The following is a 226,950-nucleotide window of genomic DNA, read 5'->3' on the forward strand; positions in this document are numbered from 1 at the left end:
TCGGCGGCGTCCTACTCTCCCACAGGGTCCCCCTGCAGTACCATCGGCGCTGAAAGGCTTAGCTTCCGGGTTCGGAATGTAACCGGGCGTTTCCCTAACGCTATGACCACCGAAACTCTATGAAGTTAACCAACCGGATATCGGCACGGTTCGTTACTTCAGAACTAACACAGTGGACGCGAGCAACTGAGGACAAGCCCTCGGCCTATTAGTACCGGTCAGCTCCACCCATTACTGGGCTTCCACATCCGGCCTATCAACCCAGTCGTCTACTGGGAGCCTTACCCTCTCAAGGAGGTGGGAATACTCATCTCGAAGCAGGCTTCCCGCTTAGATGCTTTCAGCGGTTATCCCTCCCGAACGTAGCCAACCAGCCATGCCCTTGGCAGGACAACTGGCACACCAGAGGTTCGTCCGTCCCGGTCCTCTCGTACTAGGGACAGCCCTTCTCAATATTCCTACGCGCGCAGCGGATAGGGACCGAACTGTCTCACGACGTTCTAAACCCAGCTCGCGTACCGCTTTAATGGGCGAACAGCCCAACCCTTGGGACCGACTCCAGCCCCAGGATGCGACGAGCCGACATCGAGGTGCCAAACCATCCCGTCGATATGGACTCTTGGGGAAGATCAGCCTGTTATCCCCGGGGTACCTTTTATCCGTTGAGCGACGGCGCTTCCACAAGCCACCGCCGGATCACTAGTCCCGACTTTCGTCCCTGCTCGACCCGTCGGTCTCACAGTCAAGCTCCCTTGTGCACTTACACTCAACACCTGATTGCCAACCAGGCTGAGGGAACCTTTGGGCGCCTCCGTTACCCTTTGGGAGGCAACCGCCCCAGTTAAACTACCCATCAGACACTGTCCCTGATCCGGATCACGGACCGAGGTTAGACATCCAGCACGACCAGAGTGGTATTTCAACGGCGACTCCACCATGACTGGCGTCACGGCTTCAAAGTCTCCCACCTATCCTACACAAGCCGAACCGAACACCAATATCAAACTGTAGTAAAGGTCCCGGGGTCTTTCCGTCCTGCTGCGCGAAACGAGCATCTTTACTCGTAGTGCAATTTCACCGGGCCTATGGTTGAGACAGTCGAGAAGTCGTTACGCCATTCGTGCAGGTCGGAACTTACCCGACAAGGAATTTCGCTACCTTAGGATGGTTATAGTTACCACCGCCGTTTACTGGCGCTTAAGTTCTCAGCTTCGCCCTGTCGAAACAGAGCTAACCGGTCCCCTTAACGTTCCAGCACCGGGCAGGCGTCAGTCCGTATACATCGCCTTACGGCTTCGCACGGACCTGTGTTTTTAGTAAACAGTCGCTTCTCGCTGGTCTCTGCGGCCACCCCCAGCTCACGGAGTAGATCCGATCACCAGACGTGGCCCCCCTTCTCCCGAAGTTACGGGGGCATTTTGCCGAGTTCCTTAACCATAGTTCACCCGAACGCCTCGGTATTCTCTACCTGACCACCTGAGTCGGTTTAGGGTACGGGCCGCCATGAAACTCGCTAGAGGCTTTTCTCGACAGCATAGGATCATCCACTTCACCACAATCGGCTCGGCATCAGGTCTCAGGCTATGTGCTGTCCGGATTTACCTGGACAACGCCCTACACCCTTACCCCGGGACTACCACCGCCCGGGTTGGACTACCTTCCTGCGTCACCCCATCGCTTACCTACTACCACCTTGGGTCAGCGGCTCCACCACTTTCCTTTCCCCGAAGGGTCCGGAACGGCTTCACGGCCTTAGCATTAATGGGCTCGATATTGGGCGTTTCAAAGCGGGTACCGGAATATCAACCGGTTGTCCATCGACTACGCCTGTCGGCCTCGCCTTAGGTCCCGACTTACCCTGGGCAGATCAGCTTGACCCAGGAACCCTTAGTCAATCGGCGCACACGTTTCTCACGTGTGTATCGCTACTCATGCCTGCATTCTCACTCGTGAACCGTCCACAACTCGCTTCCGCGGCTGCTTCACCCGGCACACGACGCTCCCCTACCCATCACAGCGGGCGTTGGCCCTATTGCTGCAATGACACGACTTCGGCGGTACGCTTGAGCCCCGCTACATTGTCGGCGCGGAATCACTTGACCAGTGAGCTATTACGCACTCTTTCAAGGGTGGCTGCTTCTAAGCCAACCTCCTGGTTGTCTCTGCGACTCCACATCCTTTCCCACTTAGCGTACGCTTAGGGGCCTTAGTCGATGCTCTGGGCTGTTTCCCTCTCGACCATGGAGCTTATCCCCCACAGTCTCACTGCCGTGCTCTCACTTACCGGCATTCGGAGTTTGGCTAAGGTCAGTAACCCGGTAGGGCCCATCGCCTATCCAGTGCTCTACCTCCGGCAAGAAACACACGACGCTGCACCTAAATGCATTTCGGGGAGAACCAGCTATCACGGAGTTTGATTGGCCTTTCACCCCTAACCACAGGTCATCCCCCAGGTTTTCAACCCTGGTGGGTTCGGTCCTCCACGAAGTCTTACCTCCGCTTCAACCTGCCCATGGCTAGATCACTCCGCTTCGGGTCTTGAGCGCGCTACTGAATCGCCCTATTCGGACTCGCTTTCGCTACGGCTTCCCCACACGGGTTAACCTCGCAACGCACCGCAAACTCGCAGGCTCATTCTTCAAAAGGCACGCAGTCACGAGATACAGCAAGCTGTATCCGACGCTCCCACGGCTTGTAGGCACACGGTTTCAGGTACTATTTCACTCCGCTCCCGCGGTACTTTTCACCATTCCCTCACGGTACTATCCGCTATCGGTCACCAGGGAATATTTAGGCTTAGCGGGTGGTCCCGCCAGATTCACACGGGATTTCTCGGGCCCCGTGCTACTTGGGTGTCTCTCAAACGAGCCGTTAATGTTTCAGCTACGGGGGTCTTACCCTCTACGCCGGACCTTTCGCATGTCCTTCGCCTACATCAACGGTTTCTGACTCGTCTCACAGCCGGCAGACTGTGAAAGAGAGATCCCACAACCCCGCATGCGCAACCCCTGCCGGGTATCACACGCATACGGTTTGGCCTCATCCGGTTTCGCTCGCCACTACTCCCGGAATCACGGTTGTTTTCTCTTCCTGAGGGTACTGAGATGTTTCACTTCCCCTCGTTCCCTCCACATGCCCTATGTGTTCAGGCATGGGTGACAGCCCATGACGACTGCCGGGTTTCCCCATTCGGAAACCCCCGGATCAAAGCCTGGTTGACGGCTCCCCGGGGACTATCGTGGCCTCCCACGTCCTTCATCGGTTCCTGGTGCCAAGGCATCCACCGTGCGCCCTTAAAAACTTGGCCACAGATGCTCGCGTCCACTGTGTAGTTCTCAAGCAACGACCAGCCACCCATCACCCCGCCACATAAGCAGCGAGTTCACTGGGGCCGGCATCGCGAAGATACAAACCTTACGGCCGTACCCTCAGATACCCAACAACGTGCCAAGCACGACCCGTCGCATCATCATCACGTTCCACGCCGAAGCAGTACTTGTGAAGTGATCCTCAAGATCGTGCCAACTAATCAACGTTCCACCCATGAGCTGACCGTGCAGAACATTTGCCTGCAATCGGTACTGTGCTCCTTAGAAAGGAGGTGATCCAGCCGCACCTTCCGGTACGGCTACCTTGTTACGACTTCGTCCCAATCGCCAGTCCCACCTTCGACAGCTCCCTCCCACAAGGGGTTGGGCCACCGGCTTCGGGTGTTACCGACTTTCGTGACGTGACGGGCGGTGTGTACAAGGCCCGGGAACGTATTCACCGCAGCAATGCTGATCTGCGATTACTAGCAACTCCGACTTCATGGGGTCGAGTTGCAGACCCCAATCCGAACTGAGACCGGCTTTTTGAGATTCGCTCCGCCTCGCGGCATCGCAGCTCTTTGTACCGGCCATTGTAGCACGTGTGCAGCCCAAGACATAAGGGGCATGATGACTTGACGTCGTCCCCACCTTCCTCCGAGTTGACCCCGGCGGTCTCCTGTGAGTCCCCATCACCCCGAAGGGCATGCTGGCAACACAGGACAAGGGTTGCGCTCGTTGCGGGACTTAACCCAACATCTCACGACACGAGCTGACGACAGCCATGCACCACCTGTATACCGACCACAAGGGGGGCACTATCTCTAATGCTTTCCGGTATATGTCAAGCCTTGGTAAGGTTCTTCGCGTTGCGTCGAATTAAGCCACATGCTCCGCTGCTTGTGCGGGCCCCCGTCAATTCCTTTGAGTTTTAGCCTTGCGGCCGTACTCCCCAGGCGGGGAACTTAATGCGTTAGCTGCGGCACCGACGACGTGGAATGTCGCCAACACCTAGTTCCCAACGTTTACGGCGTGGACTACCAGGGTATCTAATCCTGTTCGCTCCCCACGCTTTCGCTCCTCAGCGTCAGTAATGGCCCAGAGATCCGCCTTCGCCACCGGTGTTCCTCCTGATATCTGCGCATTTCACCGCTACACCAGGAATTCCGATCTCCCCTACCACACTCTAGCCTGCCCGTATCGGATGCAGACCCGGGGTTAAGCCCCGGGCTTTCACACCCGACGTGACAAGCCGCCTACGAGCTCTTTACGCCCAATAATTCCGGACAACGCTTGCGCCCTACGTATTACCGCGGCTGCTGGCACGTAGTTAGCCGGCGCTTCTTCTGCAGGTACCGTCACTTTCGCTTCTTCCCTGCTGAAAGAGGTTTACAACCCGAAGGCCGTCATCCCTCACGCGGCGTCGCTGCATCAGGCTTTCGCCCATTGTGCAATATTCCCCACTGCTGCCTCCCGTAGGAGTCTGGGCCGTGTCTCAGTCCCAGTGTGGCCGGTCGCCCTCTCAGGCCGGCTACCCGTCGTCGCCTTGGTAGGCCATTACCCCACCAACAAGCTGATAGGCCGCGGGCTCATCCTTCACCGCCGGAGCTTTCAACCAGCTCCCATGCGGAAGCCGGTGTTATCCGGTATTAGACCCCGTTTCCAGGGCTTGTCCCAGAGTGAAGGGCAGATTGCCCACGTGTTACTCACCCGTTCGCCACTAATCCACCCCGAAGGGCTTCATCGTTCGACTTGCATGTGTTAAGCACGCCGCCAGCGTTCGTCCTGAGCCAGGATCAAACTCTCCGTGAATGTTTACCCGTAATCGGGTGACACTCGCGTTGAGCGGGACAGTCAGGCCGGAATAAGGCCGACTGTCCACAGCGTCCTCGCTGTGTATGTTGCCTACCCGCCACAAGGGCCGGCAGGACTTTCAAAGGAACCTCGCCATCCGAAGATGGACGGGGTATCAACTAATCTGGCGTTGATTTTTGGCACGCTGTTGAGTTCTCAAGGAACGGACGCTTCCTTTGTACTCACCCTCTCGGGCTTTCCTCCGGGCTTCCCTTCGGTATTTCGTGTTTCCAGCTTAGCAGATCCGATTTCCGTTTCTGCCACCCGCTGGAGCGGGCTGCCGGGATTGGAATTTGCTTGCGCTTTTCCGTTCCTGGCGGGTTCAAACACTACCAGGCTTTCTCGGTCCCCCTGACCACATCCCCTGCGAACATGCAGAGGTGTAGACCACTGGGGTTAGGATCTGGCTTGATAGGTGCTGCCGACCCGCGACTCAAGGCCGCGTTGGGGTCAGGCAGGAGTACGACAGTACATCCCACCGTCAGTCGAGGCAAATCGTTTGCGGTAGTCCCTAGCTCCGTCCAACCGGTACCAACTAGTACGTCCCGGGCGGAACTAGGACTTCTTATGACTTACGCTTCAGAACAGTACGCCGTCCAGGACAGGTAGTGACGGCGCCTACACAATCTCCGCCCCTGGGAGGCTTCCCATGACAACCGTGACGTCGCCGCTTGCTGGACGCGCCATCGGTCTCGCCGCAGTTCCCGACCCGGTCTTCTCCGGTGCGATGGTCGGTCCCGGTACCGCCATCGATCCCGTACGTGAGCCCTCGGAGGCCGTCTCCCCCATCGACGGGGTCATCGTCTCCATGCACCCGCACGCGTTCGTCGTCGTCGACGACGAGGGCCACGGTGTGCTGACGCACCTCGGCATCGACACCGTTCAGCTCAACGGGGAGGGCTTCGAGCTCCTCGTGAAGAAGGGTGACACCGTGGCGCGCGGCCAGGCGGTCGTGCGCTGGGACCCCGCTGCGGTCGAGGCCGCCGGCAAGTCCCCCATCTGTCCCATCGTGGCCCTGGAGGCCACTGCGGACTCGCTCTCCTCTCTCGTCGAAGACGGCGAAGTGAAGGCCGGCGACGAGCTCTTCGGCTGGAGCTGAGCCGGTTCGTCCCCGTGACGACCGCGAGTTCGACATTCAACGCGGCGGCAGGTGCCGCCGCTCTATCGGAGACGGGTGAGATGGAGACAACGCTGCGAGGCGTCGGCGTCAGCCACGGTGTGGCGATCGGCGAGGTCCGGCACATGGGCACGGCGGTTCTCGAACCGCCGGCCAAGCAGATCCCGGCGGACGAGGCGGAGCGCGAACAGGGGCGCGCCCGTCAGGCCGTCGAGGCTGTCGCCGCCGACCTCAATGCGCGCGGCAACCTGGCCGGCGGTGAGGCTCAGCACGTGCTGGAGGCCCAGGCGATGATCGCCCAGGACCCGGAGCTCATCGCCGATGTGGACCGCAGGATCGCCGTGGGCAGCACGGCGGAGCGCGGTATCTACGACGCCTTCTCGCACTATCGCGAGCTGCTCGCCGGTGCCGGTGAGTACATGGCCGGGCGGGTCGCCGACCTCGACGACGTGCGGAACCGGATCGTGGCGCGCCTGCTCGGTGTGCCGATGCCGGGCGTTCCGGACAGTGACGAGCCGTACGTGCTGATCGCGCGGGACCTGGCGCCGGCCGACACGGCGCTGCTTGACCCGACGCTCGTGCTCGGGTTCGTGACCGAGGAGGGTGGGCCGACCAGCCACAGCGCGATTCTGGCGCGGGCGCTGGGAGTGCCGGCCATCGTCGCGCTGCCGGGCGCGGGTGAGATCGCCGAGGGGACGCTCATCGCGGTCGACGGTTCGACCGGTGAGCTCTTCGTGGACCCGAGCGAGGAGAAGAAGGCGGAGCTGACCAAGGCCGCCGCCGCTCGTAAGGCCGCGCTGGCGACGTCCAGCGGTCCGGGTGCCACGTCGGACGGTCACAAGGTGCCGCTGCTCGCCAACGTCGGTGGTCCGGCGGACGTGCCGGCCGCGGTGGAGGCCGGTGCCGAGGGTGTCGGTCTGTTCCGTACGGAGTTCCTCTTCCTGGACGACAGCAAGAAGGCTCCGTCCGAGGAGAAGCAGGTCGAGGCCTACCGCGCGGTGCTGGAGGCCTTCCCCGAGGGCCGGGTGGTCGTGCGGGTGCTGGACGCCGGTGCCGACAAGCCGCTGGACTTCCTGACGCCGGTGGACGAGCCGAACCCGGCGCTCGGTGTGCGGGGTCTGCGGTCGCTGCTCGACCATCCCGAGGTGCTGCGGACGCAGCTGACCGCGCTGGCGAAGGCCGTCGAGGGTCTGCCGGTGTACCTCGAGGTCATGGCGCCGATGGTGGCCGACCGTACGGACGCGAAGGCCTTCGCCGACGCGTGCCGTGAGGCGGGGCTGCGGGCGAAGTTCGGTGCGATGGTCGAGATTCCCTCGGCCGCGCTGCGGGCGCGCTCGATCCTCCAGGAGGTCGAGTTCCTGTCGCTGGGCACCAACGACCTGGCGCAGTACACCTTCGCGGCCGACCGTCAGGTCGGTGCGGTGTCGCGGCTGCAGGACCCGTGGCAGCCGGCGCTGCTCGACCTGGTGGCGCTGTCCGCCGAGGCGGCCAAGGCCGAGGGCAAGAGCTGTGGTGTCTGTGGTGAGGCTGCCGCCGACCCGCTGCTCGCCTGTGTGCTGACGGGTCTGGGTGTCACCTCCCTTTCCATGGGTGCTGCCTCGATTCCGTATGTGCGGGCGACGCTGGCCAAGTACACGCTGGCTCAGTGCGAGCGGGCCGCTGCCGCGGCGCGTGCGGCGGACACGGCGCACGAAGCGCGTGTGGCCGCTCAGGCGGTGCTGTCCGGGGAGTGATCCCGGGCGTTCGCTGACGTACGAAGGGGCTTTCCGTCATCCAGGTGACGGGGAGCCCCTTCGTCGTGTCCGGGGTCAGTGGTGGGTGGTCCAGTCGTCGTCCGGGTCGGGGGCGAGGGGGAAGCCGGCGCGGTGGTCCACGCCCGGTTCCGGGGAGAGGGGTTCTCCGGTGCGGGCGTCGGTGCAGTAGGCGGCGAAGACTTCCGCCTCGGTGAGCGAGGTGAGGGTGCCGCCGGTGAGGCGCCAGCCGTGGAGCCGGTCGCGGTCGCCGGGGGTGCTGGTGCGCAGGACGAGTCCGCCGGGGGCGCCGAGGACGATGCCTGCGGCGAGGACGGCGGTGAACTCGGCGGCCGGTGCGTCGTCGACGCCCACCGGTTGTGTGGTGCCGTCGGCATGGAGGACGGCGAGGAGTTGGTCGTCGGCCGCCGGGACGCTGCAGACGAGGTGGTGGGTGCCGCCGCCTGCGGCATCGAGGAGCCGCGCGAGGAGCCGGGCGGCCCGCTCGAAGGCGGCCCTGCCGATGTCCTTGCCGCAGGTGGCGCAGTCGCCCGCGGCGGCGAGGACGGTCGTGGCGTACTCCCAGGTGGCGTGGCGGACGGCGGAGTCGACGAGCTCGGGGAGGAGGGTACTGAGGGGCTGCCCGGTATAGGTGACGTGGGCGCCGGTGGCGGCGAGGTGGGCGGTGAAGCGGCTGCGGCTGGTGGGGTGGTCCGGGTCGATGGCGGTCTCGGCGCAGTAGGCCGCGTACTCCTCGGGGTCGAAGAGGGTGACGGTGGTGTGGCCGCCCTGGGTGGCGAGGGTCCTGAGGAGGGCCTCGACCTGGCGGAGGTAGGTGGTGTGGTCGTCGAAGGCGAAGGTCCTGTACTGCCGCATGGCCGTGAAGTCGTGCTCGTCGGCGAGCAGGCCGACGGTGCTGGGAACTTCGCGGCGCAGTGCGCGGCGGAGGCTGGTGCCGGTCCGTGTCATGTCTCCCCCTGGTGATGGTCCGATCAGTGCTCACTCACCGTAACCTTCGCCACTGACAGTGACGCTTCGGGGAGACGTCGGCGGACGATGCGGTTCTGGGCGGCGGTGGTGCCGACGAGGGCGGCGCCGAGGACGGGCCAGGCCAGGGGGCCCGCGGAGACGAGGCCGGTCATGAGGAGGGGGCCGACGAAGCGCTGGGTGGACTGGGCGAGGCCGTGGACTCCGAGGTAGGCGCCCTGGGCGTCGTCGGGGGCGAGGGCGACGGAGATCTCCCAGGACGCGATGGTGTGGATCATCTCGGCGAAGGTGAGGGCGACGGCAGCGGTGATCAGGGCGGCGATGGAGAGGGTCCGGCCGCTGAGTGCCGAGACGGCGAGGGCGAGCGTGCCGACGGCGAAGAGCCCCGCGAGGGGGGCGAGCAGGCGGCGGGCGGCTTCGGTGGAGGAGCCGAAGCGCGAGAGCGGGACCTGGAAGATCACGACGAGGGCGCTGTTGGCGACCATCAGGAGCGGGGCGAGGCCCACGGGGGCCTCGGTGGCGTGGACGATCCAGAGCGGCAGGGCGACCTGGAGGATCGAGTCGTGGAGGTAGAAGACCGAGTCCGCGGCGGTGAAGCCGAGGAAGCCCCTGTCGCGCCAGGGGTTGGAGGGCTTCGTCGTCGGAGTGGCGTCGGTGGAGGTGGCGGCGATGCGGGAGGCGGCGGGGGCCGGGGGTTCGGCGCAGCGGAGGGTGAGCACCGCCATCACGAGGTAGGAGAGGGCGTCTCCGACGAGGAGGAGGTGGAAGGCGGTGGTGCTGCCGACGGCGAGGGCCGCCGCGGCGCCGAGGCCGCCGAGGGTCCAGCCGATGTTGGAGGTGGTGCGGTTGATGGCCTGGTAGCGGATGCGGTCGGGGCCGGCGACCCGGGCGGCGTAGAGCTTGGTGAGGACGTTGGTGGCGCGGTCGGGCAGTGCGCCGACGGCCGAGAAGAGGACGAGCAGCAGGTAGTCGTCGGTGGTGAGGAGGGCCAGGAGGGCCGCGGCGCGCAGCAGTTGGGTGCAGATGATGACGCGGACGAGGGGGAAGCGGTCGGCGAGGCGGCCGCCGAGGGGGGCGCCCGCGATGCCGGCGGCACCCGAGACGGCGATGAGGAGGCCGACTTCACCGAGGCCGAGGCCGGTGACGTAGGTGAAGTAGAGGGCCATGGCCGTGGACCAGAGTCCGGTGCCGCACTTGTCGATGAAGCCGATGACGAGCATGCGGCGGCCGTCCCGGCCGCCGGGGATGCGGTCCTTGAGGCCTGTTCGGGTGGAATGGGTGGAGCGGCTCAACGGGTCCCCCTTGCGAACTGCTTTGTATTGATACATACTTGACTACGTGGCAGCACAATATGCGATCGAAGGTACGACGGCCAAGGGGATTGCCGCGTCCGTGGAGCGGGGAGTCGCCGAGGGCGGGCTCTCCCCCGGCGACTCCCTGCCGCCCGTGCGGCGGCTCGCCGACACCCTGGGGGTGAGCCCGGGAACGGTCGCGACGGCCTACAAGGAGCTGCGGCAGCGGGGGCTGATCGTCACGCGGGGCCGGGGCGGGACGGTCGTCGCCGACGTACCGTCCGTGGCCTCACGGCGTCCGCCGCGGGTACCGCAGGGCCTGGTGGACCTGGCCGGCGGGCATCCCGACCCGGCCTTCCTTCCCGTACTGCGTCCTCCGTCGACGGTCACCCCGGTGTACGGGTCCCATCGCGCCGCGCCTCGGCTCGCGGCGCTCGAAGAGGTGACCCGGCAGTGGTTCGCGCGGGACGAGGTGCCGGCGCGGCACGTGACGTTCGCGCACGGGGCCCTCGACTGCATCGCGCGGCTCCTCTCGACGGAGCTGCGGCCCGGTGACGCGGTGGCCGTGGAGGATCCCGGCTTCCACCATCTGCTCGATCTGGTGCCCGCGTTGGGGCTGCGGATGGTCCCGGTGGCCGTGGACGGTGAGGGGCTCGTACCGGAGTCGCTGCGGACGGCGCTCCGGGGCGGGGTGCGCGCGGTGGTGTGCAGTCCTCGGGGGCAGTGTCCGACCGGGGCGTTCTTCACCCGGTCGCGGCGGGACGAACTGGTGTCGGTGCTCCGGGAGTTCCCGGAGGTGCTCGTCGTCGAGGACGACCACAACGCGGAGGTCGGCGGGGCGGCGGCGTACACGCTCGCGGCGGCGGGGCTCGAACGATGGGCGCAGGTGCGCACCGTGTCGAAGCATCTCGGGATCGACCTGCGGTGGGCCGGGGTCGCGTGCGACGCGGTGACGCTCGCGCGGCACGACGGGCGGATGCTGATGACCTCCGGCTGGGTCAGTCACGTCCTCCAGGAGTCGGTGTCCGGCCTGTTCCGCGACGGGGCGGTACGCGCGCTCGTGGCGGACGGCGAGACGGCGTACGCGGAGCGGCGCGCGGCCCTGATCGGCGCGCTGGGGGCGCACCGGATCCGGGCCGTCGGGGCGAGCGGGCTGAACGTGTGGGTGCCGGTGCGGGACGAGTCGGCGGTCGTCAACGGGTTGCGGACGCAGGGCTGGTGGGTGGCCGCGGGAGCGCGGTTCCGGATCGCCGCCCCGCCGGCCGTACGGATCACGACGTCGACGCTCTCGCCCGAGGACGCGCCGCGCCTGGCGGCGGACTTCGCCGAGGTGCTGGCGGACGCGCAGGCGACGTACGGCGGGTGACGCCCGTAGGGGGTAGGTGGCGGCGTGCGTGCGTGAGCGCTCCGGGGAGGGTGGTCCCATCCCGGAGCGCTCGGCTGCGGTCTCGTCAGGTCATCGGGTCCGGTAGGCGTTCGTCAGGGTCTGGGTGAGGGTGTTGCCCTGGGTGTCGGTGAGTTCGGCGCGGAGCGAGACGGATCGGCCGGGGCCGGGGGTGCGGAAGCCCGCCTGGTCGTCGACGACGGGGACGCGGGTCCAGGTGGTGCCGTTGTCGGTCGACATCGACACGGTGAGGGAACGGATTCCGGTCTCGGTGGCCGCGCCCTGGACGGTGACCGGTACGCGGACCAGGGCACCCGCCGGCGCGGTGCCGTCGAGGTCGAGGGCCGGGGCGAAGCGGACGGTGCTGAGCGGCAGCGCGGCGGGGCGGGACGCGGCGGCCGAGGTGAACGTCCAGGCGGCGGTGACGCGTCCGCTCGCCGGGGTGCCGTCGCCCCGGGTCGCGGTGGCGGTCAGGCGGTACGAGGCCCGGCCGGGAGTGGTGGTGAAGGTGGCGCGGCCGGGGTCGCCCTGACCGGTGCCGATCAGGACGCCGTCCCGGTGGAGCGTGGTGGTGGCGCCGTGGAAGCGCGGGGCGGTGGGCACGTGACCGTCGCCGTCGGCGAGGAGCGGGATGTCGAGTGCGAGGGTGTCGCCGTCGCGCACGCCCGCGGGGCGGGCGCCGGGTGCCGTGTCGAGGGCGGGGCCGAAGACGGCGTTGTCGAAGGTGTGGGTGGTGGTGGCACCCGCGCGTACCGCGATTCCGTCGGCGGCATAGCGGTTGGGCGGGGTGTCGGGGGCCGCGGGTCCGGCGTAACCGAGGTCCCAGAGGCCGCGTTCCGGGGTGACCAGGAAGCTCGCGGTACCGGGCAGCGGGAGGGGCCGGACGAGGCCGACGGTGGGGCCGGCGCTGGGCTGGATGTCGACGAACCCGGTTCCGGTCGCGCCCTCCGGTGCGGCTCCGCGGACCTTGACGGTGGCCAGGGAGGCGGCCGACGGATGGCGGACGAGGCCGGTCAGGGCGCGTGCGGAGGTGAAGACGTAGCCGAGCGCGTAGTCGGCGCGTGCGCCGGACCAGTAGGTGTCGATCCACTCCTTGACCGAGCCGGACTCGGCGGCGGGGCCCAGGTGGGCCACGCGCAGGTCCCCGCTCGACATCATGATGTTCGCCGAGCGGGTCGTGCCCGCGTGGGTGGCCTCGACGTACGCCATGCTGTGCAGGTAGCGGGCGCCGGACTCCGGCGGGCGGACGTCCACGGGGGCGGTCGTACGGGCGTCGACGGTGACCGTCGTGTCGTGGTCGAGGTCCAGGCGGGGCTGGACGATCCAGTCGGTTCCGGCGGCCTGCTCGGCACCGGTCAGGGTGGAGTCGAGCAGGTAGCGGCCCTTGGGCAGGCGGACGGTGACGGTGCCGGACGGGTCGTGGGGCGAGGCGGAGGCGTCGGCGCCGGGGCCCGAGAGGCCGGTGACGTTCGTCCGGTAGTCGCCGGTGGCGGCGCCCGCGCGGTCGAGGTGACGGATGGTCAGCGCGTACGTCTCCGGGGCCGCGGCCGAGGCGGTCGCCGTCGGGGGCAGGGCGGAGAGGGTCGTGCCTGCCAGTACGGCGGCCACGGCCAGGGTGCGCAGGGCCGTGCGGCGGGTCGCGCCCCGCGGCGTACGACCGGGTGTCGAGGAATCGTTCATGACCAGCACTGCGCGTTGCGGGTCCTGCGTTCCCGTGACCTGGGCCACATCGGCGCATGCCCTGGGCGACGGTGGCGCGAGGTGTGGCGCGGGTCACGGGAACCCGGACGAACCACCGCCCAGTGCCTTGTGTGGAATCACCTATGAGAGATCGTTTCCGCGCCGGGGATCCCTCCGCGCTCGGCGAGGCGTACGACGAGCACGCACGCGTGCTGTACCACTACGCCTTCCGGGTGTGCGGGGACCGGGCGGCGGCCGAGGATGTCGTCTCCGCCGCGTTCCTGGAGGCCTGGCGCTGTCGCGGGAAGGTGCACGCCGAGGGCGGCAGTCTGCGCCCGTGGCTGCTCGGCATCGCGACCAACATCATGCGGGGTGCCGCCCGCGAGGCGCGGCGGCGGGACGCGGCGCTCGCCCGGATGCCGGAGCGCGGGGTGCTGCCGGACTTCGCCGACGACGTCCTCGCCCGGATGACCGACGGGGAGCAGATTCGGGCCGCGCGCGCCGCTCTCGGCAAGCTCAGGCGGCGTGAGCGGGAGGTCTTCACGCTGGTCGTGTGGGCCGGGCTCGACTACGCGGCTGCCGGGGAGGCGTTGGGGATCCCGGTCGGGACGGTTCGTTCGCGGCTGTCCCGGGCGCGTGAACGGCTCCGGAAGCTCGCCGATGCCGAACTGCGGGCGGCCCGCCGGGAGGAGCGGGCCGCGGCTGTCGCCGTTCGGTCCCGTACCAGCGCCGGAACCGCCCCGGAACCCGTGAGCGGAGCCGTTTCCGCCCCGTCCGACGTCCGTCCTGCCCTCGTGCCCCGATCGATCCCGGAGAACCAGGCATGAACGCCTTCGCCCCTCGTACGCCGCGCCACCAGGACCACGGGCACGCGGACGCTCAGCTGCGGGCCGAGCTCGCCGAGCTGCTGCCGCCGCCTCCCGTACCCGAGCTCGCCCCGGAGCGGGATCGCGATCTGCGGCACACCGTCCTGCGGACCGCCCTCGCCTCCGGTGACGGCGCCGGCGCCCGCCCGCCCCGTGTCCGCCGGGCGGGCGCCAAGCTCCGGCTCGGCTGGATCGCGGCGCCGGTGGCCGCCTGCGCGGTCGTGGCCGGTGCGGTCGTGCTCGCGCCCCAGGACCCGCCGGTCGGGTCCCCGGGCCGGGTCTCGGCCGGGCAGCACGCGTCGCCCGGCGCCGTACAGGTGCTGTCCCGTGCGGCGCTCGCCGCCGCCGTCGCTCCCGCGCCGGACGCCCGGCCCGAGGGGTACGTCTACGTCAAGAGCCTCGTCGCCCATGCGGGGCGCAGCGCTACCGGTGGACCCGCGACGCTGCCGCCCGTCCATCGACGCGAGGTCTGGCTGTCGGCCGACGGCAGCCGGCCCGGGCTGCTGCGCGAGCCCGGTTCGGCCGACAGCCGGCTCGGCGCGCCGCTGCCCGTGTACGAGCTGGACCACCGCGGTGCCACGCCCCGGAAGACCACCGCGGGGGCGGAGCCGCCCTCCGTCACCAACCCGACCCACGCGTACGTGGCGACGCTTCCGACGGACCCGGAGGCGTTGCTGAGGCTGATCCGTGACGAGACGCGGGTGAAGGGGGGCGACGGAGGCGATCCGGACCAGCGGGCGTTCACCGCGATCGGGACCCTGCTGGCCGAGACCTGGGCTCCCCCGAAGGTCACCGCCGCGCTGTACGAGGCCGCGGCGCGGATCCCCGGGGTCACCGTGCTGCCGTCCGCGAAGGACGCGGCCGGTCGCGAGGGCGTGGCCGTGGCCCGTACCGCGCACGGCGAGCAGACCCAGTGGATCTTCGACCGTACGTCGTCGGCGTTCCTCGGGGAGCGGACCGTCCTGACCACGACCACGTCGGCGGGCCCGTCGGGCACCGTCCTCGGGGTGTCCGCGGTGCTCGCCAAGGCAGCGGTCGGCGCCCCCGGCGAGCTGCCGGGGGCGCCGAAGGGCCAGGTCGTGTCCGGGAAGTAGCGCCGTCTGCCCGCGCCCGCGGGCTTGTGCGGGACTTTCCGGACACGGCCTCGCGCGTGGGTCAGCCGCGGCGGGTGGCCGCCAGGGTTTCGTAGAAGTGCAGGAGGCCGAGGTCGTCGACCGAGCCGGCGTTGACGGCCTTGGCCAGCGGGGTGCCCTGGAGGAGGCGCTTGACCGGGACCTCGATGCGCTTGCCCGTGAGGGTGTGCGGGACGCCCGGGACCTCGATGATCTCGTCGGGGACGTGGCGCGGCGAGAGTTCGGAGCGGATCGTCCGCTTGATGCGGGCGATCAGCTCCTCGTCGAGGGTGGCGCCCTCGACGAGGTGGACGAAGAGGGGCATCCAGTAGCCGCCGTCCGGCTCCTCCAGGCCGATCACGAGGGATTCGCGGATCTCCGGGAGGCGTTCGACGGCCTCATAGATATCGGCGCTTCCCATCCGTACGCCCTGGCGGTTCAGGGTGGAGTCGGAGCGGCCGTGGATGACGACCGAGCCGTGGTCGGTGATCGTGATCCAGTCGCCATGGCGCCAGACGTTCGGGAACATCTCGAAGTAGCTGTCGCGGTAGCGGCTGCCGTCGGGGTCGTTCCAGAAGTGGATCGGCATGGACGGCATGGGGTTGGTGACGACGAGTTCGCCGACCTCGTCGATCACGGGCTTGCCGGAGGGGTCCCAGGCCTGCAGGTCGGTGCCGAGGCCCGCCGCCTGGAGTTCCCCGATGTGGACGGGGAGGGTGGGGACGGCGCCCGCGAAGCAGGAGCACACGTCGGTGCCGCCGCTGACGGAGGCGATCCAGAGGTTCTCGCGGACCTCGTCGTGGAGCCAGCGGAAGCCGTCGGGGGGCAGCGGGGAGCCGGTGGTGGCCACGCACTTCACCGACGAGAGGTCGAAGTCACGGCCGGGGTGCACGTCCGCCTTGGCGCAGGCCATCACGTACGCGGCTGAGGTGCCGTACAGGGTGGCGCGGGTGCGTTCGGCCACGCGCCACTGGGCGGCGGTGTCGGGGTAGCCGGGGCTGCCGTCGTACAGGACGACGGTGGTGCCGGTGAGCAGGCCGGAGACGAGGAAGTTCCACATCATCCAGCCGGTCGAGGTGTACCAGAAGAACACGTCGTCGGGGCCGAGGTCGCAGTGCAGGCCCAGCTGCTTGACGTGCTCGACGAGGATGCCGCCCTGGGACTGGACGATCGCCTTCGGCAGGCCGGTCGTGCCGGAGGAGTACAGGACCCACAGCGGGTGCGAGAACGAGACCTGCTCGTACACCGGCTCGACGTCGGCCGCGACGAGGTCGTCCCAGGCGAGGGTGCCCTCCGGGGCCGGGGTGCCGAGCAGCGGGATGTGGACGACCGCGCGGAGGGTCGGGAGCTCGGCACGCAGTTCGGCGACGGTGTCGCGGCGGTCGTGCTCCTTGCCGCCGTAGCGGTAGCCGTCGACGGTGAAGAGGACGACGGGCTCGACCTGCTGGAAGCGGTCCAGGACGCTGCGGGCGCCGAAATCGGGGGCACAGGAGGTCCAGACGCCGCCGACGGCGGCGGTGGCGAGGAGCGCCACGACGGACTGCGGGACGTTGGGCAGGTAGCCGCTGATCCGGTCGCCCGGCTGTACGCCGAGGGCGCGGAGTTCGGCGGCGAGGGAGCCGACCTGGCGGCGGAGCTCGCCCCAGGTGGTCGGCGTGGGCTCATGTGTTTCGTCCACATGGAGCAGCGCCGTGTCATGGGGGCGCTCGCCGGCGGCGCGCAGGGCGTGCTCGGCGTAGTTGAGGGTGGCCCCGGGGAACCAGTCGGCGCCGGGCATCGAGCGGTCGCCGAGGACGCGCTCGTACGGGGTGGAGAAACGGATGTCGAACCACTCGACGACCGCCTGCCAGAAGGCTTCGAGCTCGTCGACGGACCAGCGGTGGAGCGCCGGGTACCCGCCCTCGGCCGGGGCGCCGTGGTGCTCGGCGGCCCAGGTCTGGAAGCGGGTGACGGCGGCCGTGGCGATGCGTTCCTCGTCCGGCTGCCAGAGCGGCTCGGTCTGCGCTGATGTCATTGGGGCGGCTCCCTGGCTGTACGCGGGGTCGGCGTGTGTCCCGCGCACGTGCTGGGGTGTGCGCGCGACGCGGCTGACAGGACGATGCCATGTGATCGTCTTTCGCACCAGGGCTGCCCGCCCATGGTCGGGGAGTTGAATATGTGCTCCCACCACGGGTGAACGACAGTTGAACGGACCTTGTTCCGCCCCTGGTGGGTGGCAGGGTGAGCCGCATGGACGGTCGTGAACTGGTGCGTTCGATGAAGGTGTTCGGCTCGGTGCAGGGGTTGCGGACGGTACGGGCGGCGTGGCGGCAGCGCCGTACGGACGCGTGGGGGCTGCCGCCGAGGGGTGCCGAGCGGGCCCGGGTACCGGGGCTCGCGACGGGGGCGGAGGCCGCGCCCGGTGGGGGGACCGTCCGGTTCGCGCGGTCCTCGTTGCGGATCTGTGTGTCGTCGGGCGGCACCGTGTTCTGGGGGTGGGACGGGGCCGAGCCCCTTCCCTCGTACGCCCTGGCCGGCGAGGCGCCCGATCCGGATCCCCGGGCCGCCCTCGAACCGGACACGGACGGCGGCTGGCGGATCGTGTCGGAGCGGGTGACGGTGGCGATCTCCCGGCACGGGGCGGTGGAGATCCGTACCCCGGGCGGGGTGATGCTGCGCCGGGACCTGCCGCCGCGCTGGTGGGAGCCGGTCGCCGAGGAGGGGGCGGGCGGGGCGCGCTGGGTGCAGCGCAGTGAGGTGCCGGCGGACGCGCGGTTCTTCGGGCTCGGTGGGCGGTCTGCGGGGCCACGGCTGCGGGACGGCTCGTACCGGCTGTGGAACACCGATCCCAAGGGGAGCTTCGGCCCCGGGGACGATCCGCTCTACCTCACCATGCCCGTGCAGTTCGTCGTCTCGGACGCCGGGACCCACCTGGCCTTCCACGACAACTCCTGGGACGGCCGGGTCACCCTGGCCGAGGGCGAGGAGGGCGCGGGGTCCGGGCACGACCGGCCGGGGACCAGCGAGGTCCGCATGGGCGGCGGGCCGCTGCGCTGCTGGGTGGTGGTCGGCACCCCCGCGCGCGTGCTCCACGGCTGGGCGGCCCTCACGGGTGCTCCGGCGCTGCCGCCGGACTGGGCGCTCGGAGCGCAGCACGCGCGCTGGGGGTTCGGCAGCGAGCGCGAGGTGCGGCGCGTCGTGGCCGGATATCGGGAGCGGGGGCTGCCGCTGTCCGCCGTCCACCTCGACATCGACCACTACGACGGCCACCGGGTGTTCACCGTCGACCGGGAGCGGTTCCCCGATCTGCCGGGGCTCGCGAAGGAGCTGCGGGAGCAGGGCGTGCGGCTCGTGTCGATCGTGGACCCGGCGGTGAAGGCCGAGCCGGGGAACGCGGTGTACGACAGCGGGCGGGCGGCCGGGGCCTTCGTCCGGGACGCGCGGGGCAACGAGGTCCACGGGGAGGTGTGGCCGGGCGAGTGCGCCTACCCGGACTTCACCGATCCGGCGGTACGGGAGTGGTGGGGCGAGCTGTACGAGGAGCGGCTCCGGCAGGGCTTCGCCGGGGTCTGGCACGACATGAACGAGCCGGTGTCCTTCGCCCCCTTCGGTGACACGACGCTGCCGCGTTCGTCGCGGCACGCCCTGGACGGCCGGGGCGGCGACCATCGCGAGGCGCACAACGTGTACGGGCTCACGATGGCCCGCGCCGGGTACGAGGGGCTGCGGCGGCTGCGGCCCGACGAGCGGCCCTTCCTCTTCTCGCGTTCCGGTTGGGCCGGCATGCAGCGGTACGGGGGCACCTGGTCGGGCGACGTGTCGACGGGGTGGCCGGGGCTGCGGGCCTCGCTCTCGCTGGTCCTGGGGCTCGGCCTGTGCGGGGTGCCGTACTCGGGCCCCGACGTCGGCGGTTTCGACGGCAGCCCGACGCCGGAGCTGTTCCTGCGCTGGTACCAGCTGGGGGCATGGCTGCCGCTGTTCCGCACGCACGCGGCGATCGGCGCGGGGCGGCGCGAACCGTGGGAGTTCGGCCCCGAGGTCCTGGAGCACGCGCGCGTGGCCCTGGCCGAACGGGAGCGGCTGCGGCCGTACTTCACGACGCTGGCCCGGCTCGCCCGGATGACGGGCGCGCCGTATGTGCGCCCGCTGTGGTGGGGGGCGCCCGAGGACCGGGTGCTGCGCGACTGCGAGGACGCGTTCCTGCTCGGCGACGCGCTGGTGGTGGCGCCGGTCCTGACCCGGGGCGCCGACCGGAGGGCGGTGCGGCTGCCGCGCGGACGGTGGTACGACACGGCGACGGGGCAGGCGTACGAGGGTCCCGGGCAGGTGTTGCTCGACGCCCCGCTCTCCCGGGTGCCGGTCCTGGCGCGGGCGGGGGCGGTGCTCCCGGTGCGGGGCGAGGACGGCGGTCTGGCCCTGGAGGTGTGGGCGCCCGCCGCCGGGCGGACGGGCGGCGGGCTCGTCGTACGGGACACGGGGGACGGCTGGGAGTCGGCCGAGATCGAGCGGTACCAGTCACGGCTCGTGGACGGGCGGGTGCTCGTGGAGCGGGTGACGGACGACGGGGTGGAGGAGGCCGGGCTGCCGGTGCGGGTACGGGGGGTGTGACCTCGTGCCGAGGGGGCGGGGCTCGTCCGGCCCTTCGCCCCCTCAGCCGTACGCCCCCGCGAACCACTTCCGTACCGCCTCCGTGTGGAGCGGGAAGGCCAGCTCCGCGGGCGCGTGGAGCACGTGGTGGCCGCTCGTCTCGTTCGTCGGGACCGAGGGCGGGAGAGCGGCGGCCGGGCGGGCCGGGAGGAGGCCGAAGAGGAGGAGGTGGCCGGCCGGGGAGCTCAACGCGTCGGCGAGGCCCACCTCCTCGGCGGAGGCCACGATCCCGGTCTCCTCGCGCAGCTCGCGGGCAACGGCTGCCCGCCAGTCCTCGCCGTGGTCGATGAAGCCTCCGGGCAGGGCGACCCCGCCCCGCGCGGGCTCGATGGTGCGGGTGATGACGACGAGGCCGGTGCCCGCTCCGTCCGTGACGGGGAGCAGGGCGACGGCGACGGGCAGCGGGTTGCGGTAGGCGGTGTGGCCGCAGGCCGCGCAGGTGCGGGGCCAGCCGGCGTCGGCCGAGTGGGCGGCGCCGCAGGCGGTGCAGTGGGAGGCGCTGGTGCGCGCGGCGGTGTGGGAGGTGCCGTGCGCGGTCGCGTGGGAGGTGCCGTGGGTGTCCTTCACGGGCCGACCGTATGCGATCACCCTTTCCCGGCGCTGCCGGAACTGATAGACGGTGCGCATGACAGGACTTGCTTCCGCTCTCCGTACTCTCGCCGTCACGGCCGCGGCCGGACTGCTCGCCGTCACGGGCGCCGTCGCCGCCCCCGCTCCCCCGGCGTCCGCCGCGCCGGAGCCGAAGGCGCCACGGGAGTTCGTGGCCCTCGCTTCCGTGGACCGGACGATCCTTCAGGAGATGCGCTACACGACGGCGCACAACTTCGTGGGCGAGCCGGTGGACGGCTACCGGCAGCCGCTGTGCATCCTGACCCGGCCGGCGGCCGAGGCACTGCACCGGGCGCAGGTCGGGCTGCTGGCTCGGGGTTACACGTTGAAGGTGTACGACTGCTACCGGCCGCAGCGGGCCGTCGACCACTTCGTGCGCTGGGCGAAGGACCTGGCGGACGAGCGGATGAAGGAGGAGTTCTATCCGCTCGTCGACAAGTCGAGGCTGTTCGCCGACGGTTACATCGCGGAGAAGTCCGGGCACAGCCGGGGGTCGACCGTGGACCTGACGATCGTGCGACTGCCGGCGGTACGCACGCGCGCGTACGTGCCGGGCGAGAGGCTGACGGAGTGCTACGGCCCTCGGGCGGAGCGGTTCCCCGACAACTCCGTGGACATGGGGACCGGGTACGACTGCTTCGACACGCTCTCGCACACCGACGATCCCCGGGTCCAGGGCGCGCAGCGGGCCAATCGGCAGTTGCTCAAGGGGGCGCTCGTCGAGCAGGGCTTCGTGAACCTGCCGGAGGAGTGGTGGCACTTCACCTTCAAGCCGGAGCCGTTCCCGAGCACGTTCTTCGACTTCCCGGTGGCGCGGAGGTCGGTGGCCGGTCACTGACGTCTTTCGCCTGCGGGGCTCCCGTGCCACACTTCTGACGGTTCGTCAGATCAGTGGTGATCGTCGTGATCGGTGGTACGGGAGGCCTTGATGGCACGGACGCGCAGACCTGTGGTGGCCGGGTGGTTCACCGACGACACCGTGCCGGAGGCGGAGTTCCGGCTGCTCGGCACCCGCTGCACCGCCTGCGCGTCGGTCTTCTTCCCGCGCGCGGACGACGGGTGCCGCAACCCGGCCTGTCCCGGCGGCGGGGAGCTCGCCGAGTTCCCGCTCTCCCCGCGCGGCCATGTCTGGTCGTACACCGACGGGCGCTACCGTCCGCCCGCCCCGTACGTCTCCGATCCGGACGCGCCCTGGGAGCCGTACACCCTCGTCGCCGTCGAGCTGGCGGCCGAGGCGATGGTGGTCCTCGGGCAGGCCGCTCCGGGGGTGACCACGGCCGATCTGGCGATCGGGACGGAGGTCGAGGTGGTGCCCGGGGTCCTCAACCAGGACGAGGAGCACATCTGGACCACCTGGAACTGGCGGCCCATCGGGTCCGGGACAGAGCAGGAACAGCCCGTCGAGCCTGCACGGGAGGAGCGGTCGTGAACGACATCGCCGTACTCGGGGCCGGGATGCACCCGTGGGGCAAGTGGGGGCGGAGTTTCATCAGTTACGGGACGGCCGCCGCCCGGGCCGCGCTCGCCGACGCGGGCCTGGAGTGGACGGACGTCGGCTCCGTCGTCGGCGCCGACACCATGCGGTGCGGATACCCGGGGTACGTGGCGGGGGCGACGTTCGCGCAGGCCCTCGGGTGGCAGGGCGCGCGGGTCACCAGCGTGTACGCGGCCTGTGCCTCGGGCGCCCAGGCGATCGGGACCGCTCGGGCCCAGATCCTCGCCGGACTCGCGGACGTGGTCCTGGTCGTGGGCGCGGACTCGACCCCCAAGGGGTTCTTCGCGCCGGCCGGCGGCGAGCGGCCCGACGATCCGGACTGGCTGCGGTTCCGGGTGCTCGGGGCCACCAACCCCGCGTACTTCGCGCTCTACGCCCGCCGCAGGATGGCCCTGTACGGGGACACGCCCGAGGACTTCGCCCAGGTGAAGGTGAAGAACGCGACGGCCGGTGCGCTCAATCCGCTCGCCCGCTACCGCGCGCGCGTGAGCGCCGAGCAGGTCGCGGCCTCGGCCGTCGTCGCCGATCCGCTGCGTCTCCTCGACATCTGCGCGACCTCGGACGGGGGCGCCGCGCTGGTGCTGTCCAGCATGGAGTTCGCACGCCGCCACGGACACCCCGACCCGGTGCGGGTCCGGGCCGTGTCGACGGTCTCCCCCACGTACCCCAAGGCGGTGCTCGACCTCCCGGACATCGCGACCGACTCGGCGGTGGCCGTCGCCCCGGCCCCGCACTCCTTCCGCGCCTCCATCGCGCGCGCCGCCTACGAGGAGGCGGGGATCGGGCCCGAGGACCTCTCCCTCGCGGAGGTGTACGACCTCTCCACCGCCCTGGAGCTGGAGTGGTACGAGGACATCGGGCTGTGCGCGGCCGGCGAGGGCGCCAAGCTTCTGCGCGAGGGGGTGACCGCGCTCGGCGGACGTCTGCCCGTCAACACCAGCGGCGGACTGGCCTCCTTCGGGGAGGCGGTGCCCGCCCAGGCGATCGCCCAGGTCTGCGAGCTGACCTGGCAGCTGCGGGGTACGGCCGGCGACCGGCAGGTGCCGGGGGCGCGGGCCGGCATCACCGCGAACCAGGGCCTGTTCGGGCACGGGTCGGCGGTGGTGGCGGTGCGCTGAGGACCGTACGGGCTGCCGCCCGTACGGTTGCCCACGACGAGGGGGCCGGTCCCGCCCTCACGGCCCGCCGCCGTCCCGGGCCCGCTCCTGTCAGGTCGTCGCGGCCGCGTGGCTCCGGTCCGCGAGCACGAGAGCGTGCTCGACGACGGCGACGAGGACGTTCTTCACGGACTCGCGGTCCCGGGCGTCGCACATCAGGAGCTCGACCTCCGGGTCCAGGTCGAGCGCCCCGCGCACGCTCTCGGCGGGGAACCGCCGGGCGCCCTCGAAGCAGTTGACGGCCACCGTGAACGGGATGCCACGCCGCTCGAAGTAGTCGATGGCCGCGAAGCTGTCCTCAAGGCGGCGGGTGTCCGCCAGGACGACCGCGCCGAGCGCGCCCTGCGCCAGCTCGTCCCAGAGGAACCAGAATCGGTCCTGTCCGGGTGTGCCGAACAGGTACAGGACGAGGTCCTCGCGCAGGGTGATCCGGCCGAAGTCCATGGCGACCGTGGTGGTCGTCTTGGCCTCGACGCCGTGCAGGTCGTCGACGGGCCGCCCCGCCTCGCTGAGGATCTCCTCGGTCCGCAGGGGCCGGATCTCGCTGACCGCGCTCACCAGCGTCGTCTTGCCGACCCCGAACCCGCCCGCGACGAGGATCTTGAGGGTCACCGGCTCGACGTACGGCTTCTTGCGGCTAGAGCGCCCGAAGGCCATTGATCACCTCGCGGAGAATGCTCACGTCCGGCAGCTCGGCCGGCGGAACGGGGCGGGTCACATGGACGAGTTCGTCCTCGACGAGGTCGCCGACAAGCACCCGGACCACCCCGACGGGGAGGTCGAGTCCTGCGGCGAGCTCGGCGATCGACTGGGGCTGCTCGGAGCAGCGTTCGACGATCTCCACGTGCTCGGGGGAGAGCGTCTGGTCCCGGCCGGGGTCGTCGGCGGCGGGCTCGGGCACGACCACCGCGATCAGGTCGAGCCGGTGACGGGTGGCGGCGCTCGTCCGGCCGCGGGTCATCGCGTACGGACGGACCACCGGGCCGGCCTCGTCGTCGAACCAGTGGTGGTGGCCCGGGGTCGGGCCCTGGTCCGACGGGTTCGGCACGTCCGGTCGGCCGAACCTGCTCGGCGGGCTCGACTGGTTCAGCTGGTTCCGCTCGGTTGCGTCACTCATGCCGTCCCACTCACCCTCCCGCGGGCAGACCGGTCCGGGGGGCCGTCGCGAGGTGGGCCCCGACCCGCTTCACCATCAGCGTCATCTCGTACGCGACCTGGCCGACGTCGGAGTCCGCGTCGGCGAGCACCGCCAGGCAGCTGCCGTCACCGGCGGCGGTGACGAAGAGGAAGGCGTCCTCCAGCTCGACGACCGTCTGGCGGACCTTGCCCGCCTCGAAGTGGCGGCCGACGCCCTTGGCGAGGCTGTGGAAGCCGGAGGCAACGGCGGCCAGGTGCTCGCCGTCCTCCCGGGTCAGGTCCTGGGACGCACCGGTCGGGAGGCCGTCGCTGGAGAGCACCAGGGCCTTCCGGATGGACGCGACGCGCTGCACGAGCTCGTCGAGGAGCCAGTTCAGCTCGCCGTTTCCGTGCCCGTGACCGGAAGTGGTGCTGGATGCTGCGGCGTTCGGTGCGGTCATCGACCGTCCCCCTCGGGTGTCGTTCCAGGTGCTGTCGGGTCGTCCGGGTCGGCGTTGTGCCGCCGCCCGCGCTGCCAGCCGCGCTGCATGGCGGCCATGCGCGCGCGTACCTCCTCGGCGTCGCGCTCGAAGGACTCGGGGTCCGCGGGCGTGGTGCCGCCGCTCGTACGGGCTTCGGCACGCCCGCCCGTACCGCGCTCGGCCGGGCCGTCGGTCACGCGCAGCTGCGGCGCGAGGCTGGCCTGGCGGACGCGGCGGGGCAGCCCGCCGAACGGCTCGGCGCTCTCCGGCGGCACGGGACCCTCCGGCGGGACGGGGACGAGGGTGGGGCCGGTTCCGCGCGGGGGGATGGGCAGGCCGTGCTGGATGCCGGTTCCGCGCGGGGGCACCGGCAGATCGTCCTGTCGACCGGCTCCACGCGGAGGCACCGGCAGATCGTCCTGCCCGGCTCCGTAGGCGTGGTGGCCCGGGATGCCCAGGCCGTCGGTCGGCCGCCCGGGACCGCCGGTCGCCGGGCCGGGGCCGTCGGTCATCCGGCCGGGGGCGGGGTGCGCCCGGCCGGTGAGCGGCTGGTCGAGGTCGGGGAGGGCGTGGGCCCGGTCCGGACCCGAGTCGGCGCGGTCCGGGAGCGGGTGCGGGCGGTCCGCGAAGTGGCGCCCGCGGCCCGGCACGTCGGTGCCGCGACCGCGGTCCGGCTCGTCGAGGCGGCGGCCGTGGTCGACGACGAGCGTCGGGGTGCGGCGGCGCGGCAACGGTACGGGGCCGAGGACTGCCCCGTCGACGGGCTTCTCCTCCTCGCCCGGGCCGTTCGGCCGGTCCGCGGCCTGCTGGTGCTGGTCTCCGGCCGACGCGAGTCCGGCGCGGCGCCGTCCCCGGGGCAGGAAGAGGCCGCCGCGCTCGCTCTCGGTGTCGAGGAGGTCGGCCGAGCGGTCGAGGAGCCCGTCGAACTCCTCGCTTCCGATCGGCCCTTCGAGTTCCACGGGACCGTCGAGCGTGCCGGGTCCTTCGGTCACGTCGGGGACTCTGGCGAGCGCCGGGCGGCGGCTGGGCAGGACTCCGTCGTCGGCCGTCGCGCCGTCGGCCGGGCCGGTGCGCTCCAGGGTCTTGCGGTCCAGACGGAAGCCGGCGCCCTGGGTCTCGGGCGCGTCGGTGAGCAGCGCGGCCGGGATGAAGACGACCGCCGTGGTGCCCCCGTACGGGGAGGTCTGCAGCGAGACGCGGACGTTCTGGCGCTGGGCGAGCCGGCTGACCACGAAGAGTCCGAGCCGGTCGGTGTCCGAGAGCTCGAACTCGGGGGTCTCGGCGAGCCGGAGGTTGGCGTCGAGCAGGGCGTCGGGGTTCATGCCGAGGCCGCGGTCGTGGATCTCCAGGGTGAAGCCGTTGGCGACCCGCTCGCCGAGTACCTGGACGGCGGTGTGCGGGGGTGAGAACACCGTGGCGTTCTCAAGGAGTTCGGCGATGAGGTGGGTGAGGTCCGCGACGGCGGGGCCGCCCACGCCGAGGCGCGGAAGCCTGCGTACCTCGATGCGCTCGTAGTCCTCGACCTCGGCGACGGCGGCACGGACCACGTCCATGAGCTGGACGGGCTTGCGCCACTGCCGGGACGGCGCGGCGCCGGAGAGGATGACGAGGCCCTCGGCGTGCCGCCGCATACGGGTGGTGAGGTGGTCGAGCCGGAAGAGGTCGGCCAGCTCGTCGGTGTCCTCGGTGCGCCGTTCCATGGTGTCGAGGAGGGTGAGCTGGCGGTGGAGCAGGACCTGGTTGCGGCGGGCGAGGTTGACGAACACCTCGGAGACGCCGCGGCGCAGTTCGGACTGCTTGACGGCGGCCTCGACGGCGGCCCGCTGGAGGGTGTTGAGGGCCTGGCCGACCTGGCCGACCTCGTCCTGCCCGTACGCGAGGTGAGGCACTTCGGTGCCCACGTCGACCTGTTCGCCCGCGGCGAGCCTCCGCATCACGCTGGGCAGCCGGACGCCGGAGACCTCCTGGGACTCCTTCTGGAGGCGGCGCAGGTCGCGGACGAGTTCGCGGCCGATGCGGACGGAGATGATGATCGAGGCGAGCAGGGCGAGGAAGCCGAGGACTCCGGCGACGCCGACCTTGAGGAGGACGCTGTACGCGGCGGGCTGGACCCGGTCCTGGTAGCGGTCGCCGGCCGCGGTGTTCTCGCGGGCCAGGTCGTCGAGGACCGGGCTGGCGTTCTCCTGCCAGTAGACGGGCGTGACGGCGCGCGGGCTGTCGGTGGGGCCCTCTTCGATGATCGCGTTCTCGGCGGTGCGCAGCGGCTGGCTGTCGGGGCTTCGCCAGTACTTCTCGAACTTCTCGCGTTCGGCGGCAGGCAGGAGTTCGAGGTTGACCTCGTAGAACTGCTTCCGGTTGGCCACGAGGTTGGATATCTCGCGGATCTCCTCGGTGGTGACGCGGTCCGCGACGAGCGCGGAGAGGACGAGGGCGTCCTCGCGGGAGAGCAGCTCACGCGCGCGGGTGACGCCGACGAGGGCGCGGCCCTGCTTGTCCATCTCCACGTTCTCGAGGGCGTGGAGGGTGATGAGGAAGCTGTAGCAGGGGTCGACGAGCCGGTTGTAGAAGTCGAGGGCCTGCATCCGGCCGATGTCGCGTTTCTCCACGGAGCGGCGCAGCGAGGCGAGGCCGTCGAGCGCTTCGAGGAGGGAGGTGAGCCGCTGGGCGGTGACGGGCCGCATCTCCTCGCGTACGCCGGGGTCGGCGGCGTTCGCGCGGATGCGGGCGATCTGGCGGTCGGTGGCCCGGCGGGTCTCGTTCAGCGAGCCCAGGGTGTCGGAGCCCCGGGGGTCCGCGAGGTAGATGAGCGACTGGCGGCGTTCGAGCTGGATGACCCTTGCGGTGTCCTCCAAGGGGTAGCCGACCTTGTCGACGATGTAGCCGACGTCGAGGAGTTGGTCCGCCTCGCGTCCGGTGAGGACCGTGGCGAAGCCCCACAGGCCGGTCAGGGAGACGAGCGGTACGAGCAGCAACGCCACGATCTTCCGGCGGATGGACTTCCCGCGAAAGCGCATGGCCTCCCCCAGCTCGGCCTCCGCGGCCACGGAGGTCCTTCACGTTCGTGACGTCCGGCGTCAACACGCGGCGTCAACCTTGAGTTTCAACAAACGGCGGCGTGAGCCTACTACTGCATCGCGGCCATCTCGAAGGCATGTCCGGGCTATTTTCAGCCTGTCGAGTGAGTGTTGATCATGAGATGTCCCAGTATTCGGGGAGTTGGGATTGGTCAATGTGGCGTAGGACACCTGATGACGCGCCATTTCTCCGGCCTGCGGAGATGGCTGGAATTGTTCGTTCCGGTCCTGCGTCGATCACGTTCATCCCGGGACGGGCGAAACCTTTTCCCTCCCTCGTGCGTCAATAAGTACGGGGAGGGTTCTGTCCGCGTATAGGCGCTCAAGACGGGCAGCCACTCCTGAAGTCGTTCGGTGGTGGGGAGTGACAGGACAATGGAACACGAGGCGCGGTCGGCCCGGCAGTTGTGGGTGGATGACGAGCGGGCCCGACGGCGGATGCCCGATCCGGTGCGCAATTCCGCCGTGCGGGCCGTGATGATCACATCGGTGACGCTCATCCAGGGAGTCGTGGCGTTCTTCAGTTCCCTGACGGGCTCGTGGCTGGCGTTCCCGGTGACCGTCAGCGCGGTGGTCTCCACCGTCGTGGCCACCTGGAGTGTCCTCGACATCTGGATCACCCGTCAGGTGTGGCGCCAGCGCAACGGTGTGGTGTCACAGCCGAGCAGCACGGCGCGTCCGCCGATACGGGCCGGCCGCGAAGAGGGGCCGGCGGAGACGGCCTCGCTGTCCGAGGCGGCCTGAGGCAGCTGGGGCCTGTCCGACCCTGATCCGCCGGACAGGCTCCCGGGCCTGTCCGGCGATTCGCGTCGGACAGGCCCAGGAGAACCAATGAGCGGCCCGGCCCCCTGTCGAGGGGGCCGGGCCGCTCACCGTTGCGCTAGAGAGACGCCGCCCGGGTCGGGTCGTCGGACGCATGGCGGCGGAACATCCTCGTCGCCGTGATCTCGCCGTGGATCGCCTCACCCTCCCCGCCGGTCTGCGGCAGACCCGGGCGCAGGTGCTCCTCCACGCTGATGTACTTGAGGCCGGCCCGCAGGTCGGCGTCGTTGCGGAGCCGGATCACCAGCGGGAACTCGGCGAGCGCGGTCGTGTCGAACAGGCCCGTCGTGTACAGGAGCTGGACGCCCAGCGCGTCCGACACGGCCCGCTGGAGCTCCAGGAGGTACGTGGCGTTGGCGCGGCCGATCGGGTTGTCCAGGAACAAGGTGCCCGCGTGGCGGTGCTTGTCGCGGCCCCGGTCGTTGGAGCGGAGCGCCGCCATCGTGCAGTACAGGGCGATGGCCGCGGTGAGCAGCTGGCCGCCGGAGAAGACGTCGCCCATCTGCCCGACGGGCACCCGCTCGGCGCGGAGCACCGCGTCCGGCTTGAGGATCTCGACGGAGACGCCCTTGGGTTCGAGCGCCGCCTGGACTCCCCGGAGCAGCAGGGACATGCCGTCGCGGCGCATGTCGGAGTTCTTCTTGACCGCGGCGCGGGTCGCCTCGTCGACGACCTCGCCGAGCCGCTCCGCGAGGGTGGCCTGATCGGGCTCCTCGAAGCGGATCCGCAGGAACTCCTGCCCCGACCACTCGCCGAGGCCCTCGGGGAGCCGGGAGAGCCGCTGCGCGGAGCGGAGGGTGGCCAGCGAGGACTCCACGAGGCCGCGCAGCCGGTCCACGATCGAGTCGCGGTTGCGCTCCAGCTGCTCCAGTTCGTCGGTGAGGACCCGCAGCCGGGGCGCGAAGGCCTCGGCCCACTTGGCGGCGTGCTCGGGCAGCGCGGACGCGGGCAGTTCGCGGATCTGCTGGCGTGCCGGGGTGCGGACCTGCTCGTATCGGGTGGAGTTGGCGTGCCGAACGAGGATGTCGCTCGCCTCGCGCACGGAGGCGTCGGCCGAGGACAGCTCGGCCGTGCAGCCGCGCAGCGCGCGACGTGCCTCGGTGGCCGTCGTACGGGCCTCCTCCAGGCTGCCGGGGTACGACTCGGACTCCTCCCGCTCCTCGTCCGTGTGGTCGCGGAGCAGGTCCCGCAGCAGGGCCGCGGTCTCGTCGAAGCCGCCCGCCGCGTCCTCGGCGGTCCGGTGGTCGCGGAGGAGTCCGGTGTGGGCGGCGCGCGCCGCCTCCAGGGCGGCGCTGCGGGAGGCCAGTTCGGCGGTGGCGGTGCGGAGCAGGGCCTGGGCCCGCTCGGCGTCGGCGGGCACGACCTCCTCGGGCAGCTCGGTGTGCGCCTCGCCGTCCTCGGGGGCGAGCCGCTCGGCCTCGCCGCGCAGGCGGCCGAGCTTCTCGCTGGCCTCCGACGCCCGGGTCTCCAACATCTGCACGAGGGACTCGGCGCGGGCCGCCGCCGCCTGCCGGGACGGGCCGTCGGCGCCGTCGGTGGACTCCAGGAGCTGCTCGGCGCGGGTGCGGACCTTGTTGGTGAGACGGTCCAGCTCGGCGAGGGCGGCGGACTCGTCGCTCTCGGCGCGGGCCTGCTCGGCACGCAGGTCGGCGCCGACGCCGACCTTCTCGTACAGCTGGGAAGCGGCCCGGTACGCCTCGCGCAGGGTGGGGAGCGCGGCGCGTGGCGCGGTCTCGTCCACCTCGGGGAGGCTGTCGGGGGCGCCGGCGATCTCGGCGCGCTCGGCCCGCAGGGCGCGGGCGGTGCGGTGGGCGTCGTCGGCGGAGCGCTGGGCCGCGCGACGGTCCTCGTCGGCGGCACGGGCGCGTTCCAGACAGGTCTGGGCGCGGGCCTCGGCCTCGGCGGCGTCGTCGGCGAGTTCGCGGAGCTTGGCCTGCCAGGCGGACCGCTCGCGCAGCCGGAACGCGAGGCCCGCGAGGGCGTCGGCGACCCGGCGGGCGCGCTGGGCGGCCTCCTGGCGCTCGTCGCGTACCTGGGCGGCTTCGGCGGCGGCCTCGTCGGCCTCCACGCGCGCGGTGCGGGCCTCGTCGAGGGTCGCGGTGGCGGCTTCCGCGGTCTCGCGGGCGGTCGTGGCGACGGCCGCCAGCTCGGCGAGCATCCCGGGCGGGCAGTCTGCGCGCCAGGAGCCGATCCGGGCCGCGAGGGAGCGGTCGCCGGCGAGGCGGGCGGCGAGGGTGCGGATGTCCTCGTCGCGGGCGGCGGCGCGGGCGCGCAGGGCGTGGCGCTCCTCGTCGGCCGCGTGCTCGTCGTGCATGGCCGGGTTCGGCGGGACGAGGAAGACGCTGTGGACGCTGCTGTCGTCCGCCGTGTCCTGCGCGGGTACGGGGGCGAGCAGGGCGGCGGCCGTACCGACGGCCACGGCGGAGCGGGGCAGCAGGGCGGCGGTGCCGAGGACCTCGCGGGCGCGTCCGTACGAGACGGGGTCGGTGATCACGACGCCGTCGACCAGCTCGGGGCGGGCGGCGAGTACGCGCGCGTGGTCGGCGGGGTCGACGGCCTGGGCGAGGTAGCGCCAGCCGGGGAGGGCGGGGATGCCGTGCTCGCCGAGGTACTCGACGGTGGCGAGGACGTCGGGTCCCGGCGGCAGCAGGCCGCCGTCGCCGAGGGCGCCGAGGATGCGGGAGTCGTCGGCCGCGGCGGTGCGCAGTTCGAAGAGCTGGCGCTCGGCGGAGGTGACGGCCTGGTCGAGCATGCCGCGCAGTTCGTCGGCGTACCGGTCGAACTCGGTGACGGTGAGCGGGCCATGGGGCGCGCTGTCGGTGTCCGTCCCGGGGGCTTCCCCGGGGTCGGCGTCGGGGTGGGCGGCGCGCTGGCCGGGCAGCGGAGAGCCGGTGGCCGGGAGGCTCAGGAGTTCGGCGAGGCGCTCCTCGCCGGCGAGGAACTCGGCGGCCCGGCGCTCGGCGTCGTAGGCGTTCCCGGCGGCCTCGGCCGCGTCCGCGGCGCGGGCGGCGGCGAGTTCGGCACGGGATTCGGCCCCGGCCGCCTCACGCGCGCGGTCCGCCGCCGTACGGGCGGCCTCGCGGGCGGTGTCCCAGGCGGCGACCGTCGTCTTCTCGGCGTCGCTCGCGGCGAGCGCGGCACGGGCGGGGTCGGCGTCGGGCGCGGTGTCGTCGAGCCAGCCGGCGCGTACTGCTTCGGCGGTCTCCTGCTCGACCTCGGCGAGGCGCTGGCGCAGGTGACCGGCCTCGCTGCGGGCCCGCTGGGCTTCCGTCGCGGCGGCCGTGGCGTCGCGGTGGGCGGTCTCGCCCATGTCCTGGAGGCCGGTGGAGCGTTCCTCCTCCTCGGCCGCGTGGCGCTCGCCCTCCTCGGCGGCGGCGGAGAGGGCGCGTACGAGGTCGGCGGCGGCCTCGGCGCGGGCCGCGAGGGCCGGGGCGGCGTCCCGCTCGGCCTCGCGGATGGCGGCGGCCACGCGCGCGGAGCGGTCGCCGGCGGCGCGTTGGCGCAGGACGACCTCGGCCGCCTGCCAGGCGGAGTGCACGGTGCGGGCGTCGGTGAGCTCGCGGCGCTGGGACGCGGCGCCCTTCTCGGCGGCGGTCAGGGCCAGGGAGGCGTGCCGGTAGGCGAGTTCGGCGGCGATGAGGGCGGCGCGCCCGCGTGCCGTCTCGGCCTCGGCTACGGCGTGTCCCGCGGAGGTGACCTGCTGGGCGAGTTCGGCGCCACGCGCGCGCTCCACGGCGGCGCGGGCGGAGAGCCGCCGGGCCAGGGTGCGGGTGCGGCGCTCGGCCGCCGTGTGGATCTCGCGCGCGTGGGACCGGGTCCCGGCGGCCTCCACGATCCGGTTGAGCAGGTCCACCGATCCGGCGGTGAACTCGCGCTCGGCGGTCAGTTCGGCGCGGCGGCCGAGCTTGTTGCCGAAGCCGCCGACGAGGTCGGCGAGGCCGTCGGTGTCCCGGGTGTCGGTGACGGCCCGCAGCAGCAGGTCGGTGAAGTCGGAGTCCTTCTTGACAGCGAAGAGACCGGCCGCCTCACCCTCGTCGGCGTTCATCTCGCGCTGGTAGCGGAAGAGTTCGGGGTCGAGGCCGAGCTCCCCGAGGTGCTCGTTCCAGCGGTCGTGGATCTCCTCCCAGTAGACCTCCAGGTGCGGGTACGCCTTGCCCGCCTCCGTGATCGCGTCACGGAAGCCCTTCATGGTGCGGCGGCGGCCGGTCGCGCCGGAGGCGCCCTCGACGGGCGGGCGGACGGAGGTCGCCTCGGCGACGGGGAGGTTGTCCAGGCTGAGTCCGGGGCCGGGACGGAACGAGTACCAGGCCTCGGCGAACTTCCGCGGGTCGGAGGAGACCTGCCGGCCCCGCCACTCGCTGGCCTTGCCGACGACGACGAGTTCGCCGGTGAGGGTGTGCTGCCACTCCAGGGCGACGTGTCCGCAGTCGTCGGCGAGGAGGAACTTGCGCAGCACGCCGGAGCTGGCGCCGCCCAGGGTGTTGCGGTGGCCGGGGAGCATGACCGAGAAGATCAGCTTGAGGAGGACGGACTTGCCGCCGCCGTTCTCCAGGAAGAGCACGCCCGCGGGGGCGGGACGGCGCGGCGGGCCGACCGGCTCCTCCTCGAAGAACTCGGCCTGGGTGGGGGCGGGGTGGGGCACGGGCGCGCCGACCCCGCGCAGGTCCAGGACGGTGTCGGCATAGCGCGCACCGGCGGGACCGATGGAGTACAGGCGGACCCGGGACAGCTCGTACATGGCGAGGGACTCTCGTGCTCTCGTGCTCGGGAAGATCGGTTACGCGGGCGGTTACGCGTGCGGTGAGGCGTGGAAGGGCAGGCCCGCGTCGGCCGCGAGCTCCAGGTCGTCGCCGTCGGGCGGCGGAAGGAGGGTCGCGGAGCCGTCGCTGACGGGGACGACGCCGAGTTCGAGCAGCTCGGCCATGGCGGCCGAACCGGCCATGTCACGGACCTGGAGCTGGTAGCGGGCGGTCGTGCGGTAGGAGCCGCCGCCCTCGTCGCCGGTGCGCTGGAGGAAGCCGGATTCGGTGAGGAACGCGGCCGCCTTGCCGACGATGCCGGTGGTGGATCCGGCGAGGCGGCGGGCGTCCTTGGTGGCGCCGGTGGCGCTGCGGCGGGCGTAGATCCGCCAGGCGGCCTCCAGGCCGGGGGCGTCGGACGCCGGGTCGGTGTTCTCGCCCAGTTCCTCGGCGCGCTGCTCCAGACGCAGACACGCCTGGCGTACGAAGGCGTCGACGCCGTTGACGGTGAGGCGGCCGATGTACGCGTCGTCCGCGAGGTCCTCGGGACGGGGGAAGGCCATGGCGGCGACGGCGAGATGTGCCAGGCCGTGCAGGAACCGGTCGGCCGAGTCCGTGGAGGCGCGGCGCGCGTAGTCGCCCATCCGGACGGCGAAGACGGAGTCCTCACCGGCGGTGACGGCCATCCCCGCGCGCGGGGAGACCTCCAGGACGATCAGGCCGAGTCCGGTCGCGACGGCGTCGGCGAGGCGCGCGAAGGCGGGGTCCTCGCGGTAGCGGCGGAGCAGCTCCGCGTACTCGGCGTCGCGGGCCGGGAGCAGCTTGGGCTGCAGCCCGAAGGCGACGAGCCGGGCCGCGTCGGAGGCGTCGGCGGGGGTGACGGCGGGCGCGGCGGCGCCGGCCGTGGCGGCGGCGCTCGTGGAGGCGGCCTGGGGCTGCGGGGGCTCCTGCTCGCCCCACGCGTCGGCGTACTCGGCGTGGGTTTCGCTCACGGCTGGGGCTCCTCGGTACGGCTCTCGGTCGATGTCGGTACGGCGGGGGTGACGGATCGGGGCGGGGGCAGCGGCAGCGGGACCGGGGTGACGGCCGCCCGGGAGGTGGCGGGGCGGTCGGTCGACCGGTCGGCGGGATGCGCGGCGGGCCCGTCGGCGGGGCGGTCCGCCGTGCGGTCCGCGCGCGTGGCCGGTTCGTCCGTGAGCCGCACGGCGCGGACGGACGGGACGTCGCGCCGACGCCGGGCGGACGCCGTACGGGTCGGCTCGGGCACGGCCACGACGCCGAGCCGCGGCTTGGGCCGGGGGCCGGACGCCTGTGCGGGCCGGTCCTCGGTGTCACCGCGCGTCGACGCGCCGGCGGGCGGGTCGACGCGGACGGGACGCACGCGGGGACCGGGGGTGGGGACGGGGCGGTGGGTGGCGGTTTCCGTCACGGCCTCGGGCACCGGCGCGGTCTCCGGCTCCGATGCGGGCTCGGGCTCGGATGCGGGCTCGGGCTCGGGCTCGGATGCGGGCGCGGGCTGTGGCGCGCAGCCAGGCTGTGGCTTGGGGCGGGGCTCCTGTTGCCGTTCCGCGTGTTCTGGCTGTGCCGACGAGTCACGCGCGCTGTCTTCGCGTACGCCGATGCCCGCCGGGTCCGAGAGGTCCTGCGCTGCCTCGGACGGATGGGCGGGGCGGGCGGGCGGTACGGCGGCCGCCGTCGGCGGCGGCGGCGGAGGGACGAGGGTCACGAGCCCTCCGTGCGGCCGGCGGCCATGCCCGCCGCGTCGAGCAGCGCCGTACCGACGATGAGGTCGGCGCCGCCGAACTCGGGGTCGTCCAGCGGGGTGCCGTCGTCGACGGCGAAGAGGAGCCGCTCCTCGCCCTGGCGGTAGGCCGTGCCGACCGGGGGGCTCGCCGCGTGGACGGCGAGCAGGGCGACGAGGTACGGCAGGTCGGCGTCGAGCTCGCGGGCCTCGGCGAGCAGGCCGGAGAGCCGCCGCGGAGCGTCGTGCTCCAGGTCGAGCAGGCGCATGGCGTTCGCGAGCTGCTCCTCGCTGAACCGGGAGTCGTCGGGGGTGGCGATGAGGTCGGGCTCGGGCATCTCCGCGCCGAGGTGCTCGCGCTCGACGGGCGGGGTCAGGAGCAGGTCGACGAGATCGCCGAGGCGTACGGAGGCCGGGGTGCGCAGACCGGTGCCGCGCGCGAAGAACGCGTCGGTGACTCTGGCGGCCTGCTCGACGGGGAGCGGCAGGGTCGGCGCCACGAGCTGCCCGTACAGGTCGAGCCCGGTGTACGAGGTGGGGGCGGCGAAGGCCTGCCGGTCCTGCTCGGCGCGGAAGAGCGGCCCGGCGTCCAGGAGACGGGACTGGAGCTGGGTGTGGCGCCGGATGCAGTCCTTCACTATGTCGACGAGCTCGGCGGCGCGGCGCTTGTGCTCGGCCGTCTTGGCGTCGGACGCGGCCTCGGCCTCGTCGCGCGCCTTGCGGATGTTGGTGAGGATCGCGTTCTCGTGGCGGTAGCGGTCGGCGACGTGGTCGAGCGCCTCGGCGATCATGTCGGGCACCGTGTTGAGCCAGTCCACCGCGCGCACGTTGCGCCGGGTGGCCTCCAGGGTCTTGCGGAGGGTCTCGGCGTACTGCACGGTCCGGTAGCGCGCCTGCTCGGCGGCGAGCTGGGCGTCGGCGAGCCGGCCCCGGTTGATGAGGACCTCCAGCTTCACCTCGGCGGCGATCTGGGCGCTGGTGACGTCGGTGTCGAGGGCCCCGACCAGGACGTTGACCGCTTCGTCGGTGGTCCGGAGGTAGACGCCGCCGCCGTACCCCGGGACCTCCTCGATGAGCTTGAAGTCGTAGTCCCTGCGGACGTACACGCCGTCGGTCCCGAAGGTGCCGTAGACGGCGCGGAAGCCCCGGTCGACGCTGCCGACGTTGATCAGGTTCTCCAGGACCCAGCGGGCCACGCGCTCGTGCTCGGCGGCGGGGCGGTTGGGTGCCTGGGCGGCGACGCGGGGCAGCAGCCGGGCCACGATCTGCTCGTGGTCGGCGCCGGTGTCGAAGTCCATGTTCAGTGTGATGAGGTCGATCGCGGAAAGGGCCACCTCGGCCATCGCGTAGACCGTGTACTCACCGGCGAGGTTCGCCTTGCGGGCGTCCAGGTCGTGCAGCGGGGCCGTGCACGCGAGCGCGCGGAGGCGCCGCGCGAGCCCTTCGTCGGCGGCCGGACCCTGCGCGGGCCGCGGCCCCGCGCTGAGCTGGGGCGGAGCGAGGTCCGTCGAGGCAGGCGAAGTCACGGTGGACAGATTAGGTCCTCGAACTGACAACGGTCGAAACGGCGCAGATCGGGGAGGTCAGTCCGCCGGGCTCGGCGGGGTCCCGACGGCCCGTGCGTAGGCGGTCGCGACCCGGGTGCGGGAGTCGTCGAGATAGCCGGCCAGGAGGTCTTCGGCCGTGGTCCGCTCGCCGGCTCGCAGGGCGTCGAGGATCTCCCGGTTCCGTGCCAGGTAGGGCTCGTGCAGCACACGGGGGTCGCCGACGACGTGGAAGGCGAGTCGGAGTTCCGCGAGGACGCCCCGCATCAGCTCGTCGGTGCGGGCGCTGCCGGCGAGGCCGACGAGCTCGCGGTGGAAGTGGATGTTGGCCGTGGAGACGGCCTGCCAGTCCCCTGTCCGCGCGGCCGTCTCGCCTTCCACCACGGCGGCGGCGAGGTCGTCCAGGGCGTACGGCGGCCGTCCGAGGTCGCGCACGACGGCGCATTCGACGAGCCGCCGGGCGCGGTAGATGTCGTCCACGTCGTCGACGGCCAGGACCCGGACGAAGACGCCACGGTTGAGCTCGTGGACCAGGAGCCGTTCGTGGGTGAGGAGCCGGAAGGCCTCGCGCAGGGTGTTGCGGGACACACCGAGCGCGCCGCCGATGCCGTCCTCGGAGAGCCGGGTGCCGGGCGGGAAGTAACCCTCCGCGATGCGGGTGCGCAGGATGTCCGCGACCCGCTCCGCCGTGCTCGTACGCCCGAGCAGCGCACGGTCGTCGGTCAGGTCCCCGGCTTCGCTCGCTGCCACGGCACTCCTCGTCGTCATCTTGTCGGATCGTTCAACAATCCTCTACGTTGACGGCATCGTACGGTCCCCCGTGCCGGCCCGGCACCCCCTTCCTCCCTCCTGCGAGGTACAGATGCGCACGCCCCCGGCCCCGAGCACGGACGAGGCCCTGATCGATCTCAACGCCGATCTCGGCGAGGGCTTCGGCCGCTGGACGCTCACCGACGACGAGGAGCTCCTGTCGGTGGTGACCAGCGCCAACGTGGCCTGCGGTTTCCACGCCGGCGACGCGGCGACCATGCGGCGGGTGTGCGAGCTCGCCGTCGCGCGCGGAGTACGGATCGGGGCCCAGGTGTCGTACCGCGACCTGGCCGGCTTCGGGCGCCGCTCGATGGACGTGCCCGCGGCGGAGCTGGCCGCCGAGGTGGCGTACCAGATCGGCGCCCTGGAGGTCTTCGCGCGGGCGGCAGGCGCGCGCGTGGCGTACGTGAAGCCGCACGGGGCGCTCTACAACCGGGTGGTCCGGGACGAGGAGCAGGCGGCGGCGGTCGTCGAGGGCGTCCTGCTCGCGGACCGCACGCTGCCGGTCCTGGGGCTGCCGGGGTCGCGGCTGCACGAGGCGGCCACGGAGGCCGGCCTTCCGGTCGTCCCCGAGGCCTTCGGCGACCGGGCCTACCGGGCGGACGGCTCCCTGCTGCCCCGCGGACAGGCGGGTGCGGTCGTCAGCGACCCGGACGCGGTGGTGGAACGGTCGGTGGCCATGGCCCGGTTCGGGGTGGTCACGGCGCACTGCGGCAGTTCCGTCGCCGTACGGCCCCGGTCGCTGTGCCTGCACGGCGACACCCCGGGCGCGGTGGACCTCGCCCGACGGGTCCGGAAGCACCTTGAGGGCTCCGGGGTACGGGTGGAGGCCTTCGCGTGAGGTCCACCGCCCCGCGCGCGTTGCGCGTGGGCGAGCGGGCGCTTCTGGTGGAGCTGGCCGGGAGCGAGGAGACGGAGGCGTTCCACGCCGAGCTCCTGCGGCGCCGGGCGGCCGGTGCCCTGCCCGCGATACGGGAGATCGTTCCGGCGGCGCGGACGGTGCTGCTCGACGGGGTGGCGGACCCGGACCGGCTCGCGGCCGAGCTGACCGGCTGGGAGCCGGTGCCGATCTCCGCGCGCGTGGGCGAGGCGATCGAGATACCGGTCCGCTACGACGGGCCCGATCTCGCGGAGGTCGCCGCGCTGTGGGGAGTGTCGGTCGAGGCGGCGGTGCGGATCCACACGGCGGCCGAGTTCCGGGTCGCGTTCTGCGGGTTCGCGCCGGGCTTCGGCTATCTGACGGGGCTCGACGAGCGGTACGGGGTGCCGCGGCGGGCGACGCCGCGCACCGCCGTACCGGCGGGTTCGGTCGCCCTGGCGGGGCCGTACACGGGCGTGTACCCGCGCTCCTCCCCCGGTGGCTGGCAGTTGATCGGCACGACGGACACGGTGCTGTGGGACACCGGCCGTGAACCCGCCGCACTCCTTTCGCCCGGAACCCGCGTCCGCTTCACGGCGGAACATTCCACCGCGGGCGGCTCCAGGGCGGAGGGCGGGCGATGACCGACCGGGCCGTCGCCGTGGTCCGGGCCGGGGCGCTGACCACCGTGCAGGACCTGGGGCGTACCGGGTACGCGCATCTCGGCGTGCCCCGCTCCGGCGCGCTCGACCCGGCGGCCGTCCGACTCGTCAACCGGCTCGTCGGCAACCCGGAGACGGCGGCCGTCCTGGAGACCACCGTCAACGGCTGTGCCCTGCGGCCCCGTTGCGCGGTAACCGTCGCCGTGGGCGGCGCGCCCTGTCCGGTACGGGTGGACGCGCGCCCGGCCGCCTGGGGAACCGCTGTCCGAGTGCCGGCCGGGTCCGTCCTGGAGATCGGCGCGGCCGTGCGCGGGCTGCGCGCGTACGTGGCGGTCGGTGGCGGGATCGATGTCGAGCCGGTGCTCGGCAGCCGCTCCACCGACCTGCTGTCCGGACTGGGTCCGGCGCCGCTGGCGGACGAAGCGGTCCTGCCGCTGGGCCCGGTCACGGGCGTACGGGGCTCGGTCGACGCTCCCCCGTGGCCCGGCCCGCCGGACGAACTCGTGCTGAGGGTCCGGCTCGGGCCGCGCGAGGACTGGTTCACCGCCGCCGCGCTCCGCACCCTCGCCACGCGCGCGTACCGGGTGTCCCCGGCGAGCAACCGGATCGGGCTGCGCCTCGAAGGCCCGGCCCTTGAGCGGGCCCTGCCGGGCGAGCCGGCGAGCGAGGGCATGGTCCTCGGCGCGGTCCAGGTACCGCCGGACGGGCGGCCCGTGGTGTTCCTCGCCGACCATCCGACGACCGGGGGCTACCCGGTGATCGGCGTGGTCCGGGAGGCCGATCTGGGCGCGGTGGCGCAGGCGGTGCCGGGGACGCCGGTTCGGTTCACGGCCGCGCGCTGAGGCCGTCCGACGACGGCGGGACGGTTCGATCTGGGGGCGGCGGATGTCACTTCCCGTCGGGCGGCGGGCCGTAGCCACCGCCGCCGGGGGTGCGCAGGACCAGGACGTCGTCGGGCCCGACCTCTGTGGTGGCGGCGGAGCCGAGGCGCTCGACGGTGCCGTCCGCGCGTTCCACGAGGTTCTCGCCGAGGGCGCCCGGCTCGCCCCCCGCCATGCCGTACGGGGGGACCCTGCGGTGTCCGGTGAGGAGGGCCACCGTCATCGGCTCCAGGAACCGGATGCGGCGCTCCACCCCGCGTCCGCCCCGCCAGCGGCCGCGCCCGCCGCCGTCCTCCCGTACCGCGAAGGCGTCGATCCTGACCGGGTGGCGCCACTCCAGGATCTCGGGGTCGGTGAGCCGGGAGTTGGTCATGTGGGTCTGGACGGCGTCGGCGCCGTCGAAGCCGTCGCCCGCGCCGGAGCCGCTGGCGACCGTCTCGTAGTACTGCACGCGCGCGTTGCCGAAGGTGACGTTGTTCATGGTGCCGGAGCCCTCCGCCTGGACGCCGAGGGCCGCGTAGAGCGCGCCCGTGACGGCCTGGGAGGTCTCGACGTTCCCGGCGACGGTGGCGGCCGGGTGGGCGGGCGCGAGCATGGAGCCGGGCGGGACCCGGATCTCCAGGGGTTCCAGGCAGCCGCTGTTGAGGGGGATGTCCTCGTCGACGAGGGTGCGGAAGACGTACAGGACGGCGGCCATGACGACGGCCGTGGGCGCGTTGGCGTTCCCCGGCAGCTGCGGGGAGGTCCCGGTGAAGTCGAGGACGGCGGACCGCCGTTCGCGGTCGACGCGGACGGCGACCCGGATGACCGCGCCGCCGTCGGTCTCGTAGCGGTATGCGCCGTCGTCCAGACGGGCGACGATGCGGCGGACGGACTCCTCGGCGTTGGCGCGGACGTGCCGCATGTAGGCCTGGACGACACCGAGCCCGAACTCGTCGACGGTCTTGCGGAGTTCCTCGATTCCCTTCTCGTTCGCGGCGATCTGGGCGCGGAGGTCGGCGAGGTTGGTGTCCGGGTCGCGGGAGGGGTGAAGGGCGCCGGTGAGCAGGGCCCGTGTCTCGGCCTCGCGCAGTCGCCCGTCCCGTACGAGCAGCCAGTTGTCGAAGAGGACGCCCTCCTCGTCGACGGTCCGGCTGAAGGCGGGCATGGAGCCGGGGGTGATCCCGCCGATCTCGGCGTGATGGCCGCGTGAGGCGACGAGGAAGCGGAGTTCGGCGCCCGATGCGTCGAAGACCGGCGTCACGACGGTGACATCGGGCAGATGGGTGCCGCCGTGGTACGGGTCGTTGATCGCGTACACGTCTCCGGGGCGCAGGTCGTCGCGGCGGCGCCGCAGGACCTCCTTGATGGATTCGCCCATGGAGCCCAGGTGGACGGGGATGTGGGGCGCGTTGGCGATGAGGTTGCCCTCGGCGTCGAAGAGGGCGCAGGAGAAGTCGAGGCGTTCCTTGATGTTGACGGACTGGGAGGTGTTCTCCAGGCGGACGCCCATCTGCTCGGCGATGGCCATGAAGAGGTTGTTGAAGACCTCCAGGAGGACGGGGTCCACGTCGGTGCCGGCCGCCACGCGTGCGGGGCGGGGGGTGACGCGCTGCAGGAGGAGGTGTCCGGTGCCGGTCGCGGTGGCCCGCCAGCCGCTGTCGACGACGGTCGTGGCGTCGGCCTCGGCGAGGATCGCGGGTCCGTCCACGACGTCGCCCGGCCGCAGGTCCTCCCGCCGGTGGAGGGGAGCCTCGTGCGGCGTACCGGCGCTGAACATCCGGACGGTGGCGTGGGGCGTGGGCGGTGCGGCCCACTCGTCCGGTGCTGCCGGCTCGTCCCGGTCTGCGGGCTCGTCATCCGGGGCTGCGGGCTCATCCGGGGCTGCCGGCTCGGCGTGAACGGGGCCGTGCGGACCTGCCCGGCCGACGGCTTCGACGGAGACCGCCTCGACGACGAGCGGCCGGTCCATGGTGAAGGCGTACCGCGCGCGGTGAACCGCTGTGAACTCCGCTTTCAGGTCCTCGGGCGGCGCGAGGTCGACCTGGAGGTTCGCGTCGGTGCCCGCGTATCGCAGGAGTACGCGCGCGTGCGTCGTGATCGCCTCGTCCGGCAGGCCGTCGGCGCGCAGCTCCGCGCGCGTGCGGTCGGCGAGTTCGGCGCACAGGTCCGTCACGCGCGCGTGCGTGCCGGGGGCGTCGAGTTCTGCCTCGACGGACCGCTCGCGCATGGCGGTGGCGTCGGCAAGCCCGATGCCGTACGCGGAGAGCACCCCGGCCAGCGGGGGTACGAGCACGGTGTCGACGCCCAGGGCGTCGGCGACCGCGCAGGCGTGCTGGCCACCGGCGCCGCCGAAGCTCGTGAGGGCGTACCGGGTGATGTCGTGGCCTCGCTGGACGGAGATCTTCTTGACCGCGTTGGCCATGTTGAGGACGGCGATCTCCAGGAAGCCCGCCGCGACCTCCTCGGGCGTGCGGCCGCCGCCGACCTCCTCCGCGAGGGCGGTGAACCGCTCCCGTACGACGTCGACGTCCAGGGTCAGGTCGCCCGTCTCGCCGAACACGGCGGGAAAGTGGGCGGGCTGGACGCGGCCGAGCATGACGTTGGCGTCGGTGACCGTGAGCGGCCCGCCCCGGCGGTAGCAGGCGGGGCCCGGGACGGCGCCCGCCGAGTCGGGGCCCACCCGGTAGCGGCGCCCGTCGAAGTGCAGGACCGACCCGCCGCCGGCCGCGACGGTGTGGATGCTCATCATCGGTGCCCGCATCCGCACCCCGGCGACCTGTGTACCGAGTTCACGCTCGAAGACGCCGGCGTAGTGCGACACATCGGTGGAGGTGCCGCCCATGTCGAAGCCGATGACGCGGTCGTGGCCCGCCTGTGCCGAGGTGCGGGCCATGCCGACGACGCCGCCGGCGGGTCCGGAGAGTACGGCGTCCTTGCCCCGGAAGTGGGCCGCCTCGCGCAGTCCGCCGTTGGACTGCATGAACATGAGGCGGATTCCGGCGAGTTCGTGGGCGACCTCGTCGACGTACCGGCGCAGGATCGGCGAGAGGTAGGCGTCGACGACGGTGGTGTCCCCGCGGGGGATGAGCTTGATGAGCGGGCTCACCTCGTGCGAGGAACTGACCTGGGTGAAGCCCGCGTCGCGCGCGATCGCCGCGATCCGGGCCTCGTGGGCCGGATGGCGGTAGCCGTGCAGGAGGACGACGGCGGCCGAGCGGAATCCCTCGCCGTGGGCGGCGTCGAGCGCCTCGGCGACGGCGGACTCGTCCAGGGGCCGGACGACGTGGCCGTGGGCGTCGACCCGCTCGGGAACCTCGATCACGCGCGCGTAGACCGCTTCGGGGAGCACGATCCGGCGGTCGAAGAGCCTGGGCCGGTTCTGGTAGGCGATGCGGAGCGCGTCGCGGAAGCCCTCGGTGACGAGGAGCACGGTCGGCTCGCCGCGCCGCTCCAGGAGGGCGTTGGTGGCGACGGTGGTACCCATCTTGATGACGGCGATCCGGTCGGCGGGGACGGGTTCGTCGTGCCCCAGGCCGAGGAGGAGGCGGATTCCGGCGACGGCGGCGTCCTGACGCCGGGTGGGATCGTGCGAGAGCACCTTGCGCGTGACGAGCCGGCCGTCGGGCCGCCTGCCCACGACGTCGGTGAACGTGCCGCCCCGGTCGATCCAGAACTCCCAGCGCCCGTTCATCTCCCCATTGTGGCCGTGAGTGCGGCGGCGAGGGCGGCGTCCGCGCGCGCGTCGAGGGGTGCGGGACCGGTGCCGTCGGCCCAGTGGCGCAGTTCCGCACCGGCGAGCAGCAGGAGCTGCGGCAGCAGGTCGTGGCTGCGCCGGAGGAGCCAGCCGGTACCGGCGGTGGCGAGCCAGAGCACGGTCTCGGCGCGGCTCGGCGGTGGCAGGCCGGGCTCCCGCGCGGGCGGCGCCCCGTGGGCGAGGCACCGGTCGGCGAGGAGCCGGTGGAACCCCTCGGCAACGGCCCGGTGCCCGCGCTCGCCGGGGTGCAGCCGGTCGGCGCTCCACAGGGTGCGGTCCTCGGTCCAGCTGTCGTCGGCGAGGTGCAGGTGGACGGCACCGTAGCGGGCGGAGAGAGCGTGCACGACGGCGTTGACGGACCGCTGGCGGCGGGCGAGCGGGCGCGCCAGCGGGGCCGGCAGGCCGAGCATCCGGCCGGGGTCGGGCAGACAGGCGGTCAGGAGCACGGCTCCGGCGGCGTCGAGGTCGGCACAGACCCGGCCGAGTCGGCGGGCGAGCGCCCCGATGTCGAAGGTGCGGCGCAGGGTGTCGTTGACGCCGACGACGACGGAGGCGAGGTGGGGCCGGAAGGCGAGGGCTTGGGGGGCCTGCCGGTCAGCGACGTCGCCGCTGAGCGCCCCGCTGACGGCGAGGTTCAGGAACGCCGTCTCCTGCCCCTCGGCCGCGAGCCCGTCGGCGAGGAGCGGCGCCCACCCCCGCCAGGTCCCGTCCACCCGGTCCCCGACACCCTCGCTGAGCGAGTCCCCGAGCACGACGAACCGGACGGTGCCGGTGGTCCCCGGACGGGGGCGGGGGCGGGGCGGGGGTACGCGGGCGGGGGCGGGCGCGGGGACCGCGGCGGGAGTGGCGAGCGCGACGGGCACCGGGGCCGTCGCCTTGGGCTCCACCGAGATCGCGAGCGCGACCGGGGCGGACGCCTGGTCCGGTGTCATCGGCGCACCTCCTCGGGGAGTAGCGCCTCCGGGGCCGGGAGGGCGTCGTGTGCCCGGAGGAAGGCCGTGACGGAGCGCTCCCAGGTGAAGACCTCCGCACGCGCGCGTGCGGCCCTGCGGCGGGCGGTCTCCGGGGCCGCGAGGAGTCCCCGTACGGCGGAGGCGAAGGCACCCGGGGTGTCCACGGCCGAGGCACCCGCGGCGCCGACGACCTCGGGGAGTGCGGAGGAGGCGCTGACGACGACGGGGGTCCCGCAGGCGAGGGCCTCCAGGGCGGAGAGACCGAACGTTTCCGCGGGTCCCGGGGCCAGACACACGTCGGCCGCCGCCTGGAGGTCCGCCAGGGCCTCCCGGTCGGCGACGTGCCCGAGGAACCTCACCGGGAGGCGTCGCTCCCGGGCCCGCCGCTCCAGGACGCCCTTCAGCGGCCCGTCGCCCGCGACCACCAGCGCCGCCTCGATGCCCGCGTCCCGCAGCTCCGCGAGGGCGTCCAGGGCCGTACCGGGCCGCTTCTCCACGGAGAGGCGCGAGCAGAGCAGGAGCAGTACCCGCTCCCCGTCCGCGTGCCGGGCCCGCAGCGCGGTGCTGCGGCGGCCGGGCCGGCAGCGCTCCAGGTCCACGCCGAGCGGAGCCCGTACGACGTTGCGTGCCCCGATCCGTACGAACTCGCGCTCCGCCCACTCCGTCGTGCAGACGATCCGCGCGAACGCCCACGCCGTGCGGCGGTTGAGCCGGTCCGCCGCGCGGGCCGCGACCGACGGAGGCACCCCCCAGGTGCGCAGCACCCCGTCCGCGGTCTCGTGGGAGACCATCACCGAGGGCACGCGGGCGCGCCGCGCCCACTCCCCCGTCCACCGCAGGGTCGTGCGGTCCGAGACCTCGATCCGGTCCGGCGCGAGTCCGTCGAGGAGGCGGCGCAGCCGGCGCCGGTCGGCGAGGACCCGGTAGCCGCCGGTGCCGGGCAGTACGGGGCCGGGGAGGGTGATGACCCGGCCCTGCTCGGTATGGACGTCGCTCGCGACGTCGCCGGGGACGATCAGGACGGGTCGGTGCCCTGCCGCGCGGTAGCCCCGGCCGAGCTGGTCGAGGGCGGTACGGAGGCCGCCCGACGTGGGGGTGACGAAGTTGGCGAGCCGTACGATCCGGAGCCCGGCCCCGTCGTGGCCGTGAACCTCTTCGGCGTCGCCGCCGCCGTGAACCCGGTCAACACGGCCGCCTCTCATGCCGCCACCACCGTCCGCGCCCGCAGGACCTCCAGGTAGTGCCCGATCAGCTCGTCGCCGAGGGCCTCCCAGGTGCGGCCCTCGACGGTGGCGCGGCCGGCCAGGCCGAAGGCCGCGCGCAGGTCCGGCGCCGTGGCCAGCGAGGCGACGGCGGCGCGCAGCGCGTCCGGGTCTCCCGGGGGTACGAGGAGTCCGGTGCGGCCGTGGTCGACCAGGTCCAGGGGTCCGCCGGCGGCCGGGGCGATCACCGGGACTCCGCTCGCCATGGCCTCCTGGACCGTCTGGCAGAAGGTCTCGAAGGGGCCGGTGTGGGCGAACACGTCGAGCGAGGCGAAGATCCGGGCGAGGTCGGCGCCCGTGCGGCGGCCGAGGAACCGGGCGCCCGGCAGGGCGGTGCGGAGCGCGGGCCCGCTCGGCCCGTCCCCGACGACCACCAGCCGCACCCCGGGGAGTTCTGCGGCTGCGGCAAGGAGGTCCACGCGCTTCTCGGGGGCGAGGCGGCCCACGTAGCCGATGAGGAGTTCCCCGTTCGGGGCGAGTTCCGCGCGCAGGGCGTCGTCGCGCAGCTCGGGGCGGAAGCGGACGGTGTCCACCCCGCGGCCCCAGAGCCGGATGCGGCCGATGCCGTGGGCCTCCAGGTCGCGGACGGCGGCGGAGGACGGGGCGAGGGTGCGGTCGGCCGCTCCGTGGACGGCGCGGAGGCGGCGCCAGGCGGCGCCCTCGCCTGTTCCCACGTAGGTGCGGGCGTAGCCGGCGAGGTCGGTCTGGTAGACGGCGACGGCGGGGATGCCGAGCCGGGTGGCGGCCGTCATCCCGCGCACCCCGAGGACGAACGGGCCGGCGAGGTGGACGAGGTCGGCGCGGTGGGCGGCGATGGCCGCGGCGACACGGCGGCTGGGCAGGGCGACGCGTACCTGCGGATAGCCGGGGAGGGGGAGGGAGGGCACCCGGACCACGGCGCAGGGTGCGTCGGCGTCCGCGGCCGGGTCGGCGACGGCGGGGGCGATGACGAGCGGGGTGTGACCCCGCCGGACGAGGTGGCGCGCGGTCTGCAGGGCGCAGTGCGCCACACCGTTGACGTCGGGAGGGAAGGATTCGGTGACGATGACGACACGCATACGGGTGTTGTCGTCGCGCTCGGCGTGTCCCCGCCAACGTTGATCTGGACAGGGAGGGAACGTCCCATGAGCGTTTCGCGCGGGGACCGCCGGTGGCTGGAAACGATCAAGCGCCGCCGTGCGGAAGCGTGCCGGGCGCTCCCCCGTGTCCCCGCACTCGGCGTGCCCGGCCGGTTCTCCGGGGCGGGGCCTCGCGCGGCGGGTTCTCCGCCGGGGGCCGCGCCGCCCCGGAGCCGGGTGACGGGGGTGACCGGGTCCGGCCGGTGGGGCCGGAGCTCGGGTCGGGTCCGAGGTCCGGGCCGGACCTCGCCGCGGTCAGACCTGCAGGTCAGGCCCTATCCGGTTGCGTACCGCGGTCTGGACCTCGACCTCTTCGGCCGGGTCCGCCGCGAGGCGGCGCAATCGTTCGGCGACGCGCACGTCCCCGGTCTCGGCGTGCTGGGCCGCGACCTCTCGGGTGGTCTCCTCGCAGTCCCACAGGCATTCGACGGCGAAGCCGTTCGCGAAGGTGGGGTCGGTGGCGGCGAGGGCGCGGGCCACGCGCCCGCGTAGCTGGGAAGAGGCCGTCTCACGGTAGACGTGGCGCAGTACGGGGGCGGCGCAGACGATGCCGAGGCGGCCGGCGCCGTCCACGAGCGCGCCGAGTGCGGGCGCGTCGGGGCCTTCGGAGCGGATGGTGTCGCGCAGCGCGCCGAGGACGGAGGGGGAGTCCTGGGCGGTGCCTCGGGAGGCGAGGACGTCCGCGGCGGCGGCGCCGAGGGCGTCGGTCCGGCGGACCCACGCGCGGGCGCGGGCGACGGCGTCCTCGCCGCACATGCGGCGGTAGGCGGCGATCGCGGCTTCGGCGACCTCGCCTGAGTCGCCGTCCGCGGCGGCCGCGACGAGGTCGAGGACCGCGGGGTCCCGCGATTCGGCGAGGTGGTGGAGGGCGGCGCCCCGGGCTCCCACCGAGCCGTGGCGGGCGGCGGCGAGGAGTTCGGGCCGGTCCTCGGGACCCGCGACGGCGGTGAGGCAGCGGGCGGCGGGGCCGTACAGCACGGCTCCGCGCTCGTAGCCCTCCTGCGCCCAGTCGAGGACGGCGCGCACGCTCCAGCCGGGGCGGGGCCCGGCGGGGCGCATCTGGCGCTGCCAGCGGTCGAAGGAGCCCTGTTCCTGGGCGGCCCTGACCCGGGCGCCGACGGCGTCCCGCTGGTCCTCGGCCCACAGGCGCCAGGGGCGGGGCTCGAAGGCGTCCCGTACGACGCCGGCCAGCTCGGCGTCGCCCTCGGCGTCGGCCGGGAAGCGGGCGAGCACGGGAACGGCGAGCGCGCGGAGTCCGGCGTCGTCGTCGCGGAGCGCCAGCTCGTCGAGGGCCCAGGCCCAGTTCGTGCCGGTCGCCGCGTAGCGACGGAGCAGGACCAGGGCGTCCTGGCGTCCGTAGGAGGCGAGGTGCCCGAGGACGGCGAGCGCCAGCCCGGTCCTGGACTCCTCGGTGTCGAGGTGGTCCTCGGCGCCGAAGAGGTGCGCCTCGATCTCGTCGAGACCGCCGTGGAGGTCCAGGTAGAGACGGGCGTAGTAGAGGGAGCGGTTCTCGACCTGCCAGTCGTGGCGGGGGTCGTCGAGAACGCAGTGGTTGAGGGCCGCGAGGGCCTCGGCGCGTGGCGCGGCGAGCGCGTGCAGGGTGCCGTCGCCGCGGCCCCGCTGCAGCAGGCCGAGCAGGGTGCCGCTCGGCGCTATGACTGGATCGAACATGGGGAGACGCCTCACATCAAGCTGTCGACACGACCGGGGGATACCGGGATGACCCGGGTCGGGCGGTACATCGCCCGTACGCCTAGGCCGTGCGGCAACATGTCGGGCCGCTCGTCGTCCATCGCCTGCCAGTGACCATCTTCCTCAGCCTCTCGTCGGTGGCCCGTTTTGCCGGGCCCGACGTCATGATGACCCACCCATTTCGCCACCGCGACCACATTTACGACGCCGCTCTCACCTGGGGTTCAGCGCCCGTTCACCGGGATCCGAAGAGGTCGAGGAGTTCGGTCTTGCCGAACATCCGGGCGGTGTCGAGCGCGGACGGAGTCCCAGCCTCCGGATTTGCCCCGCCGGCGAGGAGCGCGCGGATCACGGCGTCCTCGCCCTTGAAGACGGCACCGGCGAGCGGGGTCTGGCCGCGGTCGTTGGCACGGTCGACGTCGGCACCGCGCGCGAGGAGGGCGGAAACCGTGGCGGGGTGGCCGTGGTACGCAGCGAGCATGACGAGGGAGTCGCCCTTGTCGTTGGTGAGGTTCGCGGGGACACCCGCGTCGACGTAGGCGGCCAGCGCGTCGGCGTCCCCGGTGCGCGCGAGGTCGAAGACCTTGGACGCCAGCTCGATGACCTCGGGGTCCGGAGTCTCGCTCATCGGGGGGATCCCGCCTCTCTCTCCTGCGTTCGTCGACCGGTGCACGGCAAGCGCGGCCGTACGAGTGAATCGACAGGGTACTGCCCGTTCGGCGACATGACCTCGCCCGACCGAGGCAAAGATCACGACAGCCCGCCCACGGCCGCTCCTCTAGCGCACGCCGGACATTTCGCCACCCGACAGTCCGTTCGATGTCCGCCGGTCAAGTGAAATAGCCCGTTTTTCACTCTAATGCACCTTTAGTCACATAGATACTTGCTGTGAACTTGGAAGGACTCATGGTGACTGTCCCCTCAACCAGGAGAACAACCAATGATCCTGTCCATCTCAGGCGTGGTCCTGCTCGGCATCATCTGCTTCCTGTTCTTCAAGAAGGACGGGATGAAGGCCTCGCACGCCCTCGTCAGCGCGCTGTTCGGCTTCTACCTCGCGGGTACCGCCATCGCACCGAGCATCACGGCGGGCGGGCAGAGCCTCGCCGGCCTCCTGGGCGGGATCAAGTTCTGACGCCCTCCAGTCCCTTCCACCACTTCAGGAGTACTTCGTGGCCCGGCGACCACTCCCCCGCATTCTGAGCAGCGGCAGCGCACAGATCGCTCGTAGTCGAGAGATCGCGCGCACGGCCGCCGACAGCGCCACCGACGTGCTCCATCCACTGATCACGGTCTCCCGTGGTCTGCGGAAGCTGGCCGCGACCGCGCGCGCCAAGTGGGCCGCGACCCCCAAGGAGCGGCGTGGTCCTACGCTGCTCCTGGTCGCGGCCTGCGTCCTGGTCGTCGCCCTGATGCCGTACGGGCCGCTCCTCGCCCTCGTCACGCTCATGGCCGCGGCCGCGTGGAAGGGTCGCGAGCGCCCCGTCGTCAAGACCGGTCCCGACGACGCGGAGCTCGCCCGGCTCAAGGGCCTTTACGAGGCCCTCGTGCCGTACTTCTCCGTCGCCGAGGACCCCGCCCCGCTCTTCGCCCACGGCGGCGACTGGAGCGGCGCCTTCACGGAGTACGCCTTCGACGAGGACGGGCGTCTCACCCGGCTGAGGATCGCGTACCCGCCGTACTTCACCGACGGCGAGCCCGCCGCACGCGCGCGTATCGAGCAGTTGTTGCACGCCAAGTCCGGACGCGGCCGTGAGTACCTCTTCGACTGGGACGAGGAGGGCAACCGGCTCGTCCTGAGCGTGCTGCCCGCCCTGCCCACCACCATCGCCGCCCAGCGCTTCGTCACCGTGCCGGGCGAGACCGTCCTCGGCTTCACCGACGCGGAGGCCGTGCAGCGGACCGTGCCCGTGATCGCGTCGGACGGTACGGAGGACGCGCCGGCCGTGGTCTGGCGCACCGGCCCCCGGTCCACCGAGCCGCATCTGCTGGTCGTCGGCCAGCCCGGCAGCGGCACCACCTCCCTGCTGCGCTCGATCGCGCTCCAGGCCCTCCCCCACGGCGACGTGCTGATCGTCGAGGGCGGTGGCACCGGCGAGTACGCGTGCCTCACCGGCCGCGACGGAGTCCTCGCGGTCGAGTGCGGGCTCTCCGGCGCCCTCGCCACCCTGGAGTGGGCGGCGCACGAGACAGAGCGGCGGCTGATCGCCGCGAACCGGGCCCGGCAGGCCGGACAGCCCGCGCCCGAGGACACCCGCCGCCCCCTGTGGATCCTGCTCGACCGGCCGGGCGTCCTCGGCGACCTGGCCGCCGCCGACGGCCGCCCCGACCCGCAGGAGCTGCTCCAGGTGCCGCTGCGACACGGGCGCGCGGCCCAGGTCACGGTGGTGGTCGCCGAGCAGTTCGACAGCGCGGACACGCTGAGCGAGGCGGTACGGAGCCACACCAGGGCCCGGATCGTGCTCGGCCCCGCCGCACCGGAGCAGATCGCCGCCGTCCTCGGTACCCAGCCGCACACCACGCCGACGTCCCAGGTCCCGGCGGGCCGTGGCTACGCGCGCCTGGGCGCCGGCCCGGTCCTTCGCCTCCAGGTGCCGGCGACTCCCGACCCGTACGACGACGCGACGAGCGAGGCGCACCGCCAGGCGGTCCTCGAACTCCTCCCGGAGCGCCGCACGGCGACGACCATGGAGATCGAGACGGTCACCGTGAAGGGCTCCCCCGAACCGGCCCCGGCACCCCGCGCCGAGCCGGACCCCGGCCCCGCTCCCCTGCACGCCCCCGTCCCCGCGGAGGGCTGAGCACCACGCGCGCGTGAAGAGGCCGGTACGGACCCCAGGTCCGTACCGGCCTCTTCACGTGAGGTGCGAGAACACGTGAGGTGCGAGAACGCGGACGACTACGCCACGAACGACCGCGGCGGTTCGGTCCCCCCGCCGGCGCCCGACTCCACGAGCCGGGCCGCGGCGGCCAGTCGGGCCGCTGCCTCGTCGGCGACCGGCCCGCCGACCGTGAAGGGCAGCCGGACGAAGCCCTCGAAGGCCCCGTCGACGCCGAACCGAGGGCCCGAGGGGACCCGGACGCCGACCCGCTCGCCCGCCTCGGCGAGCCGGGAGCCGGAGAGGCCGCCGGTCCGGACCCAGAGCGTCAGACCGCCGCGCGGCACGGAGAACTCCCACTCCGGGAGTTCCCGGCGGACCGCGGTGACGAGCGCGTCCCGGTTCTCCCGTGCCTGGTCGCGGCGGAGGGTCACGGCCTCCTCCCAGCCGCCCGTCCGCATGAGCCAGTTCACGCCGAGCTGTTCGAGGACGGGGGTGCCGAGGTCGGCGTACGCGCGCGCGGCGACCAGGGAACGGATGACGTCGGGGGCCGCCCGGACCCAGCCGATGCGCATGCCCGCCCAGAAGGCCTTGCTCGCCGAGCCGACGGTGAGGACGGTGGAGCCGGCCGGGTCGAAGGCACAGACCGGCCGGGGCATCTCCAGGTCGTCGTCCAGGTGGAGCTCGGCCATGGTCTCGTCGACGACGAGCACGGTGCCGGCCGAGCGGGCGGCGTCCACGAGCTGCCGCCGCTGGTCCTCGTCCGCCAGGGCGCCGGTCGGGTTGTGGAAGTCGGCCACCACGTACGCGAGGCGGGGTGCCGCGTCGCGCAGCACCTGCCGCCAGCGACCCAGGTCCCAGCTCCCGAGCCCCTCCGACATGGCGACGGGCACGAGGCGGGCCCCGGCCTCCCGCATCAGCTGGAGGATGTTGGCGTACGACGGGGACTCGACGGCGATGCGCTCGCCGCGCCCCGCGAAGAGGTGGCAGATGGCGTCGATGGCACCCATGGCGCCGGTCGTGACCATGATCTGCTCGGGCATGGTGGGGATGCCGCGCGCGGTGTACCGGTCGGCGAGCATCTGCCGCAGCGTGGGCAGTCCCGCCGGGTAGTCGCCGTGCGTGTGGGCGTAGGGGGGCAGTTCCTCCAGGGCGCCCTGGACGCCCCGGGTGAGCCAGGGCTCGGGCGCGGGCAGCGCCGCGCAGCCGAGGTCGATCATCGAGCCGAGCGCCTCGGGAGGCAGCGGTTCGAGTCCTCGCGCGGGCAGCGGGTTGCCGGCCGGTACGGCGGTCCAGCTGCCGGCCCCGCGCCGCGACTCCAGGAAGCCCTCGGCGCGGAGCGCCTCGTAGGCCGCGGCCACCGTCGTACGGCTGACGGTGAGGGCGAGGGCGAGTTCCCGCTCGGCGGGCAGCCGGGCGGCGACCGGGACCCGCCCCTCCAGGACGAGCAGACGGATGCCGTCGGCCAGCGCGCGGTAGGCGGGCGGCTTCCGGGCGCCGGGTCCGGCGGGCCTCGGCTGCTGCGCCTGGAGCTGCCGCGCGAGCTGAGCCGGTCCTACCGCCGAAGTCCACTGGGCCATCGAAATCAGTCCACCTTCCTCGAATTGGCCATGGTTGGCACCCGTTCCCCCGCCACAGAGTGTCATGAGCCAGTCCACTACCACCACTCTGGGGGAAGTCCCTTGTCCATCGCCTCCGGCCTCCACGGCCGGCACCTCACCCGTCGGCTCGTCCAGCTCTACGTGGGGCTGACGCTGTACGGGGTCAGCTCGGCGCTGCTGGTGCGCAGCGGTCTCGGCCTGGAGCCCTGGGGAGTCCTCCACCAGGGCCTCGCCGAGAAGACGGGACTGACCATCGGCGTGGTGTCGATCATCGTGGGGGCCGTGGTGCTGCTGCTGTGGATCCCGATCCGGCAGCGCCCGGGGCTCGGCACGGTCTCCAACGTGTTCGCGATCGGTCTGGCGATGGACGGCACCCTGGCGCTCGTCCCGGACGTCCACGGCCTGGCCGGGCGGATCCCGCTGCTCGCGGTCGGCATCGTCCTCAACGGGGTGGCCACCGGCCTGTACATCGCGGCGCGCTTCGGCCCCGGCCCGCGCGACGGCCTGATGACGGGCCTGCACCGGCTCACCGGCCGGTCGATCAGGCTGGTTCGGACGGCGATCGAGGTGGCGGTGGTCGCCACCGGCTTCCTGCTCGGCGGCTCGGTCGGCGTCGGCACGGTGCTGTACGCGCTGGCCATCGGACCCCTCGCCCAGTTCTTCCTTCGCCGGTTCGCCGTTCCCGAGCCGGACCCCGTAAGCACCGCGGTCTCCACGGCGACACCGGAAGGCGCCATACTGCGGCGGTGACTCGCGTACGCCACCCCTATCTCGACCATCCCTCGCCCCTCCCGTTCGCCCATCGCGGCGGAACGGCGAACGGCCTGGAGAACACCGCGGCCGCCTTCCGCGGAGCCGCCGCGGCGGGCTACCGCTACTTCGAGACCGATGTGCACACGACGTCGGACGGGGCTCTGGTGGCCTTCCACGACGCGACCCTCGACCGGGTCACGGACGCCTCGGGCCGGATCCGCGACCTGCCGTGGGCGGCGGTCCGGGAGGCCCGCGTGGCGGGCAAGGAACCGCTGCCGCTCTTCGCCGACCTCCTGGACGAGTTCCCGGAGGCCCGCTGGAACGTGGACCTCAAGACCGAGTCGGCGCTGTACCCGCTGGTGAACCTGATCCGCAAGAAGCGCGCCTGGGACCGGGTCTGCGTGGGTTCCTTCACCGAGGCGCGGATCGCTCGTGCCCAGCAGATGGCCGGGCCCGAGCTGGCCACCTCGTACGGCGTGCGCGGGGTGATCGGGCTGCGGCTGCGCTCGCTCGGCATCCCGGCGGCGGTACGGGCCGGGGCGATCGCCGCACAGGTCCCCGAGCGTCAGGGCGGCATCCCGGTGGTGGACCGCCGCTTCGTTCGGGAGGCGCACGCGCGCGGGCTCCAGGTCCATGTGTGGACCGTGAACGATCCGGCCCGGATGAACTCTCTCCTCGACCTCGGGGTCGATGGCATCATGACCGATCAACTGGAGACGCTGCGCTCGGTGCTGACCGAGCGGGGTGTGTGGGTCTGAGCGCGCGTCCCGGTGGCTCCGGGCCCGGATCACCAGGCCCGGTCACGGGGACGAACGAGGGGGCGCGGCCTTGACCGCTGGAACCACCGAACCGGAGGAGTACACCTCCGATCCCGCCGAACGCAAGCGGGAACAGCGGGGCTGGTACTTCTACGACTTCGCCTGCAGCGTGTACTCGACCAGCGTGCTCACCGTGTTCCTCGGCCCGTACCTGACCTCGGTGGCACGGGCGGCGGCCGACGCCGAGGGCTATGTGCACCCGCTCGGGATACCCGTGCGGGCCGGCTCGCTCTTCGCGTACGCCGTGTCCGCCTCGATCGTGGTCGCGGTCCTGCTGATGCCGCTGGTCGGCGCGATCGCGGACCGTACCGGCCGGAAGAAGCCGCTGCTCGCGGCCGCGGCCTACGTGGGCGCGACGGCCACGGCGGCGATGTTCTTCCTGGCGGGCGACCGGTATCTGCTGGGCACGTTCCTGCTGATCGTGGCGAACGCCTCGATTTCGGTCTCGATGGTGCTCTACAACGCCTATCTGCCGCAGATCTCGGAGCCGGACGAGCGGGACGCGGTCTCCTCGCGCGGGTGGGCCTTCGGCTACACGTCGGGCGCGCTCGTCCTCGTCCTGAACCTGATCCTCTACTCGGGCCACGACTCCTTCGGCCTCACCGAGGGCGAGGCGGTCCGGATCTGCCTCGCCTCGGCCGGTGTGTGGTGGGGCGCCTTCACCATCGTGCCGCTGCGGCGGCTGCGGGACCGCAGGACCGGCCAGGAGGGGCACGAAGGGGCCGGCGGAGTCGGCAGCGGCTGGCGGCAGCTGAGGGCGACCCTCAAGGACATGCGCCGGCATCCGCTGACGCTCTCCTTCCTGCTCGCCTACCTGGTCTACAACGACGGCGTGCAGACGGTGATCTCGCAGGCCTCCGTGTTCGGCTCGGAGGAGCTGGGCCTCGACCAGACCACGCTCATCACGGCGGTCCTGCTGGTCCAGGTGCTCGCGGTGGCGGGCGCGCTCGGCATGGGGCGACTCGCCCGGTCGTACGGCGCCAAGCGGACGATTCTGGCCTCGCTCGCGGTCTGGACGGCGATCCTGGTGGCGGGCTATCTCCTGCCGCCCGACGCGCCCGTGTTCTTCTACTGTCTCGCCGCCGCGATCGGCCTGGTGCTGGGCGGGAGCCAGGCGTTGTCGCGTTCGCTGTTCTCTCATCTGGTGCCGCGTGGCAAGGAGGCGGAGTACTTCTCGGCCTACGAGATGAGCGATCGGGGGCTCAGTTGGCTGGGTCCGCTCGTGTTCGGTCTCGCGTATCAGCTGACCGGGAGCTACCGGGATGCCATCATCTCCCTGGTGATCTTCTTCGTGGTCGGCTTCGCCCTGCTCGCCCGGGTCCCGGTGCGGCGCGCGGTGGAAGCCGCCGGGAACCCGATACCGGACCGAATTTAGACGTGGCAGTGAAAGGGCGGTAGTGTACGCGTTTGGCCTGCCAGGCGGACCGTTACTGCGTGCTGCTTTGGTGAAGACACCGGGTCACATCTGCCGTCAGATGTGACAAAACGGGCACTGGTGGGTACAACAAGGGGCGGCACGACGGGCGACGCATGACCCGGCACGGGAATCTTTACCGCCGACCGGACGTTGACCGGATAACGACGACAGCGACACCTGTCCTGTGGGCGACAAGCCCGGGAGGCACGATTCATGAGTGAGCGAGCTCTTCGCGGCACGCGCCTCGTGGTGACGAGCTACGAGACCGACCGCGGCATCGATCTGGCCCCGCGCCAGGCCGTGGAGTACGCATGCGAGAAGGGCCATCGTTTTGAGATGCCCTTCTCGGTGGAAGCGGAAATTCCGCCGGAGTGGGAATGCAAGGTCTGCGGAATCCAGGCACTCCTGGTGGACGGGGACGGACCTGAGGAGAAGAAGGGCAAGCCTGCGCGTACGCACTGGGACATGCTCATGGAGCGCCGCACCCGCGAGGAACTGGAGGAGGTCCTTGCCGAAAGGCTGGCCGTCCTGCGTTCCGGCGCCATGAACATTGCGGTGCATCCGCGAGACAGCCGCAAGTCCGCCTAGCGGACCCATCGGACGAACAAACGCCGCGGGGCCCGGTACACGAACTGTGTACCGGGCCCCGCGGCGTTTGTCGTGTCCCGCTCGCTCGCCCACCGCGGATCAGGGCCGCCCGCCACCTCGGCCCGCCACCTCGCAGCGGACCCGTGCCCGCCACCTCGGCCCGCCACCTCGCAGCGGACCCGTGCCCGCCACCTCGGCCCGCCACTTCACAGCAGACCCGTGCCCCGCTCCCTCAGTGCGGAGGGGCGGGGCACGGGCAGTGCGGCGGGGCCGGGGAGCGAATGATCAGGGCATCAGGGGCGGACGGGGCTCGTCGGCCCGGCGCGGGCCCTGCGCGGCGTCCTCGCGGATGACCTCACCCTGCACGACCTTGCCGTCCGGGCGGTGGATACGGGCCTGCTGGAAGGCGTCCTGGAGGCTGCCGGGAGGCGCGGCGGCCATCCGGCGCTCGGCGGCCCGGTCCGCGTACCGCCCGAGGAGGGAGCGGACCGGGGGGATCAGCAGCAGCAGGCCGAGGACGTCCGAGACCAGGCCGGGGATCATCAGGAGCAGACCGCCGAGCATCAGGAAGCCGTTGCGGTCCTCCGCGCCGGTCCGCTCGGGCGCCGAGGGCATCGTGCCCGTCTGCGCCGCGGCCTGGGCCTGCTGGAAGGTCGAGGTGAGGTTGCGGAAGGCACGTCGGCCCGCCCGCTTGACGACGGCGGCACCGAGCACGATGCCGCCGACGAGCAGGACGAAGACGGTGAGTCCGCCCGCCGCGTCCGCCACCACCGTGAGCAGCCAGATCTCGAGGACCAGCCAGGCGGCGACGCCGAGCGGAAGGAACGTACGCGCGCGTGAGCGCTTGGGGGCGAGGGGAGGCGTTGCGCCGGTCGTCATGGTCCCCAGTGTGCCTGGACCCCCGCCGGAACGTCGTAAAGGAGAGATCAGGACGCGGGAGGGCGACGGGTCAGGCCACCGAAGGAAGACCCGAAGGGAAAACCCATGGGAAAACCCGCGGGAAAAGGGTGGGGAAACCGGTCAGGAAGGCTTGCGGCCGAGCAGCTTGCCGACCTTCTCCGCGCGCGCGGAGAGACCCCAGCCGGTGACCCGCCACAGCGCCTCGACGACGATGTTCCGGCTCATCTTCGAGTCGCCGATCTCGCGCTCGACGAAGGTGATCGGGACCTCGACGACGTGGAAACCGGCGGCGACGGCGCGGCGGGCCAGGTCGACCTGGAAGCAGTAGCCGGCCGAGGCCACGTCCTCCAGGCCCAGGCCCTCCAGGGTCTCCTTGCGGAAGGCCCGATAGCCGCCGGTGACGTCGCGGATCGGTACGTCGAGCATCACGCGCGAGTAGAGGCTGCCGCCGCGGGAGATGAACTCGCGGGACTTCGGCCAGTTCACGATGCGGCCGCCCGGCACCCAGCGGGAGCCGAGGACCAGGTCAGCGCCCTTGAGGGCGGTGAGCAGCCGCGGAAGCTCCTCGGGCTGGTGGGAGCCGTCGGCGTCCATCTCGACGAGGACGCCGTACCCGTGCTCGATGCCCCACCGGAAGCCGGCGAGGTAGGCGGCGCCGAGCCCCTCCTTGCCCTTGCGGTGCAAGACGTGCACATGGTCGTCCTCGGACGCGATCTCGTCCGCGAACTTGCCCGTGCCGTCAGGGCTGTTGTCGTCGGCGACGAGAACGTGCGCCTCGGGCACGGCCTCCCGAACCCGCGCGACGATCGGCTTGATGTTCTCCGCCTCGTTGTAGGTCGGAATGATCACCAAGGCCTTGCCGAGCGGGCCGTAACGCCTCTGGCCACCGTCGTTCACTACTGCCCCTTCGGATACATACACAGGCCCCCACCATAGCGAGGTCCTCGGAGTGCTCCGGCGCTGCGGGGTCGGTTGGAAGGGTTGACGCGGCGGTCGGACCGGACGGTTCGCGCGGTGGCGCGGCCGGTCGGGCGGGGGGTCACGGCCGGTCGGAAGGGGCGGTCGGTGCCGGTGACGTGCGGTGCGGGGCCCGACGTCCTTCGGTCCGACCTGGGATCCGCTGGCTGCGGGTCGACCGAGAGCCGTTGTCTACTGAACGTCCGGGCCCCACCCGGGTCGCACCTTCCGCCGGAGAAACCTTCCCCCCTCACGGCCGAGGCGCGGGCGGCGTTCGGCGAAGCGTGGAGGTGCGGACCGGTCGGACGTCCTGTGGTGGACGCGGAGAACCTACCCGCCCCCGCCGGTCGACTGTCAACACCCGCTTGACCTGCGGAGACTTCCCAAAAGCCCAGGCCGGAGGGGAAGATCCGCAGGTCGGGGACAAGCGTGCGGAACGGGTGTCCCAGGTGGGACATATCCCTACATCACTCGTTCGGCCGTACGAACACCGTCCGCCCGTGCACGACCGTCCGCAGGCAGACGGGAAGATCGACACCGGGGGACAGATCGGGCAGACCGGGCGTTCCGGAGCGCGGGTCGGTGGACCAGCGGGCGACCCGGTCGTCGGGCGCCTGGACGACGAGTTCCTCGGTCCGCCAGACCGCGTAGTCGGCGGGGGCGCCGGGCACCAGCGTCCCGGCGTCGTCCCGGCCCACCGCCCGCCAGCCGCCCCGCGTGTGGGCGGTGAACGCGGCCCGCGCGGAGATCCGGTGCTCGGGGGTGCGGTGGAAGGCGGCGGCCCGGACGGTGCCCCAGGGGTCGAGCGGGGTCACCGGGCTGTCCGAGCCGAAGGCCAGCGGCACTCCGGCGCGCAGCAGCGCCGCGTACGGGTTGAGGGTGCGGGCCCGCTCGGCACCGAGCCGGTCGGCGTACATGCCCTCCTCGCCGCCCCAGAGCGCGTCGAAGGCGGGCTGGACCGAAGCGGTGAGGCCGAGTTCGGCGAAGGCGGCGATGGTCTCGGGGGTGAGCATCTCGACGTGCTCGACGCGATGCCGGGCGGCCCGGATGCGGGCCAGGCCGAGTTTCTCGGCAGCGGCCCTGACGCCTTCGACGACGGCGGTCACGGCGGCGTCCCCGATGGCGTGGAAGCCGGCCTGGAGGCCCGCCTCGGTGCAGGCCACGACGTGGAGGGCGATGGTGGCCGCGTCCAGGTGGGCGGCTCCCGTGTGGCCGGCGTCGGTGTGGTCGGCGTACGGCTCGTGGAGGCAGGCCGTGTGGGAGCCGAGGGAGCCGTCGGCGAACAGGTCGCCGGCCGCGCCGAGGGCGCCCAGGGCGCGGGCCCGTTCGACGTCGAGGTCGGCCCAGTAGCCGACGACCCGGGGTCCGGCCTCGTCGCGGGCCAGGTCCAGGAGCCCGGTGAAGTCGTCCTCGGAGGAGATCCGCGGGCCGCCGCACTCGTGCAGGGTGCCGATGCCGAGGGAGGCGGCGCGGCTCCGGGCGGCGCGCTGCGCCTCCGTGCGCTGGCGCGTGGAGACGGCGCCGAAGGCGGCGGCGCGCACGGCGTGGTGGGCGTCGCCGGTGAGCGGCTGCTGTCCGTCGTGGAAGCCGTCCAGGTCACGGACGCCCGGGACGAGGTCGAGGAGGGCGGTGGTGACGACGGCCGAGTGGACGTCGATGCGGGTCAGGTAGAGCGGACGGCCGCCGGTGAGTCCGTCGAGTTCGGCGCGGCCGAGCGGGCGGCGCTCGGGCCAGCGGGAGGCGTCCCAGCCGTGACCGATGAGGATGCGGTCCTCGGGGCGGGCGGCGGCGTGGGCGCGGATCAGCTCCGCGGCCTCGGCGAGCGAGGCCGCGGAGGACAGGTCGAGCCCGGTGAGGGCGAACCCGGTGGCGGTGGTGTGGACGTGGGCGTCGACGAACGCCGGGGTGACGAGCGCGCCCTCCAGGTCGACCACCTCGTCCACGCCGGTGGCGAAGGCGTCGGCCGCGCCCTCCGAGCCCACCCAGGCGACGTGCCCGCGCTCCACCACCATGGCGGTGGCGAAGGGATCGGCCGGGCTGTGGACTTCCCCACCGCGCAGCAGCACGGTGCGGTGTTCGGCGGGAGACGCGGGAGGCATGGACTCACTCATGCGACCAGGCTAGGACCTGCCCGGACCCGGTTTGTCCGGCAGGTCCCCCTTGCCGGCCCCGTTCCGCGGGGCCGGGGCCGTCAGATGCGCGGCGGCCTGGCCTCGTACGGAGTGGAGAGGACGACGGTGGTGCGGCTGGAGACACCGGCCTGGGAGCGGATGCGGCTGAGCAGGTGCTCCAGCTCCAGCGGGGTGGCCACGCGGACCTTGAGGATGTAGTTCTCGTCACCGGCGACGCTGTGGCAGGCCTCGATCTCCGGGATGTCGGCGAGCCGGTCGGGGGTGTCGTCGGGGGCGCTGGGGTCGAAGGGTTTGACCGAGATGAAGGCGGTCAGCGGCAGCCCGACGGCCTCCGGGTCGACCACGGCCGCATAGCCGCGGATGACTCCGCGCTGCTCCAGACGGCGGACGCGCTGATGCACCGCCGACGTGGACAGGCCGGTGGCCTTGCCCAGGTCGGTGTAGCTCATGCGCCCGTCCTTGACGAGCAATTCGACGATCTGACGATCCAGCTCCTCCATGCCGTGACCCTATGGCTCCCGGAGCGGAGCGGCACCGCCGGGGTCGACCGCTATCAGGCGCTATGGGGCATCACGGGGCACCTGCGCCGGGCATGTGACGAACGCCACAGGTTTGCGTCCGCCCTGAGGTACTGCCACACGGTTATGCGGACGGCCGCATGGGAAGTGCTTGCTGTGGTCGAGGCCGTACAGATCCGGCCGACCCACCCGAGGGGGAGATTCTCCATGCAGGAGCCTGTTGATTCGGTCGACACGTCCGACGAGCTCGACGCGTACGACACCTTTGAGATGTTCCGGGTCATCTGCCCGGAGTGCGTGCAGCCCATCGCGCTGCTCGCGGACGAGGACGTGCTGCCGGAGCACGCGCTCTGCCCGACGCCGTGGAACCCCTTCGTCCTGACGGTCTGCCCGGGTACGGGCCTGTCGGCGAGCGAGGCCCGTCCGGCCGACGACACCCTGGAGGTCCAGGAGCAGGACACCGCGTTGCTCCTGACGCTCCCCCAGGGTCTCGACTGGCGCACGCAGCCCTTCTCGCACGTCGGCGGTCCGGGCTCGCGTCCGATGCGGGTGCCGCAGATGCGGCGCGCGGCCTAGGGAATGTCCCGCCGATCAGGCCGGGCTCGCTGAGTTCCCTCCGGGCGGGGCCTCCGGGCCCCTCCGTTCACCAGTAGCTTCCCCGCACCATCGCCGCGAGCGTGGCGTGGTGCAGGATCAGGCCGTCGGGGTCCGCGGGTACCTCGACCTCGCCGAAGTGGGCCTGCCGGTACGCGATCCTGAGCATCACGATGGCGTGCCGCAGCGCCGCGTAGAGGGTGTGGAACTCCATGTCACGCGGGGTGTGTCCGGTCAGTTCCGCGTAGCGCCGTTCGATCGCGTCGCGCCGCAGGAAGTCCGGCAGCCCGGGCTGGCCGAAGCTCACGGTCAGGTCCTGGAAGAAGCGGTGGAGGTAGACCGTCCAGCCCAGGTCGACCTCGCGCGGCACGCAGGCCGCCATCTCCCAGTCGAGGACGGCGGCGGGGGTGAATCCGTCGTAGACGATGTTCCCGATGCGGGCGTCGCCCCAGCCGAGGACGGCCGGGCCCTCGTCGGCCGGCCAGTGCGCCTCCAGCCAGTCGAAGGCCGACTCGATGAGCGGTGAGGGCGCGAGTCCGTCCACCACCCAGGCGTAGTAAGCGCGCTGGGCGTCGACATGGCGGCGCAGCGGGGTCCCCGCACCGTCCGGAAGCAGGAATTCGGCCTCCTTCGCCGGGAACTGGTCGTGGAGCCGGGCGAGTACGGAGACGGATTCGGCTTCGAGCAGGGCGCGTTCGGCGTCGGTGGCGGCGTGCAGCCAGTTCCCCTCGTACGTGTAGGGCATGACGTCCGGCGGGACGCGGCCCTCGGCGCGGGCCATCACGAAGAAGGGCGCACCGAGCGGCTCGGGGTCCTCTTCGAGCCAGAGCACGCGCGGTACGGGAATGTCGGTGCGCTCGCCGACCAGGTGCATGACCCGGTGCTGGCGGGCCATGTCGTAGACGGGGAAGACGGTGTACGCGGCGGGGTCGGCGGCCAGCCGCAGGGCGCAGCCCCGTACCGGGGCGTCCGGGTGGTCGAGGTCGAAGAGCAGGGTCTCGCTGGACATGCCGTTGGAGCCGGGCACGGCGAGGCCGGTGACCCGGGCGCCGGGCAGGTGGCGGTCGAGCCAGGCGGTGAGCCTGCGCCCTAGCTCCTCGGGGTCGCGGGTGGTGGTGCGGGGGCGGGGCGCAGAGGTCAAGGGGAGCTCCTCGGAGTGCCGTTGACAGAAGAGGGTTCGGCGCATGAGGCCGTGGAGGAAGGGGCCCGGCGGTCCGCTCGACGCGGAGGGAGAAGGTTCCTCAGCGGGCCGTGGACGTGTGGTCGGCGAAGCCGCTGGGGTCGTGGCGGCCGAAGGAGCCGTGCTCGAAGATGCCGTAGCCGGTGTGGCCGTCGAGGGTGAAACGGGCCGCGTGGTCGGTGACGCCGTAGGCCGCCATGGGGTGGGCGGCGGGGTCGGAGAGGTCGTACACGCGCCGGTCCGTCCAGCCGCGGCCCTGCCAGGTGCCGTGCTGCCAGTCGGTGGCGGGCGGATAGCCGGCGCCGACGGCGAGCGGGGAGGAGGCGAGGATCTCGACGCCGATCTCCAGGGGCTTGCCGGTCGGGTCGGTGAGGTGGACGACGGCCCGTTCGGGGTGGCGGCTTCCCGTGCGGTACGTGATCTCGGTGCGGGGCCAGCCGAGTTGGGTGTCGCGGTGGCCGTTCCGTACGAGCAGGGCCTCGTTGAGGGTGCGGTAGCCGTCGGCGTCCTCCTGGGCGATGACCATGAGGAAGCGGTCCTCGAAGCGCATCGGGATCCAGAGCCAGTGGAAGCCCTCGGGCCGGAACTCGGCGCCGCGGCCGGGCTCCTCGCCGGGGATCGGGCGGACTCCCCAGCTGCGGTCGCGGGTGCCGGTCCACTCCCCCGGGGCGACGGCGAACTCCTGGCCGGCGGCCCTGATCGTGCCCGCGCAGTGTCCGGCCTGGACGAAGCGGCGGCCTTCCAGGGTGAGCCGGCCGCCGTGGCGCTGGGTGTGGTGGGGTTCCCAGACGGCGGGGAAGTCGCCGGTCCAGGTGAGGTCGTACGAGAGGCCCTCGGGGTCGTCGGGGTCGGCCGCGCAGCGCAGGGAGAGGCGCTTGAGGGGCTCGTCGACGGTGATGGTGAACGGCCCGACGGACAGGTTCATCCGGTCGTCACCGAGGGCGTCGGAGGCCCGGACGGCGTGCAGCCGGTCACCGACCCGCAGGGTGGCGTAGGCGTCGACGACGCCGGTGTTGGGGTAGACACCGAGGCCGGCGATGAGCAGGGCGCGGCCGGTGTGGTCGAAGACATGGAAGATGCACCGGTCATAGGCGTTGCGGTCGCCGCTGACGTGGTGCTTCATCGAGAGCGGGGCCTGGTGCACGGGGTATTCGTCGAGTGCGACGGGCCGGTCGTCGACGTGCCGGTGCACGGACATGGCTGACCTCCTGGTCGGCGAGCGCTTGTTCCGCGAGGGAACCTGACGGTACGTCAGGTCCGCGTCACGGGGCCAGAGTCGTGCACCGGGTACCGGACGAACTGCCTCTCGAATCCGTTCGGGGGTGACCACGGCCGCCGGGGCGCGTTGGTCCGGGCATGACCACGCTGTACACGACACCCAGCGGAATCGGTCGGCACCGGCAGGCCGAATCCAGCGTTGAAGAATCGGTTCACCACGCGATGTCGGCGCCGACGTCGGGACCGGCACCGGCACCGATGTCCGGCGCGCCCGGCTCCGGCCCCGTGCCCCTGCCCGCGCCCGTTCCGGCGCAGGCACCCGCCCCGGCTCCCCTCCCCGCCGACCCGCCCATCTACAAGGCCGTGCTCTCCCTCTGGGCCAGCCAGGGCCGCACCCTCCCGGGCCACCGCGACCAGGAGTGGGCGCGGCTCGCCGCCGGCCCGGTCTGGGCCGACCGCACGGTGCGCGTCAGCGGGATTCTGGTCCGACCAGGTGACGGGCGATGACCACCCGCTGGATCTGATTGGTCCCCTCGACGATCTGGAGCATCTTCGCCTCCCGCATATACCGCTCCACGGGGAAGTCCGCCGTGTAGCCGTACCCGCCGAGCACCTGCACCGCGTCCGTCGTGATCCGCATGGCGGCGTCCGTGCAGAACAGCTTGGCCATCGCGGCGATCCGGCCGAAGGACCGCCCCTCGTCCCGGAGCCGCGCCGCCTCCAGGTACAGCGCCCGGCCCGCCTCGACCCCGGTCGCCATGTCGGCGAGGAGAAAGCGGAGCCCCTGGAAGTCGGCGATCGGCCGGCCGAACTGGCGGCGCTCCTTGGCGTACCCGACGGCCTCGTCCAGGGCCGCCTGGCCGAGCCCGACCGCGCAGGCGGCGATGCCGAGCCGCCCCGAGTCCAGGGCGTCGAGCGCGATCGCGAAGCCCTGCCCCTCGGCACCGAGCCGCCGCTCGTCGGGGACCCTCACCCCGTCGAAGTGGAGCTGCGCGGTGGGAGAGCCCTTCATGCCCATCTTCCGCTCGGACGGGGCCGCGCTCAGCCCCGGCGCGTCCCCCGGCACCAGGAAGGCGGTGATGCCCCGCGCGCCCGCGTCGCCGGTCCGGGCCATCACCGTGCAGAAGTCGGCGATGCCGCCGTGGGTGATCCATGCCTTGGTGCCGTCGATCACCCAGTCGCCGCCCTCCCCGGAGGAGCCGCCCTCCCCGGGAGACCGGACGGCCCGGGTGCGCAGCGCCGCCGCGTCCGATCCGGCGGAGGGTTCGGAGAGGCAGTACGCGCCGAGGAGACCGCCGCCCAGCATCGCGGGCAGATGGGTGGCCCGCTGCTCCTCGGTGCCGTAGCGGGCGAGCGCGTGACAGGAGAGGCTGTGGACGCTGACGCCGAGCCCCACGGTGAGCCGGGCCGCGGCGAGCTCCTCCAGGACCTGGAGGTAGACCTCGTACGGCTGACCGCCCCCGCCGTACGCGGCGTCGTAGGGCAGTCCGAGCAGCCCGGAGCGGGACAGCAGCGCGAAAAGCTCGCGGGGGAAGTGTCCGGCGGCCTCTTCCTCGGCGGCGCGCGGGGCGATCTCCCGCCGGGCGATGTCCCGCGTCAGGGCGAGCAGCTCGCGGGCCTCGTCGGTGGGCAGGCGGCGTTCCACGCCGTCCGGGGTGCTGTCGGCCATGGCCGGGCGCTCCTCCCTGCCGGGCGCGGGCACGACACGGGCGTGCGGGCCGCGCGCGGGGTCGCGGGGAGTATGCCCGTTCGGGGCGCCGGGATCACACGGCCGACCGGGGATCACACGGACGCCGGGGAGGCCCCGGACTCCCGGCTACATGAGGCCGGCCCCTGTGACGAACACGGCCAGGAGGACGACCAGCGTCCAGCCGAGGACCTGCTCCAGGAGCTTGGCGCCCCGATCGCCCTCGGGGCCGCCCGTACGGGCACGGAGGAAGAGGCGGGTGGCGGTGGTGGAGGTCATGGCGACCACCTTGCGGTACGGGCGCGGTCCCGGGGTAGAGACGTCGGTCACGTCCCCCGGGGCCGCGCGGTGGCGCCGGCCGATGACGAGGGCCGCGAGGGCCTTGCGCCGAGCGGGCGAGGGGCGGTCCGGGAGGTACGGGCAGCGGACGCTTCCTGTGCCGGAGACCACTGTCCCGCTCGCGTCGCAGCGCTTCGTGCGGAGCCGGAGATCCCCCGGACGGAAGGGCGTCACCCGTCTGCCACCAAATGGACCGGCCGCGACCGTTCAGAAAAGGCGGATTTCGGCCAGGGGCATAATTCTTCGACCTCGGCAAGTGAATTTTTTCGATTTACGTGCACACGCCAATGAACCTTGACGGGCCAGGATGATCTTTGCCTATCATCCCCTGTCGCTTTCGCGGCACACACAGGGGACCAAGGGGATTCAATGCGCAAGCTCCACATTCTCGGCATAGCCTCCGCCGTGCTCGGTATTGCAGCATTCGCAGCACCGGCCCACGCGGCCTCGTACGACGGTGTCTGCAACTCTTCGAGCGGTGGGGAAATCTGTCTCTACCGCGACAAGGACGCGCAAGGGCCCATCTACGACACGCTCTACAGCAAGCCCTCGTACACGGGCACGTACTACGGAACAGGCATTTCGATCAACGACAGCGTGACGTCGATCAAGAACCTGGACCCCGACACCGACGCCATGGTCTTCACCAACGCCAATTACACGGGCGACGATTCGATGATCTGGTCGGGTGCCACGTTCCATGACATGGGCTACGGTTCGCCGTGGATGGACAACTCGATTTCCTCGCACTGCTTCATAAACAACTCGGCCTGCCCGTACTAGAGCACACTGACGCGGCGGATGCCATGGAAGTCTCTTCCATGGCATCCGCCGACGTTCCGTCCACACTCATCAAAGGGCGAACCACGATGATTCCGCAGCGCCGAGCGGCCGCTTTCAGTTCACTTGCCGTACTGGCAGTGCTCGGAATATCCGGCTGCACCGAAGGTGCCGTTCACGCCGGGGAAAAGAGCGGGGCCGGGACCGCGTCCGCCCCGACGCCGACGGCCTCCACCGCGCACACCTCGCAAACCCTGGAACTGCCGCTCGACTCGTACAAAATGAGCGCCAAGGACCGGACGTCCCTCACGTGGGCGCAGTACGTCCTGGCGGACAAGTGCATGCGGCAGCGCGGGATGAAGTGGCCGGCCCCGCTCACTCCTCGCGGGGAGAATCGCGATCCGAACCAGCGCCGCTACGGCATCAGCGACGCGACCGTCGCAGCCACGTACGGATACCAGTTGCCTCCGCCTCCCGGCGTCTCGCGTGCGGAGGAATTCACGTCGGAGCGGCGCGGCAAAGAGCGTCTCAAGACCGTGGACCGCGCCACGATGAACGCCTACACAGGCGAGGGTGGCAGCGGTCCCGGCTGCCAGGACCGGGCGCGAGAGACACTGCACATGCAGTGGATGTTCACGGCCGATCCGGTGTCGAACGCGTCGCACAACGCTTGGGTCCGCGCGAAGAACGACCGCAGGGTGCGGACGCTGGACACCGAATGGAGCACCTGCATGCGGGCCTCCGGACACACCCAGCCGGATCCTCTTGCCGCGGCCGAATCCTGGGCCGGTTCCGGCACGGACCCGGGAAAGGAGGGACCCCTCCGGGCTCCGAGTGCCGCAGAGGTGTCCATGGCGCGCGCGGATGTGAAGTGCAAGGACAAGGTCGACTACATCGAGCGTCGACAGGCGGTCGAAGCCGGCTATCAGACCGCGGAAATCACCGCCGGTTCGCAGAAACTCAAGACCTACTGGTCCGCCTTGCAGCGCAGCATCCGCACGGCGCGTGAGGTGACCACTCGATGAGTGCGCCGTAGTCGTCGTCGCGCGATTTCACGGTGCCGGCAGCGACCGGGCCGGTCGCGTACGGACGGCTCCCCCGCCGGATTGGCGGGGGCCCGGTCAGGAAGACAAGCCACCTACAGGTTCACAGCACCCCGAGCGTCCGCAGTGCGCGGTGCCGGCTCGACACCGGCTGGGCCGGCCAGAAGACGTAGCAGACGCCGCCCGTACCGCTTCTGACCTTGCCGTTCGCGTCGTACCTCTTCGTACGGAGCCAGATGTTCTCCAAATGGGAGGGCGCTGCTTACCATGCGCGCTCTCCTGCGAAAACATGCAGGTCACAGGCTCGGCCCGAGTGAGACGGATCGAGCGCCGATACGCTCGTGCTGACCTGGTGCTGGCTTCCGTTGCCGTCCGTTCCGGACCGTTCGTGTCCACCGCGCTGGTTCGGTGCTGACCTGCCCCCCCTCGTATCGGGTACGGAGCCGTTTGAACTGGTGCAGCCAGGCGAAGGCACGCTCGACCACCCAGCGCGCCTTGCCCGGTCCGGACCCGTGGGCGACGCCGCGTCATGCGATCAACGGCTTGATGCCGCGTTTCCGCAGTAGGCGGCGGTACTTGTCGAAGTCGTAGCCCCGGTCCGCGTACAGACGCCGGGGCTTGCGGCGGGGACGTCCCCGCCGACCCCGAATCGGCGGAACGGTATCCGACAGCGGCAGGAGCTGGGTGACGTCATGCCGGTTCCCGCCGGTGAGCGTCACGGCGAGCGGGGTTCCGTGGCGGTCCACGATCAGGTGGTGCTTGGAGCCGGAACGGGCGCGGTCGACGGGCGAGGGACCGACGTGATCCCCCCTTTGAGGGCCCGGACGTGCGACCCGTCCACGGAGCAGTCGTCCAGGTCCAAGCAGGTCGGCGCGCCGAAGCTCGGCCGGCAGGGTGGCGTGCGGGCGGGGCCAGACGCCGGCCTCGGTCCAGCCCCGCAGCCGACGCCAGGCCGTCACCCCGGAACAGCCCACGGTCTCTGCGGGGACATCGCGCCACGCGACACCGGTCCGCAGCACGTACATGACGCCGGCGAGTGCTGCCCGGTCGGGATCAGGCAGCCGACCGGGGTAGCGGCGGCGCCGTTCGGGAGCGGGCGGCAGCAGCGGGGCCACCCGCTCCCACAGGTCGTCAGGAACAAGATCAGCACGCACTCCGGACACCCCGCCGACCAAGATCGCCGAGCACAAGACCCGCGACTCGACTCACTGAAGCGATCAGTAAGGGGCCCAAGGCCTCGCACCGTGCTGCTTCCTGCCGCCCACTTGGGATCACTCTCGGACGATATGCCCATCTCGCAACCCGAGAGCCATCAGTTTTCCTGGCCGTGGGGGATGGTCCGTCTGTAGTGCGGCAGACCTACAACACACGCAGGGCCTGGTCGACGTCACGCTCACGCCTGGCGAGCGCATGCAACACGGCTTGGTCGCCGTGCCGGTCCCGGGCGGCGGCAACGAGCACATCCACCGCGATGGCGAGCGCAGCATCGGGCACTCGGCACGGCGCATCGACGCTGAGCGCGAGGTCATCGAGGTGAACCGCCAGCTCGACACAGCGGGTCTGCAGGTATCCGTCGAGCGACATCTCCTCTCCCGGCCGGTGAAGGACAGCCACCCGCCGATCGGCCGACTCCATGCCCAGGCGCTGCGACAGCCGCACCCACGCTGCCCGGGCCTGCTCAGCCACGACAGCGGGGCCGGCTGCGGCAGTTTCCTCGCTGCGGGCACGCACCCCGACGTTCAGCGCGGAGTCCGGCAACGACGTATCTGCGAGCCGCGCGTAGTACCGAACCGGTGACACCGGCTCCGCGCCGACGACCTGACCGTCGAGGAACCACTCGACCTGGAGGACGCTGCGCGCAAGGTGGCCGGCCAGCCCACCCACTGACATCCCCTGGAGCACGGACTCGGTCTCCCAGCATCGGGCTACCTGCTCTGTGGCCAGCAGGTGCACCGCCGTCTCGGCCGCCTGCAGGTATGTCTTCCGGATCTCATCAGTCATTCGGGCATCGTCGCAGCCTCATGATCACAGCCGCTGACAGGTCCACGTTGTGGATCGACCCGCCGCCTCGGCCGCCTGAGGAGCTCGCCCACGTGGGGAGTGTGGTGGCGCGGGAGCGGGAGGGGCCCATCGGCTTGCATCGAAGTCCACCGGGTTCCCCCGGGGCCACGGGCCCGTATCAGGCCGCGGTCTCTTGGTGGGTCCTGGCGGCGGCCAGGTCCGCCGCTCTCCGGACCGAATCGGCGGAGGCGGCCAGCAGCGGCAGCCGGACGGCCGGGCTGGGGATACGGCCCTGGGCGTGCAACACCCCCTTGATCACGGTCGGGTTCGGCTCGGCGAAGAGCGCGGCGGACAGCCGGGCCAGCTCGGCTCCCAGCCTGCGGGCCGGTCCGGTGGCGTCGCGCTGCCACAGCGAGATGAGCTCGGCGTAGTCAGCGGTGCGGACATTGGCCGACGCCAGGATGCCGCCGCGGGCGCCCGCCGCGAGCAGCGGCGAGATGACGGCGTCATCGCCGCCGAGCACCTCGAAGCCCGGGGTCGACGAGCCGAGCAGTTCCATCGCGGCCGCGTCGATCGCACCGGTTGCGTACTTGACCCCGACGACTTGCGGTAGGTGCCTGAGCGCGTTCAGAGTGCTGGTGCTGAGGGGCTGACCGGTGCGGTACGGGATGTCGTAGACGACCAGCGGCAGTCCCCCTTGCTCGGCGAGTGCCGTGAAGTGCGCCAGCGTTCCCGCCTCGCCTGGCCGGGTGTAGGGCGGCGTGGGAACCAGCGCCGCGGCGACGTCACCGCTCTGAGCGAGCTCCCGCAGTGTCGTGATGGCGGCGGCGGTGTCGTTCGTGCCGACGCCGACGATCAGCGGAGCTCCGTGTGCCCGGCAGGCGGCCGAGCAGATACGGACCACGGCCCGCTTCTCCTCGGTGGTCAGCGTGGCCGCCTCCGCGGTGGTGCCCAGGGCAACGAGTCCGCGAGCGCCGCCGGCCGACAGCGCCTCGTCGGCGAGGCGGGCGAGCGCGTCCGGGGCGAGGCGCAGGTCGTCGGTGAACGGGGTCACCAAGGGGACAAACAGGCCGGTGAGGTTCGCTTCGGGCTTCATGCGCCCAGCCTGACCGACACAAACCCAGTAGATCCAGTTCATGTTTCTTCGCTTATGCGTAAGATCGTCTTATGCTTGATGTCCGACGTCTCCACCTGCTGCGCGAACTGGACCGACGCGGCACCATCGCGGCCGTGGCCGAGGCGCTGACCTTCACCGCCTCGGCCGTCTCCCAGCAGCTGAGCGTGCTTGAGCGCGAGGCGGGCGTACCCCTGCTGGAACGAAGTGGCAGACGGGTGGTGCTCACCCCCGCGGGCCGCACCCTCGTCACCCACGCCGACGCCGTCCTCGAACGCCTCGAACTGGCGGTCTCCGAGCTGGCCGGGGCACGCGAGGGCATCGGCGGGCCACTGCGGATCGGGACGTTTCCCTCTGGCGGCCCCGCGATCGTGCCCGCCGCGCTGGCCGAACTGGCCCAGCGGCATCCCGCGCTGGAACCGATGGTGCAGGAGATCGACTCGGCGCGGGTATCCGACGGCCTACGCGCCGGCGAACTCGACGTGGCCCTCGTCCACGACTACGACTTCGTGCCCGCGTCACCGGACACCACGGTCGACCAGGTGCCCCTGCTGGAGGAGCCGATGTACCTGGCCACGGGCGCCGCCACCGGCACCGATCCCGCAAGAGGTCCCGCCGCCCGCGGTGACATGCTGGCGGAGCTGCTCGGACCGTGGGCCACGGCCCCATGGATCACGGCCCGGGACGGCACGACCGGCCACGCGATGGCTGTACGCGCCTGTCTGGCGGCCGGTTTCCAGCCGCGCATCCGCCATCAGGTCAACGATTTCCGTACGGTCCTGGCACTGGCCGCCATCGGGCAAGGCGCCGGATTCGTACCAGAGATGGCCACCGCACACGCCCCCGAGGACGTGGTCCTGACCCGGCTGCCCCTCTTCCGCCGCTCGAAGGTCGCCTTCCGCGCGGGCGGCGGCACCCACCCGGCGATCGCGGCATTCGTGGCGGCGGCGCGAACAGCGGTGGGCGCCACGAGCCGTGCCTCCTTACTGATCGCTTCAGTGAGTTGAGTCGCGGGTCTTGTGCTCGGCGATCTTGGTCGGCGGGGTGTCCGGAGTGCGTGCTGATCTTGTTCCTGACGACCTGCGGGAGCGGGTGGCCCCGCTGCTGCCGCCCGCTCCCGAACGGCGCCGCCGCTACCCCGGTCGGCTGCCTGTTCCCGACCGGGCAGCACTCGCCGGCGTCATGTAGCTGGCGTCGAATGGAGATCTCGACGAAACTACGTCTCCGGCCCGAACGGCCGCGAACACCACAAGCAACGGATCCTCCCGGATATCTCCCGAATGGGTGCGCCGCACATCGAGGGCCTGGGCAAACTCCGCTACGTCGTCGAGCAGACCTTCGCTCTCCTCCACTAGTTCAAGCGCCTGCCCCCTCCCGATCTTCTGCGCAAGTCGTGGAACCATGCCATCAGGCGTCGCGATCTCCCCGCACGTAATCCGCACGACTTGCACCACAAGAGCACCGCCGTGGCCCTTACGGCCACCTCACTCAGGACGGCCAGGAGCGGTGCCGTCAGGTCGTCGAGACGGCCGTGGGGCCGTATGTGCTCACAGCAGGCCGAGCGACCGCAGCACTCGGTGCTGGGTCGGTGCTGGCTCAGTAGGCCAGTAGAGGTAGCAGACACCTCCCGTACCGCTTCTGACCTTGCCGTTCGCGTCGTAGCGCTTCGTGCGGAGCCAGATGTTCTCCCATTCGCGTCGCTGGTAGACCCGGCGGACGGCCCCGTTGCTGGGTGAGGCGGGGTCGTTGGCGATGACGTCGCCGTCCGCCGTGAAGCCGATGACGGTCATGAGGTGGCCGGAGGTGCCGTATCCGGCGCCGGTCAGTTCCTCCTTGCGGAAGGACTGGGACGTTATGGCCGGGATGCCGGCCCGGATCAGGCTCTCCAGTTCGGTGAGGGAGTTGAGTCGGGTGACCACGGCGTTCATGTCGGGGTACGTGGCCGCGTAGGCGGCGTTGAAGGGCCAGTTCCCGCAGCCCTCGTACTGGTGGTCGAAGGTGAAGCGGGCCGCGTGGCAGACCTGGGGGTCGTCGAAGGCCGGGTTCACCCAGGCCAGCTCCTCCGGCGACGGCCGGCGGCCCCAGTACTCGACGATCATCTGGGAGGAGGTCGGGCTGCACCACGCCTCGCCGCCGTTGTCGTACTCGGGGTACTGCCCGACGTGGGTGTTCTGTGAGTAGCGCGGCACGGTCAGCTCGCGGGCGAGGCCCGGCGTGGAGGCCGGGACCGTGAAGCGGTCCGGGACGTCGGAGGCCATCGCGCCGAGCCGCCACACCGTGGGCGTGAGGCCGCTGCCCGGGGTGCGGTACAGCGTCAGACGCAACCGGTACGAGGCCAGCCGCAGCCCGCTCGTCGCGTCGTCGATCGCGAAGGTGTCCGTCCAGACGGTGCTTCTGCCGTCGGTCTGGTCGTCGACCGAGGTGCGCCGGATGTCGTCGTCGCCGGCGGCCCACCGGCCCAGGACGTACCAGGGCGTGGCGGTGGCGTCGGAGTACGTGCCGGACAGCTCGACCTGGAGCCAGGTGCCCGGCGGGGTGTGGGCGTTCCAGGAGGCGATGACCTCGGTGGCGGGCACGGTCGGGGTGTGGACGGGCGAGGTCCAGCTCGCGTACTCCCAGGCGGAGGTCCGCCCGGTGTGCGGGTCGGTGTAGTCGGTGCGCCCGGCGGGGGCGGCGAGGACGAGTCCGGGGCGGTGCCCGGCGACCGCCTTCGTGCCGGCCGCGCTGCCGCACCTCCAGTCCGTGTACGAGGACCAGAAGCGGTTGTCGACGAGGCCGGGCGCGGGGGCGTGGCCCCGCCCGGCGCCGTCGACCGGGGCGGAGCCCGGAGCAGCGGACGGACAGTCGGTGGCGCATTCGGGAACGGCGGCCACGGCGGGAGCGGCGGTTGCGGCGGCCGTTCCGGCGGCCGCGAGCGCCGCCGCGAGAACGGTTCTGCGCGGGGTGGAGCTGGTCATGGACGGTGACCCCCAGTCGAGAACGGTGGGCGTACGGACCTGTGGACGAGCGGGCGGGCGGTACGCGCGCGTACCGACGTGCGGGCGGACGACCCTTCGGGCGTACGAGGAGGACGTACGAGCGGGGGCGCACGCGCAGGGGCGTACGCACCTGCCCGGGCGCACGGACGGGGCTTCGCGGGCCCCACTATCGCGGCTTCCGCCACGCCTCCGCCAGCACTTCGCCCCGCGTCGCCGCATCAATATTGGTCTCGACCACTGACGGCGGTACCTCCCTGACCTGCGACGGTCCCCCGCTCCCCTACCCTGGGCACATGAACGACCTCGACCGCGCGGCCCACGCGCTGCTCCGGCTGCCCCCCTCCTGCGGGCCGGTCCGGCTGATCGCGGTCGACGGCCACGCGGGTTCCGGCAAGTCCACGCTCGCGGCCCGTCTCTCCGCCGTCCTGGGCGACGCCCCCGTCCTCCACCTCGACGACCTCGCCACCCACGAGGAGCTGTTCGAGTGGACCGACCGGCTGCGAGAGCAGGTGCTCGACCCCTTCTCGCGGGGCGAGACCGCGTCCTACCGGCCGTACGACTGGCACCTCCGGCGCTTCGGCGAGGCGCGGGAGCTCCCCGCGGCCCCGGTCGTCCTCGTCGAGGGTGTCGGCGCGGGCCGGGCGGTGGTGCGGCCGTTCCTGGCGTGGCTGCTGTGGATGGAGCGCGGGCCCGAGGAGTCCTGGGCGCGGGGCCGTCACCGGGACGGCCCGGACCAGGCAGCCTTCTGGGACGGCTGGACCGTGGCGGAGACTCGCCATTTCGCCGGGGACCCCTCCCGGCCCTTCGCCGACACCCTGGTACGGGAGTGCCGAGAGGGGTACGACTGGCTCCCCGGGCCGGGTGTGACAGCGGGCGCGCACCAGATCATCACGCACCGTGACGGCTTCATGTCCGTGAACTGAGGGGCCGAAAGTCCGCTTTCGCAAGTGCTTCAACTCCGCTTGACCCAAGGGGCGTACAGGTCTTACGTTCTGAATGTGCGGCTTTTCGGAGCCGCTGCGGACGCGAAGCCCCCGGTTGTTCCCCCGTGATCGGGGGCTTCGTTCTGCCGCTGACAGCCCTCTCCGGACCCCTTCGCGACCCCTGATGCTCACCCAGGGTCACCGCTTCCGGATCATGCGCTTCTCCTTAAGTACGCACCCCCTGCGCAGGTACGATGCCCCCAGGTGCGGTCAAATCCCGTCCATGCGAAGACGGTTGTGGGGGACCCGATGGACATCGGCACGCAGGGCGCGCAGGCCCCGGCCGAGCTCGCCTGGCTGCGCGGAATCGACGCCTACACGATGGGCGCGTATCCGCAGGCGGAGGACGAGTTCCGGACGGCGGTAAGGATCGACCCCGGGATGGCGGACGCCTGGCTCGGGCTGCACGCGCTCCGGGTCGACACCACGACCGCGCTGCTGCGCATGTACCGCAACCGCGACCGCTTCGGCGAACAGCGGACCCGGTACCGGCGCACCCTGAACTCCTGGTACTGGCTGGGCTGGTGGGTGCAGCCGGTCCTGGAGAGCCCGCGCGACCTGCTGCTCGCGCACGCCTCCCACTGGCTCGACGGGCGCCACGTGCCGGAGCTGGACCGGGCCCTCGCGGGGCTCCCCCCGGTCGACACCGACCCCCAGGTGCGCTTTCTGCACGCCTGCCGCGCCTATCTCGTCAAGGACTGGGACCAGTTGGTCCGGCACACCGAGACCCTCGTCGACGACCCGCTGCTCGGCATCGAGGCCGGGCTCTTCGGCGGCATGGCCCGGGTGCGTCTGGAGATGTACGGGCAGGCCGAGCCGCTGCTGTCGGCCTCTCTGATGCGCTGCCGCAGCGAGCAGCCCCAGCGCAAGGAGCTGCGGTACTGGCTGGCCCGCGCCCACGAGGGCACCGGGCGCAGCGCCGCCGCGCTTCCCCTCTACCGGGCCGTGCACCGGATCGACCCCACGTTCATGGACACGGCAGCACGGCTCGCGGCGATCGCCGAGTACGACGGCTTCGAGGGATACGACGGCGTGGACGACCCGGCCGGGCTGGCGACGGTCGCCCTGGGCACCGTCGGCGAGGGCCTCGGCCAGGACGCCGTGGACACCGCGCCGGGCGCCGATCCCGACGCCGGCGGCCCGCTGGGCGACGGACTGCGGCTGGCACCCGAGCCCGTACCGCCGGTCCCGGCCCCGCCGCCGGAGACCGTACGGCAGAAGGCCCCACTGCCCTCCCAGCCCGTGCCACCGCGCTTCCCGGCGGGTCCCACCGATCCGGTCCTGCTCGCGGAGGCGCTCGCCGAACTGGAGGGCATGGTCGGCCTGGAACCGGTGAAGCGGCAGGTCAAGGCGTTGTCGGCGCAGCTGGAGATGGCGCGGCTCCGCGCCGGGCAGGGCCTTCCGGTGCAGCCGCCCAAACGCCACTTCGTCTTCTCCGGCCCCTCGGGCACCGGGAAGACCACCGTCGCCCGGATCCTCGGCCGGGTCTTCTACGCCCTCGGACTGCTCGGCGGCGACCATCTCGTGGAGGCCCAACGGGCCGACCTGGTCGGCGAGTTCCTCGGACAGACCGCGGTCAAGGCGAATGAGCTGATCGATTCGGCGGTCGGCGGGGTGCTCTTCGTGGACGAGGCCTACGCGCTCTCCAACACCGGCTACAGCAAGGGCGACGCCTACGGGGACGAGGCCCTCCAGGTGCTCCTGAAGCGGGCCGAGGACAACCGCGACCATCTCGTGGTGATCCTGGCCGGCTACCCCGAGGGCATGGACCGGCTCCTCAACACCAACCCCGGTCTCTCCTCCCGGTTCACCACCCGCGTCGACTTCCCCTCGTACCGGCCGCTGGAGCTCACCGCCATCGGCGAGGTCCTCGCGGCGGCCAACGGCGACGGCTGGGACGACGAGGCCCGCGAGGAGCTGCGCTCGATCAGCGGGCACGTCGTCGAGCAGGGCTGGATCGACGAGCTGGGCAACGGCCGCTTCCTGCGCACCCTGTACGAGAAGTCCTGCGCCTACCGGGACCTGCGGCTCTCCGGCTACGCCACCACCCCGACCCGGGATGATCTCGCCACCCTCCGGCTCGCCGACCTCATGCAGGCGTACGGCGAGGTCCTGTCGGGCCGCGGTCCGGTCGACCGCGGCCCTCAGCAGGAGCCCCCGGGGTACTAGGGGCTGTCCTGTCGGTCAGGCCCCAGGGGGTGGCTTGCCCTTCAGGCCGGGCTCGCCCTAGCCCTCCCACGCGGCGGCGCCGCGCAGGAGGTGGTGGTCCGCCACGCCCGAGCAGGCGACGGCATCGCCGCGCACCGTCGTGGACCAGTGGTGGCTCAGGAAGATGTAGTCGATCTTCTTGTTCGCCTCGGTGTGCTCCGAGCAGGCCGTGCTGGCGGTGGGTTCACCGCTGCGGCACCGGTCCGCGGTCCGGGGACAGTCCGTGCCGGTGAACCGGTCCTTGTCGTTCTCGTCGACCTCCCGGAACACGCCGGTCGAACCCGTGCCGTGGTCGTAGAGGGGGTCCATGTCCGCGTGCTTGGGGGACTGGTTGAAGTCCCCGGCGAGCACCACGGGCTCCGCGGCGGCGAAACCGCGGGTGATCGCGGCGACCTTGGCGATCTGGTCCGTGGTGTTGTCCCTGTTGAAGTCGATGTGGGTGTTGCAGGCGCGGACGGAGCGCCCGGTCACCAGGGTCTTGACGCAGAGGAGGATGCGGTTCTCGGCGTTGATGGGGCTGGGGGGCTTCGTGGGGTCGGGGCGGTAGTCGGGGTCGTTCGTGGGTTCGGGGAGGAAGGTGACGCTCCGGGTGGACGTGTCGATCGTGCCGGGGCCACCCTTCGCGAAGATGGCGAGACCGAAGCGCAGGTCGGGCGCGACGCCGTCGTTCGGGTCGGGGTCCCACCGGGCGCAGCCGGCGGCGGACGGGAGCGCCGCTCCCCAGACGGTGTCGTACCTGACACCGGAACGAGTCGCCAGGTGGTCACGGAGCAGCTTCCACTGCTCGTAACAGACCTCCTGGAGCATGACCAGATCGGTCTCCCAGTAGTCGACGGCGTGGACGACGGCGTCCCGCCACTCCCGCTTCTCATCGGTGCCCACCCGGTCCTCGCACGTGGAGGAGGCGCCGCACACGTTGTACGTGATGAAGCGCGGCTTGGGCGCGGTCTCCTCGTCGACGACGTCCGCCTGAGCGGGGACGGATACCGCCGCTATCAGGAACCCGACGGAGAAGACCGCGGCGAGCAGCGCTCTGAGTGTTGCGCGCACAACACGCCCTTTCATGATCGATTGCGAGAACGGGCATCGTCCCACAGCCTGTTCGTCCCACAAGCCCGTTCGCCCCACAGCCCGTTCGTCCCGCTGAGCGAGAGCACACGGAGCGAGGGGCACACAGAGCGAGGGGCACATCGACCGACGGGGCGGGCCCCGGAGGGCCCGCCCCGCTGTGCGCGGTTCCTACGCGGTGGGCACCGGGTCCGGCGCGACCCGGTGGGCGGGGTCGCGGACCTCGCCCACCAGCATCTCCAGGACGTCCTCCAGGGCGACCAGGCCGAGAATCCGGCCCGAGCCGTCCGCGACCTGCGCCAGATGCGTCGCGGCGCGGCGCATCACGGTGAGGGCGTCGTCGAGGGGCAGTTCGGCGCGGAGCGTCGCCATCGGCCGCCACAGCCGCTGGGGCACCGCCCGCTCCCGCTCCTCCAGGTCCAGGACGTCCTTCACGTGCACGAAGCCCATGAAGGTGGCGCCCGCCTCGGCGCGGACCGGGAAGCGCGAGTACCCGGTGCGTACGGTCAGCTCCTCGATCTCGCGCGGCGTGACCGTCGGCGGAACGGTGATCAGGGAGGCCGGGCCGATGAGGACATCCGTCACCGGGCGGGTGCCCAGTTCGAGGGCGTCCTCCAGCCGCTCCTGCTCGGCCGGGTCCAGCAGACCCGCCTGCCCGGCGTCCTCGACGAGCCGCCCGAGCTGGGCGCTGGTGAAGACCGCCTCCACCTCGTCCTTGGGCTCGACGTCGAACGCCCGCAGGACCAGCCGGGCACACGCGCCGAGCGCGGCCGTCACCGGCCGGCAGAGCCGGGCGAAGCCGACCAGGCCGGGGGCGAGCCAGAGCGCGGTCCGCTCGGGCGCGGCCATCGCCAGGTTCTTCGGGACCATCTCGCCGATGACGAGGTGGAGGAAGACGACCGCGGCGAGGGCGATGACATAGCCGAGCGGGTGGATCAGCCCCTCCGGGACCCCGACCGTATGGAAGACGGGTTCGAGGAGACGGGCGACGGTCGGCTCGGCGACGGCGCCGAGCGTCAGCGAGCAGATGGTGATGCCGAACTGCGCGGCCGCCATCATCTGCGGCAGGTTCTCCAGACCGTGCAGGACCTGCTTGGCACGGGCGCCGCCGAGCGGTTCGATCTGGCTGCGGCGGACGGAGACGAGCGCGAACTCGGCCCCGACGAAGAAGCCGTTGGCCAGGACGAGGAGGACGGCGAAGAGGAGTTGCAGGGTGCTCATCGGACGGCCTCCGCCGGGACGGGAACCTGGGCGGGAGCCGGAGCCGCGGAGGCCACGATCGGCTCGGGGGACGGGGCGGCGGTGGCCGCCGCGGGGTCCGGGTCCGGGGCGGTACGGACGATCCGGACCCGCTCGGCGCGGTAGCGGTCGACCTGGCGCACCGAGAGCCGCCAGCCGGGGAGTTCGGCCCGGTCACCGGGGGCGGGGATCCGCCCGAGGAGATCGGCGACGAGCCCGGCGACGGTCTCGTACGGCCCGTCGGGCACGTCGAGGCCTATCCGGCGCAGGGTGTGGACCCGGCAGGAGCCGTCGGCCTCCCAGGCGGGACGGCCGTCCTCGGCAGGAGCGGCGGCCAGCTCGGGCCGCCCGTCGGCCACGGTGTCGTGCTCGTCGCGGACCTCGCCGACGAGCTCCTCGACGATGTCCTCCAGGGTGACGACCCCGGCCGTGCCGCCGTACTCGTCGACGACCACCGCGATCGGCTGTTCCCGGCGCAGCCGCTCCAGAAGGGTCTGGGCGGGCAGCGTCTCCGGCACGAGGAGCGGCGGAACCGCGATCCGGCCGACGGGGGTGCGCAGCCGGGCGTGCGGGGCGACGGCGAGCGCGTCCTTGAGGTGGACCATGCCGACGATCTCGTCGATGCGGTCGCGGTAGACGGGGAAGCGCGAGAGACCGGTGGCCCGGGTGAGGTTGAGGACGTCGGCCGCGGTGGCGTCCCATTGGAGGGCGCTCACCTTCACGCGCGGTGTCATGACCTGCTCGGCGGTGAGGCCGCCGAGGGACAGGGTCCGTACGAAGAGGTCGGCGGTGTCCTGTTCGAGCGCACCGGCCAGGGCGGAGTGCCGGGCCAGGGAGACCAGTTCGCCGGGGGTGCGGACCGAGTCCAGCTCCTCGGTGGGCTCGACGCCCAGGAGCCGTACGAGCCGGTTCGCGACCCGGTTGAGCAGGGAGATCACCGGCCGGAAGAGGGCGGAGAAGCGGCGCTGCGGGGTGGCCACGAAGCGGGCCACCTGGAGCGGCCTGGAGACCGCCCAGTTCTTCGGTACGAGCTCGCCGACCACCATCTGGACGGCGGAGGCGAGCAGCATCCCGATCACCACCGAGATCCCGGAGACGGCCCCCGTGGGCAGTCCGGTCGCGGTGAGCGGTCCGTGCAGCAGTCCGGCGAGCGCGGGCTCGGCGAGCATGCCGACGACGAGGGAGGTGATCGTGATGCCCAGCTGGGTGCCGGAGAGCTGGAAGGACAGCTCGCGCAGGGCGGTGACGACGGTGCGGGCGCGCCGGTCGCCGGCGGCCGCGGCCCGCTCGGCCTCGGCGCGCTCGACGGTCACGAGACCGAACTCGGCGGCCACGAAGAAGCCGTTGGCGAGGATCAGGACGAAGGCCGCGAAGAGCAGCAGAAGGGAGATGATCATGCCGCCGCCTCCTGGGAGGGGGCGGCGCAGGTACTACCGGACGATCCGTCCATTGCTGGAGGGAGTCACTCCTCGGGTCGAAGGGTGGCCTCGCGGGCCGCGATTCCGCGGCCCTGCACATGCGAGGCGGTGGTGCCGCTCGGCACCACCGCCTCCAGAGTAGTCACGCGAAGGCCCCGAGGGGCAGGGGGTCGGCCCCGGATGGGGGACGGATCAGGGTCCGTCCGGATCCCGGCCGGGGGTCGACCGCGATTCGGGTGGATCCCGGCCCGGGGTCGGATCGCCCGCGCGTCAAGCCGACCGCCGTTCGACGGTCCCGTTCGTCAGGCCGTCTGCTCCGGGACCGTGCCGTGGCTGTCGGCCAGGGCACGCAGCGCGCGGGCGTCGCGGATGGCCGCCTCCTTGGCGATGCCCGGCTGGATGCCGAGCGCGGGCAGGCTGGTGCCGTCGCTCAGGTCGAGAAAGACCCAGGGGTCACCGGGGCGCAGGTTGACCTTGAGGATCTCCGCCCATGCCAGCCGCCGGGTGCGGGTGATGTTGACGACCGTGACGCCCTCGTCGTCGGCGACGACCTTGGGGCGGCTCAGCATCACGAGGCCACCGGAGATCAGCGCGGCGGTGAGGAAGAAGCTGCTGCGCTCCCCCGGTCCGAGCCGCTCCAGCATCACCGCGACGAGGCTGATGACGACGAAGATCGCGACGCTCATCGTGATCAGGACCGCACGGGTGCGCCCGGGACGGAAGGTGACCGGCAGGACGGGCGACTGCGCTTGGGACATCGGGGGTTCCTCGGGGCCTTTGGTGCGGGCGGTCCGTGCCGTCAGAGGCGGCAGGCGTGGATGGCGGTGGTGAGGATGGCGCGGGCACCGATCTCGTACAGGTCGTCCATGATCCGCTGCGCCTCCTTGGCGGGAACCATCGCGCGGACCGCGACCCAGCCCTCGTTGTGCAGCGGGGAGACGGTCGGCGACTCCAGGCCCGGGGTGAGGGCGACGGCCTGCTCCAGGTGCTCGGCGCGGCAGTCGTAGTCCATCATCACGTACGAGCGGGCGACGAGGACGCCCTGGAGGCGGCGCATGAACTGCTGGACCTGCGGGTTGTCGTCCGTGGCGCCGTGGCGGCGGATCACGACGGCCTCGGAGGTCAGGATCGGCTCGCCGATGACCTCCAGACCGGCGTTGCGCAGGCTGGTGCCGGTCTCGACGACGTCCGCGATGATCTGGGCGACGCCCAGCTGGATCGCGGTCTCGACGGCGCCGTCCAGGTGGACGACGGAGGCGTCGATGCCCTGGTCGGCGAGGTGCTTGGCGACGATGCCCTCGTAGGAGGTGGCGATCGTCATGCCGCCGAAGTCCTCGGGGCCGTTCGCGGTGCCCGGACGCGTGGCGTACCGGAAGGTGGAGCGGCCGAAGTTCAGCGCGAGGATCTCCTCGGCGCTGGCGCCGGAGTCCAGGAGCAGGTCACGGCCGGTGATGCCGATGTCCAGCTTCCCGGAGGCGACGTAGATCGCGATGTCCTTCGGGCGCAGGTAGAAGAACTCGACCTCGTTGTCGGGGTCGATGACCACGAGCTCCTTGGACTCCTTGCGCTGCCGGTAGCCGGCCTCATGGAGCATTGCCGACGCAGGTCCGGAGAGGGAACCCTTGTTGGGAACGGCGATGCGCAGCATGAGGTGAGCTTCCTTTGCCTGGGAGTGGTGGGGAGTCCGGGTCGGTGGGTGCCCGGAGGGGTGTGCTCAGAGGTGGGCGTAGACGTCGTCGAGCGAGATCCCGCGGGCGACCATCATCACCTGGACGTGGTACAGCAGCTGCGAGATCTCCTCGGCGGCCGCTTCCTTGCCCTCGTACTCGGCGGCCATCCAGACCTCGGCGGCCTCTTCGACGACCTTCTTGCCGATGGCATGGACGCCCTTGTCCACCAGCTCCGCGGTGCGGGAGGTGGCAGGGTCGCCGGTCTCGGCCTTGAGCTTGAGCTCGGCGAAGAGCTCTTCGAAGGTTTTGTTCGCCATGATGGTTCCTAAGAGTACGGGGTAAGGGTCGCGTACCTAGCGCCAGGGTTCGCTGACCGTGCGCAGCGTGGTCGCGGTGGCGACGGCGGCGGTGACGGCCTCGTGGCCCTTGTCCTCGGTGGAGCCTTCGAGGCCGGCCCGGTCGAGGGCCTGCTCCTCGGTGTCGACGGTGAGGACACCGAATCCGACGGGTACGCCGGTGTCGATCGAGACCTGGGTGAGGCCGTGGGTGACGCCCTGGCACACGTACTCGAAGTGCGGCGTTCCGCCGCGGATGACGACGCCGAGCGCCACGATGGCATCGTAGCCGCGACCCGCGAGGACCTTCGCCACGACCGGGAGCTCGAAGCTGCCGGGGACGCGGAGGAGGGTCGGCTCGTCGATGCCGAGCTCGCTCAGGGCGCGCAGGGCGCCGTCGACGAGACCGTCCATGATCTTCTCGTGCCACTGCGCCGCGATGACCGCGACCCGCAGGTCGCCGCAGTTCTTCACGCTGAGGACGGGTGCGCCCTTGCCGCTCATGTCTCTCCTTGAACCGTTTTGAACCGTCTTGAACCGTACGAAAGGAAGGATTTACTGGTTGCCGCAGGTGGAGGCCGGGGAGCCGTCCAGCCAGGGCAGGTCGTGCCCCATCCGGTCCCGCTTGGTGGTCAGGTACCGGAGGTTGTGCTCGCCGGCCGTGACCGGCATGGGCTCGCGACCCAGGACCGTGAGGCCGTGCCGGGTCAGGGCGTCGATCTTGTCGGGGTTGTTGGTCATCAGGCGCAGGCTCCGGACGCCGAGGTCGACGAGGATCTGCGCGCCGGCCGCGTAGTCGCGGGCGTCGGCGGGCAGCCCGAGTTCCAGGTTGGCGTCGAGGGTGTCGCGGCCGCGCTCCTGGAGCTCGTACGCGCGGAGCTTGGACAGCAGGCCGATGCCCCGCCCCTCGTGGCCCCGGAGGTAGACGACGACGCCGCGGCCGGCCTCGGTGACGCGGTCCATGGAGGCCTGGAGCTGGGGGCCGCAGTCGCAGCGCAGCGAGTGGAAGATGTCGCCGGTCAGGCACTCGGAGTGGACCCGGACCAGGACGTCCTCGCCGTCGCCGATCTCGCCGTGGACGAGGGCGACGTGCTCGACGCCGTCCACGGTGGAGCGGTAGCCGTACGCGGTGAAGTCGCCGTGCGCGGTGGGGAGCTGGACCTCGGCCTCGCGGCGGACGGTCGGTTCGGCGGAGCGCCGGTAGGCGATCAGGTCCTCGATGGAGATGATCGTGAGGCCGTGCTTGCGGGCGAAGGGGACCAGCTCGGGCAGGCGCAGCATGACGCCGTCCTCGCCGGCGATCTCGACGATCGCACCGGCCGGGCGGAGGCCCGCGAGGCGGGCGAGGTCGACGGCGGCCTCGGTGTGGCCGTTGCGGGCCAGGACGCCGCCGGGCTTGGCGCGGAGCGGGAAGATGTGGCCGGGCCGCACGAAGTCGGAGGGCTCGTGGCTGCCGCTCGCGAGCATCCGCAGGGTGGTGGCGCGGTCGGCGGCGGAGATGCCGGTGGTGACGCCGTGGGCAGGGGACGCGTCGACGGAGACGGTGAAGGCCGTGCGCATCGACTCGGTGTTGTGCGCGACCATCTGCGGGAGTTCGAGGCGCTCCAGCTCCTCGCCCTCCATGGGGGCGCAGATCAGGCCGCGGCACTCGCTCATCATGAAGGCGACGACCTCGGGGGTGGCCTTCTCCGCGGCGATGACGAGGTCGCCCTCGTTCTCGCGGTCCTCGTCGTCGACCACGACGACGGGGCGGCCGGCGGCGATGTCGCGGATGGCCTGCTCGACGGGGTCGAGGGCCAGGTCGGTGGCGTCCCAGAGGGGAAGGGCGGCGCTCATGCGTGGGCTCCTTCCAGAGCAGCGGAGGTCGTACGCGTCCGGAGCCACCAGTCGCGCATGCCCCAGACGACGAGGGCGAAGTAGATGACGTAGACCAGGCCGGAGAAGGCGAGGCCGCTGTTGAAGGCGAGCGGGACGCCGACGAGGTCGACGAGGAGCCAGGCGAACCAGAACTCGACCAGGCCGCGGGCCTGGGCGACCATCGCGACGAGGGTGCCGACGAAGATGTACGCGTCGGCCCACGGGCTCCAGGAGAGCGACGGGTAGAGGGTGAAGAGGCCGCCGACCGCGAGGGTGCCGAGGACCGCGCCGGCGAGGAGCAGGCCGCGCTCCTTCCAGGTGGCGAAGCGGACGGCGATGGTGCCGTCCTGGGCCTGCTGCCTGCCCCGGTTCCACTGCCACCAGCCCCAGGCGGCGACGCCGATGACGAGGAGCTGCTTGCCGACGCCGCCGGAGAGGTTCGCGGAGGCGTAGGCGCCGACGAGGATCAGGCCGGAGAGCAGCTGGGCGGGCCAGGTGAGGATGGAGCGGCGCCAGCCGAGCGCGAGGGCTATGAGTCCGATCGTGTTGCCGATCATGTCGGACCACATGATGTGCTGACCGAAGGCGCTGAACGCCTCGGAGTTGAGCCAGCTCACTTGTCGCTCTCCTTGGCGTTCGGGCCGAGCAGCCGCTCGACGTACTTGGCGATGACGTCCACTTCGAGGTTGACCGGGTCGCCGGACTGCTTGATGCCGAGCGTGGTCAGGTCGAGGGTGGTGGGGATGAGGCTGATGGTGAACCAGTCGTCGGTGACCTCGACGACGGTGAGGCTGACGCCGTCGACCGTGATCGAGCCCTTCTCCACGACGTAACGGGAGAGGTGGGCGGGCAGGCCGACCTTGACGAGTTCCCAGTGCTCGGACGGGGTCCGCTCCAGGATCGTGCCGGTGCCGTCCACATGGCCCTGGACGATGTGACCGCCGAGGCGGCCGCCGACGGCCATGGGCCGCTCCAGGTTGACGCGGGTGCCGACCTCCAGGGCGCCGAGGCTGGACCGCTTGAGGGTCTCGGCCATGACGTCGGCGGTGAACTCGCCGTCGCCGAACTCGACGACCGTGAGACAGACACCGTTGACGGCGATGGAGTCGCCGTGCTGGGCGCCTTCCGTGACCAGGGGGCCGCGCAGTCGGAAGCGGGAGGCGTCCTCCAGCTGCTCGACGGCGACGACCTCGCCCAGTTCTTCGACGATTCCGGTGAACACGGTCAGGCTCCCTTGGGGGTGACGGAGATCTTGGGTGTGGCGGTGATACGGAGGTCGGATCCGATGCGGACGGTCTCGGTGACGTCGAGCCGCAACGCTTCGGTGATGGTGGAGATTCCGGCGTCGGCAAGGGCGTTCGGGCCCGCGCCGAGGAGGACGGGGGCGAGGTAGCCGACGACCTCGTCGACGGCGCCCGCGGCGACGAAGGCGCCCGCGAGGGTGGGGCCGCCTTCGAGGAGGACCGAGCGGACTCCGCGTGTGTGGAGGGCGTCCAGGAGGGCGGGTACGGACAGGCCGCGCTCGGCCCGGGGAAGGCGTACGACCTCGGCGCCGTCGATCGGGTTCTCGGCGTCTTCGGCGATCGCGACGAGGGTCGGGGCGGCATCGTCCAGGACCCGGGCGCCGGGCTTCACGGCGGTCGCCTCGGTGTCGACGACGACCCGGAGCGGCTGGACGGCACCCTCGATGCCGCGTACGGCCAGATGGGGGTCGTCGGCGCGGGCGGTGCCGGAGCCGACCACGACGGCGTCGGCCTCGGCGCGCAGCCGGTGGACGTCGGCGCGGGACTCGGCGGAGGTGATCCAGCGGGAGGTGCCGTCGGCGGCGGCGATGCGGCCGTCGAGGGTGGCGGCGTACTTCCAGCGGACGAAGGGGCGGCCGTGGCGTACGGAGGCGAGCCAGGCGATGTTGACCGCTTCGGCCTCGGCCTCCAGGAGGCCCTGCTCGACCTCCACACCCGCGGCGCGCAGGGTGTCGGCTCCGCCGGTGGCCTGCGGGTTCGGGTCACCGACCGCGTACACGACCCGGCTGACGCCGGCCTCGATGAGGGCCTGGGCGCAGGGGCCGGTACGGCCGGTGTGGTTGCAGGGTTCGAGGGTGACGTAAGCGGTGCCGCCGCGGGCGAGGACGCCTGCCTCGCGCAGGGCGTGGACCTCGGCGTGGGGGCCGCCGGCGCGCTGGTGGAAGCCTTCGCCGACCACGTGTCCGGAGGCGTCGGTGATGACGCACCCGACGACCGGGTTGGGGCTGGTGGCGCCGAGACCGCGTGCGGCGAGCTCGACGGCGCGTCGCATGGCGGTGATGTCGGCCTGCTGTGCCACCGGGTCCTCCTGCCTCTTCGGGCACGGACTCCGGGGCCTGTCGATGACGACAGAGAGCGGAACGACACTCACGCAGGGTGCGCCGAGGCCGCGTCCTCCGGGTACGCCGATCGATGTCGATACGGCGACCAGCGGACGTACGGCCGGCACACCCCTGAAAGGGGTCGCCCGCCGCGCACTGCCTCCCATCCGGACTTTCACCGTCGGTCCAGGAATTTCACCTGGTCAACCGGCCGCTGGCTGCGGACGGGTCGCGGACTATACCGCCGGTTCGGAATTACACCGACCCCGGAGTGCGCTGCTGCTGATACAGGGCCAGTGTGCCACGAGCCGCGCCGGGCGATGTGGCCGAGATCCTGTGGCCTGGCTCACAGACCCCCATAGAACTCTTCGATGGTCCAGACCTATTGACGCACTGGTCTAGTCCTCTTAATCTCCGTGTCACCTCCTAGGAACGGCCCGGCGGCGTGCGCACTCCACGGGCCCAACACGACCCACCCCTTTGTTCGTTGTGTTCCACGACCTCCCCAGGAGGACCCGATCGTGTTGTCCCCCACCGCGAAAAGAGCCTCGCTGCTCTCCTCCGGCGCAGCCGTCGCCGGGCTGCTGCTCAGCTCGCTCTCCGGCGGCGTCTCGTACGCGGCCGACAACGAGTCCTGTCGCCCCGACGGGCTTTACAAGACCCCGGGCGTCGACGTCCCGTACTGCTCGGTCTACGACACCGAGGGCCGCGAGAAGATGGGCGCGGACCACCAGCGCCGGGTCATCGGCTACTTCACCGGCTGGCGCGACGGCAAGAACGGCCAGCCCGCGTACCTGGCCAAGGACATCCCGTGGGAGAAGATCACCCACATCAACTACGCCTTCGGCCACATCGGCGGAGACAACAAGCTCTCCGTCGGCACGGACGGTCCGAACAACGCGGCCACCGGGATGACCTGGCCCGGTGTCGCCGGCGCCGAGATGGACCCCGCATACGCCTACAAGGGCCACTTCAACCTGCTCAACAAGTTCAAGAAGCAGCACCCGAACGTGAAGACCCTGATCTCGGTCGGCGGCTGGGCCGAGACCGGCGGCTACTTCGCGGACAACGGTGACCGGGTCAACTCCGGCGGCTTCTACTCGATGGCGACCAACGCCGACGGTTCGGTCAACCAGGCCGGGATCGACACCTTCGCCGCCTCGTCCGTCGACTTCATCCGCAAGTACGGCTTCAACGGCGTCGACATCGACTACGAGTACCCGACGACCATGAAGGACGCCGGAAACCCGCTCGACTGGCAGCTCGCCAACGCGCGCCGCGCCGGACTCGTGCAGGGCTACGCGGCCCTCATGAAGTCCCTGCGCGAGAAGCTGGACGTGGCCGGCGCCGCCGACGGCAAGCACTACCTGCTGACCGTCGCCGCCCCCTCCTCCGGCTACCTGCTGCGGGGCATGGAGACCTTCCAGATGCAGAAGTATCTGGACTACGTCAACATCATGTCGTACGACCTGCACGGCGCCTGGAACGAGTACGTCGGGCCCAACGCCTCCCTCTTCGACGACGGCAAGGACGGCGAGCTCGCCGCCGCCAACGTCTACGGATCGGCGCAGTACGGCAACATCGGGTACCTCAACACCGACTGGGCGTACCACTACTTCCGCGGCTCGATGCCGGCCGGCCGCATCAACATCGGCCTGCCCTACTACACCCGCGGTCACAAGAACGTGCAGGGCGGCACCGACGGTCTGTGGGGCAAGGCCTCCGCGACCACCTGCCCGGCCGGAGCCGGTCTGACCAAGTGCGGTGACGGCGCCACCGGCATCGACAACCTGTGGCACGACAAGGACACCAACGGTGCCGAGTCGCCCGCCGGCTCCAACCCGATGTGGCACGCCAAGAACCTCGAGAAGGGGATCGTCGGCGACTACGTCACCCAGTACGGCTTCCCGGCGAACACCACCCTGACCGGCACCTACGCCCGCAAGTACGACTCGACCCTGGTCGCGCCGTGGCTGTGGAACGCGCAGAAGAAGGTCTTCCTCTCCACCGAGGACGAGCAGTCGGTGGCCGCCAAGGCCGACTACGTGGTCAGCAAGGGCATCGGCGGCACCATGGTGTGGGAGATGGCCGGCGACTACGGCTGGAACGCCACCAAGGGCCAGTACGAGATCGGCTCCACGCTCACCTCGGTGATGTACGACAAGTTCAAGGCGGCCACCCCGTACGGCGCGAAGAAGTCCAACGCGACCCTGCCGACCCAGGCCGTGAAGATCGACGCGCAGTTCACCGAGTTCAAGCTGGGCGACTCGAACTACCCGATCACCCCGAAGATCAAGATCACCAACAACACGGCGGCCACCCTCCCTGGCGGCACGGAGTTCCAGTTCGACTACGGCACCTCGGCCCCGGCCAACGCCTCCGACCAGTCGGGCTTCGGCACGAAGGTGATCAGCAGCGACCACACGGGCAGCAACGTGGGCGGCCTGAAGGGCGACTTCCACCGCGTCTCCCTGAAGCTCCCGGCCTGGCAGTCGCTGGCCCCGGGCGCCACGGTCGACCTGGCGTTCAACTACTACCTGCCGGTGTCCACCCCGTCCAACTGGACGGTGAACATCAACGGCACGACGTACGCCCTCGCCGGTGACCTGGCGCGCGGCACGACGGTGGTGGAGCCGGGCACGACGACCCCGCCGACCACCCCGCCGACCACGCCTCCCACCACGCCGCCGACCACCCCGCCGACGACTCCCCCGACCACGCCTCCGACGACGCCGCCCACGGGCTGCGGCACGGTCCCGGCGTACGTGGCCGGCAATGTCTACAACGCGGGCAGCGAGGTCTCCCACAACGGCCGCAAGTACAAGGCCCAGTGGTGGACCCAGAACGAGACGCCGGGCACGACCGGCGAGTGGGGCGTCTGGAAGGACCTCGGTCCCTGCTGACCCCACCCCTCTGAAACCCCCGGCGGCGGAACTTCACGGCCCTTGCCGCCGCCGGGCTCCTACAGCGCCGCGCCCCCCTGTCCGGGGCGCGGCGCTCCGCGTGTGCGGAGGACGCCGAGGGCGGTCAGTCTGGAGACATGAGCACGATCCTGGTGACCGGTGGCACGGGGACCCTCGGCCGGCCCGTCTGCGAGCGGCTGCGCGCCGACGGCCACGAGGTACGGGTCCTCAGCAGGCACTCCCCGCCGTACGCGGTCGACCTGCGGCAGGGCGGGCCGCTGCTCGACCGGGCGGTCGACGGGGTGGAGGCGGTCGTCCACTGCAGCAACATCCTGCGCGGCGACAAGGACGCGGCCCGCCTCCTGATCGAGGCGGCGCAGCGCGCCGAGGTGCCGCACCTGCTGTACATCTCGATCATCGGCGTCGACCGGGTGCCGCTCGGCTACTACCGCACCAAGTACGCGGTGGAGCGCATGATCCAGGGCTCGGGCCTCGGCTGGACACTGCTGCGCACCACCCAGTTCCACGACCTGATCCTCCAGCTGCTCCAGGGCCTGGCCAAGCCGCCCGTGATGCTGCTGCCCAAGGACGTGCGGGACCAGCCGCTCGAAGTGACGGAGGCGGCCGCGCGCCTCGCCGAGCTGGCCGCGGGGCCGCCGGCGGGCCGAGTGGAGGACATGGCCGGCCCCGAGATCCGGACCTTCGTCGAGCTGGCCCACTCCTACCTGCGGGCGAGCGGACGCCGGCGCCGCCTCGTCGAGGTGCCGCTGCCGGGCAAGGTCTACCGGGGACTGCGGCGCGGCGAGCACCTGGCGCCGGACCGCGCGGTGGGCCGGGTGACCTTCGACGAGTTCCTGGCGGGGCGGTTCGGCGGACCGGAGCGGTCCGGGGGCGCATAGCGGGTCGCCTGGTCCCTTTCCGAGTATGCGGGTGACGGCAGCCGCCCTCGGCGATCCTCGGCGGGGTGTCGCGGCCGATTCCGGACGGAGCTGGATAGCTTTTCCGCGCCGGTGCCGCGATCTCGGTCGACCGCGTTCGGCTTCCCTCTCCCGTGGCCGGCGCCGTGGAATTACCGGCGCATGCTCGTCGAAGGGTTCTGCGCGATGACCCACACGGGCAGGACAGCGTGCAGGTGACGGTGACGCGACGCTGACCGCCACCCAAGCCATCCAAGGCGCCCGAATGGGTTCCCAGCACCGATGAGAAGCGGCCCGGAACAGTGCGTTCCGGGCCGCTTCCCCTTCGAAGGATCAGGCGGAGCCGATCGACGGACCGGACAGTCCCTGGAGCCCCGTCGTCGGCGGCCCGAAGAGCGCGTCCTGGGCCGCGTCCCGGGCGAGGAGCAGCGCACCGCGCAGGACCGCCGCGTCGCCCAGGGCGGTCGGGCGGACCTCCGTACGGAGGGGGGAGAGGGTGGCGAGTTCGGCCTCCACGCGCGCGGCGAGTCCGGCGCCGCCCTGGTGACCGGTCTCCCCGGCGAGGACCACGCAGCCGGGGTCCAGGACGGAGGCGACCGCGGCCGCGCCGATGGCGAGGCGGCGGGCGAGGGCGTCGAGGAAGGGGGCGTGGTCCGAGGCGAGGGCCTCCGCCGGGGCCAGGCCGTGCGCGGCGGCGAGGGTCTCGACGGCGGCCGCGCAGGCCAGCTCGTGGAAGCCGCCGTCGCAGCCGGTGGCCGAGGGGACCCCCGAGGTGCCGGGTACCGGCAGGAAGCCGATCTCGCCCGCGCCGCCCGAGGCTCCGCGGCGCGGCCGCCCGTCGAGGACGACCGCGGCGCCGACGCCCTGGCCGAGCCAGAGGAGGACGAAGTCCTCGCGGTCGCGGGCCGCGCCCTCGCGCAGTTCGGCGACGGCGGCGAGGTTGGTCTCGTTCTCGACGAGGACGTGGGCGGGGAGCCGTTCCTGGAGGACGCCGACGAGCCGCCGGTGCCAGGCGGGCAGTCCCGAGGAGTCGCGGAGTTCGCCGGTGGCCGGGTCGATGAGGCCGGGGGCGCCGACCGCCACGGTGTGCAGCCGGTCGGCGCCGGCCTCCTTCACGGTGCGCTCCAGGAGCGTGACCGCCTTCTCGACGGCGGGTCCGGTGCCGCTGTCGTCGCCGACGGGTACGGAGGCCTCGGCGAGAGTGGTGCCGAGCAGATCGGCGACGGTGACGGAGACGGAGCTGGTGCGTACGTCGAGGGCGGCGAGGTGTGCCCGATCGGCGACGAGTCCGTACAGCTTGGCGTTGGGGCCCCGGCGCTCGGCTCCGGACTCCCCCACGACATGGACGAGCCCGGAGCTCTGGAGGCGCTCGACGAGGTCGGCGACCGTGGGCCGGGAGAGTCCGGTGAGGGTCTTGAGCTGAGTGGCCGTCAACGGGCCTTCGTCCTGGAGCAGTCGCAGGGCGAACCGGTCGTTGATGGCTCGTGCGGTGCTCGGGGATGCGGCCATGCGGCGATCCTCTCAGACGGGCTCCGGCGCGGGTGCCATCCCGCGATCTATTTATCAGGCAGGGTTCCTGATAGTTTACGCGCCACACCACCCGACAGAGCCACACCACCACCCCAGGGAGGGCCCATGGCGGCGGAGACCGTCTCCAGCATCGATCGCCTGCGGCGCGCGCGTTTCGCCGTCGCCGCCGTCTTCTGCGTCCACGGCGCCGTGACCGGCAGTTTCGCCACCCGTATCCCCTGGATCCAGGAGCACGCGGGCGTGAGTGCCGGACAGCTCGGGCTCGCGCTCGCCTTCCCGGCCCTCGGCGCCTCCGTCGCGATGCCGCTCGCCGGGGCCGTCTCCCACCGCTTCGGTGCCCGCACGGCTCTGCGCGGGCTGCTCGCCCTGTGGACGCTCGCCCTGACGCTGCCCTCACTCGCGCCCAACATCTGGGGCCTGTGTGCCGCGCTGTTCGTGTACGGCGCGACCGCCGGCATGTCCGACGTGGCGATGAACGCGCTCGGGGTCGAGACCGAGAACCGGCTCGGCAGGTCCATCATGTCGAGCCTGCACGGCATGTGGAGCGCGGGCGCCCTCATCGGCTCCGCCGCCGGCACGGTCGCCGCGCACCTCGGCGGCGACGCCCGACTCCACCACCTGATCGCGGCCCTGGTCCTCACCGCCCTCGGCCTGTTCTTCTGCCAGGGCGTCCTCGACATGCGCAGCACTCCGGACGAGGAGCCGCCGCCGCGCTTCTCACTGCCGCCGAAGTCCGCGCTGATCATCGGCGCGATCGGCTTCTGCGCGGTGTTCGCGGAGGGCGCCAGCCTCGACTGGTCGGCGGTCTACCTCCGGGACGAAATGGGCAGCTCCGCGGGGCTCGCGGCCGCCTCCACGACCGCCTTCGCCCTGACGATGACCGTCGCACGGCTGGCCGGCGACCGGATCGTGGACCGGTTCGGCGCGGTCCGTACCGTACGGGTCGGGGGCGCCGTCGCCACCCTCGGCGGTGTCCTGGTCGTCCTCGCCCCGCACGCCGCCGTCGCCATGGCCGGATTCGGTCTCATCGGACTCGGGGTCGCGGTCGTCGTCCCGCTCGCCTTCGCCGCGGCCGGGCGCAGCGGCCCGAACCCCAGCCAGGCCATCGCGGGCGTCGCCACCATCACGTACACCTCGGGACTCATCGCGCCCTCGGCGATCGGCGGCATCGCGGACGCGACCTCCCTGGTCTTCTCGTTCGGCCTGGTCACCCTGCTCGCGCTGGGGCTCGTCCTCGGCGCCGGCGTCCTCAGGTCCGGTGGCGCCGGCGGGCGGGAGCCGGCGACGGCGAAGCCGGCTCCGGAGAAGACCCCGGGCCCGGTCGGCTAAGGCCTGTCCGGCCCTCATCCGCCGTCCGGGCCCTGGCGTGACCAGGGCCCGGACGGACTTCCCCCTCCCGGGCGGCGCATAGCATGTGGCTGATCTTTTGCGGTCGTGACACGGCCGCCGGAACCGGAGAACGGGAGCGACCTCATGAACCTCGGCGTGCGCTGGACCTTGCACGGCGACGGGAAGACACCCGCTCCCGGAGCCGTCGTCCGCCCGGACGAACGGCTCTCCTGGCCCCGTACCCTCGGCCTCGGCGCCCAGCACGTGGTCGCGATGTTCGGCGCGTCCTTCGTCGCTCCGGTGCTCATGGGTCTGGACCCCAACCTCGCGATCATGATGTCCGGTGTCGCGACCGTGATCTTCCTCCTCGCGACCCGCGGCACCATCCCCTCCTACCTGGGCTGCTCGCTCTCCTTCGTCGGCGTCGCCGCCGCCATCCGGGCCTCCGGCGGCACCAGCGCCACCGTGACCGGCGCGGTCCTGGTCGTCGGCGCGGTGCTCTTCCTCGCCGGTCTGGCGGTCCGGAAGTTCGGCGCGCGGATCATCCACGCGGCGATGCCGCCGATCGTGACCGGCGCCGTCGTCATGCTGATCGGCTTCAACCTGGCCCCGGTCACCGCGGCGACGTACTGGCCGCAGGACCAGTGGACGGCCCTCCTCGTGATGCTGTTCACCGGCCTCGCCGTCGTCTGCCTGCGCGGCTTCTGGTCCCGGATCGCGATCTTCCTCGGCCTGATCTTCGGCTACGGCATCTCGTGGATCTTCGACCTGGTCTTCGGCAAGATCCACTCGATGTCCGCGAGCGGCCAGGTCACCGACCACTGGCGGCTCGACCTCTCCGGCGTCTCCAAGGCCGACTGGATCGGCCTGCCCTCGTTCCACGGCCCGAACTTCGAGTGGTCCGCGATCCTGGTCGCGCTGCCCGTCGTCATCGCCCTGATCGCCGAGAACGCCGGGCACGTCAAGGCCGTCGGCGAGATGACCGGCGACTCGCTCGACGACAAGCTCGGCACGGCGATCGCCGCCGACGGCGCCGCCTCGATGCTCTCCACGGCCGTGGGCGGCCCGCCGAACACCACGTACTCCGAGAACATCGGCGTCATGGCCGCCACCCGGGTCTACTCCACGGCCGCCTACTGGGCCGCCGCCGGCTTCGCCCTGCTCTTCGGCCTCTGCCCGAAGTTCGGCGCGGTCGTCGCCGCCATCCCCGGCGGTGTCCTCGGCGGCATCACCGTGATCCTCTACGGCATGATCGGCCTGCTCGGCGCCCAGATCTGGATCAACGCCAAGGTGGACCTGCGCAACCCGCTCAACCTGGTCCCGGCCGCCGCGGGCATCATCATCGGCGTCGGCGGGGTGAAGCTGACCTTCACGGACACCTTCGAGCTGGGCGGCATCGCGCTCGGCACGATCGTCGTCATCACCGGCTACCACGTGCTGCGGGCCTTCGCCCCGGCCCACCTCAAGCAGCAGGAGCCGCTCCTCGACTCCGGCACCAGCTCGTACGAGAGCACGTCCGGCGCGGAGCCACTGTCGAAGAACTGAGTGATTCGCCCGTTCTGGGTAAGCCGGGCCCGAGGAGTTCCCTCGCGGGCCCGGCGACTGGGAGCCTGCCCGCATGGCGCAGACCCAGCAGATCGGGCAGACCCGGCAGAGCGAGCAGACCGGAAGGATCGGGCCGCCGCTCGGCCCGTTCCTCGCGGTCGACCCCGTGGTGGACCGGATGCGGGCGCTCCGCGCGGCCTGGCATCCGGCCGACGGGGTCGCCGTCTTCAACCGGGTCTATCTGACCGTCACCGAGGAGATCGGGCACGCCGTGGAGTCGGGTGGCTTCGCCGACCGGCGGGCCGCCGCGACCCTCGACGTACGGTTCGCCGAGCGGTACCTGGCAGCGGTCGACGCCGTCGCCACCGGCCGTCCCGCCCCCGCCTGCTGGCGGCCCCTCTTCCACTCGCGGCGCCATCCCGGCGTACGGCCGCTGCAGTTCGCGCTGGCCGGGATCAACGCCCACATCGGCCACGACCTCGCCCTCGCGGTGGTCGACGCCTGCCGGATCCTGGAGTGCGCACCCGCCGACCTGGAGGACGAGTTCGACCGGGTCGGCGACATCCTGGTCCTCCTGGAGGAGCGCATCCGGGAGGAACTGATGCCGGGCCCGGACCTCCTGGAGGTCGCGGACCCGCTGACGCATCTGCTGGGCTGCTGGAGCCTGGACCGGGCCCGCGACGGGGCCTGGCTCGCCGCGCGCTCGCTGTGGCAGCTGCGCGGCCTTTCCGAGCTGGCCGAGGAGTTCACCGAACGCCTCGACCGCTCGGTGGGCCTGGTGGGACGGATGCTCCTCACGCCCCTGACCAGGCCCTAGGGGGTGTGATCAGTCCTCCGGCAGCTCGACCGGGGCGATCTCGTCGTACACGTCGCCCGGGCCCGGGTTGGTGGCGTCGCTTCCGCCGCCGAAGTGGTGCATCACGCCCCAGACCGCGTTGAGCGCCGTCTGCACCGCGCCCTCGGCCCAGCCGGCCGTCCAGGAGATGTCGTCGCCCGCGAGGAAGATGCCCCGCTTGTCCTCGGGCAGCCGGTCCTGCATGAAGTGGGTGAACAGGCGGCGCTGGTAGCGGTAGTGGCCCGGCAGGTTCGCCTTGAACGCGCCCATGAAGTAGGGCTCGTTCTCCCAGGAGACCGTCACCGGGTTGCCGATGATGTGCTTCCGGATGTCGACCTTCGGGTAGATCTCGCCGAGCGACTTCAGCATGACCTCCATCCGCTCGTTCGCGGACAGCGGCAGCCACTTCAGGCTGTCGTCGCACCAGGTGTACGAGAGGCAGATGGTGGCCGGCTTGTCCGGGCCGTCGTCCAGGAGGTACGTGCCGCGGGTCATCCGGTCGGTCAGCGTCATCGACATGACGTCCCGGCCGGTCTCCTCGTCCTTGTCCAGCCAGAACGGCCGGTCGACGGGCACGAAGAGCTTCGACGACTCCATGTAGTGGGTGCGCTCGATCGCCGTCCAGTGGTCGATCGGGAAGAGCGAGTCGTCACAGGCGATCTTGGAGAGCAGCATCCAGGACTGGGCGGTGAAGATCGCCGCCTGGAAGGTGCGGATGTCGCCGGAGGCGTCGGTGACGGTGATCCGGTTGCCGGCGGTCCGGTTCAGCCGGGTCACGGCCGGCTTCGGGGTGCCCTCGTGCAGGGAGCTGAGCGAGGTGCCCTGCGCCCAGTGGAGGATCTTCTCCGGCTCGCGCTCCCACAGCCGCACCGGCAGCTGCTGCGAGCCGCCCACGATGCCGCGGTGGTGGTCGTCGGCCTCCGTGTAGACGACGCGGAGGATCTCCAGGATGGAGTTCGGGAAGTCGGTGTCCCAGCCGCCGGTGCCGAAGCCGACCTGGCCGAAGATCTCGCGGTGCCGGAAGGACTTGAAGGACTCGGACTCGCAGAGGAAGCCGTAGAAGGTCTGGTTGTCGAGCTTCTCGACGAGCTTCGCCCAGATCTCGCGGATGCGCGGGACGTCGCGCTCACGCATGGCCTGGTTCATGTCGGAGAAGTCGGCGCCCTCGTCGAGACAGGCGTTCCACGCGTTCATCACGTCGCGGTAGACCTGCGGAAGGTCGTCGACGGTGGTGGCGTAGTGCGACTCGCCCTTGAGGTCGACGACGGTCGACGGGGTCGACTCGGCCAGCGGGTTCGGGAACGGCGTGGTCTCCAGGCCGACCAGGTCGATGTAGTGCTGGAGCGCGGTCGAGGAGGGCGGGAAGCGCATGGCGCCCATCTCGGCGGTGAGGCCCTCGGTGGCGGTGCCCTCGAAGCCGACGGTACGCAGCCGGCCGCCGATCTGGTCGGCCTCGTAGACGACGGGCTTGAGGCCCATCTTCATCAGCTCGTAGGCGGCGATGATGCCGGAGAGCCCGCCGCCGATGACCGCGACCTCGGTGCCGTGCTCGGTCGCCGGTATCTGGCCGAGCCCGGCCGGGTGGGCCAGGAAGTCGTCGTAGGCGTAGGGGAAGTCCGGACCGAACATGGTGATCGGCGGCTGGCCGTCGCTGTGGGGGACGGCGGTCGTGGGCACCGTGGACGTCATGGGGTACGGACTCCTTGCACGGAAAAGGTGAGGCAGGTCGGGGAGGCGGGGAGGCGGCGGCTCAGACGAGGGGACCGTAGAGGCCCGGCCGCCGGTCGCGGAGGTAGGGGTTCTCCGCGCGGGAGGCCGCCAGGAGGTCGGGGTCGACATCGCCGATGACGAGGTCCTCGCCGCGTCCGGCACGGGCGCGGGCGGTGCCGTCGGGGCCGGCCAGGGTGGAGAGGCCGACGAACTCGAACCCGCCCTCGGGGCCGGTCCGGTTGGCGTACGCGATGTAGAGCTGGTTCTCGAAGGCGCGGACCGGCACCACGGACAGGGGCACGATCTCGGCGGGGTGCATGAGCGCGGTCGGTACGAGGAGGAGGTCCGTACCGGCCAGCGCGTGCGCCCGCACGTTCTCGGGGAACTCGACGTCGTAGCAGATCATCATGCCGACGGTGAGGCCGTCGACCTCCGCCTGGACGACGGCCCGGTCACCGGGGGTGAACCACTTCAGCTCGAAGTCGCCGAAGAGGTGGGTCTTGCGGTACCGCGCGAGCTGGACGCCGTCGGCGCCGATGAGCTGCGCGGAGTTGTAGAGGACCCCGTGCCGCTCGGTGTCCCGCTCCGGGTAGCCGTAGCCGACGGCCAGGCCGTGGCGCACGGCGATCGCCGCGACGGCGCGGGAGGAGGGGCCGTCGGCCGGCTCGGCCAGGCGCGCCATGTCGGCGCCGATGGCGTAGCCGGTGAGGAACAGCTCGGGGGCGAGCAGCACGCCCGCTCCGGCGGCCGCGGCGCGGGCGGCGGCCTCGTCGAGGATCTTGAGATTGGCGGCCACGTCACCGAGTTCACCGGAGCTCTGGAGCAGGGCGGTGCGCAGCGCGGGCATGCGTGATCCTCGGGGGTCGGAGTACAAGGGGAAGACGTCAAAAACGGTACGGTTCCGTGCCGCGCGGGGACAAGACGGCAGCGTTGCGGACCGACCGTCGAACCGTTGCGCGATCTGCGGCCACCGCGGCGATTCGTTGCGTACGCCCCCGGCGTGGAGCCGTACACCTCCACCCCGGGGGCGGACGGCTCCGCCCGGGGGCGGACGGCTCCCCCGCCGCGCGGCGGAGACGAGGACCGTCCCACGGCGCGACGTCCCGGCGCGGCCCGCGCGGAAGAGTGGTGGTCGTCCGGAGGAACCCCGGACGACCTGCCGAAAGGACCGAGTAGCCATGAACCGCCGTACGAAGATCGCCGCCGTTGCAGCCGCCGTTCTGCTCACTCTGGGGGCCGGTGGTATCGCCGCCGCCTCGGCGGACGACGCTCCCGCCCCGGCCGCGGCTCCCGCCGCCGTCTCGGAGGCCGCCGCGCTGACCGGCACGGCGAAGCTGTACCGGCCGGCCGGGGACGACATCACGTTCACCTTCGACGCGCATCTGGCGGAGAAGAATCGGCAGGATCCGATGAAGGCCACCGGCACGTTCCGCTTCAGCCACTACAAGGGGGACTGGGGCGGGTACGCGAAGGTGAAGGTCGACTGCCTCACCACGGGCGGCAAGGTGGCGGTCGTGTCGGGTGTCGTCGTCGAGACCGACGTGAAGGAGTTCCGGAAGGCCCGCGTCGGCGTCACGGTGCACGACGACGCGGCCGGCGACCGGCTCGGCTACACGTGGATGACCGCCGACCCGAAGAAGGACAAGGTGCCGCCGTGCATCAGCGGCGCACCGTTCGAGAAGGTCAAGGCGGGTACGGGCGACTTCAAGGTCGTGCCCTGGGAGTTCGTGTACCCGACCGAGTAGTCCGCCCCACGGGGGTGGGCGGGCGAAGGGCGGTGCGGGAACCACGGCCCGCACCGCCCCGGCCCACGCGCCGTCCCTACGCGGGCGAACCCGAGGAGAAGCGCCGCAGCAGCGGCGAGAGCACCAGGACGGACTTGGTGCGCTCCACGAAGGGCTCGCCCGCGATCCGCTCCAGGACGCGCTCGAAGTGGCGCATGTCCGAGGCGAAGACCTGGACGACGGCGTCCGCGTCACCGGTGACGGTCGACGCGGACACCACCTCGGGGTACCGCTCCAGGCCTCGCCGGATGTCGTCCGGCGAGGTGTTGTGGCGGCAGTAGATCTCGACGAAGCCCTCGGTCTCCCAGCCGAGCGCCGCCGGGTCCACCCGTACGGTGAAGCCGGTGATGGCACCTTCGGCCCGCAGTCGGTCCACGCGCCGCTTGACGGCGGGCGCGGAGAGTCCGACGAGGGAGCCGATGTCGGCGTAGGAGCGACGGGCGTCCTCCGCGAGGGCGTGGACGATGCGTTCGTCGAGGTCGTTGAGTCGCACTACGGGTGGATCACTTCTCTGCTGATGCTGCTGACGCTGCGGTGGCCAGTCGGGAGCGGCTCATGCCGTACAGGAAGTAGAACACGAGTCCCGCGGCCATCCAGCAACCGAAGACCACCCAGGTGACGGCGTCGAGGCTGAACATGTTGTACGCGCAGAAGATGAAGCCCAGGACCGGGAAGACCGGGCCGAACGCCACCTTGAAGGTGCGCGGCATGTCGGGGCGCGTGTAGCGGAGCACGATGACGGCGATGTTCACCAGGCCGAAGGCGAAGAGGGTGCCGATGCTGGTGGCATCGACGAGCTTGCCCAGCGGGATGACCGAGGCGAGGGCGCCGCAGAAGACGGAGACGATCACCGTGTTGACGCGCGGGGTGCCGGTCTTGGCGCTGACCTTGCCGAAGGCCTTCGGCACCAGGCCGTCGCGGGACATGGCGAAGAGGATGCGGGTCTGGCCGTAGAGCACGGTCAGGACGACGCTGGCGATGGAGATGACGGCGCCGGCGGCGAGCAGGGTGCCCCAGAAGGTCTGGCCGGTGACGTCGTTCATGATCGCGGCCAGGGTGGCCTCGGAGCCGTCGAACTTCTTCCAGTTCCACGCGCCGACCGCGACCGCGGCGACCAGCACGTAGAGCGCGGTGACGATGATCAGCGAGAGCATGATCGCCCGCGGCAGGTCGCGCTTGGGGTTCTTGGCCTCCTCGCCGGCCGTGGAGGCGGCGTCGAAGCCGATGTACGAGAAGAACAGGCTCGCTCCGGCGGCGCTGACGCCCGCGGTGCCGAGCGGCATGAAGTCCTTGTAGTTGCCGGACTTGAAGCCCATGAAGCCGATGGCGCAGAAGAGGACGAGCGCGGCGATCTTCACCACGACCATGATCGTGTTGACCACGGCGGACTCACGGGCGCCGCCGAGGAGGAACACCATGGCCAGCATCACGACGATCAGACCGGGCAGGTTGACGATCCCGCCCTCGCCGGGGGCCGAGGAGAGCACGTCGGGGATGGTGACCCCGATCGTGCCGTCGAGCAGCTCGTTGAGGTACTCGCCCCAGCCGACCGCCACGGCGGCGACGGAGACGCCGTACTCCAGGACCAGGCACCAGCCGCAGACCCAGGCGACGAGTTCACCCATCGTTGCGTAAGCGTACGAGTACGAGGAGCCCGCGACCGGTATGGAACCGGCCAGCTCGGCATACGAGAGCGCCGAGAACAGAGCCGTGAGGCCGGCGATGACGAAGGCGATGGTGACCGCGGGGCCGGCCTTCGGAACGGCGTCGCCGAGGACGACGAAGATCCCGGTACCGAGCGTGGCACCGATGCTGATCATGGTCAGCTGCCACATGGAGAGCGAGCGGCGGAGACTGCCACCCTCACCCTGTCCACCCTCTGCGACCAGCAGTTCCACCGGCTTGCGCCGGGTCAGTGCGCCGAGGGCGGAGGTCTTGCGGGTGGTCGATTCCTCGACCGGTGGGGCTGCGCCGTGGTCCAGCACTGCGGAGGCTCCTTATCGCTGCCTGTAGGCGGGGCATGGGACCGCGGCGGCACGCGGGCATGACGAGGCAAGCCCGCGAAGGGAGGGAACCGCCGAGCAGGCGGTCCCCGCCACTCCTGGTACGAGGCATGAGCCTAAGGGTCCGGGGTTCGCACTCGTAATGCAGGGTTGTTGCGCACTGCCGGATGATCATTGCGCGCTTGGGGCACAGACGGGGAAACATTGCGCTCCCCCGCATGAATCCACACATTGGGGGTGTGAACCGGTCCCCGCGCGCGCATTGACTCCTCGTGCCCCATGACCCACGCTGCGAGCCCTCGACGACCCGACGATCGGAGATCCAGGTGGGCTGGCTCGACCCGGCACCGTTCCTGCGCGGCACGGCCTGGCTGGACGGGGACCGGCCGGTGCGCGCCGACCCGGACGACCTGGAGCGGCTGCCGTGGGACATCGCCGAGCGGGCCGCGCTGCCCATCGGCGTACGGATCGAGTTCACGGCCGCGCCCGGCACGCGCGCGGTGCGGCTGCGCTACCGGGCGGCCGTCCCCGAGCCGGACGATCCCCTGGCCGAGCTGCGCCACAGCTTCGCCCTCTGGAGCGGTACGCGGCTCGTGGGCGAGGCCTGCGTCGCCCCGGCCCCCGAGGCCACCGTGACGCTCCCGCTGCCCGCGGGCGGCGGTGTCTTCACCGTCCACCTCCCGGAGGGCCAGGCGCCGGTGCCGCTCGCCCTGCGGGCCCTCGGCGGCGCCCTCTCCCCCGCCCCCGCCCGGCCGCGCTGGCTGGTCCACGGCGACTCGATCACCGAGGGCTGGTGGTCGACCCGTCCTGCCCACTCCTGGCCCGCCACGGCGGGCCGGCTCCTCGGCCTCGACCCGGTGAACCTGGGGTACGCGGGCGGGGCACGCGGAGAACTCCCGCTCGCCGAGCACCTGGCGCGGCTCCGGGGCGAGGTGATCACCCTCGCGTTCGGCACCAACTGCTGGTCCACGGTGCCCGCGACGGCCGACTGGCTGTACGCGACCGTCCGGGCCTTCGTGGGCCTGGTCCGCCGGGGCCACCCGGACACCCCGCTGCTGATCGTCTCCCCCGTCCTGCGCCCGGCGGCCGAGCACACCCGCAACGCCCTCGGAGCGACCCTCACGGAGCTGCGCAGGGCCATGGAGCGGGCGGGCCGGGACCTGGCGGCCGAGGGCGACGGGCGGCTCCTGGTCCTCCCGGGACGGCCGCTGCTGGGCCCGGAACACCTGGCGGACGGACTGCATCCGGACGACCGGGGCCACGCCCGGATCGCGGCAGCGGTCGCGGAGGCCCTCAGAGGGGCCCTGGACCTGCCTCTGCCGGTCGGGCGCTCGGCGTCACCAGGTTCCTGACCAGGAAGGTGCAGGCGTCGGCGTACGCGTGCGTGCGGCCCTCCGCGTCCGTCCCGCTCCAGCGGTCCGTGTAGGCCACGACGGGCTGGTAGCCGAGCCGCGCGTACAGCGCCGCCGCTCGCGGGTTGTCCCGCCCCACCCCGAGCCCCAGGACGGTTCCGCCGCGCCCCCGGACCAGCTCCTCGGCCTCGTGGATCAGGGCCGTACCGATGCCCTGGCCGCGGAGCTCCGCCCGTACGTCGAGGCCGTTGAACTCCGGGCACTCCCCGACAGCCGCCCGCACCTCGGGGGCCGCACAGCCGTCCCAGCGGACCTGTCCGTGGCCGACGGGCACCCCGTCCCGCCAGGCGAGGAGGTACGTGCCGGTCCCGGCCTCCTGGCGTGCGAACCGGTCCGCGTGGCGCGTCGGCGCCCCGGGCGCGGGAAGGTGCCGGTCGAGCAGGGGCAGGTCGACAGCGCGGCAGGGCCTGATCTCCGTACGGTCCACACGGTCCATGCGGCGACCGTACGGGACGACAGCGGGCCCCCGGGAAGAATTTCCCGGGGGCCCGCCCATGTCACGAGGTGACGGGACTAGCTCCAGCTGGCGTGCAGCGGCTTGCCCTCGGCGTAACCGGCGGCGGACTGGATGCCGATCACGGCCTTCTCCTCGAACTCGGCGAGCGAGCCGGCACCGGCGTAGGTGCAGGAGGAGCGGACGCCCGCGATGATCGAGTCGATCAGGTCCTCGACGCCCGGGCGGGCCGGGTCGAGGAACATGCGCGACGTGGAGATGCCCTCCTCGAAGAGACCCTTGCGCGCGCGGTCGTACGCCGACTCCTCGCTCGTGCGGTTCTGCACGGCGCGGGCCGAGGCCATGCCGAAGGACTCCTTGTACGGGCGGCCGTCGGCGGTGTGCTGGAGGTCGCCAGGGGACTCGTACGTCCCGGCGAACCAGGAACCGATCATGACGTTGGACGCGCCCGCGGCGAGCGCCATGGCGACATCACGCGGGTGGCGGACGCCACCGTCGGCCCAGACGTTCTTGCCGTACTTCTTGGCCTCGGCGGCGCACTCCAGGACGGCGGAGAACTGCGGGCGGCCGACGCCGGTCATCATGCGGGTGGTGCACATGGCGCCGGGGCCCACGCCGACCTTGATGATGTCCGCGCCGGCCTCGATGAGGTCGCGCACACCCTCGGCGGCGACGATGTTGCCGGCGACGATCGGCACCTGCGGGTCAAGGGCGCGCACGGCCTTGATCGCGGCGATCATCGACTCCTGGTGGCCGTGCGCCGTGTCGATGACGAGCGTGTCGACGCCCGCGTCGAGCAGCTGCTTGGCCTTGCCCACGAAGTCGCCGTTGACACCGACGGCGGCGGCGATGCGCAGCTTGCCGTTCGCGTCGGTGGCCGGGGTGTACAGGGTCGCGCGGAGGGCGCCCTTGCGCGTCAGGATGCCGACCAGGCGGCCGTCCTTGTCCACGGCCGGGGCGTAGCGGCGGTTGGCGTGGTCGAGCGTGTTGAACGCGTCGCGCGGCTCGATGTCGGCGTCGAGGAGCAGCAGGTCCTTCGACATGACCTCGGAGAGCTGCGTGAAGCGGTCCACCCCGGTCAGGTCGGCGTCGGTGACGACACCGACGGGACGGCGGTCCTCGTCGACGACGACAGCGGCGTCGTGCGCCCGCTTGGGCAGCAGCGAGAGAGCGTCGGCGACGGTCTGGTGGGGGGCCAGGACGATCGGGGTGTCGAGCACGTGGTGACGGCTCTTGACCCACGAGATGACGTCGGTGACGACCTCGATCGGAATGTCCTGCGGAATGACGACCAGTCCGCCACGGCGGGCGACGGTCTCGGCCATGCGGCGGCCGGCGATGGCGGTCATGTTGGCCACGACCAGCGGGATCGTGGTCCCGGTTCCGTCCGGCGAGGAGAGGTCCACCGCCTGGCGGGAACCGACGGCCGAGCGGCTCGGCACCATGAACACATCGTCGTACGTCAGGTCGTAGGGCGGCTTGACGTCATTGAGGAAACGCACGTGCTGACATCCCAGTCGTTCGGATCGGCCCCTAGGCATTTCAGCCAGGGGAAAAAGCACGTAGTTCATTGTCCCACGCCAGTACGAATACCAGCCCCGGGCGATTCATCCGAGGCTTGCGGCAGGGCTTTCGTCGGATCCTCCGAAAGCCTCCCCGAGGGAGAGGAGGACCGTGAGGCGGGTGGGGCGCTCGTCGACGGCCGTGGCGAAGACGTCCTGGGCGGTCCCCCACTCGCGGGGGCGGGTCCTGGCGTACTCCCGCCAGCCGGTGACGACGAGGGTGACCGGTTCGGGCAGGTCGGAGAGGCAGTCGGCGAGGGCGTCCCAGTTCCGGCCGAACCAGTCGGGCAGAGCGAGGGCGGTGGCACACCGGTCCATGAGGGCGGCCTTGTCCGTGACGCCGGCCAGATCGAGGACGACGGGGTCGTCAATCCTCATCCGTGATCACCTCCCGGAAGCTGTCGTAGTGGTCGTCGGTCCAGTAGATCTCGCCGTTCCGCCCCGTGACGATCCGGCGTGCCCCGCGGTCGCGTTCTCCGGGGGTCTTCACGGTGTACTCGCGGTAGTAGCCGCGGCCCTCGCGGGGCAGGATCCGCTCGAAGTTCGAGAAGACAGCACCGTCCCTGGCGTACGGGAAAGGGCCGCCGCGCGCGATGAGGTCGAGTGTCCTGCGCGCCTCGGGCGGCAGGTCGGCGGCCCGCACGGTGGGCAGTCCCGAGGTTCCGGTGGGCGCGGCGGCCTCGGCGGTGCCGGTGGTGCGAGCGGGGGCTGCGGGAGCGGCCCCGCCGCTCGCCGAGGAGCACCCGGCCAGGAAGACGCACAGGACGAGCGCGAGGAGCACGCGCAGGGGCCGGAGCAACATGTCCCGAACATACCGTTACGGGATGGCTCCGGCCCCTGGATCGCCCGGGTCGACGGCGGTGTCTCTCAGCTGCCGTCGGGGTCCGTCCGGCTCCGGCCCCTGGATCGCCCGGGTCGGCGGCGGTGTCTCTCAGCTGCCGTCGGGGTCCGTCCGGTCGAGCGCCGGGTGCGTGCCCGGGCTGGACTCGGTGAGCAGGTAGTCCGCCGCCGCGCGGTCGGTGACGAGGCTGGTGACGAGCCCGGAGCGGAGCACCGCACCGATCGCCGCCGCCTTGCGCTGGCCGCCCGCGATGGCCACGACCTCGGGGATCCGGCGCAGCCGGTCCGCCTCGACGGTGATGCAGCGCTCGCCCAGGTCGCGGCCGACCCGGCGCCCCTCGGCGTCGAAGAGGTGCGCGGACATCTCGGCGGCGACGCCGAGCGAGGCGTAGTGGGCGCGCTCCTCGTCCGAGAGCATGTCGTGGACGGTGGAGATGCCCGGCTCCCAGGAGCCGATGGAGACGCAGGCGACGGTCACCTTGTCGAAGTACTCGAAGGCCCGCGCGATACCGGTCTGGCTGCGCAGCGCGGCCGCCGTCGCCGGGTCGGGCAGCAGCATGGGCGCGTAGATCGGGTGCGCCTCGCCGCCGGAGACCTGGGCGGCGCGGCGTACCGCCTCGACGGAGCCGCGCTCGGCGGTCCCGGCGTCGTACACCCCGGTGAGCTGGACGACCGTGCACGGGGGCAGCCGGTCGAGGGCCGCCGCCATGTGGATGGTGGAGCGGCCCCAGGCCAGGCCCAGGACGTCCCCTTCGGTGACCAGCTCGCCGAGCAGGTCGGCCGCCACCTCGCCGAGGTTCTCGGGGTCGGGCGACTCGTCCTCGCCCTCCGCCGGGGACTCGACGACGACGGCGTGGCGGAGCCCGTAGCGGGCGCGGAGCGCGTCGGAGCGCTCGGCGTCCAGCTCGGCCGGTACGCGGATCTCGATCCGTACGAGATCGCGCTCCAGGGCGGTCTCCAGGACCCGGGCCACCTTGAAGCGGCTCACGCCGAACTCCTCGGCGATCTGGATCTTGGACTTGCCCTCGAGGTAGAAGCGGCGGGCCATGGCCGCCGCCTGCACCAGCTCCGCGGGGCCCATCCGCAGGGCTGATCGTCCCGCCGACATACCCGCCACCGCGATCTCCTCACTGCTGTTCACGTACCGCTGTTCACGTACGACGTTCATGTACCGCTGTTCGCGTACCGCTGTCGTTCACACTCTGGACTCGCCGTCCATCCTGTCAGATCCGGCGAGCCTTGATCAGTCCTGTCGGCGGCCCGACGGACCGCGTTCATCAGCCGGAGGCTCAGTGGCCACATGCCCACGGGGCGGTGGCCGTCACGGCGTCGGCGCGGGCTCGCAGCGAGGCGACGGCGGCGGCCGGGTCGGCCGCGCCGTAGACCGCGGAACCCGCCACGAAGACATCGGCGCCGGCCTCGGCACACCGCTCGATCGTGGACTCGGCGACCCCGCCGTCGACCTGGAGCCACAGCTCCAGGCCGTGCTTGGAGATCAGCTCACGCGTGCGGCGGATCTTCGGCAGCATGATGTCGAGGAAGGCCTGCCCGCCGAAGCCGGGCTCGACGGTCATGATCAGCAGCATGTCGAGCTCGGGGAGGAGATCCTCGTACGGCTCGATCGGCGTGGCCGGCTTGAGCGCCATCGAGGCGCGCGCGCCCTTGGCCCGGATCTCCCGCGCGAGCCGCACGGGCGCGGCGGCCGCCTCGACGTGGAAGGTCACCGACCCGGCGCCCGCCTCGACGTACTGGGGCGCCCAGCGGTCGGGGTCCTCGATCATCAGGTGGCAGTCGAGGGGCGTGTCGGTCGCGCGGGCGAGCGACTCCACGATCGGCACACCCAGGGTCAGGTTGGGCACGAAGTGGTTGTCCATCACGTCGACGTGCAGCCAGTCGGCACCGTCGACGGCCTTGGCCTCATCGGCGAGCCGGGCGAAGTCCGCGGACAGGATGCTGGGGTTGATCTGCGCCATGAGGCAAGCCTCCCACGTTCTTGGGTACTTCTTTGCCGCCGAGCGGTTTCGGTTGCGGTCCAGACCATTTTCGGTACGAAGCGACGAGGCCGAGGTCGGTGCAGACCGGGATATTGCGGTCAGGTGATCGAAGGGTCGGGCACGGTCGCCCCCGCGTCGGCCCTCCACTGCCGACCGTGACCACCCGGCGACGGCTTCAGCCACGGCGCGCCCTCGTGGATCACCCGGCGCCCGGCCCGTCCCGCCGGAGCGCCGGACCGCCCGGATGGGGGCGTGCGCCCGCCCCGGCCTCGGCGATGCCGGCTCGGCGGCTTTGCGCCACCACACCGATCTCACCTGACCGCTTCTCAACTTCCTTTCTCTGGAAGCGAATTGTAGGTTGCAGCGCGCGACGTGGCGTCGTGCGACCGAGGGGCGGGGAGACCGGCATGACGGTGCACAACCCTGATCTACGCGTGCCCGAGGACGACGGGCTGACCAAACTCGCCGACGATCTCGACGCCATGCAGCGGCACCTGAACATCCAGGTGCAGCGGATGGACGGGATCGTGGACCTGATCCAGGCGCGCTGGCGTGGTGCCACGGGGAACGCCTATCGCGTGCTGCACACGGAGGCCGCGCAGGACGCCGTACGCATCCGGGAGCAGCTACGTCTCCTTGAGGAGGCCGTCCGGCTCAGCCGGGACGGGTTCACCGACCAGGAACTGGAAGTGCTGGAACGCATGCGGCGGGCACAGAGCCAGGTGGACGTGGCGAGAGAGGCGAACGCCCTCCAGTCCCCGTCCGCGCCGGGCACCGCGGAAACCGGGCCCGTGCCCGGGCCGCGCAGCCGTATCGACGACCTGTAGGGGTAGGGGGAGCAGACGTGGCGGGCGACGAGCACATAGCCGTGGACATCACCGCGTTACAGGCGCTGGCCGGAGAGCTGGAGGAGATCCTCAGAAAGCTGAACGACGAGCTGAGCCTGCTGTACGAACGCACGGAACGGGTGGTGCTCGGTTGGCAGGGCGAGGCCCGCGAGGCCTTCGTGCTCACCCTGGACGGGTGGAGCGCCGAGATGGCCGACCTCAAGGCCAGTCAGGCCTGGCTGCACGCCTCGGTCACCACGGCCCACGCCAACTACTCGGCCGCCCACCAGGCGGTGCTGCGCGGCTGGGGTGCCGCCTGATGGGCATGCCACCGCCGCCGCCCGTCGGAGGAAGCGGGAACGGCCAGCCGAACGTGCCCGCGGTCCCGTCCCCCGCTCCGGGCAAGCTGTACGACCCCCAGGGCAAGGACATCTCCCAGGGCCAGCCGCCACCGGACCCGAACAAGCAGGTCCAGGACCTCAAACCCTCGGTGGACCCGGGAGGGTTCGCCGGCGGCTTCGATGTCGACCCGCCGCACGTCTGGTACACGTCGTACCTCATACGGAACCACCAGACCGGGTTCCACCAGGCCCCGCAGAGACTTCTCGGCACCCTGGACGGCCACCCACGCGTGTGCGGGGTCGGCTCGGGTCCGGAGGCGTTCGCGAAGGCCTACGAGGACGTCTCGGGCCGCTACCTGGACGTGTGGGCCGCCGCGGTGGCCGCCGTCGGCGGGGTCTCGGCCGGCCTGACCATCACGGCGAACAACTACGTCAAGGCCGAGTACGCCTCCAACCCCGCCCTGGGCACCCCGACCAGCCTGAAGCCCGTACCGGACGTCATCCGGACCCCGCCCTCGTACGGGAAGGCGGCGTATCTCGGCTGGCGGACCGGGGGCGGGGGCGGCAACTTCGCCGAGCGGATCATCAACAACGTCCTCGGGCAGATCGGCAACGCCGTCCAGGGGCTGATCCGCGAGGCGATGGACAAGGCCCTCAATCACGGGAAGGTCGGCCAGATCACCCCGGGCGGCGATGATCTCGAACTGCCGAAGGTCAGGGACGCCTGGCGGAAGATCTCGGACGACGCCAAGGAGTCCGGCAAGAACCTGGACGACGCGATCGCCTACCTGCGGAACCCGGACGCGGCGGCGGTGGAATGGCAGTCGGCCATGCATCAGTTCACCGCGAGCCTGTGGGGGACCGCGTCCTGGGGCAAGGGTGGCAACAGCCCGGTCGCGCACGGCTACGACTGGAAGCACCCCCCGTCGGGGCAGCAGGGCCGGAGGCCCGTACTCCAGATCCTGATCGACATCGCATGGAAGATCGCCGACATCCTTCAGCTGTTCACCAAGGAGGTGGAGGACGTCCGCGACGTGATCGAGAAGGAGTACCTCCATGCGGCCAAGGAGTGCATGGAGCTGGACAGTGTCAAGGACTTCCTCAAGGACGTCGGCTCACTGCTGCTCGGCGGGCCTGCGGGACTCGCCAAGCAGTTCCTCGACAACCTGGACGAAGGCAAGCTCAACACGGGCGTGGACAAGTACAACAACAACACCCACCAGCTCGCCGATCAGCTGAACGCCCTCAGACCCGTACTGGACGAGGCCCGCAGGAGCGTCCCCAGCTACCAGGCCGAGGAAGCCCGCGCCCAGACCGTCGGCGCGCGCACCATCGAGGGCTACGAAACCACGCACAACTGGACGGTCCCCGGGGACCTGAAGACGAACCACCGGTACCCCATCGACCTGGCGAACCAGGAGGACATGAAGGTCGGCAACCAGACCGCGCACGCCATCGACCGGCACGTGGGGCTGACCCCGGAGGAGCTGCAGCGGCGCATGCGAGACGCCAGCCCGACCCCTCCTCGCGCCTCCACCTTCTACGATCTCGCCACCGCGCAGCACTACGTTCAGGCAGCCATCGACCGGGAAACGGCCCAGATCGCACAGAAGATCCTGAACGACGAGAACGGCAACCTCTTGTTCACGGTCGACTTCTCTCCGGCCGTCACGGGTGTCACCGTGACCGGCCCCAACGCCCAGCCCGTACCCGTACACAATGTGAAGGTCCGTCTCCAGTTCACCGATGACGGACGGCAGCCACCGTTCATCGTCGTCACCGCCTTCCCGGAAACGCCCTAGCACCGTCAGGAACCCGCCCGTGCATCAGAACCACTTCCGCTACGCGGCCGCGCGCACCCTGCTCGCTCCGTTCCTCTCCCGCGCCACCCGGGGCGTGCCCGTCGACCCGGCGCCGCGGGAGGCCGCGCTCCAGGCTCCGTTGCGGGTCCTGTGGGACCGGTCCGAGCGCGGTGGCCCGACGGTGTACGAAGCCGCCGCGGAGGTACGGGCCCTGGCGGACGCACTCGCCGAGGGCGCGGCGACGACGTCAAGGATCCCCGACGACCTGCGGGAGCTGGCCGCCCGGTCCGGTGCCGGCGGGGAGCCGGCGGTGTTCCTGGACATCGCCGCGTACGTCGACGCGTGGCAGGTCGGCATGAACCCGAAACTCGCCGCCGCCGTCCCGACCGCCTGGGAGCTGGCCCAGCGGTTCCCGCTGCTGCACGGCATGCTCGACGCGTACTTCGGCCAGGACGGCATCGCCATGGAGGAGGAGGAGCTGTCCGACGTCGAACGGATCGGCCTCTACGTCGCGTACTGGCACGGGCGCGGAACCTGCCCGTGGCGGCTGCCCCCCGTCGTCGCCGAGTGCGCCGAAGCCCTCGCCCTGTTCCAGGACGACGACACCCTGCGCCGCTTCTTCGCCGGCGACCTCGGCCTCGGTTCCGCCTCCCACGGCTCCTGGTCCGCCTGGCTGACCCTGATCGCCGACACCCTCACCACCCACCTGCGCCGGGAGCACGGGCCCCTCACCTGGACCGGCGGCCGAGAGGAGCAGTCCCCTTGCTGACACGTTCCGCCACCTACCCCGATCGGGAGACCGCCCAGTGGGCCACTCAGGCGGTGGTCTCGCAGAACGAACAAGCGGTGCACCGGTGGCTGACCCGGTCGGACCGGCAGCGGCTCACGATCGAGGCCTGCTGGCCGTCCCGGCCCGAGCCGGTCGGGCAGGTACTGCCCCAGGCGACGATGCTGGCCGGCCACCCGCCGGTGGACGTGCGGGCCGCTCGGGTGGTGCTGAGGCGGGCCCCGGACACACCGCTCGGGTTCACCGTGCACGCCACCTTCCCGATCCTCCCGTGACAGGAGAACGCCTCCGATGCCGCTGACTCCCCTCCAGCACGACCACCTGTACGGCGAGATGGACCAGGTGCTCCGCGCGTACGCCGGGCAGCCCGCGGACGACACCGAGGAGAAGCCCAGCGAGGCCCTGACGGCCTACCTGCGGCACACCTGGCACACCCGCCCCTGGGCGGTCGGGGTCGCCGAGAGCCAGCTGCGCGAGTACGCCCGCCATCCCCCGGGGCCGTTGCGGCTGCGCCTCGGTGAGGTCTACCCGCTGCCCGACCCGGGACTCGACGGGCCGCTGATCCAGGCGTGGCTGCTCACCGTCGCCGGGCATCTGCGCCGTTGTCTGGCGGAGGGCGACGTGCCGCCGCCGGGGGCGCCCCGGACCCGCTGGGAGTGGCAGGCCCGGTTCCCCGAGCTCGGGCAGCTGCTCGGCGGCTGGTTCTCGCAGGACTTCGGCGAGGAGTTCGAGGACCACGAAGAGGCCCTGCGGGACTATCTGGAGGGCACGGACCGGTCGCTGGTGGCGCGGCTGTGCGGGGAGGTGCACGAGCTGCTGGCCCTGCGGCTGGACGAGGCGGAGTACGCGTACGGGCTGGCGCTGCTGGGTCTTGAGGTGGACCCGCCCGTCCCGTACACGCACGGGGCATGGCTGGGGACGATCGCCGAGGACGTCCTCAGGGGCTGACCGGCTGACCGGCTGACCAGCGGCCGGAGCGCCCCCGGTCGGTCCGGGGGCGAAGGCGGAACGCTCAGGCGGTCCGGCGGATCAGCGCCAGATACATGGCGTCCGTACCGTGCAGATGCGGCCAGAGCTGGACGTCCGGTCCGTCGCCGATCGCCGGTACGCCCGGCAGCAGCGGACGGGCGTCGATCAGCTCGGCGCCGCCGACCTTCTTCAGTACGTCGTCGACGACGACCCGGGTCTCGGCGAGATGCGGCGAGCAGGTCGCGTACCCCACGACACCGCCGACGCGGACGGCGCTCAGCGCCTCCGTGAGGAGGGCGCGCTGGAGCGGGGCGAAGCCGTCCAGGTCCTCGGGGCGGCGACGCCAGCGGGCCTCGGGGCGGCGGCGCAGGGCTCCTAGGCCCGAGCACGGCACGTCCATGAGGACCCGGTCGAAGGAGCCGGGGCGCCACGGCGGGCGGGTGCCGTCGGCGGCGATGACCTGGTACGGGCCCGGGTTGCCGGCGAGGGCGCGCTCGACGAGACGGGCGCGGTGCGGCTGCTTCTCGGAGGCGAGCAGGGCGGCGCCCCGTTCGGCGGCGAGAGCGGCAAGGAGCGCGGCCTTGCCGCCGGGGCCCGCACAGCCGTCGAGCCAGCGGGCGTCGGGGCCGTCGAGCGGGGCGTTGGCCAGGGCGATCGCCACGAGCTGACTGCCCTCGTCCTGGACGCCGGCCCTGCTCTCCTTCACCGCCTCGATGGCACCGGGCTCGCCGCCCTCGGCCATCCGGACGGCGTACGGCGACCAGCGGCCCGGCAGGCTCTCGGTGGCCGCGGCGAGCTCCTCGGTGGTGGAGCGGCCGGGGCGGGCGACGAGGGTGACCTCGGGGCGCTCGTTGTCGGCCTCCAGGAGGTCCTCGATCCCGGCGCGGCCGCCGCCGAGGGAGTCCCAGAGCGCCGAGACGACCCAACGGGGGTGCGAGTGGACGACGGCGAGGTGGTCCTCGGGGTCCTTGTCGTACGGCGGGGCGACCTGCGCCACCCAGGCGTCGAGGTCCTGAGCCGAGATCTTCCGCAGCACGGCGTTCACGAACTTGGCCCGCCCGTCACCGAGCACCACCCGCGCCAGCTCGACGCTGGCGGAGACGGCGGCGTGGGTGGGGATCCGGGTGCCGAGCAGCTGGTGCGCGCCGAGCGCGAGCACGTCGAGCACGGGCGGGTCGACCTCGCGCAGGGGCCGGTCGATGCAGGCGGAGATGATCGCGTCGTACGTGCCCTGGCGGCGCAGCGTCCCGTACACCAGCTCGGTCGCGAGCGCCGCGTCCCGGCCGTCGAAGTTCCCGCCCTCACGGGCCTTCCGCAGCAGCGGCGGCAGCACCAGGTTCGCATAGGCGTCCCGCTCGTCCACCGCCCTCAGGGCCTCGAAGGCGAGCATCCGGACGGGGTCCTTCTGGGGCCGCCGGTAGGGCTTGTGGGGACGGCGACTTGCCTGCTCGCTCAAAGGTGCTCCGCGTGACGAAATGAAAGAGGTCGAACCCCCCAAGCCTACGTCCGCCGCGCCCCCACCCGCTCCCGGGCCCGTGACGGCCGCGTGGAGACCCCTAGGGCCTGTCTTTCGGATCATGCCGGATCAGGGAGCGGGGCCTGGTGCGTGCGATCGCAAGGCGGAGGAGGGAGTCGACGCGGAGCGTCGGCGACCGACGACAACGCGGCGAGCGTGCGTGCCAGGCCCCGCGAGCCCGGCATGATCCGAAAGACAGGCCCTAGGTGCCGAGGAGCTCGCCGGGCGCGATGCGCACGCCGCGGGCCCAGTCGGCGGCCTTCATCGGCTTCTTGCCCTGGGGCTGGACCCAGACGAGTTCGACGGCGTACGAGCCGGTGCCCGCGTACACGTTGTTCTTGCCCGCCGCGAGCTCGCCCGGGGCCAGGTCGGTGCGGTCGGGCAGCGGGGTGACCTGGATGAGCTTGAGGCGCTCGCCGCGGAAGAGCGTCCAGGCGCCGGGGGCCGGGGTGCAGCCGCGGACCACGCGGTCCACCCGGAGGGCGGGGGCCGCGAAGTCGACCTGGGCGTCCTCGACCTGGATCTTCGGGGCGAGGGTGAGGCCCTCGATGGGCTGCGGGACGGCCTTGAGCGTGCCGTCCTCGATGCCGTCCATGGTGGCGGAGAGCAGCCCGGCGCCCGCGAAGGCGAGGCGGGTGAGCAGGTCGCCGCTGGTGTCGGTCGGCCGGATGTCCTCGGTGACGACGCCGTAGACGGGGCCCGAGTCGAGGCCTTCCTCGATCAGGAAGGTGGAGGCGCCCGTCACCTGGTCGCCCGCCATCAGCGAGTGCTGCACGGGCGCCGCGCCCCGCCAGGCCGGCAGCAGCGAGAAGTGCAGGTTGACCCAGCCCCGGGCGGGGATGTCGAGGGCGACCTTGGGCAGCAGCGCGCCGTACGCGACGACCGGGCAGCAGTCGGGGGCGATCTCGCGCAGCCGGGCGAGGAAGTCCTCGTCGCGGGGCCGGTTGGGCTTCAGGACCTCGATCCCGGCCTCTTCGGCCCGCTGGGCCACCGGGCTGGCGACGAGCCGCCGGCCGCGGCCCGCCGGGGCGTCCGGCCGGGTGACGACGGCGGCCACCTCGTGCCGGCCGGAGGCGAGCAGGGCGTCCAGGGCGGGTACGGCGACCTCGGGGGTGCCTGCGAAGACGAGCTTCATGGGTGGCGACTGCCTGTCTGTCCGGGGGCTTTACGGGCAGCGCACCAGTCTAGGTGCCCCGTACGGAGGGGGCGTACGGAAGGACGAGCGCCCCGCGCATATGCGTGTACGCCCCCGATGCGTGACCCAACTCCGGGTGGCGCGTTGGTCAAGAGAGATTGACCGAATCGGGTCGCCGTTCCCCCCTGCGGCCCTTCCCCTTACATGCCGGTTCGAGAGGCTTTCACATGGCCGACCACGCAACCCACGACGCCCAGGCTCGGGCGAGTCTGCACCTTCTGGTGCGGGACATCGAGCGGGTCCGGCGGCAGGTGGACGCACTGCGCACGCTCACGGCCCAGCTGGGCAATGTCTACCGCCCTCGCCGCTCCGGCCCGTCCACGGGCTTCGTCGTCTACGGGCGGGCCCCCGCCCCGACCGTTCGTCTCGCCCAGGAGCTGCGGGACAGTGTCGAGACCCTGGTGACCGCCGCGGTCGACTTCGACCGCTCGCTCGGGTTCTCCTGGGACGCGGTGGGCTCCGCCCTCGGAGTCACCAAGCAGGCCGTCCACCGCCGTTACGGTGCCCGCCGGGCGCCCCAGCCGGGCGTCGGCCTCGACCAGGAACCGATGGTGGAGCCGACGGCGACCCGCACGCTCCCCTCGGTGCCCGCGGCCCGCTCGATGCCTCCGCAGCCGACCTCGGGCAGCGCGGCGCTCCGCGAGGAGCCGCGTACGTCGGCCTTCCCCGGCCCGCGCAACGGCTGACCCGCGAGCGCCCCACGGCCGTCCGCCCCCACCGGGGACGGGCGGCCGTCCCGTGTGCCGGGTCCACGTCCGCCTGCCTCCGCACCCGAGGCGCGCACGCGGGAACACCCGAGTCGCGCGCGGCCACACCCGGGTCGCGCGCGCCGGCCGACCCACCGCGCCGAGTACCGCTCGTCAGCCGATGTCCGGCGGGTCCACCCGGATCCGCACGGGGTCGCCGCCGCCTCGTGCGAGCCGGGCCGCGCGGGCCTGCTTGAGGGCCGCCGCCAGGGCCGCGCCGCTGCCCGGCGGGACCCGGACCAGGGCGCGGTCCCACTGCTCGCCCGGCGGCGGGTCGCCGGGCCTGCGCGGCCCGCCGGGGCGGACCAGCGGCAGCGGCACCGGGCCGAGCACCTCGGCGTCGGCGGGCAGCCCGGCCGCCGCGAGGAAGCCTTCGACGGCCTCCGGGAGACCCGTCACCGCCGCCATCCGGGAGACCGGCGGGAAGCCCAGTTCGGCCCGCTCGGCCAACTCGCGCTGGGCGTGCCCGACCGGGTCCCAGCGGACGAGCGCCTGGACCGGCCGGAGCGTCGGCTCGGCGACCACCACGACCACGCCGCCGGTGCCGCCCTCGCCCTGGCCGCGGACGAGCGAGGCCGCGTCGATCCAGCGGCGCAGGGCCTCCTCACCGGCGCGCAGATCGGGCCGGCCGAGCATGGCCCAGCCGTCGAGGAGCAACGCGGCCGCGTAGCCGCCCTCGGCGACGGGTTCGGCGCCGGGGGTGGAGACGACGAGCGCGGGGCGCCCTGGCACGGTGTCCAGGACGTGGTCCCGTCCCGAGGTCCTCACCGGCACCGCCGGGAACGCCCGGCCGAGCTCCTCCGCCGTCCGCCGTGCGCCGACGACCTGGGCGCGCAGCCTGGTCGAGCCACACTCCACGCAGTGCCAGTCGGCGGCGCCGCGACCGCACCAGGCGCAGTGCAGTTCCCGCTGTTCGGGGGCCTCCAGGGGACCGGCGCAGTGGCGGCAGCGGGCGGGCGTCCGGCACCGCTCGCAGGCCAGCCGGGGTACGTAACCCCGGCGGGGCACCTGGACGAGCACGGGCCCGGTCTTGAGTCCTTCGCGTACGGTCTGCCAGGCCAGCGAGGGCAGCCGGGCCGCCCGCGCGGCCTCGTCGCGGGCCAGTTCGCCGTCGCCGACGGTCCGGATCAGCGGGGCCGCCTTGCGGACCTGTTCGCGTCCGGCGCTCAGCGGCTGGGCCCAGCCGGACTCGATGAGCTGGGCGGCCTCGACGGTGCAGCTGGTGCTGCCGAGGAGGAAGGCGCACCGGTCGTGGGCGGCGCGGAGCAGCAGCACGTCGCGCGCGTGGGGCTGCGGGGCGTGCGGCTCGCTGTGGCTGCCGTCGCCGTCGTCCCAGATGACGACGAGCCCGAGGTCCCGGACGGGGGCGAACATCGCGGCCCGGGTGCCGACCACGGCCCGCACCGCGCCGCGCCGCACGGCGAGCCACTGCGCGTACCGCTTCTCGGGGCCCGCCTCGGCCGTGAGCAGCGCGTGCCGCCCCTCCCCCAGGACGGCGGTCAGGGCCGCGTCGACCCGTCCCGCCGCACGGCCGTCCGGTACGACGACGAGCGCGCCCCGGCCGGAGGCCAGGGTGGCGCCCACGGCGCGGGCGATCTCCTCGGCCCAGAACGGTCCCGGCAGCGCGTTCCACACGGCCCGGGGCGCCCCGCCGCGCGCGAGGGAGTCCAGGAACCCGGGCCCCCGCTCGTACCGCGTCCAGGTACCCGGCTCGGGCGCGGCCGGCGGCGGCAGCGGCTCCGGGGAGGGTCGCCCCTCGGCGCGGGCGCTGCGCGGCGGCACGGCGAGCTGGAGCACGTCCGCGAGGCTTCCCGCGTACCGGTCGGCGACGGCACGGGCGAGCCCGAGCAGCTCGGGGCCGAGGACCGGCTCCGGTGAGACGACGTCGGCGAGCGCGGCCAGCGGCCCGGAGTAGTCCGAGGTGGCCAGCCGCTCGACGAGGAAGCCGTCGATGAGCCGTCCGCCCTCCCTGCGCCCGTTCTTGACCTGGTGCGCCCCCGCGCCGAACCGCACCCGGACCCGCACCCCGGGTCGCGCCGTCTCGTCCAGCTCCTCGGGGACCGCGTAGTCGAAGAACTGGTCGAGATGGAGCGAGCCCTTGTTCACGACGACCCGTGCGACGGGCAGCTCCTTGGCCAGCGCGGCCCCCCGCCAGGTCCGCGGCTTGGCCCGCGGCACCTTCGCCTTCCGGACGGTCTCCCGGATGAGGGCGAGCTGCTCGGGCTCGTCGGCCTTGTCGGGCCTCTCGTTCTCGCTGCTCACAGCCCCATACCTACCAGACGCCACCGACAACCGGGCACGGCCGAAGCCCGGCACCCCCACGGGGTACCGGGCTTCGGTCACATACAGCCTGGGACTACAGGCCGGCGGCCTTCTTCAGGGCGTCGACGCGGTCCGTGCGCTCCCAGGTGAAGTCCGGCAGCTCGCGGCCGAAGTGGCCGTAGGCGGCGGTCTGGGAGTAGATCGGGCGGAGCAGGTCGAGGTCGCGGATGATCGCGGCCGGGCGGAGGTCGAAGACCTCGGCGATGGCGTTCTCGATCTTCTCGTTCTCGACGGTGTTGGTGCCGAAGGTCTCGACGAAGAGACCGACGGGCTCGGCCTTGCCGATCGCGTAGGCGACCTGGACCTCGCAGCGCGCGGCGAGGCCGGCGGCGACGACGTTCTTGGCGACCCAGCGCATGGCGTAGGCGGCCGAGCGGTCGACCTTGGACGGGTCCTTGCCGGAGAAGGCGCCGCCACCGTGGCGGGCCATGCCGCCGTAGGTGTCGATGATGATCTTGCGGCCGGTGAGGCCGGCGTCGCCCATCGGGCCGCCAATCTCGAAGCGGCCGGTCGGGTTCACCAGGAGGCGGTAGCCGTCGGTGTCGAGCTTGATGCCGTCCTCGACGAGCTGCTTGAGCACGTGCTCGACGACGAACTCGCGGATGTCGGGCGCGAGCAGCGACTCGAGGTCGATGTCGGAGGCGTGCTGCGAGGAGACGACGACCGTGTCGAGGCGGACGGCCTTGTCGCCGTCGTACTCGATGGTGACCTGGGTCTTGCCGTCGGGGCGCAGGTACGGGATGGTGCCGTTCTTGCGGACCTCGGTCAGCCGGCGGGAGAGCCGGTGCGCGATGTGGATCGGCAGCGGCATCAGTTCGGGGGTCTCGTCCGACGCGTAGCCGAACATCAGGCCCTGGTCGCCGGCGCCCTGCTTGTCCAGCTCGTCCTCGTCGCCCTCGACCCGCTGCTCGTACGCGGTGTCCACGCCCTGGGCGATGTCCGGGGACTGGGATCCGATGGACACCGACACGCCGCAGGAGGCGCCGTCGAAGCCCTTCTTCGAGGAGTCGTAACCGATCTCGAGGATCTTGTTCCGGACGAGGGTCGGGATGTCCGCCCACGCCTTGGTGGTGACCTCACCGGCGACGTGCACCAGGCCGGTGGTGATCAGCGTCTCGACGGCGACGCGCGAGGTGGGGTCCTCTCGCAGCAGTGCGTCGAGGATGGTGTCGCTGATCTGGTCAGCGATCTTGTCGGGGTGTCCCTCGGTGACGGACTCCGAGGTGAACAGACGACGGGACACAACGCTCCCTGGGGTTGCAGCGGCTGCTGGCTACTCGTGACGCGGACCGGCAGGGGGCTGCGCCCCGCGACGTTCCACGAACAGTCTATCGGTCGTGGTCGCGCTATGGACCAGGTGTCTCGCCTGGCGAATACGCGTGGGCGCGCGAAATCGGCCTCCGGCAAGGCGGAGGCGCCCGCCCCGGTGGGGCGTAAATCACTCGCGATTCGGCGTTTCGCCTTCACCGGGACGTCGTGAGACGCCGAAAATCAGCCGCCTGGCAGCCGGACCACCGAAGGCCGGAAACGCGCCACATGCGTCAGGTCGTGACGCGCAGCCGGGGCAGGACCAGGTCCCAGACCGTCTCGGCGAGCGCTTCCTTCGGACCGTACGGTACGGGAGTCTCGGCGCCGTCCGAGGCGAGCACGACGGCCTCGTTCTCCTCGGAACCGAAGGTCTTGCGCTCCCCCACCTCGTTGACGACGAGGAGGTCGCAACCCTTTCGGCGAAGCTTCTCCCGGCCGTTGGCGAGGACGTCGTCGGTCTCGGCGGCGAAGCCGACCACGACCTGGCCCGGCAGGGCCCGGTCGGCCGAGATCTCGGCGAGGATGTCGGGGTTGCGGACGAGCTCGACGGTGGGGGCTCCGCCGTCGTCCTTCTTCTTGATCTTCCCCGTGGCGTAGACGGCCGGCCGGAAGTCGGCGACGGCGGCCGCCATGACCACCGCGTCGGCGTCGGCGACGGCCTTGAGCACGGCCTCACGGAGCTGGAGGGCGGTGCCGACGTGGACGACGTCGACGCCGGCCGGGTCGGGGATGCCGGTGTTGGCCTCGACGAGGGTGACCCTGGCGCCGCGGGCGGCGGCGGCCCGCGCGAGGGCGTAGCCCTGCTTGCCCGAGGAGCGGTTGCCCAGGTAGCGGACGGGGTCGAGGGGCTCGCGGGTGCCGCCGGCGCTGACCACGACGTGCCGTCCGGCGAGGTCGGGGGCGACGGTGCCGCGGGCGACGACGCGCCGGCAGATCTCGAAGATCTCCGCCGGGTCGGGCAGCCGGCCCTTGCCGGTGTCGACGCCGGTGAGGCGGCCGACGGCCGGTTCGATGACGACGGCGCCGCGGCGGCGCAGGGTCGCCACGTTCTCCTGGGTCGCCGGGTGCTCCCACATCTCGGTGTGCATGGCGGGGGCGAAGACGACGGGACAGCGCGCGGTGAGCAGCGTGTTGGTGAGCAGGTCGTCCGCGAGGCCGTGGGCGGCCTTGGCGAGCATGCCGGCGGTGGCGGGGGCGACGACGACGAGGTCGGCGGCCTGCCCGATCCGGACGTGCGGGACCTCGTGGACGCTCTCCCAGACCTCGGTCGAGACGGGATGGCCGGAGAGCGCGGACCAGGTGGCCGCGCCGACGAAGTGGAGGGCGGAGTCGGTGGGGACGACCCGGACGTCGTGGCCGGACTCGGTGAGCCTGCGCAGCAGCTCGCACGCCTTGTAGGCGGCGATACCGCCGCTGACCCCCAGAACGACCTTCGGCTTGGCTGCTGCGCCCACTGCTGCTCCCCGCGCTCGGATGCGTACGACTCCATGAGACACCACAGGCCCGGCGGATGTTCCGCCGGGCCTGTGGTGACGAACGTTACGTGCTTACGTAGCCGGGCCCTCGATGGCCTCGGACGTCAGCAGACCCGCGTTGATCTCGCGCAGGGCGATCGAGAGCGGCTTCTCGTGGACGTGGGTGTCGACCAGCGGACCCACGTACTCCAGCAGGCCCTCGCCGAGCTGGGAGTAGTACGCGTTGATCTGACGCGCGCGCTTGGCCGCGTAGATCACGAGGCTGTACTTCGAGTCCGTGGCCTCGAGCAGCTCGTCGATCGGCGGGTTGATGATGCCCTCGGGCGCAGTGATGGAAGAGGACACGCTCTACCTTCCGAAGAATGGAAAAAAGATCAGACAGCCGTTGGGTGTCCGGGGATCAGTGGATCATTCCCCAGAAGTCAACAGCATCAACGTTAGCAGCTCGCGTGCCACGTCCTCGACGGAGGTGTTGACGAGGGTGGTGTCGAACTCCGACTCGGCGGCCAGTTCGATCTTCGCGGCGGCGAGACGGCGCTCGATGACCTCGGGCGACTCGGTGCCGCGGCCGGTGAGCCGGCGGACCAGCTCCTCCCAGCTCGGCGGGGCCAGGAAGACCAGCTGGGACTCGGGCATCGAGTCCTTCACCTGACGGGCGCCCTGGAGGTCGATCTCCAGGAGTACGGGCTCTCCCGCGTCGAGGCGGTCGAGGACCGCGCGGCGCGGGGTGCCGTAACGGTTGCCCGCGAACTCGGCCCATTCGAGGAGCTCACCGTTGGCGATCAGCTTGTCGAACTCGTCGTCCGCCACGAAGAAGTAGTGGACGCCGTGCTTCTCGCCGGGGCGGGGCTTCCGTGTCGTCGCCGACACCGAGAGCCAGACCTCGGGGTGGACCTTGCGCATATGAGCGACGACCGTGCTCTTGCCGACCCCTGAGGGGCCGGAGAGCACGGTCAGCCGCGGACGTGCCTCTGCTGCCATGCAGCGATTATTCCAGCTTTAACGGTGTGCCCGGGACGCGTGTCCCGGATCCGAAGCCGGACCGGTCGCCGGATCAGGCGCCGGTGCTGCCGAACTCGCGCTCCAGGGAGGCGATCTGGTTGGAACCGAGACCGCGAACCCGGCGGCTCTCGGAGATGCCGAGGCGCTCCATGATCTGCTTGGCGCGGACCTTGCCCACGCCGGGGAGGGACTCGAGCAGCGCGGAGACCTTCATCTTGCCGATGACGTCGTTCTCCTGGCCGGTCTTGATGACCTCGTGGAGAGATGCGCCGGAGTGCTTGAGTCGATTCTTGACCTCGGCCCGCTCCCGGCGAGCCGCGGCGGCCTTTTCGAGCGCGGCTGCGCGCTGTTCAGGGGTAAGGGGCGGAAGAGCCACGCCTACGTCACCTCGGATGTCGATCTGTCGGATACGGACCGGTGAGGAACCCTGCGCCCCACACCAGTGGAGCAACGCTCAACGGAGTGGTCGTTGAACGCCTGCTCTGCCCCGGAGACTAGCGGCCGAGGCCGCTCCAGTCAGCGAGAACAGCGGAAAAGTCCTGGTCAGCATCGACCGACCGGGACTTTTCCGGCAAAACGACCCGGTTTTGAGCCAAGTTTTCGTCAAGGAGTGAGACGGCCCGGCGGGACGAGTCGTCCCGCCGGGCCGAAACAGCTCGGAATCCGGGGTCGATCCGCTCCGACCTGCGGAGAGACCGTGGAGCTCCGTGGAGCCCGTTACCCGCCGACGGCCGCGCGGATCTCGTCCGCGTACCGGTGAGCCGAGTCCCGCAGGGCGGCCGCGTCCGGGCCGTTCCGCAGGACCCCGCGGCTGACGTTCGGGACGACGTTGCCGACCGCGGCGCCGAAGACGGCCGGGAGGTCGGCCGGGGTCGCGCCCTGGGCGCCGATGCCGGGGGCGAGGAGGGGACCGTTGATGTCCAGGTCGAACGAGGACAGGTCGCCGAGGGTGGCACCGACGACCGCGCCGAAGGAGCCCATCGGGGTCTCCCCCGCGTTCTCCGCGGCGAGGTGGGCCAGCATGGTCGCACCGATGGTGCGGCCGTCCTCACGGACCGCCCGCTGGACCTCGGCGCCCTCCGGGTTGGAGGTCAGGGCCAGCACGAAGAGACCGGCGCCGGACTCGCGGGCCAGGTCGACGGCCGGCTTCAGGGAGCCGTAGCCGAGGTACGGGGAGACCGTGAGCGCGTCGGAGAAGAGCGGGGAGTCCTTGCGCAGGAAGGTCTCCGCGTACGCGGCCATGGTGGACCCGATGTCGCCGCGCTTGGCGTCCATGACGACAAGCCCGCCCGCCGCGCGCAGATCGGCGACGGCGCGCTCCAGGACGGCGACGCCGCGCGAGCCGAAGCGCTCGAAGAAGGCGGACTGCGGCTTGAAGACCGCCACGGTGTCCGCGAGCGCCTCGACGACGGTGAAGGTGAACCGCTCCAGACCGGCGATGTCGTCGGTCAGGCCCCAGGAGTCGAGCAGGGCGGCGTGCGGGTCGATGCCGACGCAGAGCGGGCCGCGCTCGTCCATGGCGGAGCGCAGCCGGGTACCGAAGGAGAGAGTCACTGGGCGGCCTTTCGGGAGTCGGCGCCGACGGCCTCGGCGAGGGTGGCGTACGGGGAGGCCGCGAGGCGCGCGGCGAGGCCCTTGTGGATCGCGCGGGCGTAGAACGGGCCCTCGTAGATGAAGGCGCTGTAGCCCTGGATCAGGGTGGCGCCGGCGAGGATGCGCTGCCAGGCGTCCTCGGCGTTCTCGATGCCGCCGACGCCCACGAGGACCAGACGGTCGCCCACGCGCGTGTGGAGGCGCCTGAGGACCGCGAGGGAGCGCTCCTTGACGGGCGCGCCGGACAGGCCGCCGGTCTCCTTGATCAGCGCGGGGTCGGACTTCAGGCCCAGGCCCTCGCGCGCGATGGTGGTGTTGGTGGCGATGATGCCGTCGAGGCCGAGCTCCAGGGCGAGGTCGGCGACCGCGTCGACGTCCTCGTCGGCCAGGTCGGGGGCGATCTTGACCAGGAGGGGGACCCGGCGGTCGGTGACCGTGCGGTCGGCGGCTTCCCGTACGGCCGTGAGGAGCGGGCGCAGGGACTCGGTGGCCTGGAGGTTGCGCAGGCCGGGGGTGTTGGGCGAGGAGACGTTCACGACGAGGTAGTCGGCGTGCGCGGCGAGGCGCTCGGTGGACTTCACGTAGTCGGCGGCGGCCTCGGCCTCGGGGACGACCTTGGTCTTGCCGATGTTGACGCCGACGACGGTCTTGAAGACCGGCACGCGCGCGTGGAGGCGGGCGGCGACGGCGGCGGAGCCCTCGTTGTTGAAGCCCATGCGGTTGATCAGGGCGCGGTCCGGGATCAGCCGGAAGAGGCGCTTCTTGGGGTTGCCGGGCTGGGCCTCGCCGGTGACCGTACCGATCTCGACGTGGTCGAAGCCGAGCATCGACATGCCGTCGATGGCGACGGCGTTCTTGTCGAAGCCGGCGGCGAGCCCGAAGGGGCCGTGCATCCGCAGGCCGAGGGCCTCGGTGCGCAGCTCCTTGTACCGGGGGGCGAGAACGGCGGCGACGAAGGTCCGCAGGACGGGGACGCGGGCGGCGAGGCGGATCCAGCGGAAGGCCAGGTAGTGGGCCTTCTCGGGGTCCATGCGCTTGAAGACGAGGTCGAAGAAGAACTTGTACATGCGGGGAGTCCAGGTCTGCTCATGACGAGGGGGACACCGCAGGTCCTGCCGGTGTCCCCCTCCTCGTACGGGCTGCTAGTCGCGGGCCGCGGTCAGGTGCTCCGCGTGCTCCTGGAGCGAGCGGACGCCCACGTCGCCCCGGTTGAGCGCGTCGATGCCCTGGACGGCCGCGGCGAGGGCCTGGACCGTGGTGAGGCAGGGGACGCTGCGCGCCACCGCGGCCGTACGGATCTCGTAGCCGTCGAGGCGGCCGCCGGTGCCGTACGGGGTGTTGACGATCAGGTCGACCTGGCCGTCGTGGATGAGCTGGACGATCGTCTTCTCGCCGTTCGGGCCCTCGCCCTCGGACTGCTTGCGGACGATCGTGGCGTTGATGCCGTTGCGCTTGAGCACCTCCGCCGTGCCGGAGGTGGCCATCAGCTCGAAGCCGTGGGCGACCAGCTCGCGGGCCGGGAAGATCATCGAGCGCTTGTCGCGGTTGGCGACCGAGATGAACGCGCGGCCCTTGGTGGGCAGCGGGCCGTAGGCGCCGGCCTGCGACTTGGCGTACGCCGTGCCGAAGACCGCGTCGATGCCCATGACCTCGCCGGTGGAGCGCATCTCCGGGCCGAGGACGGTGTCCACACCGCGGCCGTGCACGTCGCGGAAGCGCGACCACGGCATCACGGCCTCCTTGACGGAGATCGGCGCGTCGAGCGGCAGGGTGCCGCCGTCGCCGGTCTTCGGCAGCAGGCCCTCGGTGCGCAGCTCGGCGATGGTGGCGCCGAGCGAGATGCGGGCGGCGGCCTTCGCGAGCGGGACGGCGGTCGCCTTCGAGGTGAAGGGGACGGTCCGGGAGGCGCGCGGGTTCGCCTCCAGGACGTAGAGGATGTCGCCGGCCATCGCGAACTGGATGTTGATCAGACCGCGCACGCCGACGCCCTTGGCGATGGCCTCGGTGGAGGCGCGCAGGCGCTTGATGTCGAAGCCGCCGAGGGTGATCGGGGGCAGGGCGCAGGCCGAGTCGCCGGAGTGGATGCCGGCTTCCTCGATGTGCTCCATGACGCCGCCGAGGTAGAGCTCCTCGCCGTCGTAGAGGGCGTCGACGTCGATCTCGATGGCGTCGTCGAGGAAGCGGTCGACCAGGACCGGCCGGGTGGGGCTGATCTCGGTGGACTCGGCGATGTACGACTCCAGGCGGGCCTCGTCGTACACGATCTCCATGCCACGGCCGCCGAGCACGTACGAGGGGCGTACGAGGACGGGGTAGCCGATCTCGTCGGCGATGGCCTTGGCTCCGGCGAAGGTGGTCGCGGTGCCGTGCTTGGGGGCCGGGAGGCCGGCCTCGGCGAGGACCTGGCCGAAGGCGCCGCGGTCCTCGGCGGCGTGGATGGCCTCCGGGGAGGTGCCGACGACCGGCACGCCGTTGTCCTTGAGCGCCTGCGAGAGGCCCAGCGGGGTCTGGCCGCCGAGCTGGACGACGACACCGGCGACGGGGCCGGCGAGGGTCTCGGCGTGGACGATCTCCAGCACGTCTTCCAGCGTCAGCGGCTCGAAGTACAGGCGGTCGGAGGTGTCGTAGTCCGTGGAGACGGTCTCGGGGTTGCAGTTGACCATCACGGTCTCGTAGCCGGCGTCGCTGAGGGCGAAGGAGGCGTGGACGCAGGAGTAGTCGAACTCGATGCCCTGGCCGATGCGGTTCGGGCCGGAGCCCAGGATGATCACCGCGGGCTTGGTGCGGGGCGCGACCTCGCTCTCCTCGTCGTACGAGGAGTAGAAGTACGGGGTCTTGGCGGCGAACTCGGCGGCGCAGGTGTCGACCGTCTTGTAGACCGGGCGGACGCCGAGGGCGTGCCGGACCTCGCGGACGACGTCCTCGCGCAGACCGCGGATCTCGGCGATCTGGGCGTCGGAGAAGCCGTGGCGCTTGGCGTCGGCGAGGATCTCGGGCTCGAGCTTCTCGGCGGCGGCCAGCTCGTCGGCGATCTCCTTGATCAGGAAGAGCTGGTCGACGAACCACGGGTCGATCTTCGTGGCGTCGAAGACCTCCTGCGGGGTGGCTCCGGCGCGGATCGCCTGCATGACGGTGTTGATGCGGCCGTCTGTCGGGCGGACCGACTCGCGCAGCAGCTCGGCCTTGTCGCCGGGCTCGCCCACGAAGGTGAACTGCGAGCCCTTCTTCTCCAGGGAACGCAGGGCCTTCTGGAGCGCCTCGGTGAAGTTGCGGCCGATCGCCATGGCCTCGCCGACCGACTTCATGGTCGTGGTCAGCGTGGAGTCGGCGGAGGGGAACTTCTCGAAGGCGAAGCGCGGGGCCTTGACGACGACGTAGTCGAGCGAGGGCTCGAAGGACGCCGGGGTCTTCTCCGTGATGTCGTTCGGGATCTCGTCCAGCGTGTAGCCGACGGCGAGACGGGCCGCGATCTTGGCGATCGGGAAGCCGGTCGCCTTGGAGGCGAGCGCCGAGGAGCGGGAGACGCGCGGGTTCATCTCGATGACGATGATCCGGCCGTCGACCGGGTCGATCGCGAACTGGATGTTGCAGCCGCCGGTGTCGACGCCGACCTCGCGGATGATCGCGATGCCGATGTCGCGGAGCCGCTGGTACTCGCGGTCGGTGAGCGTCATCGCCGGGGCGACGGTGATCGAGTCACCGGTGTGGACGCCCATCGGGTCGAAGTTCTCGATGGAGCAGACGACCACGACGTTGTCGTTCTTGTCGCGCATCAGCTCCAGCTCGTACTCCTTCCAGCCGAGGATGGACTCCTCCAGGAGCACCTCGGTGGTCGGGGAGAGCGTGAGGCCCTGGCCGGCGATGCGGCGCAGCTCCTCCTCGTCGTGGGCGAAGCCGGAGCCGGCGCCGCCCATGGTGAAGGAGGGGCGGACGACGACGGGGTAGCCGCCGAGGGTGTCGACGCCCTTGATGACGTCGTCCATGGTGTGGCAGATGACCGAGCGGGCGGACTCGCCGTAACCGATCTTGGCCTTGACGGCCTCGACGACGCCCTTGAAGAGGTCGCGGTCCTCGCCCTTGTTGATGGCCTCGACGTTGGCGCCGATGAGCTCGACGCCGTACTTCTCCAGGACGCCCTGCTCGTGCATGGAGATCGCGGTGTTGAGCGCGGTCTGGCCGCCGAGGGTGGGCAGGAGCGCGTCGGGGCGCTCCTTGGCGATGATCTTCTCGACGAACTCGGGGGTGATCGGCTCGACGTACGTGGCGTCGGCGATCTCCGGGTCGGTCATGATCGTGGCCGGGTTGGAGTTGACCAGGATCACCCGCAGGCCCTCGGCCTTGAGGATGCGGCAGGCCTGGGTGCCGGAGTAGTCGAACTCGGCGGCCTGTCCGATGACGATCGGGCCGGAGCCGATGACCAGGACGGACTGGATATCGGTGCGCTTAGGCACGCTCGGCCTCCATGAGGGATACGAAGCGGTCGAAGAGGTACGCGGCGTCGTGCGGGCCCGCGGCCGCCTCGGGGTGGTACTGGACGGAGAATGCCGGCTGGTCGAGCAGCTGGAGGCCTTCGACGACCTGGTCGTTCAGACAGACGTGGGAGACCTCGGCGCGCCCGTAGGGCGTGTCGGAGACCTTGTCGAGAGGCGCGTCGACGGCGAAGCCGTGGTTGTGCGCGGTGACCTCGACCTTGCCGGTGGTGCGGTCCTGGACCGGCTGGTTGATGCCCCGGTGGCCGTACTTCAGCTTGTAGGTGCCGAAGCCGAGCGCGCGGCCGAGGATCTGGTTGCCGAAGCAGATGCCGAAGAGCGGGGTCCTGCGCTCCAGGACGGCCTGCATCACGGAGACGGGACCGTCGGCCGTGGCCGGGTCGCCGGGGCCGTTGGAGAAGAAGACGCCGTCCGGGTTCACCGCGTAGATGTCCTCGGCGGTGGCGGTGGCGGGCAGCACGTGGACCTCGATGCCGCGCTCGGCCATCCGGTGCGGGGTCATGCCCTTGATGCCGAGGTCGACGGCGGCGACGGTGAACTTCTTGGTGCCGATCGCGGGGACGACGTACGTCTCCTTGGTGGCGACCTCGGCGGAGAGGTTCGCGCCCTTCATCTGGGGCTGCGCCTTGACCTTGTCGAGCAGGGCCTCGTCGCGGATGCCCGTCCAGGCGTCGCCGGAGAAGATGCCGACGCGCATGGCGCCGCGCTCGCGCAGGTGGCGGGTGAGGGCGCGGGTGTCGATGCCGGAGATGCCGACGACGCCCTGGCGCTCCAGCTCCTCGTCCAGCGAGCGCTGGGCCCGCCAGTTGGAGGAGACGCGGGCGGGGTCGCGTACGACGTAGCCGGAGACCCAGATCTTCGAGGACTCGGGGTCCTCGTCGTTGACGCCGGTGTTGCCGACGTGCGGGGCGGTCATGACGACGACCTGGCGGTGGTACGACGGGTCGGTGAGGGTCTCCTGGTAGCCGGTCATGCCGGTGGAGAAAACGGCCTCGCCGAAGGTCTCCCCCACGGCCCCGTAGGCGCGACCGCGGAAGATGCGGCCGTCCTCCAGGACGAGTACGGCGGGAACCTTGCTGGTTCCCCGGGTGGAGGTCGTCATCGTGCGATGCCTTCCGTCGTGTTGATCATGGAGTTGATGGTCTCGACCCAGGCGGCGTGCTCGGCCGCCCGGTCGGACCGGAAACCGGAGTCGAGCAGCTTGTCGCCGTGCGCCCAGGTGACGACCAGCAGGCCGCCCTCGGCGAGGACCTTGCCGGCGATGCCCTTGTCGAGGCGGGCCTCGCGCAGGGCCTCGGCCGGGACGAAGAAGTCGTTCGCCCCGGGGCGTACGACGGCCATCCCGGCGTCGGTGAGCGTGAGCTCGACGCGGCTGCGGGTGCCGAGCCCGTGGGCGACGATCCGGTCGAGCCACTGCCCGGCGGTCGTGGACCCGTGGTAGCGCCCGCTGAGAGTCAGTTTCGCCGGACCGGCCGTCTCGGGCGCGGTGGGGAGCTCGGGGAGGTCCGACTGGAGGCTGCCACGCCACTTCCAGCCCTGGCGCATCAGCCAGTACACGAAGGCGATGAAGAGCAGCAGTCCGGCGACCCAGCCGAGCCGTCCGGCCCAGTCGGTCACCTCCGCCGACTTCTGATCGGCAGCCTCTGCGGCGATTGCGATGAGTGGTGTCACGCCAGCTTCCCGTCCACGACCGTTGCCCGGCCCCGCAGGAAGGTGTGGGTGACGCGTCCCGGCAGCTCACGGCCCTCGTAGGGGGTGTTTCGGCTGCGGGAGGCGAAGTCCGCGGGGTCCACGACACCACGGTAAGCCGGATCGACCAGCGTCAGGTTCGCGGGCTCACCAGCCGAGACGGGTCGTCCGTGGCCCGTGGCCCGTCCGATGCGGGCGGGCGCGAAGGACATCCGGTCGGCGACGCCGGCCCAGTCGAGGAGGCCCGTCTCGACCATCGTCTGCTGGACGACGGAGAGCGCGGTCTCCAGGCCGACCATGCCCATGGCGGCCGCGGCCCACTCGCAGTCCTTGTCCTCGTGCGGGTGCGGGGCGTGGTCGGTGGCGACGATGTCGATCGTGCCGTCGGCCAGCGCCTCGCGGAGCGCGAGGACGTCCTTCTCGGTGCGCAGCGGCGGGTTGACCTTGTAGACCGGGTTGTAGCTCCGGACCATCTCGTCGGTGAGGAGGAGGTGGTGCGGGGTGACCTCGGCGGTGACGTCGATGCCGCGGGACTTGGCCCAGCGGACGATCTCGACGGAGCCGGCGGTGGAGAGGTGGCAGATGTGGACGCGGGAGCCGACGTGCTCGGCGAGGAGGACGTCGCGGGCGATGATCGACTCCTCGGCGACGGCCGGCCAGCCGCCGAGTCCGAGCTCGGCCGAGACGATGCCCTCGTTCATCTGGGCGCCCTCGGTGAGGCGGGGCTCCTGGGCGTGCTGGGCGACGACGCCGTCGAAGGCCTTCACGTACTCCAGGGCGCGGCGCATGATCACGGCGTCGTCGACGCACTTGCCGTCGTCGGAGAAGACGGTGACGCCGGCGGCGGAGTCGTGCATGGCGCCGAGCTCGGCGAGCTTCTTGCCCTCCAGGCCGACGGTGACGGCGCCGATGGGCTGCACGTCGCAGTAGCCGGACTCCTTGCCGAGCCGGTAGACCTGCTCGACGACGCCCGCGGTGTCGGCGACCGGGTGGGTGTTGGCCATGGCGAAGACGGCCGTGAAGCCGCCGGAGGCGGCGGCGCGGGTGCCGGTGAGGACGGTCTCGGAGTCCTCGCGGCCGGGCTCGCGCAGGTGGGTGTGGAGGTCGACGAGGCCGGGCAGCAGGATCTGGCCGGCGGCCTCGATCACGGTGGCGCCCTCGGCGGACAGACCGGTGCCGACCTCGGCGATGGTCTCGCCGTCGATCAGGACGTCCTGGACCTCGCCGCCCAGCACCTGCGCACCGCGGATAAGGATCTTGCTCATGGTTACTTGTTCTCCTCGGTGCGGGTGTGGGTGACGGCGGAGTCGTTGCCGCCCAGAAGCAGATAGAGGACCGCCATCCGGACGGAGACGCCGTTGGCGACCTGCTCGACGACCGTGCAGCGGTCGGAGTCGGCGACCTCGGCGGTGATCTCCATGCCGCGGACCATGGGGCCGGGGTGCATGACGATGGCGTGCTCGGGCATCTTCGCCATCCGCTCGCCGTCGAGCCCGTACCGGCGCGAGTACTCGCGCTCGGTGGGGAAGAAGGCGGCGTTCATCCGCTCGCGCTGCACACGCAGCATCATGACCGCGTCGGACTTCGGCAGCACGCGGTCGAGGTCGTACGAGATCTCGCAGGGCCAGGTCTCGACGCCGACGGGAACCAGGGTCGGCGGGGCCACCAGGGTGACCTCGGCGCCGAGGGTGTGCAGCAGGTCGACGTTGGAGCGGGCGACCCGGCTGTGCAGGACGTCGCCGACGAGCGTGATCCGCTTGCCTTCGAGGTCGCGGCCGAGCCCGGCGTCCCGGCCGACCAGGCGGCGGCGCATGGTGAAGGCGTCCAGGAGGGCCTGGGTGGGGTGCTGGTGGGTGCCGTCGCCGGCGTTGATGACGGGGGCGTCGATCCAGCCGGAGGTGGCGAGGCGGAACGGGGCTCCGGAGGCGCCGTGGCGGATGACGACCGCGTCGACGCCCATGGCCTCCAGGGTCTGCGCGGTGTCCTTGAGGGACTCGCCCTTGGAGACGCTGGAGCCCTTGGCCGCGAAGTTGATCACGTCGGCGGAGAGGCGCTTCTCGGCGGCCTCGAAGGAGATCCGGGTCCGGGTGGAGTCCTCGAAGAACAGGTTGCAGATGGTCCGGCCGCGCAGGGTCGGCAGCTTGCGGATGGGCCGGTCGGCCACCCGGGCCATCTCCTCGGCGGTGTCGAGGATCAGGACGGCGTCGTCGCGGGTGAGGTCGGCGGCCGAGATGAGGTGACGCATCATCGGTGAGTCTCTCCGTGGTGGGGAGGTGTGAGGGCATGCGGGGGCGCAGGGGGGTGCCCCGGCCCCGCGGGGGAAGCCGGTCCGGCTAGGCGGTGGGCCTGGCACCGAGCAGGACGGTGTCGCGACCGTCCTCCTCGGAGAGCTGGACCTTGACCGTCTCCCGCAACGACGTGGGGAGGTTCTTGCCGACGTAGTCGGCGCGGATCGGAAGCTCGCGGTGGCCGCGGTCGACGAGGACGGCGAGCTGGACCGCGCGGGGGCGGCCGATGTCGCCGAGGGCGTCGAGGGCGGCGCGGATGGTGCGGCCGGAGAAGAGCACGTCGTCGACAAGGACGACCAGGCGGCCGTCGATGCCGTCACCGGGGATCTCGGTGCGGCCGATGGCGCGCGCCGGCTTCATCCGCAGGTCGTCCCGGTACATGGTGATGTCGAGGGATCCGACCGGGACCTTGGTGCCGGTGATCGATTCGAGCTTCTCGGCGAGCCGGCGGGCGAGGAAGACGCCGCGGGTGGGAATGCCGAGGAGAACCACGTCGTCCGCGCCCTTGGCGCGCTCGACGATCTCGTGTGCGATGCGGGTCAGGACCCGCGCGATGTCCGGGGCCTCGAGAACGGGCCGCGCGTCGTCGCCGTACTGCTGCTGGGTGTCCATGAAGAAACGGACCTCCTTCTCCGCCTCACGGGACGGCTCTTAAAGGACGTCGGATTTGCGACGTCAACGATACCAGGGGCGGACGGAAGCCTCCCTCGCACCCCTGCCGCCACTCCGGGCGCCGTCCCCCGGGAGGGGGCGGTACGGACCATTCGGCTTGACGGGAAAGAGTAACGCTGCGTAACCTCACAGTGAGTTACCAGCCGCGCGGCGCAGCCGCATGTCGTCACAGCGTCCGGGAGCGTTATGTCCAGCGAATACGCAAAGCAGCTCGGGGCCAAACTCCGTGCCATCCGCACCCAGCAGGGTCTCTCGCTCCACGGGGTGGAGGAGAAGTCCCAGGGCCGCTGGAAGGCCGTGGTGGTCGGTTCGTACGAGCGCGGGGACCGCGCGGTGACCGTGCAGCGTCTTGCCGAGCTGGCCGACTTCTACGGGGTGCCGGTGCAGGAACTCCTGCCGGGCACCACTCCGGGCGGGGCCGCCGAGCCGCCGCCGAAGCTCGTCCTGGACCTGGAGCGCCTGGCGCACGTCCCCCAGGAGAAGGCGGGCCCCCTCCAGCGCTACGCCGCGACGATCCAGTCGCAGCGCGGCGACTACAACGGCAAGGTGCTGTCGATCCGTCAGGACGACCTGCGCACCCTCGCCGTCATCTACGACCAGTCCCCCTCGGTCCTCACCGAGCAGCTGATCAGCTGGGGCGTCCTCGACGCGGACGCGCGCCGCGCGGTCGCCCACGAGGAGAACTGACCCCTTCCGGGAACCCAGCAGAAACGTACCGCCGGGCCCGTGGACGTCATCCGACGTCCACGGGCCCGGCGCTTTTCTCGCCGTCGCGAACCCCGGTGCGTTTCGCCGTAGCGAACGATGAGCCGGGGATACGCCGAAGGGGCCCGCAGCACGTGTGCTGCGGGCCCCTTCGACTGCCGGTGACGTTCTGGGACTCAGGCGTCCATGTCCCGGCGCAGACGCGGCTTCAAGTCCTTGAAGCGCGCCAGCAGACCGTTGACGAAGGTCGGGGACTCGTCCGTGGAGAACTCCTTGGCGAGCTGGACCGCCTCGTCGATCGCCACCGCGTCCGGCGTGCCGTCCTCCCAGATCAGCTCGTACGCACCGAGGCGCACGATGTTCCGGTCGGCGACGGGCATCCGGTCGAGGTCCCAGTCCACCGCGTAGGTCGCGATGAGCTCGTCGATCCGCGCCACGTGGCCCGCGTACCCCTCGACCAGCTGCATGGTGAAGTCGTTCACCGGCGGCTGGCGGTCGTCGGACCGCGCGTGCCGGACCTGGTCCGCGAGAACCTCCTGGACGGAGGCACCACGCTGGTCCGCCTCGAAGAGGATCTGGAAGGCGCGCTTGCGGGCCTTGCTCCGAGCGGCCACGGTTACTTGTTCACCCGGCCGAGGTAGTCGCTGGTGCGGGTGTCGACCTTGACCTTCTCGCCGGTCGTGATGAAGAGCGGGACCTGGATCTCGTGGCCGGTCTCCAGCGTGGCGGGCTTGGTGCCGCCGGTGGAGCGGTCGCCCTGGACGCCCGGGTCGGTGTGCTTGATGACCAGCTCGACGGCGGCCGGGAGCTCGACGTAGAGCACCTCGCCCTCGTGCTGGGCGACCGAGGCGGTGAAGCCCTCGATCAGGAAGTTGGCCGCGTCGCCGACCGACTTGCGGTCGACCATCAGCTGGTCGTAGGTCTCCTCGTCCATGAAGACGAAGTAGTCGCCGTCCATGTACGAGAACTGCATGTCGCGGCGGTCGATGGTGGCCGTCTCGACCTTGGTGCCGGCGTTGAACGTCTTGTCGACGACCTTGCCGGAGAGCACGCTCTTCAGCTTGGTGCGCACGAAGGCCGGGCCCTTGCCGGGCTTGACGTGCTGGAACTCGACGACGGACCAGAGCTGGCCCCCGTCGAGCTTGAGCACCATGCCGTTCTTGAGGTCGTTCGTGGAAGCCACGGTTGCGAAATCTCCTGGACTGACGTGGGACCGTGGAGGCGTACGCGCCTTACAGCGCGAGCAGCTCCTTGGTCGTAATGGTGAGTAGCTCGGGTCCGCCGTCCGCCTCCTGGCGCACGACGAGCGTGTCATCGATCCGGACCCCGCCCCGGCCCGGGAGGTGGACCCCCGGTTCGACGGTGACCGGCACACAAGCGTCCAGTTTACCCATGGCCGAGGGTGAGAGCTGCGGGTCCTCGTCGATTTCGAGCCCCACCCCGTGCCCGGTGAGGGGTACGGCGGCCTCCCCGTGGCCCGCCGCGTCCAGGATCTGGCGGGCGGCCCGGTCCACGTCCCGGTACTCGGCGCCCGGCGCGAGGGACTCCCGACCGGCCCGCTGAGCGGCGAAGACGAGCTCGTACAGCTCGATCTGCCAGTCGGCCGGAGTGGTGCCGATCACGAAGGTGCGGCCGATCTCGCACCGGTATCCGCGGTAGTCGGCACCCAGGCAGACGGAGAGGAAATCACCCTCCTCGACCCGGCGGTCGGAGGGCCGGTGTCCACGGCGTCCTGAGTGCGGGCCGGTCGCCACCGAGGTGGGGAAGGCCGCTCCGTCGGCGCCGTGGTCGACGAGCCGCCGCTCCAGCTCCAGGGCGAGGTGGCGCTCGGTCCGCCCCACCAGGATGGACTCCAGGAGCTCACCGAGCGCCTGGTCGGCGATCTCGGCGGCGATCCGGAGACAGGCGATCTCGTCCTCGTCCTTGACGATCCTCAGCTGCTCCACGGCGCAGGCGAGGTCGGCGAGCCGCAGTCCGGGCGCGACCGAGCCCATGGCCCGGTGCCGAGCCACGGTCAGGTCGTGCTCCTCGACGGCCAGCGCGTCGGCGCCCGCCCGGCGGGCGAGGTCGACCGCGGCGACGGCCGGATCGCCTCCGCCGGCGGGCAGGACCTGCCTGCGGAGGAGTTCGTCGAGCCGTCCGTCGGCCGGTTCGCCGGTGGGCGCGACCGGGCAGAGCAGCACGTCCGCGTCGGGCTCGGGCCCGACGAGGAGGACGGCGCCCGGGGGCGAGCCGCCCGCGAGATAGCGGACGTTGGCGGGGCGGGAGACCAGGGCCGCCGGGCTGCCCGCGGCCGCGCACCGATCGCGCAGCCGTACACGGCGGTCCGCATACACCTCTGACATGCTCCGAGCCTACGAGCAGCGCGGCGCGGCGGCCTGTTCAGCGCCGCCGACCGGGCAGCGGCCCCCGGGAGGTCACCAGGTGGGCGGGCTGGCGATCGCGCGGGCGAGGATGTCGTCGAGGACCCGGGCGGTGGTCTCGACGTCGTACGTGGAGTTGTCGATGATCGGCAGGCCCGAGCCGTACCAGCCGGCCATCCGGCCGTGGATGGCGGCGACCTCCTCGTCCGAGAGGCGCCGGTTGCCGCTTCGCTCGGCGTTGCGCTCCAGGACGATCTCCAGGCCGGGCAGGAGCACCACGGGCAGCAGGCCCGGACCGACATGGCGCTTCCAGCCGCCGAGGCCGACGACGGGCCGGTCGGGGAAGACCGCGTCGTCGACGATGCAGGAGATGCCGTTGGCGAGGAAGTTGCGCGCGGCGAAGCCGCAGGTGCGGCGGGCGAGCCGGTACTGCGCCTCGGAGTGCTCGTTCCACCCGGACTGCGGGTCGGCGAAGCCGGAGCAGACCCACTCGCGGACGTCGTCGAGGCTGATGTGCGCGGTGGGCACGCGGCGGCGCTGCGCCCAGTGCCGGGCGACGGTCGTCTTGCCGGCCCCGGCGGGGCCGATGAGCAGCACGGCGAGGGTCGCGGCGCCCGTCCCGATGCCGTGCTCCACAGGGGGCGCGAGCGGCGCGCTCACGGGCGGCAGCGGGACGTGGCCGGTGAGGTCGGCCCGCGGGGGCTGCCCGCCGGAGTGCTGCGGTACGGCTCCGGGGCCGTACCGGCCGGGTGCCCCGGGCCCCGCGGGGGGCGCGGAGTGCGGGGGCGGCCCCGCGTGCGGGGGCCGGGAGGCTCCGCTCTGGACGGCCGGGTGCACGCCGAGCCGGGATCCGGCGGGCTGACCCGGGTACGGGGAGCCGGGCGGAGGCGGCGGTATGGGCGGACGCCCGCCTGGCGCGCCACCGCCGGCGGCGGGCACGGGCACGGGTCCGGGGTTGTGGCCCGGCCCGGGAGCGGCTCCGGGGGCGGGCACGGGGCCGGCCACAGGTCCGGCTCCGGGAGCGTGGCCGGATCCGGGAGCGACTCCGGAAGCGGGTCCGGGGCCGGTCCCACTCCCAGGAACAGCCCCGGAAACGGGTCCGGTGCCGGGAACAGGTCCCGGGCCGGTGCCGGGGACGGGCGCCTGGCCCGGTCGCTCGGGCGGTGGCAGCGGACCCCCCACTGCGTGCTGCATCCGGTCCCACTCCGTCTCGTACGCCTGATGTATCTGGTGCGCCGGAACGTTACCGCCCCCGGCCCCCACAAGGGGAACGGCCGGGGGTCCCGCCAGGTGCCCTGTCAGCCCGTCAGTTCCTCGGCGAGCGCCAGCAGGGCCAGCCGGTAGGAACCGATCCCGAACCCGGCGACCGTCCCGGTCGCCACGGCCGCGACGACCGAGGTGTGCCGGAACTCCTCCCTGGCGTACGGGTTCGAGATGTGCACCTCGATCAGCGGAGCGGTCCGCTGGGCGGCCGCGTCGCGCATCCCGTACGAGTAGTGCGTGAACGCCCCCGGGTTGATCACGACGGGGGTCGAGCGGTCCGCGGCCTCGTGGAGCCAGCGGATCATCTCGCCCTCGTCGTTCGTCTCCCGCACCTCGACGTCGAAGCCGAGCTCCGCGCCGAGGGTCTTGCAGGACTCGACGAGCCCCTTGTAGGACGTGGCACCGTAGATGTCGGGCTCGCGGGAGCCGAGCCGGCCCAGGTTGGGGCCGTTGAGCACCAGAACCGGACGGGGCTCGCTCACGCGGACACCTCGCCGTACGCCGCGATCAGGACCGCCGGGTCGGGGCCCTCCAGGACGGTCGGCTTGCCGATCCCGTCGAGGACGATGAAGCGGAGCAGGTCGCCGCGGGACTTCTTGTCGACCCGCATGGTCTCCAGGAGCTTGGGCCACTGGTCACCGCGGTAGGTGAGCGGCAGTCCGACGGACTCCAGGATCGCGCGGTGCCGGTCGGCGGTGGCGTCGTCGAGCCGCCCGGCGAGGCGGCCGAGCTCAGCGGCGAAGACCATGCCGACGGAGACGGCGGCGCCGTGGCGCCACTTGTACCGCTCGTTCTTCTCGATGGCGTGGGCGAGGGTGTGGCCGTAGTTGAGGATCTCGCGGCGGCCGGCCTCCTTGAGGTCGCCGGAGACGACCTCGGCCTTGACCCTGATCGACCGGACGAGCAGCTCGGCGGTGTGCGGACCGGCGGGGGTACGGGCGGCCTGCGGGTCCTCCTCGATGAGGTCGAGGATCACCGGGTCGACGATGAAGCCGGCCTTGATGATCTCCGCGAGACCGCTGACGTAGTCGTGCACCGGCAGCGAGTCGAGCGCCGCGAGGTCGCAGAGGACACCGGCAGGCGGGTGGAAGGCGCCGACGAGGTTCTTGCCCTCGGCGGTGTTGATGCCCGTCTTGCCGCCGACGGCCGCGTCGACCATGGCGAGGACGGTGGTCGGTACGGCGATCCAGCGGACACCCCGCAGCCAGGTCGCGGCGACGAAGCCGGCCAGGTCGGTGGTGGCACCGCCGCCGACGCCCACGATCACGTCGCTGCGGGTGAAGCCGGTCTGCCCGAGCGCCTTCCAGCAGTAGGCGGCGACCTCGACGGTCTTCGCCTCCTCGGCGTTCGGCACCTGGATGGCGACCGTCTCGTAGCCCTGCTCGGCGAGGTCGGCGCGGAGCGCCTCACCCGTGTCGGCGAGCGCCTCGGGGTGGATGACCGCGACCCGCTTGGCCTGGGTGCCGATCAGGGCCGGGAGCTCACCGAGCAGCTGCCGGCCGACCAGCACCTCGTACGGATCCGTGCCGGCAGAGCCCGCGACGTGGATACGGGTGACTTCCTGGTCCGTCGTCATGCGTCCTTCTTCAGATCCAGTGCCCCGAGGACCGCGTCGGCGACCTCTTCGGGGGTGCGGTCGTCGGTGGTGACGACGGCCCGCGCGACTTCGGTGTACAGGTGGCGGCGTGCCTCCATCAGCTCGCGCCACTGGCGGCGCGGGTTGACGGCGAGCAGCGGCCGCGCGGTGTTGAGGCCGACGCGCCGGACCGCTTCGTCGACGTCCATCGAGAGGTAGGCGACGGGCAGTCCGGAGAGCAGGGCGCGGGTGCCGTCGTCGAGGATCGCGCCGCCGCCGAGGGCGAGGACGCCCTCGTGTTCGGCGACGGCCGCGGCGACCGCGTCCCGCTCCAGGGCGCGGAAGTGCTCCTCGCCGTCCTCGACGAAGATGTCGGAGATCTCGCGTCCCTCGGCGGCGACGATGTCGGCGTCGGTGTCCCGGTAGGGCGCGCCGAGCCGTTCGGCCAGGAGCGCGCCCACCGTGGACTTGCCGGAGCCCATGGGCCCGACGAGGACGACCAGGGGACCGGCGGTCACCGGATGGTCAGGTTCTCGAGGTACGACCGCACGTTGCGGCGGGTCTCCGGGACGCTGTCGCCGCCGAACTTCTCGACGACCGCGTCCGCGAGGACGAGCGCGACCATGGCCTCGGCGACGATGCCGGCGGCGGGGACGGCGCACACGTCGGAGCGCTGGTGGTGGGCCTGGGTGGCCTCGCCGGTGGCGACGTCGACGGTGGCGAGGGCGCGCGGCACGGTCGCGATGGGCTTCATCGCGGCACGGACCCGCAGCAGCTCGCCGGTGGTCAGGCCGCCCTCGGTGCCGCCGGAGCGGCCGGAGGTGCGCTTGAGGCCGTCCTCGGTCTTCACGATCTCGTCGTGGGCCTGGGAGCCGGGCACGCGGGCCAGCTCGAAGCCGTCGCCGACCTCGACGCCCTTGATGGCCTGGATGCCCATGAGGGCGGCGGCGAGCCGCGCGTCGAGACGCCGGTCCCAGTGGACGTGGGAGCCGAGGCCGACGGGAACGCCGTACGCCAGCACCTCGACGACGCCGCCGAGGGTGTCGCCGTCCTTGTGGGCCTGGTCGATCTCGGCGACCATCGCCTTCGACGCGTCGGCGTCGAGGCAGCGGACCGGGTCGGCGTCGAGCTTCTCGACGTCGGCGGGGGTCGGGTACACGCCGTACGGCGCCTTGGCGGCGGCCAGCTCGACGACGTGCGAGACGATCTCGATGCCCGCGGTCTCCTTGATGAAGGAGCGGGCGATGGCGCCGAGGGCGACACGGGCGGCGGTCTCCCGGGCGCTGGCGCGCTCCAGGATCGGCCGGGCCTCGTCGAAGCCGTACTTCTGCATGCCGGCGAGGTCGGCGTGTCCGGGACGCGGCCGGGTCAGGGGGGCGTTGCGGCCCGTCTCCTTGAGCTCGGAGGGGTCGACGGGGTCGGCCGCCATGACCTTCTCCCACTTGGGCCACTCGGTGTTGCCGACCATCACGGCGATCGGGGAACCGAGGGAGAGCCCGTGCCGGACTCCGCCCAGGAAGGTGATCTCGTCCTGCTCGAACTTCATCCGGGCGCCACGCCCATAGCCGAGGCGTCGCCGCGCGAGGTGGTCCGCCACCAGCTCAGTGGTGACCGGGACGCCGGCGGGAAGGCCCTCCAACGTCGCGACCAGCGCGGGTCCGTGGGATTCCCCAGCGGTCAGCCAACGCAACCTGCTCAACGATGCTCCTCATGCTCGCGCCTGGGTACTGCGACGGCGCGACCGGGTGCGCGGCCCTGGCCCGCCGTCCCCGATCCTCCCACGTCCGGGGGGCGAACCCGCCCTCCGGTCCAGCTATCGGACGCGGGTCCCGCTGTTCTCGACGATCTCGTCCGTCGTCCCGGACGCGTCCTCCACCGTCCCGCCGGACCCTCCGGGCGTGCCGCCGACCTCGCGCGAGGCCCGGAAGCGGTCGCGCAGCCGGACCACGGCGAGCCATCCGAAGCCCGCGGCGATGACACCGAGGACGGTGTACCGCACCCACGCGGGCAGGTCGTTGAAGATCACCCCGAAGAGAAAGCGCACCACGTCGAAGCCCGCGTCCCACTTCGACGCCAGCACCGTTCCCTCGCCCATGCCCCGTGCTCCCGCTCGCTCCCGTACTCCCCCGCCGGCCCTAGCGAGCCGCCAGGGCCTGCTCCCCCGCCGCTCGCATGGCGGCCAGCGGCGCCCTGGGGACGCCCGTCATCTGTTCGACCTGGAGGACCGCCTGGTGGACGAGGAGGTCGAGGCCGCCGACCACCTTGCCGCCGCGGTCGGACCAGGCCGCGGCGAGTGCCGTCGGCCAGGGGTCGTACAGGACGTCGAACAGGGTGCCGACCGTGTCGGGCACGGCGGTCGCCAGGGCGTTGGTCGTGCCTGCCGGGGTGGTCGCGACGACCAGCGGGGAGGCGAAGGCCTCCGCCGCGTCGTCCCAGTCGGCGGTACGGACGTCCACGCCGAGCCGCTCGCCCCAGCCGCGCATCTCCTCGGCGCGCGCCTCGCTCCGTACGTACGCGGTCACCGGCCCCGCGCAGATCCGGGCGAGCGCGGCGAGCGCGGAGGAGGCGGTGGCGCCGGCGCCGAGGACCGCCGCCGACTCCACCTTGTCGACGCCCCGCTCGCGCAGGGCGGCGAGCATGCCGGGGATGTCGGTGTTGTCACCGACCCGGCGCCCGTCCTCGCGGAGGACGACGGTGTTCACGGCCTCGACCGAGGCCGCCGTGTCGCTGATCTCGTCGAGCAGCGGGATGATCGCCCGCTTGAGCGGCATGGTCAGCGAAAGACCGGCCCAGCTGCCGTCCAGCTCGCCCACGAACCCGGGCAGCCCGGCCTCGTCGACCTCGAAGCGGTCGTACGACCAGTCGTCGAGGCCGAGCTCGGCGTACGCGGCCCGGTGCAGGACCGGGGAGAGCGAGTGGGCGATCGGCGAACCGAGGACGGCCGCGCGGTGTTGCTTGCTCACTGCCCCTGCTTCCGTTCCTTCTCGTACTCCGCGACGTTCTGGTTGTGTTCCTTGAGGGTCACGGAGAAGACGGTCTTGTTCTCGTTGATCGACACGAAGTAGTACCACGGGCCGTCGGCGGGGTTCATCGCCGAGTTCAGCGCCTCGATGCCGGGGTTGCTGATGGGACCGGGGATGAGGCCCTTCACGTCGTACGCGTACGTGTTGTACGGGTCCTTGATCTTGCGCATCTCCTCGACGGTTCCGACGTCGAGGGTGCTCTCGCCCTTGAGGTAGTTCACCGTCGAGTCGAACTCGAGTCGGCCCACGGTCTCCACGTTGTTCGGCTTGAGGCGGTTGTAGACCACCCGCGCCACCTTGTCGAAGTCGTGCTTGTACTTGCCCTCGACCTGCACCAGGCTCGCGACCGTCAGGACTTCCCACGGCCCCTTCAGACCGTGCTCCTTCGCCTTCGCGTCGAGGTCGAGCTTCCCGTACTCCTGGTTCGCGCGGCCGACCATCTTGCGCAGCGCGTCCTCGGGCTTCGTGCCCTTCGCGACCGGGTAGCTCGCCGGGAAGAGGAAGCCTTCCAGCGGGTCCTTGATGTCGGGGTGGTTCTCGGCCCAATCGGGCAGGCCCAGACTCTTCGCCTTCGCGAAGGCGACGTCCTTCGTGGTGCCGGGCTTCAGGTCGAGGCGCTTGTCGAGCTGGTCGTAGACCCAGGCGTTCCGCTTGCCCTCGGGGACGACCAGGTTCGCCTGGCTCGCCGGGTTGAGCATCAGCGTGACCGCGCTCTCCGCCGACATCTCCTTCTTCAGCGTGTAGACGCCGGCCTGGATGGAGATGCCCTTGGGGTTCTTCTGCTGCGCCGAGATGAAGGCGTCGACGCTCTTGACGACGCCCGCCTTCTTCAGGATGTTGCCGATCTCGTTGCCGAGCGCGCCCTTGGGGATCTCGACCTGCACGTCGCCGGAGCCGGAACCCGCGAAGTCCTCCGCCGCGCCGAACTGGCCCTGCCAGAACTGGTAGCCGAAGTAGCCGACGCCGCCGACGCCGCCCGCCATGACGACCGCGACGACGAGGCAGGCCACGCCGTTCTTGCCGTTGCGTTTCTTCGCTTTGCTCCGGCGTTCGCGATCGCCGCCGCGGGAACCGCGGCCGCGGCCCGGCTCCTCGTCGTACTCGTCGTCCGGGTCGGCGTCCTCACCGGTGAAGAAGGGGTGCTTCTCCTCCTCCGGCTCCGGACGCGCCTCTTCCTCCGGCGCCCAGTCGATCACCGGCTCCGGCGGGTTCTGCCGACGGCCGGGAGGCTGGGGCGGGGGGTACGCCTCGGGCGTGCCGTAGAGGTCGGGGTTCTGGCCGCCGTAAGGGTCGGCCGGAGTCCCGGCGTACGGCATCGCCGCCTGGCCCGTCTCCCAGTTGCCGTCGTACTGCTGTCCGAGCTGCCCGGGCGTGTCGTAACCGCCCTGGTACCCCGTCCCGTACTGCTGCTGCTCGTACGGCTGCTGCTGGTCGTACGGCTGCTGCTGGTACTGCTGAGGTTGCTGGTACTGCTGCTGGTGCTGCTGCACGGGCTGCTGGTACTGCTGCGGGTCGACGTACTCCTGCGACTGCTGCTGGTACTGCTGCTGCGCATGCTGCTGCTGCTGGTACGGGTCACCCCCGTACCCCTGACCAGCCTGACCGCCTTGCCCGTACGGGTCCTGGTAGTCGTGACCGCCCTGGCCGTACTCGTTCGCCTGCTGCGGATGCGGGTACTGCTGCTGGCCCTCCCACCCCTGGTCCCCGTAAAGCGGGTCCCCGGGGTGCCACGGTTCGGAGCCGGGGCTCCGGCCATACTCAGTCATCGATCCCCAAAACAGCCGCGAGGCTTCCGGACGATCCGCCTCTACGTAGTGCGGCAGCTGTTCGAACACCGCCGCATCGCGCGGAACGTTACCGTATCGCGATCAGATGACCACTTCGACGCCCTCGCCAGGCGGATTACCTGATACCCGTTCGGACTCAAGAGCGTTCTGAAGGATGATCACAGCGGCGGCCTGATCGATGACGGACCGCCCCTTCTTCGCCTTCACCCCGGAGGCGCGCAGCCCCTGGGTGGCGGTGACCGTGGTCATCCGCTCGTCGACCAGACGGACCGGAACCGGCGCGATGCCCTTCGCCATCTCCCCTGCGAAAGCACGGACCTTGGTCGCGGCCGGACCCTCCCGCCCGCTGAGCGAGCGGGGCAGGCCCACGACGACCTCGATCGGCTCGTACTCCTCGACGATCTGGCGGAGCCGCCGGTGGGCGGCCGGGACGTCACGTCCCGGCACGGTCTCCACCGGCGTGGCCAGGACCCCGTCGGGGTCGCACGAGGCGACCCCGATCCGGGCGTCCCCGACGTCGACCGCGATACGGCGGCCGCGGCGCATCGTCACGCCGTCTCCACCACGAGGCGCTCGACGGCGGCGATGGCCTCGCCGACGGCCTGCGGGTTCGTACCGCCGCCCTGGGCGACGTCCGGCTTGCCGCCGCCACCGCCACCGAGGGTCTTGGCGGCCGTGCGGACCAGCTCGCCGGCCTTGAGACCGCGCTCACGGGCGGCCTCGTTGGTGGCGATGACCGTGAGCGGCTTGCCGTTGGCCGTGGTGAACAGGGCGACGACGGCCGGACGGTCGGACGGGAAGCGGCCACGGACGTCGAGGACCAGCTTGCGCAGGTCGTCGGCGCCGGTGCCGTCCTGGACCTGGCCGGTGACCAGGGCGAGGCCGCGGATGTCCTGGGCGGAGTCGACGAGACCGGCGGCGGCCTGGAGGACCTTCTCCGCGCGGAACTTCTCGATCTCCTTCTCGGCGTCCTTCAGCTTGCCGAGCATGGCGGAGATCTTCTCCGGCAGCTCCTCCGGACGGCCCTTGACGAGCTCCTGGAGCTGGGCGACGACCGTGTGCTCACGGGCGAGGAAGTTGTACGCGTCGACACCTACGAGGGCCTCGATACGGCGCACGCCGGAGCCGATGGAGGACTCGCCGAGCAGCTTCACCAGACCCAGCTGGGCGGTGTTGCCGACGTGCGTACCGCCGCACAGCTCCTTGGAGAAGTCGCCGATGGTGACGACACGGACCTGCTCGCCGTACTTCTCGCCGAACTCGGCGATGGCACCCTGGCGCTTGGCCTCGTTGATCGGCATGACCTCGGCGTGGACCTCGAGCTCGCGCGAGAGAACCTCGTTGATCTTCTGCTCGACGTCGGTGAGGACCGCGCCGGGGACGGCGTTCGGCGAACCGAAGTCGAAGCGGAAGCGGCCGGGCTGGTTCTCGGAACCGGCCTGAGCGGCCGTCGGGCCGAGGGCGTCGCGCAGCGCCTGGTGGGTCAGGTGGGTGGCCGAGTGGGCGCGGGCGATGGCCCGGCGGCGGCGCACGTCGATGGTGGCGTAGGCGGTGGCGCCCACGGTCACCTCGCCGACCTGCACGGAGCCCTTGTGCACGGAGACGCCCGGGACGGGCTGCTGGACGTCACGGATCTCGATGACCGCGCCGCTGTGCAGCTTGATCCGGCCCTGGTCGGCGATCTGGCCGCCGCCCTCGGCGTAGAACGGGGTGCGGTCGAGGACGACCTCGACCTCGTCGCCCTCGGAGGCGGCGGGCGAGGAGACACCGTTGACGAGGAGACCGACGACCGTGCTCTCGCCCTCGGTGTTGGTGTAGCCGGTGAACTCGGTGGCGCCGTTGCTGTCGGCGATCTCCCGGTACGAGGTCATGTCGGCGTGGCCGGTCTTCTTCGCCTTGGCGTCGGCCTTGGCGCGGTCCCGCTGCTCCTTCATCAGGCGGCGGAAGCCGTCCTCGTCCACCGAGAGGCCCTGCTCCGAGGCCATCTCCAGGGTGAGGTCGATCGGGAAGCCCCAGGTGTCGTGGAGCAGGAACGCCTTGTCGCCGGAGAGGATCGTGCCGCCGGCGGCCTTGGTCTCGGTGACGGCGGTGTCGAGGATGTTGGTGCCGCCCTTGAGGGCCTTGAGGAAGGCGGCCTCTTCGGCGAGGGCGACGGTCTCGATCCGCTTGCGGTCGGTGACGAGTTCCGGGTACTGCTCGCCCATCGTGTTGATCACGGTGTCGACGAGGTCCTGGACGACCGGGCCGGTGGCGCCGAGCAGGCGCATGTTGCGGACGGCGCGGCGCATGATGCGGCGCAGGACGTAGCCGCGGCCCTCGTTGCCGGGGGTGACGCCGTCGCCGATGAGCATCACGGAGGTGCGCATGTGGTCGGCGACCACGCGCAGCGAGACGTCGCTGTCGTGGGCCTTGCCGTAGGCGACGCCGGTGAGCTCGGTGGCCTTGTCGATGACGACCTGGAGGGTGTCCGTCTCGTACATGTTCTGGACGCCCTGGAGGATCATCGCCAGGCGCTCCAGGCCGAGGCCCGTGTCGATGTTCTTCGACGGCAGCTCGCCGAGGATCGGGAAGTCGTCCTTCCCGGTGCCCTCGCCACGCTCGTACTGCATGAAGACCAGGTTCCAGATCTCCACGTAGCGCTCGTCGTTGACGGCCGGGCCGCCCTCGACGCCGAACTCTGGGCCGCGGTCGTAGTTGATCTCGGAGCACGGGCCGCAGGGGCCGGGGACGCCCATCGACCAGTAGTTGTCCTTCTTGCCGAGGCGCTGGATGCGCTCGGCGGGGACGCCGACGACGTCGCGCCAGATCTGCTCGGCCTCGTCGTCCTCCTGGTAGACGGTGATCCAGAGCTTCTCCGGGTCGAGGCCGTAGCCGCCGTGCGCCACCGAGGTGGTCAGCAGCTCCCAGGCCAGCTTGATGGCGCCTTCCTTGAAGTAGTCGCCGAAGGAGAAGTTGCCGCACATCTGGAAGAACGTGCCGTGGCGGGTGGTCTTGCCGACCTCTTCGATGTCCGGCGTGCGCACGCACTTCTGCACGCTGGAGGCGCGCGTGAAGGGCGGCTTGACCTCACCCAGGAAGTAGGGCTTGAAGGGCACCATGCCGGCGGGGACGAGCAGCAGAGTCGGGTCGTCCGCGATGAGCGACGCCGAAGGGACGACGGTGTGCCCGCGCTCCTCGAAGAAGCTCAGCCAGCGGCGGCGGATTTCAGCCGACTCCATCAGTGGTCCTCATTCCGGTTGTACGAGATCGTGGGGATTGAATGCGTGGTCGGGTACGGGGAGGGGCCGAGCGCGCCCCTGCGGCGCGGCTCCGGAAGCTCCCGGCCCTGGGCCGGGCCCGGGTCGACGGGTGCGTCGAGGCCGAGCGCCTCCTCCAGTTCGGCCTCCCGCTGGACCATGCCCGCCCTCACGTCGAGGGCGAAGTCCTTGAGGCGGTGGCCGGTCTCGATCGCCTTGTTCGCGGCCTGGGCCGCGAGGCTCTCGGGGGTCAGCTGCTTCAGCTTCCGGTTGACCTTGGTGGTGGCCCACACGCCGGCGGCTGCGCCGGCCGTGAACCAGAACGTGCGGCGGAACATCGCGGCTCAGCCCTTCTGCTTCCGGCGTCGCGAGGACGGCACGGTACGGCCGACGATCACAGTACGTCGCGAGGAGGCCCGCGGCGCGTCCGCGCCGGAGGCGCCGTCCCCGCCCCGGCCGAGCGCCTTGCGCACCCCGTAGCCGAAGGCGGCGACCTTGACGAGCGGGCCGCCGAAGGTGGAGGCGACGGTCGAGGAGAGCGCGGAGGCGTTGGAGGTGACCTCCTGGACGTCCGAGGCGATGGCGTCGACCCGGTCGAGCTGGGTCTGTGCCGAGCGGACGGTCGCGGAGGCGTCGGCCAGCAGGGGAACGGCCTGCTCGGTCACGTCCGCCACCATCTTGGTGGTCGCCCTGAGCGTCTGCGCCAGCCTCACCAGCACCACGGCGAGGAAGGAGACCAGGATCGCCCAGAAGACGGCCACCAGGATCCCGGCAACCTCTCCACCGGTCACTCTGCACCGCTCTCTGCTGTCGTTTGGCCCTTGCGAAAAGTCGTCCCCCGACCCTATCGCGCCCGGGCTGTCGTGCCGTACCGCATTACCGCCCGTGGGACGGGAGTTACGGGAACCGATTGTACGGAGCGCGCGGGGATGAGTACGCTCCGTGTCCCATGCGACGGAGCAATCTCCCGGCGGAGCTGAACCGGTTCATCGGACGGGCCGCCGAGCAGGCCGCACTGACGGCGCTCCTTGAGGCGTCCCGCCTGGTCACGGTCGTGGGCGTGGGCGGGGTCGGCAAGACCCGGTTCGCGCTGAGGGCTGCCGCAGGGGTGCAGAAACGCTACGGCGACGGGGTCCGCCTCGCCGAGCTCGCACCGCTGCGCGACCCCGACCTGATCGAGTACGCCCTGGTCGAGGCGCTCGGCCTGACCGACCACACGCCGAGGCCCCCGCGCGAGGTGCTCGTCGAGCATCTCGCGGAGCGGCGGACCCTGCTGGTCGTGGACGGTTTCGAGCATCTCGTGGAGGAGTGCGCGCCCCTGGTGCGGGAGCTGCTCGAACACGCTCCCGGGCTCACCGTCCTCGCGGCCGGCCGGCGGCCGCTGCGGGTGGCCGGCGAGACCGTCTTCCCGCTGGCTCCGCTGGGTGAGGAGGACGCGATGACGCTGCTCGCCGAACGGGCGGCGGAGGCGGGCGCGCCGCCACTGCCGGGGGCGGCGGCGGGGGCCGTCCACGGGGTTCCGGCGCTGACGGGCCCTGCGGCCCGCCCGGGAGTCACGGCCCTGCCCGGAGTACCGGCGCTCCCCGGTGGGTCGGCACACGACGACGGGTCCGCGCAGGCCCGCGGCCGGGACGCCGTACGGGAGTTGTGCCGACGGCTCGACGGGATTCCGCTCGCCCTCGAACTGGCGGCCGGGCGGCTCCCGCTGCTCTCCGTCGAACAGATGCTGTGCCGCCTCGACGACCGCTTCCGGCTCCTCACGGACGGTGCGCGCGGTGCGCTCCCCCGTCACCAGACGCTGCGCACCGCCATCGGTTGGAGCCATGAGCTGTGCACTCCGGAGGAGCGGCTCCTCTGGGCGCGGCTCTCCGTCTTCCCCGGCCCCTTCGACCTGGAGTCGGTGGAGTACGTGTGCGCGGGTCCGGAGCTGCCGCCGGAGCGGATCCTCGATCTGCTCGGCGGGCTCCTCGCGCAATCGCTGCTCACCCGCGAGGACACCCCGGCGGGTCCCGCGTACCGGATGCTCGACACGGTCGCCGCGTACGGGTCGGAGTGGCTCGCGGCGCTCGACGACACGGAGCGGATGAGGCGGCGGCACCGCGACTGGTACATGGGCCTGGCCACCTGGTGCGAGCTGGAGTGGTTCAGCCCGCGCCAGCCTGAGGTCGCGGCCCTGACGGAGGCGGCGCTGCCGCATCTGCGGGCGGCCCTCGACCTGTGTCTGGAACTTCCGGAGGACGCGCATCTCGCCCAGCACCTGGCGGGCACGCTCTGGTTCGCGTGGGTCGGCTGCGGGCGCCTCTCGGAGGGCCGGCACTGGCTGGACCGGGCGCTCGCGCTCGAATCCGGCCACGAGGAGGCGCGACTGAAGGCGCTCTGGGTGCTCGGGTACGTCTCGGTCCTGCAGGGCGACGGTACGGCGGCGGTGGCGGCGCTCCACGAGTGCGGGGAGCGGGCCAGGTCCTCGCGGAACGCGCTGGCGGAGGCGTACGCGACGCACCGGATGGGCTGTCTCGCCCTGCTCACGGACGACATGCCGCGCGCCGAGGAGCTGATCGGGCGGGCGCTCGTCGCGTACCGGGAGCTCGGCGAGCTGAACAGCAACGTGCTGATGGGGCAGATCGAGGTGGGCCTGGCGCGCGCCTTCCGGGGCGATCTGGAGGGGGCGGTCGCCCTCTGCCGCGAGGTCAAGGACATCTGCGAGGAGCGGGGCGAGCTCTGGGCCAGGGCGTACGCCCTCTATGTCCTGGGGTACGCCGCCTGGACCAGGGGGGCGTACGAGGAGGCGCGGGAGCTGCTCACCGCGTGCGTGTCCATCAACCACGCCTTCCGCGACCTGGTCGGGACCGTCCTGGCGATCGAGATGCTCGCCCTGGTGGCGGTGAGCGAGGGCGATCCGATGGAGGCGGCGGTGCTCCAGGGGGCTGCGGTGCCGCTGTGGGACACGGTGGGTGTCCGGCTCTTCGGCTCGGCGGCGTTCGACGCGCCGAGGACGCTGTGCCAGCAGCGGGCCGAGGAGGCGCTGGGTGTGGAGGCGTACGCCGCCGCGTTCCGGGCGGGCCAGGGGCTCTCGGCGGCGGAGGCGGTGGAGCGTGCGCTCGTGGCCGGCCGCCATCCGGCCATCGACGGCCCGGCGGAGGGGGCCGCCCCGCGTCCGTTCCGTACGGCCGGTTCGACGGCGGTCCCGGGAACGCGGAAGCCCGCCGGCTCCCCCACCGGAATGGGTGGGGAAGCGGCGGGCTGAACACCGCGAGGGTGGTACTACGCCATGGCTGAGATCAGCGGGCGTAGTACTCGACGACCAGCTGCTCGTCGCAGATGACCGGGATTTCCTTGCGGTTCGGGTCGCGGTCGAGGCGGAAGGCCAGGGCCTTCAGGTTGACCTGCAGGTAGCGCGGGGTCTCACCGTCGGCGGCGAAGCCACCCTCACGGGCAACCTCGAACAGCGGCTTGGTGCGGCTGCGCTCGCGGACCATCACGACGTCGTCGGGACGAACGCGGAACGACGGCTTGTCGACCTTGCCACCGTTGACCTGGATGTGGCCGTGGACGACCATCTGGCGGGCCTGGTAGATGGTGCGGGCGATGCCCGAACGCAGGACCAGGGCGTCGAGGCGACGCTCGAGCTCGACGACCAGCGCCTCGCCCGTCTTGCCTTCGGCCTTCTTGGCGCGGTCGTAGGCGCGCGCCATCTGGCGCTCGCTGATGTCGTACTGGGCGCGCAGACGCTGCTTCTCGAGCAGACGGACCTTGTAGTCCGAGTTCTGCTTGCGGCCACGGCCGTGCTCGCCCGGCGGGTAGGGGCGGGCCTCGAAGTACTTGACAGCCTTCGGGGTCAGCGCGATGCCGAGGGCACGCGACTTCTTGACCTTGGGACGGGACTGGTTCGGCATGAACCAACCTCTCTACTGTGTACGAAACGGCTTCACCAGGGTTAGGGGAGGTCGCATCCGCAGCCGGGAAACCCGCCTGGTCCGTACGAGACGGACCTGCCGGGCAGCCGCTCCCAGGTCTGGGCACATACGTGCAGCACGCGAACGACCCACCGCCGCTCCCGGGAACCGGGTGGTGGTGGGTTGCCCGCGACACCTTCGAAGGTGCGCGACGCTCCTGGAAACCCCGCCCGAGGGCAGGATCTCCGGCTGACTGTCCCGTTCTGGTGGTGCCGACCGGAGCCGGACACGGGACGCAGCAATCTGGACCAGTGTACCGGGTCCGCCGGGCACTCTCGTCCGCGGTCCGACGGCCTCAGCGGTAGGCGTCCAAGAGCTCCCGGACGACCTCCTTCTCGGGCGGACAAACCGTCAGGCCGTCACTTCTACTCGTTGCCCTTCAGGCGGGCCCGCACACGGTCCACCACGTCCGCGTACCGCGCTTCCGCGCCGTAGCGGGTGGGCTCGTAGTACTGCTTGCCGTGGATGGTGTCCGGGGCGTACTGCTGGGCCGCGATGCCACCGGGGACGTCGTGGGGGTACACGTAGCCCTGGGCGTGGCCGAGCTTGGCGGCGCCCTTGTAGTGGCCGTCGCGCAGATGCGGCGGGACCGAACCCGCGAGGCCGTTCCGCACGTCCGCCAGGGCGGCGCCGATCGCGGTCGTCGCCGTGTTCGACTTGGGGGCCAGGGCCAGGGCGATCGTGGCGTGGCTGAGGGTGAGTGCCGCCTCGGGGAAACCGATCATGGCGACGGCCTGCGCGGCGGCGACGGCGATCGGCAGCGCGTTCGGGTCGGCGAGGCCGATGTCCTCGCTCGCGGAGATCATCAGGCGCCGGGCGATGAACCGCGGGTCCTCCCCCGCCTCGATCATCCGCGCCAGATAGTGCAGGGCGGCGTCCACGTCCGAGCCGCGGATCGACTTGATGAGCGCGCTGGCCACGTCGTAGTGCTGGTCGCCGTCCCGGTCGTACTTCACCGCCGCGCGGTCGACGGTCTCCTCGACCGTCGCCAGCGTGATCTCCGGCTCGCCCTTGGCGATGGCCGCGCCCGCGGCCGCCTCCAGGGCGGTCAGGGCACGCCGGGCGTCGCCGCCGGCGACGCGCAGGAGGTGGGCCTCGGCGTCCTCCTGCAGGGTCACCGCCCCGCCGAGGCCGCGCTCGCCGGTGAGGGCCCGGGCCATCAGACCGCGCAGGTCGTCGTCGGTCAGCGGCTCCAGGGTGAGGAGCAGGGAGCGGGAGAGGAGCGGCGAGATGATCGAGAAGTACGGGTTCTCGGTGGTGGCGGCGATCAGCGTCACCCAGCGGTTCTCGACGGCGGGCAGCAGCGAGTCCTGCTGGGCCTTGGAGAAGCGGTGGATCTCGTCGAGGAAGAGGACGGTCTCCTTGCCGTAGCCGCCGACCGCGCGGCGGGCGCCCTCGATGACGGCCCGGACCTCCTTGACGCCCGCGGTGATCGCGGACAGCTCCACGAACCGCTTGTCGGTCGCCTTGGAGACCACGTACGCCAGGGTCGTCTTTCCGATGCCCGGCGGCCCCCAGAGGATCACCGAGGAGGCGCCGGCGGGGCCGCCGTCCCCGTCGCCCACGAGTCGGCGCAGCGGCGAACCGGGCTTGAGCAGGTGCTTCTGGCCCACCACCTCGTCGAGGGTGCGCGGGCGCATCCGGACGGCCAGCGGGCTGCCGGCGGGGTCCTTCTCCTGGCGGTCTTCGGCTGCTGCGGTAAAGAGGTCGGGCTCCACAGTCATGAAGCCTAGGTCACCGCACTGACAGCACTGTCGCCGCCGATGGTCCGCCGGCCGTCCGTGAGCGGTCGGTCAGCTGGTCCAGAAGTCCCACCAGCGGGTCAGGATCAGCATGCCGATGATCCCGATGTGCAGGACGGGCAGGATCCAGGTGAACTCGTCGAAGAAGGTCTTCAGGCCGCGGGGGGCGGGGATGACGCCGTTGCGGACGTTGTGCGAGGTCACGTACCAGAACATGACGATGGTGGCGACCCAGGCCAGGCAGCACCACAGACAGAGCGAGTTGATCTCGTACAGCGACTGGTACATGAGCCACGTGCAGAAGCCGACACCGAAGAGGGTGCCGGCGTTGAGGCCGAGCCAGTACCACCTGCGGTAGCGGGCTCCGGCGAGCAGGGCCACACCGATCGCGATCACCATGGCGTAGGTGACGAGGCCGAGCATCGGGTTCGGGAAGCCGAAGACCGAGGCCTGCTCGCTCTTCATGATGTTGCCGCAGGAGACGATCGGGTTGAGGCTGCAGCCCGGGACGAAGTTCGGGTCTTCGAGGAGCTTGAACTTGTCGATCGTGATGACCCAGGCGGCGAGCACCCCGGCCGCTCCGGTGATCACGAGCAGCCAGGCGAAGGCCCGGCTCGCGCCGATCGTGCCGCTCGTCCCGTCGCCGTCCCGGCCGGACGCGGCCTCGTCCACCGCTGCCTTCGTCATATCGCCTTTTCCCTCGCTCGCGGGCCTTGTGGGCACGGTCATTCTGCCGTACGGGGGACGGCGCCCACCGTTCGCCGGGGATAAGTGAGGCGAACATAAGAGCGACGGGAGAGGGGCCCGGACCCACGCGCGCGCGTGGGTCCGGGCCCCTCTCCCGAACGGTCCGTCAGGCCAGCTTGGTCCGTACCGCGTCGAGCAGCGCGTCCACGGCGACCGCCTGCTGCTCGCCGGACTCCATGTCCTTGAGCTGGACGACGCCCTCGGCGAGGTCGCGCTCACCGGCGACGACGGCGAGGCGGGCGCCCGAGCGGTTGGCGTCCTTCATCGCGCCCTTGAGGCCCTTGCCGCCGAACGAGAAGTCCGCGGAGATGCCCTCCCTGCGCAGCTCGGTGACCTTGCCGAAGAGGATCCGGCGCGCCTCCTCGCCGATGGCCACCGCGAAGACGCTGGTGACGGCGGGGAGGTCGAGCTCGACGCCCTCCGCCTCCAGGGCGAGGACCGTACGGTCCACACCGAGCGCCCAGCCGACGGACGGCAGCGCGGGGCCGCCGATCATCTCGGAGAGTCCGTCGTAGCGTCCGCCGCCGCCGACCGCCGACTGCGAGCCGAGACCGCCGTGGACGAACTCGAAGGTCGTGCGGGTGTAGTAGTCCAGGCCGCGCACCAGCTTGGCGTCGTCCTCGAAGACCACGCCCGCCGCGGTGATCAGGGCGCGCACCTCCTCGTGGTACGCCTTGCACGCGTCGCACAGGTAGTCGCGCAGCAGCGGGGCGCCGACGAGCTGCTTCTGTACGGACTCGCGCTTGTCGTCGAGGACGCGCAGCGGGTTGATCTCGGCGCGGCGCAGGGTCTCCTCGTCGAGGTCGAGCCCGCGCAGGAAGCCCTGGAGCGCCTCGCGGTAGACGGGACGGCACTCCTTGTCGCCCAGCGAGTTGAGCAGGATGCGGAAGTTCCGCAGGCCGAGGGTGCGGTACGCCTGGTCGGCGAGGATGATCAGCTCGGCGTCGAGCGCCGGGTCCTCGGAGCCGATCGCCTCGGCACCGACCTGGGAGAAGTGGCGGTAGCGGCCCGCCTGGGCCCGCTCGTAGCGGTAGTACGAGCCGGAGTACCAGAGCTTGACCGGCAGGTTGCCCTGCTTGTGCAGGTTGGCCTGGAGCGCCGCCCGCAGCACGGACGCGGTGCCCTCCGGACGGAGGGCGAGGTGGTCGTTGCCCTTCGTGGTGAGGGTGTACATCTCCTTGGTCACGATGTCGGTGGACTCGCCGACACCGCGGGAGAACAGCTCGACGTTCTCGAAGCCGGGCGTCTCGATGTAGCCGTAGCCGGAGTTCCTCAGCGGCGTGGAGATCGCGTCCCGGACCGCCAGGAAGGTGGCGGAGCGGGGCGGGATCAGGTCGTACGTGCCCTTGGGGGCCTGAAAGGTGCTCACGAAAGTCTCGTCACATTCCTCGTCGGGGAGCGTCCGTGCTCCCGAGACCGGCGGCCACGTCCCGCAGATAGGGGTTCGTGGCGCGCTCCTGGCCGATGGTCGTCTGGGGACCGTGTCCCGACAGCACCACGGTCGAGTTGTCGAGCGGCAGGCACACACGGGCCAGCGAAGCGAGCATCTCGTCCATGTCACCGCCGGGAAGGTCGGTGCGTCCGATGGAGCCGGCGAACAGCAGGTCCCCGGAGAAGAACACGGAGGGGATCTCCGTGGTCTGCGGCATCCTGAAGGTCACCGACCCCTTGGTATGACCGGGCGCGTGGGCGACGGAGAAGTCCAGACCGGCGAGCTTCAGCTCGGCACCGTCGGTGAGTTCTCGCACGTCGTCGGGTTCGCCCACGGTCAGCTCGCCCATGAGCGGCATCCCGATGGAGCGGCCGAGGGCCTTCTCCGGGTCGCTCATCATGTAGCGGTCGGACGGGTGGATCCACGCGGGGACGTCATGGGCGCCGCACACCGGGACGACGGAGGCGACGTGGTCGATGTGTCCATGGGTGAGGACGACGGCGACGGGCTTGAGCCGATGCTTCTTCAGCGTCTCCTCGACACCCTGGGCGGCCTGGTGGCCCGGGTCGATGATCACGCACTCCTCGCCTGCGGCGGGGGCGACCAGATAGCAGTTGGTCCCCCAGGCCCCGGCGGGGAACCCGGCAATCAGCACGTTCGTCCTTAGATGTCGTCCGGCACGGGGGCGCGGAATTCGGCAGAGATCACGGAATGCGGCAGATCAGAGCCTACCGGCGGTGCCGGTTCCACAGCCAACCCGTATACGGTACGGGCACATCCGGCCAGGACAGGAACAGACGAGCGACAGGAGCGGAACCGGTGGTCACCAGCGATCAGCGGCGGCGGCAGCTTGCCAGGGAGAAGTACGCGCGGCAGCAGCAGCGGCGGGAGGAGAACCGGCGCAAGGCGAAGCGCCGCAACACCGTCGTCGCGGCCGCCCTCGCGGTGGTCCTCGCGGCGGGCGGCGCGGTCTACGCGTCCGTGGCGCTGACGGGCGACGACTCGCCCAAGGGCTCGGACAACGCGACGGGTCCGGAGAGCTCGGCGAGCAGCACGCCCAGCAGCCCGGCGCCCTCGCAGAGCGAGTCGGCGGGCCCGGAGCCGAAGATGTCCGTGGACGCGAAGGCCACGTACGACATGACGCTCAAGACGAACGAGGGCGACGTCACGATCACCATGGACGCGGCGAAGACCCCGCGCACGGTGAACTCCTTCTCGCACCTCGCGGCGAAGAAGTACTTCGACGGCACGAAGTGCCACCGGCTCACCACGCAGGGCATCTTCGTGCTCCAGTGCGGTGACCCCAAGGGCGACGGCACGGGCGGCCCGGGCTACAACATCCCGGACGAGAACCTGGGCGCGCTCGGCAAGGCGGGCTCGGACGGCACCGTGACCTACCCGGCCGGCACCGTGGCGATGGCCAACACCGGGCAGCCGGGCAGCGGCGGCTCGCAGTTCTTCCTCGTCTACAAGGACACCAAGCTGCCGCCGAGCTACACGCCGTTCGGAAAGATGGACGCGGCCGGCCTCCAGGTCGTCAAGGACGTGGCCGCCGCCGGTGTCACGGGCGGTGCCACGGACGGCGCCCCCAAGAAGGCCGTCACCGTCGAGAAGGCGACCGTCGCGAAGAAGTGAGCCGGGCGTCCGCACGCACGCGTGACCGTGAATCTCGGTCGCGCTGAGTGCGGACAGCCGGGCCGCCGTTCGCCTAGATTGGCGTTGTGCAGCGTTGGGCCGTCGGCCGCGCTGCGGAAGGCGGGCGAGGCCCGCCGGGAAACTGTGGACGATGCCCGGGGGGTACGACCCCGCGACGGCATCATGGTGAGGAGGCGCTGTGAGCAGCGACCCGTGGGGCCGCGTCGACGAGACGGGCACCGTGTACGTGCGGACGGCCGAGGGCGAGAAGGTCGTCGGATCGTGGCAGGCCGGCACCCCTGAGGAGGCCCTGGCCTACTTCGAGCGCAAGTACGAGGGCTTGGTTGTCGAGATCGGCCTCCTCGAGAAGCGGGTGAGGACCACCGACCTCTCGGCGAAGGACGCCACCGCGGCGATCGAGCACATCCGGCAGCAGATCGACGAGCACCACGCCGTCGGCGACCTGGCCGCGCTCGCGACCCGCCTGGACAAGCTCGTCGAGACGGTCGACTCGCGCCGTGAGGAGCGCAAGGCGCAGAAGGCCAAGCAGACCGACGAGGCGCGCACCGCCAAGGAGAAGCTCGTCACGGAGGCCGAGGAGCTGGCCCAGAGCGAGCAGTGGCGCTCCGCGGGCGAGCGGCTGCGGGCCCTCGTGGACACCTGGAAGGGCCTCCCCCGGCTCGACCGCAAGTCCGACGACGAGCTGTGGCACCGCTTCTCGCACGCCCGCTCGGCGTTCTCGAAGCGCCGCAAGGCCCACTTCGCCTCGCTGGACGCCCAGCGGGAGGACGCGCGCAAGGCCAAGGAGCGTCTGGTCGCCGAGGCGGAGTCGCTGTCGAACTCCACCGACTGGGGCACCACGGCGGCCCGCTACCGCGACCTGATGACGGAGTGGAAGGCGGCCGGCCGCGCCCAGCGCGAGCACGAGGACGACCTGTGGAACCGCTTCCGCGGTGCCCAGGACGTCTTCTTCGCGGCGCGCGGCGAGGTGTTCGCCGAGCGGGACGCGGAGCAGACCGAGAACCTCAAGCTGAAGGAGGAGCTCGCGACCGAGGCCGAGAAGCTGCTGCCGGTGTCGGACCTGAAGGCGGCGCGCGCGGCCTTCCGTTCCCTCAACGAGCGGTGGGAGGCCATCGGCCACGTGCCGCGTGACGCCCGTCCCAAGGTCGAGGGCCGGATGCACACGGTGGAGCGGGCGATCCAGGAGGCCGAGGAGGCCGAGTGGCGCCGGACGAACCCGGAGGCACGCGCGCGTGCCGCGGGTCTGACCGGTCAGCTCCAGGACGCGGTCGAGAAGCTGCGCAAGCAGATCGACGCGGCCCGAGCCGCCGGCAACGACGCCAAGGCCGACAAGCTCGCCCGTGAGCTGGAGGGCCGCCAGGCCCTGCTCGACCAGGCCATGAAGGGCCTGGAGGAGTTCGGCGGCTGATACGCCGATACGAAAGGGCGGCTCCGGTACGTACGTACCGGAGCCGCCCTTTCGTATCCGCTGTTACGGCCTGCGGGCCGAGGTCACGCGGTAGACGTCGTAGACGCCCTCGACGCCCCGTACGGCCTTCAGGACGTGGCCCAGGTGCTTCGGGTCGCCCATCTCGAAGGTGAAGCGCGAGGTGGCCACCCGGTCACGGGAGGTCTGGACGGCCGCGGAGAGGATGTTCACGTGCTGGTCCGAGAGGACCCGGGTGACGTCCGAGAGCAGCCGCGAGCGGTCCAGGGCCTCGACCTGGATGGCGACGAGGAAGACCGAGGACTGGGTGGGCGCCCACTCGACCTCCAGGATCCGCTCCGGCTCCCGGGAGAGCGACTCCACGTTGACGCAGTCGCTGCGGTGAACCGATACGCCGCTTCCGCGGGTGACGAAGCCGATGATCGGGTCGCCGGGCACGGGGGTGCAGCAGCGGGCCAGCTTCACCCAGACGTCCTCGACGCCCTTGACGACGACACCGGGGTCGGCGTTGGAGCGTCGCTTGGAGCGGCCGCGGGTGGGCGGTGTCGCCTCGTCGATGTCCTCGGTGGCCGCCTCCTCGCCGCCGAGCGCCTGGACGAGCTTCTGCACGATCGACTGGGCGGTGACATGGCCCTCGCCGATCGCCGCGTACAGCGAGGAGATGTCGCTGTAGCGCATCTCGTGGGCGAGGGTGACGAGGGAGTCGCCGGTGAGGATCCGCTGGATCGGCAGGTTCTGCTTGCGCATGGCCCGCGCGATGGAGTCCTTGCCCTGCTCGATGGCCTCGTCGCGGCGCTCCTTGGAGAACCAGGCGCGGATCTTGTTGCGGGCGCGCGGGGACTTGACGAAGCCCAGCCAGTCGCGGGAGGGCCCGGCGCCGGCGGCCTTGGAAGTGAAGACCTCGACCAGGTCGCCGTTGTCGAGGGTCGATTCGAGCGGTACGAGCCGCCCGTTGACCCGCGCTCCTATGGTGCGGTGGCCGACCTCGGTGTGGACGGCGTAGGAGAAGTCGACGGGGGTGGCCCCCGCCGGCAGGGCGATGACGTCGCCCTTGGGCGTGAAGACGAAGACCTCGTTGCGGGAGAGGTCGAAGCGCAGGGACTCCAGGAACTCGCTGGGGTCCTCGGTCTCCTTCTGCCAGTCGAGGAGCTGGCGCAGCCACGCCATGTCGTTGAGGTGGTCGTCCTTGCCGGTCCTCTTCGGGACGTCGGCGCGGACCTTGGAGGCACCGGCGACGGCCTCCTGCTTGTACTTCCAGTGCGCGGCGATGCCGTACTCGGCGCGCCGGTGCATGTCGAAGGTGCGGATCTGCAGCTCGACGGGCTTGCCGTTGGGTCCGATGACCGTCGTGTGGAGCGACTGGTACATGTTGAACTTCGGCATCGCGATGTAGTCCTTGAACCGGCCGGGGACCGGGTTCCATCGCGCGTGGACGGTGCCGAGGGCGGCGTAGCAGTCCCTCACGGTGTCGACGAGGACACGGATGCCCACCAGGTCGTAGATCTCCGCGAAGTCACGGCCGCGGACGATCATCTTCTGGTAGACGCTGTAGTAGTGCTTGGGGCGGCCGGTGACGGTGGCCTTGATCCGGGCGGCGCGCAGGTCCGTCTGGACCTCGTCGGTCACTATGGCGAGGTACTCGTCCCGCTTGGGGGCGCGCTCGGCGACGAGCCGGACGATCTCGTCGTACATCTTGGGGTAGAGGATCGCGAAGGCGAGGTCCTCCAGCTCCCACTTGATGGTGTTCATGCCCAGGCGGTGGGCCAGGGGCGCGTAGATCTCCAGGGTCTCGCGGGCCTTCTTCTCCTGCTTCTCCCGCTTGAGGTAGCGCATGGTGCGCATGTTGTGCAGGCGGTCGGCGAGCTTGATGACCAGGACGCGCGGGTCCTTGGCCATGGCGACGACCATCTTGCGGACGGTCTCGGCCTGCGCGGCCTCGCCGAACCTGACCTTGTCGAGCTTGGTGACGCCGTCGACGAGCAGGGTGACCTGGTCGCCGAAGTCGCGGCGCAGATCCTCCAGGCCGTATTCGGTGTCCTCGACGGTGTCGTGCAGCAGCCCGGCCATCAGGGTCGCCGGGTCCATGCCGAGCTCGGCGAGGATGGTGGTGACGGCGAGCGGGTGCGTGATGTACGGGTCGCCGCTCTTGCGCTTCTGGCCGCGGTGCCAGCGCTCGGCAACCTGGTAGGCCCGCTCGACCTGGCGCAAAGTCGCCGTTTCGATCTTCGGGTCGTTGGATCGGACGATCCGCAGCAGCGGTTCGAGGACCGGGTTGTACGGGGAGGAGCGCTGGACGCCGAGCCGGGCCAGGCGGGCGCGGACGCGGTTGGACGAGCCGCCCGAGCGTGCGGGGGCGGCGGGCGCGGGCCGCGCGGGCGCGGGGGCCTCGGAGGCCGGTACGGGCGTGGGCGCGGCAGGCGGGGGCCCGGTCTCCGCGGGCTTGTTCTGGGGCGTGCCGGTCCCCGGCGCGGCCTTTTCGGCCTTCGGGTCGGGCTGCGCGGCGGAGAGTGACTGGGCCTCGTCTGGCAAGAGCGCTCCTCTGGGTCCCCCCGGACGGAGTCTGGGGGAGATACCGGGTCCCCCGGTCAGGCCCGGAAAGGCCATGGTATCGAGCCACGGGTCGCGGTGCGCACGCGGTGGTCACTCGCCCCGGGAGAGCGGGGGTCGCGCGGCCCGCGACCCCCGCCGCCGGCCGGCCGTCAGTTCCAGCGGAGCAGGGAGGGCCCGCCCTTCACCTGGATCTCCTTGGTCGCGGCGACATTGCCCCAGTGGACCTTGAGGGAGCCGCTCTTCCCGCACAGGGGGCTGGACCAGAACTCCTTGCGCCGGGCGTCGAAGCCCTTGGCGCGGATGCAGATGCTGCCTCCCCGGTAGACCTTCCAGGCGTACCCCATCTTCATGCCCTCGGCGCCGAAGTGGCCGCAGGCGTCACTTGCCTTCGTCCACTTCAGGGGCGCGCTTCCGGCGTTCTTCCAGCCGACGCACGAATCGGCCGCGACCCCGGGGGCCGCCGCGGGGGCCTGTGCCGGGCGGCCCGCGCTCGCGGGGTTCACGGCGGTCCCGAGCGCGGCGAGCGCGATCAGGGAGACGACTCCGGCGACGGTCTTCCGCGACATGTCCATACGACTTCCTCCTGGCAGCGTGACAACGTCCGGGAACGACGAAGGGCGCCTCGGGAGGTCCCGGGCGCCCATCGCCGTATCCCTCGACCGTTATCGGGCGGGAGATCGTCGGACTTGAAGGATCACACTCGGATGAGTGCCGTGAGCGGCGCCCCGTTCAGGGCGGGCTCCAGTCGGGCGCGGCCCGGCAGGAAGCCCAGCTCCATGAGGACCGCGACGCCCGCCACCTGGGCGCCCGCGCGGCGGATCAGCTCGATCGAGGCCTCGGCCGTCCCGCCGGTGGCGAGGACGTCGTCGATGACCATGACGCGGTCGCCCGCGGCCAGGTCCTCGGCGTGCACCTCGATCTCGGCGGTGCCGTACTCCAGCTCGTACGCCTGCTTCAGCGTGGCTCCGGGGAGCTTGCCGGCCTTGCGGACCGGGATGAAGCCCAGGCCCGCCCGGACGGCCACCGGGGCGGCCAGGATGAAGCCGCGCGCCTCGAGACCGACGATCTTCGTCGCGCCGTGCGCGGTGCACAGCGCGGCGAGGGCGTCGGTGAGCGCCGTGAACGCCTCCGGGTCCGCGAGCAGCGGCGTGATGTCCTTGAACAGCACGCCCGGCTTCGGGTAGTCCGGTACGTCGCGGATACGGCTGAGCAGGAGGTCGGTGACGTCCTGGGCCTCGGCGGTCATCCTCGCTGCTCCGAGGAGCGGCCGCGACGGCTCGCCCGCGGGCCGACGACGGCGATCTCGTTGTCGTCGACGGACCGGTCGTCCGACCCGTCGTACGACTCGCCCTTGGCGGCCGCACCGGCCCGCTTCGCCATGATGCGCTTCTTGAGTGCCCTGATCGCCGGCTCGCGCTCCTTGAGGTCGGCGACGAGCGGGGTGGCGATGAAGATCGACGAGTACGCACCGGCGGCGAGACCGACGAACAGCGACAGCGAGATGTCGTTGAGCATGCCGGCGCCGAGGACGCCACCACCGATGAAGAGCAGGCCGGCGACCGGCAGCAGCGCGACGACGGTGGTGTTGATCGAACGGACCAGGGTGCCGTTGATCGAGCGGTTGGCCAGCTCGCTGTACGTGAAGCGGGTCTGCTTCGTGATGTCCTTCGTCTGTTCCTTGAGGGAGTCGAAGACGACGACCGTGTCGTACAGCGAGTAACCGAGGATCGTCAGCAGGCCGATGACCGTACCGACGGTGACCTCGAAGCCGACCAGCGAGTAGATGCCGACCGTGATCGTGAGGTCGTGGATCAGCGCGATGAGCGCCGCGACCGCCATTCTCCACTCGAAGGCGATGGCCAGATAGATCACCACGAGGATCATGAAGATCCCCAGACCGGTCCAGGCCTTGGTGGCGATCTGCTCACCCCAGCTGGGGCCGACGAGCTCGGCCGCGATCTTGTCCTCGGGGACGTTCAGGTCCTTCGCGAGCTCCGAGCGGACCTGGTCGGACTGCGCGGTGTCGAGGCCGCCGACCTGGATGCGCAGGGAGCCGTTGCCGAGCTGCTGGACGATCGCGTCGTGGCCGGAGGCCTCTTCCGCGTACTCCTGGGCCTGGCTGACGGAGACTTCCGACTTCGGGGTGGTGAAGACGGCACCGCCCTGGAACTCGATGCCCATGTTCAGGCCGCGGACGGCCAGGGCGACGATGGCGGTGATGGTGATCAGGATGGACAGGCCATACCAGATCTTGCGGTTGCCGATGAAGTCGTAGCCGACCTCACCACGGTGGAGCCGGGCGCCGAGATCGCCGAGCTTCGACATCTCACGCCTCCTTCGGGTCGACAGGGCCAGCGACAGAGGCATTGGCACGACGGGTGCGGCGCAGCGGCGGCTTGGCGCCGAGTCGCTTCGGGTCCAGGCCGGACCAGGCGTGGCCGTCGCCGAAGAACTTGGTCCGCGCGAGGAGCGTCATGACCGGCTTGGTGAAGAGGAACACCACGACGACGTCGAGCAGGGTGGTCAGGCCGAGCGTGAACGCGAAGCCCTGCACCTTGCCGACGGTGACGAGGAAGAGCACGGCCGCGGCCAGGAACGACACGAAGTCGGAGACCAGGATGGTGCGGCGGGCGCGCGGCCAGGCGCGCTCGACGGCCGGGCGGAGCGTGCGGCCCTCGCGGAGCTCGTCGCGGATGCGCTCGAAGTACACGATGAACGAGTCCGCGGTGATACCGATGGCGACGATGGCGCCACAGACGGCCGGCAGGTTCAGCGCGAAGCCGATGGCCGGGCCGAGCAGGGCCATGATCACGTAGGTGAGGAGCGCGGAGACGCCGAGGCTGAGGATGGCGATCAGCGACAGGCCGCGGTAGTAGGCCACCAGGTAGATGATGACCAGAGCCAGGCCGATGGCGCCGGCGATCAGACCGGCCTCCAGCTGGTCACCGCCGAGGGCGGCGGTGACGGTGTCGACGCTCTGCGTCTCGAAGGAGAGCGGCAGGGCACCGTACGACAGGATGTTGCCGAGGTCCTGGGCGGACTGCTGGTTGAAGCTGCCGGAGATCTGCGCGCTGGCGCTCAGCGTGGTCTGGACACGGGGCGCGGAGACGACCTCGCCGTCCAGGACGATCGCGAACTGGTTCTGCGGCTCGGTCTGCTGCGAGAGCTTGCTGGTGATCGACTGGAACTTCTTCGAGCCGGCGCTCGTGAACTCCATGTCCACGATCCACTGGCCGGTCCGCTGGTCGATCGCGGCCTTGGCGTCGTTGACGTCCTTGCCCTCGACCTCGGCCGGGCCGAGGAGGTACTTCTCCCACTCACCGATCGCGTTCGTGCCACAGGCCACGGCCGGATCGGCGGGCTTGACGCCCTCGCCGGCGGCCGTCCGCTGCTTGGGGTCGAGGCAGTTCAGGGTGGTGAACTTCTGCTGGAGCGCCGCGGTGGCGGCGTCGGGCGTCTGGTTCGCCTTGGGGGTCTCCGAGGCCTTGGGGGTCGCGGAGGGGGAGGAGCTCCCGGTGGGCGTGGGGCTCGGGGCCTTGAGGGCCTCGGTGAGCGCACGGCCCTGGGTGGAGGCGGTGGCCGTGGCCGTCGGGGTGGCCGACTTCTCGCCCACCGTCGCGCCGGAGGCGGAGGAGGACGGCTTCGGCGAGGCCGACGGGGAGCCGGAGGAGCTGGCGCTCGGAGCCGGCTGCGGCGCGGCGGCCGCGACGGCGAGAACGGGCCGGAAGTAGAGCTGGGCGGTGGTACCGACCTGCTCCCGGGCCTGCTTCTCGTTCGTCCCGCGAGGGATGTTCACGATGATGTTCTCGCGGCCCTGCGTCTGGACCTCGGCCTCGGAGACACCGAGACCGTTGACACGGCGCTCGATGATGCCGACGGCGGTGTTCATGTTGGTCTCGTTGACCGCCGACTCCTGGCCCGGCTCAGCCTTGGCCTTGAGCGTGATCGACGTACCGCCGGCGAGGTCGATGCCCAGGCGCGGGGTGGTGTGCCCCGACCAGAACATTCCGCCGGTGAGCGCGACCATGGCGATCAGGATGAGTGCCAGGGCGCGGCCCGGCCGGCTCTGTCCCCCCGCCGGCCTTCGGCCCTTCTTCGGTGCTGCCACCTGTCGTATCTCCCTGTCCAACCGTCTCGCGCCGGGTATGCGTGAGACGGCCACGAAGTGTGTGTGGGGACCTGCCCCCGCAGAGGTGGAACCGTTCCGGGGACCGCGCGCGCCGGTGGGCGTGCGCGGTGTCCCCGGCCGCGACTACTTCGCGTCGGTCTCGCCGTCGGTCTTGCCGTCCTTCTGCCCCTCGGCCGCGGCCTCGGCCGCGTCCGCCTTCTTCGTCAGGTCGGCCTTCGGCGCGTCCTCGACCTCGGCGGCCTCCGTGGCCTCGGCGGCCTCGGTCAGCGACGAGGCGTCGTCCGGGACGACGGTGTCGGAGTCCGAGTCCTCATCGTCACCGTGGACGATGCGGTTGTACTCGGAGTCCTCGAGGACGGCGCCGATCGCGTTCTTCGCGTAGACGGCGTGGACGCCGGGCGCGACCTCGAGGAGGACGGTCTCGTCGCCGATCTCCTTGACGGTGGCGTACATCCCCCCGATCGTCCGTACGCCGGTGCCGGGCTGCATCTCATTGCGCATCGCCGCCGCCGCCTGCTGCTTCTTCTTGGCAGAGCGGGTCATCAGGAACATGGCCCCGATGAGGACGATGAAGGGGAGGAGGGTCACGATGCTCACGGGACGGGTTTCCTTCGCACGGTCGCGGAGAACCCGCGGCCTGATCTTCGGGGGTGGGCGCGCCGACCAGAAAGGGCGGCATCGGCGGAGTCTAGGCGAGTCCGCATCGATGGAACAACGTCCAGCATCGCACCCTGGTTCCTGTCCGGGCGAGTGTCAGCACCGTCACGCCCCGAAGAGCCCCTGTTGTCCGCTTCCTGGCGTCCCCGGGCCCGCAGCCTGCGGCGGAACGAGTCCGAGGTGCGCCCATGCCGCGGGAGTCGCGACCCGACCACGGGGCGTACGGGCCAGCAGACCTTCCCTTACGAGGAAGGGTTCGGCGACCTCCTCGACGGTCTCGCGCTCCTCCCCCACGGCGACCGCGAGGGTGGAGAGACCGACCGGGCCGCCGCCGAAAAGCTTGAGCAGGGCCTCCAGGACGGCACGGTCGAGCCGGTCGAGGCCGCGGCCGTCGACCTCGTACACGCTGAGGGCCGCCTCCGCGATCTCCCTGGTGATGTCTCCGTCGGCCCTGACCTGCGCGTAGTCGCGGACGCGGCGCAGCAGACGGTTGGCGATGCGGGGGGTGCCGCGGGACCGGCCGGCGATCTCGGCGGCGCCCGCCGGGTCGATCTCGACGTCGAGGAGTCCGGCGGAGCGGTGGATGACGCGCTGCAGCTCGGCCGGGTCGTAGAACTCCATGTGGCCGGTGAAGCCGAAGCGGTCGCGCAGCGGCGGCGGCAGGAGTCCGGCCCTGGTGGTGGCGCCGACCAGGGTGAACGGCGGGAGTTCGAGCGGGATCGCGGTGGCGCCGGGGCCCTTGCCGACGATGACGTCGACGCGGAAGTCCTCCATCGCCATGTAGAGCATCTCCTCGGCGGGCCGGGACATGCGGTGGATCTCGTCGAGGAAGAGGATCTCGCCCTCCTGGAGGGAGGAGAGGATCGCGGCGAGGTCTCCGGCGTGCTGGATGGCGGGGCCCGAGGTGATGCGGATCGGCGCGTTCATCTCCGCGGCGATGATCATCGAGAGGGTGGTCTTGCCGAGGCCGGGGGCGCCGGAGAGCAGCACGTGGTCGGCGGTGGCGCCGCGCTGACGGGCGGCCTTGAGGACCAGGTCGAGCTGCTGGCGCACCTTCTCCTGGCCGACGAACTCACTGAGGTCCTTGGGCCGCAGCGCCGCCTCGACGGCCTGGTCGTCCCCCTCGGCGGAGGCCCCGACGATACGTGCCTCGTCGTCGCCGGTGGTCTCGTCGTCCCAGTTCACGGATGTTCTGCCTTCTCGGGTGGTGGTGCGGTGGTGACGTTCGGCCCCGCCGGCGTGTGAGGCGCGGGTCCGGGGCGAGCCCCGGTTTCGGGAAGGCGCGGGGGGAGGGGCCCGCGCGGTGGTTCGGCGTCAGCGCGCGCGGTTCAGGGACTGCAGGGCCGCGCGCAGCAGCTGCGGCACCGGCGCCGAGCCGCCCGCGGCGATCGCCTCCTCGGCCTGCGGGGCCACCGCGGCCACCGCCTCCTCCGCCTCGCGCGACGCGTAGCCGAGGCCGATGAGGGCGGCGGACAGCTGCTCCGTCCACGGCGCGGGCCCGGCGGCCGCCGCGCGCTGGGCTCCGACCATGCCGCTGCTGCCGAGCGGCGTGCCGAGCTTGTCCTTCAGTTCGAGGAGGAGTTTCTGTGCGCCCTTCTTGCCGATGCCGGGGACGGCCATGAGGGCCTTCTCGTCACCGGTGGACACGGCGATGCGCAGCGCGTCCGGGCTGTGCACGCCGAGCATGGCCTGCGCGAGGCGGGGCCCGACGCCGCTGGCGGTCTGGAGGAGCTCGAAGACCTGCCGCTCGTCGTCGTCGGCGAAGCCGTACAGGGTGAGGGAGTCCTCGCGGACGACGAGGGAGGTGGCGAGCCGGGCGTCCTCGCCGATCCGCAGTCCCGCGAGGGTCCCCGGGGTGCACTGGACGGCCATGCCCACGCCGCCGACCTCGATGACGGCCGTGGTGGGGGCGAGCGCGGCGACCGGGCCGCTGACGAAGGCGATCATCGGGTTCGGCCTTTCACTGCGGCCGCCTGCCGGGCGACCGCCTGCTGGAGACGGTTCTCGGCGACGGCCTGCTGGAGACGGTTCTGGGCGGGTGCCCGCCAGATGTGACAGATGGCGAGGGCGAGGGCGTCGGCGGCATCGGCGGGCTTCGGCGGCGCGGAGAGCCGGAGCAGGCGGGTCACCATGGCTCCGACCTGCGCCTTGTCGGCGCGTCCGCTGCCGGTGACGGCGGCCTTGACCTCACTGGGGGTGTGCAGGGCGACGGGGATGCCGCGGCGCGAGGCGCACAGCATGGCGACGGCACTCGCCTGGGCGGTGCCCATCACCGTACGCACGTTGTGCTGGCTGAACACCCGCTCCACGGCGACGAGTTCGGGCGAGAAGCGGTCGAGCCACTCCTCGATGCCGCGCTCGATGCCGACGAGGCGCACTCCGATGTCGTCGTCCGCGGCCGTCCGCACCACGCCCACGCCGAGCATGGTGAGGGGCCGTCCGGCGACGCCCTCGACGACGCCGACGCCGCACCGGGTCAGACCCGGGTCCACCCCGAGAACACGCACGCCGCACCCCCTCCTCGCTCACCTGTTTGTGCAGGCTATCGGCTGCCACCGACAACGCCGCACGAACGAGAGCGGGCCGACGGGGGTGTGTCCCCGTCGGCCCGCTGCGGAACCGCTTCGGTCGACGACCGCGATCAACGACCGCGATCAGGCGTCGACCTTCTCCATGACCTCGTCGCTGACGTCGAAGTTGGCGAAGACGTTCTGCACGTCGTCGCTGTCCTCCAGCGCGTCGATCAGCTTGAACATCTTGCGCGCGCCGTCCTCGTCGAGCTCCACCTGCATGGTCGGGACGAAGCTGGACTCGGCGGAGTCGTAGTCGATACCGGCCTCCTGGAGGGCGGTGCGGACCGCGACCAGGTCGGTGGCCTCGCTGATGATCTCGAAGGACTCACCGAGGTCGTTGACCTCCTCCGCGCCGGCTTCGAGCACCGTCTCCAGGACGTCGTCCTCGGACAGCTCGCCCTTGGGGAGCACGACGACGCCCTTGCGGTTGAACAGGTACGAGACCGAGCCCGGGTCGGCCATGGAACCGCCGTTGCGGGTCATGGCCACGCGCACGTCGGAGGCGGCGCGGTTGCGGTTGTCGGTGAGGCACTCGATGAGCACCGCGACACCGTTCGGGCCGTAGCCCTCGTACATGATCGTGGCGTAGTCGGCGCCGCCGGCCTCGAGACCCGCTCCGCGCTTGAGCGCGGAGTCGATGTTCTTGTTCGGGACCGACTGCTTCTTCGCCTTCTGGACGGCGTCGAACAGCGTCGGGTTACCGTCCAGGTCGGCGCCGCCCGTGCGGGCCGCGACCTCGATGTTCTTGATCAGCTTCGCGAAGAGCTTGCCGCGCTTGGCGTCGATCACGGCCTTCTTGTGCTTCGTCGTAGCCCATTTAGAGTGGCCGGACATCTGCCTGTCTCCTTCGCGTAACCCATTTCTGAACGAACCCCAGAGATCCTACCGGGATCGGATCAGCCTGCCGCGCGCACCATGTCGACGAACAGGGCGTGAATGCGGTGATCCCCGGTGAGCTCGGGGTGGAACGAGGTCGCCAGCACCCGGCCCTGCCGCACGGCGACGATGTGACCCTCGTGCTCGGCGAGGACCTCGACCTCGGCGCCGACGGACTCCACCCAGGGGGCCCGGATGAAGACGCCCTCGACGGGTCCGTCCTCGATGCCCGCGACGGTGACGCCGGCCTCGAAGGACTCGTTCTGTCGCCCGAAGGCGTTACGGCGGACGATCATGTCGATGCCACCGAAGGTCTCCTGGCCCGAACGCGGGTCGAGGATCTTCTCGGCGAGCATGATCAGACCGGCGCAGGTGCCGTAGACCGGCAGGCCGGCGGCGATGCGCTCGCGCAGCGGCTCCGCCATGCCGAACAGCTCGGCCAGCTTGGAGATGGTGGTGGACTCCCCGCCGGGGATGACCAGACCGTCGATCTCGGCCAACTCTTCGGGGCGCCGGACCGGCCTGGCCACGGCGTCAGCCGCGGCCAGGGCGATCAGGTGCTCCCGTACGTCGCCCTGGAGTGCCAGGACACCGATCACGGGTGTGCTCATGAGTGATTACCAGCCGCGGTTGGCGTAGCGCTCGGACTCGGGGAGGGTGTCGCAGTTGATGCCGACCATGGCCTCGCCCAGGTTGCGGGAGGCGTCCGCGATGATCTTCGGGTCGTCGTAGAAGGTGGTGGCCTTCACGATGGCGGCGGCGCGCTTGGCCGGGTCGCCCGACTTGAAGATGCCGGAGCCGACGAAGACGCCCTCGGCGCCGAGCTGGCGCATGAGCGCGGCGTCGGCGGGGGTGGCGACGCCACCGGCGGAGAAGAGCACCACGGGGAGCTTGCCGAGCTCGGCGACCTCCTTGACGAGCTCGTACGGAGCGCGCAGGTCCTTGGCGGCGGCGAACAGCTCGTTGTTGTCGAAGCCGCGCAGGCGGGCGATCTCGTTCTTGATCTGACGCAGGTGGCGGACGGCCTCGACGACGTTGCCGGTGCCGGCCTCGCCCTTGGAGCGGATCATGGCCGCGCCCTCGGCGATGCGGCGCAGGGCCTCGCCCAGGTTGGTGGCACCACAGACGAAGGGGGTCGTGAAGGCCCACTTGTCGGAGTGGTTGACCTCGTCGGCCGGGGTGAGGACCTCGGACTCGTCGATGTAGTCGACACCGAGGGACTGCAGGACCTGGGCCTCGACGAAGTGGCCGATACGGGACTTGGCCATGACCGGGATGGACACCGCGCCGATGATCTCTTCGATCATGTTCGGGTCGGACATGCGGGCCACGCCGCCGTCCTTGCGGATGTCCGCGGGGACCCGCTCCAGGGCCATGACGGCCACGGCGCCGGCGTCCTCGGCGATCTTCGCCTGCTCGGCGTTGACCACGTCCATGATCACGCCGCCCTTGAGCTGCTCGGCCATGCCGCGCTTCACACGGGCGGTGCCGGTCTCGGGGGACTGGGGGGAAACGGAAGGCGTGGTGGACACGGGGACCTCACTCGTGACAACGGGGGTTGACGACTAGGTCGAGGAAACAGTCCACATGCGGTCCACAGCAAGGGCCAATGTGGACCCGGTGGATCGTTTTCGCAGGCTATGGGCGTCAGGCCGGACGATCAGCAAGGGCCACCGGCGGCTCATCGTCCATTTCGAAGGCCAGCGGGAACGGCGCGTGGCCCGCGAGCCGGAACCAGCGGACCTTGCGGTGACGGCGCAGCGCGCGGGCGGCGCGTACCGCGTCGTTGTGGAAGCGGCGGGCCATCGGCACCCGCCGGACCGATGCCGCCAGCTCCTCGGCGGCCTCCACGCCACCGGGAGCCTCCCGTACGAGCTCCACCTGCTCGGGCTCGCCGAACACGACCCGCAGGGCCTGGCTCAACTCGCTCTCGGCGACCTCACGATGGTCCTCCTCGGCCTGCCGTGCGGCGTGCGCGGCCTCGTACAGCACGATCGAGGCGGCCGGATCGAGAACACCGGAGGTCGCCAGCTCCTGGGTGACCGAGGCCCGGCGCAACAGCTGCGCGTCGAGGGCCGCGCGGGCGGCGTCGATACGGGAGTGCAGCCGGTCGAGCCGTCCGGCGGTCCAGCTGAGATAGACGCCGATGAGAATCAGCGCGACGACGGTCCAGATCAGGGTTTCGGTCACGGGCGGAAAGGCTACCGGGGCGGCGGCACCCCTTCCCCGGTCCGGGTGGGCGCGGCCCGCACCGCGAGGGCGAGTGCGGACCACACGGCGCGGGGCGCAGGCTCTACAGGCCCAGCCTTGCGCGCAGGCCCACTCGTTCGTCCGTGTCCACCGCCGCCGCGCCGTCCGTGACCGTCTCGTAGACCGCGAGGATGTCCGCGCCGACCGTGGCCCAGTCGAAGCGGCGCACATGGGCGGAGCCCCGGGCGCTGAGGCCCGCGCGCCGATCCTCGTCGCCGAGGAGCCGGATCGCCGCGTCCGCGAGCGCGTCCGCGTCCTCGTTGGTGAAGAGGTCGCCCGCCGCCCCCTGGTCGAGGACCTGGGCGAAGGCGTCCAGGTCGGAGGCGAGGACCGGCGCGCCGGCGGACAGCGCCTCGACGAGGATGATGCCGAAGCTCTCGCCGCCGGTGTTGGGGGCCACGTACACGTCGACGCTGCGCAGCAGCCGCGCCTTGTCCTCGTCGCTGACCATGCCGAGGAACTCCACCCGGGAGCGCATCTCGCGCGGCAGCGAGGCCACCGCCTCCTGCTCGTCCCCGCGTCCGGCGACCAGGAGCCGCGCGCCGGGGCGCTCGGTGAGGATCCTGGGCAGCGCCCGCATGAGGACGGGCAGGCCCTTCCTGGGCTCGTCGATGCGGCCGATGAAGCCGAGGGTCTCGCCCTGCCACTCCTTCTTCGGCTCGGCGCGCGCGAAGAAGTCCACGTCGACCCCGTTGGGGATGACGACGGCGTCTCCGCCGAGGTGCTCGACGAGGGTGCGGCGCGCGTACTCGCTCACCGCGATGCGGGCGCTGATCTTCTCCAGGGCCGGCTGGAGGATCGGATACGCGGCGATCATGGCCCGCGAGCGCGGGTTCGACGTGTGGAAGGTGGCCACGATCGGCCCCTGCGCCGCCCAGCAGGTGAGCAGCCCCAGGGACGGCGAGGTCGGCTCGTGGATGTGGACGACGTCGAAGGTGCCGTCGTGCAGCCAGCGGCGCACCCGAGCGGCGGAGAGGAAGCCGAAGCTGAGCCGGGCCACCGAGCCGTTGTACGACACGGGGACGGCCCGGCCCGCGGACACGACGTACGACGGCAGCGGGGTCTCGTCGTCGGCGGGCGCGAGGACGGAGACCTCGTGGCCGAGCCGGATGAGGTGCTCGGCGAGGTCGCGGATGTGGAACTGGACGCCGCCCGGCACGTCCCACGAGTATGGGCAGACGATCCCGATCTTCACTCGCCGCGCTCCCCGCCCCGCTCGGCGCCCGCGGTCCCGACACCGTCGGTCGCGGCACCCGCGGTCTCCACGCCCGGAGTCCCGGCGACCGCACCGGTGTCCGGGCGTTCCTCCAGGTCCGAGAGCCACAGTCGTTGCAGCATGTGCCAGTCCTCCGGGTGGTCCGCGATGCCGCCGGCGAAGGCGTCTGCCAGCGCCTGTGTCATCACGGACGTCTTCTCGGCCCGTGTACCTGACTCGGGTACGTCGACGGGGGCGTGGATGCGCCCCCTCATGACCGCCGTCTCGTCGTACCAGAGCGTCACCGGCAGCAGCAGCGCGCCGGTCTGCTGGGCGAGTATCGCGGGTCCGGCCGGCATCCGCGCCGTGGCACCGAAGAAGGTGACCTCGGTGCCGGAGGCCGACAGGTCGCGGTCGGCGACCAGGCAGATCAGGCCGCCCGCCCGCAGCCGCCGCGCCAGCGTGCCGAAGGCGGAGCCCCCGGTGTGCGGCAGGACCTCCATGCCCAGGGACTCGCGGTAGGCGACGAAACGGTCGTACAGCGTCTCCGGCTTGAGCCGCTCCGCGACCGTCGTGAACGGCACGCCGAGGCAGCGGGTCACCCACACCCCGGCCAGGTCCCAGTTGGCCAGGTGCGGCAGCGCCAGGATGACCCCACGACCGGCGGCGAGGCCGTCCTGCAGATGGTGGACGTCCTTGATGTCCACCCCGCGCTCGACCTGCTCCGTACTCCAGGTCGGCAGCCGGAAGGACTCCATCCAGTACCGCATGTACGAGCGCATGCCGGCCTTCGACAGCTCGGCGAGCCGCTCGGGCGTGGCGTCCGGCACCACGCGCGCGAGGTTGGCCTCAAGGCGCAGGACGCTCTTGCCGCGCTTCTTCCACGCGAAGTCGGCGATCCGCCGGCCAAGGCCCGCGGCCACCGGCTCGGGCAGCTTCTTGACGGTCGCCCAGCCGGCTCCGTACAGCCCGTCGCTCAGCCTGTCCTTCAGCGTGCTCATGTCGCCGCCCCGTTCCCCCCGGCCGCGGCGGCGTCCGCCTCGGCCGATTCACGTCGTACGGTCACCACGCGCTGGCCCAGGGTGACGGCGCTGCCGACGGCCACGATCCACAGGGCGATCGGCAGCAGGACCTCGACCCCGGGGACGCCGAACGTGTGGAGCCCGGCGAGGCCGGCGGCGACCAGCGAGATCACCAGGCGCTCGGCGCGTTCGATCAGACCGTTGACGGCGACGGGCAGGCCAATCGATTCACCACGGGCCTTCGTGTACGACACGACCTGACCGCTCGCCAGGCAGAAGATCGCCACGGCGCACAGCACGTTGTCGTCGCCCTTGCCCGCGTACCAGAGCGCGAAGCCGCCGAAGATCGCGCCGTCGGCGACCCGGTCGAGCGTCGAGTCGAGGAAGGCGCCCCATCGGCTGGAGATCCCCGCCTGCCGGGCCATGTTGCCGTCGACGAGGTCGGAGAAGACGAAGAGGGTGATGACGATGGTGCCCCAGAAGAACTCCCCGCGGGGGAAGAAGACCAGCGCACCGGCCATCACTCCCGCCGTGCCGATGAGCGTGACCGCGTCGGGGCTGACGCCCCTGCGGAGCAGAAACGCGGCGAACGGTGTGAGGACACGCGTAAAAAATGCACGCGCGTACTTGTTCAGCATGGCCTTCCCGAGGTTCGGTGGGCCGCGCGGCCCCTACGACCACCGGCTCACCCATCGTAGTCACGCGCGCCCCGGCGTACGGGCGGGCACCCGCCCCGCCGCGTCGGCGTCCCTCCGAGGGCCCTCCCGAGTACGACGTTTGGGCGTGTCGGGGCGCCGGAGAGGGCCTCGACGAGGCCCGCCGGGGTACGACGTATGGACGGCTCCTTGCGTCGGTGCAAAGCTCGAAGGACCACCGCGGGCACCCGCCGGAGCCGTACCGCGACACACCACTCCCCCGCGCCCGCGTCCCGCAGCGTCGTGCGAGCAGTCGGGAGGAACACATCATGGGTGACAAGGCGAACACGGCAGCCGGAGCCGCCGGCAGGGCCTTGACGGCCGACCGGCCCACGGCCGTACGGAACGTGGTGCTGGTCGGCCACAGCGGATCGGGCAAGACGACCCTGGTCGAGGCGCTCGCGCAGACCGCCGGGGCGCTCAACCGGGCGGGCCGGGTCGAGGACGGCGGCACCGTCTCCGACTACGACGAGATCGAGCACCGCCAGCATCGCTCCGTACAGCTCTCCCTCGTCCCGGTCGGCTGGGACGGGTACAAGATCAACCTCCTCGACACCCCCGGGTACGCCGACTTCGTCGGGGAGCTGAGGGCCGGTCTGCGCGCGGCGGACGCGGCCCTCTTCGTCGTCTCGGCGGCCCAGGAGGCCGACGCGGTCGCCGCCTCCACCCGGATGATCTGGGAGGAGTGCGCCGCCGTCGGCATGCCCCGCGCCATCGTCGTGACCCACCTCGACACCGCCCGTACCGACTTCAGCGAACTGACCGCCGTCTGCGCCTCCCTCTTCGGCCACGACGACCCGGACGCCGTCCTCCCCCTCTACCTGCCGGTGCGCGGCGACGAGGGTGCCGACGGGCACGCGCCCGCGACCGGTCTGGTCGGTCTGCTCTCGGAGCGGATCTTCGACTACTCCACGGGGGTACGGAAGGAGAGCCCGCCCGACGAGGAGCAGCGGGAACTCATCGCGGAGGCCCGCGCCCGGCTGATCGAGGGGATCATCGCCGAGAGCGAGGACGAGACCCTCATGGACCGCTACCTGGGCGGCGAGCCGATCGATGTGAAGACGCTCGTCGGCGACCTGGAGAAGGCCGTCGCCCGGGGCGCCTTCCATCCGGTGCTCGCTGCCGCGCCCGCCGCCGACGGCGGTACGCAGGGCCTCGGCACCCTCGAACTCCTCGAACTCATCACCGGCGGCTTCCCCTCCCCCCTGGAGCACGAGCCGCCCGCCGTGACCACCCCGGACGGCCGGCCCCGGCCCCCGATCACCTGCGATCCCGAGGGCCCCCTGGTCGCCGAGGTCGTGAAGACCGCCGCCGATCCCTATGTGGGCCGGGTCTCCCTGGTCCGGGTCTTCTCCGGCACCCTGCGCCCCGACGAGACCGTGCATGTCTCGGGTCACGGCCTCGCCGACCGGGGCCACGAGGACCACGATGTCGACGAACGCATCGGCGGTCTCACCTCCCCGTTCGGCAAGCAGCAGCGGCCCATGTCCCACTGCATCGCCGGGGACCTGGCCTGCGTGGCCCGGCTGGGGCGCGCCGAGACGGGCGACACGATCTCCGCGAAGGATGATCCGCTCCTGATGGAGCCGTGGACGATGCCGGAGCCGTTGCTCCCGCTCGCGGTCCAGGCCCACGGGAAGGCGGACGAGGACCGGCTCTCGCAGGGCCTGGCGCGGCTGGTCGCCGAGGATCCGACGCTGCGTCTCGAACAGAACCAGGACACCCGGCAGGTGGTGCTGTGGTGCCTGGGAGAGGCCCACCAGGACGTCGTCCTCGAACGCCTCCGCGGCCGGTACGGGGTCCAGGTCGACGCCGTGCCGTACAAGGTGGCGCTGCGCGAGACCTTCGGCGGCGCCTCGGCCGGCCGGGGCCGGCACGTCAAACAGTCCGGCGGCCACGGCCAGTACGCCATCTGCGAGATCGACGTGGAGCCGCTCCCGCCGGGCAGCGGCATCGAGTTCGTCGACAAGGTGGTCGGCGGGTCGGTCCCCCGCCAGTTCATCCCCTCGGTCGAGAAGGGCGTACGGGCCCAGGCCGCGCGGGGTGTCGCCGCGGGCTATCCGCTCGTCGACATCCGGGTCACCCTGCGGGACGGCAAGGCCCACTCGGTGGACTCCTCCGACGCCGCTTTCCAGACGGCCGGGGCGCTCGCGCTGCGCGAGGCGGCGGCCGAGGTCGCCGTCCACCTCCTGGAGCCGGTCGCCGAGGTCCAGGTCCTGGTGCCCGACGAGTACGTCGGTCCCGTGATGAGCGATCTGTCGGGGCGGCGCGGCCGGGTCGTCGGCACCGACCAGGCCGGACCCGGGCGGACCCTGGTCAGGGCCGAGGTGCCGGAGATCGAGATCGGGCGGTACGCGATCGATCTGCGGTCCGTTTCGCACGGCACCGGCCGGTTCGACCGTACGTACGCCCGGCACGAGCCGATGCCGCCGCATCTCGCCGAGAAGATCCGTGAACAGGCCTGAAACAGCGCCTGATTGACGGAGTGACAGCTGATCCCGTTCGCCCGGCGCATGCCGGGCGAACGTCATTCGGCCGTCGGTATCCACAGGCAGTGACGCAGACGACGGTCCCCGGTTACGCTGTGGTGCCCAGCTCAGAAGGTGTGCGGGGCGCGGCAGTTGGGAACAGCCCGCACAGATACTCGCGCGCGATGGGGGCGGCAGTGGCTTTCGATGGCTTCGGACCCGGGGCTCAGGTCCCCCTCACGGGCTCCGGCGGTGGCACGGGGGCGACGAACGCGCTCGCGTCCGCCGCATACCGGGACAGCCCGCTCAAGACGATTCAGGAGGCCGACAACGACCTCTACAAGACAGCCGTCAAGGGCGGGAAGTGGGAGAAGCTCTTCCGTCCCGACCTCGGTGAGGCCTTCTCCCGCGCCGTCCAGGTCCGCATGCTCGGCGGTGGCCGCAAGGCCCTGATCCAGTCCTTCGGCGCGGAACCGCAGCCGGTGGTCGAGCACGCGCTCGCGGCCACCCACATCCGCCGGCAGCGCGATGCCCGGCTGACCATGGTCACCTTCGTCTTCGGTGTCCTCTTCCTGCCCGGTCTGCTGCTCTGGCTCGGCGTCGTCCACCTTCGCCGGATCGCCGCCGGCTCCGAGAACAAGCGGACCAGTGTGGTCGGCTCGGCCCTCCTGTGGGCGGCCGGGATCTTCGCCGTGCTCGTCCTGCTCAAGCTGCCCTTCGACGGGATCCTGCCGAACTATCTGCGCGCCATGATCGTGGCGCCGGTCGTCGGCTGGTTCCTCGCCCGCCGGATCTGCGACAGGTCCGCGGTCGACCTGCGGGAGCGCTGGGCCGCCCTGCTCAGCGGCGGCGGCGTCGGCCCCCAGGTGCCGAAGTCCGTTCCCCACGACCCCGCCGAGAAGTCGGCGGAGGAGCTCCGGCTGAACCTGGAGAAGCTCTCCGCCGAGCAGCAGTCCAACATCGCCTTCTACGCCGGCGGCAAGGGAATCCTCGGTCTGGGCACCCGCTGGGGCAGCTGGACGCTCGCCGAGGAGCTCGTCCCCCAGGCCGGCCGGGAGATCCACGACTTCCGCGCCTGGGACGTCGTCCGCAAGATCCACGACCAACTCACGCTCCTGGAGCGCGGTTCCCTCAAGACCGGCTTCCCGAAGCCGACCGTCAAGCACTGGATCGTCTCCGCGGTCGGCGAGGGCGCCGACGAGGTCACCCGCCCCGAGGGCGACAACATCGTCCACTTCCAGGTCAAGCCGCACGAGATACAGCGCATCTGCAACGACCAGCAGTTCGGCGCGGGCAACCGCCACTACCTCGGCGTGCAGTTCACCCTCTGGGACGGGAACCTCGTCCTCACGATGATGGTGACGGTGACCTCGCTCCATCACACGCTCCGGGTCGAGGTCACCGGCCACGCGCTGGGTCCCGTCCACGGCCTCTTCACCACGAAGCCGAAGGCGAAGACCAAGGAGGTCTCCAAGACCGTCCGCTTCTGGGAGACGAAGGAGATCCAGCAGCCGCTCCTGGAGACCGACGACATCGTCCGGCTCGCGGTGCGCGCCCCGCTCACCTGGTACCCGCCGGTCCTGGAGTTCCTCGGCGGCAAGATGGTCCTGCCCGAGCCCTTCGGGCTGCGGCACGTCTGGGCCGGTCCGCTCTGGAAGAACCGCTTCATGGCCGACGACGCCATACGGATGGCGACGCCGGTGCTCCGGGCGGTCCACTCGGCGACCGTCAAGATGCTCGACGACCACGGCGTGGACACGGAGCGCTTCACCAACCGCTCGCTGTTCCTCAGCGGCGCCGTCCAGGACCCGGGCCCGAAGAAGGCCGACGTCTACGACGCGTGACGGGCCGTACGGCGAAGGGCCCGGGTCCACCCACGGTGGCCCGGGCCCTTCGCGTACGGATCAGATGCCGGACGGCCAGGCGTCGGCCAGCATCTTCCGGGTGTCCGCGAGGAGCTGCGGCAGCACCTTGGTGTGACCGACGACCGGCATGAAGTTCGTGTCCCCGCCCCAGCGCGGCACCACGTGCTGGTGCAGATGCGCGGCGATCCCGGCACCGGCGACGGCGCCCTGGTTCATGCCGATGTTGAAGCCGTGCGCACCGGAGGCCGCCCGCAGCGCGACCATCGCGCGCTTGGTGAAGTCGGCCAGTTCCGCCGTCTCCGCCGCGTCCAGGTCCGTGTAGTCGGCGACGTGACGGTAGGGGACGACCATCAGGTGACCGCCGTTGTACGGGTACAGGTTGAGGACCGTGTACACGCTCTGGCCACGGGCGATCACCAGACCGTCCTCGTCCGACTTCGACGGAATCGAGCAGAACGGACAGCCGTCCTCGGCGCCTGGTCCGGTCGGCTTGTTCTCGCCCTGGATGTACGCCATCCGATGAGGCGTCCACAGGCGCTGGAACGCGTCCCGCGTCCCCACTCCGATCTGCTGCTCCGGCTCAGTCGTCATGCTGTGCAGCATATTGCGTCGCCCGTTCGGAACGTGTCGTCGGGGCGGAAGATCCATGCAGCGGCCATGCTGATCCGATGGACGCGAGGCCGGAGAAGCAGGAGCGCTGGGACCGTCGCATGGAGGTACCACTCGCGGTGGCATCCCTGCTCTTCCTCGCCGGGTACACGGTGCGGGTGCTCGCCCACGGCATGGACCAGGTCTGGCTGGACCTCTGCCTGGCGGTCACGCTCGGGGCGTGGGGCGTCTTCATCGTCGACTACGTGGTGCGGCTCCGGCTCAGCGGCCTCGGTCCACTGCGCTTCGTCCGCGCGCACCTCCTGGGCACGATCGTGCTGCTGCTGCCGCTGCTGCGGCCGCTGCAGATGGTGAAGATCTACGACCGGATCCAGCGCCGCCGCGACAAGCCGCGCCTGACCCTCTACGCCCGCGTCATGGCCTACTGCAGCCTCACGGTCAGCCTGCTCGGTTTCGCGGGCGCGCTCGGCGTCTACCAGCACGAGCGCGGCGCCTCGGGGGCCACGATCCGCACCTTCGGCGACGCCCTCTGGTGGGCCGCCGAGACGCTGACGACGGTGGGCTACGGCGACGTCACCCCGGTGACCATGACCGGCCGGTTCATCGCGGTGGGCATGATGGCGTGCGGAGTCGCCCTGATCGGAGCTGTCACGGGTTCGTTCTCGTCCTGGCTGATCCAGACGTTCACGCGGGAGGACGAGAAGAGGCCCCCGGGTGGTACCCCGGGGGCCTCCTGAGCCCGTGCGATCGGCGGGTCAGACCTGGACGCGGTCCTCGACGATCTTGGCGATCTTGGCGATGGCCTCGTCGACGGGGATGCCGTTCTCCTGCGAACCGTCGCGGTAGCGGAAGGAGACGGCGCCGGCGGCCATGTCCTCGTCACCCGCGATGATCATGAACGGGACCTTCTGCTTCTGCGCGTTCCGGATCTTCTTCTGCATCCGGTCCGAGGAGGAGTCGACGTCCACCCGCAGGCCCTGCTTCTTCGCCTTGGCGGCGAACTCGTGCAGGTAGTCGACGTGCGCGTCGCCGATCGGGATGCCGGTCGCCTGGACGGGCGCCAGCCACGGCGGCATCGCACCCGCGTAGTGCTCCAGGAGCACCGCGAAGAAGCGCTCGATCGAGCCGAACAGCGCGCGGTGGATCATGACCGGGCGCTGCTTGGTGCCGTCCGGGGAGGTGTACTCCAGGTCGAAGCGCTCCGGCAGGTTGAAGTCGAGCTGCACGGTCGACATCTGCCAGGTGCGGCCGATGGCGTCGCGCGCCTGCACCGAGATCTTCGGGCCGTAGAACGCGGCGCCGCCCGGGTCGGGGGTCAGCGGGAGGCCCTGCTTCTCGGCGACCTGCTGGAGGACCGCGGTGGCCTCCTCCCAGATCTCGTCCGAGCCGACGAACTTCTCCGGGTCCTTGGTGGACAGCTCCAGGTAGAAGTCGGTCAGACCGTAGTCACGGAGCAGGTTCAGGACGAAGGTGAGGGTCTTGTCGAGCTCCTCCGCCATCTGCTCCTTGGTGCAGTAGATGTGCGCGTCGTCCTGGGTGAAGCCGCGGGCGCGGGTCAGGCCGTGCACGACGCCGGACTTCTCGTACCGGTACACGGTGCCGAACTCGAAGAGGCGCAGCGGAAGTTCACGGTACGAACGGCCGCGCGCGTCGAAGATCAGGTTGTGCATCGGGCAGTTCATGGGCTTGAGGTAGTAGTCCACGCCCTCGTCGAGCTGCATGGGGGGGTACATGCCCTCGGCGTACCAGTCGAGGTGGCCCGACTTCTCGAACAGCTTGCCCTTGGTGGCGTGCGGCGAGTAGACGAACTCGTAGCCCTCCTCCTCGTGGCGCTTGCGCGAGTAGTCCTCCATGACCCGGCGGATGATGCCGCCCTTGGGGTGGAAGACGGCGAGGCCGGAGCCGATCTCGTCCGGGATGGAGAAGAGGTCCAGCTCGTTGCCGAGCTTGCGGTGGTCGCGCTTCTCGGCCTCGGCGAGGAAGTCGAGGTGGGCCTTCAGCTCCTCCTTCGACGGCCAGGCGGTGCCGTAGATGCGCTGGAGCATCGGGTTCTTCTCGCTGCCGCGCCAGTAGGCGGCGGCGTTGCGCATCAGCTTGAACGCCGGGATGTTCCGGGTGGTGGGCAGGTGCGGACCGCGGCAGAGGTCCTTCCAGCACAGGTCGCCGGTCTTGGCGTCGAGGTTGTCGTAGATGGTCAGCTCGCCGCCGCCCACCTCGACGTTGGCGCCGTCGTCGGTCGACGCGGAGCCCTTGATGCCGATGAGCTCCAGCTTGTACGGCTCGTCCGCCAGCTCGGCGCGGGCGTCCTCGTCGGTCACCACGCGGCGGGCGAAGCGCTGGCCGCGCTTCTGGATCTCCTGCATCTTCTTCTCGATGACCTTGAGGTCCTCGGGAGTGAAGGGCTTCTCGACGTCGAAGTCGTAGTAGAAGCCGTCCCGGACCGGCGGGCCGATGCCCAGCTTGGCCTCGGGGAAGAGCTCCTGCACGGCCTGGGCCATGACGTGCGCGGTCGAGTGGCGCAGGATGTCGAGACCGTCCGGGGAGGAGATCTCGACGCCCTCGACGACGTCGCCGTCGGAGAGCTCGTACGACAGGTCCTTCAGGTCGCCGCCGACGCGGGCGGCGATGATGGTGCGGTCGTCGGCGAACAGGGCGCCGGCGGTGGTGCCCGCGCTCACCGCCCTCTCCTCTGCTTCCGAGGCGGACTGGACGGTCACACGGACATCAGACACGGGTACTCCGTACATAGGGGCGCAAGCAGACACGAGGTGCCGGCGCCGGCGATGCGCGACAGAGACGAGGTGCCGCGCACCGCTGATCCTACCGAGGGGACCGACCCGCCCGCGAAAGGGTTTCCCCCAGGTCGTGCCGGGTCCGGCGCTATCCCTCGTCCGGACCGCACGCCTCCTCGAAGAAGTCGAGGTTCTCCTGGAGGGACTTCATCAGCCGGTCCCGTTCCGTCTCGTCGACCTGGACGGGTACGACCCCGGACGCGTCGGTGAGGCGGCGGAAACCGCCCCGGCTCTCCAGGCGGCCCACCACCCGGATCGGGAGCCCGACGAGATGGGCGTGCCCGGCGGTGCGGTACGCCTCCTCGTCCAGGCGGACGCGGACGTGCGGGACCTCGGCGCCGCCGAGCACCCGGAGGCGTACGGTGCCCTCGCCGCGCGGCCCGGAGCGGCGCATGCGGACGACGGCGCCGGTGAGCCGGACCGGTACGGACGGCTCGCCGGTCAGGTAGCGGGCACTCGCCTCGCGCAGGGCCGGAAGGTCGCCCGGCGAGAACTCGACCGGTTCGGGCCGGGCGGCGCAGCCCGCGGGCGCCCCGGCCGAGGGGGCCCACTCCAGGGCGATCCGGGCGCCCTCGGTGCCGCGGACGAGGGCGACGAGGGCTTCGGTGAGTTCTCGGCTGACACCCGCCTCGACGGCGGCGTCGAAGGCCTCCATGCCGCCGGTGGCCCGCTGGTAGTCGGTGGCCTCCCGGGCCGCGTGCAGCGCGTGGTAGAGCCGGACGGCGATCGGGCGGCCGGGTTCGACGGGCAGGAAGGCGGTGAGGCCGCGCCCGCCGGGTCCCGCGCCGACGACGACGGTCTCCAGGGAGGTCTGGGCGGGGCGCCGGTGCCTGGCCCCGTAATAGCCGGCCCGGCCGCGTACGGCGAGGGCGCCGGCGAGGAGCAGCTGGCGGGCGGCGGACCTGAGCTGTTCCTGCACGGTCCAGGGGACGGTGCCGGCCGGGCCCGGGGGCACGTCGCGCCACCAGCGGATCTCGTCGCTGGGCACGGCGAGGCCGGTGAGGACCTCGCGGGCGGAGGGCGTGGCGCTGTGGGCGAGGGCGGTGAGCGCCTCGCCGAGCAGGTCCTCGCAGTCCGGGAAGGCGCGGCTCTCCGGGACGAGGAGGCTGGTGCCGGTGCCGCTGCCGGGCGGGGTCCAGCGGCTGTAGCGGCCGGCCGCGCCGCCGCGCCGCCGCCACCCGTGGCGGGCGAGGAGGGCGCCGAGGACGCGCGGGTCGACCCTGCCCGGGTCGGGCGCGCCCTGGCTGTCGGCCCAGGGGCCGGTGGGCGGGCCGGGGACGCCGGTCCACGGTCCGGGGGTCTCGCCGGGCGCCGGGTGGGGCCGGTAGGGCGGCGGAACGGCGACGGGGCCGTGTCCGGCCCCGCCCCCTTCGTCCCCGAACCTCGGTTCGTCGATCGGTCGGTGCATCAAGGTCTCCCTCCCACGCCGACCCGGGTCATGATCTCGCACAGCGCCCGGTCGTCGAAGATCCGTGTCGTCGGTATGCGCACGGTGGTCCGGCGCTGTCCGGTGACCGGGTGTCCGGCCAGGTTGATCCAGTAGCAGCAGTGCCGCAGGTCGAGCCGGTCGTGACGTGCTCTCAGCCAGTCGTCCTGCGACCTCGGGACGAGCATCACGACGAGGATCTTGTGTACGGACACCGGGGTCCTGGCGAGTTTCACCAGGTGGTCGTTGTCGAGGGTGAACGAGAACGTGCTTCCGGCCGGGCGCGGCGGTACCTGGTAGGTGCACTTGAGCTGCACCTTGATGGTCACTTCGTCGTCGACGGTGTGGCCGGGAGAGCCGTGGCTCACGTGCCAGTCGATGCCGTTGTCCGGAAAGGGCTGGGACAGCGAGCAGCCGGCCGCGGCGGCGACGGCGTGCAGGTATCCCACCTGGAGGGTCTCCATGCAGGCGGTGGTGGCGAGTGAGCCGCGCGTCGGTGCCAGCCGCTGGGGCGGCAACCCTCCCGACTCGGGCTGGGCGAGCGCCATGTCGATTTCCTTCCCCGTCCCTTGTGTTGTGACCGGTCCGCGTACGGCGCAAACAGTCCGGGTATCACCGTTTCGGGGCAGGGGGTTGGCCATCTGCCGCACGTGTGCAGGGAGTTCAGGGATGACGATGCACTGGTACGAAGGGCCCCTGGCCGCTTTCGACACGGAGACCACAGGAGTCGACGTCGAGGGCGACCGGATCGTGTCCGCCGCCCTCGTCGTACAGGACACGGCCGGGGCGCGTCCGCGGGTGACGCGGTGGCTGGTCAATCCGGGCATACCGGTGCCCGAGGGGGCCACCGCCGTGCACGGCCTGACGGACGATCACCTCCAGCGGAACGGCCGGTGGCCGGCTCCGGTGATGGAGGAGCTGGCGCGCGCGCTGGCCGAGCAGATCGCAGCGGGGCGTCCGCTGGTGGTGATGAACGCGCCGTTCGATCTGACGATCCTCGACCGCGAGCTGCGCAGACACCGGGCGTCCACGCTCGGCGACTATCTGGCGAGCACCCCGCTGTGCGTCCTCGACCCGCGGGTCCTGGACAAGCATCTGGACCGCTACCGGAAGGGCCGTCGGACGCTGACGGACCTGTGTGCGCACTACGAGGTGGACCTGGCGGGGGCGCACGACGCGGCGGCGGACGCGACGGCGGCGCTCGATGTCGTACGGGCGGTGGCGCGGCGTTTCTCGTCCCGGCTCGAACGGCTGACGCCGGCGGAGCTCCATACGCTGCAGTCGGTGTGGCACGCGGCGCAGGCGCGGGGCCTCCAGGCGTGGTTCACCCGGCAGGGGACGCCGGAGACGGTGGACCCGTCGTGGCCGCTGCGGCCGGAGCTGGGCACGGCGGCCTGAACTCGGCAGGGCGGCCCGACACATGACAGAGGCCGGTCCGTCTTTCGACGGACCGGCCTCTACCCGGTGGGCGATACTGGGATCGAACCAGTGACCCCTTCGGTGTGAACGAAGTGCTCTCCCGCTGAGCTAATCGCCCGGGAACGGGTTGAACCATACAGGCCTTCGCGCCCTTCGTTCAAACCCGTCGCAGGTGGGTGGCGAGTCCGCGTCTTCCCCCGCGCATCATCAGGGCGTGGTTGGCGCGGAACACGGGTCGACCGGGGGCGGCGAGGACGCGCAGAAGGCGGGCGCGGACCTCGACCTCCTGCTCGTACAGGGCGCGGGTGCCGACGCCGTCCGGGGCGAGGGTCCAGCGGGCCCAGCCCTCCAGGTCGCCGCCGAGTCCGACCTCCAGGACCCGGGCCGCGGGGTCGCGGCGCAGGGCGCGGGCGGTGACGACGATGTCGTACGGGAGCAGGGAGCGGAAGCGGGCGGTGCCGGTGATGTCGTCGACGGGGACGACCTCGCGGACCTGGGGCCACCAGCGGGGGTACTCCTCGGCGCGTGCGAGCACGGCGTAGACGACGTCGGGCGGGGCGGCGAGCCGCCAGACGCTGCGGAAGCGGTACCGGCACCAGTCCATGCCCCCAGTGTGGACGTACTCAGACCGCCGGAGCCGGAAGATGAGTACCCGGACGCATTCCCGCCAGGTGTGGCCGGGGCCACACTCCGGACATGGACAACTCCCTGCCGCCCGCGGACGAGCTGGTGCTCGTCGACCGTGAGCTGGCCCAACTCGACGCACGCCGGTCCCAGTTGCTGACCCGGCGCGCCTGGCTGATCCAGGTGCTGTACGCGCCGGCCGCCTCGGTGGCGCCGCGGCCCCGCCCGCCGGTGGCGGACTCGACGCCGCGGAGCGCGCAGAACGTCCTGCTGACGCTCGGCGGCACCCTGCTGACCATCGCGGCGGTGGCGTTCACCCTGGTGAGCTGGGGCTCGATGGGGATCGGCGGCCGCGCGGCGGTCCTGTTCGCGGTCACCTCGGCGGCCCTGGCGGCGCCGGTTGCGCTGCTGCGCCGGAGCCTGGTGTCGACGGCCGAGTCGGTGGCGGCGCTCGGGCTGGCCCTGATGGTGCTGGACGCGTACGCGCTGCACCGGGTGGCGCTGCCGGAGACGGACGGCCTCGGGTACACGGCGGTGGCCGCCGGGGTCCTGGCGGGCGCGTGGACGGCGTACGGCTCGGTCCTGTCCCGGCTGCGGATCCCGCTGCCGGCCGCCGTGGTCGCCGGGCAGCTCCCGCTGCCGCTGGGCGTGCTCGCGGCCGGGGGCGGACCGACGGCCTTCGCGTGGGCGGCGCTCGTCACGGCCGCGGCAGACGGGGCGATCGTCCTGTGGACCCGGCCGGCGGCGGTCCGGATCACGGCGGCCACCGGTGCGACGGCGCTGGGCGGCTGGGCGCTCCTGACGGGCGGCTGGCTCTCGCTCACCTCGCCGTGGAGTGGCGCGGCGCTGCTCCTGGCCGGTGCGGCGGTGACGCTGTACGTGGCCCGGCGGACGCCCGCGCTCGCGGTGGCGGCCTCGGCGATCGCGGGCCTGGCGACGGTGACGGCGCTGGGCGGCCTGCTGCGTTCGGCGGTCCCGACGGACTGGACGGTGCCGGCGTACGTGCTGTGCGGGCTGGCCCTGGCATCGGTGTGGCGCGTGGGAGCGGCTTCGGCTTCGGCTTCGGCTTCGGGATCAGGCCACACCTCGGACTCCACCGTGTCGCGACTGCTGCCGAACGGCGCCCGGCTCGGGCTGGCCGGTGCGGGGGCCGGAGTCGCCGCGCTCGGGGTCGTCTGGGCGTTGCCGCCGGTGGCGGTGGGGCTCCTGGGGCCGGTGGCCCGGACGACGGAGGTCTGGTCGGGCGAGCACGCCGAACGCGCGCTGACCTCGTACCCGGGGACGGCCGTCCTGGTCCTGGCGGTGGCCGCCGCCGTCCTCGCGGCGCTCCCCCGGCTGTGGGCCCGCTGCGGGGCGCTCGCCCTGGTCTGGGCGCTCCTGACCGCCCTGCCGGTCTCCCTCGGCCTGCCGTACGCGGCGACGCTCGCCCTGCAGCTCCTGACGACCGCGACGGCGCTGGCGTGCGCCGTCCGCCCGGGGCCGCTGACCCGCGGCCTGCCTCGTCCCGAGGCCGGAACCGCCGGAACGGCCGACACCCCCGGGGCACCGACGGCGGAGAAGCCTGCCGCGGACGCCCCGGCCGCCGGGACGACCTCCGCCCCTTCCGCTCCGCCCTCGCCGGGCGCACCCTGGCCCGGCTGGGCGCCCTCTCGGCCCCGCCCTCAGGCTCGCGCCACGGAGCCCGGGACCCTCCTCGGCCTGCTCGCGTACGCCGGCGGTCTGGCCTCGGCCCTGAGCGCGGTGGCGCTCGCCCTGGACGTCCGGGGGGCCACGTTCGCCGCGCTCGGGATGATGCTCGGGCTCCTCACGGCGGTCGCCTGGCTCGGTACGGACGTGCGCCGGACGGTTTCGGCCTGCGGAGCCGTGCTCGCGGCGACGGGACTCGTGTTCGCGGTGTCCGCCGCCGGCGGGTTCGAGGACCACTGGACGGCGCTCACCCTGCTGGTCGTCCCGGCGGCCACGGCGGCCGTCGGCGCCAAGGCCCGCCCGGTGGCCCTCACTGTCGAGATCACCGGCGGGACCGTGGGACTGCTCGCCCTCGGGATCGCCGCGTCCCGGCCGGCGTTCCTGGCGCTCGCCCTGGCCCTCGGCGGGGTGATCGCGGCGGGGACGGCCGTGCGGCCCGAGCGGCGGCGGTTCGCCTCGTGGACGGCGGCGGTGCTGTTCCTGCTGGCCACCTGGGTGCGGCTCGCGGTGTGGGAGGTCACGACCCCGGAGGCGTACACGCTGCCCGTGACCGTGCCCGCCCTCGTCGTCGGGTTCCTGCGGCGGCGCCGGGACCCGGAGGCCTCGTCCTGGACGGCGTACGGCCCCGGTCTCGCGGCGACGCTCCTGCCGAGCCTCGTGGCGGCCTGGACGGACCCGGAGTGGCCGCGCCCGCTGGCGCTCGGCGTCGCGGCCCTGGCAGTGACGCTGCTCGGCGCCCGCTTCCGGCTCCAGGCGCTCCTGGTCCTCGGCGGCACGGTGCTCGCCCTGGACGGGCTGCACGAGCTGGCCCCGTACGTGGTGCAGGTGGTGGGCGCGCTGCCGCGCTGGCTGCCGCCGGCCCTGGCCGGGCTCCTGCTGCTCGCGGCGGGCGCCACGTACGAGCAGCGGCTGCGGGACGCCCGGCGCCTCAGGGACCGGGTCGCGCGGATGCGGTGAAACGCCGAAGGCCCGGGACGGTGTTCCGTCTCGGGCCTTCGGACCGGGTGGTGGGCGATACTGGGTTCGAACCAGTGACCCCTTCGGTGTGAACGAAGTGCTCTCCCACTGAGCTAATCGCCCGGCGCACCGCAAACATTACCGCATGTCAGCGGGGCTCCCGAACCACCCGAGGGTCACTCGTCGATCTTCCACGGCATGACGAAGCCGAACTTCCAGAGGTAGACGCCCAGCAGTGCGGCGATGATCACCAGGCCGATGGCGGTGAGGATGATGTTCCGGCGGCGGACCTTGGGGTCGAGGGCGCGCTGGGCGGCCTCGGTGACCTTGCGCTTGGTCCAGCGGAGCACGAGCTGGGCCCAGACGAACTCGGTCGCCCAGATCGCCATGCCGCCGAAGATGACCAGCCAGCCGGGCCCCGGGAGCGGCAGCATGACCACTCCGGCGCCGACCACGGCGAGTCCCACGATGAAGACGCCGACCTGCCAGCTCAGATGCAGGCCTCGCCGGGACTTGATGAACTCCGGTGCGCGGGATCCCAGTTCGGCATCTTGGCCGTCTGCGGACTCCCCGGTGCGCTCGTCACTCTCCGCATTCATGGCTCCCAACTTACCGGACGGGGAGCCGACACCGGAATGGCGGTATTACCCCAGGTCACACGCACCCATACGAGCTACCTGAACGATCACAAAACCGACAGAGGGGTTTACAACGGCACTGGAGGTGGCATGTCGATTTCGCCGACGTGCGAATCCCCGAGCGCACACTGAGCGAAAGGCCCTGGCGCTTATGAACACCACGGTCAGCTGCGAGCTGCACCTGCGCCTCGTTGTGTCGAGCGAGTCCTCACTGCCTGTACCCGCGGGCCTGCGGTATGACACGGCCGATCCCTATGCCGTGCACGCCACCTTCCACACCGGAGCCGAGGAGACGGTCGAGTGGGTCTTCGCCCGCGACCTTCTCGCCGAGGGGCTGCACCGGCCCACCGGCACGGGCGACGTCCGCGTCTGGCCGTCCCGTAGTCACGGTCAGGGAGTCGTCTGCATCGCGTTGAGCTCTCCCGAGGGAGAAGCCCTGCTCGAGGCCCCGGCGAGGGCCTTGGAGTCGTTCCTGAAGCGGACCGACGCCGCCGTGCCACCGGGCACCGAGCACCGGCACTTCGACCTCGATACGGAGCTCTCCCACATCCTGGCCGACAGCTGAGCCAGGCCGAGAGCCGCACGGCGCCGTCCGACTCGGGGCGACGGCGCCGCGCGGGCAGTCACATAGGCACGACACCGGCGCTCCCCACCGCGCAGCCGGCGCGGTGGTGGGCGCCGTTGTCCTTTTCCCGGTCGCGCTAAAGTCAGCGCCATTCCGCGGGCGCCCGCCCGCGGCCGGCCAGGGAGCGAATCGTGCTGATCCCTCACGACACCCGGATCGCCCTCGACACCGTCGTCGATCTGATGAACACCGCGCCCCAGGGCGACCGCGCCGACGAGCTCGCGGACATCCCGGGGCTGGCGACCTTCGTCCACGCCCACAAGATCAGCGGTGTGGGCGAGCTGGGCCCCGACGACCTGCGGGCCGTGCGCGAGGTGCGCGAGAAGTTCGCGGCGGTCTTCTCGGCCCCGGAGGCCCGGATCGCGGCCCCACTGATCAACCAGCTGGTGGCGGGTGCGGGCACCACGCCCCAGCTCACCGACCACGACGGCTACGACTGGCACGTGCACTACTTCGCGCCGGGCGCCTCGGTGGCGGACCACCTCGCGGCCGACTGCGGCATGGCGCTGGCGTTCATCGTGGTGGCGGGCGAGCAGGAGCGGCTGCGGCGCTGCGAGGCGCCGGACTGCGGCCGGGCCTTCGTCGACCTGTCCCGCAACCGCTCGCGCCGCTACTGCGACAGCCGCACCTGCGGCAACCGGCTGCACGTGGCCGCCTACCGCGCGCGCCGCAAGGAGGCCGCGGGCTGAGTCGGGGTCCGGGGCCGTAGCCGGGTTCGGGGTCGTCACAGCACGAAGAGATCGTGCACCGCGGCCATGAGCAGCAGACACCCGATCACCCCGAGAAAGATCATCAGCGGGGGCTGGGAGAGCGCGAACAGACAACCGCGCGGCTCTTCGGCAGGGGCATCGGTGGCGGGGACGGTCTCCCGCGAGGTATCCAGCATCTCGGGGGGATGATGGCGCACGCGGGACGCCTGAAATCCCGCAACACGCCCCACGGCAGAGGGTGTTCATCCCTTCCCGTGGATCACCCGTGGATCATGGGAAAGGGAAACCGCCAGAAGCGATCAGATTCCGTGCTTCTTCAGAATCGCCTCGATGTCGCTGAAGTCGTCTCCGGGGGTCTTGCCGGCCCCCGGCTTGGCCGTCACGGCACGCGAGGGCGACGACGCCGCCGGAGCCACGGCACTCGGTTCGGCCCCGCCGGTGGTCTCCTTGCGGCCGCCGCGGCGCCGCTCGACGGCCCGGGTGGACAGGAAGAGCAGCCAGGCGACGCCGAGGACACCGAAGCCAGCCCAGGCGACCGGGCTGAACGCCGTGTCCACGATCCAGTCGACGGCACCCGTCATCACCAGACCGAGCGGCACCAGGGCGTAGGCCGCGATCCGGGCGGCGGACAGGAATCGCTTCCGGTACGCCATGATCGCGGCGATGCCCAGGCCCGCCGCGGACACCGCGGAGCAAATGGTCTCGGCGATCATGCGGTCCTCCAGGTCCCGGGTGATAAGTCCCTTCCATCCTGCACCGCCGACGCCGTCCGGGGCCATGTCCCGGACCCGGTCTCAGGGAGATCTCCGGGTCACCCCCTCCGGATCTCCTCCCCAGGTCCCGGTGGGGAGACGCCCGCCCCTCCCCGTGAGGGAGACTGCTGTCATGAGTGACTCCACCACCGCACCCGCCTCCCCCGTCGTCCTGGAGGCGTGGTTCGACCTCCAGTGCCCCGACTGCTTCCAGGCCCTCGACGACGTCCGCGCGCTCCGCGAGAAGTACGGCGACCGGCTCGACGTACAGCTGCGCCACTTCCCGCTCGCGAAGCACAAGCACGCGTACGCGGCCGCGCAGGCCGCCGAGGAGGCCGTCGAGCAGGGCAAGGGCTGGCCGTACGCGGAGGCGCTGCTCGCCAGGACCGCGGAGCTGGGCGAGCGCGGCGAGTCGGTGCTCATGGAGGTCGCCACCGAACTCGGTCTGGACGCCGAGGAGTTCGACACCGCTCTGATCGACGGCCGGCACCTCCTGACCGTCGACGCGGACGAGGCCGAGGGCAAGGCGATCAAGGTCACCGGCACGCCGACCTATGTCATCGGCGGCGAGCGTCTGGACGGCGGCCAGAGCCAGGACGGCCTGCGCGGGCGCATCGAGGAGATCGCCGACCGCCTCCTGAAGGCCTGACCGCCGGACCGCCTGCCCGACCGGGCCCGGGGCCTGATCGGCAGGACACCCCGGGCCGGCCTGATCCGACGGGAACTGTCGGACAGGCCCTAACGGAGTTCCTTCGCGCTGTTGACGTAGGTCGTGCGGTAGCCCAGCGACTCGTAGAGCCGGATCGCCGGGGTGTTGCGCGCGAAGACGTGCAGTCCGAGCAGGGTCTCCCCGGTCTCCCGCGCGACCCGCTCGGCGAGCAGCATGAGCGCCCGGCCGTAGCCATGCCCGCGATGCTCCTCGCCGACCTCGATGTCGTACACGAAGGCGGCCCACCGCCCCGGTTCCAGCTCGATCCGGCCGGTCCACAGGAAACCGGCGGGCCGTCCGTCCCGGACGACCACGTGGATCGCCGTGCCGGGGGTGGCCAGGCCCTCGGGGAGGTACTTGGCGTGACTGCTCTCGGCCTTGGCGCGCGCCTGGTCCTCGGGGACGCCGCGGTCGATCCAGCTCTGCGCGAAGCCCTGCTTGGTCCGCGCCTCCCACGCCGCGTACTCGGTCTCGGTCATCGGCCGTACCTCGACGCCCTCCGGCAGGGCCGGCGGCTCGTCGGGCAGCTCCTTGACCATGTTCCTGCTGCGCTCGGTGTAGCCGAGCGAGCGGGCCATCCGCAGCGCCGCCTCGGCGTCGGCGGGGACCGAGATCTGCACCTCGGCGCAGCCCCAGCCCCGCAGCACCTCCTCGGAGGCGAGCGCGGCGACCGTGCCCCGACCCCGCCCGCGGTCCGGCGCGTCGACCCGGAGCCGGCCGATCACGCCGGAGGCGGCGCCGAAGCCCGGATCGGTGGAGAGGTGGACGGAGCCGACCCGGCGGCTGTTCACGCACACGTCGTAGGTGCGGGAACGGCCGCCGTCGGGCGTCTGCTGAAGCGGCTCGGCCGGCCGCAGAGTGGTGGTCATCAGTGGTGTTCTACCCACCCGGGGGCCGTCCGTCATCAGGTTTTACGGGAGGCGCGGATCCCGGTCCCGTGCGGCGTTCTCGTCGAAGATCCGCATGGCCTTGGCGGTGACCGGGCCGGGCGCCGGCGACAACTCGCGCCCGTCGACGCGGTGCACGGCCTGGACGTCGCGGAGGGTCGAGGTCAGGAAGATCTCCTCGGCGCTCTCCAGGACGTCCAGCGGCAGGTCGGTCTCCTGCGCGCCGGTCCACTCGACGGCGAGGGCGCGGGTGATGCCGGCGAGGCAGCCGGAGGAGACGGGCGGGGTGAGGATCCGGCCGTCGACGACGACGAAGACGTTGGAGCCGGTGCCCTCGCAGAGCTGTCCGACGGTGTTGGCGAACAGCGCCTCGGTGGCCCCCTGCTCGCGCGCCCGGGCGAGGGCGACCACGTTCTCGGCGTACGAGGTGGTCTTGAGTCCGGTGAGGGCGCCGCGCTCGTTGCGGGTCCAGGGCACGGTGATCACGGCGGTGGAGTCGGCCCGGCGGCCGGTCTCCCCGAGGCCCACGACCAGGCTGGTCCCCGCGTCGCCGCGCTCCGAGCCGAGCGGGGAGAGACCGCCGGTGTACGTGATGCGGAGCCGGCCGAGCTCCATCGGGTTCGCTCCGATGACGGCGGCGCAGGCGCGACGGACCTCGTCGAGGTCCGGGTCGGGCAGGCCGAGACCGCGGGCGGAGCGGGTGAGGCGCTCCAGGTGGAGGGTGAGAGCAAACGTTTCTCCCCGCTCGACCTTGACCGTCTCGAAGATGCCGTCGCCGACGGTCAGTCCGTGGTCCAGCACGGAGACCAGGGCGGTCTCCGCGTCGTGCAGTCCGCCGTTGACCCAGAGTTTCATCGAGAAATGGCCTTTCCACTCGCCTCAAGGGCGCCTGACTCGTAGGCGCCCGACGCTATCGCGACCAGCCGGGCCGCCTTGAGCTCGGTCTCCTGCCACTCGCGCTCCGGATCGGAACCCCAGGTGATCCCGGCGCCGGTGCCGAAGCGGAGCACGTTCTCGGGGCGGTCGATCCAGAAGGTCCGTATGCCGACGGCCAGCTCGGCGGTGTCCGCGTCGGCGTCCACCCAGCCGATGCCTCCGCAGTACGGGCCGCGGGGGGCGGTCTCCAGGGCCTCGATGATCCGCAGCGCGCTGGACTTGGGTGCTCCGGTGACGGAGCCGGGCGGGAAGGTGGCGCCGAGCAGCTCGGGCCAGCCGGCGTCCTCGCGCAGCAGGCCGGTGACCGTGGAGACGAGGTGGACGAGGCCGGGGTGCTCCTCGAGCGCGCAGAGGGCGGGGACGGCGACGGAGCCGGTCTCGCTCACGCGTCCGAGGTCGTTGCGGACCAGGTCGACGATCATCACGTTCTCCGCGTGGTCCTTGGGAAGGAGGTCGGCGGCGGTGCGGCCGGTCCCCTTGATGGGGCCGGAGGTGATCAGGGCCCCTTCCTTGCGGAGGTAGAGCTCGGGGGAAGCGGTGGCGATCTCCACTCCGTGCGCGGGCAGGCGGATCGTTCCGGCGTACGGGGCGGGGTTGCCGCGGGCGAGGAGCGCGGTGAGGGCGTCGACGTCGGCGGCGGCCGGGTCCGGCAGCGGCGCGGTCAGCACCCGGCAGAGGTTCGCCTGATAGACCTCGCCGCGCGCGATGTGCTCGCGCACGCGCCGGACACCCGCGGTGTACGCGGCGCGGTCGAGGGAGGACGTCCAGTCACCGGCGGCGGGGCCGAGCCAGCCGCCGGGGACGGGCGAGGGGACGGGGTCGGGCCGCACGTCGCCGAAGCGCGCGCAGGTCAGACGCCCCTCGAAGTCGGCGCAGACGGCCCAGAAGCCGGCGGAGTCCAGGGCTTCGGGGTCGTGGGTGACGTCCCGGAGGTCGGTCGCGAGGAGGCCGCCGAAGCGGGCCAGCGGAGCAAGGTCGTGCACGCATCGAGTCTAGGTCCGCCGGAGGGGGGACACCGGGGGCGCGTGCACGGGGGCTCCCCGCCACCTCGGGGACACGGCGAGTGAACGTGGCACGAACCCTCCGGGACGCCGCGCCGGGCGCCCGGATCGGCGCGCAGGTCAGCACGCTGCGGAAACGCGTTTTTGTGCTGGCCCAGGAATCCGCTAGAGTTCAACACGTCGCCGGGACGCGCAAGCGAAACGGAAACGACAAGCGGACGTGGCTCAGTTGGTAGAGCATCACCTTGCCAAGGTGAGGGTCGCGAGTTCGAATCTCGTCGTCCGCTCGATGTGGGGGATCTTCCCGAACCCCTGTATTCACTCCTGGTGGAGTGGCCGAGAGGCGAGGCAACGGCCTGCAAAGCCGTCTACACGGGTTCAAATCCCGTCTCCACCTCCAAGCGCGATTAGCTCAGCGGGAGAGCGCTTCCCTGACACGGAAGAGGTCACTGGTTCAATCCCAGTATCGCGCACGCAGAACAACCGAAGATCCGGTCCATACGGACCGTCCCGCGCGATTAGCTCAGCGGGAGAGCGCTTCCCTGACACGGAAGAGGTCACTGGTTCAATCCCAGTATCGCGCACGCAGTACGCACTACCCTCGGGTAATGTTCGTGTGCACCACCCGCGCGATTAGCTCAGCGGGAGAGCGCTTCCCTGACACGGAAGAGGTCACTGGTTCAATCCCAGTATCGCGCACCACCAAGAAGCCCCCGGCCGCATCTCGCGGACCGGGGGCTTCTCCGTACACCGGCACATGCGCCGGTTCGTACACCGGGCGGGAGACCCGGTGCACTCTCGGTCAGGAGGAGAAGAGCATCCGGCCGAAGCCGCGCTGGCGGTAGTGACCGCCGCCGTGGTGACCGCCGTGGTGCGGGGCGCCCCAGGCGGGAGCGGCGGGGGCGGGCTGCGCCGGGTAGGCCTGCGGGGCCGGCGGGGCGGGCGGGGCCTGCTGGACCCACTGGGACTCCAAGCGGGTCAGGGACTCCAGCTCGCCGTAGTCCAGGAATATCCCGCGGCAGCCGCTGCACTGCTCGATCTGGACGCCGTTGCGGTTGTACGTGTGCATGGCCGCATGACACTTCGGACACTGCATGCTCGGCTCAACTCCCTGACTTCGCCGTTCGAATGGTCCTTCACCTTACGTGGACGCCGAAGGGGCGGAGTCGGTTCGGCGTCCGGCGATACGGGCGCAGGTGTCGATCATCACGTCCTCGACCTCGTCGAGCGGCCGGCCCTCCCCCGTCGACTTGGCGAGGGCCAGGGCCGCCGTCTGGACCGTCAGGGCGCGGGCGGGCACGTCGAGTCGGACCCACGGATCGGTGCCCACGGCCGGGCCGCCCGCCGCCACGTACGCGCCGAGGAAACGGGACCAGACCTCCGGGGGCAGGATGCCGGCGGCGAACCAGGCGGCGGGGCGGGCCAGATCCCATGCCGGGTCCCCGAGACCCAGGTCGTCCACGTCGATGAGTCGCCAGGGGGCATCGAGCAGGGAGCCGGTGTCCCGGACCAGTTGACCGAGGTGGAAGTCGCCGTGGCAGAGGAGGCGGGTGACCTGCGCGGGGTTGCCGGGGACACGAAGTCCGGCGTCGTCGGGGACGGATCGCCACGCGGCGAGGACGGTCGCGGTGGCCGGGTGGTCCGGGGCCGTGCGGAGCATCCGGTCCACGGCGAGGGCCGCCTTGACCGGGGCCCGCATCTCCGGGAGCCGGTCCGCCAACCCGGGCGGAGGCGGGGTGCGGTGGAGGAGCGCCAGGAGCCGCGCGGCCTCCTCCCAGGGGGCGGCGTCGGGGTCCACCGGGTCGACGGGCGGGCCGTACGGCCAGAGGGTGACGGGACGGCCGTCGAGCTCGGCGGGCACGGTCGGGGATGCCGGGAGGGGCGGGAGGAACACACCGGAGACGGCCGGGTGCGCCGCGAGGGCCAGCCGTGCGCGGTGCGCCTCGGTGTCGGTGCCGGGGGCGTGCGCCTTGGCGACCAGTCCCCCGTGGCGCACGACGGTCCCGTCGTCCCGGTCGGCGAGCACGCCGACCAGGCCACTCGCACAACGGCAAGGGGCGCCGGGGCCGTGAGCGGCGGCGTGTGCGACGGCCGCGAGTCGTGCCGGCGGGAGCTGGGCGGGGCGGTCGTCCGTGCGGGGCGGGGCGGTGGGGTCCACGCCCGGAGCGTACGGGGTGGGAACGCGCGAAGGCCGGTCAGCTCCCCAGCTGACCGGCCCCACGCTGCCGTCCGCCGCACCCCCGTCCCCACGGGGTTGAAGGCCGGATGTCTCGACCCGGGCCGCTCTCCCGGGTCCGGGGCGCTTCTCAGCGCCCCAGCATCACGCCCACGGACGACGCCTGTGTGGCCACCGCGTCCCAGCCGCCGAAGGCGAACAGGAGCAGGGCCGCGAGAGGGAGGACCATGGCGGTGGCCACCAAGGGGTGCCGTCGGCTCGAAGGCCGGGCGCTCGTCCGTGATGCCGTGAAAGCCATGGTTCCTCTCCTGTCGTGAATGGCGCGGCGGGTGCTTGACCTCGGGGGACGAGTGCTGCACCCGCCGCTTGACATCAACATTAGGGAGCGCGGAGCGGCTGGACGTCATGCCCGCGTACCGACTTACGGGCCTCCCGGAGGATGACGCCCGACCGTACGGCGTACTCCCCTGGGTGGAGACGGGGTCCCGGAACCCGGGGTCTTCCCTGAGGGGTTCCCTGAGGGCCGGCGGAGGGGCGGCCCGGACGTGACTTCGCTCACTTCGCGGGGCGTCGCGCGAACGCCCTGGTCCCGGGGCCTCTCGGGACGCCTCCGGGACCCTCGGAGCGGGCTATCGACAGATCGTCAACTGGACTGTCGGGGTGGGTGGTTGGAAGGGCTCCACCGTGATCGTCTCCGTCGCTCGTACCCCTCAGCACTGACAATCGATCCCAGCGCGAGGGCGCGGCCTATGAGCACCTACGGGCGCCCTTACGTAAGCTGTGCCACGTCGAACGGACGAGGGGACGGACATGGCGATGATGCGGCTCCGGCGCGAGGATCCGCGGATCGTCGGGTCGTTCCGACTCCACCGCAGGCTGGGGGCCGGCGGGATGGGAGTCGTGTACCTGGGGTCCGACCGGCGCGGCCAGCGGGTCGCGCTGAAGGTGATCCGGCCCGATCTGGCCGAGGACCAGGAGTTCCGGTCCCGGTTCGCCCGCGAGGTGTCGGCCGCCCGGCGGATCCGCGGGGGCTGTACGGCCCGGCTGGTGGCCGCCGATCTGGAGGCCGAGCGCCCCTGGTTCGCGACCCAGTACGTGCCCGGTCCCTCGCTGCACGACCGGGTCGCCGAGGAGGGCTCGCTGCGCGCCGCCGACGTGGCCTCGATCGGGGCCGCCCTCTCGGAAGGCCTCGTCGCCGTCCACGAGGCCGGGGTCGTGCACCGGGACCTCAAGCCCTCGAACATCCTGCTCTCGCCCAAGGGCCCCCGCATCATCGACTTCGGCATCGCCTGGGCCACCGGGGCCAGCACCCTGACCCATGTCGGTACGGCCGTCGGCTCGCCCGGCTTCCTCGCCCCCGAGCAGGTGCGCGGCGCCGCCGTCACCCCCGCCACCGACGTGTTCTCCCTCGGTGCCACCCTGGCGTACGCGGCCATGGCCGACTCCCCCTTCGGGCACGGCAGTTCCGAGGTCATGCTCTACCGGGTCGTGCACGAGGAGCCGCAGCTGCACGGGGTGCCCGACGCCCTGGCGCCGCTCATCCGGGCCTGCCTGGCGAAGGACCCCGAGGACCGTCCCAGCACCCTTCAGCTGTCGATGCGGCTCAAGGAGATCGCGGCGCGCGAGGCGCAGGGGCTGCCGGTGTCGCGGCCGCCCGTACAGCGGGAACGGGCCGAGGAGCGGAACACCGTACGGCCGACCGAGCGGTACACCGAGCGGGACGTGCCCGGTCGTGGGCCCGAGCGGGGTGCGGAGCGGGGCGGTGAGCGGGGCGGTGAGCGGGGCGGTGAGCGGGGCACGGAGCGCGGCGCGGACCGCGGTACCGAGCGGGGTGCGGAGCGGGACCGTGGCGGGCGCGGGCCCGGACCGGCCTCCCGACCCTCCGGCGGGCCGCGGACCGGTGGCCGTCCGGCGACCAGGCCGGGTGCCCGCTCGACGTCGACGGGCCGCCGCCCCGCCAACCCGCGGCTGCTGCGGCAGCGGCTCTTCGTCTTCGTGGTGGTGACGCTGGTGGTCGCCCTGGGCATCGCCGCCGCCCAGGCCCTTCAGGGGTAGTTCGAGCCCGGAAAGCAGTGCCGTCTGCCTGCGGGCCGGGCGGAACCTTCCCGATACGACCTGGGACCCCCACCGGCACCGGGCTCGATCCGGTGCCGGTGGGGCTCTCTCAGGACTCCGGGCGGCCCGTCGCCACCGCGTAGAAGGCCACCGCGGCCGCCGCGCCCACGTTCAGCGAGTCGACGCCGTGGGCCATCGGAATCCGGACCCACTCGTCCGCGGCGCGCAGCGCCTGCGTGGACAGGCCGTCGCCCTCCGCGCCCAGCATCAGGGCCACCCGCTCCATGCGGTGCGGCGCGGCCTCGTCGATCGACATCGCCTTCTCGGCCGGCGTCAGCGCGAGGAGCTTGAAGCCCGCCTCCCGTACCGCCTCCAGGCCGCGCGGCCAGGTGTCGAGACGGGCGTACGGGACGGAGAACACCGCGCCCATCGACACCTTCACCGAGCGCCGGTACAGCGGGTCCGCGCAGTCCGGCGACAGCAGCACGGCGTCCATGCCGAGGGCCGCCGCACTGCGGAAGATCGCACCGATGTTGGTGTGGTCGTTCACCGACTCCATCACGACCACCCGGCGGGCGTCGACGAGCAGTTCGGCGGCGTCCGGGAGCGGCTTGCGCTGCATGGAGGCGAGGGCGCCCCGGTGCACGTGGTAGCCGGTGACGCGTTCCGCGAGGTCCGGCTGGATCGCGTACACCGGCGCCGGAACCTCGTCGATGACGTCCCGCATCACATCGACCCACTTGGCGGAGAGCAGCATCGACCGCATCTCGTACCCCGCCTGCCGGGCCCGGCGGATGACCTTCTCGCCCTCCGCGATGAACAGGCCCTCGGCCGGCTCCCTTCTGCGGCGGAGTTCGACATCGGTCAGACCGGTGTAGTCGCGCAGGCGCGGGTCGTCGGGGTCGTCGATCGTGATGAGTTCGGCCACGAGGTGATACTGCCTTGTCCGGGGTGTGGTGCCAATGTGTGTGCGGCTGGGCGTCGGCCGCCGCGTCGCCCGCTCCTGAGCGGTCCTACCCGACCAGGCGGTCCGGGCCTTCCGTCACCACGTCGCCGATCACGATGACCGCCGGCGGGCGGACCTCCTGCGCCTTGACGGTCTCCGCGACCGTCGCCAGCGTCGCGTCCACCCGGCGCTGGGAGGCCGTCGTGCCCTCCTGGACCAGGGCGAGCGGCGTCTCCGGGTTCTTGCCGTGGGCGATCAGCGCCTCGGCGATCTTCCCGATCTTGTCCACGCCCATCAGGATCACGAGCGTGCCGGTGAGCTTCGCGAGCGACGCCCAGTCGACCAGCGAACGCGGGTCCTCCGGGGCCACGTGCCCGCTGACCACCGTGAACTCGTGCGCCACGCCCCGGTGCGTCACCGGGATGCCCGCCGCGCCCGGGACCGAGATCGAGCTGGAGATGCCCGGCACCACCGTGCAGGCGATGCCCTCGACGGCGAGCGCCTGCGCCTCCTCCATGCCCCGGCCGAAGACGAACGGGTCGCCGCCCTTGAGCCGTACGACGGACCTGCCCGCCTTGGCGTGCTCGATCAGCGCGTTGTTGATGGCCTCCTGGGCCATGAACCGGCCGTACGGGATCTTCGCCGCGTCGATCACCTCGACGTGCGGGGGCAGCTCGTCCAGGAGGTCGCGGGGGCCGAGCCGGTCGGCGATGACCACGTCCGCCTCGGCGAGCAGCCGGCGGCCGCGCACCGTGATCAGGTCCGGGTCGCCGGGGCCGCCGCCGACCAGGGCGACGAAGGGGGTACGCGCGCGGTGCTGCGGGGCCGCGATCGAGCCGTCCCGCAGGCCCTCGACGATCGCGTCGCGCACGGCGGCGGAGCGGCGCGGGTCGTGGCCGGTGAGCACGGCGACGGTCACGCCCTCGCTGCGGCCGGTCGCCGGGGTCCAGGCGGTGGCCGCCTCGGCGTCGTCGGAGCGTACGCACCAGGTCCTGGTCCGCTCGGCCTCCGCGGAGGCGGCGGCGTTCGAGGCCGGGTCGGTCGTGGCGACCAGGGCGTACCAGGCGTCGGCGAGGTCACCGTCCTCGTACCGCCGCTTGGTCCAGGTGATCTCGCCGGCCTCGGCCATCGCCTCGACCGAGGGGGTCGCGGAGGGGGAGATCAGCGTGATGTCGGCGCCCGCGGCGATCAGCGCGGGGAGCCGGCGCTGGGCGACCTGGCCGCCGCCGAGGACGACTACGCGGCGGCCGGCCAGGCGCAGGCCGACGGGGTAGGCGGGGTGCGTCGTCGGCTGGGCGGTGTGATCGGCGTGCTCGGCCATGGGTGAGCGGCTCCTCGGAGGGCGGGTGCTGGCCGCTGCTGCGGTGAAGCGGCTGGTGGGGCCACGATATCGGTGGCGGTGCTCCGTCACGTTGTGACGGATCTCCCGGGGGGCTGAGCCGGGTTGCTCGGTGAAGCCTCGGGGGGCTTCCCGTGGGGCCTCAGCCCGGTGGGTCCCTGCGTGGGGGCCGCTCCGGGACCGTGTGCGGGACTGCATGATGTACGGCGCGTGCTGGGACTTGAGTGGTGCGGGCTTCCGCTTACGCGCCACACATCACGCTTTACGTCCCGAACACGGTCCCTGCGCGTCCCCCACGTCCGTGCGTGGGTGGGGGACGCGCCCGGGTGCTACTTCTCGGTGACGCCCGCCGAGTCGAACGTGGCCACCTCGTGCATCGCGCGGGCCGCGCTCTGCACCAACGGGAGGGCGAGCAGGGCGCCCGTGCCCTCGCCGAGACGGAGGTCCAGGTCGACCAGGGGGCGCAGGCCCAGCTTGTTGAGCGCGGCCACGTGGCCCGGCTCGGCGCTGCGGTGACCGGCGATGCAGGCCGCGAGCGACTCCGGTGCGATCGCGCGGGCCACCAGGGCCGCCGCGCCGGTGGACACGCCGTCGAGGATGACCGGGGTACGCAGGGAGGCCGCGCCCAGGATCAGGCCGACGAGGGCCGCGTGCTCCAGGCCGCCGATCGCCGACAGGACGCCGATCGGGTCCGCCGGGTCCGGCTTGTGCAGGTCGAGGGCGCGACGGACGACGTCCACCTTGCGGGCGTGCGTCTCGTCGTTGATGCCCGTGCCGCGGCCGGTGACCTCGGTCGGGTCGACGCCCGTGTAGACCGAGATCAGGGCGGCGGACGCGGTGGTGTTCGCGATGCCCATCTCGCCCGTGAGCAGGGCCTTGTTGCCGGCGGCGACCAGGTCCCTCGCCGTTTCGATGCCCACCTCGATCGCTGCCAGCACCTCGTCGCGGGTCATTGCGAGACCCGTGGTGAAGTCGGCGGTGCCGGGGCGGACCTTGCGGGGCAGGAGGCCCGGGGTGGCCGGGAGTTCGGAGGCCACGCCCACGTCGATGACGCAGACCTCCGCGCCCACCTGGTTGGCGAAGGCGTTGCAGACCGCTCCCCCGCCGAGGAAGTTGGCCACCATCTGGCCGGTGACCTCCTGCGGCCAGGGAGTCACGCCCTGGGCGTGGACACCGTGGTCGCCCGCGAAGATCGCGACGGCCGCCGGCTCCGGGATCGGCGGCGGGCACACCCGGGAGAGTCCGGAGAGCTGCGCCGCGATGATCTCCAGCATGCCGAGCGCACCGGCGGGCTTGGTCATCCGCTTCTGGCGCTCCCACGCCTCGCCGAGCGCCTTGGCGTCCAGCGGGCGGATGTTGGCGATGGTCTCCTGGAGCAGGTCGTGCGGCTCCTCGCCGGGCAGGGCGCGGCGGCCGTACGTCTCCTCGTGGACGACCCAGGCCAGCGGGCGTCGCTTGGACCAGCCCGCCTGCATCAGTTCGGGCTCCTCGGGGAACTCGTCGACGTAACCCACGCAGAGGTACGCGACCACTTCGAGGTGCTCGGGGAGGCCCAGGGTGCGGACCATCTCGCGCTCGTCGAAGAAGCTGACCCAGCCGACGCCGAGGCCCTCGGCGCGGGCGGCGAGCCAGAGGTTCTCGACGGCGAGCGCCGAGGAGTACGGGGCCATCTGCGGCTGCGTGTAGCGGCCGAGGGTGTGGCGGCCGCCGCGCGTGGGGTCGGCCGTCACGACGATGTTGACCGGGGTGTCGAGGATGGCCTCGATCTTCAGTTCCTTGAACTGCTTCGCCCGGGCCTTCGGCAGCGACTTGGCGTAGGCCTCGCGCTGTCGCTGGGCCAGCTCGTGCATCGTCTGCCGGGTCTCGGCGGAGCGGATGACGACGAAGTCCCAGGGCTGCGAGTGGCCGACGCTGGGGGCCGTGTGGGCGGCCTCCAGGACGCGGAGCAGCACCTCGTGCGGGATCGGGTCGGAGCGGAAGCCGTTGCGGATGTCGCGGCGCTCGCGCATCACGCGGAGGACGGCCTCGCGCTCGGCGTCGTCGTAGCCGGGGGCCGGGGCCGAGTTCGCGGCCTGGTCCGCGTCTTCGCCTTCGTCATCGTCTGTGGTGGCCGGGGTCGTCTCCACGTCAAGGGCGGGGGCGGCTTCCGTGGTGGCTTCGCCGTCCTGGAGCGCCTCGGGGGCGTCCGTGGGAGCGTCCGTCTGTGCGTCCGTGGATGCGACGGGCTCTTCGGCCTCGGCCTGCTCGGTCTGCGCTGCCTCGATGCCGGGGGCCGCCTCGGCCTCCGGCGTCTGCTCGGGCAGGGCCTCGGGGGCGTCTTCCTCCGGGACGAACGGGATCTCTTCGGCGACCGCCTCCACGGGGGCCTCCTCCGGGAGCTGCTCCGTGAGGATCTGCACCTCGGGGGTCTGCACCTCGGCAGCCTGCTCCTCGGCGGCCTGACCCTCGGGGGCCTGGCCCTCGGGGGCCTGACCCTCGGGGGCCTGGCCCTCGGGGATGTGCTCCTCTGCCACGGCGGCGCCCGCGGCCGGGGCCTCGGAGGCGGCTTCGGCGGCGGGCTCCGTGGGCTCCTCCGGCTGCGGCTCGGCCACCGGGGCCTGCTCGGCTTCCGGAGTGTGTTCGGCTTCCGGAGTGTGCTCGGCCTCGGCCTCGGGTACGGCGACGGGCTCCTCCGGCTCCGCCGTCGCGGGCGCGGGGGCCTCGGCCGTCGGCTCGCCCTCGCGCGGGGCGGGGACGGTGACCTGGGCTTCGGGCGTCTCCACCGGAGCCTCGGGAGCGGGCTCCGTGACCACGACCTGGGCCTCGGGGGCCGTCTCGGGCTCGGCCGGCTCGTCCTGCTCGGGCGCGGGAGCCGCCTCGGGCGCCGGGATCGGGGCCAGGTGGGGGGTCGTCGGGACGTTGCCCTCGACCTGGACGAACTGCCCGCTCTGCGGGACGACCGTTTCTGCGGGGAACGCGGCGGCCTGCGGGGCCACGGGCTCCTCCGGCTGCGGGGCCCACGGCTCGGCGCTCTGCGGCGCGAGCTGCTGGTCCTGCGCGATCTCGAAGTACTCGGGGCCGGTGGTCGGCGGGCCCGGATTGCGTACCGGCATCGGCACGGGGCCGGTGGCCACGAGCGATTCGGGGACGGGTGCGGGCAGCGGAGCCGGGGCGGGCGCCGCGGCGGGGCCGCGGTCGGCCAGCGAGAGCACGACGCCGCCGGCCTCGGGCACGGCCGGACCCATGTGCAGCGGGCGGCGCGCGGGCTGCGGGGCGGAGGCCGGGGCGGGCGGGGGCATCCGGACGCCGCCGAGGTCGACGGAGCCGGAGTCGCGGCCCGCGGCCTCGTGCGCGCCGGTGTCGAGGATGCCGGGCTCGTAGCCGTGGTCGGTGTGCGTCGCCGGCTCCTGCGGGGCCACGGGAACGCCGTGGGCGGGGGTGCCGGTGAGCTGGTCCAGGGGGACGCCGTGGGCGGGGGTGCCCGTCGGCTGGTCCACCGGGACGCCGTGCGCCGGAGTGCCGGTCGGCTGGTCCAGGGGGACGCCGTGGGCCGGGGTGCCGGTGAGCGGGACGCCGTGCGCCGGGGTGCCCAGCGGTACGCCCTGCGGCGGGGTCTGGTGCTGGGGGGCCGTGAGGACGTCGGCGAGGGCGACGGAGTCCAGCGGTGCCGTCAGCGGGTCCGGCAGGGGGTCGGTGAGCGGGTCACTCATCGCCGGCGCCTCCTGGTGCGGGGCGGCCGCGTGCGGCGTGCCCTGGTGGGGTGCCGACTGGTTCGGGACCATGGGTGCCGCCGGCGGCGGCACGGCGACCGGCGGTGCGGGCGCGATGCCCGGCGGGTGCTCGCTCCAGGCGCCCTGGGCGCCCGGCATCAGAAGCAGGTCGTCGTCCTCGGTGGTGTGCTCGGAGGGGTCCAGGAAGGTGTACGCGCCCGGTGCGGGGATGCCCGGCTGCTCGACCATGCCTGCGTTCTCCGGCAGCCCCTCGCCCGGGACCTGGCCGGTGTCCGTCATGCGTACCCCTCGCCCATCGCTTGTGCTCCTTCAGACCTGCGCCCATCGACAAGAACGAGCGCGTGCGCCGCGCGGCACGAAGGACACGCGGACACCCACACATTGTCGCGGCCCCGGGCCTCCGTGGCATGGAGATTCGCCACGGTGCGCTGTGGACTGCGCCACGTCGCGCGGTCCCCCCTTGTCGCGTACCACGTCAGCGGCGCAATGTGGCCACCAATTCAGGACATTGACGAACGAAGCGCCGAACATCCGGATGCGGTACAACAATCGGCCAGCCTACCTGGCCCGGCGGGCGGCCTGGTCACGGGTGGGGTGGCCCCCTGGGGCCGGTCCGACCGTGATCGGCCGGGCACCCCTAGGCGTGGGGGGTGTCGCTCCTGCGGCCGGACAGCAGGAAGACGACCGAACGCTCGCGTTCCGACCAGTCGTCCGGGTCGAGCCCGACGGTCTGCAGGAGGAGGGTCTCGACGGTGTAGCCGCCGTCGGCGAGGGCGGTGCCGATCGCCTCGGCCTCGTCGCGGGTGGAGGCGTGGGCGACGATGCGCTCGGGACGCCGGTCGGTGCAGGCGGTGACGACGGGAACCCCGCCGGCCGCGATCCGTACGACATCGGGTTCGGGCAGGTTCTCCAGGACGTGCGGGGCCCGGCCGGGGACGGTCTGGAGGGGTACGCCGTGGCGGCGGGCGGCCTGCTCGGTGCGGGCGCAGGCGGCCGGGTCGGTGTCCACGGCGATGACGGCGGCGCCGAAGCGGGCGGCCTCGACGGAGAAGGCGCCGCCCGCGCAGCCGATGTCCCAGACGAGGTCGCCGGTGCGGGGCCCGAGGCGGGCGAGCTGGGCGGCGCGCAGGGACGGGTCCTCGCCCGCGCCGGTCCGGGCGCCGCGCGCGGCGGGGTCGTACTCCGCCGCGGGCAGGCCCCAGCCGCGGACCGGGGGCGCCGCCGGGTCCTGGCCCATCAGCCAGGGGGCGGCGGGGGTGCCGCCCGCGGTGCCGCCGATGACGAGGACGACGTTCGGGTCGCGCCAGACGTGGTCGGCGGCCTTGTCGGAGGTGAGGACGGAAACCTGTTCGCGGTCGGTGCCGAGTTCCTCGCAGACGACGAAGGTGCGGTGGACGCCGTCGAGGAGGAGCGCGAGTTCGGCGGGTCCGGCGCCCGGCGAGGTGAGGACGGCGACCTTGGGGTGGGCGCGGCAGACGTTGACGGCGCGGCGCAGGGTGCGCTGGTGGGCGACGACGATCCGGGCGTCCTCCCAGGGCATCCCGGCGCGGGCGAAGGCGGCGGCGACGGAGGAGACGGCGGGGACGACCTCGACTTCGAGGCCGTGCTCGGGAGCGCGCAGGGTGCGGACGACGCCGAAGAAGCCGGGGTCGCCGTCGGCGAGGACGACGGCGGTGCCGCGGTGGCCGGCGATGCGGCGGGCGGCGAGGTCGACGCTGCCGAGGCGGATGCGTTCGGCGCCGGGTGGGACCTCGGGCAGCGCCAGGTGGTGGGCGGCGCCCGCCACCAGGGTGGCGGCGGAGAGCGCGGACCGGGCCGACGCGGTGAGGGGCGAGCCGTCCCAGCCGATCACCGTGACGCGGTCGGCCATTCGTCGTCTCCTGGTGTCGTCGCAGGTCGGGGGCGTGCCGAGCGTACCCCGGGTGGCGGTCCGGGGCTCAGCTCCAGTCGGTGTACGAGGAGTATCCGGCCTCGGCCATCTGGTCGGCGACGCCGTCGAGGTCCTCGGGGAGGAGGCCCCAGACGATGAAGTCGGTGCGCAGATCGGTCCAGCTGCCGTCCTCGGTGCGGGTGCGGGCTATGCAGGCGTTGCGCAGGACGCCTTCGCTGATGCAGCCGATCTTCTGGGCGACCTGCTGGGAGGCGGTGTTGTCGGCGGCGGTGCGCAGTTCGAGGCGCTCGAACTTCTGGGCGCCGAAGAGCCACTGGGCGGTGGCGAGGGCGGCTTCGGAGGCGTATCCCTCGCCGCGGGCCCAGGGGGCGACGATGTAGGAGAGTTCGGTGGAGCGGACCTTCCAGTCGGTCTTGGCCAACTGGATGACGCCGACCAGGCGCTGGGTGAGGAACTCGGTGACGGCGAGGTCGATGCCCCGGCCTGCGGCGCGTTCGGTGGGCGCGTACTCGGTGATCCAGCGGCGGGCCGCGGCCTCGGTGAAGGGCTGGGGCACCGCGGTCCAGGCGCCGACGAGTTCGTCGTTCATCATCTCGGCGAGGGCGGGGGCGTCGGCCTCTTCGAATGCGCGCAGCACCAACCGGTCCGTGTTGATGGAGATGTCCGGAAAGGTGGTAGTCATGCGCAGCTCCATGCCGTGGACCGTCCGAATCGACCGTGAACGCACAGCATGCAGCATGTGGGCGCCGGTGCGCATGGCCGGGTCGGTGTCGGGTGGGGGTGTGGCGAAGGCCCCGCGCACCGGACGGGGTGCGGGGGGCCTTCTGCTCAAGGACTGTACGGGGGAGCCGGTCTGACGGTCCCTCGGACGCGGGAGTCTACTCGGCGGCGCCGAAGGCCGGGACGACCGAGCCCTTGTAGGTGTCCTCGATGTACTTCTTCACCTCGGGCGAGTTGAGGAGCTTGGCGAGCTTCTGCACGCGGGCGTCCTTCTCGTTGCCCTCCTTGACGGCGAGGAAGTTGGCGTACGGGTTGCCGTCGGCCTTCTCCAGGGCGATGGCGTCCTTCGCCGGCGAGAGCTTGGCCTCGATGGCGTAGTTGCCGTTGATGACGGCGGCGTCCACGTCGTTCAGGGCGCGGGGCACGGTGGCGGCCTCCAGCTCCTTGAACTCCAGGCCCTTCTTGTCGGTGATGTCGGAGATCTTGGCGTTGGTGCCGACGCCCGGCTTGATGGTGATCAGGCCGTTCTCGGCGAGCAGCTGGAGCGCGCGGCCGCCGTTGGTGGTGTCGTTGGGGACGGCGATGGTCTGGCCCGCCTTGATGTCCTTCACCGACTTGATGTTCTTGGAGTAGAGGCCCAGCGGCTCCAGGTGGACGTTGACCACCGGGACGATGTGGGTGCTGTTCTTCTTGTTGAAGTCGTCGAGGTACGGCTTGTGCTGGAAGAAGTTGGCGTCGACCTGGCCGGTCTCGGTGGCGGTGTTCGGCAGGACGTAGTCCGTGAACTCCTTCACCTCCAGCTTCAGGCCGGCCTTCTCGGCCAGGTTGTCCTTGACGTAGTTGAGGATGTCGGCGTGCGGCGTCGGGGACGCGGCGACGACGAGGGCCTTGGAGGCGTCTCCGGAGCCGGCCGAGTCCTTGGACCCGGGGTCCGAGGAGGTGCCGCAGGCGCTGAGGCCGAGGGCGAGGGCGGCTGCGGTGGCGATACCGGCGGTGAGCTTGATGTTCTTACGCACGAAGAGTGCCTCTTTCCGGTGGAGCGGTGGTCGCCTGGACAACAAGTCCGGGCTGTTCTTCGAAGGACGAAGTCTGGGGTGGCCGGGGGGCGTTACGCGGTACGGCCCCGGCGGGCGAGGAGTCGTACGACTCCGTCGCCGATGAGCTGGACGACGGTCACGATCAGGACCAGGACGACCACGGTGACGAGCATGAACGTGGTGTCGAAGCGCTGGTATCCGTAGGTGACGGCCTTGGAGCCGAGGCCCTCGCCGCCGACCGCGCCGGCCATCGCGGAGTAGCCGATGAGGACGATGACCGTGGTGGTGACGCCCGAGATCAGCGAGGGCAGGGCCTGCGGGAGCAGCACCTTGCGCACGATGGTGGGGATCCCGCCGCCCATGGCCTGGACGGCTTCGACGAGCCCGTGGTCGACCTCGCGGATCGAGGTCTCGACGAGGCGCGCGAAGAAGGGGATGGCGCCGATGGCGAGGGGCACGATCATCGCGGTCGGGCCGATGAAGGTGCCGACGACGAGGGTGGTAAACGGGATCAGGGCGATCAGCAGGATGATGAAGGGCAGCGAACGCCCGATGTTCACGATCGCACCGACGACCTTGTTCACCGGCAGGTTCTGCAGCAGGCCGCCCTTGTCCGTGAGAACGAGGAGGATGCCGAGCGGCAGGCCGCCGAGCACGGTGACGACGGTGGCCCAGAGGACCATGTAGAGGGTGTCGACGGTGCCCTGCTCCAGCAGTGGCTGCATCTCGGACCAGGTCACTTGGCACCTTCCTTCACGAGCAGGGTCGCCGTGTCCTGGACAACCGTTTCTTCGGTAAGCGTCTCCTCGACGACCTCGACCTGGAGGCCCTGCTCGCGCAGGAAGCCGACCGGGACGACGTTGTCCTCGTACCGCCCGGGCAGTTCGATCCGCATCCGGCCGATCTGCTTGCCGCCGACGGTGTCCATCGCCGCCCCGAGGATCGAGATGTCGATGTTGTACGTGCGGGAGAGCTGCGAGATGACGGGCTGGGTCGCGGCGTCGCCGTGGAAGGTGACGTCGACGACCGTGCGGTCGGGGCCGGTGTGGGCGCCGCTGACCGGGAAGAGCTCGGCCGCCAGCTGGGAGCCGGGGGTGGCGAGCAGTTCGCCGACGGTGCCGGTCTCGACGACGCGGCCGTACTGCATGAGCGCGGCGGAGTCGCAGATCGTCTTCACGACGTCCATCTCGTGGGTGATGAGCAGGACGGTCAGGCCGAGCTGCTGGTTGAGGTCGCGCAGCAGCTGGAGGATGGAGCGGGTGGTCTCCGGGTCGAGGGCGCTGGTGGCCTCGTCGGAGAGCAGGACCTTGGGCTTGCCGGCGAGGGCGCGGGCGATGCCGACGCGCTGCTTCTGACCGCCGGAGAGCTGTCCGGGGTAGGACTTGGCCTTGTCGGCGAGGCCGACCAGGTCGAGGAGTTCGAGGGCGCGGCGGGAACGCTCGGCGCCCGAGACGCCCAGGATCTCCAGGGGAAGTTCGATGTTGTCCTTCACCGTGCGGGAGGACAGCAGGTTGAAGTGCTGGAAGACCATGCCGATGCTGCTGCGCGCCCGGCGCAGGTCCTTGCCCGCCCGGCGGCCCTTGCCGGCGAGTGCGGTGAGGTCGACGCCGTCGACGGTCACGGTGCCGGAGGTGGGGCGCTCCAGGAGGTTGACGCAGCGGATGAGCGAGGACTTGCCGGCGCCGCTCTGGCCGATCACGCCGAACACCTCGCCCTCGCGGACGTGGAGGTCGACACCGTCCAGAGCGGTGACCTGGCGGCCGCGCGACTCGTAGACCTTGGTCAGGCCCGAAGTGGTGATCACAGGGGTTTCCGTCACTGTCGAGTGCGCGACGCGGGGTCCGTCGTGCACGGGGCATTCGTCTTCGGACAGTCAGGCGCACGGAGGCCGCTCCGGCGGGTGGCCGGGAGTCGGCGGTGCGCGGGGGCGGGCACGGTCCGCCGCCGGAAGGCGGGAGGAACGGCACGGCCGTCGGGTCTCGCTTCGGGGCGCGAAACTCAGGCGGGGGCCCTCAGAAGGCGCACATTCGACACATACAACGAGCACCGGGCGTGATGATCGCCTCGGTCGCAAGGGTGCGGCTGCTCGTCGTGGTCATGTCTGCAAGTAAAGCATGCGCAGGTGCGAACGAAAGGAGGCTGTCCGAATAGCGGACGCCTTTGAGACGCCATGCGGACACTTCGGAGGCCGTCCTTCCGCTCTCTTTCCGCGCGTGGCCTGCGGGGACGGGCCCGGTGGATCGGTGCCCGCGCGCGGGGCGGGAGGGCTGTGCGGGGGCGGGTTGTGGCCCAGGCCACGCCCGGTGACCCGGACGTGCCGGGAGGGCGGTGGGGGGCGAGCGCATCGGGCCTTTCGGCCCGTAATACCCTCGGGCGCATGCTTGACGCCCTGACGGTCGCGGTCTCCGTGGCCGCGCTCGCCCTCGCCGCCTGGTGCGGCTACGCCGCCTTCCGTGACCAGTCGACCAAGGACTGGCACTTCATCGGCATGGCCGTGGTGTCCTTCCTCGTCCTGGTCCAGCTGATCGTCGGGATCGTGCAGCTGACGCGCGGCGAGAAGGCCGAAGAGGGCGCGACGATCTTCGTCGCCTATCTGCTCGGGGCGCTGTGCGCGGTGCCCATCGCCGGGTTCATGTCGCTCGCGGAGCGCAGCCGGTGGGGTTCGGCCACGGTGGCCGCCGGTGCGGTCGTCCTGGCCGTGCTCGAAGTGCGTCTCTACGACATCTGGACGGTGGGCTGACCATGACCGAGACGCAGGAGAAGTCAGCACAGGGCGCGAAGACCCGGCTCGTCACGGGCCCCGGCATCCTGCTCGTCTGGCTGTACGGCGTGATGTCGGTCGGCGCGGTCTCCCGCTCGATCTACCAGATCGCCACCGAGTTCGACCGGGCGCCGCTCGCGTACGCCCTGTCGGCAGTGGCCGCCGTCGTCTACGCCTTCATCACCTACACCCTGGTGCGGGGCGGGGAGACGGCCCGCAGGGCGGCGCTGGTGTGCTGCGCCGCCGAGCTCGCGGGCGTACTGATCGTCGGGACCTGGACGCTGGTCGAGCCGTCCGCCTTCCCGGACGCGACGGTCTGGTCGGACTACGGCTACGGCTATCTCTTCATTCCGGTCCTGCTTCCGCTGACCGGCATCTGGTGGCTGCGCCGGTCGCGGACCCTCACCGCCGCCTGAGTCAGGCGGCGGCCTTCTCCAGGGTCACCAGGGTGAGCCTGGGGCCGAGCTCGCGGGTGGCGACCTGCGCGTACCCCTTGCTGCGGTAGAGGCGCAGGTTGCCCTCGCTGCGGTGGCCGGTGAAGAGCTGGAAGCGCTTGGCGGCTGGGGCGGGGAGCTGCTCGGCAGCGGCCGCGAAGTGGCGCTCGATGCCGTCGAGGAGCCGGCCGCCGAGGCCGTGCCGCTGCATGCGCGGGTGCACGATCAGCTTGGCGATCCGTACCGTGCCGTCCTCGTCGAGCCGGGCCCGTACGGAGGCGACGACCTCGTCGCCGAGCCGGGCCACCAGACCGTGCCCCTCGGCCAGTTCGGCGCGCAGGGCGTCGAGCGACTGGGTGAGCGGTTCGATGGACCAGTCCCCGTAGAGCTCCGCCTCGCTCTGGTAGCAGAGGTACTGCAGCTTCAGGATGTGCTCCGCGTCCTGCGCATCCGCCGCTGAGATGGTCACACTCAGGCCCATGTGTGCACGCCTCCCGCTCATCTGGTCGATCATCGGTTTAACGCACCCTTCCCCGTCGGCCGGGGGCGGGAACCTCTGCAGCCAGCATTCTGCGCAAGCATCCCAGGCAACGGGAACGCATCGGCCCCAGACTGCCCTGTGAGATACCCAACTCTCCTGCGATTTCCCGGTACGTGGGGTCCTCGGGATCGAGCATCGCGGTCAGCACCCGGGGGCAGCGGCCAGGCGTCCTGGTGACGGCGGCACGCAGGGTGCGGCGGCCCTCGGCCACCATCAGCGAGTGTTCCGGGGAGCCGTGGGGCCCGGAGCCGCCCGGATCCTGGGCGGGTTCCTCCCGGTAGGGGCGCTCGCGGTCGCTGGTCCTGCGGGCCCGGCGGGCCTCCGCGCGGACGGCGCGGCGCAGCCATTCGGCGGGGCGCTCGGGGGCGGCCCCCGTCTCCTTGAGCTGCTCCAGGAGACGGAGCCAGACGGCCTGTTCCAGGTCGCCCGGGTCGACTCCGGCGGCCGGCGCCTCGGCATCCGACTCGGCGGCGAGCAGCGGGGCGAGGGCGGCGAGGAGCCCGGGGGTGGCGGTGTCGTCGACGGCGGGGGCGGCGGTGTCGTCGATGGTCGTGGTGCCGGGGGCGGTGATGCCGCGGGTGGTGATACCGGGGGTGGTCATGAACCGCACGATGCCGGGGCACTCGGGTGTGGTTGCGGTACGGGGCGTAAACCACCCGGGAGGAGGTCGTGCGGGCCCGAACGCCGGACCCGCACGGGTGTCCGGACTCAGCCGCGGGCGGTGAAGTCCGCCGCGCCCAGCAGGGCGGTGTCCGGGTTGTCGGAGAAGATGCCGTCGATCCCCGTCTCCAGGTACCGCTTCAGGGCCCCGAAGGAGTCCCCGTACGCCGTCGGGTCCGTGCCCCTGCGGAAGTCCGCGGGCAGAAAGGAGTTCTCGTTGCGGTGGGTGTACGGGTGGAGGATCAGGCCCTCCGCGTGCGCGTCGCGGACCAGGGTGGTCGGGTCGCCGAGGCGGCCGCTCGCGTCCTTGGGGATCACCAGGTCGAGGGTGGGTCCGATGCCCTTGGCGTACGAGGCGATCCAGCGCAGGCCCTTGGGCGTGACCAGGTCGGCGACCGTGCGCGGGTCCCCGGCCTGGACGAAGTCCCAGGGGCGGCTGCTCGCTCCGGAGAGCAGCACCACTCCGGGCGAGTCCACCAGCTTCGCGAGCCGCTGGATGCTGCTGGGCTCGAAGGACTGGAGGAAGACCGGGGAGTTCGCGCGGTGGCGACCGTAACGGCGCAGCAGCTTGGCGAGGCGCTCCTCCAGGCCGAGCCCGAGGGAGCGGAAGTACGTGGGGTGCTTGGTCTCGACGTGCAGCCATATCTCGCGGCCCCGGCGGCGGCCCTCCTCCTCGGCCCAGCGCAGCACCTCCTCGAAGGTGGGGATCGCCCAGCGGCCGTCGTAGAGGGTGTTCTCCTGGCGGATGGCCGGAATGCGCTCCTTGGCCCGGAGGGTCTTGAGCTCGGCGAGGGTGAAGTCCTCGGTGAACCAGCCGGTGAGGGAGACGCCGTCGACGCTCTTGGTGGTCTTCCGGGAGGCGAACTCGGGGTGGTCGGCGACGTCGGTGGTGCCGGTGATGTCGTTCTCGTGGCGGCAGACGAGGTGCCCGTCCTTGGTGGGGACGAGGTCCTGCTCGATGACGTGGGCGCCGAGGTCGAGGGCGTGCCGGTAGGAGCCGAGGGTGTGCTCGGGGCGGTAGCCGCTGGCACCCCGGTGGGCGATGACGGTGGGGACGGGGAGGGAGCGGTAGCCGTGGCCGTGCGCGCGGCCCGCGTCGGCGGACCGGACGTCGGCCGTCTGCGACGCGGCGGCCTCTGCCACGCCCGGGCCGGCGGCGAGGGCCGTGGAGGCGCCGAGGACGGTGGCGCCCGCCGCTCCGAGAACCGTGCGCCGGGCCGGGGTCAGGCGTTCGCCCTGGGTCATGAAGTGTCCTCCTGTGTCATGTCCCGCACCTGTCGACGGGTGCCCCCGACGCTAGGCATCAGGGCCCTACGGGCGGCAGACCTCGGCCGAACATGGCGGAAACACACGTCAACACTGTGTATCCACTCGGTGAACCCGATGTGCGCACGGCGGTGACCCGCGAGTATCGTCGCCAGCTGCACCGTCAGCTCGACTGACCCGCGTCCCACCGGAGGAACCGTTGTCCCGTCTCGCGATCATCAAGGCAGTGCTCGGGCCGGTCATGCGCCTGATGTTCCGCCCCCGCGTGGAGGGCGCCGAGAACATCCCGGGGACCGGTCCCGTCATCCTCGCGGGCAACCACCTGACCTTCATCGACTCGATGATCATGCCGATCTGCCTGGACCGTCCGGTCTACTTCATCGGCAAGGACGAGTACGTGACGGGCAAGGGCATCAAGGGCCGGGCAATGGCCTGGTTCTTCACCAGCGTCGGCATGATCCCGGTGGACCGGGACGGCGGCCGCGGCGGTGTGGCGGCCCTGATGACCGGCCGTCGGGTCCTCGAAGAGGGCAAGATCTTCTCGATCTATCCGGAGGGCACCCGCTCCCCCGACGGTCGGCTGTACCGGGGCCGTACGGGCATCGCGCGGCTCACCCTGATGACGGGCGCGCCGGTGATCCCGTTCGCGATGATCGGCACCGACAAGATCCAGCCGGGCGGCGCGGGCTTCCCGCGTCCGGGCAAGGTGACGGTCCGCTTCGGCGAGGCGATGGAGTTCTCGCGGTACGACGGGATGGACCGCGACCGCTATGTGCTGCGGGCGGTGACGGACTCGGTGATGGCCGAGGTCATGCGGCTCTCCGGGCAGGAGTACGTGGACATGTACGCCACGAAGGCGAAGGCCGCGTAGCCCCGCCGGGCCGGCACGGTCCCCACGAACATCGACGGTGCCCCGTACAGCCGCCTGGCCGTACGGGGCACCGTCATGTCCGCCGGGCGTCAGTGCTCGACGCCGTCCTCCAGCTTCTGGCCCCTGAGCAGGAACCAGGCCGCGACCGCCGTCGCGAGGAGGACCGCCGCGCCGACGCCCGCCGCGATCCGCAGGCCGTCGACGAAGGCCTCCTGGGCGGCCGACACCAGGGCCGTCGCCGTGTCCGGGGCGAGGGCGCCGGACGCCTCGACCGCGCCGCCGAGCGACTCGTGGGCGGCGGACGCGATGTCGGAGGGGACATCGGCCGGGGTGGCGAAGTCCCGGTAGACACCGGTGACGATCGAACCGAGGACGGCGATGCCGAGCGCGGCGCCCAGTTCGTATGCGGTCTCGGAGACCGCGGAGGCGGATCCGGCCTGTTCCTTCGGGACGCTGGAGAGGATCACGTCGGCGGTGACGGTGAAGGCGAAGCCCGCACCCACACCGACGACGAGCAGGGCCGCACCGAGCAGCGGGTAGCCGGTGTGCTGGTCGAGCGTCGTCAGGACGGCGAGCGAGAGGCCGACCGCCGCGAGACCGCCGGCCACCACGGACCGTACGGAGAAGCGACGGGCCACCAGGCCCGCGATCAGACCGGCCGTGACCGCGCCGACCGCCGCCGGGAGTTCGGCGAGGCCGGCCTCCAGGGGCTGCCGGCCCTGGACCAGCTGGAAGAACTGGGACAGGAAGAACACCAGGCCCGAGAGGCCGAGGATGGTCAGCAGGTCGGCGAGCACGGCGCCCGAGAAGCCGCGGTGGCGGAACAGGCGCATGTCCAGGAGCGGCGCGGGCAGGGTCAGCTGCCTGCGGACGAACCAGGTCAGGGCGGCGGCTCCGAGGAGGGCGGCGACGCCCGCGTCGAGGGAGATGCCGTGCGAGGCCAGTTCCTTGATCGCGTAGACGATGCCGATCAGGCCGACGAGGGAGAGGGCGACGCTGGGCAGGTCCCAGGGGCCCGGGTCGGGGTTCTTGGACTCGGGGATCAGCTTGATGCCGACGAGGACGAGGACCGCCATGACGGGCAGGTTGATGAGGAAGACCGAGCCCCACCAGAAGTGCTCCAGGAGGAAACCGCCGACGACCGGTCCGACGGCGGCGCCGGCCGAGGCCATGGCACCCCAGATGCCGATGGCGAGGCTGCGCTCGCGCGGGTCGTGGAAGAGGTTCCGGATGAGCGCCAGGGTGGACGGCATCAGGGTCGCACCGGCGACACCGAGCAGGGCGCGGGCCACGATCATCATCTCGGGGCTGGTCGCGTAGGCGTTGAGCACGGAGACGGCGCCGAAGGCGGTGGCACCGATCAGGAGCAGCTTCTTGCGGCCGATGCGGTCGCCGAGGCTGCCCATGGAGACCAGGAGTCCGGCGATGACGAAGGAGTAGACGTCGCCGATCCAGAGGAGCTGGGTGCCGGAGGGCTTCAGGTCCTCGGAGAGGAAGGGGGTCGCGAGGCCGAGCACCGTGGCGTCGACCGCCACGAGGAGGACGGCCAGGACGAGAACGGAGAGGGCGAGCCACCGGCCGGGGCGGCGCACGCCCTCGGTATGGCCCGCGGTCTTGAGGGTGCTGGTGGTCACTTCTCCACGCTCCTGCGCGCTCCGCCGAGCAGCAGCTCGGCGATCATGTACTGGAATTCCTTGGCGGCGACCCGGCCGTCCTGCACGGCCCAGGCGCCGGAACCGACGAGCCCGTAGAAGGCCTCGGTGAGCCAGGCGGGGGGCAGGTCGATCCGGAAGACGCCCCGCTCCTGTCCGCGCCGGAAGAGCGTGGAGACCCGGGCGTCGAGGCGGGACCAGCCCTCGTTGAGCTGGTCGCCCTCGAAGAGCTGGTTCTCGGTGTAGAGGAACGACAGCAGGGGGGCGACGTCCTCGACCTCGGCGACGAGCCGTCGTACGGCCTCGTCCTCGGGTCCTTCGTCGAGTGCGGCCCGGTCGAGGGCCGCCTCCATCTCCTGCAGCCCGAGCTCTTCGAGCGCCCGCACCAGGGCGTCCCGCCCGGCGAAGTGCCGGTGCAGCGTGGCACGGCCGATACCGGCGGACCGGGCGACCTCGTCCAACGTGGCGGTCGCCTTGCGGGAGAGCAGGGCGGCGGCTGCGTGGAGCACCTGGGTGCGATCGACTGACATGAGACGACCATACACCGAATGAGACATCAATGTCTCATTGGATAAATCGACGCCTCACCTTGGGCGGGGACGGAATGCTGTGAACATGACGAAGCCACTGCTGCTGATCGACGTCGACGGGCCGCTGAATCCGTACGCGGCGCAGCGCGAGCGGCGCCCGCAGGGGTACGGCACCCACCGGATGAGCCCCACGGGCTGGACGGGTGCGAAGCCCGTGCGGGTCTGGCTCAATCCGGAGCACGGGGGCGAGCTGCTCGCCCTTGCCGAGGCGTACGAGCTGGTCTGGGCGACGACCTGGAAGGGCGAGGCGAACGACTGGATCGGGCCCCACCTCGGGCTGCCCGAGCTGCCGTTCATCGACTGGCCCCGGATGCACGGAAAGGCCCCTCGCGGGACCTTCTGGAAGACGCAGTACATCCTGGAGTACGCGGCGGGGCGGCCGTTCGCCTGGGTGGACGACGACATCACGTCGTACGACCACGAGTACGTGGAGCGGAACCACCTCGCCGCCGCCCTGTTGCTGCACGTCGACCCCCGGATCGGGCTGATCCGGCCGGACTTCGACGCGCTCGCGGACTGGGCGGCGGCGCTGTGACGCTCTGAGGGGTACGGGGTTACTTCTTGGCGGTGGCCCAGGCGTGCTGGATCACCAGGTCGGCCTTGACCTCGACGAGCTGGGTGGCGACCGCCGAGGGGGCGGTGCCGCCGCGGCCGTTGCGGGAGGCGAGGGCGCCGGGGACGTTGAGGACCGTGCGGACCTCGGGGGTGAGGTGCGCGGAGATCTTGGCGAACTGCTCGTCCGTCAGCTCGTCCAGCTCCTTGCCCTCGGACTCGGCGACCTTCACGCACTCGCCGGCCACCTCGTGCGCCACCCGGAACGGCACGCCCTGCTTGACCAGCCACTCGGCGATGTCGGTCGCGAGCGAGAAGCCGGCGGGGGCCAGCTCCTCCATGCGCTCCCGGTTGACGGTGAGCGTGGCCATCATGCCGGTGAAGGCGGGCAGCAGGACCTCCAGCTGGTCGCAGGAGTCGAAGACCGGCTCCTTGTCCTCCTGGAGGTCGCGGTTGTAGGCGAGCGGGAGCGCCTTGAGCGTGGCGAGGAGGCCGGTGAGGTTGCCGATGAGACGGCCGGACTTGCCCCGGGCGAGCTCGGCGATGTCCGGGTTCTTCTTCTGCGGCATGATCGACGAGCCGGTGGAGAAGGCGTCGTGGAGGGTCACGAAGGAGAACTCCTTCGTGTTCCAGATGATGATCTCCTCCGCGATCCGCGAGAGGTTGATGCCGATCATCGCGGTGATGAAGGCGAACTCGGCGACGAAGTCACGGGAGGCCGTGCCGTCGATGGAGTTGCCGACCGAACCGCGCTCGAAGCCCAGGTCCTTGGCGACCGCCTCGGGGTCCAGCCCGAGGGAGGAACCGGCGAGGGCGCCGGAGCCGTACGGGGAGACGGCCGTACGGGTGTCCCACTGCCGCAGCCGCTCGGCGTCCCGGGAGAGGGACTGGACGTGGGCCAGGACGTGGTGGGCGAAGAGCACCGGCTGGGCGTGCTGGAGGTGCGTACGGCCGGGCATGGCGACGTCCGGGTGCGCCTCGGCGAGGCCGACGAGGGCGTCCTGGAGCTCGGCGACGAGACCGCCGACGATCCGGGCGTGGTCGCGCAGGTACATCCGGAAGAGGGTGGCGACCTGGTCGTTGCGGGACCGGCCGGCGCGCAGCTTGCCGCCGAGGTCCGGGCCGACGCGCTCCAGGAGACCGCGCTCCAGGGCGGTGTGGACGTCCTCGTCCGCGATGGTGCCGACGAGGGTGCCGTCGGCGACGTCCGCCTCCAGCTGGTCGAGACCGGCGAGCATGCGGGTCAGCTCGTCCTCGGTGAGCAGCCCGGCCTTGTGCAGCACGCGCGCGTGGGCACGGGAACCGGCGATGTCGTACGGCGCGAGACGCCAGTCGAAGTGGACCGACGCGGACAGCTTCGCCAGGGCCTCGGCGGGGCCGTCGGCGAACCGTCCGCCCCAGAGCCGGACGTCACCGTTGTTGCTGCTCACAGCTGCTGCTCCTCAGGAGAGTGGGGTCTACCGCCGCCTCCCGGCCCGGGCCTTGGACGGGGAAGCGGCCTGTTCAACGCGTGCGGGTCACGCCAGGTCGCGCCGGACGGCGATCACGCGCCCCTCCGGGTAGGCATAACTATGCAATCCTCCGTATGTTTTGTCAATGCGATGCCCGGTCACGCGCCCGATATTCAACGGCGCTCCCACCGCTCAGGATCTAGGCTCCACGCCATGCCGAGCATGACCTTCGACGACGTCACCGGCCGACTCGCCCAGGCCCTCCTGGGCGCCGACGCGGGCGCGTGGGTCGACCTCGACCAGCACATCCGGGCCGACCTCCGGTGGGGCGACCGCATACCGCCGGTCCACACCTGGTTCCCCGCCGCCGTGGAGCGGGGCCTCACCGCCCCCGAGGTCGCCGTCGCCCTGTGCGGTCCCGACGGCCGGGCCCGGGAGGCCGCCCTCCCCCACGTGAGCCGCTCGCCCGAACTCCTCCCCCTGGCCGTCATCCGGTGCGCCGACTGGGCCGAGCCCGTGCGGGTACGGGCCCTCGCCGTCCTGCGCGCAGAGCTGCCGGGGCTCGCACCCGAGGCCCTCGACCGCCTCACCGCGGTGGCTCTCCGCACCGGGGAGCGGCTGCGCGGGGGCGCCGCCAGGGAGTTGCTCACCGCGAGCCTGCGGGAGGGGCCGACGGCGGTCACGGCCGCCCTGCTCGACAGCGGGGACCGGGCCGTGCGCCGACTCGCGCACCGGGTCGCCGTCGAACGCGGCCTCCTCTCCCCCGCCCGGCTCGCGGCGATCGCCGCCGTCGGCCCCGACGTGGTCGTCCAGGACCTGTGTGCGAACGCCGCGCTTGCCACTGCGGGCGACTCGGTCGACGACACCGTCCTCGCCCCGCTGCTGGGTTCCCGGCTCGGCCGGGCACGGGCGGCCGGTGTCACGGCGCTGCACCGGGCCGGGCGGAGCGAGGAGTCGGAGCCGTTCCTGTACGACCGGTCCGCACTCGTGCGCGCCTGCGCACGCTGGGTCCTGCGGCAGGCGGGCACGGACCCCGTGCCGCTCTACCGGGCCGCCTGCGCGGCCGGAGACGCGGTGCCCTCCGACGCCCCGCTCGGCCTCGCCGAGTGCGGCGACCGGGCCACGGACGGCGCGGTGCTGTGGAAGCTGACGGAACACGGCCGACCCCAGGTGCGGGCGAGCGCCGTGGCGGGACTGCGCGTACTCGACGCCGTGCGGGTCGAGCGCCTCGCGCCGCTGCTGGCCGACGACTCTCCCCGGGTCGTCCGGGAGGCCGCGAGGGCACTGGCCCCCTGGGCGGACCACTTTCCGACCGACGCCCTCCGATGGCCGCCTGTCGGCTCTGCCGCCGCGCACGAGGATCACGAGAGTCGCACGAGGGACGGCGGGCACGAGGGGGTCGACGGAACGGCACGGGACGACGAGGCCACCCCGCGCCGGGAGGCGGCCCCTCCCCCGGCCGACGCTCCCCGCCCGCCCGCGCGCGCATGGGCGCCCCGGATCCGGCAGGCACTCGGCTTCGGCCCCGGGCGCAACCACCGGAGACCGACCGGGGCTTGAGACGGCTGCGCCACGGGCGGGCGAAGCGAGCAGAATGCCCGTCATGGGCAAGACATACGAACGTATCGACGGACGGCTCCGCGCCTTCATAGAGGCCCAGCCGGTGTACTTCACCGCGACCGCTCCCCTCTCCGGGGACGGTCACGTCAACCTCTCCCCCAAGGGCCGCCGGGGCACCCTCGTCGTCCTCGACGAACTGACCCTCGCCTACGTCGACTTCGGCGGCAGCAGTGCCGAGACGATCGCGCACCTGCGGGAGCCCGGCAACGGGCGGATCACTCTCATGTGGACGGCGTTCTCCGGGCCGCCGACCGTCGTCCGGGTGCACGGGACCGGGGAGGCCGTGTTCCGGGACGATCCGCGCTGGGCGGAGTTGTTCACCCGGTTCCCCGCCGAGGCCGTCGAGGGGCAGGGCAGCGCGCGGGCGATCGTCGTCGTGCACGCGCGCCGGGTCAGCGACGCCTGCGGGTTCGCCGTCCCGCTGATGGAGTACCAGGAGGACCGGGAGATGCACGCCGAGTACTTCAACCGGAAGACGGACGACGAGTTCAACGCGTACTGCGAGCGCAAGGACCACATCGGGACCAGCCTCGACGGGCTCCCCGCGCTGCCGCTGCCCCTGCCGCCGCTGCCCGCCGGATAGCCCCGTACCGCGCGCGGTGCGCGGAGCGGTGGCCCTAATCTCGCGCCCATGCGCACTCTTCTGCTGCTCGGCGCCGCCGCCGCGCTCTCCCTGGGGCCCGTGCCCGCCCCCGCACCGCTGCCCGCGCGGATGAAGGACACAGGTGGCGGCTCCCAACTGATCACCGCCGAGGCCGCGGACGCCCGCGCCACCACGGGCACCCTGACCTGGTGGGACCGGCGCGGCAGGCGGTGGGTGAAGACCGGGTCCGCGCCCGCCAGGTTCGGGGCGAAGGGGCTCGCCGAGGGCGAACGGCGCCGGCAGGGCACGAACAGCACGCCCACCGGGCTCTACCGGCTGCCGTACGCCTTCGGGATCGAGCCCGCGCCCGCGGGGACCTCGTACCGCTACGCGCGCGTGACCGAACGGTCCTGGTGGTGCCAGGACAACGACTCCCGCGCGTACAACCGCTGGGTCGAGGGACTGCCCCGGGACTGCCGGGCCGCCGAAGCCGAGCATCTCGTCACGTACCGGCGGCAGTACGCGCACGGGCTCGTCATCGGATTCAACTACGACCGGCCGGTACGCGGGCGCGGGGCCGGCATCTTTCTGCACGTCAACGGGAGCGGGGCGACCGCCGGTTGCGTCTCCGTACCGGCGGACGCGATGCGCGCGCTGCTCGCCTGGGCCGACCCCGCGCGCCGACCGCACATCGCCGTCGGAACGCTGGGCGGTCCGACGGCGATCACGCGCTACTGAGCTCCGGGGCTCACTTCTGCGCCAGCTTCAGCAGGTGGTCCGCGAGTGCCTGGCCGCCCGCCGGGTCACGGCTGATGAGCAGCAGGGTGTCGTCACCCGCGATCGTGCCGAGGATCGCGCGGAGTTCGGCCTGGTCGATGGCCGACGCGAGGAACTGGGCGGCCCCCGGCGGGGTCCGCAGGACCACCAGGTTGGCGGACGCCTCCGCGGAGATCAGCAGTTCGCCGGAGAGGCGCCGCATGCGCTCCTCCTTGGCGGATTCGCCCAACGGGGCCTGCGGGGTGCGGAATCCGCCCTCGCTCGGCACCGCGTAGATCAGCTCGCCGCCGGTGTTGCGGATCTTCACCGCGCCCAGCTCGTCGAGGTCGCGGGAGAGCGTCGCCTGGGTGACGCTCAGCCCGTCGTCCGCGAGGAGCTTGGCGAGCTGGCTCTGCGAGCGCACCGGCTGCCGGTTGAGGATGTCGACGATCCTGCGGTGGCGTGCGGTGCGGGTCTGCGGAACGGACGGCCCACCGTGCTCATTTTCCTGCGCGTCGGTCATCGTCGTCTCATTCTCCGGTTCGTCCTTGCCCGTTCGCCACGTCGAGGACCCCGGGCAGGGCCTGGAGGAAGGCGTCCGCCTCGGCGTCGGTGAGGACCAGCGGAGGCATGATCCGTACGACATCGGGGGCGGGCGCGTTCACCAGGAGGCCGGCGTCCTGAGCCGCCTGCTGCACCTGGGGTGCGAGGGACTCCGTGAGCACGATACCCAGCAGGAGGCCCGCACCACGGACGTGGGAGACCAGCGGGTGGCCCAGACCCTCGATCCCCTGCCACAGCCGCTCCCCGACCGCCTTCACGTGGTCGAGGGCCGCGTCGGCGCCGAGGGTGTCGAGAACGGCGAGTCCGGCGGCACAGGCGACCGGGTTGCCGCCGAAGGTGGTGCCGTGGTGACCGGGCCCGAAGAGGTCCGCGGCCGGGCCGAAGGCGACGGTCGCGCCGAGCGGGAGGCCGCCGCCGAGACCCTTGGCGAGGGTGACGACATCGGGCTCGACGCCCTCGTGGGCCTGGTACTCGAACCAGTGGCCGCAGCGGCCGATGCCGGTCTGCACCTCGTCGAGGACGAGGAGGGTGCCGGTGGCGCGGGTGATCTCCCGGGCCGCCTTCAGATAGCCGACGGGCGGGACGACGACGCCGTTCTCGCCCTGGATGGGCTCGATGATCACGAGGGCGGTGTCCTCGGTGACGGCGGCGCGCAGCGCCTCCACGTCCCCGTACGGCACATGTGTCACGTCGCCGGGCAGCGGCAGGAACGGGGTCTGCTTGGCGGGCTGGCCGGTGAGCGCCAGGGAGCCCATGGTGCGGCCGTGGAAACCGCCCTGGGTGGCGACCATGTGGGAGCGGCCGGTGAGCCGGCCGATCTTGAAGGCGCCTTCGACGGCCTCGGCACCGGAGTTGCAGAAGAAGACCTTGCCGGGCCGACCGAAGAGGGCGAGGAGCTTCTCGGCGAGGGCGACGGGGGGCTCGGCGACGAAGAGGTTGGAGACGTGGCCGAGGGTCTGGATCTGCCGGGTGACGGCCTCGACGATCGCCGGGTGGCCGTGGCCGAGGGCGTTGACGGCGATGCCGCCGACGAAGTCCAGGTACTCGTTGCCGTCGGCGTCCCAGACCTTGGCGCCCTCACCGCGGACGAGGGGCAGCCTGGGGGTGCCGTAGTTGTTCATGAGGGAGCCCTGCCACCGCTGGGTCAGCTGCTCGTTGCCGGTGCCGCTCATCAGTCCCCCTGTCCGTCCGGCACGACCATCGTGCCGATGCCCTCGTCGGTGAAGATCTCCAGCAGGATCGAGTGCTGGACCCGGCCGTCGATCACGCGGGCCGTGGTGACCCCGTTCCGTACGGCGTGCAGGCAGCCCTCCATCTTGGGGACCATGCCGCTGGAGAGCTCGGGCAGCAGCTTCTCCAGCTGGCTCGCGGTGAGCCGGCTGATGACCTCGTCGCTGTGGGGCCAGTCCTCGTAGAGGCCCTCGACGTCGGTCAGGACCATCAGCGTCTCGGCGCCCAGCGCCGCAGCGAGTGCCGCAGCCGCCGTATCAGCATTGACGTTGTAGACATGTCCGTCGTCCTGGGAGCGGGCGATGGAGGAGATGACCGGGATCCGGCCGTCCTCCAGGAGCGCCTGGATGGCGCCGGTGTCGATGGCGGTGATCTCGCCGACCCGGCCGATGTCGATCTGCTCGCCGTCCACGACCGGCCGGTGGCGGGTGGCGGTGATGGTGTGGGCGTCCTCGCCGGTGAGACCGACGGCGAGCGGGCCGTGCTGGTTGAGCAGCCCGACGAGCTCGCGCTGGACCTGGCCGGCGAGGACCATCCGTACGACGTCCATGGCGTCCTCGGTGGTGACCCGCAGGCCGGCCTTGAACTCGCTGACGATGCCGTGCCGGTCGAGGGCGGCGCTGATCTGGGGGCCGCCGCCGTGCACGACGACCGGCTTGAGGCCGGCCTGGCGCAGGAAGACGACGTCCTGGGCGAACGCGGCCTTGAGGTCCTCGTCGATCATGGCGTTGCCGCCGAACTTGATGACGACGGTCTTGCCGTTGTGCCGCGTCAGCCAGGGCAGGGCCTCGATGAGGATCTGGGCCTTGGGGAGCGCGGTGTGCTTCCGGGTGGTGCTCTCGGCCGGCGTGCCCGCGGGATTCTTGGGGTCGCTCATGACGAGTACGCGCTGTTCTCGTGGACGTAGTCGGCGGTGAGGTCGTTCGCCCAGATCACGGCGGACTCGGTGCCGGCGGCGAGGTCGGCCGTGACGGTGACCTCCCGGTAGCGCATGTCGACCAGCTCGCGGTCCTCGCCGACGGAGCCGTTCCTGCAGACCCAGATGCCGTTGATGGCGACGTTGAGCTCGTCGGGCTCGAAGGCGGCCCGCGTCGTACCGATGGCGGAGAGCACCCGGCCCCAGTTGGGGTCCTCGCCGTGGATGGCGCACTTGAGGAGGTTGTTGCGGGCGATGGACCGGCCCACCTCGACGGCGTCGTCCTCGGTGGCGGCGTTGATCACCTCGATGCGGATGTCCTTGCTGGCGCCCTCGGCGTCGCCGATGAGCTGGCGGGCGAGGTCGTCGCAGACCTCCCGTACGGCCTCGGTGAACGCGTCCTGCGCCGGGGTGACGCCGGAGGCGCCGGAGGCGAGGAGGAGGACGGTGTCGTTGGTGGACATGCAGCCGTCGGAGTCGACCCGGTCGAAGGTGACACGGGTGGCGCCCCGGAGGGCGCTGTCCAGGCCCTTGGCGTCGACGTCGGCGTCGGTGGTGAGGACGACGAGCATGGTGGCGAGGCCGGGGGCGAGCATGCCGGCGCCCTTGGCCATGCCGCCGACCGTCCAGCCGTCCTTCGTGACGACCGAGGTCTTGTGGACGGTGTCGGTGGTCTTGATGGCGATGGCGGCCTTCTCGCCGCCGTGCTCGGACAGTTCGGCCGCGGCCTTCTCGACGCCGGGGAGGAGCTTGTCCATGGGGAGCAGGATGCCGATGAGGCCGGTGGAGGCGACGGCGACCTCGCCGGCGCCGACGTCCGTGCCCTTGGCGCTGAGGACCTCGGCGACCTTCTCGGCGGTGGCGTGGGTGTCCTGGAAGCCCTGGGGGCCGGTGCAGGCGTTGGCGCCGCCGGAGTTGAGGACGACGGCGGTCAGCTCGCCGTCGGCGAGGACCTGCTGGGACCAGACGACGGGGGCTGCCTTGACGCGGTTGGAGGTGAAGACTCCCGCGGCGGCGCGGCGGGGCCCGGTGTTGACCACGAGGGCCAGGTCCGGGTTGCCGTTCTGCTTGATCCCGGCGGCGATGCCCGCTGCCGTGAATCCCTTCGCTGCGGTGACACTCACGGCGCCACTCCAATCGTGGAAAGTCCGGTGCTCTCGGGGTAGCCGAGGGCGATGTTCATGCTCTGCACCGCGCCGCCGGCGGTGCCCTTGGTGAGGTTGTCGATGGCGCTGATCGCGATGATCCGGTTCGCCGCCGCGTCGTACGCGACCTGCACCTGAACGGCGTTGGAACCGTAGACGGACGCGGTCGCGGGCCACTGCCCCTCGGGCAGCAGGTGGACGAAGGGCTCGTCCGCGAAGGCCTTCTCGTACGCGGCCCGTACGGTCTCGGCGGTGACGCCCGGCTTCGCGGTGGCGGTGCAGGTCGCGAGGATGCCGCGGGGCATCGGCGCCAGGGTCGGCGTGAAGGAGACGGTGACCCGCTCCCCCGCCGGTCCGCTGAGGTTCTGGATCATCTCGGGGGTGTGGCGGTGGCCGCCGCCGACGCCGTACGGGGACATGCTGCCCATGACCTCGCTGCCGAGGAGGTGCGGCTTGGCCGCCTTGCCGGCGCCGGAGGTACCGGAGGCGGCGACGATCACGGCCTCGGGTTCGGCGAGCCCGTTCTCGTACGCGGGGAAGAGCGCGAGCGAGACGGCGGTGGGGTAGCAACCGGGCACCGCGACACGCTTGGACCCCTCCAACGCGGCGCGGGCACCCGGCAGTTCGGGGAGGCCGTAGGGCCAGGTCCCGGCGTGCGGGGAGCCGTAGTACGTCTCCCAGTCCGCGGGCTCCTCGAGCCGGAAGTCGGCGCCCATGTCGACGACGAGGACGTCCGGACCGAGCTGCTCGGCGACGGCGGCGGACTGCCCGTGCGGCAGGGCGAGGAAGACGACATCGTGCCCGGCGAGCTCGTCGGCGGTGGTGGGCACGAGGACGCGGTCGGCGAGCGGCAGCAGATGGGGCTGCAGGGCCCCGAGCCGCTGGCCGGCGTTGGAGTGGCCGGTCAGGGCGCCGATCTCCACGTGGGGGTGGGCGAGAAGGAGACGCAGGAGCTCTCCGCCCGCGTATCCGCTCGCACCCGCCACTGCTACTCGTACCGTCATCGAAACCCTCCTCATGGATGGCATGACTATACGTGTCGCCGCAGGTTTATGCAACGACAGGCCAAGGGCGCGGGCACGAAAGCGCGGCCCCTCACCCACCTCCATTTTCGCGCGCGCCCACACCTTCACCCCGTGCTTCATATTCCTTGACACGAATATTCGCCGGGGAGAATACTTGCCCTCATGGACGACGCAGACCCACTCCTCGCCGCACTGGCCGACCCGGCCCGCTGGCGCCTCGTACACCTGCTGGCCGAGCGCGCCCGCCCGGTCGGCGTACTCGCCCAGCTCGCCGAGGCGCGTCAACCGCAGACGACCAAGCACCTGCAGACACTCGAGCGGGCCGGGGTCGTCACCTCCCAGCGCTCCGGGCAGCGCCGGGTCTACGCCCTCCGGTCCGGCCCCCTGCGGGA

The 226,950-nt window shown here is 71.8% G+C and carries 200 protein-coding genes, 7 tRNA genes, 3 rRNA genes, 3 pseudogenes and 1 riboswitch (1 of these 214 only partly in view); of the genes and pseudogenes, 67 read left to right on the plus strand and 146 right to left on the minus strand.

Annotation, left to right across the window (positions count from 1 at the left end; all coding sequences use genetic code 11):
- The 3 genes from rrf to OG514_RS00015 all read right to left on the minus strand — a co-directional run.
- A 5S ribosomal RNA gene (gene rrf / locus OG514_RS00005) occupies nt 1-114 on the minus strand; the annotation flags it as partial.
- 74 nt (nt 115-188) lie between these two features.
- Nucleotides 189-3,307 (minus strand): 23S ribosomal RNA (locus tag OG514_RS00010).
- A 287-nt stretch (nt 3,308-3,594) separates the two neighbouring features.
- Nucleotides 3,595-5,120 (minus strand): 16S ribosomal RNA (locus OG514_RS00015).
- Nucleotides 5,121-5,811: 691 nt separating this feature from the next.
- On the opposite strand from OG514_RS00015, the gene OG514_RS00020 reads away from it, so the two are divergent.
- Together OG514_RS00020 and ptsP are read left to right on the plus strand one after the other, a co-directional pair.
- Nucleotides 5,812-6,261, plus strand: coding sequence for a PTS glucose transporter subunit IIA (locus OG514_RS00020; protein ID WP_266889401.1), 450 nt, complete (start codon nt 5,812-5,814; stop codon nt 6,259-6,261).
- A gap of 80 nt (nt 6,262-6,341) precedes the next feature.
- Nucleotides 6,342-8,012 carry a phosphoenolpyruvate--protein phosphotransferase gene (gene ptsP / locus OG514_RS00025; protein WP_266900701.1) on the plus strand — a complete coding sequence of 557 codons (1,671 nt, stop codon included), beginning with the start codon at nt 6,342-6,344 and terminating at the stop codon, nt 8,010-8,012.
- Between the two features lie 75 nt (nt 8,013-8,087).
- Here the strand turns inward: ptsP and OG514_RS00030 are convergent, their stop codons facing one another.
- Both OG514_RS00030 and OG514_RS00035 read right to left on the minus strand, forming a co-directional pair.
- Nucleotides 8,088-8,978 carry a hypothetical protein gene (locus OG514_RS00030; protein WP_266889403.1) on the minus strand — a complete coding sequence of 297 codons (891 nt, stop codon included), beginning with the start codon at nt 8,976-8,978 and terminating at the stop codon, nt 8,088-8,090.
- A gap of 23 nt (nt 8,979-9,001) precedes the next feature.
- Nucleotides 9,002-10,288 (minus strand): MFS transporter, encoded by a 1,287-nt coding sequence (locus tag OG514_RS00035; protein WP_323181457.1) that lies wholly within the window; start codon nt 10,286-10,288, stop codon nt 9,002-9,004.
- Between the two features lie 46 nt (nt 10,289-10,334).
- On the opposite strand from OG514_RS00035, the gene OG514_RS00040 reads away from it, so the two are divergent.
- Nucleotides 10,335-11,654 (plus strand): aminotransferase class I/II-fold pyridoxal phosphate-dependent enzyme, encoded by a 1,320-nt coding sequence (locus OG514_RS00040; protein WP_266889406.1) that lies wholly within the window; start codon nt 10,335-10,337, stop codon nt 11,652-11,654.
- Nucleotides 11,655-11,744: 90 nt separating this feature from the next.
- Here OG514_RS00040 and OG514_RS00045 read toward each other — a convergent pair whose 3' ends face one another.
- Nucleotides 11,745-13,352 carry a serine protease gene (locus OG514_RS00045; RefSeq protein ID WP_266889409.1) on the minus strand — a complete coding sequence of 536 codons (1,608 nt, stop codon included), beginning with the start codon at nt 13,350-13,352 and terminating at the stop codon, nt 11,745-11,747.
- A gap of 143 nt (nt 13,353-13,495) precedes the next feature.
- On the opposite strand from OG514_RS00045, the gene OG514_RS00050 reads away from it, so the two are divergent.
- Complete coding sequence (locus OG514_RS00050) at nt 13,496-14,179, plus strand: RNA polymerase sigma factor (protein WP_266889412.1); 684 nt, start codon at nt 13,496-13,498, stop codon at nt 14,177-14,179.
- Nucleotides 14,176-15,312: a CU044_5270 family protein gene (locus OG514_RS00055; protein ID WP_266889414.1), complete on the plus strand. Its 1,137-nt coding sequence runs from the start codon at nt 14,176-14,178 to the stop codon at nt 15,310-15,312. The genes OG514_RS00050 and OG514_RS00055 overlap by 4 nt, the downstream gene beginning before the upstream one ends.
- A gap of 61 nt (nt 15,313-15,373) precedes the next feature.
- Here OG514_RS00055 and OG514_RS00060 read toward each other — a convergent pair whose 3' ends face one another.
- The gene (locus OG514_RS00060; protein WP_266889416.1) at nt 15,374-17,344 is read right to left on the minus strand and encodes an acetoacetate--CoA ligase; all 1,971 of its coding nucleotides are present in this window, start codon (nt 17,342-17,344) and stop codon (nt 15,374-15,376) included.
- A 215-nt stretch (nt 17,345-17,559) separates the two neighbouring features.
- Between OG514_RS00060 and OG514_RS00065 the strand changes: the two genes are divergently transcribed.
- A complete protein-coding gene (locus OG514_RS00065; RefSeq protein ID WP_266889418.1) occupies nt 17,560-19,917 on the plus strand; it encodes a TIM-barrel domain-containing protein in 2,358 nt (785 codons plus the stop codon).
- A gap of 42 nt (nt 19,918-19,959) precedes the next feature.
- Here OG514_RS00065 and OG514_RS00070 read toward each other — a convergent pair whose 3' ends face one another.
- Complete coding sequence (locus OG514_RS00070; RefSeq protein WP_266889420.1) at nt 19,960-20,583, minus strand: NUDIX domain-containing protein; 624 nt, start codon at nt 20,581-20,583, stop codon at nt 19,960-19,962.
- Here OG514_RS00070 and OG514_RS00075 point away from each other — a divergent pair.
- The 3 genes from OG514_RS00075 (at nt 20,582) to OG514_RS00085 (ending at nt 23,178) form a co-directional block, all read left to right on the plus strand.
- Complete coding sequence (locus OG514_RS00075; protein ID WP_266889422.1) at nt 20,582-21,403, plus strand: M15 family metallopeptidase; 822 nt, start codon at nt 20,582-20,584, stop codon at nt 21,401-21,403. The genes OG514_RS00070 and OG514_RS00075 overlap by 2 nt on opposite strands.
- A 90-nt stretch (nt 21,404-21,493) precedes the next feature.
- Nucleotides 21,494-21,994 (plus strand): Zn-ribbon domain-containing OB-fold protein, encoded by a 501-nt coding sequence (locus OG514_RS00080; protein WP_266889424.1) that lies wholly within the window; start codon nt 21,494-21,496, stop codon nt 21,992-21,994.
- Between the two features lie 26 nt (nt 21,995-22,020).
- Nucleotides 22,021-23,178: a lipid-transfer protein gene (locus tag OG514_RS00085; RefSeq protein ID WP_266900703.1), complete on the plus strand. Its 1,158-nt coding sequence runs from the start codon at nt 22,021-22,023 to the stop codon at nt 23,176-23,178.
- Nucleotides 23,179-23,268: 90 nt separating this feature from the next.
- Here OG514_RS00085 and OG514_RS00090 read toward each other — a convergent pair whose 3' ends face one another.
- Genes OG514_RS00090 through OG514_RS00105 form a run of 4 tightly spaced genes read right to left on the minus strand, consistent with a single transcriptional unit; the run spans nt 23,269 to nt 27,829 of the window.
- On the minus strand, nt 23,269-23,874 hold the full coding sequence (locus OG514_RS00090) for an ATP/GTP-binding protein (RefSeq protein WP_266889426.1): 606 nt from the start codon (nt 23,872-23,874) through the stop codon (nt 23,269-23,271).
- The gene (locus OG514_RS00095) at nt 23,855-24,334 is read right to left on the minus strand and encodes a DUF742 domain-containing protein (protein ID WP_266889428.1); all 480 of its coding nucleotides are present in this window, start codon (nt 24,332-24,334) and stop codon (nt 23,855-23,857) included. Before OG514_RS00095 ends, OG514_RS00090 begins: the two co-directional genes overlap by 20 nt.
- 10 nt (nt 24,335-24,344) lie before the next feature.
- Entirely contained in the window at nt 24,345-24,794 is a 450-nt protein-coding gene (locus OG514_RS00100) for a roadblock/LC7 domain-containing protein (RefSeq protein WP_266889430.1), read from the minus strand.
- A complete protein-coding gene (locus OG514_RS00105) occupies nt 24,791-27,829 on the minus strand; it encodes a nitrate- and nitrite sensing domain-containing protein (protein WP_266900704.1) in 3,039 nt (1,012 codons plus the stop codon). The genes OG514_RS00100 and OG514_RS00105 overlap by 4 nt, the downstream gene beginning before the upstream one ends.
- Nucleotides 27,830-28,378: 549 nt before the next feature.
- On the opposite strand from OG514_RS00105, the gene OG514_RS00110 reads away from it, so the two are divergent.
- A complete protein-coding gene (locus OG514_RS00110; RefSeq protein ID WP_266889432.1) occupies nt 28,379-28,633 on the plus strand; it encodes a hypothetical protein in 255 nt (84 codons plus the stop codon).
- A gap of 136 nt (nt 28,634-28,769) precedes the next feature.
- Here OG514_RS00110 and OG514_RS00115 read toward each other — a convergent pair whose 3' ends face one another.
- Genes OG514_RS00115 through OG514_RS00135 form a run of 5 tightly spaced genes read right to left on the minus strand, consistent with a single transcriptional unit; the run spans nt 28,770 to nt 37,485 of the window.
- Nucleotides 28,770-33,449 (minus strand): hypothetical protein, encoded by a 4,680-nt coding sequence (locus OG514_RS00115; protein ID WP_266889434.1) that lies wholly within the window; start codon nt 33,447-33,449, stop codon nt 28,770-28,772.
- A 51-nt stretch (nt 33,450-33,500) separates the two neighbouring features.
- Nucleotides 33,501-34,442, minus strand: a complete 942-nt coding sequence (locus OG514_RS00120; protein WP_266889436.1) for a hypothetical protein — start codon at nt 34,440-34,442, stop codon at nt 33,501-33,503.
- Nucleotides 34,439-35,176, minus strand: a complete 738-nt coding sequence (locus OG514_RS00125; protein WP_266889439.1) for a hypothetical protein — start codon at nt 35,174-35,176, stop codon at nt 34,439-34,441. The genes OG514_RS00120 and OG514_RS00125 overlap by 4 nt, the downstream gene beginning before the upstream one ends.
- The gene (locus OG514_RS00130; protein WP_266889441.1) at nt 35,173-36,717 is read right to left on the minus strand and encodes a hypothetical protein; all 1,545 of its coding nucleotides are present in this window, start codon (nt 36,715-36,717) and stop codon (nt 35,173-35,175) included. The genes OG514_RS00125 and OG514_RS00130 overlap by 4 nt, the downstream gene beginning before the upstream one ends.
- Nucleotides 36,718-36,774: 57 nt before the next feature.
- A complete protein-coding gene (locus OG514_RS00135; protein ID WP_266889444.1) occupies nt 36,775-37,485 on the minus strand; it encodes a GntR family transcriptional regulator in 711 nt (236 codons plus the stop codon).
- A gap of 112 nt (nt 37,486-37,597) precedes the next feature.
- On the opposite strand from OG514_RS00135, the gene OG514_RS00140 reads away from it, so the two are divergent.
- Genes OG514_RS00140 through OG514_RS00150 form a run of 3 tightly spaced genes read left to right on the plus strand, consistent with a single transcriptional unit; the run spans nt 37,598 to nt 39,908 of the window.
- Entirely contained in the window at nt 37,598-38,386 is a 789-nt protein-coding gene (locus OG514_RS00140; RefSeq protein ID WP_266889447.1) for a LamB/YcsF family protein, read from the plus strand.
- Complete coding sequence (pxpB, locus tag OG514_RS00145; protein WP_266889450.1) at nt 38,383-39,048, plus strand: 5-oxoprolinase subunit PxpB; 666 nt, start codon at nt 38,383-38,385, stop codon at nt 39,046-39,048. Before OG514_RS00140 ends, pxpB begins: the two co-directional genes overlap by 4 nt.
- Nucleotides 39,045-39,908, plus strand: a complete 864-nt coding sequence (locus OG514_RS00150; protein WP_266889453.1) for a biotin-dependent carboxyltransferase family protein — start codon at nt 39,045-39,047, stop codon at nt 39,906-39,908. The genes pxpB and OG514_RS00150 overlap by 4 nt, the downstream gene beginning before the upstream one ends.
- A gap of 46 nt (nt 39,909-39,954) precedes the next feature.
- On the opposite strand, the gene OG514_RS00155 is transcribed toward OG514_RS00150, so the two are convergent.
- The 6 genes from OG514_RS00155 to OG514_RS00180 all read right to left on the minus strand — a co-directional run bounded on the left by OG514_RS00155 (nt 39,955) and on the right by OG514_RS00180 (nt 49,336).
- Complete coding sequence (locus tag OG514_RS00155; RefSeq protein ID WP_266889456.1) at nt 39,955-43,620, minus strand: hydantoinase B/oxoprolinase family protein; 3,666 nt, start codon at nt 43,618-43,620, stop codon at nt 39,955-39,957.
- Complete coding sequence (locus OG514_RS00160) at nt 43,617-44,615, minus strand: SGNH/GDSL hydrolase family protein (RefSeq protein WP_266889458.1); 999 nt, start codon at nt 44,613-44,615, stop codon at nt 43,617-43,619. Before OG514_RS00160 ends, OG514_RS00155 begins: the two co-directional genes overlap by 4 nt.
- Complete coding sequence (locus OG514_RS00165; RefSeq protein WP_266889461.1) at nt 44,612-45,838, minus strand: glycosyltransferase; 1,227 nt, start codon at nt 45,836-45,838, stop codon at nt 44,612-44,614. Before OG514_RS00165 ends, OG514_RS00160 begins: the two co-directional genes overlap by 4 nt.
- A complete protein-coding gene (locus OG514_RS00170; protein ID WP_266889464.1) occupies nt 45,835-46,956 on the minus strand; it encodes a glycosyltransferase family 1 protein in 1,122 nt (373 codons plus the stop codon). Before OG514_RS00170 ends, OG514_RS00165 begins: the two co-directional genes overlap by 4 nt.
- 315 nt (nt 46,957-47,271) lie before the next feature.
- The gene (locus OG514_RS00175; RefSeq protein ID WP_266889467.1) at nt 47,272-48,687 is read right to left on the minus strand and encodes a HEAT repeat domain-containing protein; all 1,416 of its coding nucleotides are present in this window, start codon (nt 48,685-48,687) and stop codon (nt 47,272-47,274) included.
- A 256-nt stretch (nt 48,688-48,943) separates the two neighbouring features.
- The gene (locus OG514_RS00180) at nt 48,944-49,336 is read right to left on the minus strand and encodes an ankyrin repeat domain-containing protein (RefSeq protein ID WP_266889469.1); all 393 of its coding nucleotides are present in this window, start codon (nt 49,334-49,336) and stop codon (nt 48,944-48,946) included.
- Nucleotides 49,337-49,648: 312 nt separating this feature from the next.
- On the opposite strand from OG514_RS00180, the gene OG514_RS00185 reads away from it, so the two are divergent.
- Both OG514_RS00185 and OG514_RS00190 read left to right on the plus strand, forming a co-directional pair.
- Nucleotides 49,649-49,843, plus strand: a complete 195-nt coding sequence (locus OG514_RS00185) for a hypothetical protein (protein WP_015032212.1) — start codon at nt 49,649-49,651, stop codon at nt 49,841-49,843.
- Between the two features lie 37 nt (nt 49,844-49,880).
- Entirely contained in the window at nt 49,881-51,509 is a 1,629-nt protein-coding gene (locus tag OG514_RS00190) for a hypothetical protein (protein ID WP_266889475.1), read from the plus strand.
- A gap of 98 nt (nt 51,510-51,607) precedes the next feature.
- Here the strand turns inward: OG514_RS00190 and OG514_RS00195 are convergent, their stop codons facing one another.
- A complete protein-coding gene (locus OG514_RS00195) occupies nt 51,608-53,107 on the minus strand; it encodes a PLP-dependent aminotransferase family protein (protein WP_266889478.1) in 1,500 nt (499 codons plus the stop codon).
- Nucleotides 53,108-53,209: 102 nt separating this feature from the next.
- Here OG514_RS00195 and OG514_RS00200 point away from each other — a divergent pair, with 102 nt between their 5' ends.
- The 4 genes from OG514_RS00200 to OG514_RS00215 all read left to right on the plus strand — a co-directional run bounded on the left by OG514_RS00200 (nt 53,210) and on the right by OG514_RS00215 (nt 56,704).
- Nucleotides 53,210-53,878, plus strand: coding sequence for a YitT family protein (locus OG514_RS00200; protein ID WP_266889481.1), 669 nt, complete (start codon nt 53,210-53,212; stop codon nt 53,876-53,878).
- Nucleotides 53,875-54,639 carry a glycerophosphodiester phosphodiesterase family protein gene (locus OG514_RS00205; RefSeq protein ID WP_266889484.1) on the plus strand — a complete coding sequence of 255 codons (765 nt, stop codon included), beginning with the start codon at nt 53,875-53,877 and terminating at the stop codon, nt 54,637-54,639. Before OG514_RS00200 ends, OG514_RS00205 begins: the two co-directional genes overlap by 4 nt.
- Before the next feature lie 70 nt (nt 54,640-54,709).
- On the plus strand, nt 54,710-56,074 hold the full coding sequence (locus tag OG514_RS00210; protein WP_266889486.1) for an MFS transporter: 1,365 nt from the start codon (nt 54,710-54,712) through the stop codon (nt 56,072-56,074).
- A 255-nt stretch (nt 56,075-56,329) separates the two neighbouring features.
- Nucleotides 56,330-56,704 carry an RNA polymerase-binding protein RbpA gene (locus OG514_RS00215; RefSeq protein WP_015032218.1) on the plus strand — a complete coding sequence of 125 codons (375 nt, stop codon included), beginning with the start codon at nt 56,330-56,332 and terminating at the stop codon, nt 56,702-56,704.
- 285 nt (nt 56,705-56,989) lie between these two features.
- Here the strand turns inward: OG514_RS00215 and fxsA are convergent, their stop codons facing one another.
- From fxsA to OG514_RS00235, 4 genes are all read right to left on the minus strand, one after another.
- Nucleotides 56,990-57,583 carry an FxsA family membrane protein gene (gene fxsA / locus OG514_RS00220; RefSeq protein ID WP_266889491.1) on the minus strand — a complete coding sequence of 198 codons (594 nt, stop codon included), beginning with the start codon at nt 57,581-57,583 and terminating at the stop codon, nt 56,990-56,992.
- A 141-nt stretch (nt 57,584-57,724) separates the two neighbouring features.
- Complete coding sequence (locus tag OG514_RS00225; protein WP_266889493.1) at nt 57,725-58,501, minus strand: polyprenol monophosphomannose synthase; 777 nt, start codon at nt 58,499-58,501, stop codon at nt 57,725-57,727.
- A 527-nt stretch (nt 58,502-59,028) separates the two neighbouring features.
- Complete coding sequence (locus tag OG514_RS00230; RefSeq protein ID WP_266889495.1) at nt 59,029-60,672, minus strand: amidohydrolase; 1,644 nt, start codon at nt 60,670-60,672, stop codon at nt 59,029-59,031.
- 80 nt (nt 60,673-60,752) lie between these two features.
- Nucleotides 60,753-61,193 (minus strand): Lrp/AsnC family transcriptional regulator, encoded by a 441-nt coding sequence (locus OG514_RS00235; protein ID WP_017242178.1) that lies wholly within the window; start codon nt 61,191-61,193, stop codon nt 60,753-60,755.
- A 225-nt stretch (nt 61,194-61,418) separates the two neighbouring features.
- Between OG514_RS00235 and OG514_RS00240 the strand changes: the two genes are divergently transcribed.
- A complete protein-coding gene (locus OG514_RS00240; RefSeq protein WP_266889499.1) occupies nt 61,419-61,787 on the plus strand; it encodes a hypothetical protein in 369 nt (122 codons plus the stop codon).
- A 67-nt stretch (nt 61,788-61,854) separates the two neighbouring features.
- Here the strand turns inward: OG514_RS00240 and OG514_RS00245 are convergent, their stop codons facing one another.
- Entirely contained in the window at nt 61,855-62,946 is a 1,092-nt protein-coding gene (locus OG514_RS00245; protein WP_266889501.1) for a phosphotransferase family protein, read from the minus strand.
- Nucleotides 62,947-63,046: 100 nt separating this feature from the next.
- Nucleotides 63,047-64,183 (minus strand): hypothetical protein, encoded by a 1,137-nt coding sequence (locus OG514_RS00250; RefSeq protein ID WP_266889503.1) that lies wholly within the window; start codon nt 64,181-64,183, stop codon nt 63,047-63,049.
- Nucleotides 64,184-64,461: 278 nt separating this feature from the next.
- Here OG514_RS00250 and OG514_RS00255 point away from each other — a divergent pair, with 278 nt between their 5' ends.
- Complete coding sequence (locus tag OG514_RS00255; protein WP_266889505.1) at nt 64,462-64,710, plus strand: hypothetical protein; 249 nt, start codon at nt 64,462-64,464, stop codon at nt 64,708-64,710.
- On the opposite strand, the gene OG514_RS00260 is transcribed toward OG514_RS00255, so the two are convergent.
- Both OG514_RS00260 and OG514_RS00265 read right to left on the minus strand, forming a co-directional pair.
- Nucleotides 64,673-65,872: an acyl-CoA dehydrogenase family protein gene (locus OG514_RS00260; RefSeq protein ID WP_266889506.1), complete on the minus strand. Its 1,200-nt coding sequence runs from the start codon at nt 65,870-65,872 to the stop codon at nt 64,673-64,675. The genes OG514_RS00255 and OG514_RS00260 overlap by 38 nt on opposite strands.
- Before the next feature lie 147 nt (nt 65,873-66,019).
- Nucleotides 66,020-66,169 carry an SCO1431 family membrane protein gene (locus OG514_RS00265; RefSeq protein ID WP_266889507.1) on the minus strand — a complete coding sequence of 50 codons (150 nt, stop codon included), beginning with the start codon at nt 66,167-66,169 and terminating at the stop codon, nt 66,020-66,022.
- A gap of 429 nt (nt 66,170-66,598) precedes the next feature.
- Here OG514_RS00265 and OG514_RS00270 point away from each other — a divergent pair, with 429 nt between their 5' ends.
- Both OG514_RS00270 and OG514_RS00275 read left to right on the plus strand, forming a co-directional pair.
- A complete protein-coding gene (locus OG514_RS00270; protein WP_266889508.1) occupies nt 66,599-67,012 on the plus strand; it encodes a peptidase inhibitor family I36 protein in 414 nt (137 codons plus the stop codon).
- Nucleotides 67,013-67,050: 38 nt separating this feature from the next.
- Nucleotides 67,051-68,034: a hypothetical protein gene (locus tag OG514_RS00275; RefSeq protein WP_266889510.1), complete on the plus strand. Its 984-nt coding sequence runs from the start codon at nt 67,051-67,053 to the stop codon at nt 68,032-68,034.
- Between the two features lie 121 nt (nt 68,035-68,155).
- Here OG514_RS00275 and OG514_RS00280 read toward each other — a convergent pair.
- The 4 genes and pseudogenes from OG514_RS00280 to dapA all read right to left on the minus strand — a co-directional run.
- Nucleotides 68,156-68,296: pseudogene (locus OG514_RS00280) on the minus strand (peptidase C39 family protein); the annotation flags it as partial.
- Nucleotides 68,297-68,348: 52 nt separating this feature from the next.
- A pseudogene (locus tag OG514_RS00285) lies at nt 68,349-69,206 on the minus strand (IS5 family transposase).
- A gap of 205 nt (nt 69,207-69,411) precedes the next feature.
- A complete protein-coding gene (locus OG514_RS00290; RefSeq protein ID WP_266889512.1) occupies nt 69,412-70,053 on the minus strand; it encodes a maleylpyruvate isomerase N-terminal domain-containing protein in 642 nt (213 codons plus the stop codon).
- Between the two features lie 178 nt (nt 70,054-70,231).
- Complete coding sequence (gene dapA / locus OG514_RS00295) at nt 70,232-71,149, minus strand: 4-hydroxy-tetrahydrodipicolinate synthase (RefSeq protein WP_266889514.1); 918 nt, start codon at nt 71,147-71,149, stop codon at nt 70,232-70,234.
- Nucleotides 71,150-71,220: 71 nt separating this feature from the next.
- Between dapA and OG514_RS00300 the strand changes: the two genes are divergently transcribed.
- Nucleotides 71,221-72,174, plus strand: a complete 954-nt coding sequence (locus OG514_RS00300; RefSeq protein WP_266889517.1) for a LysR family transcriptional regulator — start codon at nt 71,221-71,223, stop codon at nt 72,172-72,174.
- A 46-nt stretch (nt 72,175-72,220) separates the two neighbouring features.
- Nucleotides 72,221-72,352 (plus strand): annotated as a pseudogene (locus OG514_RS00305) (IS5/IS1182 family transposase); the annotation flags it as partial.
- A 362-nt stretch (nt 72,353-72,714) separates the two neighbouring features.
- Here OG514_RS00305 and OG514_RS00310 read toward each other — a convergent pair.
- On the minus strand, nt 72,715-74,124 hold the full coding sequence (locus OG514_RS00310; RefSeq protein WP_266889519.1) for a peptidase C39 family protein: 1,410 nt from the start codon (nt 74,122-74,124) through the stop codon (nt 72,715-72,717).
- A 314-nt stretch (nt 74,125-74,438) separates the two neighbouring features.
- On the opposite strand from OG514_RS00310, the gene OG514_RS00315 reads away from it, so the two are divergent.
- Together OG514_RS00315 and OG514_RS00320 are read left to right on the plus strand one after the other, a co-directional pair.
- A complete protein-coding gene (locus OG514_RS00315) occupies nt 74,439-75,068 on the plus strand; it encodes a uridine kinase (RefSeq protein WP_266889521.1) in 630 nt (209 codons plus the stop codon).
- A 309-nt stretch (nt 75,069-75,377) separates the two neighbouring features.
- Nucleotides 75,378-77,297: an AAA family ATPase gene (locus tag OG514_RS00320; protein ID WP_266889523.1), complete on the plus strand. Its 1,920-nt coding sequence runs from the start codon at nt 75,378-75,380 to the stop codon at nt 77,295-77,297.
- A 57-nt stretch (nt 77,298-77,354) separates the two neighbouring features.
- Here OG514_RS00320 and OG514_RS00325 read toward each other — a convergent pair whose 3' ends face one another.
- The 11 genes from OG514_RS00325 to ribD form a co-directional block, all read right to left on the minus strand.
- The gene (locus OG514_RS00325; RefSeq protein ID WP_266889525.1) at nt 77,355-78,386 is read right to left on the minus strand and encodes an endonuclease/exonuclease/phosphatase family protein; all 1,032 of its coding nucleotides are present in this window, start codon (nt 78,384-78,386) and stop codon (nt 77,355-77,357) included.
- Nucleotides 78,387-78,575: 189 nt separating this feature from the next.
- A complete protein-coding gene (locus OG514_RS00330) occupies nt 78,576-79,625 on the minus strand; it encodes a hemolysin family protein (protein WP_266889528.1) in 1,050 nt (349 codons plus the stop codon).
- On the minus strand, nt 79,622-81,040 hold the full coding sequence (locus OG514_RS00335; protein WP_266889532.1) for a hemolysin family protein: 1,419 nt from the start codon (nt 81,038-81,040) through the stop codon (nt 79,622-79,624). The genes OG514_RS00330 and OG514_RS00335 overlap by 4 nt, the downstream gene beginning before the upstream one ends.
- Nucleotides 81,041-81,363: 323 nt before the next feature.
- Nucleotides 81,364-81,819, minus strand: a complete 456-nt coding sequence (locus OG514_RS00340; protein ID WP_266889534.1) for a PH domain-containing protein — start codon at nt 81,817-81,819, stop codon at nt 81,364-81,366.
- Between the two features lie 41 nt (nt 81,820-81,860).
- Nucleotides 81,861-82,709 carry an ATP phosphoribosyltransferase gene (gene hisG / locus OG514_RS00345; protein ID WP_030316372.1) on the minus strand — a complete coding sequence of 283 codons (849 nt, stop codon included), beginning with the start codon at nt 82,707-82,709 and terminating at the stop codon, nt 81,861-81,863.
- 66 nt (nt 82,710-82,775) lie between these two features.
- Complete coding sequence (locus tag OG514_RS00350; RefSeq protein ID WP_030551960.1) at nt 82,776-83,048, minus strand: phosphoribosyl-ATP diphosphatase; 273 nt, start codon at nt 83,046-83,048, stop codon at nt 82,776-82,778.
- Between the two features lie 36 nt (nt 83,049-83,084).
- Complete coding sequence (gene ribH, locus OG514_RS00355; protein WP_015032243.1) at nt 83,085-83,570, minus strand: 6,7-dimethyl-8-ribityllumazine synthase; 486 nt, start codon at nt 83,568-83,570, stop codon at nt 83,085-83,087.
- Between the two features lie 51 nt (nt 83,571-83,621).
- Nucleotides 83,622-84,902, minus strand: coding sequence for a bifunctional 3,4-dihydroxy-2-butanone-4-phosphate synthase/GTP cyclohydrolase II (locus OG514_RS00360; RefSeq protein WP_266889544.1), 1,281 nt, complete (start codon nt 84,900-84,902; stop codon nt 83,622-83,624).
- Nucleotides 84,899-85,492 (minus strand): nicotinamide mononucleotide transporter family protein, encoded by a 594-nt coding sequence (locus OG514_RS00365; protein WP_266900705.1) that lies wholly within the window; start codon nt 85,490-85,492, stop codon nt 84,899-84,901. Before OG514_RS00365 ends, OG514_RS00360 begins: the two co-directional genes overlap by 4 nt.
- A 44-nt stretch (nt 85,493-85,536) precedes the next feature.
- Complete coding sequence (locus OG514_RS00370) at nt 85,537-86,145, minus strand: riboflavin synthase (protein ID WP_266889547.1); 609 nt, start codon at nt 86,143-86,145, stop codon at nt 85,537-85,539.
- Nucleotides 86,146-86,147: 2 nt separating this feature from the next.
- On the minus strand, nt 86,148-87,245 hold the full coding sequence (ribD, locus tag OG514_RS00375) for a bifunctional diaminohydroxyphosphoribosylaminopyrimidine deaminase/5-amino-6-(5-phosphoribosylamino)uracil reductase RibD (protein ID WP_266889550.1): 1,098 nt from the start codon (nt 87,243-87,245) through the stop codon (nt 86,148-86,150).
- A 171-nt stretch (nt 87,246-87,416) separates the two neighbouring features.
- Nucleotides 87,417-87,546: riboswitch (FMN riboswitch) on the minus strand.
- Nucleotides 87,547-87,788: 242 nt separating this feature from the next.
- On the opposite strand from ribD, the gene OG514_RS00380 reads away from it, so the two are divergent.
- Both OG514_RS00380 and OG514_RS00385 read left to right on the plus strand, forming a co-directional pair.
- On the plus strand, nt 87,789-90,170 hold the full coding sequence (locus OG514_RS00380; protein ID WP_266889553.1) for a chitinase C-terminal domain-containing protein: 2,382 nt from the start codon (nt 87,789-87,791) through the stop codon (nt 90,168-90,170).
- A gap of 137 nt (nt 90,171-90,307) precedes the next feature.
- Nucleotides 90,308-91,069 (plus strand): SDR family oxidoreductase, encoded by a 762-nt coding sequence (locus tag OG514_RS00385; RefSeq protein ID WP_266889556.1) that lies wholly within the window; start codon nt 90,308-90,310, stop codon nt 91,067-91,069.
- A 351-nt stretch (nt 91,070-91,420) separates the two neighbouring features.
- On the opposite strand, the gene OG514_RS00390 is transcribed toward OG514_RS00385, so the two are convergent.
- Nucleotides 91,421-92,596, minus strand: coding sequence for an ROK family transcriptional regulator (locus tag OG514_RS00390; RefSeq protein WP_266889558.1), 1,176 nt, complete (start codon nt 92,594-92,596; stop codon nt 91,421-91,423).
- 126 nt (nt 92,597-92,722) lie between these two features.
- On the opposite strand from OG514_RS00390, the gene OG514_RS00395 reads away from it, so the two are divergent.
- The 3 genes from OG514_RS00395 to OG514_RS00405 all read left to right on the plus strand — a co-directional run bounded on the left by OG514_RS00395 (nt 92,723) and on the right by OG514_RS00405 (nt 96,308).
- On the plus strand, nt 92,723-93,946 hold the full coding sequence (locus OG514_RS00395; RefSeq protein WP_266889560.1) for an MFS transporter: 1,224 nt from the start codon (nt 92,723-92,725) through the stop codon (nt 93,944-93,946).
- A gap of 144 nt (nt 93,947-94,090) precedes the next feature.
- On the plus strand, nt 94,091-95,491 hold the full coding sequence (locus OG514_RS00400; RefSeq protein ID WP_266889562.1) for a uracil-xanthine permease family protein: 1,401 nt from the start codon (nt 94,091-94,093) through the stop codon (nt 95,489-95,491).
- A gap of 178 nt (nt 95,492-95,669) precedes the next feature.
- On the plus strand, nt 95,670-96,308 hold the full coding sequence (locus OG514_RS00405) for a DUF5995 family protein (protein WP_266900706.1): 639 nt from the start codon (nt 95,670-95,672) through the stop codon (nt 96,306-96,308).
- A gap of 9 nt (nt 96,309-96,317) precedes the next feature.
- Here the strand turns inward: OG514_RS00405 and OG514_RS00410 are convergent, their stop codons facing one another.
- The gene (locus OG514_RS00410) at nt 96,318-98,015 is read right to left on the minus strand and encodes an NAD(P)/FAD-dependent oxidoreductase (RefSeq protein ID WP_266889563.1); all 1,698 of its coding nucleotides are present in this window, start codon (nt 98,013-98,015) and stop codon (nt 96,318-96,320) included.
- Nucleotides 98,016-98,076: 61 nt separating this feature from the next.
- Nucleotides 98,077-98,883 carry a carbon-nitrogen hydrolase family protein gene (locus OG514_RS00415; RefSeq protein ID WP_266889565.1) on the minus strand — a complete coding sequence of 269 codons (807 nt, stop codon included), beginning with the start codon at nt 98,881-98,883 and terminating at the stop codon, nt 98,077-98,079.
- A gap of 331 nt (nt 98,884-99,214) precedes the next feature.
- Between OG514_RS00415 and OG514_RS00420 the strand changes: the two genes are divergently transcribed.
- A complete protein-coding gene (locus OG514_RS00420) occupies nt 99,215-99,781 on the plus strand; it encodes a Repetin (RefSeq protein ID WP_266889567.1) in 567 nt (188 codons plus the stop codon).
- A gap of 76 nt (nt 99,782-99,857) precedes the next feature.
- Here the strand turns inward: OG514_RS00420 and OG514_RS00425 are convergent, their stop codons facing one another.
- Together OG514_RS00425 and OG514_RS00430 are read right to left on the minus strand one after the other, a co-directional pair.
- On the minus strand, nt 99,858-100,313 hold the full coding sequence (locus tag OG514_RS00425; RefSeq protein WP_015032260.1) for an Lrp/AsnC family transcriptional regulator: 456 nt from the start codon (nt 100,311-100,313) through the stop codon (nt 99,858-99,860).
- Nucleotides 100,314-100,323: 10 nt separating this feature from the next.
- Nucleotides 100,324-101,805, minus strand: a complete 1,482-nt coding sequence (locus OG514_RS00430) for an amino acid permease (RefSeq protein ID WP_266889569.1) — start codon at nt 101,803-101,805, stop codon at nt 100,324-100,326.
- 344 nt (nt 101,806-102,149) lie between these two features.
- On the opposite strand from OG514_RS00430, the gene OG514_RS00435 reads away from it, so the two are divergent.
- The gene (locus OG514_RS00435) at nt 102,150-103,175 is read left to right on the plus strand and encodes a GDSL-type esterase/lipase family protein (protein ID WP_266889572.1); all 1,026 of its coding nucleotides are present in this window, start codon (nt 102,150-102,152) and stop codon (nt 103,173-103,175) included.
- Here OG514_RS00435 and OG514_RS00440 read toward each other — a convergent pair.
- The 6 genes from OG514_RS00440 to rpe all read right to left on the minus strand — a co-directional run bounded on the left by OG514_RS00440 (nt 103,117) and on the right by rpe (nt 108,064).
- Nucleotides 103,117-103,671 carry a GNAT family N-acetyltransferase gene (locus tag OG514_RS00440; protein ID WP_266889574.1) on the minus strand — a complete coding sequence of 185 codons (555 nt, stop codon included), beginning with the start codon at nt 103,669-103,671 and terminating at the stop codon, nt 103,117-103,119. The genes OG514_RS00435 and OG514_RS00440 overlap by 59 nt on opposite strands.
- 77 nt (nt 103,672-103,748) lie before the next feature.
- Entirely contained in the window at nt 103,749-105,191 is a 1,443-nt protein-coding gene (locus tag OG514_RS00445) for a GuaB1 family IMP dehydrogenase-related protein (protein WP_266889576.1), read from the minus strand.
- A 105-nt stretch (nt 105,192-105,296) separates the two neighbouring features.
- The gene (locus OG514_RS00450) at nt 105,297-105,629 is read right to left on the minus strand and encodes a barstar family protein (protein ID WP_266889579.1); all 333 of its coding nucleotides are present in this window, start codon (nt 105,627-105,629) and stop codon (nt 105,297-105,299) included.
- On the minus strand, nt 105,619-106,053 hold the full coding sequence (locus tag OG514_RS00455) for a ribonuclease domain-containing protein (RefSeq protein WP_266889581.1): 435 nt from the start codon (nt 106,051-106,053) through the stop codon (nt 105,619-105,621). The genes OG514_RS00450 and OG514_RS00455 overlap by 11 nt, the downstream gene beginning before the upstream one ends.
- Before the next feature lie 129 nt (nt 106,054-106,182).
- Nucleotides 106,183-107,232, minus strand: a complete 1,050-nt coding sequence (locus OG514_RS00460) for a sugar-binding transcriptional regulator (protein ID WP_181399460.1) — start codon at nt 107,230-107,232, stop codon at nt 106,183-106,185.
- A 148-nt stretch (nt 107,233-107,380) separates the two neighbouring features.
- On the minus strand, nt 107,381-108,064 hold the full coding sequence (gene rpe, locus OG514_RS00465) for a ribulose-phosphate 3-epimerase (protein WP_266889584.1): 684 nt from the start codon (nt 108,062-108,064) through the stop codon (nt 107,381-107,383).
- 428 nt (nt 108,065-108,492) lie between these two features.
- On the opposite strand from rpe, the gene OG514_RS00470 reads away from it, so the two are divergent.
- The 6 genes from OG514_RS00470 to OG514_RS00495 are packed head-to-tail and all read left to right on the plus strand — an operon-like array spanning nt 108,493 to nt 112,790.
- Entirely contained in the window at nt 108,493-108,912 is a 420-nt protein-coding gene (locus OG514_RS00470) for a WXG100 family type VII secretion target (RefSeq protein WP_266889586.1), read from the plus strand.
- 17 nt (nt 108,913-108,929) lie between these two features.
- Nucleotides 108,930-109,232: a WXG100 family type VII secretion target gene (locus OG514_RS00475; RefSeq protein WP_266889588.1), complete on the plus strand. Its 303-nt coding sequence runs from the start codon at nt 108,930-108,932 to the stop codon at nt 109,230-109,232.
- On the plus strand, nt 109,232-111,055 hold the full coding sequence (locus OG514_RS00480) for an RNase A-like domain-containing protein (RefSeq protein WP_266889591.1): 1,824 nt from the start codon (nt 109,232-109,234) through the stop codon (nt 111,053-111,055). The genes OG514_RS00475 and OG514_RS00480 overlap by 1 nt, the downstream gene beginning before the upstream one ends.
- Before the next feature lie 19 nt (nt 111,056-111,074).
- Complete coding sequence (locus OG514_RS00485; protein WP_266889593.1) at nt 111,075-111,824, plus strand: hypothetical protein; 750 nt, start codon at nt 111,075-111,077, stop codon at nt 111,822-111,824.
- Entirely contained in the window at nt 111,818-112,117 is a 300-nt protein-coding gene (locus tag OG514_RS00490) for an RNase A-like domain-containing protein (RefSeq protein WP_266889595.1), read from the plus strand. Before OG514_RS00485 ends, OG514_RS00490 begins: the two co-directional genes overlap by 7 nt.
- Before the next feature lie 16 nt (nt 112,118-112,133).
- Complete coding sequence (locus OG514_RS00495) at nt 112,134-112,790, plus strand: contact-dependent growth inhibition system immunity protein (protein WP_266889597.1); 657 nt, start codon at nt 112,134-112,136, stop codon at nt 112,788-112,790.
- 64 nt (nt 112,791-112,854) lie between these two features.
- On the opposite strand, the gene OG514_RS00500 is transcribed toward OG514_RS00495, so the two are convergent.
- Both OG514_RS00500 and fmt read right to left on the minus strand, forming a co-directional pair.
- Nucleotides 112,855-114,267, minus strand: a complete 1,413-nt coding sequence (locus OG514_RS00500; RefSeq protein ID WP_266889599.1) for an RsmB/NOP family class I SAM-dependent RNA methyltransferase — start codon at nt 114,265-114,267, stop codon at nt 112,855-112,857.
- A 262-nt stretch (nt 114,268-114,529) separates the two neighbouring features.
- Complete coding sequence (fmt, locus tag OG514_RS00505) at nt 114,530-115,462, minus strand: methionyl-tRNA formyltransferase (protein WP_266889601.1); 933 nt, start codon at nt 115,460-115,462, stop codon at nt 114,530-114,532.
- Nucleotides 115,463-115,689: 227 nt separating this feature from the next.
- Between fmt and OG514_RS00510 the strand changes: the two genes are divergently transcribed.
- Nucleotides 115,690-116,208 (plus strand): hypothetical protein, encoded by a 519-nt coding sequence (locus tag OG514_RS00510; protein WP_266889603.1) that lies wholly within the window; start codon nt 115,690-115,692, stop codon nt 116,206-116,208.
- A 174-nt stretch (nt 116,209-116,382) separates the two neighbouring features.
- Here OG514_RS00510 and OG514_RS00515 read toward each other — a convergent pair whose 3' ends face one another.
- From OG514_RS00515 to pyrR, 14 genes are all read right to left on the minus strand, one after another.
- Nucleotides 116,383-118,530 (minus strand): primosomal protein N', encoded by a 2,148-nt coding sequence (locus OG514_RS00515; RefSeq protein ID WP_266889606.1) that lies wholly within the window; start codon nt 118,528-118,530, stop codon nt 116,383-116,385.
- Between the two features lie 94 nt (nt 118,531-118,624).
- Entirely contained in the window at nt 118,625-119,833 is a 1,209-nt protein-coding gene (gene metK, locus OG514_RS00520; protein ID WP_266889609.1) for a methionine adenosyltransferase, read from the minus strand.
- 298 nt (nt 119,834-120,131) lie between these two features.
- Nucleotides 120,132-121,352, minus strand: coding sequence for a bifunctional phosphopantothenoylcysteine decarboxylase/phosphopantothenate--cysteine ligase CoaBC (coaBC, locus tag OG514_RS00525; RefSeq protein WP_266889612.1), 1,221 nt, complete (start codon nt 121,350-121,352; stop codon nt 120,132-120,134).
- Nucleotides 121,353-121,445: 93 nt separating this feature from the next.
- The gene (rpoZ, locus tag OG514_RS00530) at nt 121,446-121,718 is read right to left on the minus strand and encodes a DNA-directed RNA polymerase subunit omega (protein WP_030316319.1); all 273 of its coding nucleotides are present in this window, start codon (nt 121,716-121,718) and stop codon (nt 121,446-121,448) included.
- 63 nt (nt 121,719-121,781) lie between these two features.
- Nucleotides 121,782-122,354, minus strand: a complete 573-nt coding sequence (gmk, locus tag OG514_RS00535) for a guanylate kinase (protein WP_266889616.1) — start codon at nt 122,352-122,354, stop codon at nt 121,782-121,784.
- Nucleotides 122,355-122,427: 73 nt separating this feature from the next.
- A complete protein-coding gene (locus OG514_RS00540; RefSeq protein WP_030204477.1) occupies nt 122,428-122,751 on the minus strand; it encodes an integration host factor in 324 nt (107 codons plus the stop codon).
- A gap of 341 nt (nt 122,752-123,092) precedes the next feature.
- A complete protein-coding gene (gene pyrF, locus OG514_RS00545; RefSeq protein ID WP_266889621.1) occupies nt 123,093-123,929 on the minus strand; it encodes an orotidine-5'-phosphate decarboxylase in 837 nt (278 codons plus the stop codon).
- Nucleotides 123,926-125,035, minus strand: a complete 1,110-nt coding sequence (locus OG514_RS00550) for a quinone-dependent dihydroorotate dehydrogenase (protein WP_266889623.1) — start codon at nt 125,033-125,035, stop codon at nt 123,926-123,928. The genes pyrF and OG514_RS00550 overlap by 4 nt, the downstream gene beginning before the upstream one ends.
- 75 nt (nt 125,036-125,110) lie before the next feature.
- On the minus strand, nt 125,111-128,419 hold the full coding sequence (gene carB / locus OG514_RS00555; protein ID WP_266889625.1) for a carbamoyl-phosphate synthase large subunit: 3,309 nt from the start codon (nt 128,417-128,419) through the stop codon (nt 125,111-125,113).
- Nucleotides 128,412-129,560, minus strand: coding sequence for a glutamine-hydrolyzing carbamoyl-phosphate synthase small subunit (gene carA / locus OG514_RS00560; RefSeq protein ID WP_266889627.1), 1,149 nt, complete (start codon nt 129,558-129,560; stop codon nt 128,412-128,414). The genes carB and carA overlap by 8 nt, the downstream gene beginning before the upstream one ends.
- Nucleotides 129,557-130,129, minus strand: coding sequence for a hypothetical protein (locus OG514_RS00565; RefSeq protein WP_266889629.1), 573 nt, complete (start codon nt 130,127-130,129; stop codon nt 129,557-129,559). The genes carA and OG514_RS00565 overlap by 4 nt, the downstream gene beginning before the upstream one ends.
- Nucleotides 130,126-131,412, minus strand: a complete 1,287-nt coding sequence (locus tag OG514_RS00570; RefSeq protein ID WP_266889631.1) for a dihydroorotase — start codon at nt 131,410-131,412, stop codon at nt 130,126-130,128. Before OG514_RS00570 ends, OG514_RS00565 begins: the two co-directional genes overlap by 4 nt.
- 2 nt (nt 131,413-131,414) lie before the next feature.
- Nucleotides 131,415-132,395, minus strand: coding sequence for an aspartate carbamoyltransferase catalytic subunit (locus tag OG514_RS00575; protein ID WP_266889635.1), 981 nt, complete (start codon nt 132,393-132,395; stop codon nt 131,415-131,417).
- Nucleotides 132,396-132,480: 85 nt separating this feature from the next.
- Nucleotides 132,481-133,047, minus strand: coding sequence for a bifunctional pyr operon transcriptional regulator/uracil phosphoribosyltransferase PyrR (gene pyrR / locus OG514_RS00580; protein ID WP_266889638.1), 567 nt, complete (start codon nt 133,045-133,047; stop codon nt 132,481-132,483).
- A gap of 246 nt (nt 133,048-133,293) precedes the next feature.
- Here pyrR and bldD point away from each other — a divergent pair, with 246 nt between their 5' ends.
- The gene (gene bldD, locus OG514_RS00585; protein WP_015032294.1) at nt 133,294-133,794 is read left to right on the plus strand and encodes a transcriptional regulator BldD; all 501 of its coding nucleotides are present in this window, start codon (nt 133,294-133,296) and stop codon (nt 133,792-133,794) included.
- A gap of 194 nt (nt 133,795-133,988) precedes the next feature.
- Here bldD and nusB read toward each other — a convergent pair whose 3' ends face one another.
- The 15 genes from nusB to OG514_RS00660 form a co-directional block, all read right to left on the minus strand.
- Entirely contained in the window at nt 133,989-134,426 is a 438-nt protein-coding gene (nusB, locus tag OG514_RS00590; protein WP_266889641.1) for a transcription antitermination factor NusB, read from the minus strand.
- Nucleotides 134,427-134,428: 2 nt separating this feature from the next.
- The gene (gene efp, locus OG514_RS00595) at nt 134,429-134,995 is read right to left on the minus strand and encodes an elongation factor P (protein WP_266889643.1); all 567 of its coding nucleotides are present in this window, start codon (nt 134,993-134,995) and stop codon (nt 134,429-134,431) included.
- 49 nt (nt 134,996-135,044) lie between these two features.
- Nucleotides 135,045-136,157 (minus strand): aminopeptidase P family protein, encoded by a 1,113-nt coding sequence (locus tag OG514_RS00600; RefSeq protein ID WP_266889645.1) that lies wholly within the window; start codon nt 136,155-136,157, stop codon nt 135,045-135,047.
- Between the two features lie 72 nt (nt 136,158-136,229).
- Nucleotides 136,230-137,180, minus strand: a complete 951-nt coding sequence (locus tag OG514_RS00605) for an AAA family ATPase (RefSeq protein ID WP_266889647.1) — start codon at nt 137,178-137,180, stop codon at nt 136,230-136,232.
- A 293-nt stretch (nt 137,181-137,473) separates the two neighbouring features.
- The gene (aroQ, locus tag OG514_RS00610) at nt 137,474-137,920 is read right to left on the minus strand and encodes a type II 3-dehydroquinate dehydratase (RefSeq protein ID WP_266889649.1); all 447 of its coding nucleotides are present in this window, start codon (nt 137,918-137,920) and stop codon (nt 137,474-137,476) included.
- A complete protein-coding gene (aroB, locus tag OG514_RS00615; RefSeq protein ID WP_266889651.1) occupies nt 137,917-139,014 on the minus strand; it encodes a 3-dehydroquinate synthase in 1,098 nt (365 codons plus the stop codon). The genes aroQ and aroB overlap by 4 nt, the downstream gene beginning before the upstream one ends.
- Nucleotides 139,011-139,532, minus strand: a complete 522-nt coding sequence (locus tag OG514_RS00620) for a shikimate kinase (RefSeq protein ID WP_266889653.1) — start codon at nt 139,530-139,532, stop codon at nt 139,011-139,013. Before OG514_RS00620 ends, aroB begins: the two co-directional genes overlap by 4 nt.
- On the minus strand, nt 139,529-140,713 hold the full coding sequence (gene aroC, locus OG514_RS00625; RefSeq protein ID WP_266889657.1) for a chorismate synthase: 1,185 nt from the start codon (nt 140,711-140,713) through the stop codon (nt 139,529-139,531). The genes OG514_RS00620 and aroC overlap by 4 nt, the downstream gene beginning before the upstream one ends.
- Nucleotides 140,714-140,827: 114 nt before the next feature.
- Nucleotides 140,828-141,109 (minus strand): hypothetical protein, encoded by a 282-nt coding sequence (locus OG514_RS00630; protein ID WP_266889659.1) that lies wholly within the window; start codon nt 141,107-141,109, stop codon nt 140,828-140,830.
- Between the two features lie 40 nt (nt 141,110-141,149).
- The gene (locus tag OG514_RS00635) at nt 141,150-141,977 is read right to left on the minus strand and encodes a shikimate dehydrogenase (RefSeq protein WP_266889661.1); all 828 of its coding nucleotides are present in this window, start codon (nt 141,975-141,977) and stop codon (nt 141,150-141,152) included.
- A complete protein-coding gene (mltG, locus tag OG514_RS00640) occupies nt 141,974-143,803 on the minus strand; it encodes an endolytic transglycosylase MltG (RefSeq protein ID WP_266889663.1) in 1,830 nt (609 codons plus the stop codon). The genes OG514_RS00635 and mltG overlap by 4 nt, the downstream gene beginning before the upstream one ends.
- A gap of 102 nt (nt 143,804-143,905) precedes the next feature.
- Nucleotides 143,906-144,370, minus strand: a complete 465-nt coding sequence (ruvX, locus tag OG514_RS00645) for a Holliday junction resolvase RuvX (protein ID WP_030316278.1) — start codon at nt 144,368-144,370, stop codon at nt 143,906-143,908.
- 2 nt (nt 144,371-144,372) lie between these two features.
- Nucleotides 144,373-147,042: an alanine--tRNA ligase gene (alaS, locus tag OG514_RS00650; protein ID WP_266889666.1), complete on the minus strand. Its 2,670-nt coding sequence runs from the start codon at nt 147,040-147,042 to the stop codon at nt 144,373-144,375.
- Nucleotides 147,042-147,398: a DUF6167 family protein gene (locus OG514_RS00655; RefSeq protein WP_266889669.1), complete on the minus strand. Its 357-nt coding sequence runs from the start codon at nt 147,396-147,398 to the stop codon at nt 147,042-147,044. Before OG514_RS00655 ends, alaS begins: the two co-directional genes overlap by 1 nt.
- A gap of 6 nt (nt 147,399-147,404) precedes the next feature.
- Nucleotides 147,405-147,851, minus strand: a complete 447-nt coding sequence (locus tag OG514_RS00660; RefSeq protein WP_266889671.1) for a DUF948 domain-containing protein — start codon at nt 147,849-147,851, stop codon at nt 147,405-147,407.
- 158 nt (nt 147,852-148,009) lie between these two features.
- On the opposite strand from OG514_RS00660, the gene OG514_RS00665 reads away from it, so the two are divergent.
- The gene (locus OG514_RS00665; protein WP_266889672.1) at nt 148,010-150,304 is read left to right on the plus strand and encodes a regulator; all 2,295 of its coding nucleotides are present in this window, start codon (nt 148,010-148,012) and stop codon (nt 150,302-150,304) included.
- Between the two features lie 34 nt (nt 150,305-150,338).
- On the opposite strand, the gene rpsD is transcribed toward OG514_RS00665, so the two are convergent.
- From rpsD to OG514_RS00690, 5 genes are all read right to left on the minus strand, one after another.
- Nucleotides 150,339-150,953 (minus strand): 30S ribosomal protein S4, encoded by a 615-nt coding sequence (gene rpsD, locus OG514_RS00670; protein WP_024758279.1) that lies wholly within the window; start codon nt 150,951-150,953, stop codon nt 150,339-150,341.
- Nucleotides 150,954-151,378: 425 nt separating this feature from the next.
- Nucleotides 151,379-152,731 (minus strand): replication-associated recombination protein A, encoded by a 1,353-nt coding sequence (locus OG514_RS00675; protein WP_266900707.1) that lies wholly within the window; start codon nt 152,729-152,731, stop codon nt 151,379-151,381.
- A gap of 75 nt (nt 152,732-152,806) precedes the next feature.
- Nucleotides 152,807-153,442 carry a vitamin K epoxide reductase family protein gene (locus tag OG514_RS00680; RefSeq protein ID WP_266889677.1) on the minus strand — a complete coding sequence of 212 codons (636 nt, stop codon included), beginning with the start codon at nt 153,440-153,442 and terminating at the stop codon, nt 152,807-152,809.
- 166 nt (nt 153,443-153,608) lie between these two features.
- Entirely contained in the window at nt 153,609-154,871 is a 1,263-nt protein-coding gene (hisS, locus tag OG514_RS00685; protein WP_266889680.1) for a histidine--tRNA ligase, read from the minus strand.
- 10 nt (nt 154,872-154,881) lie between these two features.
- Nucleotides 154,882-155,589, minus strand: a complete 708-nt coding sequence (locus tag OG514_RS00690) for an MBL fold metallo-hydrolase (protein ID WP_266889683.1) — start codon at nt 155,587-155,589, stop codon at nt 154,882-154,884.
- A 164-nt stretch (nt 155,590-155,753) separates the two neighbouring features.
- Here OG514_RS00690 and OG514_RS00695 point away from each other — a divergent pair, with 164 nt between their 5' ends.
- Entirely contained in the window at nt 155,754-156,569 is an 816-nt protein-coding gene (locus tag OG514_RS00695; protein ID WP_266889686.1) for a peptidylprolyl isomerase, read from the plus strand.
- A 199-nt stretch (nt 156,570-156,768) separates the two neighbouring features.
- Nucleotides 156,769-157,998 carry a DUF349 domain-containing protein gene (locus tag OG514_RS00700; protein ID WP_266889688.1) on the plus strand — a complete coding sequence of 410 codons (1,230 nt, stop codon included), beginning with the start codon at nt 156,769-156,771 and terminating at the stop codon, nt 157,996-157,998.
- 63 nt (nt 157,999-158,061) lie between these two features.
- Here the strand turns inward: OG514_RS00700 and OG514_RS00705 are convergent, their stop codons facing one another.
- The 16 genes from OG514_RS00705 to pgsA all read right to left on the minus strand — a co-directional run bounded on the left by OG514_RS00705 (nt 158,062) and on the right by pgsA (nt 173,906).
- Entirely contained in the window at nt 158,062-160,545 is a 2,484-nt protein-coding gene (locus tag OG514_RS00705) for a bifunctional (p)ppGpp synthetase/guanosine-3',5'-bis(diphosphate) 3'-pyrophosphohydrolase (RefSeq protein WP_266889690.1), read from the minus strand.
- 170 nt (nt 160,546-160,715) lie between these two features.
- Entirely contained in the window at nt 160,716-161,138 is a 423-nt protein-coding gene (locus tag OG514_RS00710; protein ID WP_266889692.1) for a hypothetical protein, read from the minus strand.
- A gap of 122 nt (nt 161,139-161,260) precedes the next feature.
- The gene (locus OG514_RS00715; protein WP_266889694.1) at nt 161,261-161,812 is read right to left on the minus strand and encodes an adenine phosphoribosyltransferase; all 552 of its coding nucleotides are present in this window, start codon (nt 161,810-161,812) and stop codon (nt 161,261-161,263) included.
- Nucleotides 161,809-162,891 (minus strand): protein translocase subunit SecF, encoded by a 1,083-nt coding sequence (gene secF, locus OG514_RS00720; protein WP_266889697.1) that lies wholly within the window; start codon nt 162,889-162,891, stop codon nt 161,809-161,811. The genes OG514_RS00715 and secF overlap by 4 nt, the downstream gene beginning before the upstream one ends.
- A 1-nt stretch (nt 162,892) precedes the next feature.
- Entirely contained in the window at nt 162,893-164,674 is a 1,782-nt protein-coding gene (gene secD, locus OG514_RS00725) for a protein translocase subunit SecD (protein WP_266889699.1), read from the minus strand.
- Between the two features lie 144 nt (nt 164,675-164,818).
- On the minus strand, nt 164,819-165,292 hold the full coding sequence (gene yajC / locus OG514_RS00730) for a preprotein translocase subunit YajC (RefSeq protein WP_266889701.1): 474 nt from the start codon (nt 165,290-165,292) through the stop codon (nt 164,819-164,821).
- Nucleotides 165,293-165,457: 165 nt separating this feature from the next.
- Complete coding sequence (gene ruvB / locus OG514_RS00735; protein ID WP_266889704.1) at nt 165,458-166,537, minus strand: Holliday junction branch migration DNA helicase RuvB; 1,080 nt, start codon at nt 166,535-166,537, stop codon at nt 165,458-165,460.
- Nucleotides 166,538-166,666: 129 nt separating this feature from the next.
- Entirely contained in the window at nt 166,667-167,299 is a 633-nt protein-coding gene (gene ruvA / locus OG514_RS00740; protein ID WP_266889705.1) for a Holliday junction branch migration protein RuvA, read from the minus strand.
- Nucleotides 167,296-167,859: a crossover junction endodeoxyribonuclease RuvC gene (gene ruvC / locus OG514_RS00745; RefSeq protein ID WP_073914711.1), complete on the minus strand. Its 564-nt coding sequence runs from the start codon at nt 167,857-167,859 to the stop codon at nt 167,296-167,298. The genes ruvA and ruvC overlap by 4 nt, the downstream gene beginning before the upstream one ends.
- 147 nt (nt 167,860-168,006) lie before the next feature.
- Complete coding sequence (locus OG514_RS00750; protein WP_266889710.1) at nt 168,007-168,759, minus strand: YebC/PmpR family DNA-binding transcriptional regulator; 753 nt, start codon at nt 168,757-168,759, stop codon at nt 168,007-168,009.
- Nucleotides 168,760-168,821: 62 nt separating this feature from the next.
- The gene (gene pdxT, locus OG514_RS00755; RefSeq protein WP_266889712.1) at nt 168,822-169,412 is read right to left on the minus strand and encodes a pyridoxal 5'-phosphate synthase glutaminase subunit PdxT; all 591 of its coding nucleotides are present in this window, start codon (nt 169,410-169,412) and stop codon (nt 168,822-168,824) included.
- 6 nt (nt 169,413-169,418) lie between these two features.
- Nucleotides 169,419-170,333: a pyridoxal 5'-phosphate synthase lyase subunit PdxS gene (pdxS, locus tag OG514_RS00760; protein WP_030204560.1), complete on the minus strand. Its 915-nt coding sequence runs from the start codon at nt 170,331-170,333 to the stop codon at nt 169,419-169,421.
- Nucleotides 170,334-170,448: 115 nt separating this feature from the next.
- A complete protein-coding gene (locus OG514_RS00765; RefSeq protein WP_266889716.1) occupies nt 170,449-170,991 on the minus strand; it encodes a hypothetical protein in 543 nt (180 codons plus the stop codon).
- A gap of 103 nt (nt 170,992-171,094) precedes the next feature.
- Entirely contained in the window at nt 171,095-172,246 is a 1,152-nt protein-coding gene (locus tag OG514_RS00770; RefSeq protein WP_266889719.1) for a glycosyltransferase family 4 protein, read from the minus strand.
- A complete protein-coding gene (locus OG514_RS00775; RefSeq protein WP_266889722.1) occupies nt 172,243-173,247 on the minus strand; it encodes a phosphatidylinositol mannoside acyltransferase in 1,005 nt (334 codons plus the stop codon). The genes OG514_RS00770 and OG514_RS00775 overlap by 4 nt, the downstream gene beginning before the upstream one ends.
- Nucleotides 173,244-173,906: a phosphatidylinositol phosphate synthase gene (pgsA, locus tag OG514_RS00780; protein WP_266889725.1), complete on the minus strand. Its 663-nt coding sequence runs from the start codon at nt 173,904-173,906 to the stop codon at nt 173,244-173,246. Before pgsA ends, OG514_RS00775 begins: the two co-directional genes overlap by 4 nt.
- 326 nt (nt 173,907-174,232) lie before the next feature.
- On the opposite strand from pgsA, the gene OG514_RS00785 reads away from it, so the two are divergent.
- Both OG514_RS00785 and OG514_RS00790 read left to right on the plus strand, forming a co-directional pair.
- Nucleotides 174,233-176,428, plus strand: coding sequence for an elongation factor G-like protein EF-G2 (locus tag OG514_RS00785; RefSeq protein ID WP_266889727.1), 2,196 nt, complete (start codon nt 174,233-174,235; stop codon nt 176,426-176,428).
- A 188-nt stretch (nt 176,429-176,616) separates the two neighbouring features.
- On the plus strand, nt 176,617-178,275 hold the full coding sequence (locus OG514_RS00790; protein WP_266889730.1) for a hypothetical protein: 1,659 nt from the start codon (nt 176,617-176,619) through the stop codon (nt 178,273-178,275).
- Between the two features lie 60 nt (nt 178,276-178,335).
- On the opposite strand, the gene OG514_RS00795 is transcribed toward OG514_RS00790, so the two are convergent.
- Nucleotides 178,336-178,899, minus strand: a complete 564-nt coding sequence (locus OG514_RS00795) for an HIT domain-containing protein (protein ID WP_266889733.1) — start codon at nt 178,897-178,899, stop codon at nt 178,336-178,338.
- Between the two features lie 65 nt (nt 178,900-178,964).
- Here OG514_RS00795 and OG514_RS00800 point away from each other — a divergent pair, with 65 nt between their 5' ends.
- Nucleotides 178,965-179,642, plus strand: a complete 678-nt coding sequence (locus tag OG514_RS00800; RefSeq protein ID WP_266889736.1) for a potassium channel family protein — start codon at nt 178,965-178,967, stop codon at nt 179,640-179,642.
- 18 nt (nt 179,643-179,660) lie between these two features.
- Here the strand turns inward: OG514_RS00800 and thrS are convergent, their stop codons facing one another.
- The 3 genes from thrS to OG514_RS00815 all read right to left on the minus strand — a co-directional run bounded on the left by thrS (nt 179,661) and on the right by OG514_RS00815 (nt 183,671).
- Nucleotides 179,661-181,637, minus strand: a complete 1,977-nt coding sequence (gene thrS / locus OG514_RS00805; protein ID WP_266889739.1) for a threonine--tRNA ligase — start codon at nt 181,635-181,637, stop codon at nt 179,661-179,663.
- Between the two features lie 148 nt (nt 181,638-181,785).
- On the minus strand, nt 181,786-183,105 hold the full coding sequence (locus tag OG514_RS00810) for a hypothetical protein (protein ID WP_266889741.1): 1,320 nt from the start codon (nt 183,103-183,105) through the stop codon (nt 181,786-181,788).
- Nucleotides 183,105-183,671, minus strand: a complete 567-nt coding sequence (locus tag OG514_RS00815) for a DUF4365 domain-containing protein (protein WP_266889742.1) — start codon at nt 183,669-183,671, stop codon at nt 183,105-183,107. Before OG514_RS00815 ends, OG514_RS00810 begins: the two co-directional genes overlap by 1 nt.
- A gap of 121 nt (nt 183,672-183,792) precedes the next feature.
- On the opposite strand from OG514_RS00815, the gene OG514_RS00820 reads away from it, so the two are divergent.
- The gene (locus tag OG514_RS00820) at nt 183,793-184,521 is read left to right on the plus strand and encodes a 3'-5' exonuclease (protein ID WP_266889744.1); all 729 of its coding nucleotides are present in this window, start codon (nt 183,793-183,795) and stop codon (nt 184,519-184,521) included.
- Nucleotides 184,522-184,588: 67 nt separating this feature from the next.
- On the opposite strand, the gene OG514_RS00825 is transcribed toward OG514_RS00820, so the two are convergent.
- A tRNA-Val gene (locus OG514_RS00825) sits at nt 184,589-184,660 on the minus strand.
- A gap of 39 nt (nt 184,661-184,699) precedes the next feature.
- Nucleotides 184,700-185,146 (minus strand): SRPBCC family protein, encoded by a 447-nt coding sequence (locus OG514_RS00830; protein WP_266889746.1) that lies wholly within the window; start codon nt 185,144-185,146, stop codon nt 184,700-184,702.
- A gap of 92 nt (nt 185,147-185,238) precedes the next feature.
- Between OG514_RS00830 and OG514_RS00835 the strand changes: the two genes are divergently transcribed.
- The gene (locus OG514_RS00835; RefSeq protein WP_266889748.1) at nt 185,239-187,809 is read left to right on the plus strand and encodes an SCO7613 C-terminal domain-containing membrane protein; all 2,571 of its coding nucleotides are present in this window, start codon (nt 185,239-185,241) and stop codon (nt 187,807-187,809) included.
- 48 nt (nt 187,810-187,857) lie between these two features.
- Here OG514_RS00835 and OG514_RS00840 read toward each other — a convergent pair.
- Together OG514_RS00840 and OG514_RS00845 are read right to left on the minus strand one after the other, a co-directional pair.
- Nucleotides 187,858-187,932, minus strand: a tRNA-Val gene (locus OG514_RS00840).
- A gap of 53 nt (nt 187,933-187,985) precedes the next feature.
- A complete protein-coding gene (locus OG514_RS00845) occupies nt 187,986-188,408 on the minus strand; it encodes a TIGR02611 family protein (protein WP_266889750.1) in 423 nt (140 codons plus the stop codon).
- 190 nt (nt 188,409-188,598) lie between these two features.
- Between OG514_RS00845 and OG514_RS00850 the strand changes: the two genes are divergently transcribed.
- Nucleotides 188,599-189,012, plus strand: a complete 414-nt coding sequence (locus tag OG514_RS00850) for an SsgA family sporulation/cell division regulator (protein ID WP_015032345.1) — start codon at nt 188,599-188,601, stop codon at nt 189,010-189,012.
- A 191-nt stretch (nt 189,013-189,203) separates the two neighbouring features.
- Entirely contained in the window at nt 189,204-189,761 is a 558-nt protein-coding gene (locus tag OG514_RS00855) for a CGNR zinc finger domain-containing protein (RefSeq protein WP_266889754.1), read from the plus strand.
- A 35-nt stretch (nt 189,762-189,796) separates the two neighbouring features.
- Here OG514_RS00855 and OG514_RS00860 read toward each other — a convergent pair whose 3' ends face one another.
- Both OG514_RS00860 and OG514_RS00865 read right to left on the minus strand, forming a co-directional pair.
- The gene (locus OG514_RS00860) at nt 189,797-189,958 is read right to left on the minus strand and encodes a hypothetical protein (RefSeq protein WP_266889756.1); all 162 of its coding nucleotides are present in this window, start codon (nt 189,956-189,958) and stop codon (nt 189,797-189,799) included.
- A gap of 123 nt (nt 189,959-190,081) precedes the next feature.
- Nucleotides 190,082-190,495 carry a hypothetical protein gene (locus OG514_RS00865; protein ID WP_266889758.1) on the minus strand — a complete coding sequence of 138 codons (414 nt, stop codon included), beginning with the start codon at nt 190,493-190,495 and terminating at the stop codon, nt 190,082-190,084.
- A 172-nt stretch (nt 190,496-190,667) separates the two neighbouring features.
- Between OG514_RS00865 and OG514_RS00870 the strand changes: the two genes are divergently transcribed.
- Nucleotides 190,668-191,183, plus strand: coding sequence for a DsbA family protein (locus OG514_RS00870; protein WP_266889759.1), 516 nt, complete (start codon nt 190,668-190,670; stop codon nt 191,181-191,183).
- Nucleotides 191,184-191,272: 89 nt separating this feature from the next.
- Here the strand turns inward: OG514_RS00870 and OG514_RS00875 are convergent, their stop codons facing one another.
- Genes OG514_RS00875 through OG514_RS00885 form a run of 3 tightly spaced genes read right to left on the minus strand, consistent with a single transcriptional unit; the run spans nt 191,273 to nt 194,049 of the window.
- Entirely contained in the window at nt 191,273-192,112 is an 840-nt protein-coding gene (locus OG514_RS00875) for a GNAT family N-acetyltransferase (RefSeq protein ID WP_266889761.1), read from the minus strand.
- Between the two features lie 42 nt (nt 192,113-192,154).
- Nucleotides 192,155-192,985: an aminotransferase class IV gene (locus OG514_RS00880; RefSeq protein ID WP_266889763.1), complete on the minus strand. Its 831-nt coding sequence runs from the start codon at nt 192,983-192,985 to the stop codon at nt 192,155-192,157.
- Nucleotides 192,982-194,049 (minus strand): chorismate-binding protein, encoded by a 1,068-nt coding sequence (locus OG514_RS00885; protein ID WP_266889765.1) that lies wholly within the window; start codon nt 194,047-194,049, stop codon nt 192,982-192,984. The genes OG514_RS00880 and OG514_RS00885 overlap by 4 nt, the downstream gene beginning before the upstream one ends.
- 232 nt (nt 194,050-194,281) lie before the next feature.
- Here OG514_RS00885 and OG514_RS00890 point away from each other — a divergent pair.
- The 5 genes from OG514_RS00890 (at nt 194,282) to OG514_RS00910 (ending at nt 194,769) form a co-directional block, all read left to right on the plus strand.
- Nucleotides 194,282-194,354 (plus strand) — tRNA-Gly (locus OG514_RS00890).
- Nucleotides 194,355-194,393: 39 nt separating this feature from the next.
- Nucleotides 194,394-194,467: transfer RNA gene (locus OG514_RS00895), tRNA-Cys, on the plus strand.
- 1 nt (nt 194,468) lies between these two features.
- Nucleotides 194,469-194,540, plus strand: a tRNA-Val gene (locus OG514_RS00900).
- Nucleotides 194,541-194,579: 39 nt separating this feature from the next.
- Nucleotides 194,580-194,651: transfer RNA gene (locus OG514_RS00905), tRNA-Val, on the plus strand.
- Between the two features lie 43 nt (nt 194,652-194,694).
- Nucleotides 194,695-194,769: transfer RNA gene (locus OG514_RS00910), tRNA-Val, on the plus strand.
- Nucleotides 194,770-194,869: 100 nt separating this feature from the next.
- On the opposite strand, the gene OG514_RS00915 is transcribed toward OG514_RS00910, so the two are convergent.
- The 3 genes from OG514_RS00915 to OG514_RS00925 form a co-directional block, all read right to left on the minus strand.
- On the minus strand, nt 194,870-195,163 hold the full coding sequence (locus OG514_RS00915; RefSeq protein ID WP_266889767.1) for a zf-TFIIB domain-containing protein: 294 nt from the start codon (nt 195,161-195,163) through the stop codon (nt 194,870-194,872).
- A gap of 45 nt (nt 195,164-195,208) precedes the next feature.
- Nucleotides 195,209-196,225, minus strand: a complete 1,017-nt coding sequence (locus OG514_RS00920) for an aminoglycoside phosphotransferase family protein (protein ID WP_266889769.1) — start codon at nt 196,223-196,225, stop codon at nt 195,209-195,211.
- 148 nt (nt 196,226-196,373) lie between these two features.
- Nucleotides 196,374-196,541 carry a hypothetical protein gene (locus tag OG514_RS00925; RefSeq protein ID WP_266889771.1) on the minus strand — a complete coding sequence of 56 codons (168 nt, stop codon included), beginning with the start codon at nt 196,539-196,541 and terminating at the stop codon, nt 196,374-196,376.
- Nucleotides 196,542-197,053: 512 nt separating this feature from the next.
- On the opposite strand from OG514_RS00925, the gene OG514_RS00930 reads away from it, so the two are divergent.
- Nucleotides 197,054-198,298, plus strand: a complete 1,245-nt coding sequence (locus OG514_RS00930) for a serine/threonine-protein kinase (protein WP_266889773.1) — start codon at nt 197,054-197,056, stop codon at nt 198,296-198,298.
- 109 nt (nt 198,299-198,407) lie between these two features.
- On the opposite strand, the gene OG514_RS00935 is transcribed toward OG514_RS00930, so the two are convergent.
- The 8 genes from OG514_RS00935 to OG514_RS00970 all read right to left on the minus strand — a co-directional run bounded on the left by OG514_RS00935 (nt 198,408) and on the right by OG514_RS00970 (nt 209,745).
- A complete protein-coding gene (locus OG514_RS00935) occupies nt 198,408-199,226 on the minus strand; it encodes an RNA methyltransferase (RefSeq protein WP_266889775.1) in 819 nt (272 codons plus the stop codon).
- Nucleotides 199,227-199,311: 85 nt separating this feature from the next.
- Nucleotides 199,312-200,565, minus strand: coding sequence for a uroporphyrinogen-III C-methyltransferase (cobA, locus tag OG514_RS00940; RefSeq protein ID WP_266889777.1), 1,254 nt, complete (start codon nt 200,563-200,565; stop codon nt 199,312-199,314).
- 347 nt (nt 200,566-200,912) lie between these two features.
- Entirely contained in the window at nt 200,913-204,572 is a 3,660-nt protein-coding gene (cobT, locus tag OG514_RS00945; RefSeq protein ID WP_266889779.1) for a nicotinate-nucleotide--dimethylbenzimidazole phosphoribosyltransferase, read from the minus strand.
- 358 nt (nt 204,573-204,930) lie between these two features.
- Nucleotides 204,931-206,163, minus strand: coding sequence for a precorrin-6y C5,15-methyltransferase (decarboxylating) subunit CbiE (gene cbiE / locus OG514_RS00950; RefSeq protein WP_266889781.1), 1,233 nt, complete (start codon nt 206,161-206,163; stop codon nt 204,931-204,933).
- A 67-nt stretch (nt 206,164-206,230) separates the two neighbouring features.
- Complete coding sequence (locus OG514_RS00955; RefSeq protein ID WP_266889783.1) at nt 206,231-206,866, minus strand: GNAT family N-acetyltransferase; 636 nt, start codon at nt 206,864-206,866, stop codon at nt 206,231-206,233.
- A 196-nt stretch (nt 206,867-207,062) separates the two neighbouring features.
- Nucleotides 207,063-207,920, minus strand: a complete 858-nt coding sequence (locus tag OG514_RS00960) for a MetQ/NlpA family ABC transporter substrate-binding protein (RefSeq protein ID WP_266889785.1) — start codon at nt 207,918-207,920, stop codon at nt 207,063-207,065.
- Between the two features lie 92 nt (nt 207,921-208,012).
- Complete coding sequence (locus tag OG514_RS00965; protein WP_266889786.1) at nt 208,013-208,681, minus strand: methionine ABC transporter permease; 669 nt, start codon at nt 208,679-208,681, stop codon at nt 208,013-208,015.
- Entirely contained in the window at nt 208,678-209,745 is a 1,068-nt protein-coding gene (locus tag OG514_RS00970) for a methionine ABC transporter ATP-binding protein (protein WP_266889789.1), read from the minus strand. The genes OG514_RS00965 and OG514_RS00970 overlap by 4 nt, the downstream gene beginning before the upstream one ends.
- Before the next feature lie 573 nt (nt 209,746-210,318).
- On the opposite strand from OG514_RS00970, the gene OG514_RS00975 reads away from it, so the two are divergent.
- Nucleotides 210,319-210,681 carry a hypothetical protein gene (locus OG514_RS00975; protein WP_266889792.1) on the plus strand — a complete coding sequence of 121 codons (363 nt, stop codon included), beginning with the start codon at nt 210,319-210,321 and terminating at the stop codon, nt 210,679-210,681.
- A gap of 2 nt (nt 210,682-210,683) precedes the next feature.
- Nucleotides 210,684-211,118, plus strand: coding sequence for a hypothetical protein (locus tag OG514_RS00980; RefSeq protein ID WP_266889794.1), 435 nt, complete (start codon nt 210,684-210,686; stop codon nt 211,116-211,118).
- A 1-nt stretch (nt 211,119) separates the two neighbouring features.
- Here OG514_RS00980 and OG514_RS00985 read toward each other — a convergent pair whose 3' ends face one another.
- From OG514_RS00985 to OG514_RS00995, 3 genes are all read right to left on the minus strand, one after another.
- Complete coding sequence (locus OG514_RS00985; protein ID WP_266889796.1) at nt 211,120-211,617, minus strand: GNAT family N-acetyltransferase; 498 nt, start codon at nt 211,615-211,617, stop codon at nt 211,120-211,122.
- Between the two features lie 37 nt (nt 211,618-211,654).
- On the minus strand, nt 211,655-212,278 hold the full coding sequence (locus OG514_RS00990; RefSeq protein WP_266889798.1) for a sigma-70 family RNA polymerase sigma factor: 624 nt from the start codon (nt 212,276-212,278) through the stop codon (nt 211,655-211,657).
- A gap of 107 nt (nt 212,279-212,385) precedes the next feature.
- Complete coding sequence (locus OG514_RS00995) at nt 212,386-213,582, minus strand: glycerophosphodiester phosphodiesterase (protein ID WP_266889800.1); 1,197 nt, start codon at nt 213,580-213,582, stop codon at nt 212,386-212,388.
- 220 nt (nt 213,583-213,802) lie between these two features.
- Here OG514_RS00995 and OG514_RS01000 point away from each other — a divergent pair, with 220 nt between their 5' ends.
- Nucleotides 213,803-214,474, plus strand: a complete 672-nt coding sequence (locus tag OG514_RS01000; protein WP_266889802.1) for a 1-acyl-sn-glycerol-3-phosphate acyltransferase — start codon at nt 213,803-213,805, stop codon at nt 214,472-214,474.
- Nucleotides 214,475-214,563: 89 nt separating this feature from the next.
- Here OG514_RS01000 and OG514_RS01005 read toward each other — a convergent pair whose 3' ends face one another.
- Both OG514_RS01005 and OG514_RS01010 read right to left on the minus strand, forming a co-directional pair.
- The gene (locus tag OG514_RS01005) at nt 214,564-216,108 is read right to left on the minus strand and encodes an MFS transporter (protein WP_266889804.1); all 1,545 of its coding nucleotides are present in this window, start codon (nt 216,106-216,108) and stop codon (nt 214,564-214,566) included.
- A complete protein-coding gene (locus OG514_RS01010) occupies nt 216,105-216,656 on the minus strand; it encodes a TetR/AcrR family transcriptional regulator (RefSeq protein WP_266889806.1) in 552 nt (183 codons plus the stop codon). Before OG514_RS01010 ends, OG514_RS01005 begins: the two co-directional genes overlap by 4 nt.
- Nucleotides 216,657-216,741: 85 nt before the next feature.
- Here OG514_RS01010 and OG514_RS01015 point away from each other — a divergent pair, with 85 nt between their 5' ends.
- Nucleotides 216,742-217,251, plus strand: coding sequence for an HAD domain-containing protein (locus tag OG514_RS01015; protein ID WP_266889808.1), 510 nt, complete (start codon nt 216,742-216,744; stop codon nt 217,249-217,251).
- Nucleotides 217,252-217,270: 19 nt separating this feature from the next.
- Here the strand turns inward: OG514_RS01015 and argH are convergent, their stop codons facing one another.
- Nucleotides 217,271-218,698, minus strand: coding sequence for an argininosuccinate lyase (argH, locus tag OG514_RS01020; RefSeq protein ID WP_266889810.1), 1,428 nt, complete (start codon nt 218,696-218,698; stop codon nt 217,271-217,273).
- A 234-nt stretch (nt 218,699-218,932) separates the two neighbouring features.
- Here argH and OG514_RS01025 point away from each other — a divergent pair, with 234 nt between their 5' ends.
- Genes OG514_RS01025 through OG514_RS01035 form a run of 3 tightly spaced genes read left to right on the plus strand, consistent with a single transcriptional unit; the run spans nt 218,933 to nt 221,660 of the window.
- Nucleotides 218,933-220,279 (plus strand): hypothetical protein, encoded by a 1,347-nt coding sequence (locus OG514_RS01025; RefSeq protein WP_266889812.1) that lies wholly within the window; start codon nt 218,933-218,935, stop codon nt 220,277-220,279.
- A gap of 43 nt (nt 220,280-220,322) precedes the next feature.
- Entirely contained in the window at nt 220,323-220,922 is a 600-nt protein-coding gene (locus tag OG514_RS01030; RefSeq protein ID WP_266889814.1) for a pyridoxamine 5'-phosphate oxidase family protein, read from the plus strand.
- 48 nt (nt 220,923-220,970) lie between these two features.
- Complete coding sequence (locus tag OG514_RS01035; RefSeq protein WP_266889816.1) at nt 220,971-221,660, plus strand: L,D-transpeptidase; 690 nt, start codon at nt 220,971-220,973, stop codon at nt 221,658-221,660.
- Nucleotides 221,661-221,670: 10 nt separating this feature from the next.
- On the opposite strand, the gene OG514_RS01040 is transcribed toward OG514_RS01035, so the two are convergent.
- Genes OG514_RS01040 through argC form a run of 5 tightly spaced genes read right to left on the minus strand, consistent with a single transcriptional unit; the run spans nt 221,671 to nt 226,537 of the window.
- Nucleotides 221,671-222,201, minus strand: a complete 531-nt coding sequence (locus tag OG514_RS01040; protein WP_266889818.1) for an arginine repressor — start codon at nt 222,199-222,201, stop codon at nt 221,671-221,673.
- 7 nt (nt 222,202-222,208) lie between these two features.
- Nucleotides 222,209-223,414, minus strand: coding sequence for an acetylornithine transaminase (locus tag OG514_RS01045; RefSeq protein WP_266889821.1), 1,206 nt, complete (start codon nt 223,412-223,414; stop codon nt 222,209-222,211).
- On the minus strand, nt 223,414-224,349 hold the full coding sequence (gene argB / locus OG514_RS01050) for an acetylglutamate kinase (RefSeq protein ID WP_266889823.1): 936 nt from the start codon (nt 224,347-224,349) through the stop codon (nt 223,414-223,416). Before argB ends, OG514_RS01045 begins: the two co-directional genes overlap by 1 nt.
- A complete protein-coding gene (gene argJ, locus OG514_RS01055; protein ID WP_266889825.1) occupies nt 224,346-225,512 on the minus strand; it encodes a bifunctional glutamate N-acetyltransferase/amino-acid acetyltransferase ArgJ in 1,167 nt (388 codons plus the stop codon). Before argJ ends, argB begins: the two co-directional genes overlap by 4 nt.
- Nucleotides 225,509-226,537, minus strand: coding sequence for an N-acetyl-gamma-glutamyl-phosphate reductase (gene argC / locus OG514_RS01060; RefSeq protein WP_266889827.1), 1,029 nt, complete (start codon nt 226,535-226,537; stop codon nt 225,509-225,511). Before argC ends, argJ begins: the two co-directional genes overlap by 4 nt.
- Before the next feature lie 183 nt (nt 226,538-226,720).
- Here argC and OG514_RS01065 point away from each other — a divergent pair, with 183 nt between their 5' ends.
- On the plus strand, nt 226,721-226,950 hold the 5' end (the start) of the coding sequence (locus OG514_RS01065; RefSeq protein ID WP_266889829.1) for a metalloregulator ArsR/SmtB family transcription factor. It continues 646 nt past the right edge of the window; 230 of the gene's 876 nt are visible here — the first part of the coding sequence; the start codon lies at nt 226,721-226,723; its stop codon lies off the right edge, out of view.

The organism is Streptomyces sp. NBC_00572 (genome assembly GCF_026341815.1).
In the GTDB taxonomy this organism is placed as follows: domain Bacteria; phylum Actinomycetota; class Actinomycetes; order Streptomycetales; family Streptomycetaceae; genus Streptomyces.

What these genes read in the sequence shown, in the direction of transcription:
- OG514_RS00600 (WP_266889645.1), bottom strand. Translation starts at nt 136,157, where the DNA reads ATGTCAGAGGTGTATGCGGACCGCCGTGTACGGCTGCGCGATCGGTGC.
- OG514_RS00265 (WP_266889507.1), bottom strand. Translation starts at nt 66,169, where the DNA reads ATGACCTCCACCACCGCCACCCGCCTCTTCCTCCGTGCCCGTACGGGC.
- OG514_RS00860 (WP_266889756.1), bottom strand. Translation starts at nt 189,958, where the DNA reads ATGCTGGATACCTCGCGGGAGACCGTCCCCGCCACCGATGCCCCTGCC.
- OG514_RS00550 (WP_266889623.1), bottom strand. Translation starts at nt 125,035, where the DNA reads ATGTACAAGTTCTTCTTCGACCTCGTCTTCAAGCGCATGGACCCCGAG.
- OG514_RS00260 (WP_266889506.1), bottom strand. Translation starts at nt 65,872, where the DNA reads ATGGCCGACAGCACCCCGGACGGCGTGGAACGCCGCCTGCCCACCGAC.
- OG514_RS00480 (WP_266889591.1), top strand. Translation starts at nt 109,232, where the DNA reads ATGGGCATGCCACCGCCGCCGCCCGTCGGAGGAAGCGGGAACGGCCAG.
- fxsA (WP_266889491.1), bottom strand. Translation starts at nt 57,583, where the DNA reads ATGACGACCGGCGCAACGCCTCCCCTCGCCCCCAAGCGCTCACGCGCG.
- OG514_RS00235 (WP_017242178.1), bottom strand. Translation starts at nt 61,193, where the DNA reads ATGGAGGAGCTGGATCGTCAGATCGTCGAATTGCTCGTCAAGGACGGG.
- OG514_RS00570 (WP_266889631.1), bottom strand. Translation starts at nt 131,412, where the DNA reads ATGAGCAAGATCCTTATCCGCGGTGCGCAGGTGCTGGGCGGCGAGGTC.
- secF (WP_266889697.1), bottom strand. Translation starts at nt 162,891, where the DNA reads ATGTCGAAGCTCGGCGATCTCGGCGCCCGGCTCCACCGTGGTGAGGTC.
- OG514_RS00440 (WP_266889574.1), bottom strand. Translation starts at nt 103,671, where the DNA reads ATGGACCGTGTGGACCGTACGGAGATCAGGCCCTGCCGCGCTGTCGAC.
- OG514_RS00060 (WP_266889416.1), bottom strand. Translation starts at nt 17,344, where the DNA reads ATGACATCAGCGCAGACCGAGCCGCTCTGGCAGCCGGACGAGGAACGC.
- OG514_RS00255 (WP_266889505.1), top strand. Translation starts at nt 64,462, where the DNA reads ATGTCCGGCGCGCCCGGCTCCGGCCCCGTGCCCCTGCCCGCGCCCGTT.
- OG514_RS00270 (WP_266889508.1), top strand. Translation starts at nt 66,599, where the DNA reads ATGCGCAAGCTCCACATTCTCGGCATAGCCTCCGCCGTGCTCGGTATT.
- OG514_RS00360 (WP_266889544.1), bottom strand. Translation starts at nt 84,902, where the DNA reads ATGAGCGCCGCCCTTCCCCTCTGGGACGCCACCGACCTGGCCCTCGAC.
- OG514_RS00140 (WP_266889447.1), top strand. Translation starts at nt 37,598, where the DNA reads ATGCGCACGCCCCCGGCCCCGAGCACGGACGAGGCCCTGATCGATCTC.
- OG514_RS00195 (WP_266889478.1), bottom strand. Translation starts at nt 53,107, where the DNA reads ATGGCCCAGTGGACTTCGGCGGTAGGACCGGCTCAGCTCGCGCGGCAG.
- OG514_RS00100 (WP_266889430.1), bottom strand. Translation starts at nt 24,794, where the DNA reads ATGACCGCACCGAACGCCGCAGCATCCAGCACCACTTCCGGTCACGGG.
- gmk (WP_266889616.1), bottom strand. Translation starts at nt 122,354, where the DNA reads ATGGCAGCAGAGGCACGTCCGCGGCTGACCGTGCTCTCCGGCCCCTCA.
- ruvA (WP_266889705.1), bottom strand. Translation starts at nt 167,299, where the DNA reads ATGATCGCCTTCGTCAGCGGCCCGGTCGCCGCGCTCGCCCCCACCACG.
- cobA (WP_266889777.1), bottom strand. Translation starts at nt 200,565, where the DNA reads ATGGCCGAGCACGCCGATCACACCGCCCAGCCGACGACGCACCCCGCC.
- OG514_RS00050 (WP_266889412.1), top strand. Translation starts at nt 13,496, where the DNA reads ATGAGAGATCGTTTCCGCGCCGGGGATCCCTCCGCGCTCGGCGAGGCG.
- OG514_RS00870 (WP_266889759.1), top strand. Translation starts at nt 190,668, where the DNA reads ATGAGTGACTCCACCACCGCACCCGCCTCCCCCGTCGTCCTGGAGGCG.
- OG514_RS00415 (WP_266889565.1), bottom strand. Translation starts at nt 98,883, where the DNA reads ATGCCCGCGCTGCGCACCGCCCTGCTCCAGAGCTCCGGTGAACTCGGT.
- OG514_RS00875 (WP_266889761.1), bottom strand. Translation starts at nt 192,112, where the DNA reads ATGACCACCACTCTGCGGCCGGCCGAGCCGCTTCAGCAGACGCCCGAC.
- OG514_RS00170 (WP_266889464.1), bottom strand. Translation starts at nt 46,956, where the DNA reads ATGCGTGTCGTCATCGTCACCGAATCCTTCCCTCCCGACGTCAACGGT.
- pgsA (WP_266889725.1), bottom strand. Translation starts at nt 173,906, where the DNA reads ATGCTGAACAAGTACGCGCGTGCATTTTTTACGCGTGTCCTCACACCG.
- OG514_RS00030 (WP_266889403.1), bottom strand. Translation starts at nt 8,978, where the DNA reads ATGACACGGACCGGCACCAGCCTCCGCCGCGCACTGCGCCGCGAAGTT.
- OG514_RS00995 (WP_266889800.1), bottom strand. Translation starts at nt 213,582, where the DNA reads ATGACCCAGGGCGAACGCCTGACCCCGGCCCGGCGCACGGTTCTCGGA.
- OG514_RS00090 (WP_266889426.1), bottom strand. Translation starts at nt 23,874, where the DNA reads ATGGCCTTCGGGCGCTCTAGCCGCAAGAAGCCGTACGTCGAGCCGGTG.
- OG514_RS00335 (WP_266889532.1), bottom strand. Translation starts at nt 81,040, where the DNA reads ATGATCATCTCCCTTCTGCTGCTCTTCGCGGCCTTCGTCCTGATCCTC.
- OG514_RS00990 (WP_266889798.1), bottom strand. Translation starts at nt 212,278, where the DNA reads ATGACCACCCCCGGTATCACCACCCGCGGCATCACCGCCCCCGGCACC.
- bldD (WP_015032294.1), top strand. Translation starts at nt 133,294, where the DNA reads ATGTCCAGCGAATACGCAAAGCAGCTCGGGGCCAAACTCCGTGCCATC.
- OG514_RS00710 (WP_266889692.1), bottom strand. Translation starts at nt 161,138, where the DNA reads ATGGACATGTCGCGGAAGACCGTCGCCGGAGTCGTCTCCCTGATCGCG.
- OG514_RS00955 (WP_266889783.1), bottom strand. Translation starts at nt 206,866, where the DNA reads ATGACTACCACCTTTCCGGACATCTCCATCAACACGGACCGGTTGGTG.
- OG514_RS00775 (WP_266889722.1), bottom strand. Translation starts at nt 173,247, where the DNA reads ATGAGCACGCTGAAGGACAGGCTGAGCGACGGGCTGTACGGAGCCGGC.
- OG514_RS00785 (WP_266889727.1), top strand. Translation starts at nt 174,233, where the DNA reads ATGGGTGACAAGGCGAACACGGCAGCCGGAGCCGCCGGCAGGGCCTTG.
- rpsD (WP_024758279.1), bottom strand. Translation starts at nt 150,953, where the DNA reads ATGCCGAACCAGTCCCGTCCCAAGGTCAAGAAGTCGCGTGCCCTCGGC.
- OG514_RS00250 (WP_266889503.1), bottom strand. Translation starts at nt 64,183, where the DNA reads ATGTCCGTGCACCGGCACGTCGACGACCGGCCCGTCGCACTCGACGAA.
- OG514_RS00790 (WP_266889730.1), top strand. Translation starts at nt 176,617, where the DNA reads ATGGGGGCGGCAGTGGCTTTCGATGGCTTCGGACCCGGGGCTCAGGTC.
- OG514_RS00400 (WP_266889562.1), top strand. Translation starts at nt 94,091, where the DNA reads ATGAACCTCGGCGTGCGCTGGACCTTGCACGGCGACGGGAAGACACCC.
- OG514_RS00080 (WP_266889424.1), top strand. Translation starts at nt 21,494, where the DNA reads ATGGCACGGACGCGCAGACCTGTGGTGGCCGGGTGGTTCACCGACGAC.
- OG514_RS01045 (WP_266889821.1), bottom strand. Translation starts at nt 223,414, where the DNA reads ATGAGCGGCACCGGCAACGAGCAGCTGACCCAGCGGTGGCAGGGCTCC.
- OG514_RS01025 (WP_266889812.1), top strand. Translation starts at nt 218,933, where the DNA reads ATGCCGAGCATGACCTTCGACGACGTCACCGGCCGACTCGCCCAGGCC.
- OG514_RS00315 (WP_266889521.1), top strand. Translation starts at nt 74,439, where the DNA reads ATGAACGACCTCGACCGCGCGGCCCACGCGCTGCTCCGGCTGCCCCCC.
- OG514_RS00810 (WP_266889741.1), bottom strand. Translation starts at nt 183,105, where the DNA reads ATGCACCGACCGATCGACGAACCGAGGTTCGGGGACGAAGGGGGCGGG.
- OG514_RS00065 (WP_266889418.1), top strand. Translation starts at nt 17,560, where the DNA reads ATGGACGGTCGTGAACTGGTGCGTTCGATGAAGGTGTTCGGCTCGGTG.
- cobT (WP_266889779.1), bottom strand. Translation starts at nt 204,572, where the DNA reads ATGACGGACACCGGCCAGGTCCCGGGCGAGGGGCTGCCGGAGAACGCA.
- OG514_RS01030 (WP_266889814.1), top strand. Translation starts at nt 220,323, where the DNA reads ATGGGCAAGACATACGAACGTATCGACGGACGGCTCCGCGCCTTCATA.
- OG514_RS00420 (WP_266889567.1), top strand. Translation starts at nt 99,215, where the DNA reads ATGAACCGCCGTACGAAGATCGCCGCCGTTGCAGCCGCCGTTCTGCTC.
- OG514_RS00835 (WP_266889748.1), top strand. Translation starts at nt 185,239, where the DNA reads ATGGACAACTCCCTGCCGCCCGCGGACGAGCTGGTGCTCGTCGACCGT.
- OG514_RS00450 (WP_266889579.1), bottom strand. Translation starts at nt 105,629, where the DNA reads ATGAGGATTGACGACCCCGTCGTCCTCGATCTGGCCGGCGTCACGGAC.
- OG514_RS00470 (WP_266889586.1), top strand. Translation starts at nt 108,493, where the DNA reads ATGACGGTGCACAACCCTGATCTACGCGTGCCCGAGGACGACGGGCTG.
- OG514_RS00850 (WP_015032345.1), top strand. Translation starts at nt 188,599, where the DNA reads ATGAACACCACGGTCAGCTGCGAGCTGCACCTGCGCCTCGTTGTGTCG.
- OG514_RS00300 (WP_266889517.1), top strand. Translation starts at nt 71,221, where the DNA reads ATGCTTGATGTCCGACGTCTCCACCTGCTGCGCGAACTGGACCGACGC.
- OG514_RS00575 (WP_266889635.1), bottom strand. Translation starts at nt 132,395, where the DNA reads ATGATGCGTCACCTCATCTCGGCCGCCGACCTCACCCGCGACGACGCC.
- OG514_RS00930 (WP_266889773.1), top strand. Translation starts at nt 197,054, where the DNA reads ATGGCGATGATGCGGCTCCGGCGCGAGGATCCGCGGATCGTCGGGTCG.
- argC (WP_266889827.1), bottom strand. Translation starts at nt 226,537, where the DNA reads ATGACGGTACGAGTAGCAGTGGCGGGTGCGAGCGGATACGCGGGCGGA.
- OG514_RS00275 (WP_266889510.1), top strand. Translation starts at nt 67,051, where the DNA reads ATGGCATCCGCCGACGTTCCGTCCACACTCATCAAAGGGCGAACCACG.
- OG514_RS00350 (WP_030551960.1), bottom strand. Translation starts at nt 83,048, where the DNA reads ATGGCGAACAAAACCTTCGAAGAGCTCTTCGCCGAGCTCAAGCTCAAG.
- pyrR (WP_266889638.1), bottom strand. Translation starts at nt 133,047, where the DNA reads ATGGACACCCAGCAGCAGTACGGCGACGACGCGCGGCCCGTTCTCGAG.
- OG514_RS00115 (WP_266889434.1), bottom strand. Translation starts at nt 33,449, where the DNA reads ATGTACGAGCTGTCCCGGGTCCGCCTGTACTCCATCGGTCCCGCCGGT.
- OG514_RS00455 (WP_266889581.1), bottom strand. Translation starts at nt 106,053, where the DNA reads ATGTTGCTCCGGCCCCTGCGCGTGCTCCTCGCGCTCGTCCTGTGCGTC.
- ribH (WP_015032243.1), bottom strand. Translation starts at nt 83,570, where the DNA reads ATGAGCGGCAAGGGCGCACCCGTCCTCAGCGTGAAGAACTGCGGCGAC.
- OG514_RS00680 (WP_266889677.1), bottom strand. Translation starts at nt 153,442, where the DNA reads ATGACGAAGGCAGCGGTGGACGAGGCCGCGTCCGGCCGGGACGGCGAC.
- ptsP (WP_266900701.1), top strand. Translation starts at nt 6,342, where the DNA reads ATGGAGACAACGCTGCGAGGCGTCGGCGTCAGCCACGGTGTGGCGATC.
- OG514_RS00230 (WP_266889495.1), bottom strand. Translation starts at nt 60,672, where the DNA reads ATGAGTGAGTCCATGCCTCCCGCGTCTCCCGCCGAACACCGCACCGTG.
- OG514_RS00365 (WP_266900705.1), bottom strand. Translation starts at nt 85,492, where the DNA reads ATGTGGTCCGACATGATCGGCAACACGATCGGACTCATAGCCCTCGCG.
- OG514_RS00865 (WP_266889758.1), bottom strand. Translation starts at nt 190,495, where the DNA reads ATGATCGCCGAGACCATTTGCTCCGCGGTGTCCGCGGCGGGCCTGGGC.
- cbiE (WP_266889781.1), bottom strand. Translation starts at nt 206,163, where the DNA reads ATGGCCGACCGCGTCACGGTGATCGGCTGGGACGGCTCGCCCCTCACC.
- carA (WP_266889627.1), bottom strand. Translation starts at nt 129,560, where the DNA reads ATGACGACCTCCACCCGGGGAACCAGCAAGGTTCCCGCCGTACTCGTC.
- OG514_RS00180 (WP_266889469.1), bottom strand. Translation starts at nt 49,336, where the DNA reads ATGAGCGAGACTCCGGACCCCGAGGTCATCGAGCTGGCGTCCAAGGTC.
- OG514_RS00105 (WP_266900704.1), bottom strand. Translation starts at nt 27,829, where the DNA reads ATGCGCTTTCGCGGGAAGTCCATCCGCCGGAAGATCGTGGCGTTGCTG.
- OG514_RS00340 (WP_266889534.1), bottom strand. Translation starts at nt 81,819, where the DNA reads ATGTCCCAAGCGCAGTCGCCCGTCCTGCCGGTCACCTTCCGTCCCGGG.
- OG514_RS00330 (WP_266889528.1), bottom strand. Translation starts at nt 79,625, where the DNA reads ATGAGCACCCTGCAACTCCTCTTCGCCGTCCTCCTCGTCCTGGCCAAC.
- mltG (WP_266889663.1), bottom strand. Translation starts at nt 143,803, where the DNA reads ATGACTGAGTATGGCCGGAGCCCCGGCTCCGAACCGTGGCACCCCGGG.
- OG514_RS00410 (WP_266889563.1), bottom strand. Translation starts at nt 98,015, where the DNA reads ATGACGTCCACGGTGCCCACGACCGCCGTCCCCCACAGCGACGGCCAG.
- OG514_RS00800 (WP_266889736.1), top strand. Translation starts at nt 178,965, where the DNA reads ATGGACGCGAGGCCGGAGAAGCAGGAGCGCTGGGACCGTCGCATGGAG.
- OG514_RS00055 (WP_266889414.1), top strand. Translation starts at nt 14,176, where the DNA reads ATGAACGCCTTCGCCCCTCGTACGCCGCGCCACCAGGACCACGGGCAC.
- OG514_RS00070 (WP_266889420.1), bottom strand. Translation starts at nt 20,583, where the DNA reads ATGCGCACCGTCTATCAGTTCCGGCAGCGCCGGGAAAGGGTGATCGCA.
- OG514_RS01040 (WP_266889818.1), bottom strand. Translation starts at nt 222,201, where the DNA reads ATGACCGACGCGCAGGAAAATGAGCACGGTGGGCCGTCCGTTCCGCAG.
- OG514_RS00240 (WP_266889499.1), top strand. Translation starts at nt 61,419, where the DNA reads ATGCAGGAGCCTGTTGATTCGGTCGACACGTCCGACGAGCTCGACGCG.
- OG514_RS00385 (WP_266889556.1), top strand. Translation starts at nt 90,308, where the DNA reads ATGAGCACGATCCTGGTGACCGGTGGCACGGGGACCCTCGGCCGGCCC.
- OG514_RS00020 (WP_266889401.1), top strand. Translation starts at nt 5,812, where the DNA reads ATGACAACCGTGACGTCGCCGCTTGCTGGACGCGCCATCGGTCTCGCC.
- dapA (WP_266889514.1), bottom strand. Translation starts at nt 71,149, where the DNA reads ATGAAGCCCGAAGCGAACCTCACCGGCCTGTTTGTCCCCTTGGTGACC.
- OG514_RS00150 (WP_266889453.1), top strand. Translation starts at nt 39,045, where the DNA reads ATGACCGACCGGGCCGTCGCCGTGGTCCGGGCCGGGGCGCTGACCACC.
- OG514_RS00820 (WP_266889744.1), top strand. Translation starts at nt 183,793, where the DNA reads ATGACGATGCACTGGTACGAAGGGCCCCTGGCCGCTTTCGACACGGAG.
- OG514_RS00165 (WP_266889461.1), bottom strand. Translation starts at nt 45,838, where the DNA reads ATGAGAGGCGGCCGTGTTGACCGGGTTCACGGCGGCGGCGACGCCGAA.
- OG514_RS00320 (WP_266889523.1), top strand. Translation starts at nt 75,378, where the DNA reads ATGGACATCGGCACGCAGGGCGCGCAGGCCCCGGCCGAGCTCGCCTGG.
- OG514_RS00665 (WP_266889672.1), top strand. Translation starts at nt 148,010, where the DNA reads ATGCGACGGAGCAATCTCCCGGCGGAGCTGAACCGGTTCATCGGACGG.
- OG514_RS00925 (WP_266889771.1), bottom strand. Translation starts at nt 196,541, where the DNA reads ATGGCTTTCACGGCATCACGGACGAGCGCCCGGCCTTCGAGCCGACGG.
- OG514_RS00980 (WP_266889794.1), top strand. Translation starts at nt 210,684, where the DNA reads ATGACCGAGACGCAGGAGAAGTCAGCACAGGGCGCGAAGACCCGGCTC.
- hisG (WP_030316372.1), bottom strand. Translation starts at nt 82,709, where the DNA reads ATGCTGCGCATCGCCGTTCCCAACAAGGGTTCCCTCTCCGGACCTGCG.
- OG514_RS00630 (WP_266889659.1), bottom strand. Translation starts at nt 141,109, where the DNA reads ATGGGCGAGGGAACGGTGCTGGCGTCGAAGTGGGACGCGGGCTTCGAC.
- alaS (WP_266889666.1), bottom strand. Translation starts at nt 147,042, where the DNA reads ATGGAGTCGGCTGAAATCCGCCGCCGCTGGCTGAGCTTCTTCGAGGAG.
- OG514_RS00510 (WP_266889603.1), top strand. Translation starts at nt 115,690, where the DNA reads ATGGCCGACCACGCAACCCACGACGCCCAGGCTCGGGCGAGTCTGCAC.
- OG514_RS00405 (WP_266900706.1), top strand. Translation starts at nt 95,670, where the DNA reads ATGCGGGCGCTCCGCGCGGCCTGGCATCCGGCCGACGGGGTCGCCGTC.
- OG514_RS01015 (WP_266889808.1), top strand. Translation starts at nt 216,742, where the DNA reads ATGACGAAGCCACTGCTGCTGATCGACGTCGACGGGCCGCTGAATCCG.
- OG514_RS00310 (WP_266889519.1), bottom strand. Translation starts at nt 74,124, where the DNA reads ATGACCAGCTCCACCCCGCGCAGAACCGTTCTCGCGGCGGCGCTCGCG.
- OG514_RS00185 (WP_015032212.1), top strand. Translation starts at nt 49,649, where the DNA reads ATGATCCTGTCCATCTCAGGCGTGGTCCTGCTCGGCATCATCTGCTTC.
- pdxT (WP_266889712.1), bottom strand. Translation starts at nt 169,412, where the DNA reads ATGAGCACACCCGTGATCGGTGTCCTGGCACTCCAGGGCGACGTACGG.
- OG514_RS00215 (WP_015032218.1), top strand. Translation starts at nt 56,330, where the DNA reads ATGAGTGAGCGAGCTCTTCGCGGCACGCGCCTCGTGGTGACGAGCTAC.
- OG514_RS00655 (WP_266889669.1), bottom strand. Translation starts at nt 147,398, where the DNA reads ATGTTCCGCCGCACGTTCTGGTTCACGGCCGGCGCAGCCGCCGGCGTG.
- OG514_RS00495 (WP_266889597.1), top strand. Translation starts at nt 112,134, where the DNA reads ATGCCGCTGACTCCCCTCCAGCACGACCACCTGTACGGCGAGATGGAC.
- OG514_RS00830 (WP_266889746.1), bottom strand. Translation starts at nt 185,146, where the DNA reads ATGGACTGGTGCCGGTACCGCTTCCGCAGCGTCTGGCGGCTCGCCGCC.
- OG514_RS00845 (WP_266889750.1), bottom strand. Translation starts at nt 188,408, where the DNA reads ATGAATGCGGAGAGTGACGAGCGCACCGGGGAGTCCGCAGACGGCCAA.
- aroB (WP_266889651.1), bottom strand. Translation starts at nt 139,014, where the DNA reads ATGACGACGGACCAGGAAGTCACCCGTATCCACGTCGCGGGCTCTGCC.
- ruvX (WP_030316278.1), bottom strand. Translation starts at nt 144,370, where the DNA reads ATGCGCCGCGGCCGCCGTATCGCGGTCGACGTCGGGGACGCCCGGATC.
- OG514_RS00085 (WP_266900703.1), top strand. Translation starts at nt 22,021, where the DNA reads ATGCACCCGTGGGGCAAGTGGGGGCGGAGTTTCATCAGTTACGGGACG.
- OG514_RS00175 (WP_266889467.1), bottom strand. Translation starts at nt 48,687, where the DNA reads ATGTTCGATCCAGTCATAGCGCCGAGCGGCACCCTGCTCGGCCTGCTG.
- OG514_RS00815 (WP_266889742.1), bottom strand. Translation starts at nt 183,671, where the DNA reads ATGGCGCTCGCCCAGCCCGAGTCGGGAGGGTTGCCGCCCCAGCGGCTG.
- argB (WP_266889823.1), bottom strand. Translation starts at nt 224,349, where the DNA reads ATGAGCGACCCCAAGAATCCCGCGGGCACGCCGGCCGAGAGCACCACC.
- OG514_RS00390 (WP_266889558.1), bottom strand. Translation starts at nt 92,596, where the DNA reads ATGGCCGCATCCCCGAGCACCGCACGAGCCATCAACGACCGGTTCGCC.
- OG514_RS00045 (WP_266889409.1), bottom strand. Translation starts at nt 13,352, where the DNA reads ATGAACGATTCCTCGACACCCGGTCGTACGCCGCGGGGCGCGACCCGC.
- fmt (WP_266889601.1), bottom strand. Translation starts at nt 115,462, where the DNA reads ATGAAGCTCGTCTTCGCAGGCACCCCCGAGGTCGCCGTACCCGCCCTG.
- rpe (WP_266889584.1), bottom strand. Translation starts at nt 108,064, where the DNA reads ATGGCGCAGATCAACCCCAGCATCCTGTCCGCGGACTTCGCCCGGCTC.
- OG514_RS00795 (WP_266889733.1), bottom strand. Translation starts at nt 178,899, where the DNA reads ATGCTGCACAGCATGACGACTGAGCCGGAGCAGCAGATCGGAGTGGGG.
- OG514_RS00880 (WP_266889763.1), bottom strand. Translation starts at nt 192,985, where the DNA reads ATGAAACTCTGGGTCAACGGCGGACTGCACGACGCGGAGACCGCCCTG.
- OG514_RS00750 (WP_266889710.1), bottom strand. Translation starts at nt 168,759, where the DNA reads ATGTCCGGCCACTCTAAATGGGCTACGACGAAGCACAAGAAGGCCGTG.
- OG514_RS00715 (WP_266889694.1), bottom strand. Translation starts at nt 161,812, where the DNA reads ATGACCGCCGAGGCCCAGGACGTCACCGACCTCCTGCTCAGCCGTATC.
- OG514_RS00075 (WP_266889422.1), top strand. Translation starts at nt 20,582, where the DNA reads ATGACAGGACTTGCTTCCGCTCTCCGTACTCTCGCCGTCACGGCCGCG.
- OG514_RS01010 (WP_266889806.1), bottom strand. Translation starts at nt 216,656, where the DNA reads ATGTCAGTCGATCGCACCCAGGTGCTCCACGCAGCCGCCGCCCTGCTC.
- OG514_RS00290 (WP_266889512.1), bottom strand. Translation starts at nt 70,053, where the DNA reads ATGACTGATGAGATCCGGAAGACATACCTGCAGGCGGCCGAGACGGCG.
- OG514_RS00160 (WP_266889458.1), bottom strand. Translation starts at nt 44,615, where the DNA reads ATGACACCGGACCAGGCGTCCGCCCCGGTCGCGCTCGCGATCTCGGTG.
- OG514_RS00395 (WP_266889560.1), top strand. Translation starts at nt 92,723, where the DNA reads ATGGCGGCGGAGACCGTCTCCAGCATCGATCGCCTGCGGCGCGCGCGT.
- OG514_RS01035 (WP_266889816.1), top strand. Translation starts at nt 220,971, where the DNA reads ATGCGCACTCTTCTGCTGCTCGGCGCCGCCGCCGCGCTCTCCCTGGGG.
- OG514_RS00155 (WP_266889456.1), bottom strand. Translation starts at nt 43,620, where the DNA reads ATGAACGGGCGCTGGGAGTTCTGGATCGACCGGGGCGGCACGTTCACC.
- OG514_RS00095 (WP_266889428.1), bottom strand. Translation starts at nt 24,334, where the DNA reads ATGAGTGACGCAACCGAGCGGAACCAGCTGAACCAGTCGAGCCCGCCG.
- OG514_RS00975 (WP_266889792.1), top strand. Translation starts at nt 210,319, where the DNA reads ATGCTTGACGCCCTGACGGTCGCGGTCTCCGTGGCCGCGCTCGCCCTC.
- OG514_RS00915 (WP_266889767.1), bottom strand. Translation starts at nt 195,163, where the DNA reads ATGCAGTGTCCGAAGTGTCATGCGGCCATGCACACGTACAACCGCAAC.
- OG514_RS00985 (WP_266889796.1), bottom strand. Translation starts at nt 211,617, where the DNA reads ATGGGCCTGAGTGTGACCATCTCAGCGGCGGATGCGCAGGACGCGGAG.